The 230,686-nt window shown below is 58.5% G+C and carries 161 protein-coding genes, 13 pseudogenes and 1 riboswitch; of the genes and pseudogenes, 96 read left to right on the top strand and 78 right to left on the bottom strand.

Annotated elements, in window-relative coordinates; translation table 11 throughout:
• Window positions 1–179 precede the first annotated feature (179 nt).
• Window positions 180–662, bottom strand: a complete 483-nt coding sequence (locus AC5V87_RS08670) for a hypothetical protein (RefSeq protein WP_495370653.1) — start codon at window positions 660–662, stop codon at window positions 180–182.
• A 256-nt stretch (window positions 663–918) separates the two neighbouring features.
• Here AC5V87_RS08670 and AC5V87_RS08675 point away from each other — a divergent pair, with 256 nt between their 5' ends.
• Window positions 919–1,491 carry a hypothetical protein gene (locus tag AC5V87_RS08675; RefSeq protein ID WP_495370654.1) on the top strand — a complete coding sequence of 191 codons (573 nt, stop codon included), beginning with the start codon at window positions 919–921 and terminating at the stop codon, window positions 1,489–1,491.
• A 384-nt stretch (window positions 1,492–1,875) separates the two neighbouring features.
• Here the strand turns inward: AC5V87_RS08675 and hemN are convergent, their stop codons facing one another.
• From hemN to AC5V87_RS08690, 3 genes are all read right to left on the bottom strand, one after another.
• On the bottom strand, window positions 1,876–3,213 hold the full coding sequence (hemN, locus tag AC5V87_RS08680) for an oxygen-independent coproporphyrinogen III oxidase (protein WP_495370655.1): 1,338 nt from the start codon (window positions 3,211–3,213) through the stop codon (window positions 1,876–1,878).
• Between the two features lie 1,941 nt (window positions 3,214–5,154).
• Window positions 5,155–5,871 carry a sulfite exporter TauE/SafE family protein gene (locus AC5V87_RS08685; RefSeq protein ID WP_495370656.1) on the bottom strand — a complete coding sequence of 239 codons (717 nt, stop codon included), beginning with the start codon at window positions 5,869–5,871 and terminating at the stop codon, window positions 5,155–5,157.
• Window positions 5,872–6,572: 701 nt separating this feature from the next.
• Window positions 6,573–6,803 carry a hypothetical protein gene (locus tag AC5V87_RS08690; RefSeq protein ID WP_456840508.1) on the bottom strand — a complete coding sequence of 77 codons (231 nt, stop codon included), beginning with the start codon at window positions 6,801–6,803 and terminating at the stop codon, window positions 6,573–6,575.
• Between the two features lie 388 nt (window positions 6,804–7,191).
• Here AC5V87_RS08690 and AC5V87_RS08695 point away from each other — a divergent pair, with 388 nt between their 5' ends.
• On the top strand, window positions 7,192–7,917 hold the full coding sequence (locus tag AC5V87_RS08695; protein WP_495371863.1) for an autoinducer binding domain-containing protein: 726 nt from the start codon (window positions 7,192–7,194) through the stop codon (window positions 7,915–7,917).
• Between the two features lie 275 nt (window positions 7,918–8,192).
• Entirely contained in the window at window positions 8,193–9,302 is a 1,110-nt protein-coding gene (locus AC5V87_RS08700; protein ID WP_495370657.1) for an IS630 family transposase, read from the top strand.
• Between the two features lie 150 nt (window positions 9,303–9,452).
• Here AC5V87_RS08700 and AC5V87_RS08705 read toward each other — a convergent pair whose 3' ends face one another.
• The 8 genes from AC5V87_RS08705 to nodD1 all read right to left on the bottom strand — a co-directional run bounded on the left by AC5V87_RS08705 (window position 9,453) and on the right by nodD1 (window position 21,386).
• Window positions 9,453–10,178 (bottom strand): outer membrane protein, encoded by a 726-nt coding sequence (locus AC5V87_RS08705; protein WP_495370658.1) that lies wholly within the window; start codon window positions 10,176–10,178, stop codon window positions 9,453–9,455.
• Window positions 10,179–11,035: 857 nt separating this feature from the next.
• Complete coding sequence (locus tag AC5V87_RS08710; protein ID WP_456840506.1) at window positions 11,036–11,263, bottom strand: hypothetical protein; 228 nt, start codon at window positions 11,261–11,263, stop codon at window positions 11,036–11,038.
• Between the two features lie 690 nt (window positions 11,264–11,953).
• Window positions 11,954–12,331, bottom strand: coding sequence for a NolY (locus tag AC5V87_RS08715; protein WP_495370659.1), 378 nt, complete (start codon window positions 12,329–12,331; stop codon window positions 11,954–11,956).
• A gap of 1,955 nt (window positions 12,332–14,286) precedes the next feature.
• Window positions 14,287–15,318 carry an LLM class flavin-dependent oxidoreductase gene (locus AC5V87_RS08720; protein WP_495370660.1) on the bottom strand — a complete coding sequence of 344 codons (1,032 nt, stop codon included), beginning with the start codon at window positions 15,316–15,318 and terminating at the stop codon, window positions 14,287–14,289.
• 477 nt (window positions 15,319–15,795) lie between these two features.
• Complete coding sequence (locus AC5V87_RS08725; protein ID WP_495370661.1) at window positions 15,796–16,989, bottom strand: branched-chain amino acid ABC transporter substrate-binding protein; 1,194 nt, start codon at window positions 16,987–16,989, stop codon at window positions 15,796–15,798.
• A 245-nt stretch (window positions 16,990–17,234) separates the two neighbouring features.
• Window positions 17,235–17,948: a MerR family transcriptional regulator gene (locus AC5V87_RS08730; RefSeq protein ID WP_495371864.1), complete on the bottom strand. Its 714-nt coding sequence runs from the start codon at window positions 17,946–17,948 to the stop codon at window positions 17,235–17,237.
• Window positions 17,949–18,829: 881 nt separating this feature from the next.
• Window positions 18,830–19,801 carry a LysR family transcriptional regulator gene (locus tag AC5V87_RS08735; RefSeq protein WP_495370662.1) on the bottom strand — a complete coding sequence of 324 codons (972 nt, stop codon included), beginning with the start codon at window positions 19,799–19,801 and terminating at the stop codon, window positions 18,830–18,832.
• A 640-nt stretch (window positions 19,802–20,441) separates the two neighbouring features.
• Window positions 20,442–21,386: a transcriptional regulator NodD1 gene (gene nodD1 / locus AC5V87_RS08740; RefSeq protein ID WP_495370663.1), complete on the bottom strand. Its 945-nt coding sequence runs from the start codon at window positions 21,384–21,386 to the stop codon at window positions 20,442–20,444.
• 821 nt (window positions 21,387–22,207) lie between these two features.
• Between nodD1 and AC5V87_RS08745 the strand changes: the two genes are divergently transcribed.
• From AC5V87_RS08745 to AC5V87_RS08815, 15 genes are all read left to right on the top strand, one after another.
• On the top strand, window positions 22,208–22,840 hold the full coding sequence (locus tag AC5V87_RS08745; protein ID WP_495370664.1) for a NodA family N-acyltransferase: 633 nt from the start codon (window positions 22,208–22,210) through the stop codon (window positions 22,838–22,840).
• Window positions 22,837–23,496, top strand: coding sequence for a chitooligosaccharide deacetylase NodB (nodB, locus tag AC5V87_RS08750; RefSeq protein ID WP_495370665.1), 660 nt, complete (start codon window positions 22,837–22,839; stop codon window positions 23,494–23,496). The genes AC5V87_RS08745 and nodB overlap by 4 nt, the downstream gene beginning before the upstream one ends.
• A gap of 16 nt (window positions 23,497–23,512) precedes the next feature.
• Entirely contained in the window at window positions 23,513–24,889 is a 1,377-nt protein-coding gene (gene nodC, locus AC5V87_RS08755; protein ID WP_495370666.1) for a chitooligosaccharide synthase NodC, read from the top strand.
• 11 nt (window positions 24,890–24,900) lie between these two features.
• Window positions 24,901–25,530 carry a nodulation methyltransferase NodS gene (gene nodS, locus AC5V87_RS08760; RefSeq protein ID WP_495370667.1) on the top strand — a complete coding sequence of 210 codons (630 nt, stop codon included), beginning with the start codon at window positions 24,901–24,903 and terminating at the stop codon, window positions 25,528–25,530.
• Window positions 25,531–25,543: 13 nt separating this feature from the next.
• Window positions 25,544–27,253, top strand: coding sequence for a nodulation protein NodU (nodU, locus tag AC5V87_RS08765; RefSeq protein ID WP_495370668.1), 1,710 nt, complete (start codon window positions 25,544–25,546; stop codon window positions 27,251–27,253).
• 1 nt (window position 27,254) lies between these two features.
• Window positions 27,255–28,175: a nodulation factor ABC transporter ATP-binding protein NodI gene (nodI, locus tag AC5V87_RS08770; protein ID WP_495370669.1), complete on the top strand. Its 921-nt coding sequence runs from the start codon at window positions 27,255–27,257 to the stop codon at window positions 28,173–28,175.
• A gap of 3 nt (window positions 28,176–28,178) precedes the next feature.
• On the top strand, window positions 28,179–28,967 hold the full coding sequence (locus tag AC5V87_RS08775; protein WP_495370670.1) for an ABC transporter permease: 789 nt from the start codon (window positions 28,179–28,181) through the stop codon (window positions 28,965–28,967).
• 264 nt (window positions 28,968–29,231) lie between these two features.
• Window positions 29,232–30,341: a nodulation protein NodZ gene (locus AC5V87_RS08780; RefSeq protein ID WP_495370671.1), complete on the top strand. Its 1,110-nt coding sequence runs from the start codon at window positions 29,232–29,234 to the stop codon at window positions 30,339–30,341.
• Complete coding sequence (locus AC5V87_RS08785; protein WP_495370672.1) at window positions 30,338–30,553, top strand: hypothetical protein; 216 nt, start codon at window positions 30,338–30,340, stop codon at window positions 30,551–30,553. Before AC5V87_RS08780 ends, AC5V87_RS08785 begins: the two co-directional genes overlap by 4 nt.
• A gap of 38 nt (window positions 30,554–30,591) precedes the next feature.
• Window positions 30,592–30,882 (top strand): hypothetical protein, encoded by a 291-nt coding sequence (locus AC5V87_RS08790; RefSeq protein ID WP_495370673.1) that lies wholly within the window; start codon window positions 30,592–30,594, stop codon window positions 30,880–30,882.
• 283 nt (window positions 30,883–31,165) lie between these two features.
• The gene (locus tag AC5V87_RS08795) at window positions 31,166–32,002 is read left to right on the top strand and encodes an SDR family NAD(P)-dependent oxidoreductase (protein WP_456840491.1); all 837 of its coding nucleotides are present in this window, start codon (window positions 31,166–31,168) and stop codon (window positions 32,000–32,002) included.
• A 183-nt stretch (window positions 32,003–32,185) separates the two neighbouring features.
• Window positions 32,186–34,009: a nif-specific transcriptional activator NifA gene (nifA, locus tag AC5V87_RS08800; protein WP_495370674.1), complete on the top strand. Its 1,824-nt coding sequence runs from the start codon at window positions 32,186–32,188 to the stop codon at window positions 34,007–34,009.
• 404 nt (window positions 34,010–34,413) lie between these two features.
• Complete coding sequence (locus AC5V87_RS08805) at window positions 34,414–35,256, top strand: electron transfer flavoprotein subunit beta/FixA family protein (RefSeq protein WP_495370675.1); 843 nt, start codon at window positions 34,414–34,416, stop codon at window positions 35,254–35,256.
• A gap of 1,223 nt (window positions 35,257–36,479) precedes the next feature.
• A complete protein-coding gene (locus tag AC5V87_RS08810) occupies window positions 36,480–37,574 on the top strand; it encodes a GFA family protein (protein ID WP_495370676.1) in 1,095 nt (364 codons plus the stop codon).
• Window positions 37,575–37,592: 18 nt separating this feature from the next.
• Window positions 37,593–38,258, top strand: coding sequence for a 2OG-Fe(II) oxygenase (locus tag AC5V87_RS08815; RefSeq protein WP_495370677.1), 666 nt, complete (start codon window positions 37,593–37,595; stop codon window positions 38,256–38,258).
• Between the two features lie 760 nt (window positions 38,259–39,018).
• On the opposite strand, the gene AC5V87_RS08820 is transcribed toward AC5V87_RS08815, so the two are convergent.
• From AC5V87_RS08820 to AC5V87_RS08845, 6 genes are all read right to left on the bottom strand, one after another.
• Window positions 39,019–40,335: a preATP grasp domain-containing protein gene (locus tag AC5V87_RS08820; protein ID WP_495370678.1), complete on the bottom strand. Its 1,317-nt coding sequence runs from the start codon at window positions 40,333–40,335 to the stop codon at window positions 39,019–39,021.
• Between the two features lie 502 nt (window positions 40,336–40,837).
• On the bottom strand, window positions 40,838–41,101 hold the full coding sequence (locus AC5V87_RS08825) for a hypothetical protein (RefSeq protein WP_495370679.1): 264 nt from the start codon (window positions 41,099–41,101) through the stop codon (window positions 40,838–40,840).
• Window positions 41,102–42,074: 973 nt separating this feature from the next.
• A complete protein-coding gene (locus AC5V87_RS08830) occupies window positions 42,075–43,199 on the bottom strand; it encodes a M20 family metallopeptidase (protein WP_495370680.1) in 1,125 nt (374 codons plus the stop codon).
• A 450-nt stretch (window positions 43,200–43,649) separates the two neighbouring features.
• Window positions 43,650–44,009 (bottom strand): flavin reductase family protein, encoded by a 360-nt coding sequence (locus tag AC5V87_RS08835; RefSeq protein WP_495370681.1) that lies wholly within the window; start codon window positions 44,007–44,009, stop codon window positions 43,650–43,652.
• A 1,034-nt stretch (window positions 44,010–45,043) separates the two neighbouring features.
• Window positions 45,044–46,057, bottom strand: a complete 1,014-nt coding sequence (gene trpD / locus AC5V87_RS08840) for an anthranilate phosphoribosyltransferase (RefSeq protein ID WP_495370682.1) — start codon at window positions 46,055–46,057, stop codon at window positions 45,044–45,046.
• 815 nt (window positions 46,058–46,872) lie between these two features.
• Entirely contained in the window at window positions 46,873–46,968 is a 96-nt protein-coding gene (locus AC5V87_RS08845; RefSeq protein ID WP_495370683.1) for an ATP-binding protein, read from the bottom strand.
• A 1,798-nt stretch (window positions 46,969–48,766) separates the two neighbouring features.
• On the opposite strand from AC5V87_RS08845, the gene AC5V87_RS08850 reads away from it, so the two are divergent.
• The 4 genes from AC5V87_RS08850 to AC5V87_RS08865 all read left to right on the top strand — a co-directional run bounded on the left by AC5V87_RS08850 (window position 48,767) and on the right by AC5V87_RS08865 (window position 57,595).
• Complete coding sequence (locus AC5V87_RS08850) at window positions 48,767–48,973, top strand: hypothetical protein (RefSeq protein ID WP_495370684.1); 207 nt, start codon at window positions 48,767–48,769, stop codon at window positions 48,971–48,973.
• 2,160 nt (window positions 48,974–51,133) lie between these two features.
• Entirely contained in the window at window positions 51,134–51,352 is a 219-nt protein-coding gene (locus AC5V87_RS08855; protein WP_495370685.1) for a DUF7694 domain-containing protein, read from the top strand.
• Between the two features lie 815 nt (window positions 51,353–52,167).
• The gene (locus AC5V87_RS08860) at window positions 52,168–52,857 is read left to right on the top strand and encodes a YopT-type cysteine protease domain-containing protein (protein WP_495371865.1); all 690 of its coding nucleotides are present in this window, start codon (window positions 52,168–52,170) and stop codon (window positions 52,855–52,857) included.
• Window positions 52,858–54,694: 1,837 nt separating this feature from the next.
• Entirely contained in the window at window positions 54,695–57,595 is a 2,901-nt protein-coding gene (locus AC5V87_RS08865) for a Ulp1 family isopeptidase (RefSeq protein WP_495370686.1), read from the top strand.
• A 198-nt stretch (window positions 57,596–57,793) separates the two neighbouring features.
• Here the strand turns inward: AC5V87_RS08865 and AC5V87_RS08870 are convergent.
• From AC5V87_RS08870 to AC5V87_RS08880, 3 genes and pseudogenes are all read right to left on the bottom strand, one after another.
• A pseudogene (locus AC5V87_RS08870) lies at window positions 57,794–58,010 on the bottom strand (transposase domain-containing protein); the annotation flags it as partial.
• A gap of 100 nt (window positions 58,011–58,110) precedes the next feature.
• Window positions 58,111–59,655 carry an acyl-CoA dehydrogenase family protein gene (locus AC5V87_RS08875; RefSeq protein ID WP_495370687.1) on the bottom strand — a complete coding sequence of 515 codons (1,545 nt, stop codon included), beginning with the start codon at window positions 59,653–59,655 and terminating at the stop codon, window positions 58,111–58,113.
• A 255-nt stretch (window positions 59,656–59,910) separates the two neighbouring features.
• Window positions 59,911–60,109: pseudogene (locus tag AC5V87_RS08880) on the bottom strand (alpha-L-arabinofuranosidase family protein); the annotation flags it as partial.
• Between AC5V87_RS08880 and AC5V87_RS08885 the strand changes: the two are divergent.
• From AC5V87_RS08885 to AC5V87_RS08895, 3 genes and pseudogenes are all read left to right on the top strand, one after another.
• Window positions 60,041–60,193, top strand: a complete 153-nt coding sequence (locus AC5V87_RS08885) for a hypothetical protein (RefSeq protein WP_495372049.1) — start codon at window positions 60,041–60,043, stop codon at window positions 60,191–60,193. The pseudogene AC5V87_RS08880 and the gene AC5V87_RS08885 overlap by 69 nt on opposite strands.
• Window positions 60,133–60,351: pseudogene (locus tag AC5V87_RS08890) on the top strand (alpha-L-arabinofuranosidase family protein); the annotation flags it as partial. The gene AC5V87_RS08885 and the pseudogene AC5V87_RS08890, both read left to right, overlap by 61 nt.
• 86 nt (window positions 60,352–60,437) lie before the next feature.
• Window positions 60,438–60,713, top strand: a complete 276-nt coding sequence (locus AC5V87_RS08895; protein ID WP_495370688.1) for a hypothetical protein — start codon at window positions 60,438–60,440, stop codon at window positions 60,711–60,713.
• A gap of 445 nt (window positions 60,714–61,158) precedes the next feature.
• On the opposite strand, the gene groL is transcribed toward AC5V87_RS08895, so the two are convergent.
• Window positions 61,159–62,799, bottom strand: a complete 1,641-nt coding sequence (gene groL, locus AC5V87_RS08900; protein ID WP_495370689.1) for a chaperonin GroEL — start codon at window positions 62,797–62,799, stop codon at window positions 61,159–61,161.
• Window positions 62,800–62,884: 85 nt separating this feature from the next.
• Window positions 62,885–63,199 (bottom strand): co-chaperone GroES, encoded by a 315-nt coding sequence (locus AC5V87_RS08905; RefSeq protein WP_456840472.1) that lies wholly within the window; start codon window positions 63,197–63,199, stop codon window positions 62,885–62,887.
• Between the two features lie 1,427 nt (window positions 63,200–64,626).
• Here AC5V87_RS08905 and AC5V87_RS08910 point away from each other — a divergent pair.
• Window positions 64,627–66,729 carry a peptidase domain-containing ABC transporter gene (locus AC5V87_RS08910; protein WP_495371866.1) on the top strand — a complete coding sequence of 701 codons (2,103 nt, stop codon included), beginning with the start codon at window positions 64,627–64,629 and terminating at the stop codon, window positions 66,727–66,729.
• 9 nt (window positions 66,730–66,738) lie between these two features.
• On the opposite strand, the pseudogene AC5V87_RS08915 reads toward AC5V87_RS08910, so the two are convergent.
• Window positions 66,739–66,909, bottom strand: a pseudogene (locus tag AC5V87_RS08915) (IS66 family transposase); the annotation flags it as partial.
• 496 nt (window positions 66,910–67,405) lie between these two features.
• Here AC5V87_RS08915 and AC5V87_RS08920 point away from each other — a divergent pair.
• Window positions 67,406–68,053, top strand: a complete 648-nt coding sequence (locus AC5V87_RS08920; protein WP_456840471.1) for an FkbM family methyltransferase — start codon at window positions 67,406–67,408, stop codon at window positions 68,051–68,053.
• A gap of 704 nt (window positions 68,054–68,757) precedes the next feature.
• Here AC5V87_RS08920 and AC5V87_RS08925 read toward each other — a convergent pair.
• The gene (locus AC5V87_RS08925) at window positions 68,758–69,117 is read right to left on the bottom strand and encodes a hypothetical protein (protein WP_456843427.1); all 360 of its coding nucleotides are present in this window, start codon (window positions 69,115–69,117) and stop codon (window positions 68,758–68,760) included.
• A gap of 1,651 nt (window positions 69,118–70,768) precedes the next feature.
• Window positions 70,769–71,935: an acyl-CoA dehydrogenase family protein gene (locus AC5V87_RS08930; RefSeq protein WP_456840470.1), complete on the bottom strand. Its 1,167-nt coding sequence runs from the start codon at window positions 71,933–71,935 to the stop codon at window positions 70,769–70,771.
• Between the two features lie 788 nt (window positions 71,936–72,723).
• Between AC5V87_RS08930 and AC5V87_RS08935 the strand changes: the two genes are divergently transcribed.
• Window positions 72,724–73,218 (top strand): aminotransferase class I/II-fold pyridoxal phosphate-dependent enzyme, encoded by a 495-nt coding sequence (locus tag AC5V87_RS08935; RefSeq protein WP_495370690.1) that lies wholly within the window; start codon window positions 72,724–72,726, stop codon window positions 73,216–73,218.
• A 264-nt stretch (window positions 73,219–73,482) separates the two neighbouring features.
• Here AC5V87_RS08935 and AC5V87_RS08940 read toward each other — a convergent pair whose 3' ends face one another.
• The 3 genes from AC5V87_RS08940 to AC5V87_RS08950 all read right to left on the bottom strand — a co-directional run bounded on the left by AC5V87_RS08940 (window position 73,483) and on the right by AC5V87_RS08950 (window position 77,538).
• Window positions 73,483–74,220: a carbonic anhydrase gene (locus tag AC5V87_RS08940; RefSeq protein WP_456840469.1), complete on the bottom strand. Its 738-nt coding sequence runs from the start codon at window positions 74,218–74,220 to the stop codon at window positions 73,483–73,485.
• 10 nt (window positions 74,221–74,230) lie between these two features.
• Window positions 74,231–74,926: a thermonuclease family protein gene (locus AC5V87_RS08945; protein ID WP_495370691.1), complete on the bottom strand. Its 696-nt coding sequence runs from the start codon at window positions 74,924–74,926 to the stop codon at window positions 74,231–74,233.
• Window positions 74,927–76,731: 1,805 nt separating this feature from the next.
• Window positions 76,732–77,538: a nodulate formation efficiency C protein gene (locus AC5V87_RS08950; RefSeq protein ID WP_495370692.1), complete on the bottom strand. Its 807-nt coding sequence runs from the start codon at window positions 77,536–77,538 to the stop codon at window positions 76,732–76,734.
• Between the two features lie 996 nt (window positions 77,539–78,534).
• Window positions 78,535–78,736, top strand: a riboswitch (cobalamin riboswitch).
• A 104-nt stretch (window positions 78,737–78,840) separates the two neighbouring features.
• Between AC5V87_RS08950 and metE the strand changes: the two genes are divergently transcribed.
• Entirely contained in the window at window positions 78,841–81,186 is a 2,346-nt protein-coding gene (gene metE, locus AC5V87_RS08955; protein WP_495370693.1) for a 5-methyltetrahydropteroyltriglutamate--homocysteine S-methyltransferase, read from the top strand.
• 302 nt (window positions 81,187–81,488) lie between these two features.
• Window positions 81,489–81,884: a hypothetical protein gene (locus AC5V87_RS08960; RefSeq protein ID WP_495370694.1), complete on the top strand. Its 396-nt coding sequence runs from the start codon at window positions 81,489–81,491 to the stop codon at window positions 81,882–81,884.
• A gap of 550 nt (window positions 81,885–82,434) precedes the next feature.
• On the opposite strand, the gene AC5V87_RS08965 is transcribed toward AC5V87_RS08960, so the two are convergent.
• The 6 genes from AC5V87_RS08965 to AC5V87_RS08990 form a co-directional block, all read right to left on the bottom strand.
• Window positions 82,435–83,034: a hemerythrin domain-containing protein gene (locus tag AC5V87_RS08965; RefSeq protein ID WP_495370695.1), complete on the bottom strand. Its 600-nt coding sequence runs from the start codon at window positions 83,032–83,034 to the stop codon at window positions 82,435–82,437.
• A gap of 794 nt (window positions 83,035–83,828) precedes the next feature.
• On the bottom strand, window positions 83,829–84,434 hold the full coding sequence (gene fixJ / locus AC5V87_RS08970) for a response regulator FixJ (protein ID WP_495370696.1): 606 nt from the start codon (window positions 84,432–84,434) through the stop codon (window positions 83,829–83,831).
• 172 nt (window positions 84,435–84,606) lie between these two features.
• Entirely contained in the window at window positions 84,607–84,774 is a 168-nt protein-coding gene (locus tag AC5V87_RS08975; RefSeq protein ID WP_495370697.1) for a hypothetical protein, read from the bottom strand.
• Window positions 84,775–85,088: 314 nt separating this feature from the next.
• A complete protein-coding gene (locus AC5V87_RS08980; RefSeq protein WP_495370698.1) occupies window positions 85,089–85,442 on the bottom strand; it encodes a PAS domain S-box protein in 354 nt (117 codons plus the stop codon).
• Between the two features lie 557 nt (window positions 85,443–85,999).
• Window positions 86,000–86,368 carry a hypothetical protein gene (locus tag AC5V87_RS08985; RefSeq protein ID WP_495370699.1) on the bottom strand — a complete coding sequence of 123 codons (369 nt, stop codon included), beginning with the start codon at window positions 86,366–86,368 and terminating at the stop codon, window positions 86,000–86,002.
• A gap of 360 nt (window positions 86,369–86,728) precedes the next feature.
• Window positions 86,729–87,004, bottom strand: a complete 276-nt coding sequence (locus AC5V87_RS08990) for a hypothetical protein (protein WP_495370700.1) — start codon at window positions 87,002–87,004, stop codon at window positions 86,729–86,731.
• 38 nt (window positions 87,005–87,042) lie between these two features.
• Between AC5V87_RS08990 and AC5V87_RS08995 the strand changes: the two genes are divergently transcribed.
• The 15 genes from AC5V87_RS08995 (at window position 87,043) to AC5V87_RS09065 (ending at window position 109,943) form a co-directional block, all read left to right on the top strand.
• A complete protein-coding gene (locus tag AC5V87_RS08995; protein WP_495370701.1) occupies window positions 87,043–87,309 on the top strand; it encodes a hypothetical protein in 267 nt (88 codons plus the stop codon).
• Between the two features lie 323 nt (window positions 87,310–87,632).
• Window positions 87,633–87,935: a hypothetical protein gene (locus tag AC5V87_RS09000; protein WP_495370702.1), complete on the top strand. Its 303-nt coding sequence runs from the start codon at window positions 87,633–87,635 to the stop codon at window positions 87,933–87,935.
• Window positions 87,936–88,294: 359 nt separating this feature from the next.
• On the top strand, window positions 88,295–88,534 hold the full coding sequence (locus AC5V87_RS09005) for a hypothetical protein (RefSeq protein WP_495370703.1): 240 nt from the start codon (window positions 88,295–88,297) through the stop codon (window positions 88,532–88,534).
• A gap of 238 nt (window positions 88,535–88,772) precedes the next feature.
• On the top strand, window positions 88,773–89,084 hold the full coding sequence (locus tag AC5V87_RS09010) for a hypothetical protein (RefSeq protein ID WP_235884902.1): 312 nt from the start codon (window positions 88,773–88,775) through the stop codon (window positions 89,082–89,084).
• Window positions 89,085–89,767: 683 nt separating this feature from the next.
• The gene (locus tag AC5V87_RS09015; RefSeq protein ID WP_126261845.1) at window positions 89,768–89,956 is read left to right on the top strand and encodes a hypothetical protein; all 189 of its coding nucleotides are present in this window, start codon (window positions 89,768–89,770) and stop codon (window positions 89,954–89,956) included.
• A 1,882-nt stretch (window positions 89,957–91,838) separates the two neighbouring features.
• Entirely contained in the window at window positions 91,839–92,993 is a 1,155-nt protein-coding gene (gene noeE, locus AC5V87_RS09020) for a nodulation protein NoeE (protein WP_495370704.1), read from the top strand.
• A 272-nt stretch (window positions 92,994–93,265) separates the two neighbouring features.
• Window positions 93,266–94,165 carry a sulfate adenylyltransferase subunit CysD gene (cysD, locus tag AC5V87_RS09025; RefSeq protein WP_495370705.1) on the top strand — a complete coding sequence of 300 codons (900 nt, stop codon included), beginning with the start codon at window positions 93,266–93,268 and terminating at the stop codon, window positions 94,163–94,165.
• Entirely contained in the window at window positions 94,165–96,048 is a 1,884-nt protein-coding gene (gene cysN, locus AC5V87_RS09030) for a sulfate adenylyltransferase subunit CysN (protein WP_495370706.1), read from the top strand. The genes cysD and cysN overlap by 1 nt, the downstream gene beginning before the upstream one ends.
• 2,259 nt (window positions 96,049–98,307) lie before the next feature.
• Window positions 98,308–100,719, top strand: coding sequence for a 2-aminoethylphosphonate--pyruvate transaminase (locus AC5V87_RS09035; RefSeq protein ID WP_495370707.1), 2,412 nt, complete (start codon window positions 98,308–98,310; stop codon window positions 100,717–100,719).
• Window positions 100,720–100,750: 31 nt separating this feature from the next.
• The gene (gene rtxC, locus AC5V87_RS09040; protein ID WP_495370708.1) at window positions 100,751–101,809 is read left to right on the top strand and encodes a dhydrorhizobitoxine desaturase; all 1,059 of its coding nucleotides are present in this window, start codon (window positions 100,751–100,753) and stop codon (window positions 101,807–101,809) included.
• Window positions 101,810–101,838: 29 nt separating this feature from the next.
• Entirely contained in the window at window positions 101,839–102,624 is a 786-nt protein-coding gene (locus AC5V87_RS09045; protein WP_495370709.1) for a gamma-glutamyl-gamma-aminobutyrate hydrolase family protein, read from the top strand.
• Between the two features lie 129 nt (window positions 102,625–102,753).
• Complete coding sequence (locus AC5V87_RS09050; RefSeq protein ID WP_495370710.1) at window positions 102,754–103,656, top strand: EamA family transporter; 903 nt, start codon at window positions 102,754–102,756, stop codon at window positions 103,654–103,656.
• Window positions 103,653–104,939: an ATP-grasp domain-containing protein gene (locus AC5V87_RS09055; protein WP_495370711.1), complete on the top strand. Its 1,287-nt coding sequence runs from the start codon at window positions 103,653–103,655 to the stop codon at window positions 104,937–104,939. The genes AC5V87_RS09050 and AC5V87_RS09055 overlap by 4 nt, the downstream gene beginning before the upstream one ends.
• Complete coding sequence (locus tag AC5V87_RS09060) at window positions 104,939–106,276, top strand: glutamine synthetase (protein WP_495370712.1); 1,338 nt, start codon at window positions 104,939–104,941, stop codon at window positions 106,274–106,276. The genes AC5V87_RS09055 and AC5V87_RS09060 overlap by 1 nt, the downstream gene beginning before the upstream one ends.
• A gap of 1,411 nt (window positions 106,277–107,687) precedes the next feature.
• Window positions 107,688–109,943 carry a T3SS effector XopP-like protein gene (locus AC5V87_RS09065; RefSeq protein WP_495370713.1) on the top strand — a complete coding sequence of 752 codons (2,256 nt, stop codon included), beginning with the start codon at window positions 107,688–107,690 and terminating at the stop codon, window positions 109,941–109,943.
• A gap of 119 nt (window positions 109,944–110,062) precedes the next feature.
• On the opposite strand, the pseudogene AC5V87_RS09070 reads toward AC5V87_RS09065, so the two are convergent.
• The 7 genes and pseudogenes from AC5V87_RS09070 to AC5V87_RS09100 all read right to left on the bottom strand — a co-directional run.
• A pseudogene (locus tag AC5V87_RS09070) lies at window positions 110,063–110,541 on the bottom strand (IS5/IS1182 family transposase); the annotation flags it as partial.
• A gap of 286 nt (window positions 110,542–110,827) precedes the next feature.
• On the bottom strand, window positions 110,828–111,880 hold the full coding sequence (locus tag AC5V87_RS09075; protein WP_495370714.1) for an IS110 family RNA-guided transposase: 1,053 nt from the start codon (window positions 111,878–111,880) through the stop codon (window positions 110,828–110,830).
• A 14-nt stretch (window positions 111,881–111,894) separates the two neighbouring features.
• A pseudogene (locus tag AC5V87_RS09080) lies at window positions 111,895–112,548 on the bottom strand (transposase family protein); the annotation flags it as partial.
• A 325-nt stretch (window positions 112,549–112,873) separates the two neighbouring features.
• Entirely contained in the window at window positions 112,874–113,557 is a 684-nt protein-coding gene (locus tag AC5V87_RS09085; RefSeq protein ID WP_456840444.1) for a response regulator transcription factor, read from the bottom strand.
• Window positions 113,554–116,229, bottom strand: coding sequence for a PAS domain S-box protein (locus tag AC5V87_RS09090; protein WP_495370715.1), 2,676 nt, complete (start codon window positions 116,227–116,229; stop codon window positions 113,554–113,556). Before AC5V87_RS09090 ends, AC5V87_RS09085 begins: the two co-directional genes overlap by 4 nt.
• A 120-nt stretch (window positions 116,230–116,349) precedes the next feature.
• Complete coding sequence (locus tag AC5V87_RS09095; RefSeq protein ID WP_495370716.1) at window positions 116,350–116,796, bottom strand: hypothetical protein; 447 nt, start codon at window positions 116,794–116,796, stop codon at window positions 116,350–116,352.
• 30 nt (window positions 116,797–116,826) lie between these two features.
• On the bottom strand, window positions 116,827–117,207 hold the full coding sequence (locus AC5V87_RS09100; RefSeq protein ID WP_495370717.1) for an antibiotic biosynthesis monooxygenase family protein: 381 nt from the start codon (window positions 117,205–117,207) through the stop codon (window positions 116,827–116,829).
• 85 nt (window positions 117,208–117,292) lie between these two features.
• Here AC5V87_RS09100 and AC5V87_RS09105 point away from each other — a divergent pair, with 85 nt between their 5' ends.
• Both AC5V87_RS09105 and AC5V87_RS09110 read left to right on the top strand, forming a co-directional pair.
• Window positions 117,293–117,766: a MarR family winged helix-turn-helix transcriptional regulator gene (locus AC5V87_RS09105; RefSeq protein ID WP_456840440.1), complete on the top strand. Its 474-nt coding sequence runs from the start codon at window positions 117,293–117,295 to the stop codon at window positions 117,764–117,766.
• Between the two features lie 1,519 nt (window positions 117,767–119,285).
• Window positions 119,286–119,678 carry a hypothetical protein gene (locus tag AC5V87_RS09110; RefSeq protein ID WP_495370718.1) on the top strand — a complete coding sequence of 131 codons (393 nt, stop codon included), beginning with the start codon at window positions 119,286–119,288 and terminating at the stop codon, window positions 119,676–119,678.
• Window positions 119,679–119,767: 89 nt separating this feature from the next.
• On the opposite strand, the gene AC5V87_RS09115 is transcribed toward AC5V87_RS09110, so the two are convergent.
• The 4 genes from AC5V87_RS09115 to AC5V87_RS09130 form a co-directional block, all read right to left on the bottom strand.
• On the bottom strand, window positions 119,768–120,364 hold the full coding sequence (locus AC5V87_RS09115) for an anthranilate synthase component II (RefSeq protein ID WP_495370719.1): 597 nt from the start codon (window positions 120,362–120,364) through the stop codon (window positions 119,768–119,770).
• The gene (pabB, locus tag AC5V87_RS09120; protein ID WP_495371867.1) at window positions 120,361–121,755 is read right to left on the bottom strand and encodes an aminodeoxychorismate synthase component I; all 1,395 of its coding nucleotides are present in this window, start codon (window positions 121,753–121,755) and stop codon (window positions 120,361–120,363) included. The genes AC5V87_RS09115 and pabB overlap by 4 nt, the downstream gene beginning before the upstream one ends.
• A gap of 138 nt (window positions 121,756–121,893) precedes the next feature.
• Window positions 121,894–122,211, bottom strand: coding sequence for a Dabb family protein (locus AC5V87_RS09125; RefSeq protein ID WP_495370720.1), 318 nt, complete (start codon window positions 122,209–122,211; stop codon window positions 121,894–121,896).
• A gap of 135 nt (window positions 122,212–122,346) precedes the next feature.
• Entirely contained in the window at window positions 122,347–122,982 is a 636-nt protein-coding gene (locus AC5V87_RS09130; RefSeq protein WP_495370721.1) for a GntR family transcriptional regulator, read from the bottom strand.
• Window positions 122,983–123,096: 114 nt separating this feature from the next.
• On the opposite strand from AC5V87_RS09130, the gene bioB reads away from it, so the two are divergent.
• The 7 genes from bioB to panC all read left to right on the top strand — a co-directional run bounded on the left by bioB (window position 123,097) and on the right by panC (window position 130,631).
• Window positions 123,097–124,092, top strand: a complete 996-nt coding sequence (gene bioB / locus AC5V87_RS09135) for a biotin synthase BioB (protein ID WP_495370722.1) — start codon at window positions 123,097–123,099, stop codon at window positions 124,090–124,092.
• A gap of 48 nt (window positions 124,093–124,140) precedes the next feature.
• Complete coding sequence (gene panD, locus AC5V87_RS09140; protein ID WP_456840435.1) at window positions 124,141–124,494, top strand: aspartate 1-decarboxylase; 354 nt, start codon at window positions 124,141–124,143, stop codon at window positions 124,492–124,494.
• Between the two features lie 74 nt (window positions 124,495–124,568).
• A complete protein-coding gene (locus tag AC5V87_RS09145; protein ID WP_495370723.1) occupies window positions 124,569–125,720 on the top strand; it encodes an 8-amino-7-oxononanoate synthase in 1,152 nt (383 codons plus the stop codon).
• A complete protein-coding gene (bioD, locus tag AC5V87_RS09150; protein WP_495370724.1) occupies window positions 125,720–126,355 on the top strand; it encodes a dethiobiotin synthase in 636 nt (211 codons plus the stop codon). The genes AC5V87_RS09145 and bioD overlap by 1 nt, the downstream gene beginning before the upstream one ends.
• Window positions 126,352–127,617: an adenosylmethionine--8-amino-7-oxononanoate transaminase gene (locus tag AC5V87_RS09155; RefSeq protein WP_495370725.1), complete on the top strand. Its 1,266-nt coding sequence runs from the start codon at window positions 126,352–126,354 to the stop codon at window positions 127,615–127,617. Before bioD ends, AC5V87_RS09155 begins: the two co-directional genes overlap by 4 nt.
• A 1,288-nt stretch (window positions 127,618–128,905) precedes the next feature.
• Complete coding sequence (gene panB, locus AC5V87_RS09160; RefSeq protein ID WP_495370726.1) at window positions 128,906–129,778, top strand: 3-methyl-2-oxobutanoate hydroxymethyltransferase; 873 nt, start codon at window positions 128,906–128,908, stop codon at window positions 129,776–129,778.
• Between the two features lie 13 nt (window positions 129,779–129,791).
• Window positions 129,792–130,631, top strand: a complete 840-nt coding sequence (gene panC, locus AC5V87_RS09165) for a pantoate--beta-alanine ligase (protein WP_495370727.1) — start codon at window positions 129,792–129,794, stop codon at window positions 130,629–130,631.
• Between the two features lie 247 nt (window positions 130,632–130,878).
• Here panC and AC5V87_RS09170 read toward each other — a convergent pair whose 3' ends face one another.
• Window positions 130,879–131,082, bottom strand: a complete 204-nt coding sequence (locus tag AC5V87_RS09170) for a hypothetical protein (RefSeq protein WP_495370728.1) — start codon at window positions 131,080–131,082, stop codon at window positions 130,879–130,881.
• A gap of 1,153 nt (window positions 131,083–132,235) precedes the next feature.
• Between AC5V87_RS09170 and AC5V87_RS09175 the strand changes: the two genes are divergently transcribed.
• Window positions 132,236–132,442, top strand: a complete 207-nt coding sequence (locus AC5V87_RS09175) for a hypothetical protein (RefSeq protein WP_126262192.1) — start codon at window positions 132,236–132,238, stop codon at window positions 132,440–132,442.
• Between the two features lie 954 nt (window positions 132,443–133,396).
• Here the strand turns inward: AC5V87_RS09175 and AC5V87_RS09180 are convergent.
• Window positions 133,397–133,600, bottom strand: a complete 204-nt coding sequence (locus AC5V87_RS09180; RefSeq protein WP_495370729.1) for a hypothetical protein — start codon at window positions 133,598–133,600, stop codon at window positions 133,397–133,399.
• Between the two features lie 369 nt (window positions 133,601–133,969).
• Here AC5V87_RS09180 and AC5V87_RS09185 point away from each other — a divergent pair, with 369 nt between their 5' ends.
• The 7 genes from AC5V87_RS09185 to AC5V87_RS09215 all read left to right on the top strand — a co-directional run bounded on the left by AC5V87_RS09185 (window position 133,970) and on the right by AC5V87_RS09215 (window position 156,998).
• Window positions 133,970–134,227, top strand: coding sequence for a hypothetical protein (locus AC5V87_RS09185; RefSeq protein WP_495370730.1), 258 nt, complete (start codon window positions 133,970–133,972; stop codon window positions 134,225–134,227).
• A gap of 300 nt (window positions 134,228–134,527) precedes the next feature.
• Window positions 134,528–135,697, top strand: coding sequence for a lipase family protein (locus AC5V87_RS09190; protein WP_495370731.1), 1,170 nt, complete (start codon window positions 134,528–134,530; stop codon window positions 135,695–135,697).
• 11 nt (window positions 135,698–135,708) lie between these two features.
• Window positions 135,709–137,571: a VMAP-C domain-containing protein gene (locus tag AC5V87_RS09195; RefSeq protein ID WP_495370732.1), complete on the top strand. Its 1,863-nt coding sequence runs from the start codon at window positions 135,709–135,711 to the stop codon at window positions 137,569–137,571.
• Window positions 137,568–138,599, top strand: a complete 1,032-nt coding sequence (locus AC5V87_RS09200) for an AAA family ATPase (protein ID WP_456840423.1) — start codon at window positions 137,568–137,570, stop codon at window positions 138,597–138,599. Before AC5V87_RS09195 ends, AC5V87_RS09200 begins: the two co-directional genes overlap by 4 nt.
• A gap of 1 nt (window position 138,600) precedes the next feature.
• Window positions 138,601–142,362, top strand: coding sequence for an SAV_2336 N-terminal domain-related protein (locus AC5V87_RS09205; protein WP_495370733.1), 3,762 nt, complete (start codon window positions 138,601–138,603; stop codon window positions 142,360–142,362).
• A gap of 714 nt (window positions 142,363–143,076) precedes the next feature.
• Window positions 143,077–143,463, top strand: coding sequence for an ectoine synthase (locus AC5V87_RS09210; RefSeq protein WP_495370734.1), 387 nt, complete (start codon window positions 143,077–143,079; stop codon window positions 143,461–143,463).
• A gap of 449 nt (window positions 143,464–143,912) precedes the next feature.
• Window positions 143,913–156,998 carry a non-ribosomal peptide synthetase gene (locus AC5V87_RS09215; RefSeq protein ID WP_495370735.1) on the top strand — a complete coding sequence of 4,362 codons (13,086 nt, stop codon included), beginning with the start codon at window positions 143,913–143,915 and terminating at the stop codon, window positions 156,996–156,998.
• An 866-nt stretch (window positions 156,999–157,864) separates the two neighbouring features.
• On the opposite strand, the gene AC5V87_RS09220 is transcribed toward AC5V87_RS09215, so the two are convergent.
• Together AC5V87_RS09220 and AC5V87_RS09225 are read right to left on the bottom strand one after the other, a co-directional pair.
• The gene (locus AC5V87_RS09220) at window positions 157,865–159,724 is read right to left on the bottom strand and encodes an outer membrane beta-barrel protein (RefSeq protein ID WP_495370736.1); all 1,860 of its coding nucleotides are present in this window, start codon (window positions 159,722–159,724) and stop codon (window positions 157,865–157,867) included.
• 382 nt (window positions 159,725–160,106) lie between these two features.
• The gene (locus AC5V87_RS09225) at window positions 160,107–160,424 is read right to left on the bottom strand and encodes a hypothetical protein (RefSeq protein ID WP_495370737.1); all 318 of its coding nucleotides are present in this window, start codon (window positions 160,422–160,424) and stop codon (window positions 160,107–160,109) included.
• Window positions 160,425–161,041: 617 nt separating this feature from the next.
• Here AC5V87_RS09225 and AC5V87_RS09230 point away from each other — a divergent pair.
• Window positions 161,042–161,363, top strand: a pseudogene (locus tag AC5V87_RS09230) (DUF736 domain-containing protein).
• 135 nt (window positions 161,364–161,498) lie between these two features.
• Here the strand turns inward: AC5V87_RS09230 and AC5V87_RS09235 are convergent.
• Both AC5V87_RS09235 and AC5V87_RS09240 read right to left on the bottom strand, forming a co-directional pair.
• Window positions 161,499–162,824, bottom strand: coding sequence for a DUF3422 family protein (locus AC5V87_RS09235; RefSeq protein WP_495370738.1), 1,326 nt, complete (start codon window positions 162,822–162,824; stop codon window positions 161,499–161,501).
• 86 nt (window positions 162,825–162,910) lie between these two features.
• Window positions 162,911–163,459 carry a DUF2169 domain-containing protein gene (locus AC5V87_RS09240; protein ID WP_495370739.1) on the bottom strand — a complete coding sequence of 183 codons (549 nt, stop codon included), beginning with the start codon at window positions 163,457–163,459 and terminating at the stop codon, window positions 162,911–162,913.
• A gap of 1,086 nt (window positions 163,460–164,545) precedes the next feature.
• On the opposite strand from AC5V87_RS09240, the gene hisN reads away from it, so the two are divergent.
• The gene (hisN, locus tag AC5V87_RS09245; RefSeq protein ID WP_495371868.1) at window positions 164,546–165,334 is read left to right on the top strand and encodes a histidinol-phosphatase; all 789 of its coding nucleotides are present in this window, start codon (window positions 164,546–164,548) and stop codon (window positions 165,332–165,334) included.
• Window positions 165,335–165,391: 57 nt separating this feature from the next.
• Window positions 165,392–165,910, top strand: a complete 519-nt coding sequence (gene eutB / locus AC5V87_RS09250) for an ethanolamine ammonia-lyase subunit EutB (protein ID WP_495370740.1) — start codon at window positions 165,392–165,394, stop codon at window positions 165,908–165,910.
• 606 nt (window positions 165,911–166,516) lie between these two features.
• Here eutB and AC5V87_RS09255 read toward each other — a convergent pair.
• Window positions 166,517–167,470, bottom strand: a complete 954-nt coding sequence (locus AC5V87_RS09255) for an AlbA family DNA-binding domain-containing protein (RefSeq protein WP_495370741.1) — start codon at window positions 167,468–167,470, stop codon at window positions 166,517–166,519.
• A gap of 10 nt (window positions 167,471–167,480) precedes the next feature.
• Complete coding sequence (locus AC5V87_RS09260; protein WP_495370742.1) at window positions 167,481–168,701, bottom strand: hypothetical protein; 1,221 nt, start codon at window positions 168,699–168,701, stop codon at window positions 167,481–167,483.
• Between the two features lie 89 nt (window positions 168,702–168,790).
• Between AC5V87_RS09260 and AC5V87_RS09265 the strand changes: the two genes are divergently transcribed.
• Window positions 168,791–169,315: an MltR family transcriptional regulator gene (locus AC5V87_RS09265; protein WP_495370743.1), complete on the top strand. Its 525-nt coding sequence runs from the start codon at window positions 168,791–168,793 to the stop codon at window positions 169,313–169,315.
• Between the two features lie 594 nt (window positions 169,316–169,909).
• Window positions 169,910–171,265: a peptidoglycan-binding domain-containing protein gene (locus AC5V87_RS09270; protein WP_495370744.1), complete on the top strand. Its 1,356-nt coding sequence runs from the start codon at window positions 169,910–169,912 to the stop codon at window positions 171,263–171,265.
• Window positions 171,266–173,326: 2,061 nt separating this feature from the next.
• Here AC5V87_RS09270 and AC5V87_RS09275 read toward each other — a convergent pair.
• Window positions 173,327–173,808: pseudogene (locus tag AC5V87_RS09275) on the bottom strand (IS91 family transposase); the annotation flags it as partial.
• Between the two features lie 86 nt (window positions 173,809–173,894).
• Entirely contained in the window at window positions 173,895–174,536 is a 642-nt protein-coding gene (locus AC5V87_RS09280; protein WP_495370745.1) for a tyrosine-type recombinase/integrase, read from the bottom strand.
• 49 nt (window positions 174,537–174,585) lie between these two features.
• Between AC5V87_RS09280 and AC5V87_RS09285 the strand changes: the two are divergent.
• Both AC5V87_RS09285 and AC5V87_RS09290 read left to right on the top strand, forming a co-directional pair.
• Window positions 174,586–174,983 (top strand): annotated as a pseudogene (locus AC5V87_RS09285) (IS21 family transposase); the annotation flags it as partial.
• Between the two features lie 6 nt (window positions 174,984–174,989).
• Window positions 174,990–176,007: pseudogene (locus AC5V87_RS09290) on the top strand (DUF2130 domain-containing protein); the annotation flags it as partial.
• Window positions 176,008–176,280: 273 nt separating this feature from the next.
• On the opposite strand, the gene AC5V87_RS09295 reads toward AC5V87_RS09290, so the two are convergent.
• The gene (locus AC5V87_RS09295; RefSeq protein WP_495370746.1) at window positions 176,281–177,456 is read right to left on the bottom strand and encodes a TlpA disulfide reductase family protein; all 1,176 of its coding nucleotides are present in this window, start codon (window positions 177,454–177,456) and stop codon (window positions 176,281–176,283) included.
• A 440-nt stretch (window positions 177,457–177,896) separates the two neighbouring features.
• On the opposite strand from AC5V87_RS09295, the gene AC5V87_RS09300 reads away from it, so the two are divergent.
• Both AC5V87_RS09300 and AC5V87_RS09305 read left to right on the top strand, forming a co-directional pair.
• Window positions 177,897–178,181: a hypothetical protein gene (locus AC5V87_RS09300; protein ID WP_495370747.1), complete on the top strand. Its 285-nt coding sequence runs from the start codon at window positions 177,897–177,899 to the stop codon at window positions 178,179–178,181.
• 578 nt (window positions 178,182–178,759) lie between these two features.
• Entirely contained in the window at window positions 178,760–179,035 is a 276-nt protein-coding gene (locus AC5V87_RS09305) for a hypothetical protein (RefSeq protein ID WP_495370748.1), read from the top strand.
• 511 nt (window positions 179,036–179,546) lie between these two features.
• Here the strand turns inward: AC5V87_RS09305 and AC5V87_RS09310 are convergent.
• The 3 genes from AC5V87_RS09310 to AC5V87_RS09320 form a co-directional block, all read right to left on the bottom strand.
• A complete protein-coding gene (locus AC5V87_RS09310) occupies window positions 179,547–181,529 on the bottom strand; it encodes a RiPP maturation radical SAM C-methyltransferase (protein ID WP_495370749.1) in 1,983 nt (660 codons plus the stop codon).
• 702 nt (window positions 181,530–182,231) lie between these two features.
• Window positions 182,232–183,761, bottom strand: a complete 1,530-nt coding sequence (locus tag AC5V87_RS09315) for a radical SAM family RiPP maturation amino acid epimerase (protein ID WP_495370750.1) — start codon at window positions 183,759–183,761, stop codon at window positions 182,232–182,234.
• Between the two features lie 82 nt (window positions 183,762–183,843).
• Window positions 183,844–184,215: a Nif11-like leader peptide family natural product precursor gene (locus AC5V87_RS09320; RefSeq protein WP_495370751.1), complete on the bottom strand. Its 372-nt coding sequence runs from the start codon at window positions 184,213–184,215 to the stop codon at window positions 183,844–183,846.
• Between the two features lie 1,008 nt (window positions 184,216–185,223).
• Between AC5V87_RS09320 and AC5V87_RS09325 the strand changes: the two genes are divergently transcribed.
• Window positions 185,224–185,586, top strand: a complete 363-nt coding sequence (locus tag AC5V87_RS09325) for a hypothetical protein (protein WP_495370752.1) — start codon at window positions 185,224–185,226, stop codon at window positions 185,584–185,586.
• Window positions 185,587–185,690: 104 nt separating this feature from the next.
• Here AC5V87_RS09325 and AC5V87_RS09330 read toward each other — a convergent pair whose 3' ends face one another.
• Window positions 185,691–185,915: a hypothetical protein gene (locus AC5V87_RS09330; RefSeq protein WP_495370753.1), complete on the bottom strand. Its 225-nt coding sequence runs from the start codon at window positions 185,913–185,915 to the stop codon at window positions 185,691–185,693.
• 667 nt (window positions 185,916–186,582) lie between these two features.
• On the opposite strand from AC5V87_RS09330, the gene AC5V87_RS09335 reads away from it, so the two are divergent.
• Window positions 186,583–186,957, top strand: coding sequence for a DUF6894 family protein (locus AC5V87_RS09335; RefSeq protein WP_495370754.1), 375 nt, complete (start codon window positions 186,583–186,585; stop codon window positions 186,955–186,957).
• Here AC5V87_RS09335 and AC5V87_RS09340 read toward each other — a convergent pair.
• On the bottom strand, window positions 186,924–187,628 hold the full coding sequence (locus tag AC5V87_RS09340) for an outer membrane protein (RefSeq protein WP_495370755.1): 705 nt from the start codon (window positions 187,626–187,628) through the stop codon (window positions 186,924–186,926). The two genes, AC5V87_RS09335 and AC5V87_RS09340, sit on opposite strands and share 34 nt — an antisense overlap.
• A gap of 1,291 nt (window positions 187,629–188,919) precedes the next feature.
• On the opposite strand from AC5V87_RS09340, the gene ltrA reads away from it, so the two are divergent.
• Complete coding sequence (gene ltrA / locus AC5V87_RS09345) at window positions 188,920–190,299, top strand: group II intron reverse transcriptase/maturase (protein ID WP_456837647.1); 1,380 nt, start codon at window positions 188,920–188,922, stop codon at window positions 190,297–190,299.
• 84 nt (window positions 190,300–190,383) lie between these two features.
• On the opposite strand, the gene AC5V87_RS09350 is transcribed toward ltrA, so the two are convergent.
• Window positions 190,384–190,644 (bottom strand): hypothetical protein, encoded by a 261-nt coding sequence (locus tag AC5V87_RS09350; RefSeq protein ID WP_495370756.1) that lies wholly within the window; start codon window positions 190,642–190,644, stop codon window positions 190,384–190,386.
• Between the two features lie 19 nt (window positions 190,645–190,663).
• Window positions 190,664–191,050, bottom strand: coding sequence for a hypothetical protein (locus tag AC5V87_RS09355; RefSeq protein WP_495370757.1), 387 nt, complete (start codon window positions 191,048–191,050; stop codon window positions 190,664–190,666).
• A gap of 217 nt (window positions 191,051–191,267) precedes the next feature.
• On the opposite strand from AC5V87_RS09355, the gene AC5V87_RS09360 reads away from it, so the two are divergent.
• The 3 genes and pseudogenes from AC5V87_RS09360 (at window position 191,268) to AC5V87_RS09370 (ending at window position 194,979) form a co-directional block, all read left to right on the top strand.
• On the top strand, window positions 191,268–191,492 hold the full coding sequence (locus tag AC5V87_RS09360) for a hypothetical protein (protein ID WP_495370758.1): 225 nt from the start codon (window positions 191,268–191,270) through the stop codon (window positions 191,490–191,492).
• An 814-nt stretch (window positions 191,493–192,306) separates the two neighbouring features.
• Window positions 192,307–192,499, top strand: a pseudogene (locus AC5V87_RS09365) (IS481 family transposase); the annotation flags it as partial.
• A gap of 488 nt (window positions 192,500–192,987) precedes the next feature.
• On the top strand, window positions 192,988–194,979 hold the full coding sequence (locus AC5V87_RS09370) for a methyl-accepting chemotaxis protein (RefSeq protein WP_495370759.1): 1,992 nt from the start codon (window positions 192,988–192,990) through the stop codon (window positions 194,977–194,979).
• Between the two features lie 1,053 nt (window positions 194,980–196,032).
• Here the strand turns inward: AC5V87_RS09370 and AC5V87_RS09375 are convergent.
• Entirely contained in the window at window positions 196,033–196,707 is a 675-nt protein-coding gene (locus AC5V87_RS09375; RefSeq protein WP_495370760.1) for a hypothetical protein, read from the bottom strand.
• 393 nt (window positions 196,708–197,100) lie between these two features.
• Window positions 197,101–197,346 (bottom strand): methyltransferase domain-containing protein, encoded by a 246-nt coding sequence (locus AC5V87_RS09380; RefSeq protein ID WP_495370761.1) that lies wholly within the window; start codon window positions 197,344–197,346, stop codon window positions 197,101–197,103.
• A 363-nt stretch (window positions 197,347–197,709) separates the two neighbouring features.
• Between AC5V87_RS09380 and AC5V87_RS09385 the strand changes: the two genes are divergently transcribed.
• A complete protein-coding gene (locus AC5V87_RS09385; protein WP_495370762.1) occupies window positions 197,710–198,618 on the top strand; it encodes a tyrosine-type recombinase/integrase in 909 nt (302 codons plus the stop codon).
• A gap of 191 nt (window positions 198,619–198,809) precedes the next feature.
• On the opposite strand, the gene AC5V87_RS09390 is transcribed toward AC5V87_RS09385, so the two are convergent.
• The 3 genes from AC5V87_RS09390 to AC5V87_RS09400 all read right to left on the bottom strand — a co-directional run bounded on the left by AC5V87_RS09390 (window position 198,810) and on the right by AC5V87_RS09400 (window position 201,612).
• Window positions 198,810–199,253, bottom strand: a complete 444-nt coding sequence (locus AC5V87_RS09390; protein ID WP_495370763.1) for a hypothetical protein — start codon at window positions 199,251–199,253, stop codon at window positions 198,810–198,812.
• Window positions 199,243–200,211 (bottom strand): hypothetical protein, encoded by a 969-nt coding sequence (locus tag AC5V87_RS09395; protein ID WP_495370764.1) that lies wholly within the window; start codon window positions 200,209–200,211, stop codon window positions 199,243–199,245. The genes AC5V87_RS09390 and AC5V87_RS09395 overlap by 11 nt, the downstream gene beginning before the upstream one ends.
• A 75-nt stretch (window positions 200,212–200,286) precedes the next feature.
• Window positions 200,287–201,612: a hypothetical protein gene (locus tag AC5V87_RS09400; RefSeq protein ID WP_495370765.1), complete on the bottom strand. Its 1,326-nt coding sequence runs from the start codon at window positions 201,610–201,612 to the stop codon at window positions 200,287–200,289.
• 432 nt (window positions 201,613–202,044) lie between these two features.
• Here AC5V87_RS09400 and AC5V87_RS09405 point away from each other — a divergent pair, with 432 nt between their 5' ends.
• The 7 genes from AC5V87_RS09405 (at window position 202,045) to AC5V87_RS09435 (ending at window position 208,463) form a co-directional block, all read left to right on the top strand.
• Window positions 202,045–202,305 (top strand): hypothetical protein, encoded by a 261-nt coding sequence (locus AC5V87_RS09405; protein ID WP_495370766.1) that lies wholly within the window; start codon window positions 202,045–202,047, stop codon window positions 202,303–202,305.
• A gap of 287 nt (window positions 202,306–202,592) precedes the next feature.
• Window positions 202,593–202,886, top strand: a complete 294-nt coding sequence (locus AC5V87_RS09410; RefSeq protein WP_495370767.1) for a hypothetical protein — start codon at window positions 202,593–202,595, stop codon at window positions 202,884–202,886.
• A gap of 698 nt (window positions 202,887–203,584) precedes the next feature.
• Window positions 203,585–204,724 (top strand): O-antigen ligase family protein, encoded by a 1,140-nt coding sequence (locus AC5V87_RS09415; RefSeq protein WP_495370768.1) that lies wholly within the window; start codon window positions 203,585–203,587, stop codon window positions 204,722–204,724.
• A gap of 44 nt (window positions 204,725–204,768) precedes the next feature.
• Entirely contained in the window at window positions 204,769–205,680 is a 912-nt protein-coding gene (locus AC5V87_RS09420) for a hypothetical protein (RefSeq protein ID WP_495370769.1), read from the top strand.
• A gap of 32 nt (window positions 205,681–205,712) precedes the next feature.
• On the top strand, window positions 205,713–206,084 hold the full coding sequence (locus tag AC5V87_RS09425; RefSeq protein ID WP_495370770.1) for a hypothetical protein: 372 nt from the start codon (window positions 205,713–205,715) through the stop codon (window positions 206,082–206,084).
• Between the two features lie 223 nt (window positions 206,085–206,307).
• The gene (locus AC5V87_RS09430; RefSeq protein WP_430649048.1) at window positions 206,308–206,784 is read left to right on the top strand and encodes a toll/interleukin-1 receptor domain-containing protein; all 477 of its coding nucleotides are present in this window, start codon (window positions 206,308–206,310) and stop codon (window positions 206,782–206,784) included.
• A 464-nt stretch (window positions 206,785–207,248) separates the two neighbouring features.
• Window positions 207,249–208,463, top strand: coding sequence for an NEL-type E3 ubiquitin ligase domain-containing protein (locus AC5V87_RS09435; protein ID WP_495370771.1), 1,215 nt, complete (start codon window positions 207,249–207,251; stop codon window positions 208,461–208,463).
• Window positions 208,464–208,587: 124 nt separating this feature from the next.
• On the opposite strand, the gene istB is transcribed toward AC5V87_RS09435, so the two are convergent.
• On the bottom strand, window positions 208,588–209,400 hold the full coding sequence (gene istB, locus AC5V87_RS09440) for an IS21-like element helper ATPase IstB (protein WP_495367623.1): 813 nt from the start codon (window positions 209,398–209,400) through the stop codon (window positions 208,588–208,590).
• A complete protein-coding gene (gene istA / locus AC5V87_RS09445) occupies window positions 209,397–210,911 on the bottom strand; it encodes an IS21 family transposase (protein WP_495367624.1) in 1,515 nt (504 codons plus the stop codon). Before istA ends, istB begins: the two co-directional genes overlap by 4 nt.
• A gap of 196 nt (window positions 210,912–211,107) precedes the next feature.
• Between istA and AC5V87_RS09450 the strand changes: the two are divergent.
• The 5 genes and pseudogenes from AC5V87_RS09450 to AC5V87_RS09470 all read left to right on the top strand — a co-directional run.
• Window positions 211,108–211,698: pseudogene (locus tag AC5V87_RS09450) on the top strand (NEL-type E3 ubiquitin ligase domain-containing protein); the annotation flags it as partial.
• 821 nt (window positions 211,699–212,519) lie between these two features.
• Entirely contained in the window at window positions 212,520–212,696 is a 177-nt protein-coding gene (locus AC5V87_RS09455) for a hypothetical protein (RefSeq protein ID WP_495370772.1), read from the top strand.
• A gap of 1,103 nt (window positions 212,697–213,799) precedes the next feature.
• A pseudogene (locus AC5V87_RS09460) lies at window positions 213,800–213,947 on the top strand (IS481 family transposase); the annotation flags it as partial.
• A gap of 566 nt (window positions 213,948–214,513) precedes the next feature.
• Entirely contained in the window at window positions 214,514–215,764 is a 1,251-nt protein-coding gene (locus tag AC5V87_RS09465; RefSeq protein ID WP_495370773.1) for a tyrosine-type recombinase/integrase, read from the top strand.
• A gap of 1,555 nt (window positions 215,765–217,319) precedes the next feature.
• Entirely contained in the window at window positions 217,320–218,336 is a 1,017-nt protein-coding gene (locus AC5V87_RS09470; RefSeq protein WP_495370774.1) for a cytochrome-c peroxidase, read from the top strand.
• A gap of 24 nt (window positions 218,337–218,360) precedes the next feature.
• Here AC5V87_RS09470 and AC5V87_RS09475 read toward each other — a convergent pair whose 3' ends face one another.
• On the bottom strand, window positions 218,361–218,522 hold the full coding sequence (locus AC5V87_RS09475) for a hypothetical protein (RefSeq protein ID WP_495370775.1): 162 nt from the start codon (window positions 218,520–218,522) through the stop codon (window positions 218,361–218,363).
• A 237-nt stretch (window positions 218,523–218,759) separates the two neighbouring features.
• Here AC5V87_RS09475 and AC5V87_RS09480 point away from each other — a divergent pair, with 237 nt between their 5' ends.
• The gene (locus AC5V87_RS09480) at window positions 218,760–219,821 is read left to right on the top strand and encodes a hypothetical protein (RefSeq protein WP_495370776.1); all 1,062 of its coding nucleotides are present in this window, start codon (window positions 218,760–218,762) and stop codon (window positions 219,819–219,821) included.
• 5 nt (window positions 219,822–219,826) lie between these two features.
• Here the strand turns inward: AC5V87_RS09480 and AC5V87_RS09485 are convergent, their stop codons facing one another.
• Complete coding sequence (locus AC5V87_RS09485; RefSeq protein WP_495370777.1) at window positions 219,827–220,186, bottom strand: methylamine utilization protein; 360 nt, start codon at window positions 220,184–220,186, stop codon at window positions 219,827–219,829.
• Window positions 220,187–220,394: 208 nt separating this feature from the next.
• Here AC5V87_RS09485 and AC5V87_RS09490 point away from each other — a divergent pair, with 208 nt between their 5' ends.
• The gene (locus tag AC5V87_RS09490) at window positions 220,395–223,337 is read left to right on the top strand and encodes an EAL domain-containing protein (protein WP_495370778.1); all 2,943 of its coding nucleotides are present in this window, start codon (window positions 220,395–220,397) and stop codon (window positions 223,335–223,337) included.
• A gap of 296 nt (window positions 223,338–223,633) precedes the next feature.
• Here the strand turns inward: AC5V87_RS09490 and AC5V87_RS09495 are convergent, their stop codons facing one another.
• Window positions 223,634–223,861: a hypothetical protein gene (locus AC5V87_RS09495; RefSeq protein WP_495370779.1), complete on the bottom strand. Its 228-nt coding sequence runs from the start codon at window positions 223,859–223,861 to the stop codon at window positions 223,634–223,636.
• A 22-nt stretch (window positions 223,862–223,883) separates the two neighbouring features.
• Here AC5V87_RS09495 and AC5V87_RS09500 point away from each other — a divergent pair, with 22 nt between their 5' ends.
• On the top strand, window positions 223,884–224,102 hold the full coding sequence (locus AC5V87_RS09500) for a hypothetical protein (RefSeq protein ID WP_495370780.1): 219 nt from the start codon (window positions 223,884–223,886) through the stop codon (window positions 224,100–224,102).
• Window positions 224,103–224,455: 353 nt separating this feature from the next.
• Window positions 224,456–224,812 (top strand): hypothetical protein, encoded by a 357-nt coding sequence (locus AC5V87_RS09505; RefSeq protein ID WP_495370781.1) that lies wholly within the window; start codon window positions 224,456–224,458, stop codon window positions 224,810–224,812.
• A 1,158-nt stretch (window positions 224,813–225,970) separates the two neighbouring features.
• Here the strand turns inward: AC5V87_RS09505 and AC5V87_RS09510 are convergent.
• Complete coding sequence (locus tag AC5V87_RS09510; protein WP_495370782.1) at window positions 225,971–226,183, bottom strand: hypothetical protein; 213 nt, start codon at window positions 226,181–226,183, stop codon at window positions 225,971–225,973.
• 1,473 nt (window positions 226,184–227,656) lie between these two features.
• Between AC5V87_RS09510 and AC5V87_RS09515 the strand changes: the two genes are divergently transcribed.
• A complete protein-coding gene (locus tag AC5V87_RS09515; RefSeq protein ID WP_495370783.1) occupies window positions 227,657–227,878 on the top strand; it encodes a hypothetical protein in 222 nt (73 codons plus the stop codon).
• 967 nt (window positions 227,879–228,845) lie between these two features.
• Here AC5V87_RS09515 and AC5V87_RS09520 read toward each other — a convergent pair.
• From AC5V87_RS09520 to AC5V87_RS09530, 3 genes are all read right to left on the bottom strand, one after another.
• Entirely contained in the window at window positions 228,846–229,190 is a 345-nt protein-coding gene (locus tag AC5V87_RS09520; RefSeq protein ID WP_495370784.1) for a hypothetical protein, read from the bottom strand.
• Between the two features lie 243 nt (window positions 229,191–229,433).
• Window positions 229,434–229,913, bottom strand: a complete 480-nt coding sequence (locus AC5V87_RS09525) for an alpha/beta fold hydrolase (RefSeq protein ID WP_495370785.1) — start codon at window positions 229,911–229,913, stop codon at window positions 229,434–229,436.
• On the bottom strand, window positions 229,910–230,107 hold the full coding sequence (locus AC5V87_RS09530; RefSeq protein WP_495370786.1) for an alpha/beta fold hydrolase: 198 nt from the start codon (window positions 230,105–230,107) through the stop codon (window positions 229,910–229,912). The genes AC5V87_RS09525 and AC5V87_RS09530 overlap by 4 nt, the downstream gene beginning before the upstream one ends.
• Before the next feature lie 256 nt (window positions 230,108–230,363).
• Here AC5V87_RS09530 and AC5V87_RS09535 point away from each other — a divergent pair, with 256 nt between their 5' ends.
• The gene (locus AC5V87_RS09535; protein WP_495370787.1) at window positions 230,364–230,627 is read left to right on the top strand and encodes a hypothetical protein; all 264 of its coding nucleotides are present in this window, start codon (window positions 230,364–230,366) and stop codon (window positions 230,625–230,627) included.
• Window positions 230,628–230,686: the final 59 nt, after the last annotated feature.

Genomic DNA, 230,686 nt, shown 5'->3' on the forward strand with positions numbered 1-230,686 from the left:
CCTGAACCTCTCACCCCGCGGCACGACGATGATCTGGTCCGAAACTTTGCTGGTGCATAACGCCGGTGCGCCGAGAGCCAGAGGAGGGCGCTGGCTCGGCAGATGCTCACGACGAGCGCGCAGGGGCTTGCTGTCCTGGCCACCAAAACATTGCGAATGTCCGCCCTGCCCACTGTGTGTCAGGCGAGTCTGGCGGTGTCGCGCGTCTGCATCGAAGGGGGCTTTCTGGACGAAACGGTAGCTACCGGAAAGCAAGGCTCGCCGTGCAAGAGGCTTGGATTCACGAAGCGCTTTAGCGGTATCGTTCGCAGCGAAACACGAGACAATAGCCAGGCTTGAAGTTGCGCGCGCGCCAACCTCACCACAACATCCAACGTGATGGCCCAGAAGACCTGAGGAATCAGCCATCGAGCAGCTTTGGCGAGTAACGGCGAACAGTTGCTGGCGGCCGAGAGCGCGGCACAACCTGTCTTGCATCCGAATCCTTGACGTACGCGGCGTTCATTGGTCACGCTTGCCACGAGGCCGTCATCTCGAACAATCTGCTGGAATTGGTAGTTGACCAGGTACAGTTCTTGCCGTTCCAATCGGCCATTGCCGCTTGGCCGATCAGCCGTCGCCGCCCCGGATGAGGTTGCTGGTCCGGCAAGAGGGTGCTCCATCGAACACTCTGCACGAATGGGTGGACGGTTTGCATTCGTTCTGTGAGTAAGAAAATCCCGAGGGTTCTCCTGAATGGCGAGAATCTGCTGCGCCATCGCCGGCGTAGATGAGTAAGCTCAGTGATGACGCGATCATGGAGGACGCGCGCAAATTGTCGCGTTGCCTTGCTCAAGAAGTAGCTTCATAGGAGCAGGGCGGTCGGTCGGGAAGTTCGGCAAGATTGATTATTGTCGGCGCTCGCAGCTTCTGGAGCGCATGAGCATCGCAGTCTATCGCGTCGACGAAGCAAGCCTGCTGGGATCGCATCTTGAGCGAGGGACAATGGACTTGATGGATCAAGCGGCCGCTTCAGACTTGCGGCCGCTCTTGCACGGGCCGTCAAGACGGATCCTCCCGGTCTTGGTGCTCCCGCTTGTCCTCGTTGGCTCGTGTGCTGCTGGCGCCTGGCTTTGGGCTAACCTTGAAGCCTTTCTCGAGACGCCGGAAGCTTCAACGATGAGCCTGTCACTGGAGGACAGGGCATCCTTGTTTGAGATAAAGTGGGCACAACAGAAAGCCGGCGATGAGATCGCAGTACTCAACAACCGGATCAACGCTCAGCGGGATGACCTCAAAGGAATCCTGGATCAGATCGCCATGCTGACGTCGCGGATCGATTCGCTGCAGAGTTTAACACCTGTTCCTTCTGCTGCTTCCGAGCCTCCTTTGTCGTCAACCCGGGCTGCTTCGAGCGTCGCCAGGAAACGGTTCGGGCGATCCAAACCACAGGGACCTGTTTCCGTCGGAGGCGCGCCAGTGATCGCCCCACCGAAGACAGCCGAGCCTTGAGGTCTGAGACGCTGCAGGTGTGGTCGAGTCCCAACTGTGCTCGATGAGGTGGCCCGTAGGTTAGGAAAGCTGCCTGCGGCCGAGCAATACCCGAAGCTTGTGCGGGCGCTGTCGTCTCCAGCGGCATGTACTGAGGCCGTCACTATCATCGAGAGCACTCCAGGGCAGGTGGTCAGAGCACGTTCCGCGTGATCGAGCCGTGGCCCTGAACGGCGGAAGCCGCGCTCCTCGCTCCCTTTTAATCAGCCTTCGCCAGTTTTGAGGCCATATCTCAAAGCTCGTGTCATCACATCGCCGCCACATTCTCGAATCTGGTCTGTCTGCCCGAGGCGCTTATTCGGAGCGCTCCCTCTTAAAGGTTTTGGATCTGCTCCCATGCGTAGCTTAGTTAATCGGAATGCGGTCGAGATGAGTGTCGAACGCGGCAGCAACAGCTCGAATGACAAACCGGTGCTCCTGCTTGACCCGAATGAATCCCTCTTCAATGTCCACTATCCCATCTTCTGCAAGCATTCCCAGGCGGTCGGCCGAATGGAGAAGAGGAATCGGATCAAATCCGTGAGCAGCACAGATCGTTGGTACGTCGGCCTGCAAATCGCACATCAGGCGCTCGATGATTGCGGCGCGGAGGCGATCTTCCGCGGTGAGACAGTAGCCTTTTGCGGTTGCCAGGCGGCCGGCCTGAATGTGTCGGTGATAGGAAGCGGTTGCGATCTCGTTCTGGACGTAACCGTCGCGCAGACGGCCGATGGCTGACGGACCTAAGCCGATTACGGTTTTGCAGGTATCAGCCGAATAGCCCAGAGAGTTGCGGCGCAGCCGACCAGCTTTCTGGGCCAGCGCGAGCTCGTCATTGGGCAGGGCGAAATGGTCAAGCCCGATCTGGCGGTAGCCGGCCGAGACCAGCGTATGTGCAATAGCCGCGGCTTGCTCAGCGCGGGCGACATTATCCGGCAGCGCCGTCTCATCGATCTGGCGCTGACGCTTCATATAGGACGGGACGTGAGCATAGCCGAAAACCGCAAGCCGGTCTGGCCGCATGGCCAGAGCCGTCCGCGCGGAGTCCACGCAAGACCGCACCGTCTGATGCGGCAGTCCGAAGAGAAGGTCGAAATTGATGCGCCTTATCCCATGCTGGCGAAGCCTTTCGACGACAGAAGCCGTCTGTACCTCGCTCTGGACTCGGTTCACCGCCCTTTGAACCACGGGGTCGAAGCTTTGCACGCCTATGCTTGCGCGGTTGATCCCGGCCGCTTCCAACGTCTCCACCATCTCGGCCGTGACCCCACGCGGATCGATTTCTATGGCAATGGTAGCTGATTTGCTGAATGTAAAGCAGTGGCGCAGGAGTTCCATCAAGGCGAGAAAATCGCTCGGTGCAATGCTGGTCGGCGTCCCGCCGCCGAAATGCACGTCGTGCACCGGCAGAGCGCGCGGCACTTGCTCTGCGACCAAGCAGATCTCGTCCCGCACTGCTGCCAAGTAATTGCGGACCGGTCGCTCGCCGCGAGTGAGGCTTGTAGGGAAACCGCAATACCAACATATAGAGCGACAGAACGGAACGTGGATGTAGAGCGATACTGGCTCGTCGGGAGGCAGCCGCCTCAGCCATGTCTCACAAGTCTTGGCACCGACCATCGCGGAGAAATCCGGTACGGTTGGATAGATGGTGTACCAAGGCAGGCGAGCATCGCAATACTTATCTAGAAGAGAGGTCTGCAAGACTCAACTTTCCCATGCTCAACAGCATGAAGCTGACCGATGCCGCCTCTTGTGTCTTTGCGTTATGTCAAACCCGCTTAGTGGTTTTGAGATCTGGTCCCGTTTTCGATGTTACTGCCAACGCGGCTTAGGAGCAGAGCGAGGGGTGAGAGCCGCTCGTTGGCGATTATCTGGACGTTTAGGTATGAATTTTCTCGTGCGAACACGGTTGAAGCGGCCAGACGTCCCCGACGAGCTGGAGCGAGCGATCAATCGCTCACCCGAGGGCACGTCAGTTCGGATCCGCTGACGGCCCGTCATTTTTGCGACGGAAACAGGGACTTGTAGGTCTCACCAAGAGCAGCTCGGCCTCTCGATCTCCAGACCGGTTTTTTCAAGCAAAGCCGATTGGTTGCTCATAGAGTTCGACGGATGCCTCCTCCAAAGGCCGGCGTGACACAAAAGATAAGTTGCTTGCTAGATGAGAGCGAGGAGCGCACTAGCAAAACGTGACGCGACGTGCGATTCAAGTCCTCTAGCGCGGCCGACGAAAACAATTCTCAATCTCTAGTATCGAACGCATAAGCCTCAATTCCGCCACGCTGGTTGTCTCATTGCCACAAGCATCATCACGGATGTACTGATGATGTTGGGGCGACCCCAGCGCACTTTCAGCCCCCCGGCGAAGTGCGTCGGGGCGCCTTGGTTCGCCGGCGTGTCGCTGTCTAATGCAGCTCACCAACTCACAACGACTTTGGACGCCTGCTGATGGCAAAGCGAATCGCGGCCAGATGCAATCGGACGAGACACTATCTGCAATAGCGTCGATTCTGCTTCAAACTGGGTGGTCTTCTTTTTACATCGGCTTTGGAGCTATCGATCCCTGCCAGATCGCGTATATCTATTCCGTTAGCCTTCATTGGCGTCGCATCGATGCGATGCACCTGCAGCTCTCAGCTTCACATAGACCGCCTGGTCAGGTTTCGACCGTCCCGTCACTATGTTCTGATGCTGCGAGCCGGAGCCGCCATGCAGGAGCCGACTGGGAGATCTTGCGCCTGTTCATTGCATGGAAATAGCCTTCGTGGCCTGGCATTTCAGTCCATTCACAACGGATCGGGGAAGTTTGTGGTTCGGTAGGCCACCGAACCAGGAGCTCGTCTCGCGAAAATGAGAGCTGAGCCTAGCCAGGCCTGAAGAAGAGTGCCGCCAAACAGCTCGATCAGCCGAAAGTGGGCACCCCACCCAACCTCCGGTATACAACGCCGAAGGCATCGAACTCATCGGGCACTCGTAAAGGGATGAATCTATCGGCACGGCTGATTTCAAAGCTGCACGCGCGACATTTTGACGGCTTCGTGGCCGAGGCGGCTCATTGCCGCGCCTTCGCATCCATGCCCTCAAGATTGCCTGCGTCTTTCTGGCGCTCAGCACATCATCTTCCCTGACATTCTCCATGAGAACGTAACCCACACACACGCGCGGCGTTGCAGGTCTACATTGAAGTAGATTTCCAGGCCCCCACCGCTCTTGAAGAAGCCGAATGCGGCCCCTGGCGCGATCCGTAGGGTAGCGAGAGCGTGCCCGATCGCCTCCCATCAGATGCTCTTCTTCCTGCGTTACTGCGCCCTGGATGAGAGGGCCGCGCGAGCCATAGACGAGATGGAGGTACGCCTCATCCCGCTCGCGCGCCCCGCCGACGTTGACCCTCTCGCCAAATGGGAAGCGCGAACGGGATGTGACTAGGTACGGACCGCTTGGTTCATGACGATCAGCTGGGATGCACGAGGTGATCCGCCCCATCGCCGCTCAACCCGACAGCTTTTCGTGTTCGCGTTGGCGGTTTTTCAGAGTTAGTCAAGGCGCGCGGACCAGACATAAGCTGCTGCCTCCATCATGTTGCACCCCGATCTGACCGTGCTGGATGTCCTGCCGGTCCACGAAAGATGGGAGCTGAGACTTTCAAGCGAGAACCAATTGGATGCCGGCAACGACCAGAACCGCCACGAGGATAAATCTGATGCCTGTCTGGTCCAGGAAGTTTAGGCTAATTACCGTTCCGGCGACCGCACCGGCCAGCGCGGAGATAGCGTAAAGAGGCAAATCCGGAGAGGGAAATTGGCCGGTGAAAAGAGCTCCGACGAAGCCGACTGCGGAATTGGCCAGAATAAAAGGGGGTGATAACGCGACGGTCTGCTTCGGTGATGCCCAACTCAGTGTGATGAGCGTCGGCGCGAGGAACACTCCACCACCCACGCCGGTCAGACCGGAAACCAGGCCAAGGGCCGCGCCAATGCTCACGATTGCCGTGAGCGGAGTTTCGCAAACACGATCAGCAGCGCGTCCCCGCTGCATGATCATCACGGCGCTCGCCAGAAGAAGAACGAGCCCGGTCAGCGTCTTGTACATGTGATCATCGAGCACAATCAAGCCGCCGGCAAGCGACGCTGGCATAGACGAAAAGAGAAGCGGGCGCAGGATGGCCCAGTCAACGGCCTTGTTGCGGTGGAAGAGCCACGTAGAATAAGTCGCGACGACAATGTTGAGACCAAGCGCCGTCGGGCGCATCTCTGTCGGCGACATACCAAAAAATGCCATTAGTGAGACGAATGCAGTGCCACCAGCCTGGCCAACGCTCGCATAGAGCAGTGAGATGATCGCAAAGAGCAGACAAGCCATGCTTCACCGATCTTGGCGACGATCTTCGCCTTTTTCCACCGAGCCCATCATGATTCGCGCAATCAGGTGCGGTGTAACTGTGTTTCTGCTTAGGGACGGATCGAAGCGCTTCGCCGGAATAGCTGGCCGGAGGTGCAGTCAGTTCAAGTTCCTTGACGAGTGGCATGTTGGGACCCTCCAATCAATTGCCGAACCTGGTACTTGACTGGGCTGGAATAAGACTGCGTTGGGGCCTGAGGGAGCGTCACTCGACGGGCCCGCCGAGGTGAGCTGCATTTCTTGCTGTAGCTCACCTCGTGTCGCGCCTCGCAATGGTGATGTCACCTTTCCTCCGCATGTCATGAATGCTTCGACGGACCTACATCGCACCAATCATGCGCGTTCGAAGCTCTTTCTGCGTTTGTTTTTGTCAAATCAGCAGTTGGTATGACACTTGCTGGTCTGGCGCGTCGTCTCCCTGCTGGAGAAGCGCATGCAAAATGTCCTCCGCATCAAGCAGATCTCGCGGTTACGAGTATCTCTCGTTGCGCCTTTAAGGTGGCCCCTTTCTGCACGTTCGGTACGTTTGCGCCAGGCCTGCCGGACGGAATCGATGAGACGCCGCACAAATATGCGGGGAGTATGGCTTCTACCTCGACTGTTCCGTGTTGCTCATCGATCCCGTCCCCGGCGCCGTCGCGCGGCGGAGAATCGGCGAACGGTCAGCGATGGCAATTCGCAAGATTGGGAAAAGACATGAATCTCGTATTGTCTTCGTCCCTAAGCAAGGCCTGGATGCTCATAGGACGCTCCTCGAGTCGCGCGCCGCCAAGCCCCTCGAGCTTTGCTGTATCGCGCAGATCAGAGCCCAAGATCTCGTCATGCTCGGCTTCGAGACAAACCAAAGCGTCGTTCGGCTGCGTTTTCTCGCCATGCAAGCTCAACAGAGCCAAGCCTCTAGCCGGTGGAGCTGTTTGGAAGCTCAGTCCAGGACCTGCGGACCATCGGTGCCGCCATGATCGAGCGGGACACCGTTGGATTCGTATCAACGACATCATTCGTCAACACGGATCACGGGCGATGATCTCCGATTTGGCCAGTGCGTTATCGGCAAAACGGACCGATCACTTCCGCTCAGCCTCGGAGGCAGGGCTGCTGCCGGCGCATTCGGCGGCGGTGCAACGAATTCGTCGAATGGCGTCCGGCATAGCGCGAGCGCTCAGACTGCACGAATAAACTAACCCTCGAGTTCAGCTCATGGACTGGAATTTGGCTCGGCCTAAAACAAGCGCAATCGAACACGATGACGTGGAGATCGATCATCGCACTGAAGCGCCCGTCATGGACCTCTTTAGCTTCACCGAATGCGCGAACCAGACTCATTCACTCAGAGCGCTATTCGAGCTTCTTGTAGGCTGTGCCACCAAGGAAGGCTTCAGCGAAGTCGCATACGGCGCTCTTAACTTCGTTGAGCCACTTCGCCTCGCGGAGTATCCACCGCCTACTGTGGCTGTGAAGTGGCCGCCAGACTGGTGCGAGCGATACTTCAAGCGCAAGTACCATACTATCGATCCGGTGGTCCGGCGTACGCCGATGCATTCGCGGCCGTTTTTATGGGATCAACTCGCCGACCACTGTCAGCTTCAACCGGACGAAAGACGCGTACTGGACGAGGCGAGAGAGGCGGGGCTGAAGCATGGCATGAGTGTGCCGTTGTTTGGCCCGTTGGGTCGGATATCTGTGGTGTCGTTTGCATCTGCGTTCGACGATGCTGATCCTCAGGACCACATCGGTCATCTCAACGCCCTGGCCTGGCAGTTTCACACCGCCTATGGCGACATCTCGCGTCCCAGCGATAATGGTTGCGAAAGAAAAGTTGCACTGTCGCCGCGGGAGATCAGTTGCATGCAGTGGGTGGCGGAGGGGAAATCGTCATGGGAAATTGGGAAAATCCTCGGAATCAGCGACAATACAGTCAACTTTCATGTCAAGAATGCGATGCGAAAGCTGGGTGCAGCCAGCCGGATGCAAGCGGTCGTTGTGGCGGTTCGCCTAAATGTTCTTTGAATTTGAGAAAGGGGCCCTAGCAGGCAAATCGTGGGCTTCCAGCTTCTCGCATATTGAGCATGGCACCTTCGGCGAGCTCGCAACGCTCCTTGGAGCAAGTCCGCTATCTCACGCTGCGTGAGGTTGTGGGACTTTCACGAGATCGATGAATTGTCGAATCGACTGACCTGTTCCTCCAGTGGTTGGCGGCATCTCGGCCACACTCCAACTAGTCATCTGGAACGCAAGTTCGTCGCATTAGTTGATAGCTCGAATCTCTGTAGAGGAGAGCGCTTGTGGCGAATGCAGGTATGAGAGGCCGGCCGATTGCGCCGTTAGTGCTGAGCGAGCAGGAGCGGACGTACCTGGAGAGGCAAGTTCGTCGTCATCGCGTTGCCCGGTCGCTATCTGAGCGATGCCGCGCGATCCTGCGATGTGCGGATGGCTTGCCAAGCAAGTCTGTGGCTGCCGAACTCGGCCTCCACGAACACACCGTTGGGAAGTGGCGTCGCCGATTTTTGAAGGATCGCTGTGACGGCCTGCTTGACGAGGCCCGCCCTGGTCGCCCTCGAACCATCAACGACGATCAGGTTGCCGCGGTGAACGAGCGGACGTTGCGGACGACGCCAGCCGATGCGACGCACTGGTCGATCCGCTCGATGGCTGCGGAAACCGGCTTTTCCCACACCACGATCCGCCGAATGTGGGCGGCGTTCGGCTTGCAGCCGCACCGTAGCCAGACATTCAAGTTATCGAGCGATCCGCTGTTCGTCGACAAGGTACGCGACATCGTCGGCCTTTATCTGTCCCCGCCGAACCGAGCCCTTGTCCTCAGCATCGATGAGAAAAGTCAGATTCAGGCACTCGATCGCGAGCAGCCGGTCTTGCCGATGATGCCTGGCGTACCGGAACGTCGCACGCACAGCTATGTGCGGCATGGCACGACCACGCTGTTTGCTGCACTTGATGTCGCCTCGGGGTTTGTCATCGGCAAATGCTACAAGCGTCACCGGGCGGTCGAGTTCTTGAAGTTCCTCAAAGAGATCGACGCTCAAGTCCCTGAAGGGCTCGATGTCCATATCGTCATGGACAATTACGCCACCTACAAGACACCCAAAATCAAAGCGTGGCTCGCCCGCCGGCCGCATTATCATATCCACTTCACGCCGACTTCCGCGTCATGGATCAATCAGGTCGAGCGCTGGTTCGCTGAGCTCACCAGAAAGCAGATCCAGCGAGGTGTTCACACCTCCGTCAGGCAGCTCGAGGCCGACATCCGTACCTTCATCGACCTGCACAACAAAAATCCCAAGCCCTTCAAATGGACCAAGTCCGCAGACCAGATTTTGGCTTCCGTCAAACGCTTCTGTCACAAAGCTCAGCAGACTTTATGTGGCGAACTTTAGATTCACGTGACTAGACTCTGGATCCATTACTCAGACGAGCTCGCAGCTGGTGCTTCGGAACTGGATTGGGGCCGGCAGGGAGAGGAGCAGCTGAGGAAAGAACCCCGACCGGGGGTCGGGGCTCCGATTCACGCAACCGCGTGGAGGTCTCTATTTGGCAAAGGGCGAGCCAAACCTGTAATTGAGCCGCGCCGTGATGAGATCGATGTCCTGGTGGGCGCGGTCCGTGCCGACAAACCCAGGGAAGCTTATGTTGCTGCGCTGCATGAACAAGTGGTTATACTCGACGCCAGCTGACCAGTTCGGCGTGAGGCTGACTTCGGCACCGGCCCCCAGCACGCCACCCCAACGCACATCATTGCTGCTGGCAAGTTCGGTGCGAGTAGCTGCCGAATTGAGGAGATAGTTGTTGCTGGTCACCGCAGCGCCACCCTTTCCGTAAAGTAGGACGGCATTGAACGCGTAGCCGATATGTCCCGTGAGTAGACCGAATGCGTCTGTCGTGGTGCCAATGGTGTTTGCCGGAAAGGCGGTGCTGACATTGGAGCCGCTGAAATCGGCCCAGTTGCCCTGTCCTTCGATGCCGTAGACCATGTTGAAGATGTGCCAACGATAGCCAATCTGGCCGCCAATGGTACCGCCAGTCGAATTATGGCAGCCCTCGGGAGTGACACCATTGAAATCCCAGCAGTTGCGGCTCGTTCCCCAGCCACCATTGACGCCGATATAGTAGCCGGACCAATCGATAATCGGGGCTGCGACCGGCAGCGGTACCGCCTTGACCTTGACAGGTTGCCCCGCCAAGTCCGTGGCGAATGAGGGAGCGGCGGCACCGAGTGCGCCGATGGTTGCGGTCAGAATCAGAAAATTCTTCATTTGAGTTCGTTCCTTTCGATGCCCCCCGGCGCGGTGCGTTTAACAATATGATCGCGAATTGCTGTAACTGCCGCACAACATGTCCTCGAAAGAAATGAGCCCAATCGCACGCCGCGTCAGATTGTGGAGCGCGCATCTTTTCCATGCCTCGACCGAAATGCTGGGGCCTGACAGTGGCGCGTTTCGCGCAGATTCTTCTTCGAACACGATCCGTTCGTGATGGTCTCCGATGGGACGCGAGACGCGATGCGAACTGTTTGGCTTCCTTGATCGCCAACTAGCGCCAGAGCCAGGCCGCGCCAGCAGGTCCCGTGCATGCTTGCTATTCACAGAGTTCGGCAAATGAAGACCGCTGATCGACGACCCGCCTCGGGCGCTCGAGCTCATTCTTCCGGCAGGACGGTCGTGCTGCCACTTGCAATCGTGAGATGCGGCGATGATCGATCACAGCCAGGATCGCTTTGGCTCAGGACTTTTCGAAAGTGTAGCACAATGTTCCTCAACCTCGACCTCGATTGACGGATGTGGATGCGGCTGTGCTTGATGAGCCCTTTGAACTTGCGCTCGTGCCGAGCTAAGGGTCAGGAGAGGAAACGGTATGGCTTTTCCTGACGCCAGCGAATATTAGCGCGGCTGTCCCGTCTCGTCGCCGACTTGCACTGGATTCCAGGTGACCGGTCTGGGGGCGCCATAAGAGCTGCATAGGCGATAGTCGTCGCGAACGTGCTCCTCTTCAGCGGGGCTGAACATTGGTGGAAGGTAAGCTCCACCACGCTCTGCCCCGGTGTTTTTCCGCCGCATAAGGCCCCAAGAGCTTCAACAAGCCAAGCTAATGTGGCAGTACAGGTTCAAGCGCCCTATTGCTCGGTCGACCGCGCCAGTTCAGCCCGCAAGCTGCGTATCGCCTCGTTAGCGAGATTCAAAGTATTCCGTTCGCCCTTCTTTATCGAAGACTGAAGGAAAGTGCACAATCGGCTATGGAGAACCGTCTTGCGATTATGCGCCAGCAACGGATCCTTCTCAACAAAGCGCCAGGCCTTATCAAATGCGACGCTCACAATAGCATCTTGCATCTGCTGATCCATCTCAACACTCCACGCCGTCCTGATACAAGGAAGTACCTTCGCAAAAGCAAACCGAGCGCCTGTGGCTTGTCTCAGCAAGTAAGACATCAGAGCCGCAGTACGCTCGGACATCGAGCTGCTCTCGATGCTTCACTGAAGTTATAGATGTTTGTTGAAGTTCCGATGACCCCGAATGTCGGATTGCCAGGCGCATTCGAATAATTCTGAAGCGGTTGAAACGAGCTCGCGCTGTTCGCGCGGCTTCGTTGCCGAAGTGCCCTTGTTGCTCGGTATCGGTCGATAATTGAGGCTCTTTTTCCTGCAATCGGAAGATCGGGGCCATGCCAATCACGGACTAAAGCCGAACATCGATGAAAATGGATCGTTCGCCTCTTTTCGCGGTCTCTAGCTAAGACGCTTTATCGAAGCCTGTGGCGTTTTCCGGCCACGGCTTGTTTGCTTTCTGACATGTGTCCGCGGGGCGCCGTCCTTCTCGAGGCTTCGCAGCCCCGCTCTCGGTGCGGGCTTCCGCTTTCGAGCATGGTGGTGAACAGTTGTGAACCGAAAAGCCAGCGGAATCGGCGCGCTTACGGCACGGTGAGCCCATAAACGCCGAGTCGCCGATCCCTGGCGCGTATGGCCGTAGCAGTCAGCCCAGCGATAAACGTTCGATAAAAGCGGCATCAACCGCAGAGAAAGCCAAATGAAATCTCAGTCTGCTGCTGCACGTGACAGAATTAGTTTCGCGATCCTCATTTGATTAGCGGGAGTTCGGAGCACTTCGGGTAATGCCGCCACGGCCTGATCGAAAAGGCGTCCCAAAATCTGAAGGTCTTCTGGGTAGTAAACGCCACGGTCTTGCGACAGTCGCGTCGTTTGCTGGTCGCGGGCGGCGTCCCCGGTTTTGGCATCGCCGAGCTGGCCGAGCTCCAGTTCCGCCATAATCATTTGGTTTGTCAGCGCGTTTAGCAGTCGGATCGCTTCGAGCTCGTTGCCTTCTTCGCGTATGAGGGCGGCCACGAGGTCGAGTTGCAGGTCGATGCGATCCTCGAGGTCCTCTGAGCGTGAATTGGAAGGGTCAAGTTCCACGGTGTTTGCTCCAAAGTTAGTTAAATGCAGGAAGCAGGCTGAGTAAGGGTTGTGTCGTGCTTTCCCGTCCGCGAGACGGCAGACGCGGCGATAGAACGAATGGCTGCTGCACAAGCCAAGGTGCGCACGCGCGGTCGCCGAAGGTGGAGAGGGCGGCAGGCATGTGCCGCGAAAGGACCGCAAAGGCGAAATCGAGCAGAGAACGCTGCGAACTGTCATGTGATTCGACCGTCGAGCAGATCCAGCGCGTCGACAGTCGCAGTGACTCCAGCCGGCAGGGATGCCGCTGATGACGGCAAGTCGGGAATTGCGGCCCAAACTGCCGCGCGATTGCTTGTCGCCTGACATAGCAATCCAGATGTAACCGGAGGCCTCGCCAGGCAGAGTGCCACAAAGAGCGCTCGGCGCTGGACGAAGCCGTTGCTGAAGGCGCGCCGTCAGCTGGTCCAGACCGGTCTCCTCATCATGCCAGAAAATTATCGCCCAGCTCACGCCAGGCAACCCAGAAATAACATCCGTTACATACGTCTGCGGTTTGTCTTGGCATTCGTTGACACGCGATGCCCGACCCAGTGAGGGTGCGGATCGGCTTTTGGAATGTGGGCGACAAGGCCGGCAGATCGCGCGCCTCCACCCCTCGTTCCGGTGGCGATGTAAGGATTGCAGAGAAGGGATAACCGCGCCGGGATACGGTCGAAGCGGGCCGGCGCATAGAATGAGATAGGGGAGCGCCAGTCTGTAGGAAATGGGCGCGGAAGCCGCCCGCCGACGAAGACTGAGGACGCGAGCAGAGTGAGAATCCACGATCACACCACGTGTAGGGGTGGGCAGTAAGATCGTGAGGCTGGTCGCATCACACCGATCGACGTCAGTGCCTCCGCCTGGCCGGAGGATAGCGTGGTCAGATAGCCGACTGCACAGCTTTGTTTGAAGGCAACGACGGCGTCGGATCTTCGGCGCTGCCCGTCCGGTCAGGGCAAAACGGTCAGCCCGCACCGGTCTAGAGGACGGTTCGCCTGCCCCAATTCTATGCAGCGCACGCATTTACCTTGGCCAAGCAGTGTGCGTGAGCGTCGATCTTCCTGGAGGGCGCTAGTATGATTGCAAAGGGGGAGGCGCCAGCGCGATAGAGTGCGCGCCAGACGTTGCGATTAGCAATCTGACCGCATTTACGCCGCTCGTGCGTCGATTCCAAAGATTGATGGCTGTCGTTGGCGATGCAGCCACGAGAACCTTGAAGCGCCCTGCGACTATGCTGAAAGCAAAATGGGTTCATTGCTCACTCGACATCCGTGGAATGTGCTTTCCGGAAACCGGCGATCGTCTTATGGGTATTTGGCTGAAATTGGTAAAATCGAAAGTGTTGATGGAATGCATCCGGTTCGTGGATCGCGCACGCGCGTAGTCTTTCTCTTCCAGTGAAAGCGGGTCATTTTTTTTCTGCCGTCTTGCCGCAGTGAGCTTATGGGTCCTTGCGAGCCTGCTGATTCGTTGATGACCGGCCATGATTGAGAAGACAGAAAGGGTCGCAGCAGCGAGCCGCTGGCGAATACCTCTAAATTGGACTCCAGATGTCACGAAGGTGACAGAAAAACTCCTCGATCCTCATAGGCCGAAGAGAAGGTCATAGAGTCTCGTCGGCGACTGTCCGACCAGATCCGGCCTCCCGCAGATGCAGGACGAGCCCTGAGCAATCGCGGGTCTTCATTGAAAGCCCCGCGAGATCGAAGCGGACAAAGAGCGTTCGGCCGCGGATAAGTTGATAAAGCGGTTCGCAAACACTCCTAAGCTAAAGCTCGTCCCCAAAATAGGAGCGCGAGGCGGTCAGAATCGCCGCCATTGAGGCTGACGGTCGCCTTTGCGCCCAGGGCAACGACAGCCAAAATGGCAACCAGCTTCGGATAACCTCAGTGCGTCGGCATACTTGCCACGCATACGATGTCCCAATGCAGATATTATCCGCCAAAGCTATCGAGAATTTCAGCTTTGATTGCGGTTGCGGTGTACAGGGAAATCTCCAGCGGAAGGTTTCCGAATGCAAGCTGGCAAAGCAAGTAGTTGGCACCCGCCACTTCCATCTGCTGGAGAAGGGCCTCTCGGACGGAAGCCGGCGTTCCAACGACGCACAATTCGCTCTCAAGTGCTGCATCGAAGGTCAGCGGAAGGGCGGGCGGTGTCGGAATGGCGTTAAGCTCGTAAAGAAACTTAAAGCTCTCCAGCCATCGACGATACGCGGTTTCGGCCGCCGCATGAGCGTCCTGATCAGACTTCGCAATCACGACCATGCGGGCCAGCCCGAGAAATGGCTCGCGGCCGTGTGCGGCTGTGTTGTGGGCTCGGTGGGAACGGTAAGCGTCCGTAACGTTCCGGACAACGCAGGCGGGGCCTATGCACGCCAGATTGGCGCCATTTGCCGCGGCCCACTGCGCCGAATCAGCCCGATTGCTCGCGATCCAGATGGGCGGATATGGACGTTGATGAGGCCTCAACGCTAAGGGTACGTCGCTCAACTCGAAGTGGTCTCCGTGATAAGATAGCCTATGTCCCTTCAGCGCAATATTCAGGATTTCACTGGCCTCCGTATAACGACTTGGCGCAGCGTCGGCACTGATACCGAAATAGCCCCATTCAATCGGCTGGGAGCCGCGGCCCATCCCGAGCTCGAGCCTGCCGCCGCTCAATTGGTCAAGCATGCAGATCTCTTCGAATGCGCGCAACGGATGATAGAGGTTGAGCAACAGGACGAGCGGACCGAGGCGTAATCGCCGCGTTCGCTGCGCGACACTTGATAGAAACAGGTTTGGCGAGGGCCCTCTGCCATGAGGTGTGCAGTGGTGTTCGGCCAGGTGATAAGCGTAGAAGCCGAGCGAGTCGCAGACCTCGGTCAGCTTGAGGCGATCTTCATATTGCCGTGCGACATCTCGGCCGTCGTCATCCAAATGGTCGAAAATGCCGCACCTTAGTCTTGGAGGAAGTCCACTCTTCACTCGATCAATCTCCGATTATGGCCAGATGGCGAGTCCTGGTTGCTTCATGCCGTCGCGCTCAAAGAGGTCTCGTTCATCATTTGACCGCTTAGGCCGTTTCTCTTTGGGGACGTGGATCTGAGCTTGCACCATGTGAGTGGGTCACGAGAATGCGCAAATGGCGGTCCGGCCGCACCCTCGATAGATGTTCCTGAAGCGCTTTCACTGCGGCATGTTCTCGACCAGAAGCATCGGTTGCCGCTTCGGAGGTCCTGTGCCTTGCGAGCCAGATCAGCCCGGCACGGCTACTATTTGTCTATCATAGGGCGTAGCGTCGCCGTGAGGTCGACGTCGGGTAGCTCTGCGAGCGCTGCAACGAACGCGAAAAACGCACCCAAGGCTGCAAGTATGAGAGAGCTTGCGAGTATCGCTGCTCCGATCTGAGTGCGTCTCATCAACCGTGTCGCTTCGGCTTTGGGGAGACGGCGATGACGCCAATCAGTTCTGCTCGACAGTTTCAACACGGCCGTCCCGCCAGCGGTAAACCAAAAAGCCAGGAGCCGCATTGTCTCCCTTTGTATCGAACCGGACCGGGCCAATCACGGTATCGGTCGGCCTTGAACGAAGTGCGCTGGCGACGCGCACAGCGTTGAAGGATCCTGTCCGAGTCACCGCCTCTGCCCATGCTTGCACGGCTGCATAGGCGTAAAGCGTGTAGCCTTCAGCGGAGAGATTGGAAGCTTTGAGTTCGGCTACCACACCGGCCGCATCGGCATTCCTGGCGGGGTCCGGCATGAAGGTAAACAACGTGCCATTCCCGGCGCTGCCTGTAATGGCCCAAAATTCAGAGGTCATCAACGGATCGTTCGCCATGACGATGAGTCCCGCTCTTGCTTCTGACGCCTGGCGTACAAACAATCCGATTTCGGTATGATAGCCGCCGATATACGCGACGCGCACCCGATCCTTCTTCATTCTTGAGACCAGCGCTCTGTAATCCTTTTCACCAGCTACATAGCTTTGCCGAATGACTTGTTCACCGAACTTCCGAAGCTGTGCGTCAACCACGTCGGCGATACCCTTACCTGCGGTGCTCCTGTCGTCGAGCACTGCGATCTTGTCGTTAGGGTAGTTCCGGTGAATGTACTCCGCAGCAACGATGCCCTGTTGGTCGTCGCGGCCGCAGATCCGAAAGACAGTCTCAAGGCCCCGTTCCGTTAGCTGAGGATTTGACGAACCTGGTGACACCTGAATGATGCCTGCTTCGGCGTAGATCTCGGAGGCCGGGATCGACGAAGAAGAACAAAAATGGCCAACGACCAACCGGACCCGCTCGGTTGTGAGCTTATTCGCGACTGCGACAGCTTGCTTCGGGTCGCAAGCGTCGTCGGCGACAGTCAATATCACCTTGGTGTCGACGAGTAGGCCAGAAGCGTTCAGCGCCTCCACCGCCGCAGCTGCACCATCGCGCATTTGCGCACCGAAGGCAGCGCTGCTTCCGCTCATTGGGCCCACTACGGCAATATTGACCTCGGAGCTGCGCGCAACCGAGGCAAGGGCGCAGAACAGAAGCGCTGCACTCGCAGCGGAAGCGTAACGCCAATTTAACATCGTAGAGCTCCCAACGCTCACCTGAAGAGAACCGCCAGCAGCTGTGATCAGACCGGCCTGCACGTCGAGGCTGTCTGCCAAGTGAAGCTGGCGTTAGGTCGGCCAGATTTCGACCACGGTTGAGCCTACAAATTGACGTTACGTGCGGTTCAAGCCCCTTTTTATGGGAGCCTCGATCAGTGCGTCACGAACCGGCGTTCGGCGAGATCATGAGGGCGGTCCGGCTTCCGTCGGCCCGCGTCAGAGCCGCCGATCTACCAAGTGTCATCGCGTTTTCAGATTGCCAGGGCCGGTCGGCAATGCCGTACGGAGCCGGCCATCAGGCGTTAGTACGGCTGATCCTCCAACCCGCCAAGCGCGAGATCGAGATATTGCATGAGGCAGGGATCCCAACCAGCCAGACTACGGGGGGCGCTTAATCGTGCAAGTACCTTCAGGATCATCGAAACGCGTGAATCGGCGCCAGCGATTTCGCTGATCAGCAAGCGTGCTGCGCCTGCGACGGCCTTTGCCCGTTCGCTGCAGGGATGTTCGCCCCGATCCATACAATCACGCAGGTCGTCGCGGATCCGCCGCCACCGCTCCTCGCGATCTGCAGCTAACTTGCAGGTGCATCGGGACGTCTGATTGCGCGTCTCGACCCGCGACATGGCATTAAGGGTGGCAGGCAGCTCATCCACACTTACCCGGACATCACCGTCGATGGTCATGTTGCGCAAGCGATCTCGCAGCAGAGTCGCCCGAGCGACTTGAAGTTCTATCCGCTCTAAATGTTTGCGCAGAAGATCGGTAAGTGAGGTCGTGCCCTCCATCGCTTTACGGATCTCGACAAGGGAGAAGCCAAGCTCACGTAGCGCCCGAATCTGGTGAACCCGTTGCACGCTTTCGCGGTCGTACATCCGGTGGCCGCCGTCAGTACGCTCTGAAGCGGCCAGGAGCCCGGTGTGTTCATAGTGATGCAGCGTGCGCACCGTTACTCCGGTCGCCTCTGCAAGTTCGCCAATGCGCCATCGACGCCTTCGTGGTGTAGCTTTGCTCATGTTGTTCATTTCAAAGCCTACAACCTGACGTCACGTGTGATTCAAGCTATTTCAAAGCTCTAGCTGGATCGTCTTCCATTCCAGCGCGAGAGTGGTGACTATCCTCAGAATGGCGCGGGATCAACCCTGAGGGGAAATGGTGATCAACAAGTTCGTCAGGCATGCCAGTTGAGCCTCGCCAGCCGCTGTACGCTCCAGGATGAGTTTCGCGATGGCTGTGCGATTTTCCGGACTTCGCATCGATGGGGGTAGCGCGGTGATCGCACGATCATAAAGACGTCCTAAGACGGAAAGCTCTTCCGGATAGAAGACGCCGCTAGATTGCTCCAACGTTCAGCTCCTTGTTGGTCTTGCGTGATGGCAGCGCACGTCGTCAAGACGTTTGGCTGCGATAGGGCCAAAAGAAGTCAGACCCGCGGCGCGGAGCGACGAAGACGCGATGTACTCGCAGGTGATGCGAGAGGGCAACACGCGTGCGCGATGCATGCTTCGACAGCCCTAGAGATCGTACTCATGCGCACGATCGATGACCACCACGGGTCCGAAGAAGGGAAGCGCCTCCGCTCATCGGGAGCCGCTACTGATTCGGAGAGTTGACGAGGGCAGCCGAGCGCCGATTCTGCTGTATCGAGGCAGGTGGGCCGGGCGGCCGGGTGCAACGTACGTCCCCGTCTCTAAAACTCGGGCAACAGTCTCAGACGCCGCTCGCACGGCGAGCTTATTGTCAACGTGCGAAAGACCTACACAACGTCGTCATCATAGCCGTCCGCTAGGACGAGCGACGACGAATTCGAGCGAGGCGAGCCTAAATTGTCTGCGCTGGGGCGTTCGTTGGGATATGAGCTTCGCAGATCTTGCGAACGTTCTTACGGCGAGACAGATCATGCGAAATCTCCCGCAGTATCCGCTCGTTCCGAAGTGCAGATGGCGGAGCGTTCTTGTCCATTCGCCATGCGGCTAGCCTCCTGCAACAATATCTCTCGCATCCACAGGCTTTCCGGGTCGCTATTGTGGAGCACGGGCCATTGGACCGCCTCTGTGAAGGTGGGGAATGGATGCGGAAGCTCGGCAATCCGAAGGGGCATTGTTCTTTGGAAATGTTTTACGAGCCCTAATGGCATCGTCCCTATGCGGTTTGTGCCTACCAGCAGGGGCGGGATCATGCTGAAGCTCTGCACGAGAATGTCGATGCGTCGATTGAGAGCGAGATCGAGTAAAAATGAGTCTTCGACCGGCGTCTTGCGCGCACCTTTCACCTTAACCGCCACGTGGCCCATCGACATATATCGATCAAATGTAAGCCGCCGCAGTAGTTGGGTGTTCGTGCGGCAACCTACGCAGACGAGTCTCTCCTCGAATAGGCACGCCATGGGGTGCACGCGAGACATGAATAATTCCGGCAAGATAACAAAATCGACTTCTCCGCGGCGGAGAAGCTCATCGTACTCATCGGTGAGCGCCACCAGTTCAAAGCTGACGGCTGGTGCTTCTCGCGCGACGCGCTCCACGACATTTCGGAAGAATACGACTGATATAAAATCAGAAAGGCCGATCCTGAATCGCCGGCTTGATCGAGCTGGATCAAACACGTCCCGCGCGATAATTGAGGACTCAATGTGCGTTAGAGCCTCGCGCACAGGAGCTGCGAGTCCTTCCGCGCGTGAGGTCAGGACAAGTTCCCGCCCCCTCATCCCAAACAGCTCATCACGGAAGTAGGAACGGAGTCGGGCAACGGCTGCGCTCATGGCCGGCTGACTAAGGTTAATCTTGCGTGCCGCTGCGCTGAGGTTGCGCTCGGTCATGAGAGCATCCAGCGCGACGAGAAGATTTAGATCCAGACCTTTGAAGCGCATGTTTACTTATCCCGCATGAACGTAATTGCGGCCCATACAACGAGCGATGACCGCTGCGTCGGGAGAGGTCCTATTGGCTTGCCCGAATGGACATCGTTTCCGATCCTGCGATCGCGAAAAGACGCTCGTGAAATGACCGCAACAATGGAGAGCAAGGCGGTAGGCCGACGAGCAGCGTCCGGAAACTGTCAGGAATTCCGAAGTCGAGTCGTCCTGGCCGCTTCCGGCGAGCCAAGCAACGGGGCCCGGTCTTGGTTAATGGCGAACCGACCCAGTGTCCGGCCAGTGCCGTGAGTTAGCCAAAAGCGCCCAGCCGACGGCCGCGTAGCTCAGCGTTAGTCGCGGCGGCCAACCTACAACCTGACGTAATGTGCGGTTCAAGCGTTTTTTATGAGCAAGCCAAAGATTAGCGGACTGGGGGAGGTGTATTCTGCCGCGATAGTGGTAGGCGTCGCCTGTTGGTAGTGCAAGCGCATCAAACCTCACCGGCTAGGTCACCACGTGCACCACTCGGCAAGTCTTCGCAACCGATCGCCGCCTCTGCTAGCTCCGCTCCTGTCACGTCTCGAAGTTGCGAAAGTGGCTGAGCACGTCGAATGATAGCGTATCTTGAACGTGCCGAGAGCCGCTTATGGTGAGCCTAGCAGCGCCTGCGAGTGGGAGGCTCCTGATGCCCAGATGCCATGTTGGATGCTTCCTCCAGCAATATCCGCCGCATCCAAATGCTCGCTGGGTCGGTATTGTGGAACGCAGGCCACTGCACAGCCTCTGTGAATGTGGGCAGGGGGAGCGGTGGTTCGACTATTCGCAGTGGCATCCGCTTTTCGAAGTGTTTGGCGAGTCGTAAGGGCATTGTGCCGATTCGGCCTGTGTCCAGCAATATCGGCGGAATCAGGCTAAAGCCCTGCACAACGATCTCAATGCGTCTCTTGACGCCGTGCTCAAGCAGGAACCATTCCTCAAGGTTTGGTCGGAGCGCGCGTCCGAACTTCGCCGTAACGTGCCCCATAGAAATGTATTTCTCGAACGTCAGCTGCCGCGATAGCTGCTTGTTCTCGCGGCATCCCACGCATACGAGGGTCTCGTCGAACAGCGTCGCCTTAGGATGCGCGCTCGACATGAACAGCTCCGGCAGAATGAGAAAGTCGACCTCGCCCCGGCGGAGCAGCTCATCGGGTTCATCGGAAAATGGCAGCAACTCGAAACGCACCGCCGGAGCTTCCTTTGCAATACGGTCCACAATCTTGCGAAGAAAGACGATCGTCATGAAATCGGAGAGAATGAACCTGAAGCGTCGGCTCGACTGAGTAGGGTCGAACGCGTCCCGCGATATAATCGAGAGTTGGATGTGCAGCAGCGCCTCGCGAACCGGACCTGCAAGCGCCTCCGCGCCAGGTGTCGGGACGAGCTCGCGACCTCTCATGGTAAATAGTTCATCACGGAAATAGGTGCGCAGCCGCGCAATCGCAGCGCTCATAGCGGGCTGGCTTAGGTGAATCTTGCGCGCCGCCGCTGTGAGGTTGCGCTCCGTCATCAGAGCATCGAGCGCAACGAGAAGGTTTAGATCAAGTCCCTTGAACCGCATGTTGTGAGTCTATCCATCGTGTGGATGTGTTCCATCGGAACAATCGATTTTACCAAACTTGGCGACGTTGGATAGCAAACATCAGTTTGGAAAAGTAATCAGGCATACCACCATGGCTGCTGCTCGTTCATGCGGGCTCAGAGAAAAGCTGCTGGACGTGCGGGCAGCCGGCGCATCCGCTTCGAGGGCGGCTATGGGCACGCCGTGCGAGCCGCGTCGTTTCTTATCGGTGCGAAACTCGCTGAATCGCGACGCCAGGCAGACCTCCGTAAACGTTGGTATGCGCGTTTCATCCGTTTCCATATTGCAGGTTTACCCGCGTACACTTGAGAGCGCGCTCAGCCGCATTCTAGTGTCGCGTAGTAGCGGCAGGCGCAGATTGCGGATGCCAAGTAATTCAGGCCAGTCTCCAAATGGCTCGCCTGTCCACCGCATTCAGGGCGTGTCGAAGATGCATAAGAACCAGTGTGATCTGATGCCACTCGGATGCGCCATCGATGAGGCCCCGCGCATCGAAGGCCTGCCCGCAGACGTCGAAACGTCGACAGCGATGCTAGACGAGGCGGAAAAGCTCCGTGGTGCAGACAGGTTCTGGCTAGTCCAATCGTCTCGTCGGCATCTTCCAGGATATCTCGCACAGGCCATTGGCCGGATAGCGAGCGCGAACCATGCGATCGCGTCCTCGCGAGGCAAAAGCACCCGGCGCGGGATGCCGAGCTCCGCGGCATGGCAGCGCATTCAGTAATGATCAGCGGTTCGACGACTAGCCAGTTCACGTGACCATCTCCGCTCTTAATTCCACCGGCGCAAGGAAGCTCGCCATGAACATTGCGGTACCCCAGACTGCGGACGCTCCTTCGGCACGCGCCCAAGTGCAGTGGAGCCGTCGCTGGGAAAGCGAATTGCAGCTCTCCGATCATGCCGAACTCGCCGAGTTCTTCCGCAAGAGTTACGGGCCGACCGGTGCGTTCAATGCGCAGCCATTTGAGGGGAACCGAAGTTGGGCCGGGGCGAGGCCGGAGGTCCGCATTATCGGTTATGACACGCGCGGGGTCGCTGCTCATGTCGGGCTACTACGCCGCTTCATCAAGATTGGTGGGGTCGATCTACTCGTTGCCGAGCTTGGCTTGTATGCGGTGCGCCCGGATCTCGAAGGGCTTGGAATCAGCCACGCAATGCGCGTGACGTATCCGATACTGCATGAGCTTGGGGTGCCATTCGGCTTTGGTACGGTTCGGCCTGCGCTCGCGAAACATATGACCCGACTGGTCGAAAGACAGGGGCTCGCCACCCTCATGTCTGGGATTCGCGTCCGCTCCACGCTTCCGGATGTCTATCCCAATTTGTCGCCGATCCGCACCGAAGATGTGATCGTGGTGATTTTTCCGGTTGGGCGCTCGATAAGCGAGTGGCCGGCCGGAACGATCATCGATCGGAACGGGCCTGAGTTGTGAAAGAGCTCTTCGGCCTATCTGCCGTCCGTTGCGACTACGCTGACGTGAGCGGAAGTCGCCCTGTCTATTTGACCTTTGATGATGGGCCAAATCCATTTTGCACGCCAGAGGTGCTCGATGTGCTGGCGCAGCATCGGGTTCCGGCGACGTTCTTCGTGATCGGCACGTACGCTGCCGAACAGCCTGAACTCATTCGACGAATGATTGCGGAAGGGCACGAGGTTGCGAACCACACGATGACGCATCCGGATCTATCGAGATGCGGACTAGCGGAGGTACGCGATGAAATTGTGACGGCGAGTGAGGCGATCCGTTCGGCATGCCCGCAGGCCTCACCGAGACACATGCGAGCACCTTACGGCAAGTGGACACAAGAGGTGCTCGCTATGTCAGCGAGCGCTGGCCTCACAGCTGTGCACTGGTCGGTCGATCCGAGAGATTGGTCCCGCCCCGGGGTCGATGGAATTGTGAATTCAGTACTGGCGAGCGTTCGCCCGGGGGCAATTGTGCTTCTGCACGACGGATATCCTCCTGATGAGGAGCGACCGTGCACTGATGCAACGCTGCGCGATCAGACCACCATCGCGCTGTCACATCTGATCCCGGCACTACAACGGCGCGGGTTTGTAATCCGTCCACTCCCTCAACTTCACTGAAAAACTGACACACCCAATGGACCTGCTCGCTACAACCAGTGCTGTCGCTGTTTCGTCTTATGCACTGCTCTCGACGATCTACAAGAGCGCGCAAGCGCTTTATGCCCAGCCGGCGAGGAACCCATCGCTGCAGGGCAACCTGGGACGCTCGGAGGCGGTCCTTCCCAGTGTAGACATCATCGTACCGTGCTTCAACGAGGATCCAATCACGCTCGCCCAATGTCTGGAGTCGCTTGCGAGTCAAGACTACACCGGAAAGCTACAGGTCTATGTGGTCGACGATGGATCTAAAAATCGCGACCGTGTCGCGCCTGTACACAAGATCTATGCGAACGATCCGAGGTTCAGCATCATCTTGCTGGCAAATAACGTTGGAAAACGCAAGGCGCAGATCGCCGCAATACGCAGCTCATCCGGTGACCTGGTCCTCAACGTTGACTCCGATACGATACTTGCCGCCGACGTCGTCACGAAGCTCGTATTGAAGATGGACGACCCGCAGATTGGTGCGGCTATGGGTCAGTTGATAGCGAGCAACCGCAGCCAAACCTGGCTTACCAGGCTAATTGATATGGAATACTGGTTGGCATGCAACGAGGAGCGCGCCGCGCAGGCGCGTTTCGGTGCCGTCATGTGCTGCTGCGGCCCATGTGCCATGTATCGTCGCACCGCGCTCGCCTTGCTTCTTGATCAATACGAAGCGCAATTCTTTCGTGGGAAGCCGAGCGATTTCGGTGAGGATCGCCATCTAACGATCCTCATGCTCAAGGCGGGATTTCGAACCGAATACGTCCCGGACGCGATCGCAGCAACAGTCGTGCCGGACAGCCTCGCCCCATATCTACGCCAGCAACTCCGCTGGGCGCGCAGTACCTTCCGGGACACCTTCCTTGCATTGCGCCTGCTGCCAGAGCTCGATGGCTATCTGACGCTAGACGTTATCGGGCAAAATCTCGGCCCGTTGCTTCTCGCCCTGTCATCACTGGCTGCGCTCGCACAGCTCCTAATCGCCGGCTCAGTACCCTGGTGGACGGGATTGACGATTGCAGCAATGACAATGATCCGCTGCAGTGTGGCAGCCTTTCGTGCTCGCGAACTGCGTTTTCTCGGCTTCTCGCTCCACACACCGATTAATATCTTTCTCTTACTTCCCTTGAAGGCCTATGCGCTTTGTACGTTGAGCAACAGCGATTGGCTATCGCGCAAGCTCGCCAGTGGGCCGGACGAAGCGGAAAACCAGTCTGTCATACTGCACCCGAACGTTGGACGAAGTGCTGCAAGTAGATGGAGAGCGCCTGCAACAATGCGTAAGGAGGAACTTTCGTACTGTGAATCGAGCCTGACGCCAACAAAGAGCGTTTGCGGCCGCGATGGTTCAACTGCCTGCAAGTAGGTGATAAGCTCATGACCTCGGACGCAAACCATCACCTATTAGAGCGTGAGTTGGCTGTCGACGATCCATGGCGCCTCGACAGTAGTTCTTTCGAGCAGGAGCGATACGCGCAAATGCTCCGGATGTCGCGTTGCAATGGAGATGTTGCGTGTGCCCTCGAAGTTGGATGTGCAGCCGGTGCATTCACCGGCATGCTGGCGCCGCTATGCGAACGACTCACCGTGGTCGATGTCATGCCCCAGGCGATTGAGCGAGCGCGACTACGGACCAGTAAGTGGTCACATATCACGTGGGTGACGTGCGACATTCAGCGGTTCTCGACGACTGAGCAATTCGATTTGATCGTCGTCGCCGAGGTTCTTTACTATCTCAATGACATTGCCGAGATGCATGCGGCTATCCGCAACCTCGTGAGCATGCTTGCGCCAAATGGAGCTCTGGTTTTCGGGTCCGCACGTGATGCTCCATGTCAACGATGGGGCCATGCTGCTGGTGCCGAAACGGTGATCGCTCTCTTCAAGGAGAGCCTATCGGAGGTCGAGCGTCTGCATTGTCACACCGAGTCGATCAACGAAGACTGCTTGATCGTCCGCTTCCGGAAGCCGGGTCATTCGTCAGAACAATCAAACGTCGGTCACTAGACGAGGGGGTCGTATGCGCATCTGCGGCATCAAGTTAACACATGACGGGGCAATTGCTGTCGTCGAGGACGGGCGGCTTGTCTTTTGCACCGAGCAAGAGAAGCGCGGCAACAGTCCACGCTATCAACCCGTCGATAATCTCGATGCAGTCGTGCTCGCCCTGGCGGAGCATGGCCTGGATCCGCGGGATATCGATCAGTTCGTGATCGACGGCTGGGATGGGGAGATTGAGTCGCAGTTCCAGGTCCTAAGCGGCGCTGTGCCGATCGCGCTGAAAGGGGCGCCATATGTCGAGCGCCATGCTGAGGGCCTTCTTGATTCCGTCGACGGCTTTGGCCTGATCCTCGGAGGCAAGGTGTTTCCATATAAGAGCTACCCGCACGTCACGGGCCACGTCGCGTCAGCATATAGCACCAGTCCCTTTGCCAGCGCGGGAAAACCCGCGTTCTGTCTGGTATGGGACGGCTGCATCTTTCCACGTCTTTACTATGTGGAACCCCGGGGGGCACGGCTCATTGCATCCCTGTTTCCGATGATCGGCCATGCCTATGCTGCCGCGGGCCTTCACTTCGGCCCTTATAGGCAGCCGAACCGCTCCAATTGGGATTTGGGCATCGCCGGCAAGCTGATGGCTTACATCGCGCTTGGCTCTGTCGATGAAAGCATCGTGGCGGTTTTTCAGGAGCTCTACGAAAAGCGCTTCGCCGCTGACACGGAGCAGGCGCATCGATACCGCGCTGACATCAACAATGCGGAAGCATCGCTTGCAGCTATGCACGACTTCTTCGAGGCAAGCGCATTGCGCCTGACCGCCAAGCGAGCGGAGGACGTCCTTGCGTCGTTTCATGTGTTCGTGGAACGTCTTCTTGTCAAGGAAATGGCGGTGGTGTTGCTGCGATACTCGTCGCTTCCGGGAGCGCGAAATCTATGTATCGCCGGAGGTTGCGGTCTCAATATCAAGTGGAACAGCGCGCTTCGTGCGGCGGGATTGTTCGATGATGTTTGGGTGCCGCCGTTTCCGAATGACAGCGGCTCGGCAATCGGCGCTGCTTGCGGCGCGATGGCGGCGCAAAATGGCTTCGGGCCATTGGAATGGTCAGTCTACAGTGGTCCGGCTCTGCAGGACAGCGAGCTTCCGCCGGATTGGGAGGTGGCGCCATGCAGTCTGCGTGAACTTGCGGTGATTCTCGCCGACAACAAGCCGGTCATCTTCCTTTCCGGGCGCGCCGAGCTGGGGCCGCGGGCGTTGGGCGGCAGAAGCATTCTTGCAGCGCCGACCTCCCCGGCAATGAAGGATCATCTCAACGACATCAAGCGTCGCGAGCACTTCCGGCCGGTGGCGCCGATCTGTCTGGAGGACCGGGCCCCAGAAATTTTCAGCCCAGGTACGCCAGATCCTTACATGCTGTTCGATCACCAGACCCGCGCGGAATGGCGCGACAAGATCCCCGCTGTGGTCCATCTTGACGGCTCGGCGCGGCTGCAGACCATCTCCCGCAACTCTCCGCACAAGGTCGCCGCGCTTCTCGTCGAATTTGAGCAACTCACGGGGATTCCGCTGCTCTGCAACACGAGCGCCAACCTCCACGGACGGGGATTCTTCCCGGATGCTGCCGCGGCCTGCCAATGGGGGCGTGTTGAGCATGTGTGGTGCGATGGCCAGCTTTGGACCAAAACGGTAGTCGAGAAGCCATCGTCTGCTGAACGACTTCTTTCAGCCTAAGATGAACATGTCCACGGTAGCGATCGATCTTGTTGATGTGAAAAAGTCATTTGGCGACAAGGTCATCGTCAATAAACTGTCGTTCTCGGTTGCGCGCGGAGAATGCTTCGGCCTGCTTGGGCCAAATGGAGCTGGCAAGAGCACGATTGCGCGTATGCTCCTCGGCATGATTTCGCCGGACGCGGGCAAGATTACGGTCCTCAATGAGCCTGTGCCTTCCCGCGCTCGTGTGGCGCGTGTGCGCATCGGCGTGGTGCCGCAGTTCGATAACCTTGAACTCGAGTTCACCGTGCGAGAGAATCTGCTCGTATTTGGCCGCTATTTCGGCATGAGCGCTCGCAAGATCGAGGAGGTCGCGCCATCGCTGCTCGAGTTTGCCCGCCTCGAAAGTAAGGCGGACGTGCGCGTCTCCGAGCTGTCCGGTGGCATGAAGAGGCGGCTGACGCTGGCGCGCGCTCTGATTAATGATCCACATCTACTCGTGATGGACGAGCCTACAACTGGTCTCGATCCACATGCACGCCACCTGATTTGGGAACGCCTGCGAGTTCTACTTGCGCGCGGCAAAACGATCCTCTTGACAACTCACTTCATGGAAGAGGCCGAACGCCTGTGCGACCGGCTGTGCGTGCTTGAGAGTGGATGCAAGATCGCCGAAGGCAAGCCCGACGCGTTGATAGACGAGCATATCGGTTGCAACGTCATCGAAATTTATGGCGGTGATCCACTTCAACTCCGTGAGTTGATCAGGCCCTATGCCCGGCACATCGAAGTGAGTGGAGAAACGCTTTTTTGTTATGCGCCACACCCGGAGCAGGTACGCGTGCACCTGCGCGGGCGAGCGGACCTTCGCATTCTGCAGCGCCCGCCCAATCTCGAGGACGTGTTTTTGCGTTTGACCGGGCGAGAGATGGAGAAATGAGCGATGGGTGAACGTTATGCCGCGGTCATGCCCGCTAACGCATACAACTGGATCGCGGTGTGGCGCCGAAATTTCCTGGCATGGAGGAAAGTCGCGCTTGCATCGCTTCTCGGCAACCTCGCAGATCCCATGACTAATCTGTTTGGCCTCGGCTTTGGCCTCGGACTCATCATGGGGCAGGTTGAGGGGACTTCGTACATCGCATTTCTGGCGGCGGGTATGGTCGCGATCAGCGCCATGACATCCGCGACCTTTGAAACCCTATATGCGGCCTTTGCTCGCATGGACGCCAAGCGCACCTGGGAGGCAGTCCTGTTCACACAGCTCACGCTTGGCGATATCGTGCTAGGTGAATTGGTGTGGGCGGCTAGTAAGTCCGTTCTGGCCGGGACAGCAATTGGGATTGTGGCTGCCATGCTGGGTTATGCGTCCTGGACGTCCATTTTCTGTGCCATACCAACAATTGCCCTTACTGGCCTTGTCTTTGCTAGCCTGGCAATGGTCGTCATAGCTATCGCGCCAACTTACGATTACTTCGTGTTTTACCAGTCGCTCATTCTTACGCCCATGGTGTTTCTTTGTGGCGCGGTCTTCCCGATAACCCAACTGCCCAGCTCATTTCAGCACCTCGCCGGCTTATTGCCGCTCGCGCATTCGGTCGACCTCATTCGTCCGGTAATGCTTGAGCGCGGCGTCGGCGACGCTGCGCTGCATGTCGGTGCCCTGTGCTTGTACGCGGTATTCCCCTTCTTCATCTCGACAATGCTGTTTCGGCGGCGCCTGCTGCGTTGACATGAAATTTCGCAAAAACGCCGAAGTGAATTGATGCCATCTCACGGTGCTCTTTTGCGACAGCTTGAGACTATTCAACCTGACACAGCAGCTGCTGCAGGGCTCGAGGGTTATAATACGTTCGCCGCTATCGCCTGCATGTGTGGGCGGCCAGGCCATCCGACGCACAGGGCGGCATCGGCATCCGACTGAAATCGGGTGCGCCGACGCAACACCGCTGAAGAAAATACGCAAAGCACGCGGCACACCAGGGATAGCGCTGCTATGAAGTTCTACCGACGCAGCTCGCCGACACCGCGATTTCAGGCCATGGCGTCGGACGAGATGAGTGAGACGTTTGCAGTGACGTCTCTTGTCCAAACAGGAGCCCCGGAAGAGGCAATGCAGATGCTTAGCGGTTTGAGAAATGACCGGTTCGTAGTTTCCCGGCGACGTACGGGGTTCGGCGATTGCCTGTGGTCACTGGCGGCAGCCTGGCGTTTTGCAAAGCAGACTGGACGGACGCTAGCCATTGATTGGCGGGGATCTTGTTATCTCGATGAGCCATTCACTAATGCCTTTCCAGTCTTTTTCGAGCCGGTTCACGACATTGCTGGCGTGCGGGTGATTTGCGACGACGAGATCAATCAGTGTTCATTTCCGGGACCATTCTTCCCGGCATGGTGGAACAAGCCATCCATCGATTGCGTCTATCGACCGGACGAGCAGATTTTCCGGGAACGCGACGAACTCGATCAACTGTTCCAGAGTCGGAAAGATAGTGACGCTAGCACGGTTGTGTGTGACGCCTGCCTGATGTGGCGCTGCGATCAGGAGGCCGAACGAGAAATCTTTCGGAGCATCAGGCCACGAGCTGACATTCAGGCTCGGATTGATGCTATCTACCGCGAGCACTTTGAATCGTACAGCGTAATCGGCATCCATGTCCGGCATGGCAACGGCGAGGACATTATGGGGCATGCTCCTTACTGGGCTGACCCGGAGCGCGCCTTGCGACAAGTCTGTAATGCCGTTGATAAGGCTTGGGGGTTACCCCACGCAAAACCCGTGAAGGCTTTCCTGTGCACCGACAGCGCGCTCGTCCTTGAGAAGGTATCGACTATATTTCCTGATGTTTTCACGATCCCAAAACGGTTCCAGGCACCTCAGGCCGGCCCATTGCACAACGCTGCGCTCGGAGCCGAGGGTGGCGTTTCCGCCCTCATCGATATGTATCTCCTTGCGCGCTGCGACACCGTGATCCGCTTTCCCCCAACGAGCGCCTTCACACGCTATGCGCGTCTCTTTGCCCCACGCGTTATAGAATTTGATTTGAACGATCCGAGCCGATTGATCCTGATTGAAGAATCCTCGCAAGAGCTCGTGGGTTCATGAAATTCGTGGCCCGTCTAATCGATCTGATTGCCGCTTTTTGCACCCAGCAGTATTGGCAGATCTTCTCGGGGCGGCAATTGTCTGCCCAGAGTGAGGCTCTGTCGCGAACTTCCACCGGAGAACAGAGCGACGCGGGATTCGAACGTCTTCCGCCGAAGCGCGACGTCGGCAACAATGACCTTAAGGTGCTGCCGCCCGGTAAACAGGTGTAAACGTCTTCGCGTAGGGGGCGCAAGTCGAAGCGAACTAATTGGTGGTCGATCGCGGTGAACATATCGAAAGGTTCTCCGTTCAGCCGGCGAGTTCCGGCGTGGCGGTCGGACACTGGCTGGTGCGGACGGGCGCTCTCGAGATCCACTATTTTGAACAAGATCCAGTACGCCAGGTCGTGGTCCGGAATCAATCCGGCCGCCGATGTGCAGTGCTGGATACAGCCGAGCAGGGCGCGATGAAGTCGGCATCGTTGCCGACGAATCTAACGTACGAGGCTGGTAACGTCAGCTTTCGAGCTGAGGCGCTACTGGCGGCGCCGCTATCCTGATCGATCTTTGCCACGACGAGAGGCGCTGGACATCTTTTGGCTTCCGGTTGTGCGATCGGGAAAGAGAGCGCGGCTCGCAGCCTTGTCTTGACGAAGGCGAGTGTGCTCGCGACATTGCGTAGCTGATGCACCATCGCTGTCACAAAGCACACTCACCGTGTCTTGAACCCGCCAAGCATTCCGCGTGCGCGACATTAGGACGCAAAACGGAAGCGGATTTACATGCATCGCACTGGCCCAAATCCTGCTACGCGTGCGGCACGCGGCAGGAGAGGAGGCGGGCGTGGGTTTTGATCTGCCAAATGACGATCTGATCAAAGGCCCGGCGCCCGAAACACATTTGGGTTGCTCCTTTCAGGCCGATAAAGCCCGTGTTCATGGCAGAGAACAGAAGGCGATGTTGCTCACCGGAGCATCGCGCGGAATTGGTCATGCGACCGCCAAGTTGTTCTCGGAGGCGGGCTGGCGCATCATCTCTTGCGCGCGTCAACCGTTCGACGGCGAGCGATGCCCTTGGGAGGCAGGCAACGAAGATCATGTCCAGATCGACCTCAGCAATCATCGAATGCTGCCGCGCGCGATCACTGAGGTCAAGAACCGCTTGGCCGGTGCACCTTTGCATGCGCTGGTGAACAATGCAGGTGTCTCGCCGAAAACGCCCGCTGGCGATCGGATGACGTCGTTGACGACGTCAATCGAGACCTGGATGAAGGTGTTCCATCTCAATTTGGTGGCGCCGATCCTGTTGGCCCAGGGTTTGTTTGACGAGCTAAGAGCCGCGTCAGGTTCGATCGTGAATGTGACTTCCATTGCGGGCTCGCGGGTGCACCCGTTTGCCGGCAGTGCCTATGCGACGTCGAAAGCTGCGCTTGCGAGCCTCACACGCGAAATGGCGCACGATTATGCGCCGCATGGCATTCGCGTGAATGCGATCGCGCCCGGCGAAATCAGGACGGACATGTTATCGCCCGACACAGAAGCGCGTCTTGTGCCAAGTATCCCGCTTCGCAGAGTGGGAACCCCGGATGAAGTGGCCAGGGTCATCTTCTTCCTGTGCTCGGATGCGGCGAGCTATGTCACGGGGGCCGAGGTGCCGATCAATGGTGGGCAACATCTGTGAATCGCCCGGCCTTGGCGACGAGCTGACGTGAGCTGCAGCAGCGGTGCTTATGTTCTCCGCTGACGACGCGCACGCAATCCGCAAAAATGAATGAAAGCACACCGTAAGTTTACCGTCGTGCCATGAAAAGGTGTCACGGTTCTATGTCATCTCGTCAACACTTGGCGTTAGATCGAGAGTGACATGCAAAACGAAGCTCGCCAACCGGGACAAGGTACCAGGGAGGATGATCAAGAGAACGGAGCCCGCCTCATGCTGGATATACCTTCCTCACGTGAACGTCCTGCCTCGCAACCTGAGCCGGAGGGTAAGCTCTCGGGTGAGCCGCTGCGTGAGAGCGCGCTGACCGGCATCTTCGAGATATCGAAAATACTCGCCGCTCCTTGTCGGATCGAGGTCACGTTGGCCAACGTTCTTGATCTTCTGCAGTCGTTTGTGCAGATGCGACACGGCATCGTCTCACTGTTCGATGACGACGGCATGCCGGACATTACAGTGGGCGCGGGCTGGAGCGAAGGCAGCGACGAACGTTACCGGATGCGACTGCCGCGGACGGCAATCGACCAGATCATCGCGACGGACAGGCCTCTGGTCGTCGAGAACGTGGCCACCGATCCGGTATTCAGCGCTGCCGACCGGGAAGTGCTCGGCGCCTCTGATGATATGCCGGTGTCGTTCATCGGGGTGCCGATTCGTATTGATCCGAAGGTCGTAGGTACGCTGACGGTTGACCGTATCCGGGACGACAGGTCGAGTCTCCGGCTCGAGTACGATGCGCGACTGCTCGCCATGATCGGCAATCTGGTGGGACAAACAGTGAAGTTACATCGCTTGTTCGTCTCCGATCGCGAACGGCTGATGACGGAGAAAGACCGGCTGCAGAAGCAAGTACTGGACCTCAGGCAACCCGCTCGGGAGCGCAAGAAGCTACACGCCCATGGGATCATTGGCGACAGTCCGGCCCTGCGTGGGCTGCTCGAGAAGATTGCCGTTGTAGCGAGATCTAACAGCACGGTTCTGCTGCGTGGCGAATCCGGTACCGGAAAGGAACTCGTAGCCAAGGCCATTCACGAATCTTCGCCCCGCGCCAGGCGCCCGTTCGTTAAGCTGAATTGCGCGGCGCTTCCTGAGACCGTCCTGGAATCCGAATTGTTCGGACATGAGAAAGGCGCCTTTACCGGTGCGTTCAGCTCGCGCAAGGGACGCTTCGAACTTGCGGACAAAGGAACGCTGTTTCTTGACGAGATCGGCGAGATCTCAGCTCCGTTCCAGGCGAAGTTGCTGCGCGTTCTCCAAGAGCAGGAGTTCGAGCGCGTTGGCAGCAACCAGACTGTTAAGGTCGATGTTCGAGTGATAGCTGCGACCAACAAGAACCTTGAAGAGGCTGTCGCAAGGAGCGAGTTCCGCGCGGACCTTTACTATCGCATCAGTGTAGTCCCCTTGCTGTTGCCGCCCTTGCGCGAAAGACGCAGTGATATTCCGCTGCTTGCGAGGGAGTTCCTCAGAAATTTCAATAACGAGAACGGCCGTACTCTGACCTTGGAGGCGAGTGCGATCGATGTACTGATGAACTGCGGCTTTCCAGGAAATGTCCGCGAACTCGAGAACTGCATCGAGCGTACAGCGACGCTGTGCGCTGGATCATCGATTGTGAGAAGTGACTTTGCATGCTGCCACGGCCAGTGCCTTTCAGCGATGCTGTGGAAAGGCACCTCCGACGAGAGACCGGACCAGCCCGCAGCCATGCCATCGGTGCCCGCAAAGTCCACCATTCCGCTAGCGGATGCGACCCAGCCGGTTCAGTCTGTCGGCGGCGAACTGGCCTCACTGGGCGCTCCCGGCACAGTTCTCGTCAGTGGCGCTAGGATGGCCGATCGCGAACGGGTCATTGCCGCCATGGAAAGATCTGGCTGGGTGCAGGCAAAAGCAGCGCGCCTGCTCGGACTAACGCCGCGCCAGATTGGCTACGCGCTGAGGAAATATGGAATAGAGATAAAGCGGTTCTGAACGACAACATCGGTCGGAACGCGATCTGCTATAGGCAATCTCACGCAATCTGAAGGAAATGGGTCCACCCACGGGGGCAACTTGGCCCCCAGCGAAATCAGCGCGCCCGCTTGCGGGACTGCTGTCGAAAGGTGGGCTCACCTGGACGTCACCCTGTCGGCCGGCCGCTGGTGATTGGCGGGGTGATCTGTCGCAAGCCGTCCTGGCCTTACTCAGCTGGCGAACCCTGCTGAAAAGCGCTGTCGCAGTCCTGACAGTGTAGCATTCGTTCGTCGGGGAGCGGGCTAGAGGCGCGCATTACCCGGTCTAAGCCTCTGTGATGGCAGGCCGATCCCAAAAGGGCGGGTGATGGTACAACACTTGCTGTGCTCTTCGTAGCTGTCGCAGCTTTTGGGAGCAACACCGTGCACAATGTCGTCTGCATCAAACAGGTTCCGGACTCGGCGCAGATCCGCGTGCACCCCGTGACCAATACAATCATGCGGCAGGGAGTGCCGACCATCATTAACCCATACGACCTCTTCGCCCTCGAGGCTGCGCTGGAGCTGCGCGATCGGTTCGGCGGCGAAATTACGGTGCTTACAATGGGACCGCCGTCGGCGGAAGATTCTTTGCGAAAGGCGCTGACTTACGGCGCCGATCGCGCCGTCCTGCTCACCGATCGCTGCTTTGCGGGCTCCGACACCCTGGCCACAACGTATGCACTTGCAACAGCCATCCGAAAAATTGGGAAGGAATATGGCCCGACAAACCTCATCTTCACGGGGAAGCAGACCATCGACGGCGATACCGCGCAGGTTGGGCCCGGCATCGCAAAGCGGCTGGGCGTATTGCAGCTAACCTACGTTGCGAAAGTGAGATCCTTAGATCTCGCCGCCGATACAATTGAAGCAGAACGACGCTCCGAAGGTGGCGTCCAGGTGCTGCACACGAAGCTGCCCTGTCTCATCACCATGCTCGAGGCAACGAATCAGATTCGGCGAGGCGCGATGGCGGATGCCTTGCGTGCCGCGCGTGCCAAAATCGTGAAATGGAGTGCAAACGATGCCGGTATCGAAGACGTCTCCAAATGCGGCCTCAAGGGATCGCCGACCGTCGTCAAGCGAGTGTTCGCTCCCCCTGCGCGGGCTGAGAAGGCAGCGCTGGTCGAGGCCGGCGAGCAACCCGCTCAGGCGTTGATAGACGCGATTTTCAAGCATCAGCCGAAGCTCGAAGCCGATCTTGCTGCACTTGCCCGTGAGGCTTGATCTGGAGCGAGCGAAACGGTCCAAGATGTACCAACACCATGAGGCACTCGCGCGAGCGCGCAAAATGTAGCCAGGTATTTCAGCCCGCGAGCCGCGCGTTCTGGTTCATGGCGTTCTGCGATTGCTCACGAGCATCGGGGACTGCATGTTTCCTAGACCGCGTCATGGCCTCGATCGATGGCCGGAGTTGGCCGCGATTGTCAGGCGCATCGAAAAGGGCTGCGAATGCGTCCAGATCACGCCATATGGTCGTGTTCGACGGCGTTGAGGCGACTGCTTAGCGCGTAGTTGTCACAAGCGACAAATTACGTCAGCGAACGGGATCACCATGCTAGCGCCCCCCCAAAGCGCTTGTCGCGCTGTTCAGGGCGTGAAGCCGACCTATGTGGCACTTTGGATTAATCTCCGCGATTCAATACTCCCTATGCTCATTGACCCATTGTGAGTGGCGGCTGGCTCTTCGCCGTCTGGTGTCCGACAGCCGTCCAAGCGCTGTCAGGTTCAATACACTTGCGATGAGGAGTTCATCGCGATTTTGTCAATGTATTCAGAATTTGTGGAGCGAGGTGCACGGGTTGGCACGGTGATTGCTGTAAGCGTGCAAGAAGACATCGTGGTGGCACTAGCGAACGTGAAACATAGCGCCGTCTCTTCGAGAAGCTCGTGCCGGCCAGCAGCAGCAGCCGGCATTTTCGCGCAGTCTGCTGCAAGGCCAAAGGCCAGGTAGATGCGGGTAGTCCTTGCAATGCGGTACGAAGCTCATAACGGTTCGATCGATTGGCAGGAGCCGCAACAGCGAGGGCCTGCGCGGCGCAATATCTCACCATGACGCCGCAAGCGTATGATGGCCGGCCCGGAAATTCGCGGCATCGAACTGTTCGTGGGCCGGAATCCGTCTTGATCGCCGCCGTTCAGTTGATGTGCGCGCTCCGTTCGATGCGGGTGAGCAGCCCTGAACATTCCGCTGTCTGCTACCGCGAAGGTGGCGACCAAGAATGTCGCCTACATGGTGAACGCGAAGACAAGCCCATCGAAACCAACGAACTCGCGGTGGCCAATAGTTGGCGCGGTGCTCCGTCAAAGACGGTTCTCTCCTCATCGCCAGGGGTCACATGACATCTCAAGCGTCTCGACTTACACCCGATCAGCCTCCGCAGATATGCTGCGAGTATTTGACCGAGCAAGCGCGAGCTCTGTTCGGCTCGCACCCGTTCGCTGCGGAGATGTCCGAGGACCAGGTCGCTCGCCTGCTGCCTGACTATCTGGCGATGTCACAGGCGTTCCCGTACCTGCAGGCGGGGTCGCAACGGGATCTCATTTTCGATGCAATGAATCACAATCGAGATATTGCGCGGGACATTGAACTGACCAGCGTGGTCGGAAATTTCATCTGTTGGGATGAGACGGGCGGTCATGGCCAAATTCTCCAGGGCGGCAAGGCGGCGCTACCCGACATTCTGGTGACTGAGAACTTCCACTCCAACCTGTTTAGAAGGGATGCGTCGCAACTACTCGGCAGAGCAATACGGCCCAACTACAGCGCCACGACCAAGCGGTACCTGCATTCTCTCTACGCCGGCTTGTCATCGAAAGATCCCTTAGTGCGTTGCGCCTACATGGTCGCTTTTGAGCTACATGCTGCGGACATGATCGAGTCGCTATGGACCACTCTAGTCAAAACGTTTAAGGCGCGGCCTGACGATCTTGAGTACTTCCGCAGCCATGTCGGCGGAGAAGATCCTGCGGAGAAGTACCACGGAGAAATGACAGGCCGGCTGATTGGCGAACTTATCCCGGCTGACCGCCAAAACCGCTTTTTAGATGAATTTGCTCGAGCCTATCGGCTCAGCCTACAGTGGTGCTGCGATCTGCTCCGAATTGTCTCACCGAAGGGAGATGATCACTCGGAGATCGAGCACCATGGCCGTTGTCATTGTGGTTCTGTCAAGTTCTACGTCAAAGCACCGCGAGAGCTCTCTGCAGTTCGATGCAACTGTTCAATCTGCGAAATGTCTGGATTTCTGCACTTGCTCGTACCTGGCAGTAAGCTTGGCATTGAGTGTGGCGAAGAATTCCTCACCGCGTATCAGTTCAATAAGAACATCGCTCGGCACACGTTTTGCCGGGTTTGTGGCGTAAAGCCATTCTATAGGCCGCGGTCGAACCCCGCCGGATTCAGCGTAAATATTCGATGCCTCGATAAAGGGACCATCGAACGCATAACAGTAAGCGAGTTCGATGGCGAGCATTGGGACCAAGCATTCCGCTCGATGCACCAGGACCTTCAGTCCTGCGTCGAAGATAACACCCTGGAGTGAACTCGAATGGCGCGCGCAATGAATCATAAATCCCGTCTGCTTTCAGAAGAAGCTTTGACAAAATACCGCATAGAGCTGCTGGTAAAGGGGACGGTCGTGATCGGCCCTCAGATATTATTCACCGAAGATGAGTTGTCCAAGATCGATCAGCTCCAGGCTGAGATTCCCGAAGAAGAAGTGAGGGAGGGAGATGCCGGCGACTCGCACAGAGTTTTCGTCAAACGCGTGAGGGTCGACCCGCCGGGCCGCGCTCCTAGCGACGTGAGCGGTGCAGCTCCACGGCAGATCATGGAACTACTTGAAAGGAAAGACCGCAGCTTCGCGGTAAGAAAGATCTTGGGGGCCACGTCGGATCACGTGATTCGCAGGTGCCAAATGCACCGGATGCCTCCTGGTTCGTTTGTTGGCATTCATCTGGATGCTGCGAGCGATCCGGATTTCGAGTACGCGGTCATTGTGCAGCTGGCGAGGGACTTCGAGGGGGGTGAGTTCGTGGTATATCCAAGCGAGTACGAACATCAGGTATTCCGACCACCATTTGGCGCTGTGCTTGTCACCACGTGTAAGCTCCGGCACGAGGTGAAGCCTGTGCTGTCCGGCGAGCGTCGATCGCTGGTCTACTTCTGTTCAAAACGCAGCGGCGCGAACCGCCGGATCATCGAAAGTTCTATCGCTGGCGCGTGAGGTGGGCTGGCTGAGATCGCTTTCGATGAATTTGCTAAGGGTGAGCTCTCAGGAGAGGGGGAGCTTGGCATCCTGTGCTCAGAGTGTCTCTGGCAAAAGCTGCCGGGGCGATGAGCATGTGGAAGAAGAGTTGCTTTGGAACGAACCCGGATCTCGCCGCCCCAGACCCGATTCGTTTCAACCTGCGCGAGCCCAGCTGCTGCGCTTGATCCCGAGCCAGAGCGAGCGCGTACAAACCTCCGGCAGATCGTCAACCATCAGGATGGTAAGGTACCGCCAATTTCCTGTTCATGCCTGTGAACGATGCGGGCGTTACTCGCGGCGGCGCCCACTGGTCGCTTCTGTTGGTTGACCAGCGCGTGCCTACCGCACCGGTTGCCTATCACTATGACTCCGCCCAGTCTTTCAACAGTACCGTTTGCAGAACAGCTCGCAGCACGTCTCGGCTTCCGCCTGCAACTGGCCCGCTGGCCCGGCAGCAGAACAGCCTGGATAGGGTATCCAGGTGGTAGACGCGACGCCAGCGCTGATTGGACGATTGGCGCAGGGCGAGCGGCCAGACCATGAGCCGCTGCACCTCGCGCACCTCATCGCCGATCGGCACTTCAGGAGCGACTTAAGGCTGATCCCGATCGGGCTGACAGAGCTCGAGCTAGACGAGCCAAACATTCACGTTGCGTCGTCCGGTACCGCGCGGGATCGAAGCAGGGACAAGTTCAGATGAATTGAGCGTCTGAAGATATGGTCGCTGGGATCTCAATCAAACCATTCGCAGTATCTGGTGCTGCAGATCGCGGGCCGCGGGCCTATCGCGCGCAATCACAAGGCACTCCACCGTGCCCGCCTCTGGGTCGGCAGCAAGCGGGATCACGCCCTCCTTGCGCGTGTGGTCGAACAGAAATCCCTTCTTGACCAAACGATCATGCGCTATTTGGAGGGATCCTGCTCGAACATTTCTTACGGATAAAATAACGTTGCAACCGGAATAGTCGAAGCCCAGCAGCCGGACGGCAATGCTGTGTAACACCGAGCCGCCACCCCAGCGGCCGTTCGCTTCATTAAACAGCAACCGTCCGTCGTCAGCGAAAATGGCGTCAATGTTGATCATTCCGCGATATCCCAGGTTTCGCGCAAGCGCCACAAATCGGTAGGCATGCGCCTGGGCGGTCAACCATTGCTCGTTCCTCAGGTCGCTTGGAAGCTCAAGTCCTGTCCAGATCAGAGCTCTTTCAGATCGATCCGTGCTTTTACGCAGACGTATGTTCCCACTGCTCATGAAAACGATTGAACCATCATCCTCGATTTCATACTCGAGATAGAACAAAGACTTCGCCAGGTGGTACGACTCCACGACCAGCGTCTTACACGATGCCGTTGTCATCTCAGACCACAGTGCGTCCGGATCAAACGACGGCCATGGAATCCGCCGGGTATCTCTTCCCCCAGGTAGTGGATCGCTTGCGTTGCCGGTCAGGATGACATTTCCGACTCCACCGGCTCCATTGTCCAACTTTACAATGACGCTGCCGGTCTCAGCTCTGAGCGAAGTGACCGCTCTGAATAGTTCGTTTGAGTCCGTCGTGACAGCCCCGTTGGGCAGCGGAAGTGCGACGCTTGTCGCCAATTGACGGAAGTGGCTCTTGCGGTTCAACAGATCAGGCCCTCGCTGCAGAGCGAAGTCGTCGCCGGTCTGCGGTATGCCCAGCTTGGCCGCCAGGCGTGCGACGCCTTCAGTAGAGTAGCAGGGAAACAATCGCCAGGTTGATTTCTGACGAATATGTCTGTTGATTCGCTCAACAACACTCTTTGACAGGAGTGTGCAATCATCAAGCACCGGCGATTGGCTGCCGCCTTGAGGTACAAGCAGACAGAGACTCGATGCGTCGAAATTGAGCGTCGCTCCAATGAAGGATAGCAGATCCGCCGGGATGACTACCGGCGAGACTATCAGGTCACCCTCATGAGCAAACCATGCTGAACGGTATGCCGAATTGGCGGCTAGCGAAAGTTGAGCTCGTGTCAGATCGGAGCCCGACATTTGAGCCGTACCGGCATTCATGATCAGGATCCGCGGCATTCGCGACCTCCGGGCAGTTTGGCCCGATCCGACAGGGATCGTGATGCCAACAATGTTGAACTTGCTGCGCCGTGTTGAGCACTGAGCGAAGCTTGAATTAGCGCCGTCCTGCTCCGAGAGAGGATCGGTCGCTGTTTTCTCATCGACATTGCAGCCCCAGAAAAGTCGGCGTGCTGAAGCTGAGGATCGCTATCCGGTCTCCCCCCTGGACACCGAGCTGATTGAAGGCGCGAGCGATACCGTCAGTCCGTCGGTTGAGGCTGACGTAGCCGAGAGGCGGCCCTTCGAAATGGATCGCAGTTTCGTCGGGAGCATACGCAGCTTTTCGGTCGATCGGGCTGCAGAGATTCAACTCGTTGTTCAAGCGCCTCACGCCCGTATAGTACGTTTGCAGCGAGTTGTTTTCGCCGCAACCCGGAACTGCTTGGCGAGTCTCCGATGACATGATTCGCTTGGCCCTTATGCAGGCTATGATCAGACGGCCTTGGAAGGATGATGGTTCTTATGAGTTGCGAACAATGGATATCGCTTGAGGGATCTCGGCCGATTGATCACTCTCTCTGTTTTGCTGGGCGGCGGTCGTGTGCATCTGTCCGTAGTGATAGACACACCATGACGACAGTTTCTTGCCGCGTCTTTGATATACAGGCTCGCCGCACATATAGGCCTCTCTGGCATCTCCATCTTTGAAGCCGATGATGCAACGGCATTGGCCTTCAATATGGTCGATCAACAGGACCTTCTTGAGGCCGTCGGGTTCTTTCAACTTCTAGCTCCGTAATGCCAAGCAATATCTTCCGATGCCGCGCTGGCCACGCGGAGCGACAATTGCAGCTCAGGCTCTTTGAAAGCCCGGGCGGGCCCGCCGTCTGTCGCACCTTTGCGAGATCGACATGCCTTGCCACCACGGGAGAGCAGTGACAGAGCGGAAAGCCGGTTCGGCGAACTGATTTTGGCGCGGTGTCGCGCCAGAGGAGGGGCCTGGTTCAGCTTCGGCAAGCAACGTCCCCGACTTAGGAGTTCGGATGGAGGTCTAGGTCGCTGAACTCTGACCTCGTCGGCTCTCTGGCGCCCCGGGCAAGAACAGCCACGTAGTCTCGCTTTCGGAATGGCAAGCCGTTCAAAGCTACGTTCGAACCATAGCGCGGCAATTAGGACTCGCTGCAGAACCCTTCCGACCGACCCGCCACGGGGGACGAGGATCATGACTGACCATGGGGACGAGGATCTGATCAGCTGAGACATTCGCAATCCTTCACGATCCCGGCGGCAGACCGAGATAGGTGCCCACCTCAAGACCGTACAACTTAACGTTACGTCCGATTCAAGCCCTTTTATGCTGCCGTGTGAACGTGCCCAGCTCTTAAATCGGCTCGCCGGCCGGTCTGGTGTCGCACGCATTCAGCGCTGCGATTTGAGTCAAGAAAGTTCGTCTGCCTTTGAGATCATGGCCACTGCCGATAAGCCCATTCTAGGAAACGTTCGCCCTTTGCGACCGAGGGCTCGCTCCCTTTGCGGCCGATTGCCCGCCTGACCTCTGCTGCCGTCATTGGATAGCTCAGTCACTTCTATGATTTCGCAATGGCAAATCCGGCATCCGACCGATGGTTTTCGATCAGATCGGCCTGACGGGGGCGCAGCCGGTAGCCCGTGGAGGAGGGCGAGGAACAATCCTGCCAATGTGCGGCGGCCGTCAGTCAAACGTACCTCGCCGTCACCGACTTCGCCTGGCGTCAGGATTATCGCAGCGTCTGATACAGGCGGTACAGTAACCGCGCGCGAGGTTCAATCGACGAGATGTAGAGTTGCTCATGATGCGTATGCGCGCCCTTGCCGTCAACGCCAAGGCCATCAAGGGTCGCGGTAAGCGGCGCGGTGAAATTGCTGTCGGAGCCGCCGCCGCTGAACGCGTCGAGCAGCTCGAAGCCAAGTTCGGCGGCGAGCGTTTTGGCGTGTGCGTAAAGTGCGGCACCGGCGCTGGTCTTCTCATATGGCGGACGGTTCAATTCGCCTGATACCATCACGCTGACGCCCTCGCTGCGCGAGGTGATGCCGAGAATCTTCGGCACCAGCTCGTCGGCCTGGGCCATGATCGCGACGCGCACGTCGACTTGCGCATGGGCCAGTTCCGCGACGACGTTGGGCCTGGTGCCGCCGCGAACGACGCCGACATTGACGGTGATACCGCGTGTGAGATCGTTCATCGCCTCCAGCGTCTGGATCACATGGGCGAGTTCCCGGATCGCGCTGCGGCCGTCCTTGGGCCGCGTACCTGCATGCGCCGGAGCGCCCTTGATGAATACGTCAAAGCGCGCAACGCCCTTGCGTCCCGTGATGACCTTGCCCCCGTCGCGCGCCGGCTCGGTCACCAGCACGTATTTGGCCTTGCGACCCTCGGCCTCGATCAGCGCTCGCGAGGTTGGGCTGCCGATCTCTTCGTCCGAGACGTAGAGGTGCGTGATGCCGAGCGGCGGGCGTGCATCATCGGCGCAGATTTGCCGGAATGCGTGATAGGCGAGGTAGGCACCGCCTTTCATGTCGTAGATGCCGGGGCCGAACGCACGGTCGCCGTCGATCTTGAAGGGTAGCCGTTCGATGGATCCCATCGGATGAACTGTGTCGAGATGGCTCAACACCAGAATGCCCGGTACGCCCTGCCCCCAAGAAGAGCGGGTGACCAAATGATCGCCGCATCCGTCACGCCCCGCAACGCGCTCGACACTGGCCGGCAGGTCGCGATAACCTGCTGCGACAGCATCAGCGAGTTTGTTGATCTGATCCGGCCGCTCCGTCGGAGATTCGATCAGGACCCAGCGGCGAATGCCCTCGAGAATCTGGGCGATTTGGAACGCGTTGCTGGACATAGTTGTCTGACGCCTTTGAATTCGATTTGTCATCGCTTCTGCAAGATCACAATGTCCCCATGTACCCACGTCAGAATCGAGCCGAAAGATCTAGAGAAGCGCCAACCATTGTGACCCGGGGCGTGCCTATGAACCCGATCCTGCTGCGGCAACGATGCTTACTCGGCTGTCGCTCACAACTGATCTACCAAAGCTGGTAGTTTTCGAGGGGATTATGCAGTTGTCCTGACCAGGTACCCGCACGCGTCTCGACGCGGGAGGTCGCAGACCGGCACGAGCATAGCTCGACAGGCGAAGCGCCGAAATCGCCGAAGCTGATGAGACTTTTCAATACGAGATCTGTGGAACCAGTCGCAGCCCAGGCAATTGTTGGATGGCTGTCGTGGAAGCGACTAGGGAGTGAGGCCCTCGGCCATTCTGCTGTCCCGACGGAATCTGCGCAAACCCCACTCAGTCTAGCAGTAAAGTACGAAGTGCGCCCCGGAAGTTGATCAATGGAGTTCCATCGCTTTGTCGGGTCGCGACAACTCGTCCGATAAAGGCGGTGTGCGTGACAAGCGCCTTGTCATACAAAACGTATTCGAGCGCGCAAAATGCATTGGCCAATAGCGGTACATCGAGGACGCCCTGATCCCAGTCCCCGGTGTCGAGGCGGTGAACGCCTTTCGCCCCCTCCCCACCGCCAAAACGTAGCGCAAGGTCCTCCGGGTCACTGCGGAGAACACTGACCCCAAAGCTGCCGTTGGCAAGGATCTCATCATGTGTCCCGGAGCCGGCATTGATGCCAACGACCAGGCACGGCGGCTCCATGCAGATGGACGTCAGAGGCCCACCGTCAGTCCACGCCGTCCGGCTGCCGTCCGGTCATAACTATGGCGACACCGCTCGCCAGGCTTTGCATGGCATGGCGGAACTCTGCCTGTTGGATTAGATCGCAAGTCCCGAATCGCAGGAGAGAACTGGTGGCTCATGACCAGCCTCTGCAGTTGAACCCCCACTTCTAGTGTCTCCACACCCAGAGACGACTTGATTCCTAGGGGCAATGGGCACCCGTGTGGAAATTGCGTGGCGAGTAGGCTCAGATGGAGACCAGGTATGGCTTCGATGTCCTCTGGATTAGCTACAGTCATGACCGGACGGACGTGCAATATCTCGGCGCGTTACGCCGGATGGCGATCGCAACGGCAGAACTTAGAATTTCCGTTGCCTCTGTTTCGACAGCGCCTCCACTAAACAGCAAACCGCGCTGAGCAGCCCGGCGACGCGCCAGTGCACAGGGACTCGTGGCCGCGATCCGACCAGCTGGGCCGGAATCTCGCTGTGCCCCGTGCGGATGGGATGATGCCGGTTGCGGTAACGGCACGCGCCTGCCAGAGTTTCTCCGCATGTAGACGGCATCGGCGCATCTAATGTACTTTTAGGAGAACACGTTTTTTTGCCGCGAGAAGATGCTCATCGAGCGTCGAGTGCAGCGCACCCCGCAGCTCCGGTGGGATTGAGCTATCTGTATCGATCAATTCCCGAAACTTCCGTATGATGTGTTCTATCGCAGCAATAGATCCGAGTGTTTCAATCCTCTGCCGGGACATCATCATCTCCTTTGGCGCGCAGCGCGTTTCATCGCGGATCCTCAGCTCGGCAACGCGGGCTGCAGCAGGCTCTCATCGCTAAGAAGGCTGGCTCTCGCGCCCGTGCTCGGCGCGAATTGCTTTCGTCAGGGCGAGCGCAGGCGGCGCAGAGTCCTTGAAATCCTGCAGCGGTGACGTGCATTCGTGGCTCCATTATATGCCTGCTCGTGAGCAGCAGACCTGGTCGCAATACTGAAACATCGGCCAGCTCGGCTGTCAGGCGTTCGAAACCGCGATCAGGCGCTTCAGTCGAGCAGCTGCGGCGCCGCGATCAAGTGATTCTAGTCCAAGTGCGACGCCTTCCTGCAGTGTCGAAGCCCGCCCGGCCACGACCAACGCCGCCGCCGCGTTCAAAAGCGCAGCGTCGCGAAATGGACCTGGTACGCCATCGAGTACATTTTGCAGCGAAACGGCATTAGTCTCCGCATCGCTGCTTTCCAGCGCATCGTTGTGGCAGCGGGGGAGCCCGGCTTGTTCCGGCGTCACTTCGAAGGTGCGGACTATACCTGCCTCAAGCGCAGCAACAAACGTTGGGCCGGTGAGGGTTATTTCGTCGAGCCCGTCCGAGCCATGAACAACCCATACCGACTCGGCACCAAGGTTCTTCAAGACGTACGCCAGAGGCTGCACCCATTCGGGAGACAATACCCCAACGATCTGCCGCTTGACCCCGGCCGGATTGCACAGAGCCTCGATGAGATCAAAGATCGTATGAGTTCCAACTGCGGTCCGGATCTGCCCGATGCGCTGCATTGCCGGATAATGGGCTGACGCAAACATGAAGCCGATGTTGGCTTCCTGCACGCAACGTGCGATCGCGTCAGGCTTGAGATCAACCTTCACACCGAGGCGCGCCAACACGACTTCGGCGCCTGAACCCGAAGACGCAGCGCGGTTGGCATGCTTGGCCACAGGAACGCCGGCCCCGGCGACGATGAAGGAAGCACACGTCGACACGTTGACCGAATGCATAGGGGTCTTGCTCGTGCCAGCGAGACCGACGGGGTCGCATGTCGCCTCGACCCGCGGCATTCTATTCCGCATCGCTAAGGCGGCGCCGGTGACTTCTTCGACCGTCTCGCCCCGGACCCGCATCCCCATCAACAAGGCGCCGATTTGCGAGGGAGTTGCGTCACCCGACATCATGCTGTCGAAGGCTGACGCAGTTTCCTCACGCGTCAGAGTGGCGCCCGTGGCAACTTTGCCGATGATTGATCTAAGCACTTCCATCGAACTTTACACGTTCCCTGTCCAAACCTCGGGCTCTTCCGCAAGACTTCGTTGGAAGAGACCCGACACCGATTGCCTTGATGCAGTGGCCCGCCCCATGTGGCATGTCCTCATTGACGCTTGAGGCGGCAGTCGGTTGAGTGTAGGCACACTTGGCGAGGCTACAACCTGACGCTACGTGAGGGTCAAGCTCTCCATTTCGGTGGTGCCGTCGAGAGGAGATCGTCGATCAGTTAGAACACTGCAGTTGCTTGTCGCAGGACCGATGACAGTGTCTCCTGCCCGCAGTGGCCTCTACCGCGGCGTTCCGGCCGGATCACCACATCCTTCAAAGCGTTTTAGCCTTCTGCGCCGCAGTGGTGAACCGTTGAAGCCGCTTCCTCTACCTGCTTCGAGGCTATCGATGCTGGGTAGATCGAGCCCGATCTCAGCTGGCGCTACACAATAGCCCCACCTGGTTGTAAATGAAGGTGGCCTTTCATAGGCGATGGACGCGTCCCGTTGATCCGCCCGCGCGAGGGCCGGTCATGTTCGGTCCTGCCTTACAGCAGAATACGCCGTGCTGAGGCGCGTCGAGGCGATCGGTTTTCAGAGCAGCCTCTGCGGTGGCACAATGATTTTGGCGAGCATGGGATCGAACGCCGGCGTGATGTGCCGGCGTTGCATGAAGCCGCTGTCGATCCATCGCCATCCGGATACTCGAGACGAAGTACTTTGCCGGTGGTCGAGACGTATCCGCGTATCGGAGCCGCCGCGCAGGGGCTGGGCTCGATTGCATGCCCAGTTGAAACAATGTCGGACTGCGAAAGTGCAGCTTAGCGACCCGCTGCCGGTTGGACTTGTTCCGCGATCAGATCGACGCCGGTGATCATCTCTGCCACCGGATGTGCGAGCTGAAGACGTGTATTCACTTCAGAAAGAAAACTCTCCGCCGCTGAAAATGAACTCGACCGTTCCTACATTCTGATAGTTCGCTGCACCGGCGATACCGACGGCGCTCTCGCAAATCCGGGTCCGCAATTCTGATGATAGCGCTGGCGAGGGCGTTCCTAGACGAACTTCTGCAAACGGCGCTGCACCGAACATTCGCGCTCGGAAGAGGGGCCCCGCGTCAACCTCATGGTAGGATTGCAGAACGAATTCCAAGCTTGTGCAGCGCTATGATAACGTACGCCGCACCCCTATTGGCGATCAGAACGGCATCGAAGGGCAATTTCTGCATTCGCCTATCCGGACAAGAGCGACTGAACCAGAGCGTTGATCAATTGTGGGCGGCCATGCTCGTTACCTGACCTCGTGTGACCATCCCGCAGGTCACGCTGAGATCACTTCCGCGGATACGCGGACGAACAGGCCGCCACAGTTCACTTCGAGTCGCTGCTTTTCTTGCCAGTGTCTCGCACGGAGATCACGTCGCGGCATCGCTGACTAAGGCTCGCTTGCTTGGATCTGAGGCAGGCAGTGATAGCGGTGCGATCTGGTATGTGGCTGCTACAAAGGCGGAACACGTCATCCATGCAAGCCTCTTTCTCTTCTGCGGTCGGCGGTTGATCGCGCGCGTTGACCTGCCCTGGGATTACAGCTGTCATTGCGACGACAAGAGCAATGGCGCCACGGGAGATTGTGCGGTGCGAAGCCAACTGACTTCGTTGATTTTGAGTCATGATATCCATTCAAGTCCGGGCGGCTACGTTATTGTTCTTCCTGCGCGAAGCGCAAAGTGACCTGTCAGCCGGGAAACAGGCCGGAACTGCATATCGAAGGTGCCGGCATGCCCGTTATTCCGCTTTTGCGGTCCGTGCGGTGCTGCTCATCCGTCCGGCGCGACAGAAACGACACCTGCCGTCGTGGCCGAGCACCACGAAGAGTGGAAGCACTGGCGGCTGAGCTGGCCCAGCAAGTGATCATTCTGGAGCTTCCAGTGGTTCGGTGCATGCCTGGATATCGCGAGGCACTGTTTGAGCCTGACGTGTGCTTAGGTACTCTGGCTCAGCCTACCGCCAACCGACTAATGACGCCGTAGCCGGCGCGACGCCGGGTTGAAGGGCATGGTCCTATCGCGAGCGAGGGAGAGCAGGCAAAGCCGCAGGTGCGCCCAGGCCACTGTTGATGATGCATTCGATCGTTCAGAGCGAACCATGATGACGCGCGCCAAAACCATGTTTGCTGTAGTCGCGCTGTTCCGCGTTATGTGAAGACCTTGGGTGATGTGTCTGGGATGGAGCCTCCGTCTGGCGTTCCGCTGAGGTTGCGGTGATGGGGCGCCTGCCGTGTAGAGCTCGAAACGCGCGATTTCGTCCAGTCGCGACAGGAGCAGCTCCGATGCGGCGCGGACAAGGATGCACCTTGAGGATCTTAGCATCCTCATCGGGTCGCGCCAGGTAAGTTTCAATGTCTGAAACATTCGCAATTCTCATGACGTGTCTGGAACGGCCTGGGTTGTCGGACGTGGTTCCCCTTTGTCGAGGATCGTACAATCTAACGCTACGTGCGGTTCAAGTCCCTTCGTGCGTCTGATCGTCTGAGGATGTCGGGGCTGTGCATTCTTCGTACGAGCCTCGGCTGCAACACCCACTGTGGTGTCTCAGTATAGCGGCTGTGCATGGCGACTGTCTGCCTCGAGAACCGAGGCTCCGAGCGTCGCTGTTACGTGATTATACGGAACGCCGGTGTCGCATTTCTTTGATCTGCGAACTGCATGCTCTCGGCATGAATCCGAAGAGTAAACTCTACCAACCCGAGCACTGGCGAGGCCGTGCGGAAGCAACGCGAAAGAAAGCGGAAGCGCTCGCCGAGGGGAAGGCCAAAGACAGGCTACTCAAAATTGCCGTGGAATACGACAAGCTGGCTCGGCGCGCCGACGTGTGGCAGATGCACAAAGACGAGGACGATACGTGGCATGAGGAAGAGCTGTAAAGCGTCGCTGCGGATCATCAAAAGGCGCCAGCCTGTTGATCGCTAGCCGACCCAATGGCCACGCAAATGTCGCTCAGCGAGCAAGTCAGTGCCTGGAACGGACGTTGAGGGGCATCGTAGGGGGCCTGACCGTCCTGTGCCGCGCTCCAGATCGCGACATATACGTGAAGGCCGAGCAGTCCGCCTGCCCAGCGCTCCTTCAAGCCTACTTGCTTCGTCAGCTTCTCGAAAGCTAATTCTCATAAAATGCGCAACCCTACAGCTCAATTTGCAGTCAATGCGTCGCAGTCAGCGCGGAAGCCCGGATGCCGTCCGCGCCGGAACGTTCAGCTGTTACAGGCTAGTGTTTGGAATTTCGTCGCGGCTGCAATTGCATATCAGTTTCACCAATTCGGGACATCTGCGTCATGCCTCAATATTTCCTTTGCGTTCGTTCGAGGGACAGATTTCCAGGTAGTCGGGCGAAGTGTGCGTTGAAACCAGGTCTGTGAAAGAGGTCTCCACGTCCGACTGATGGTCCGCAGACGGTGCGGCCGCGGCCTGCGAGAGGCGTCGGAAAGCCCCTCGCGCCTCTGCCGTCCGCGAGGATTATTTCAGAAGAACGCTGCGATGATCCAGTAGAGTCCAGCCCAAAGCAGCGCATTTACGAGGAGTGCCGCCAGAGGCCAAAGGTTCCACCTCTTTTGCGCCTGCCGGGAGCGACAATTGCCGCGGTAGTGCTTGATCGGTGGGTGCTTTGGTGCGCGCCAATGCGTCATTTCATCAGACGTCGCGCTGGTCCACCGAAAAATGCCGGACTTTGCATGCCTCGTACCACTCAGAAGTTCGCAGTCATCTTGCATAAGGAGGGTATCGGAATGTTGCCTGTTGCGCGGCGAGCCTCCGTCCGATGGTAGGCTCGTGTATGGTCGGTACAGTTAGGGTCGCTTTCCGTCACCGCAGCAATCTACATGCCACGACGCAGAAGTATCAGTACCGCTTTGATGCCGACAAAAGCGCGTATGTCGGACGTCGTCGACACAGAGCCGCTGCCAGATGTCGGATTCGCGACGTCCATGTCCGAAAGACAACACCCGCATTAGCGACAGAAGGCTGAGCGTATCGCGAGCGCCATACCGTGAGCAATGAGTTCGGACTTGCATCGTAGTGTCGCGTGAAGAGCGGCCGACGGTCGCCCTGATTGAGATCGACTAATCATTGTTTCTGACCGTTAGCTTACGAGGAGACATCGAGATGGCAGGCGACCAGCTGGATGCTATCAGCTCCAAGACAGTTCATGTCAGGCGTCCGCGGCTCTGGTGCAGGCCGGCATAGATGGTCGAACGCGACGAGAAAGCAGTGAACGATCAAGTGCGATCTCACCAAGCAGCTAATCGCCGGGCAGCATCAACTGGTGCCATCAGTGGCTTTGCGAGTCGTCATGGAGTGTGGATGTCGAAGGTCCTGCGGGAGCATGCCATGATGACGACCAATTCGTTGGAGAGGAGGAGCCGCCAGTGTCTTGTGGTCAAGCAGGTAGCCATGAAACATGAATGCCCACTAACGCTGGCTTGAAGCGCGGGAGAGCGATGGCGCGCATCAGTGTTGCTGATGGGCGCTCGGTTCGTCGATGTGCGACCAATACTGGCTGGCGTCGGTGAGTAAGGTGCGTCGCATGAGAGGGGCTCGATGACAGAGTTGCATCATGAGCGGGAAGTTGCGATCGGCGGACTGATTCGCCATCGCCCAGATCGCTACCGCTGTACTCAGGCAATGAGTGGCCCCTGAGAGCGTTCGGCCCACAATGAGATCGAAGACTATAGCAGGAGAACGAGGGATGATGGACATCTGCGGTTTGCTCAGATGGTGCTCTGAAGAGCGGTATAGGAGCGCCGGGCCGAGGATCGAACCGGTTTATGAGTTGCGAGACAACGTCATCTGCATCGAGTTCAAGGCCCTGCGAAAGGCAGAGGAGCGGGCGTGCGAGCGCGGCTGATAGAGAAGCTGGAGGCCGGCCGCGTGCAACACGGCCGGTTCGCTACGGTTCCGGGATCAGGTCCTTGCGGCGTGTTCTTTGTGCAGGGGCCTTGCGGGTGTGAACTAAAGATAACTGGATTTGTCCGTCCTGGCTGGGAGCATGTCGCTGTCTCGACGCCGCGGCGCTGTCCGAACTGGGACGAGATGTGCTTTGTCAAGGACCTGTTCTGGGATGAAGAGGAGTGCGTCATGCAACTGCATCCGCCACATTCGCAGTATGTGAATAACAGCCGATATTGCCTTCACCTGTGGAGACCCACTCATCGGGACATCCCGACGCCGCCGCCGAGCTTTGTAGGCGTCGTTGGATTAGGGCCCTCAGACGCGGCAATATTGTTCGCGCGGATCAGCGCGACACCATGATGAGCTGAGTTGTTGATATCCAAGCGGAAGGTGACGCCGAGGGGCTGCAGAAGCACCGATTCGGCGCCGCCGAACTGACACGTCAAAAGCGGGTATATGTCAGGATCGATCGGCTGTTGCCGTGTGCGGGGGCCTGAGCCTGAATTAGCTGCGATCAACTGGGAGCAGCTAACAGTGCACTGATCCCGGAAAGATCGCGGAGCCGTGCTGAAGGCGGTGCGCCAGCAACAACAGCATCGCCGGGTCGACGACCGGTCACAAGGCAATCACTGGCGATCCGAGGACGCGAATGGCGCACTTCTTTGGCGCGAGAAGTGTGTGCCGAGGCGAAATAACGTAATGATGGTGAGATCGAGGCCAACGCGACCGTCGAATTCGGTTTGACGAAGGAGGCGTTGTCGGCCCATCACCCTGACTGCATCCGGAATTGCGCAAGGTCGGCTTGCCGTCGCTGTGCGACAGTCATGAGCTCGTGGACCGCTACCCCGCCTTTGGAGCGGGGCTCCTAGGCAGTGTCGGTCGAGACACCGACTAGGCGCGGGGGGGGCGGTAGCTTCGTCAAAATATCTGGTTGTCAGCTCGTCGTCAGCTTGCCGCAAGATCATCCGCAAGCAGAGCGTAAGCAGCCCGCGCTCTGAGGAAAAGTACGCTGAAGAAGCAGGCGAACCGACATGTATAATCGAGTGAGTGGCCGATCCACACGCCCTGATCAAGCTGACGTACCGAGTGGGTCGGCGGGCAGCCACGAATTTGCTCAAACATTGGCGGATCTCGCTCAACGGGAGAGCCCGCCAGCTGGGGAATTGTCCGACAAAATGGGCCTCTGCTGCAGCAAGCCACAGACCTCCGATGCAATCATTTATAGTCCACGCAGCTCGGAGCCAAGCACATCCTCTCTGTCCACCAGCTCAAATCCATCTTCTCCAGCGAGACCTATCCGTCCTCTGTTCGAATACAGGACTGCTGAATTATCCGAGGCCAATGTCAACGGAATCTGCGTTGGATTGGCAGCGGAGTGGCTCCTCAATCTCCCGAGCAGCCCATCATCCCGGATGAGGGCGCTGCGCCCGGGGACTCAAAATCACAGCTCAGCGGCAATGCGGCAGCAGCGGTATGAAGACCTCAAGAGTTTGTTGCGAAGGAACAGGGCGGAAGGTTCTCACAACCTTCAGGCAAAAAGTACGATGTTACGCGAAGCTGGCCTAGAGCCGTTCGCCGAACAGACGCAATATGAGTTTGGTACATCTTCGAGCGTTGACCGAATCGTGAATGAGGTCGCCGACGATGGGTCGATTTACCTGGTCAGCTTGCGTTTCGGCGCAGGTGGCGCCCACACAATCGCAACGTCGTCATCGAATGGAATGACGACCCTCTTTGATCCTAACTATGGGGAATTTACTGTTCGGTCAGATCAGATGGGTGAGTTGTTCAAAAGTCTCGCCGACCGCTACAGGAGCCCGAACCAACTTGATATATCGGCTGTCGTCACCCTAAGGATGACGTGAGTGTTTCTGACGTTGGAACAGACCCGAGGCCCGCGAGGATCTTCCGCGATCGTTGCTGGACAGCCACATCGCCTCCGACAGCGCAACCACGGCACGGAACATGGATGTGGCACCCTGAATGCGCGCGCGACGTGGTAGCGGAGCTCACCGCGGCCCCTCGGACGTTGGAGGAGCACGCTCGTGGGAAGCTCTCTGGAAGTAGTTCGGCGAGGGGAGAATGTTCAGAGTGAGGTTGGCTGGTCACTCAGGTTGACCAGCTCGTGCCCTGGCGTGTCAAAGCCTGAATGGGCTGCGCTTGCACTCAAGCAGGGCCGTCGGCCTGTTATACCTTCCTGAAAGCTGGCTAATCTCCTCGTGCGGGTTTCGACGCCTTTAGGCCTTGCGCTCAGGGCTAACGGCGGGCATCACGCATCCAACACAGGCGGCACAAGCTGTATTTTCGTCTGCTTCGGAATCGTCGCCGGCCGCTTCTCTACTGACCTCGTCAGCCAAACAGCTGCTGTCAGCGACAATGGGTGCCGTAGCACCAGCGCGCGAGCGACACGACGCTCGCCACGCGCTGCGCAACAATTCTTGCCCTTGTCCTCGTCACTGCGCTTTCGCTGAGGTCCGGCTCTGGTTGAGTTTCAAAACCGGACCAGAAATGATAACACTATGCACCGTGTTCGTTCCAAACAAAGGTTTGCGCCGAGCCGATTACAAAGTCATTTAACAACTTTCGAATTTACGGCCTGGAGCCCTCTCCGCGGAGCGGGCGCAAGCTGGCTATTAGTTTGATCTGAAGGACGTCTGGTGGTTTTCATATGATCCCAGTGTCACACCGGAAGCAGCGCGGGCGCGACTCGGCGTTGGTCAGGACGGTGAATCAGACGCTGTCGCTGCCACGCCCGCACTGGTGAAGTTAGCAGAAACGTGACTCGGCGCCCAAAAGCCCCACGCATACACGGGGCAACGCGCTGTCCCTACCACGCACCACTAACTTCGACGTCACCGTACAGGGACTAGCTTTCCGAAAGCTGACGAACCCGACGCGATCCACAAAAGCGAAAGCGGCCGGTGTGGGGCGATGCCCTTCTGCGTGGCACCCACCCATCTGTCCAGCGGACATCCGATTTAACGGTATGATCAAGCATAGACATAAGCCGATCTCTGCAAAGAGATCGTAAAACTCGCATATGCCATGTGCCGCGAGAAGGTGTCAGCAGAAATCCATCGATATTTGCAAAGGCGCGGCTCTGCGACATCGCTGGAAAGACGATCCATTATCTCTGGGACTTCGACTACAGCTAGGCCCATCCGATCAAGCTTGAAGTGGTCGGACAACATGCCAACGAACGGCCCTTCATTGTTACTCGATGCCGCCGGTCGCGTCCCGAGGAAGATGTCGGCGGTGTGTCGGACGATGTCGCTCGATGTCAAAGGTGATCCGTCTGTTCCCGAGCACGAACACTGCGCCCGCGCGGCCCAGATAGATTTGATCGCTGCCGGTCGTCTTCGCATTGTCCGGAAAATGGAAGGCGCGTCAGCCGCTGGACCGACCGGGCGCATACACTTCCAACCGCGAGAGAAGATCGACCGCGGTCAAGTGCGGAGCCGCCGGTATGCCGTTTTGCAACCAGAGCAATGACGAGGCATCGGGTCCCATGCCGCCGGAAGGCCTCTCGGCCGCGAGGAAGGCGGGTTCTGACTCTCATGAAACCCCGCGACGATTGAGAGGCGCGGGGCAGTTTCCTTTTGGAGATGTGGCGATGCATGATTCGGCGATGGTCTCGTCAGCTTCTGGAAAGCCCATCGATAATAGGATCAGCTCAATTGATTTCTTGGACGTAAGGCTAGCATGGACCCGCACAATTTCGATCCATCCAATGTCCCAGCTTGGACTCGGGCGCAGCAGGCTGTTCCGGACGAGCACCAGGGGGGCCATGACGCGCAAAGGGTCTTTGAGCAGCACTTGACCGAGGCGCGCCCAACCAACCCGAGTCCTGTCTCCGGTGGCGGCCACAACTACCATCCCCATCTCTCTACAGAACATCGGGTCATTATCGACAAGGCGATTGGCCACTATGTGGCTCAGAAGAACCCGACGCAGAAGACAGTTAAGCGCTACACTCAGGCGCTTCGTCGACTTGGAAATCATCTTGGCGCTCATCGCCAAGCGATTGATCTGGGGGGGCATGAGGCCCTGGTCCGTTACGTCAAGACTTACTTCCCGAAGGACGAAGACATGAAGAAGGGGTTGAGTGTCCTTCGTGCGTATCATGATCCGTGCTTTGTGGCTTCTGGCGGGCGGCCGCGTACGATGCCCTCAGCGGAAGACGCGCCGCTCTCGGAGCGGCTTAGTGCCAGTGGCATGACACCGGGCAGCGCCGCTCGTCATGATCGTAGTCTTCGCAGATTTTCTAACGCGCTTAATCGTGCGGGCCATTCGATTTCCGGGCTAGACCACGCTGCGCGCATTGAATTCGCTCAGAAGTGGTTCCCGAAGGACGAGCATCTATTGTTCGCCTTAAACAAGGTTGGCGAGGCTGAGGGCGTTTCCGGAGCGGGTGCGTCTCGGAAGCCCAGCCGTCGTGCTGCCCCGTCGCCCACATTGCATCTTTACCCCGACGACGCTCGCATCATAGATGACCTGGAAAAGGCAGAGCTGAGCTTGCTTAAACCCGAGGACAGCCGGAGAAAAGTCGTTCAGAATCTGGCTCAGAACCAACGAAGATTCGGGGGGTGGCTTCAAAGGGAGGGGCGAGGGAGCATAGTGAGCCGACTCACCGGCACCAGTGAACAGCAAAAGTCTTTGAACGACGATCACACCGACTTTAAAAGAGCCAGTCGAAACGCCGACATGGGCTTCGATCGTCTTCGGAGCTACCTATTGCTCGTCGAGGCGAACGCTGCGCTGGGCGTCTCCCCTGATCGGGTGGGCGGAGAGCCGCGGCGTGGCGAGTCGAACTCAACGTGGTCGCCGCACCTGCCGTCCGATTTCGAGTGGCCGACGCCGGAAGCGGTGCCAGATGGGTCGTCCGCGATCTACCGAGGTCTCCAGTCTTTGGTTGATCTGCCGCACTCCTTGCAGGAGGTGAGAGACGATGCTCAGTCCGCGCCGGTGGGTGGGGCTGCTGCCGGACCGCCGCTCTTCACCGGACCACCTGACATGCCAGCTCAGTCGTCAGACATCTACCGCGGTCTCAATTCTTTCGTTGATCTCCCATACACACCGCAGCAGATGCAAGACGATGCTGAGTCCGCGCCGGTGGGTAGGGCTGCCGCCGGACCGCCGCTCTTCATCGGGCCACCTGACATGCCAGCTCAGTCGTTAGACATCTACAGCGGTCTCAATTCTCTCGTGGATTTACCGTACACACCGCAGCAGATGCGAGACGATGCTCAGTCAGCGCCGGTGGGTGGGGCTGCGGGGAGACCGCCGCTCTCCACCGAACCATCAGACGCGCCAGCTCAGTCGTCAGACATCTACCGCGGTCTCAACTCTTTGGTTGACTTGCCGTACACGCCGCAGCAGATGCGAGATGATGCTCAATCAGCGCCGGTGGGTGGGGCTGCACGCAGACCGCCGCTCTTCACCGAACCATCCTACTCGCGAGCTCAGTCGTCGGACATCTACCGCGGGCTCAACTCTTTGGTTGATTTGCCGTACACGCCGCGGCAGATGCGAGACGATGCTCAGTCAGCGCCGCTGGGTGGGGCTGCCGCCACACCGCCGCTCTTCACCGAACCACCACACACGCCAGCTCAGTCCTCGGACATCTACCGTGGGCTCAACTCTTTGGTTGATTTGCCGTACACACCGCAGCGGATGCAAGATGATGCTCAGTCAGCGCCGGTGCTCAACTCCGGCGGTAAACCCGAATTCTTCGTCGGGCGGTCGGGCGTGCTTCAGGAACTTGAGGACATCGGATACCGGGCCGGCGAGGATTGGCAGGAGGAGACCTTCATTGGGCCGCTGAACTGGGTCGGCCGGATCTCGATGTTATCCAGGACACCGGGCAGGAAATCTGGTACCGGCTTGGAGCCAGTGAACGGTGAGACCTACTCGATCACATTGGGGCCCCAAGGAGGCCGCGACGCGCAATTCATCCATGATCCTCGCCCGCCCCATGTCCCGGGTGCTCAGCTTGGCCCAACGGCTACCGCTGCCTATTCCGACCATCGCAGCGGCCCCGTTCTGGGCCCCACGCAGTGGCTGGGTGACGAGCATATCCAGCGGGATTATGAGCTCCTGGCGCACGAGTTGCAGCAAAACAATCCGGATCTCGCCGCCCGAACGCGGTTCGTGGATCCCCTGATAGCCCAGATGTTGCGATCTCCCTTTAAGGAGGTCGCCGAACGAGCATTAGGGTGGGTTCGCTATGATACAGCCGAGTTCTTATTCCTGCCGGTGAGCGATGCCAGCGATACGGATAGACATCGGCGCGGCAGTCACTGGTCGCTGCTGCTGGTTGATCGCCGCGATCGGGGCCGACCGGTCGCCTATCACTATGACTCCACCCAGGGATACAATGACAGGCCCGCAGCGGAACTCGCAGGACGGCTCGACGCTAACCTGCAACGGGGCGCGATAAGTCAGCAGCAGAACGGTTATGACTGCGGCGTCTTTGTCGTGGACGGCACCCGGGAACTGGTTGGGCGATTGGCAGCAAGACGGCCGGACCTGAACCTCAATAATCTTGTCATCAGTCGGGAGGCACTGCGGGACCGACTAGGCCCTGGTGTCCGCTTCAACTGAACAGGGTGCGCGATCGAGTCAAATGCGCTTCTTGCCGATCGAAGATCCGCAATCGGCGTGTTCGCAGAGCATCATAGTGTCTCACGTGAGGAGGTGAGTACGCATACGACGAAGACCGCCTCATTCACGCATGTGCGCGGGCACAATGAGCTCTGCGGCTTGCTGACCGGCGGGCTTATCGGCCTGGCGCAGGAGCTTTCATTCCCAGGGCAGCAGTTCGTGCAGGCGTGTCGCGGGAAGGTCGCCCGATCCGGGTCAGGACCTCGGCGAGACAGGCGTTGGGCTCGACGTCGCTGAGGCGACAGGTCCTGATCATCGTCAGCATGATGGCGGCACGGTCGGCCCCACGTTGGCTATGAAGGTCCAGTTGGGCTCCCAAGGCGATGCCTCTCAATGCGCGCTTAGCGCAATTGTTAAAGGGCATGATGCTTTCGGCGCCTCAAACGCTGATGGTGAGGACTGGCCGGCGGCTGCCGGGACCACCAGGTGGAAAGACGTCCGGCATCCGCCAGATGTCAGACATACTGCACCAATCTAAGGTAATCGTCCGTGAGGACAGGTGAGCGAATAGAACAAGCCGCGTCTTCAAGGAAGGTGGCCAGAGTCCGACTAGCCCGATTGCGGACTTCGACAGATTGCCGAGTCGGCGCGCGAGTACGGAGAGTTGCAAGTTCGGAACTGACCAGGTCAGCCGCCGCTGCCGCGCAATCTGAGGCAGAGAAGCAACCAGCAGACATGACGGCTTTTGCCAGTCCCAATGTGGTGAGCCAACCCGCATAGATCAGCACGGCACCGTCGGTCTCATTGAGCCCAGAGAGCTCCTCGATTGCAGCAGCATGGACTGATGCCGCTCCAACTGACCGAAAGAGATTGGCTATTTCGTCCCGCGTGGCTTTAGAGAGGAGGCAGCGGCCGAGATGTGATAGGAGCGCCTCAGTCGGACCTTCGAAGATGCGAAGGATGCGAGCGTCTCGATAGATTTTGGCTAAAGGCGCTCCCTCGTCGTAACCACGGCCACCTAACAGCTGGACGCATTGATCAGCGACAAGGCCGCACCACTCCGAGGACAAAACCTTCGTTGCCGACGCAAGGTGGACGTTTGGCGCGCCCTGCGCTGAAACAAGTCGGCAGGATGCGGCCAGCATCGCCTTCACGACTTCCCGCCGCAGCACCATCTGTCCAAATAACTGCTCGATGTAGCTGTTCTCGATCATACGCAGTTTACCGAGCCGGCGATGGCTTGCATAAGAGGCCGCGACCTGGATAGCGCGCTCAAGGGCTCCAAGACCCATAGCAGCCACACCGACACGGCCGCAGTTCATACTAGATGCCGCCGCGCCCCAGCCGTCTTGATCGCGAGAGAGCACGTAAGAACGCGGCACCTCGACATCGTGGAACTCAAGGGTATTCTGAATGATGCCACGTAGACCGAGTGTGCGATGCTCGTGCGTGACCTTTAGGCCTGGAGCTTGCCGGTCAACGAGTACACCAACGAGCCGACCTTTCGCATCGGGTCCAGACGCGCGCGCAAAGCAAACGATCCAGCGAGCCCAGTCAGCGAGGCCGATCCAGATCTTGCGGCCAGAGATACGAACTTTATCTTCGCGCATGAGAGCCGAAGCCTCTATGTGCCTCGGGGCCGAGCCAGCTCCGGGCTCCGTCAAAGCGAAAGCGCAGAGATCGCCACGTGTTGCACCCCAAATGATATGCTTTTGTTCGGGGATGTGTGGTGCCGCTTGGATGCAGGGCAAGGCCAGGAAGTTATGGATGACGAGGGTAGAGGCAGCGGAGACATCGAAGGATGCAGTGGCGGAGATGAGGTTGATGGCCTCCTGCAATGGAAGAGCTAATCCGCCGTGCTCTCCCGGTGTGGTGAGCCCGAACAGTCCATGCCTTGCCAATATGCTGTGTAGGGTCGGAGGGAATGCCCGGCGGTCATCCGCGTCAGCGAAATTCAGCTGACTGAGGTCAGAGATCAAACTGGAGTTTAGTGCAGCTGAACGGCCTTCGGCCGTGCGTTCCTGCGCCTCCCGGAATTGGGAGTAAACCTGAGTATACATAGTCATAAGTCCGACAATGAACCCGGTCGCGCTTCGTGCCAATTCATCCCCGTGGCTATCTCGGTTACACATTGGTATAGTGTAGAGGTAAGCGCAGTATAAGCCCGTTCTCCGGGACTTCGATTTATTGCGGCCGCTGCGCGGGCTCTCATCAAGATACGTCTTGTCGATATGACCTTTCGGAGGCGCACGCTCGTTTCAGTGACCTCCCATTCTGCTCAAGACTCCGCGTTGTCGATTGGTGTTTCGTCCCTAAGGCGGCGGCGCTCTTTGCCCTATCTGCCACGGCCCATCCATCTCATTGCCCGAGGCACCACAGCTTGATCCTATGAGGCGTCCGCCAGCCGTGCTTGCGGCGGAGCTCCGACCACGCAGTTCCTCCAGGATGATTGCAGTATTCGACCAGATTGCGAGCGGCATCGCCGCCGGGATTCCGCAGATTGACGGCAATCATCGTCGCGACATCGACGGCCCTGCAAGCCCGGCCATCGGAGCGCAGACGAAAGAGGTTTTCAGAAGGACGTGCTGGCGCTGGTGAACGAGCTCGGCCTGACCGTCGTTCGATATCCTGGCGCAAATTTCGTCTCCGGTTACAATTGGGAGGACGGCGTTGGACCAATAGAGACGAGGCCGGCGCGCCTCGACTTGGCTTGGTTGAGCACCGACCCGAACAGCTTCGGCACCAATGAATTCATGGTGCCACCGTAGATGCATCGGCCCAGATGTTACCCCAAAGCACCAAACAGCCGAGGTCCGTGTGACCAGCGGTTAAGTCGCGATCGATGAGAATTTTGGCTTTCCTCATGTTCTTCTCGGGTGGCCTGCTGGTGATGACAGTTACGGCATCGCTGCTGCTCTGCGAAAAGAGCGAATCAAAAGTTGTGCCGCCACTGGAGAGAACGGCATCAAGCCGAACAGCATCTAATGTAGGATTTGAGGAGTACGAGCCGTTCGGCAGCGGCGTCGTGGGAGATACCAGAAAGAGCCTACAAAGAAGTGGGATGTCGACGATCCGCATCGAGCAGGGCAGCGAGTTAGTCTCGCGCAATCTTGACTGAGGGCTACAGCGCGGCGTTACGCTTGGTTTGGCAGCCCGGCAAGGCAAACGATGATGCGTTCATCCAGGCCTTCAACGGCCGCTTCCGGGCGGGATCTGCGATCGATGCCTACGCCTTGCAGACGCACAGAAAAAGGGGGAGATTTGGCGCAAACACTACAACAAAAAAGGGCCTTAGAGAGCAATCGGCAGCAGATCGCCAATTTTACCGCAAACCCACTTGGCACACCAGCCCGCGAACGCTCTGGGTGGTACCAAGTTCGGTGCCGCTGCATCCCCAAGAAACTCATTTCCCGTGATCTGCCTGACCGTATGCGCAACAGCATCGATTGCGCAACCTGCCGACACACAGCGGCTCGCTAGGGTTACGTTGCAAGCGCGCCGAAGCAAAACCCTGGTATTCGTGCCAGGGTTTTGCATGGTCATCGACACTTTGACAGGGTAGATCAGAAGTCCATACCGCCCATACCGGCGCCCGGAGGCATTGCTGGACCAGCCGCGCCCTTCTTCGGCAGCTCGGCAACCATCGCTTCCGTCGTGATCAGCAGCGCCGCCACCGAGGCAGCGTTCTGGACCGCGATGCGCACGACCTTGGTCGGGTCAATGATGCCCTTGGAGACAAGGTTGCTATACTCGCCTGTCTGCGCATCGAAGCCATAAGAGTACTGCTCGTTGTCCAGGACTTTGCCGACCACGATCGAACCGTCTTCACCGGCGTTGATCGCGATCTGGCGGGCCGGCCAGGACAGCGCCTTGCGCACGATCTCGACGCCGGTCTTCTGGTCGTCGTTCTTGGTGCGCAGGCCTTTGAGCTGCTCGGAGGCCCGGAGCAGGGCGACGCCGCCGCCCGGCAGGATGCCTTCCTCGACTGCCGCGCGGGTCGCATGCATCGCGTCATCAACGCGATCCTTGCGCTCCTTCACCTCGACCTCGGTCGCGCCGCCGACGCGGATCACCGCGACGCCGCCCGCGAGCTTGGCGAGACGCTCTTGGAGCTTCTCACGGTCGTAGTCCGAGGTGGTCTCCGCGATCTGCGTCTTGATCTGGGCCACGCGCGCCTCGATGTCGGTCTTCTCGCCGGCGCCGTTGACGATCGTGGTGTTCTCCTTCTCGATCATCACCTTCTTGGCGCGACCAAGCATATTGAGCGTGACGTTCTCGAGCTTGATGCCGAGGTCTTCCGAGATCGCCTGGCCGCCGGTCAGGATCGCGATGTCCTGCAGCATGGCCTTGCGGCGATCGCCGAAGCCCGGAGCCTTGACGGCCGCGACTTTCAGGCCGCCACGCAGGCGGTTCACGACCAGCGTCGCGAGCGCTTCGCCTTCGACGTCTTCAGCGACGATGACCAGCGGCTTACCGCTCTGCACCACGGCCTCGAGCAGCGGCAGTAGCTCGTTCAGCGAGGACAGCTTCTTCTCGTTGATGAGGATGTAGGCGTCGTCCATCTCAACGCGCATCTTGTCGGCGTTGGTGACGAAGTAGGGCGAGATGTAGCCGCGGTCGAACTGCATGCCCTCGACGACGTCGAGCTCGGTCTCAAGCGACTTGGCCTCTTCGACCGTGATCACGCCTTCGTTGCCGACCTTCTTCACGGCGTCGGCGAGGAACTTGCCGATCTCCTGGTCGCCGTTGGCCGAAATGGTGCCGACCTGGGCGATCTCCTCGTTCGAGGTGACCTTCTTCGAGTTCTTCTGGAGATCCGCAACCACGGCTTCGACCGCGAGGTCGATACCGCGTTTCAGGTCCATCGGGTTCATACCGGCGGCAACCGACTTGGCGCCTTCGCGGACAATCGCGGCGGCCAGGACGGTCGCAGTGGTGGTGCCGTCGCCGGCAGCATCCGCGGCCTTCGAAGCGACTTCGCGCACCATCTGGGCGCCCATGTTCTCGAACTTGTCGTCGAGTTCGATGTCCTTGGCGACGGCAACGCCGTCCTTGGTGATGCGAGGCGCGCCGAACGACCTGTCGAGCACGACGTTGCGGCCCTTCGGACCAAGCGTGACCTGCACGGCATTGGCGAGGATGTCGACGCCGCGCAGCATGCGGTCCCGCGCGTCTACTCCGAATTTGACTTCTTTGGCTGACATTAAGAATTCCCTCAGTTCTTATTTTTTCACCCTTCAGCGCGCCTAAGTGGGCGCTCTTCAGGAAGTGAGCTGTGCGAGCGCTGGGTTAGGCAGCTTTCTTGTCGGAAAACACATGGGTGAGAACCCCCATGATGTCGCTCTCCTTCATGATCAACAGCTCCTCGCTATCGATCTTGACTTCGGTACCTGACCATTTGCCGAACAGCACGCGGTCCCCGACCTCGATGTCGATCGGAATCAGCTTGCCGGTCTCATCGCGGCCACCCGGGCCAATTGCAATGACTTCGCCCTGCGAGGGTTTTTCCTTGGCTGTGTCGGGAATGATAATGCCACCAGCGCTCTTCTCATCGGCGTCGATGCGCTTGACCACGACGCGGTCGTGAAGCGGACGGAAATTCATACAAGACTCCTGAGCGTTTTGAACAAGTTGGAGATAGTCACATTGTGACAAGCCCAATTATAGCAAGGGTCAGGCCAAAATGAGCTGAACGATCCACGCCTGCATTCTGCTGATCCGTTGCTTGGCCTGCGCGTGTCCTTGTCCGGAAGCAGACACCCTTAGATATACAGGCGCCAAGCTGTCGCGGAAATGACATTACGTGTCGCCGAAACACCCGGTTGAGCCCAGGGTTCCTCACGCCCTTACACCGATTGAAGCGCCGCGTATTTCGACGTCGCTGTCCGGCCTGCACCTGATTGCTTTGTCTGACAGCAGCGGCGGGAAAACGTGGAGCGCACAAGATTCAGCGAAGAGCTGACTCGAGCAATATGAGATCCATGCGCATAATAATAAATATGCCAACTATTCCATCGCGGGGCGTTCAAGAATTGATCTGCTCCGACCTATCAGGCAATCGGACGCTGTACGAACACAGCAGAGGCCGGCCATGAGGAAGTCGCACGGAGTCACGCGTCGTCGTCACGGTCGCCGACCACACGTTCGACCGACGCAGCCCGGCTCGCCCAATTCGGATGATCGCCGTCTTCTTCACATTTGTTGTGTTCGCGACTGACTAGTCATGTTGCGACCTAATGTCCGAGCCGTCTGCCCGCACTCAGGCCTTCAAAAACACACGCACACTTTCCCGCTGTCCTAAGCGGCTGGCACGAAACTTGAAACCCGTATGTTGGCGGCAGCAGTTGTTGACCCGTCGTCCTATGCAAAAGGAGAAAGGAATGGATTTGCCAGCTTATGGAGTGACTGAACTGACCTACGAAGAAGCGTGCGCTGCTGGGGGCCATCTTTGCTGGATCGAGTGGGTGCCAGATCCTTACACGGGTGTGTTGGTCCAGACAGTAGTCTGCGAAGATTAAGCAGCTTGCGTGAAGAATAGCTGGCGAGCCGGCGCGGTGAACAGATGCAGGCCGGCTCGCCTCAGGCTCTTTTGGAAACTTCGTTGCGGAACGAAACGCTTTCGTGCCCGCGCGCATTTCTCGTGTCCTTGCCGTCGGCAACGATCGGGTTGTACACGGCCAGGAAGTTCTGGTTCTCGACGAAAAGTTCATTGAGGAGGAAATCGGTACGTTGGCGGACGAAATCCGTCTGAAGCGTGATCGTGCCAGTGACGTCCGGGATCTAATTTCTTTCGACCCTGCCGTCCGACTCCGGACGCAGTTACCTTGTACTCAATAGCGGAATTATTGGCCATCTCAACAAAGGCATGACTGCACGAGTCCGATTTGTCGTCGCCGAGCGCACTCTCCTGCAACTCATCTACAGTGAGATGGACGATTGGCTCAACCCGCTCTTGGCTGCTAGCTAAATACCTACTTTTTAAAAGTCAGTGAACCACCGTGTCGAGTCAGATCAAGTTTAAGCAGCGCGACATGATGGATTGTGGGGCCGTCAGTCTTGCTTCAGTTGCAGCCCACTACGGCTGCAAGTTGCCATTGTCTCGTATCCGCCAATATGCCTCGACCGACCGCTCCGGCACCACGGTGTCGGGTCTTTTGCATGCCGCTCAAAAGTTGGGCTTCATTGCAAAGGGTGTCAAGGGTGACTTCGACAGCTTGTACAGGATACCCAAGCCCGCTATTGCGCATGTGACCGTCAAGGATGTGCTGCACCACTTCGTGGTCGTCGTGGCGATCGACGCGCGGTGGGTCACCGTCATGGACCCGGCGTTCGGAGAAATCCGAAAGCTATCGCATGAAGAGTTCCAGGGGCAATGGACTGGCGTCCTGGTGCTGCTGATTCCGGCAGAGACCTTCAAGCGTCGCGATGAGACCACCTCTACTATTGTCCGCTTCGCACGACTGCTTGCGCCCCACAGAGCGGCGTTGACCCAGGCTCTCGTCGGCGCGCTGGTAACCACGATCCTCGGTCTTTCAACGGCCATTTACGTCCAGAAGATCGTCGATCAGGTTGTGACATCAGGCAACCGAAACTTGCTCAACCTCTTGGGCGTCGCGATGTTGCTGATCCTAGTGCTTCAGACCTTAATCAATCTGCTTCGAAGCCGGATCGTGTTGGAGACAGGGCAGAAGATCGATGTGTGCTTGATCCTCAGTTACTACAATCACATCCTAAGCTTACCTCAAAGGTTCTTCGACAGTATGCGGGTTGGAGAAATCGTCTCCCGGATGAACGATGCGGTGAAAATCAGGAGCTTCCTTAACGAGCTCTCGATCACGATGTTCGTCAACATTCTCGTGATACTGTTCTCGCTCGCGCTGATGTTCCTCTACTCGTGGAAGATCGCCCTTGTCGTGGCGATCTCGGTCCCGCTTTACGCCTTGTTATATTGGACCATCAACAGGCTGAACAGAAAACGACAGCGTGCGATGATGGAGAGTGCCGCCGATCTCGCGGCGCAACTGGTGGAATCGCTCAGAGCTATTTCTACGATCAAGGCATTCGGAATCGAGAGCGTTGCCTGCCTCAAGATGGAGACCCGCTTCGTCAAGACGCTGCAGTCGGCCTACAGCGTCGGTCTCGTCTCAATCGTTGGAGATAATGCCTGTAGCTTCCTCTCAACTCTATTCACAATCCTGCTAATGTGGTTCGGCACGACGCTCGTTTTGGACCGGACCGTCACTCCAGGTGAGTTGCTCTCCTGCTATGCATTGCTCTGCTATCTCAACCGACCAGTCGCCGACCTGATCCAAACCAACAGAATCGTGCAGGACGCCTTTGTTGCGGCGGATCGCCTGTTCGAGATCTTCGACCTAGAGCCGGCACCTAACGGCGCCGTTGATCTCACAAAATCCGGGCTTGGTGATATCCGCCTGGAGAATGTCACGTTTCGCCATGGCGCCCAGCCAAAGCTCTTTCAAGATCTGAGCGTCACGTTCCGCAAAGGGGAGATAACCGCAGTGGTGGGGGAAAGCGGCTCCGGCAAGAGCTCCCTTGCTGCGCTGCTTCAGAATATTTATCCGCTTGAGGGAGGACGCATCCGGATCGGTTCCTATGATCTCAAGGACCTCTCAAAGGTATCCCTGCGCAGGATTGTCGGTGCGGTACCGCAATCAGCGGACGTATTCTCGGGCTCTGTGATCGAGAACATCGCACTTGGTGAATTCGAACCCGAGATCGATAGGATTATGAGAATCTGCGATCAAACTGGGCTGCGGGAGGCAATCGAGCATTGGCCCGGAGGTTTCCAAGCCTACCTGGGCGAAAATGGCGTAAAATTGTCTGGTGGCGAGAAGCAGCGCCTTTCGTTAGCACGAATTCTATACCGGGATCCGGAAATCCTAATCTTGGACGAGCCGACTTCCTCCCTCGACTCGGTTGCCGAAGCCACTGTGCACCGGCTCTTTGAGAATTTGCGTCGGGACGGCAAGACTATCATCGTCATCTCTCACCGACTCAGCACCATCTGTGGTGCCGACAAGATCGTCGTCTTAGACAGGGGCCGGATCGTTGCGGAGGGCAGACATCCTGAACTGCTGGCTGAAAGCGCCTATGCGCGCTTGTGGCAGACGTAAACCCGCGAGCCCTAAAGTTGGGAGGCGTTCGAAGATGGTGCGCCGAGAGACGGCAAAGCGGATCGCTTCGGCCAGCTTCGATTTGCCGGAGATCCGCGGCAAGGTCCAGAAGTCGAAGAGATCCGCGACGACTGCCGTGCAGTGTTTTGCTTGCGCAGCAACGAGTGCGTCGGTTCCTTCCTCGTACGGTATTCCGAAGAACAGGTCATTCCAATGAGTGGTTCACACGTTGCCTCAGCGAATCTGGGATGGCAGCGGTCAGTCGGCCGGGCACATCTTGCCTGTCGCAACCGCGATCGAGGTGATTGGCTATTCCTGCGCACGAGAGATCAGTCTGGCGGGCACGCTTTGGGGAGAATGGCCGACGACTGACATTTGTACGAAGCCGATCTTTCTGCCGCTCCGAAAGGCGGACCGGAGACGACGAACTAGCTCGCAGTTGGCGCGTCTGCCGAGATCGAGGGGCAAACTGCATTGCAGGCAGTCGCTGCAGGCCCCGGTCCGACAGGCTTGCCTTTTGATGTTGATGGCCTCCAAATCGCTGCCATGGATCAAGGGGACCGACGGGTATATGAATCATATACATTGATATACGTTGTGCCGGCGCGTCTGGCGTGTGATTGCGGCGTCAAAGACGAAATTCATCCGATCTCCGCGCCCAATGGGAAAAGCACCTGTGTCATCTGTCGAAGTACACCAGCACATTGTTTCACTTCTTCAGAAGCCCAATCCCGTCATCCTGGATATCGGCTGCAATGACGGGACCGATACGCAACAGTTTCTCAACCTCTGCCCGCAAGCTCAGCTCTACTGCTTTGAGCCGGACCCCAGAGCGATCGCGCGCTTCAAGAAGAAGCTGGGCCCATCCCTCGATAGGGTGAAGCTGCTTGAAATCGCGATCAGTGATCGAAACGGGATGATCGACTTCCATCCAAGCAATGCAGACGGTGATGCGAAGGAATGGGACCTCTCCGGCTCAATACGCCGCCCGAAGAATCATCTTACTGAGTATGATTGGGTTCGGTTCGATCGCCCTGTCTCGGTTGAAACGCGGCGGCTGGACGATTGGTGCAGCGAAGCTAAGCTGAATACGATCGACTTCATCTGGATGGATGTCCAGGGAGCCGAATCCGATGTTATCGCCGGCGGCATGCGGACCTTGAGCAACACGCGCTTCGTCTACACGGAATATAGCGACCGCGAGCTCTACGAAGGGCAGTTGTCCCTGCAAGCTATTCTTGACCTGTTGCCATCCTTCGAGGTGGCGTCCCACTATCCCCGCGCGGTGGAGGGTGATGTATTGCTCAAAAATACGCGCTTCTAGAGACGACTCACATCGAGCGCCTCATTCACCGCTGGAAAACCTGACCGGCGCGCTTGGCCGCCCAAAGCTGCACAACGGGTGCTCATTTGAGCGGACACCGGTGGCCGGACGGCACTCCCGTTTCCGGGTTGCCATTACAAACCCGGCGCACGACGTCCAGGTCGGGCGGGTGGTCAGTTTTTCACACTGCAGCCAGCGCTAAAAGCATTGAATCGTCCGAGGGCTGCTGTATGGCCTGGTCCTCTCGGAAGCGGGTGCACTGCTTCGAACAAATGCCAGAACAATTGCATCGGTTCTCGTAATTCCTTGAGATCGGCTGATTTCAGCACGCGCTAGGCGTCGCTATTCTTATGTCAATGGGAGAGCGAGCTGAAGTATGTGTTCATTCCAGAACAGAATTGCGGCGAGGCGTCCAGCATAACTGCAGCAGCCGATTGTCCGGCAGGGCGTCCTGGTCGCGACGTAGTAGAGGGCGGCGGCGATCATCAGCGGCCGATCTCGCGCCGGATCGGATCAAGATCGTCATCCCAATTGCGGTTACTTGCCTGCTCATTTGCCGCACGCGGAGCTGATCATCGAATCTGCGAGCACGCCGTGCCTATGTGGCGGCAACGCGATCACGAAGATCGGGAGAGGACGTCAGTAAAAGCCGCGACGTAATCCCGGCGCAATGGCGCGAAGTGTCTCCTAACCGCGCGGCCCGATCACCCGCAATTCCAGATGGGCCCGATCGGCGTCCGCGTCCAGCACGGCCCGAAACTGCCTCCGTTGTAGCGGCCGCCGCGGAAGCCGGGTTGGCCGAAATAGTGCCACTCGCCGTCCCAACCGAAATACTGAGGAACCGGGTCAATATACCAGTGGCGTCGGTCGGCGCGCGAGAACCGGCGCATCAAGTCCTTCTGTTTGTAGAGTGGAATGCTGTTGCTCAGCGGCTGGCGATAGCCGGGCAGGAAGCCGTAGCCTTGCCAGACCGGCTTGGGCCCCGTTTTGATTGGCGCAGCGTGCGCGACGACCGACAGCAGCGTAAGGGTGATAGTAGCAGTTAGACACACAAGGCGAGACATGGTTCGATAATAGTCAGTCGGTTGCGCGAAGGCCACTCAAATTTGGATGCAGAGCTTCACGTGATCTAGCGCAGAACGTTTCTCTGATCACGCCCTTCCTGATCAGAAGGCGCGCTTATCCCTGCTGTCACCCACCTGCACGACGTCGAAGCCGTAGCCGAGAAAATCCGGGCGCGAGAGCTCACCGGGACAGATGGGCGCCCGACCGAGCGCTCGATCTCGGGCAGCACCGTGCGCTGCGTCCGGGCACACGGTCGGATCGTCGACCGTTGTCATCACGCGCAGGGATCGACGAGATCGTCGAACTCATGCTCGATCGCTTACGTTTGTCTCTCTCTCTCTCCCTAACCCTTCGCAATCATGAAACACCGCGGGCCAGGACAATCCAAAACTGTCATTCAGTGACGCAAAAAAAAGCGCCCGGCCTCTTTGGATGGCCGGGCGGAAGTTAGTCGTCGACAGAGGGAGCGCTGCCGACGTTATTTGCGGCAAAACGTTCGCCGCAAATTCTAATTACGGAATGATCAATGGTCGCAGAAATCTGGTGTCATTCCTTGTTTCAAAACGATATTGACAGAACGCGGCTCAACACTGGCTCGCACAGCTGGAGGGAAGTATTGTCCGTTGTCCTGAGAAGCGGCAAAGTCATGCGGATTTAGTGAGTGGGGCCGATTAGAGGCGATCCGCGGCTGTTCGCATGGCATCAGCGGGCCGGCCGAAGAACGCCGCGACCCACCATCCCCGCGGCGTGGGAAGAAGTACCTTGTTATTTGTGCGAGCGCTCGGAGCGCGTTCGAGCGATCCGCAGGCGGTGATTGGCCCACCTGGGTCCCCCTCTGCCGTAGACACATCGACCGCACCAGTATCATCGTCTCACCGAGGTCGGCAGCAAACATCGGCTCGGTCCGCTTGCGGGGCATCCTCGTCAGCCGACTTCAAAATGGTACAACGTGACGCTACGTGCGATTCAAGGTCTTTTGAGCTGACCCGCATAAAACTCAAGCCGCCGACCTCTCGCCGATAGCAAGTGATCCGCCATCGGTCGACATGGCGTCGCGCATACCGTTTTTGGATGGGCATATACGCGCGAGCGCTCCTGGTACATTGGACGGCATATTTCTTGTGTGATGTCGTGTGTTCGTCTTGTCCAGAAGATCGCGAGAGTTGGCGATCATGAGTCGTCAGTTCATCATTTCGATCTTGTTGGCTTCCGACTGGCATCACCAGCGTTGAAATGTCGCGCTCCATGCGCAGTCGTCCTCTCTCCTGACGCAGCCGAGTGATCTCCGGTCCGCCGACATCGCGCTGCGAAATCTCTCCCAATCAAAACGCCACTTAGAAGCGTTGTGAATCAAACCGCGAGACGTTGCGGCTATGCGTGTAGATCGCGCTCGACACGACAATGATCGAGGCGGGTGCGTAGAGACCCATGAGGCCGCTCGTTATGTTCGCGACGGGGGAAGGGATGCTTGCTCCACGGATATCGAGCGGTCGCTTTTGAGAAGAGCCCGACTGAAAGGCTCTCGCTCTCTCTTTCTACTCTTCCTTTAAGGAAGGCTGGCAGGCCGCTAAGTCTTGTAGCTGCAGACAGCATGATATCGCGGTGCGGCAATCAGTTGCTGGGAGGGGTGCGGAACGTGGATGAACCACCTCATGGAAATCCCGGCTGTGCTGCACTTCCGAGCAGGAGTCGGCCGGCGCTCTGGAGCGTTCCCTCGCTTAGAGCTGCGTGCTGGGCAACCACGAAGCTATCGCACATCGCTCGCGCCAGATTGCTGGTTGTATAGAGCGACGCACTTCCAGCGAGGACGCTCGCAATGTTGCAGACCTCAGCGCTTTGCCGCGCGGCATTTGTCGCGGCGAGTCGCATTAGGGTCGCGGTGCGCGGGTTTACCGCATCCTTGATCGCTTCCTCCCACAGCTCCTCGGTGGCCTCATAGAAGAAGGAACGGGCGGAACGCAGCATGGCTTCGGCTCTAGCCATCTCCAGTTGGGCATAGCCGCGCTCTGCCATGACGGGCGCTCCTGTGATTGAGGTGCGGCTTCCGGCCTCCGCGATCACCTCGTCTAGCGCGGAGCGCGCAATTCCGATGCCGACAATCGCATGCGCCTGGGCAGCGAAAGTCATGGACGGATAACGATAGATCGGCGCGTCGAGTGTCGGCGGACCGCCGCGGATCAAGGTCCATTCTTCCGGCACAATGACGTCGTTGACAACGACGTCGTGGCTGCCGGTGCCTTGCAGACCGATGACGTCCCAATTGGGGCGGATTGTCACCTTCTCGGCCGGCATCACGGCTACACGCGCAAGGCCACCGGTCGAATCGTCTTCCACAGTGATGCCAACGGCTATCAGATCCGCGCCCGGTGAGCCGCTGGCGAATGGCCACACGCCGTTCACGACAAACCCGTCGGTGCTTCGCCTGGCGGGCTGGAGCGGGAAAAGCGCACCTGCCAACACCACGTCAGGTCCATTCGCGTATACCTTGTGAAGCGTGTCCTCCGGAAGAGCAGCGAGGTAGCGAGCCCCATCGCCGAAGCTGGCGACCCAACCGGCGGAGCCGTCGACTTCGGAAATACGCTCGATCAGGCGACAAAAATCGGCCGGCGTTCGCTCCTCGCCGCCGAATCGCTTGGCGACCAAAGCTCGATAGACGCCAACGCGCTTGAAGCCCTCGATGATCTCGTCTGGAATCTTCTGCGCTCGGGCGAATTCGTTTCGACGCGCGCGGATATCAACGAGCAGCGGCGACAGATTGTCCCAGGTCGCAGCCGTAGCGTCGGTTACTCGAGTGATCGTCTCTGGTGGAGCGTTCATAAACCTGTCCTCGGCGTCTTGAGCCGATCGCTGCCGCACTTCGTTGAATTTGATTGCGGGCGCACGGCGAAGTCGGTCGGATTGATACCCAGTCGGCAGGGATCGTCGAAAGTGTCGCAGTTGATATTGACTGTGATGCGATGAAAGGCGCTTGCCAGTCTAAACCACTCCCCGAACGCATTGACTCAAAGAAAAGGTGTTGAGGGCCGGCAAGACTGACTGAGACATGGCTGTCGATGCTCTCATTGAGGCTGAACCGGCAAAGCAACTGATATGCGGCGGCGAGATCGATCCACCTCTGCTGCACTATGTCTCCGACGGCCGACGACAGCGCTGGTTCTGCCATGTCTCCTCCAACGGCCGATTTGCCCACCCGGCTCGAACCACGTTGTGAATTCCTGACTTGGCAACCGCGAGGTCGGCGATGCCTGCGGCTCCTTTGCATGTCCCCAGCAATCGACGTGCCATCAATCATGGTCTGCCGGCGTGTCTGACTCGAGCGAGATCACTTGGCTCGTGCCGCGCCGAGAGGATGCTCGCGCCTCGCGTGTCTGATTCCAGGCACAACGCGTCATCAACCGGACATGGAAGGAGAACAACTGAAGTGGACCTCGATCGCGAATCAGTCGGGCTCGGCTTGCCTGCTGAGTTTCAGGCCCGCTCCGATCTCCCGACGTTACCGAAAGCGGAATTTACCGTGCTCGCGACTATGGGTGAGCTGTTGGTTAGAAGTGGACATCACACCGCAAGTATTCATCAAACGTGACGGCGGCGTCCAGGAGTTTCGGATGAGCGCCCATATTGATCTACAGTCGGTCGCAGATGTGATTGGCAACTGGTGCGCCAAGGGCGGAATAGGGCGCATCCGGATCGTGGTGGAAAGCCTCTACAGAATGGACGGCGACTTCGCGCCGCTTAAAGATCTAGTCGCAGTCGCCGAGTGCTACCAAGTTTCTGGTCGTGGACGAGGCTTATGCCACAGGCGTTACGGCGAGCAGGAGACGGGGCTCAGCGCGTCCTATGAGGGGCGCGGAGATCTGGTGGTGGTCCACGCCTGGGGCAAGGTGCTGGGCGCGGCGGGCGCGCTTGTCACTGCTTCCGGCGTATTGCGCAACTTCATGGTCAATCGGTGCCGTCCATTCATTGTCGCCGAGGCGCCATCACCCTTTATGGCTGTCGCGGTGGAGAAGCACTCCAGATCCTGCAGGAGGAGCCTGAGCGGCAGCAACGCCTGGTCGATCTGGTCGATTTTACACAAGTCAGCTCGTTGCGTGTTGGACTAGCGCATTAACGCGCAGGCATAAATACTGGCGGTCGCGGTATGAGGGTTTCTTGGTGCTGGCCTCGCGTTGCCAATATGAGCACGTATAATGCAACGAGAATTAAGAGGCCGCGCATACCAAGGGTCTTCCCGAAGCTATGACAATTGTGGAGCGGATTGTATTCGGTGCATTTGAGGGCAGCCGATGCACGAGTGAATTACGGGAATTCGACCGAAGCCCTGCATCAGGCGGCAAACGACTAGCGGGCCGGCGAGGGTGTCAGCGTCAGCTCAGCAAATCGACCTTGCCGGTGTCGAGCCGATACAGGCCCCCGACGACCTTTAGTCTGTTCTGCTCAACTGCCGCGTTCAGAATCGGCCCCGTCGATTTTAGTTTGTTGACGTTATCGACTACATTTTGTCGGGTTACTTCGGCGAACGTGTCACCGGTTTGCTGGCGAGAACCTTTTACCGCAGGCGCAAGCGCAGCAACGAGGGATGAAATGTGCCCCGGCGGCGGCTTATCGTCCTGGAGCGACTTGATCGTGGCGTCTATCGCACCGCAATGATCGTGGCCAAGTACCAGGATCAGCGGCGTGTTCAGTACGGCCACCGCATATTCCATACTGGCGAGCGTGTCATCGTTGGCGAAGTTACCGGCGAGGCGGCAGACAAATAGATCACCAAGTCCGCTGCCGAAGACAAGTTCAGGCGCCACGCGAGAATCGGCGCAGCTCAGAACCGCGGCATATGGATTTTGCCCATCCACCAAAACCTGACGCTCGCGCTTGAAGTCGTCGTGTCGTGATCCGCCCCGGACATAGCGATCGTTCCCTTCCATGAGCCGCTTCAGGGCAGCCTCGGGCGAGATCAGGTTATTTGGCTTGGGCGGCGCTTTTGCTTGCTTTGCATCGACAATGTTGTTGCCAACCCGTAGGCAAACCGCCGAAACAGCGAACAGCAACAGCGAGCGGCGCGAAGGCGCCATCTTGGTCAGATAGGTCGGAGAATGGTCTGCCTTCATGCATCTCACCTCATCGCGCGGCTTTACGCCACCCGGTGGCTTCGGCTTCCGCTTCGCTGCAGAGCCAGCGTTCACCGGGTTTGGTCATGTCGATTTGTTCGTAACTGAGTTGCCCGGGCAGGTGATAAATGCGCTCGCCATTGCGGCCCACAGTGCCTTTTATCACACACTCGGACGAGGGCGGGTCCGATAGCAGCGCCGATCCGAGCAGGAGTGCCTGAGCGTCGACGGGAACCGAGCTCGCGCCGATGATGACCGTCCCCTTATTGCGGCGACGCCAGTCCCAGGGGGCGATGAAGGCCCCCGACCACAGCCCAGCACAGGTTTTGCTCGCCACAACTTCATAGATGACGTATGGACCCGACGAGAGTGCCCAACCGGAGCGTACCATCCAGGCGTTCACGTTCTCGCCTTCTATGAAGCAACTGCCGCGTGACCTGCCGTATTCATCACCTCCCGTGGTATGACAATCCCACGTTCGTCCGTTCGAATGCTTGATCAGCTCGTCGCGAGCAGCTATGCCGCAAGCCCATTTCCGACCGTGGGCGTCGAGGCAAATCTGGTCAGTTTCGGGAGCTTCGATGCCTGAGAGCCGAAGTTTGGATCGCTCGATCTCGATCGTATTGCCGTCGAGGATGCGCGCAGGACCGCTGAGCTTCGCCGCGCAGACCGGAGATGTGATGACAGCGAACACTGCGACCATCATTACGCGGTGTTTCATCCCGACAATAACCTCTCGCTCTTGATCCATGTTTACGCACGATTCGGCGCCGCCGCATTCGACTGCTTAAACGTCTGTCCGTTAGTCGGCCGCATCTTTCGACGCTTGGTCTATGAAAGCGTGGCCTTCATTTCCAAGCTACGACCTGACGCTGCGTGAGGTTCAAGCGATTTCTTCCGGTGTGCATGTCGCGGTATCCTTAGCCTCGTCGATCTCTCTCACCGGGCTCGTGCTGCACCCTCTCGACCTGAGGAGGAGATCCGATCACTTGGCCGCGAACTTGGTATGCGGGAGAAAGGCCAAGCCTCGAACGCTGTCTTCTCACGCGTTTGAAGGAGAAGAAGTCGCCTGTGAATCTCGACGTCGAGTGCAAGTCAGGCGGGGACGAGCAACCTGGTTATGCTTTGTGCCAACCTGCATCGCCAGACAGAAGGCTGCCGACGGTTTCAGCGAGGGGACGACATTTCGCTGTAAATTCTTGTCAGGAGAAGATTGATGTTCGAAGGAAATCTGGTCTCGCTTCCTCTGAAAACTGGAAAGGCGCCACGGAGTTCAGCTCAACGCTCGCTGCGTAAATGAACCGGTATCGCTTGCGCAAACCGCCAACCCCGAGCCCTCTTTTGGAGAGCCAGGCCTTTATGCCCATCGCATTGTGGCTTTTCGCACCTCTGCGCTGCACCATGACCGTTCGTGGTGCTGCCGCCCCGTTCGTAGGAGAACCCGATTGTCATGACCCAGGCGGCGCGACTGGCGGCCGCTCTCTCATAGTGCGCTTCACCGCGATCACATGTGGAGATTGACCCAGCAAGCCCGGTATGAGGGCGCGCGTTTGCGCCAGAAAATCTCAAACGGCAACCTCCGTGGCTTCGTCTTATACGCACCGGACGAGGGGTAAGCCGCCCGCGTGTTCGGACGGTCGCGAGTGCCATCCTGATGCCATTCGGTGCGAGGCGTCCATCCATAACATGGTTCCGCCATTGCGGCACTTGGGCAGGTCGCTCTGGTGCGGTTTAGCCGACTCAAGCTACAAATTCATTCTCAACGACCTCACTACACAATGGGAATCAAATGGCTGCAGCCCCACGGGAATTGCCGGTCTCTTCTTACGCGCTTGAAGTGGATGGCCGACTCAGAGCCGAATTCGCAACCAGAGACGGCGCCAGGGCAGGCGGAGCAGAACTAAAGAAGCGTTTTCCCATGCTTCAAATCCGGATCTATGACGCGCAGACGAATGCGCGCGAGGAAATTTAGGACCGGCTCAGTCGTTCCTCGAGGCCTCGCGCACGGCTCCGGGGGTCGTCGCCAGGGCCCTCGGACAACGGCCGGTGTTCAGGGGTATGCCGACAATGCCCCATTACCCTCTTAATGGGTTGGTCGCAGCACTCGATCGTGCCGGCTCGGCCTCGGCATGCTCGCGAGTCAGTCGCGCGATAGTTCTGTGCGTCATTCAGCAAAATTCATCATGGGGTCCGGCCGAGGCATCTCCAGGCCCGGTCCCTTGAAGAGTGCATGGAGAGCTGGTTCCCTCGCAGATCGGTGTTCTCTCTGCGTCGCGTGCGCTGGGAGCAAAATCTCGCCAACTGGCATGCGCCGCTGAGCTCGATTCGTCGCAGAAAGTGTCCGGAGGTAATCCTGCTGCCTGACTTTTGCTGACGGGCTGAAGGGTACGGGAAGGCTCGCGATTGTTGAAGGTGTAAACACCGACATTTTAGGGCTGATATGTCTTGCAGTTGCTCTGAGGGGATCGGCGGTAAAGGAGCTGCGGCGCGATCTTGCTCTGCGCGACCATTTTACCGAGGGCTTTCGCTCCCCTCCAACTCTCGCCGTTCCTTTGGCTCCATGCCAGCGAACCAAGAGCCGGGAGGAAAGGCCGCGATACGCTTGGCAAAAGGGGATTTCGGCTCCCAATCTTGCCCTTCGCTCTTCTCGAAAGTGATGACACCGTTGTGTGTAAAAAAACGGGGTCCTGGGATATCACAGTTCACCAAAAGCAAAACGCGCCACAGATCACCCTTCTCGGTCGGCTTGTCCTTCTGGTTCGGCAAGTAGTCCACTTCAACAGGTTCAACGATAGTGCAGCGGCCCTGCCGCAGAAGATCGCCGAGGCGGCCTTGCGTGGTCGTCACAAAGTTGAAGTTGCTCGGCTCATGCAGAAAGCCAAGATTTGCGTCCCTTTCACTCTCCTTCACTTCAGTGGCGATCAACGAGAGTGCTAGGGCGTGCCAGCCCAATTCGATCGGCTTTGCATAGGTCGACGCAAGTTGAAACGTACCGTCGAGCGCGATCCTCCAGGTGATAAAGTACGGTTCCTCTAATATATCGTCAGGGTGTCTGGTCCACAAAACGAAAACATAGTCGTTTTCGTCAAGTTCAGCGACGCCCCACATTCGAGGGACGAACTGTGCAACCTTCGAGACGTTGGAGATAATTTGTTCTATTGTCTCACCGTCTTGCGCTCGCCACGTTGACTTGAATCTTTCGATATGGGGGCTCTCGATGGCGCGAACACTGTTGCTCGTCGCAGCCAGCCCGGCCAGGCAGATCAGGAGGCGACCGAGACAAAACCATAACGCGCGTCTTCTAGACACTGTTCTCATAACTGCCGGCCTATGTGGTGTCATCCACACGTCATTCCAAAGCGGGCAACCTTCAACTTGTTATGCGCGAGCACAAGAAGTTAGCGGCGACGCGACGGGGAGACCGATGGTGTCCCGTGCGAGCAGGCGCTCCCCTCTATGTCACGCGCCGCTAACTTCGCTGCCGGCGACAGCAGTCAAGTTGCTGTGCTGGACATGCCCAGCAGGAGGAGACTGGGCATCCCGAAGACTTGCATTCTTCGTGCCAGGTAATACACGGCAATTCGCACCGCTTTTGTGTCCTCTTTGTCGACTTTCCGACTGGTCAATGTCTCGATGTTTCCGTTCAGCGCTATCCAGCCCGGCTTATGCATCCTGGTCCCGCACCGGATCGTTCGATGGCGCAGCGGAACACCTCGGTACCAAGCTCCCGATGAGAATTGTTTGCCGCTATTGAACCGTTTGGTTCGGCATCGTTGCCAGAACGTAGCTTTCGATCTCTGCCACGCGTTTGGCCATCTGCGGCCATCGGCCATGGTGCGTGTGCCGCTCCTATCGCGACATGCGGCGCTTCGAGAATAGCCTCGCTTAGGAGCGCTTTGCACTCGATGGCGACGAGGCGAAACCGATCTTCACCGCCGAACATTTGGAGTCTTGCTGAACCGCACATCAACGTGCTGGCCGGGTATGTTGCTGGCCTCGCCAGCTTGGGCCTATTCAACACGGATCCTGTTGGCCGAGAAGGTGGCTGGATGGTGGACTTGCTCAAAGAACCGCTGAGAAGCCGGAGATGCGTTCTGCTCGAGGCAGCAGTCCCGACCGGGCAAGCCGCATTTGTCCCTTCCACCGATCTGGCGTGCGGCCCGCAGGCAGCTGCGATCGTCATTCCGATATTGCTGACTTTAAAGCGCTTCTACGTCGGCTCAACGCGTCAAGATGCGAGGTCATTCGCGTAGCGGATGTCGCAGCACCAGCTTGAGACACGATCTGAGAGGTTGACGGAAGACCTGTCTTCTCGATAATCCAAGTCGTCGAGGTTCTCCGGTCGCACTTGATCCGGAGCTAAGAGGGAAGCCGGTGAAGATGCCGGCGCTGCCCCCGCAACTGTGAGTGGCGAGCCGCTGTCCAACGATGTCACTGAAGCCTGCGCGGCTTCGGGAAGGCCGGACAGCAGCGATGACCCGCGAGCCAGGAGACCTGCCCCGACATTATATTCGTCCACGGGCGGGGTGTCCCGGTGGTGCGCCAAGCAGCCGTCGCACTGCGCGACTTCCCCTGCCTGCGTCCGCCATGGCCTTCTGCCCCCAACACGGGGTTAACGCTATGTCTCTTCTCTCCCTTCCCGTTGCCACGCTCGGAACGCCACGCATCGGTCCAAGGCGCGAGCTCAAACTCGCTCTAGAAAGCTACTGGGCCGGAAAAAGCAGCGAACAGCAGTTGCTCGAGGACGCAGCTGGCCTGCGTGCCGCGAACTGGGCTCGTCAGAAATCTATCGGCGTCACGGTCATTCCATCGAACGATTTCTCGCTGTATGACCAGGTGCTCGACACAAGTGTCATGGTTGGCGCCATCCCGGAGAACTACGCCTCAAAAGCCGAATCCGTTTCGCTGAAGACGTACTTCGCCATGGCCCGCGGATCACAATGCGACGATCAGGATGCGAGTTGCGGTCACGGACCGCGCGCATTTGGCGCACCCGCGCAGGAGATGACCAAGTGGTTCGATACTAACTACCACTACATGGTCCCCGAGTTTCGCAGAGGACAGACTTTCAGGCTATGCTCTCGCAAGCCGATCGAGGAGTATGAAGAGGCCAAGGCCCTTGGCTTTCAGACCCGTCCTGTCCTGATCGGGCCGGTCACATTCCTAAAGCTCGGCAAGAGTCCCGATCCTGCATTCCAGCCACTCTCACTACTAGATGAACTGATACCGGTCTATATCGAGGTTCTGCAGGAATTGGCGAAACGTGGGGCAAAGTGGGTTCAGTTCGACGAGCCCTGCCTGGTTCTTGATCTGGATGAGGGGGCGCGAAAATCTTTGCGGCATGCCTATGACCGGCTCGCCAAGGAGGGCCCGGCCATCAAGATCATGGTTGCCAGCTATTTCGGCGACCTCGGCGACAATCTGGATACCGCCTTGAGCCTGCCGGTTGCAGGACTGCATCTCGATCTGGTTCGAGCGCCACAGTTGTTAAATCAGATCATAGCTGGCGGCCGACGTGATCTCGTCATGTCGCTCGGTGTCGTCGACGGCCGGAATGTATGGCGGTCGAATTTGTCCTCGCTGCGCCAGCGGCTCGAACCCGCGATTGCGAAGCTCGGCAAAGATCGTGTACAGATGGCGCCATCCTGCTCGCTGCTTCATGTGCCGGTCGATGTTGGACTCGAGACCGGGCTCGCTTCCGACGTCAAGAGCTGGCTTGCTTTTGCGGTCCAGAAGATGCGAGAGCTTACTATCCTGGCGCGGGCACTCGCAGGCGACCAGAATGTCGCGCAAGCTCTTGCCGAGTCGGAATGTGCCGCGACTGACCGGCGGACTTCGCCGAAAATCCGTGATGCTAATGTCGCTGTCCGGATGAAAGCGATCGATCAGACCATGCGTCGGCGCGCGAGCCCATTTGCCCGTCGTGCCGAGATCCAAAGCAATCGTTTTGGACTGCCGGCTTTTCCTACCACGACGATCGGATCGTTCCCACAGACCATAGAGGTTCGGAATGCGCGTGCGGCCCATGCGCGGGGCGCGATGAGTGACGAGCAATACGACAGGTTCCTCAAGGAGGAGACTGCGCGCGCCGTACGTTGGCAGGAGGACATCGGTCTCGACGTCCTCGTGCACGGCGAGTTCGAACGCAATGACATGGTCCAGTACTTCGGCGAGCAACTTGCCGGCTTCGCATTTACCAAGAACGGATGGGTGCAGTCCTACGGCTCGCGCTGTGTCAGGCCACCGATCCTGTTTGGCGATGTAGTGCGGTCGAAGCCTATCACCGTGGACTGGTGGCGCTACGCGCAATCATTAACAAAGAAGCCGATGAAGGCGATGTTGACCGGACCGGTGACGATCTTGAACTGGTCCTTTGTTCGCGATGATATTCCCAGAAGCGAGGCCTGCCGCCAGATTGCGCTCGCGATCCGAGACGAAGTCCGCGATCTCGAGAATGCTGGTGCGACCATGATCCAGATCGACGAAGCTGCACTTCGAGAAGGATTGCCGTTGCGTCGATCGGAGTGGACGGCTTATCTCGATTGGGCCGTGGATTGCTTCCGCATCTGCTCATCGGGCGTCGCTGATAAAACGCAAATCCATACACATATGTGTTACTCGGAGTTCAACGACATCATCGGTGCAATCGCTGCTATGGACGCGGATGTAATCTCGATCGAGACGTCGCGCTCAAAAATGGAGCTACTCGACGCGTTTAGGAACTACGAATACCCAAATCAGATCGGGCCGGGCGTGTACGACATCCACTCTCCACGCGTTCCTGAAACGGGCGAAATGAAAGAGCTGCTGGCGTTGGCTCGGACCCGGCTGCAGGATTCGCAACTCTGGGTCAATCCGGACTGCGGCCTGAAGACGCGCAAATGGGAGGAGGTTCGGCCGGCGCTAACGAACATGGTCGCTGCCGCCCGCGAGCTGCGCGCTGCATTCGATCCGCCGGGCCGGTGATCAGGGATTGGGTCTGTTCTCGGCAAAGTTGATCCTCTTGCGGTCATTTTGCGCTCTCCATGATCGATGGACCATTGGGAACACAAAAAAACCGGCGCCGCTTAGCGGGCCGGGTGAAACTCTGGGAGGAGCAAAGCTGAATGCCTAGGAGAGATCGACTGCCATGTCGCACATGAGTCGACCGATGGTTTCGGCGCAGCAACGATGCTCCTGCCTCAGCAAACAGCCCTTCGCGGTGGCGAGCCGATCCTCGGCGATGCGAGCTAGGTAGTCCTTCGCTGAGATGGCTTTCCGACAAGCCCTTGTTGGATGCGCTCGATCGCGATGGCGCCGAGCCCAATAATGGGCCCGTCAGTGTAGCCCTGGAAGTTGCACTTAGCCTGTTTGATGCCGGGCCCTCCGGCAAGACTTTCGAGTGGCAGGGCAAAGTGAGCGACGCCGACGCATATGTATCCAGCATCAACCAAGGATTCCGTGATCCTTTCGAATTGGAGGTAGCCCTCGACACTGTCGAGCGGAATGAATTCATCGTCTTTGCGTTGATGCTTCTTGAATGCAGGAATATGCGGGAGCCGAATCCCGAAATCCGACCCGGATGCAATTCGAGGCATTTGGTGAGGATTTCGCGGCAGGAAGCGACTGTCTCGTGGGGCTACGCCATACAGCCAAAGGGACTCAAGCCATGCTTGATAATCTAACTCGCAAACTGACGCTGAGAAATGCGAGGACGTCGGGTATCTGGTGGAACGTGGCAGCCCCGTGCAGGCGGCTACTCGTCGTGGCCTCATCGACGTCAACTGCCTTGTTGTTGGTGCTGACCTAGCCGGCCTGACAGTGCCCCCAGTTGGCGCGCAGCAGGTCGAACCGGCTGCCGTCGGATGATTGAGAGCGTACCGGGTTGGGGTCAACGAGTGGGATTGCTTCGCGCGCATCCGCGCGATCGCAATCGTCCGGCCTTATCGGGCGGCAGACATAAAAGGCGTCAGTTTCGCGCGATATCACCGCGCAACTGCCCGATCTGCGACCGTCACATTCTGGAACATGCCGGAACCAGAGCTCAGGAAGGCTCGGCCGCGCCGTTTGCACCCGTGGTAGAGCAGCGATCATATTGCGCAGAAGCCATTTTGCCGGTACGACCAGCCTACGTGCCGGCGAGCACCCCATTTTCATTCGACAGGAAGAACATGAGGTCCACTTCCTGCTGTGAAACGGCAGCGATCAATACAGCCCGTCCATCTCGGCGCCGTATCACGGGGGGGCGGCCTTGGGGCACGCAAACGCGACCGAGCTCCGTTCGGCCTCAGCTTCTTGCTCCAATTGCAGAATATGCGCTCTTAGCGCATCGGAAGTTGCTGCCGCCGTCTCGCTGAACAGCGGATCTCCATGATCGGTCAGACCGGAAGCGATTTCGGTCCAATCCTGAGCCGAGAGAGCCTTCAGAGCTGCCGGAAAGAAATCTCGTTCTTCCCACTTCATGTGGTGCCGCTCGCGTACTATAAAGTCGCGTATGATATCGCCGACGTCCTGCCGAAAAAGTTCACGATCCGCGAGGATGGCGTCAATAGCCCGCGCGAAGTGGTGCAAACGGTCGACGACTTCCTGGTGTTCAAGCGCGAGATCGCCGACGATTGCAGCTGCATCCGGATCGCGAGCCTTGAGCTTGGAAAAAATCAAGTCTTCCTGTGGATGATGGTACACCTCGGGATAAACCTCGAAATAGCTGATAATCGCGCGAATGACCTCATAATCAGGACGGATCCCTTTCTCAAAAATCTCCACTTCGCGTTCAAGAGCGACCAGAAGCAGATCAATGTTGCGATGCTCTCGAAGCAAAAGATCGATAATCATTGCGGTGCTCCTGGAGGCACAATATAGGCTGGAAGCGTTTCTGCGGCTCAGAAGATCTCCTAAGCCGAATTTGGCGTCCTTCGCTGCGCCGCGTTCGTCCGCGCCGTTCGACGCGAAAAAGTAGCGCGCTCCGATTTGAGCTGGCGTATAGCAACTTAGCCGAAGTGTTGAAGTTGCCCACGCAAGACGCTGGTCCGATGGCGGCAGCTCTTGGTAAAACTGGCGTGCATCGGGGACCCTACCTTGCGAACGTCGATGTGACGCAGATTGTCTGTTCCTGACGAACTGGGAAATCTGGTTGTTTTCCCTAGGTAGAAGCCCCTAAGTATTTATACGTAAGTCCGATGAGGAGGGCGTCTTGAATGGGGCCGGCGCGGTCCCTTGGTTGCTCAAACACGGATCGATGTACGGCGGCCGACCTCATCGACGGGCTTGATGATCATGCGCCTCCAACCCACGCCATCGTTGATTTAAGACCGCAGTGACTGTAGCCCAGCCGAGCGTTCACGGAAGCCCGCACTGGGAGCTCCGTTGGAGGACCGACCAATATATTGCCGAGTTATGCCGGTCTTCGGGCGGTCAGACCTGCTGTTCATCGGAACACAAATTTGGGCACCGCATTGATCTGCTTCATGTGCCGTCGTGATTCCAAGAAACCAGCAGCTTGTGTTGCATCAATAGCCACCACCGAAAACATGATCGGCTCCGCGCTGTGCACCTGCCAACCTCCGTTCGTCGGCTGAACTGCGCAGCTTGAATGCATGAATAGGCCATTCGCACCATGTGCGTCCCTGCTAGAGTCCCGCGGTAATGGCGATCCGCATCAACTCGGACATGCTGCGGACATTGGCCTTGGCCATGAGGTTTGCACGGTAAACCTCGACTGTCCGAGGACTAATGCCCAGATCATGGGCGATCACCTTGTTGATCTTGCCGGCTAATAGTCCCTGCAGGACGTCACGTTCGCGCGAGGAGAGGTCCGCGAGGCGGGCTTCCGCCCGCAGTTTCGCTGCATCATCGGCGGGCTTCGTTGGCCGCGCTTTCAACGCACTATTGATCGCGCGCAACAGTACCTCCTCTTCGAACGGCTTTTCGATGAAGTCGACCGCACCCGCTTTCATCGCTTCGACTGCGAGCGATACGTCGGCATGACCAGTTATCAAGATAACCGGGCAGTCGACGCGATTGGCCTTCACTTTTCTGACCAATTCGAGACCGCTCATACCCGGCATACGGATGTCTGACACGATGCAATCGATTGGACCGCTCGCGACGTCATTAAAAAACGCGGTCGCCGTCTCATAGGTTGCTACGTAGAAACCGTTTACATCAAGAAGAAATGCGAGCGAGTCCCGCATTGCGGCGTCATCGTCGATCACAAGAATTCGCCGCCCAATCATGTCTCTTCGCTAAGCTCCGCAAATGCCGTCTTAAGGATCGTGCTGCTACTCGGAGTCGCTTCCACGACGATATGGCTGCTATGTGATTCGATGATCGTCCGGCAGATTGATAGCCTCACACGCACGCCATGGCTTTTGGTCGCGAAAGAGCTGGATCAGTCGGTCGGCGATATCAGCTCTTGATGCAGGGCCCCTTATCAGCAACGGTATACGTGTCGACGTTGGCAACTTCGCGGCGCGGGCAGGAAGTCATGGCCTCGATTTCATTACGTATCAGGTTTAGCGCGGCCTGCTGAATCTGGATCTTGTCGACAATGATGTCGCGGTCGCTGCGGGTCATCACGCGTACGCCTTCCTTGCCCGACTAGGGCCAGGGCCACAGCTTCTTCAAGGAGCGTGAGCGGCTTCTCCACAGTGTGCTCGCCCCTGGAAACGAAGTCCCGTGGGCGCTTGATGATATCTTTGGCGCGTAGAGCATGTTGCGCGGCGCGTTCGAGTGCATCGCCATTGCAGTTGGCGTCCAGCGCGGTGCGCGCGAGCGGAGCCTTTGTGTCCCACATGCAGTTTGTAATTGCGGAGACCGGCCGGTTGATCTCACTGGCAATAGACGATGCCATCTCACCTATGCCGGTCGGTCGCGACACGTGCACGAGTTCAGATTGTAGCTCTTCCAACCGCCGTCCCTGCGCCCGCCTCGGTGAGGTTTCGGATGAAACCGGTGAAGAACCGTTCGGTGCGCACTTTGGCCTCACCGACGGAGATCGAGCCGTCGCTTCGTTCGCCGACCACGATGCGGCCGATGCCAATGATGTGCCGCTCGCCGTTGGTCAGACAACGTTCGATGTAGCGCCCGTGCTCGACGCGGTAGAGCTGCGGCCTCAACCTCGATACATTCATTCCGACCACGTGAGAGCAACCAAGTAAACGAACTGCTAAGGCGCTGAACGAGCGAATAATCCTCTTCTCAATCACGATCATGGCGCCCGCGAATTCCGGGGTATCGATCATGGCTGCGGGATTAGGCCCTTCACAGGAAAGGCCACGCCGATCATAAGGCTGCAGAACAGGGGAGTGACGTTAGCCTGGGCCGCAGCCGCGACGAAAGCGCCAAAACGAGCACTGGAAGGTAGATGTTCATGAACGCGAGGTCATGAACATATGGATATAGCGCCAGGCAGAGCATGAGAGCTAGCGCGGCGGCGGCCGCGGCAGCGCCGTAGGCTTACCAGACGTGGTCGGACATCTTTCCTGGGAGACGCTATCATTCGATCGACTTTTCATTGTTTCCCACGAGAGGCCACCGGAGCAGAACGCGCTTCAACTCACACCAATGTATTGCGCGGGATGGCCGCAGCTATCTGGGCCATATGCGCCAGTGCGTCGGCTGCACGGCTATGTGTTCTCCGGTCGTGGCATTGATCCAGCCGCTGAAGGCCCGCCGGCAAGGAAAGACCACCCGGTGAATGGTATTACCCTCGATCACGGCAATCTCCAGATCCCGATTCAAGGGCGGCGCCGTTTCGAGCCGCTCCCACGTCAGGTCGCCAGTAGATCTTGCACGGTGTTCATCGCTGCTGGCTGACAAATTCAGGCAACCTTCTGAACACTTCGCACGAGATGGCTTGGCCGCCGCGAGCAGGCTCAGCGCAATATTGCCGAGGCGGCGCGGTCTCGATTGCGTCAGTCGCGGCCGGGCTTTTGTCGGCCGTGGCGCCGTTTAACCTATCGTGCCGGGACATGATCGGCTCGCCAGCTGAGATATTAGGATTGGCGCTGCGAAGCAACTCCCGGGCTTCGGTCAAATCAACGTGGATCGGCTCAAGACGTCGGCGGCTCGTATTAACCGCTGTTCTGCGGAAGTTTAACTGGACTTCCGCCCCGGCAGCCTGACCTGCGTCGAGACGAATGTCTCTGTGGTCTGTCATGTCGAACATCCCTCGTTCGTGGGAAATCTCCTTCCCACGTCGGCAGCGTGGGTCGCTCGGTTGTGATGACGTCAGCCGCGCCGCTTGTGAGCGGGGCGGCATCCCCGAGAACCGGAAGCCGCCGGAACCCGCTTGACACCATTCGGATAAACCGGGCTTCGCTCGGCACCGATCATCGCGCCCGCCCGCGGGCCGATGAAGTGGACGCCTAGCACGCGGCGGAGGTTCTTGTGTGCACTCATCGGCACGCGGCTTGGGTACATCCGGCAGCGCTCCTTGAACTGGGTCGCCGGTATCTGGACATGAAAAGATGATGGCGCACCATGTCTTCTGCCATGTGTGTGATCTTGGACAGGAAGCTTACTTCTATCAGCAGGCAGTCGCCGCTGCATTGATACAGGTCAAAAAGAGCTGATGCACGTCCAGAATGGCCGAGCTCGAGCTGCGGCTGCGAGCCGCATAGGCCTCATTGGCAGGCGACATGTCCCAAGTCGAGCGATCCACCGCGGCCTCGCGTTCGTCTGCAAACACGTAAGCATATAGCCTGGTTGATTTGATCCGCACGCTCGAATAGGCCACGACAGCATTTGTCCCGGCGCTGCGGTAGCCGGCAAGCAGATCGTCGATTGATCGCTTGCCTCGCATTGTCGGTGGCCTTGCCGGGCAGATCCCAGAAATGGGCTTTGGCGCTGAAGGTCCTGAAGCCTGGGCTCATGGAAACGTCTGCTGCGGCAAGCGTGGTCGTCGGCTTTGCTGTCGCGGCCGCAGCATGGACCGTCAGAAGCGAGATCGAGGCGGTCCGCCGCATGGCCCACGATCACGTGCGCGTAGGTTTCACCATCGATAGCCGCGGCCGCCGGCGCGCGTCAGAAATGGCTTTGGCCGGTGACTGGCGCAATGACCTGGTGTTTGCGGCGATGCCTCCTGAGACCACAAAGTACCGCGTGTAAAGTTCACGGCCTCTCGAATCTCCATATTGCAAGCGGTTGGGTCGGATCGATCGTGATCAATAGCCCGCATTTGAGGCGTGACGGCGCATGCCGCACTCAATCGTCTGTTCGAGACATTCCTCGAGCCATCGGCGACACAATTTCCTTGCTCGAGGGCATGAGCAGACCAGAACGCGTTATCCCGCAGCTCACAACAGAGTGCGATCCGCGAAGCTGGACAAATAGATGTCGCGTGGTCTGCGGGACAACGGGAGCGCTCGGGCGGCGATGCCAAAGTCTCAACAGTACTCAATGAAGCAGCGGACAACCTCTTGGGATGCTGCTTGACGCAGATCAAATACGCCTGTGGCGCGAGTAGGCAGAATGGTGAATCAGGAAACCCACAAGAAGAGCGTGTCATGCCTTCATTTAATGTTCGGTTCATTAGGACCGTTTGTGACGATACCGGCCACGAACATCGTGCATGTCAGGCAGCGTTCAGGGTCGATGCTGCCTCACTGAGTGCTGCTGCACAACAGGCTGAGGCCGATTTCTGCAAGCAAAAGAGTGTGCGCGATTGGACGGTCTTCGCCGATGTGATAGAGCTTCGAACCCCGCCTGCATTGCCGCCGGTATGGGCTGGTTAGCCTGACTTTGGTGCGGGAAGTTCGCGAATTGAAACGTGGGTCAATCTGTAATGTAAGCGTGATCCCCGAGAGGCCCGCGTCGACCGTCGGCTCGAGTACAACTGGTGATGCTGGCGTCAAGTCGGAGGGCGGTTGTCTCACGACACGTAAGAGGATCTGTTTGCGATAATAAGGCGTCCGACGGCGCCTGTATTCTCGGCGATGCGGAGCACGTGAAGGAGCAGCGGGATTGCCCCAGGCACGCTCAAGTACAGGCGAATTCTGCAGAACACTCGCGTAGAGTCTTTGAGCGCAACAGTTGCTTCGATGTCACCAAATGTATAGACCGGCGATCTACGCTCGTGTCAAACGAGGACGACATGTTCGATATTTATTTGAACGAAAGACGCGATCTTTTGGTCGTTCCGCGAGGGTTTGCGATCCCCGCGGGGTTGGACGGCAGTTGGAAGAAAAAGAAGCGGGCGGTGCGTTCAGTGAGCGATGTCATTCGGCAAGATGTGCAACAGCGCGGGTACCACCGACGTAGTTTGATCTCAAATCGATCAAAGACGGCGGGCGAGACCTCGTCACAGCTCAGCCAACGCGGTCGCCTGCGCTGACCCATGCTTCAAAACGCTCTGGGCCGGATGTCGCCGATGCCGTTGAGAACCTTGCTTACGGCGAAGCCGTTGTGCGCTGGCGATGAAGTAATCCCAGGTCGTCGTCGACGGCAGGTGGGTATCCTGCTTCAATAGGCTTATGACGCAAGGTTTCTTTTGAAAAAACGGCGCACGGCGCTGCCGGCTTCGCGCAGGATAAGTATTATGGAGCTTTTCCTCGACTCGATGGCGTGCGCGCGTGAGTTTTCAGCTGTCCATACTGAAGATACTTGCCGGCCAGCCGCACGGACGGGCGAGCATCGAAGTCGTTAAACAGTATTTGGCGATCTATTACAGCAGCGGCCCAGAGTGGCCGGCGCGTATGAAGCGCATCGCGAGCCGCGCGCCGCAACTCGATATTTTCGGCCAAAGGCTGGTCGAGCGAGAGGCCGGGTGCTGGATTATCACCGACGAGGGAAGGAAGGCTCTTGAGAGGCTCGAACTGCTAGATCTGGGTGCTATGCAGGGCCAGGTTGAGCGGAAGACCGCGCAAGAGCCCGAAGATGAGTAGCCACTGATGGTGTCTTAGCAGCTGCCAACGAGTGCGCGCAGAAAGCGTTCCTTGGCAAGCGATTGAGCCGGCGCAAGGGTTATCAGCCCGACGGCTTGCCGCTCAATCCCTTGGTGATGGCCACCTACCCCGATTAGGTCGCGCAAGTGCAGTTCGGAGATAATGCAGTGGCTAGTGGTAATGTGAAGCGGTTCACCGCGATCAAGAGATGATATAGCTTCATCCAACCTGAGGATGGAGGACCTGATGTCTTCATGCGCTTCGACGCCTTGAGCTGAGCCCGGACGATGGACACGAAGGCGACATCGATATTCTCTCGCGCCCCGAGGGAGCTCTGGCACTTAGTAACGAGCGCGCGCTAAATCGCCGTGAGGTGACCATAGCAAGAGACCGTCACGATGTATCATAGGGCGTCGATGTTTGATCGCTCTAGGCATATACAAATCACGGACCGTCCTGCTTAGCTTCGAATAGAAAGACGTCGAGTGGGCTGCATTCAATAACGAAGCCTCTCAACACAGCGTCTGTATGAAGTTTATCAACAGGTGCAGTAGTCCAGACGCCTTGTCTTCCGAAAGCATGACCGAGCTAATAACTGGCGCGAGTTCCGATGACTGTCCGTTTTTAACGGTCGTCGCTCCGAAAAAACTATGCTACAAGCGCTCCACTCAGAAGGAGCATTCATGGTAAAAAAAGCAACCAAGAAACGCGTTAAGCGGCGCGAGTGGACGAAGGCGGATATCAAAGAGCTCAAAGTCCATTCGAAGGCTCGGACGCCGGTCATAAAAATAGCAAAAATGACCAAACGCAGCGTCGGCGCGCTACGCCAGAAGGCCTTAAATCTCGGAATCGGACTCGGGCATCAGCGTTAATTCAGCAACGCTGGTTAATAGCGCAGTAGGGCGGCTCGCGGGCCGCCCTCTTTGGTCATAGAAACGTTATTGCACATTGGCTTTGCCGACCCGCGCTGAGAGAGTGTTTCACGCACGTGCTGGATGGCGTTCAATGTCGCGGAACGGGCTCCATCGTCTCCCTATCTTTGAAACATTTTTTGCAAGGCGCTCTCGACAGCCGCTTGCAAGGTATGATTGCCAGTGAAGACATAGTCTTAGCCCGCGATGGGGCCAAAACGCCCAGTCCTAGGCGCGTTACTTTGAGAAGATGACCCGTCGCACACGAATCCCCTACAGAATCTAGTATTCGTTCGCCATCAGCTTCTTCAGCTTCGACGAGCAGTCTACGCGTTGGGCCGAACACATCGGCTGACCGCTTTAGCCAAATGGAAACAAACTCGCGAATGGGGCATCCTCGAAGCTCATGCTAGGCTAAAGTTTGGGTGTAAGCGGACCTCGCCGAGCCTGTTGGCTAGCTCGAGCTCCGAGGCGACATGGCGCGCTCAACAGCAATTGAAAAAGCGCTCTGTTAGCTTGATAGATGGCGGCCGAGCGGTTACGGCCTGAACCCGTCATCACCTGAGCGCCCTCGGCGTTGTGAACGAACCACAACCACGTTCGACCGCGCTGCTTCAAGACATATTCGAAGGATGGGAGACTCATGTTAGCGAGCTCCATTTCTGACAGTCGTGCGTTTGATCTTCTGAATGCCAGGGCGGGCCCTTTCCAGGCGAAGCTTCACTGTAGCAGCCCTGGGAATGAACTCGCTTGATCGGTCAACGCCACTTTCATCAAATGCGAGCTCATCCAGCGCTGCCTGTCGTTGCTCCAAAGTCGCGAGATGCTTGCGCGTTTGGCCGTCAGCGACATCTGTCCGCCGGGCATCGTTTGCGGAGGACTTAGCCGCAGCAAACCGTTTTTCTCTAGCAGCTTAGAGTGGGTTGTCACGAAGTAAGGGCCGACGTTCATCAATCGAGATACCAGGTTGAACGGTACACCCTTTTCTTTTGCCCAAATAGGTCAAAGCCATCAGGATCATCCACCGTAGCCGAGTGATGCCAAGCGCTTTTAATTTGGCAAGTTCTTGGAGACACGCACGGATCGATCTGATCTCCCACATAAATGGCCGGACAATCTCGTCTCCGTCAGTAGAGATGCGGCCAACCGCGCTTGCTGGATCTCCGGAGGCATCTTAAGTCAGGTTCCATCGTTTACAAGCCTCCTTAGCGCCGATTAGGGAGGGGCAACGCGCCAAGAGCAGGAAAATCAAATACTTGGTATAGTTCGGACGGATGGGCTGGCATACAACAGGCTGGCCGGAGCTACGGCTCAGTGTCTTGGCGGACCAAGGGCAGCATTCACGGTCGCGCCGGGAGCGATACGCGCTGACAAGATTGCTGCACCTTGCCAACTGAGATGTCATGGTCTGCCTCTTGCCGCGCTCGCCGAGCTGATCGCTCTTTTGCCGAACTTCTTTGGTGTATGCGGAGCCTCAGCGAGGTGCATGTCGCATTTACGTCTTTCAATGCCTCAGCAACAGGAAGCTTGTGATTATACGTGATAGCCTTCCATGTGCCGCGAGCGGTCTTCGGCAAACGTCCGTAGAGTTCGTTCCAACCTTCCCATATCCGCAATCAAACTTCGTGCAATTGAGCTGGCGCGCGACTTCGTTTCAACTGTCGAGCAATCGAGGATGCGATTGCAGTGTCCTTTAATCCAGCCGATCGATCGAACTGAACGGTTCTCAAGTCATGAGTGGCAGACAAAATTCTTATCGTTTTAGCGCTTTGCGGCTGGCTTTGTATCGCTCCATCGAGCGAGCGCCGACAGGGTTCACTTTTCAAGCACGAAGGTCTGAACGATGAGCGCTGGTTTTGGCCATTCGCCTGCGGTGTGCTTTCTCCTCGGTCTTCCACGGTCTGGGACGACACTCCTGGCGCATTTGCTCCAGCACCATCCAGACATTCTGGCTTCGCCTGAACCCTGGTTGATGCTGGCGCTTGAATCATTTGGCAGGGTGGATCAGCGCCATCCGGCGGGTAGCTCACTGATTGAGGCCGCGACCTCGGAATTCCTGGGGCGGATAGATCGTACGATCCCCAGCCGCGCTTTCGCCGATGCAGCATATAATCAGTATCTGGCAAAAGCGGGCAAGCGCATTATCCTAGACAAGACACCACGCTATTGGATGGCGCTTGAGTTTCTTGAATCTGTTTATCCAGAAGCGCCACACATCCTTCTGATGCGAAATCCCTATGCCATCGCGGCTTCACTGAAATCGACGTGGGGCATCCCACTGCACGCAGAATGCTCGCACCCGGTCAGCGTCTCCAGTCTCGTCGATCTCATGCTCCGTCTGCCCGACGGCATCATAACTTCACTCGCCGATTTAGTTCTAGGCCTTCCCAAGCTCACCGCGCACCGCACTCGGCCGCACACACAGTTCGTCCAGTACGAACTGCTCGTGGCTCATCCGGACGAGGAGATCCGGCGTCTATTGACGGGGCTCGGCTGTGATCCTGCGGCCGTCGCATCGGCGGGGATGAGACCAGCAGATTATCTTCGATCGAGCAGCTTCGGAGACCGGAAAATCTTGGAACGAAACGCCGTCGATCAAAGCTCTGTCAAGGCATGGCAATCTCAATTGAGCGTGGAAGAGATGCAAACCGTGACCGATCTTGTCGGCGCCGAGCTTTTGCTCGAACTCGGATATGAGCAGGAACTGGTACATGCACGGCAAGCCGGAGTCCTGGATAGGGGAGGGGAGGTAACCGAACTTTATCGTCAGATATTCCGAACCTGGTGGGATTTGCGAAGTACCAAGGCGGGAGCATTATCCGGCCCATCTCGCGCTGGAGAGCCGGGCCACACGATGGCTGAGCAGTTGCAACAGACGCTGTTGGCGTCAGAAGCTGATCGAGCTGCGGGGCTGGATGGCATTCGCAACCGCGACGCGGCTATCGAGATGTTGCGCGGCGAAGTCGCTCGGCTTGAGCGAATCCTCAATATCCGCTAGGGGATCTGAATGGTTGCGAACAAAACACGCTGGTTGATTTAGCCAAGATCCTTGACTCGCACGAGCTGATCTCCCGATCAGTGTGACGCAGGCGCCGGCGGCACCAGCGGCCTAATGCGATATGCTCCCGCGTCTGCAAGTCGCCTGTCCAACGGGGTTGAGCTATTTGAGCCATGCGTCTTGGCCGGTCGTTTCAGCGGCGGATATCCCCACGCCAGCCTGGAGCCATGGAGCGGCGAAGAACAGAGATCCTGCATCGAAAAAGAAGACATATGCTACCGAAACATCTGCGCCGCCTCGAAGCTGAATCGATTGAAATCATGCGTGATGTGGTCGCCGAGTTCAAAAGGCCGGTCATGCTTTACTCGATCGGAAAAGACTCAAGCGTAATGCTGCACATTGCGATCAAGGCGTTCTATCCTGCAAAATTGCCTTTTCCCCTGCTTCACGTTGACACCACCTGGAAGTTCCGCGAGATGATCTGCTTCCGGGACGCGACAGCCAAGCGACTCGGCCTCAACCTGATCGTCCATGTCAACAAGGAGGGCATCGCGCGCGGGATCAATCCGATCGCTTCCGGCTCCGCGCTCCATACCCAGGTGATGAAGACCGACGCGCTGAAGCAGGCGCTCGACCTCCATGGATTTGATGCCGCCTTTGGCGGAGCGCGGCGCGATGAGGAAAAGAGTCGCGCAAAAGAACGGATACTCTCCTTCCGTTCGGCCGGACACGTATGGGACCCCCGTAACCAGCGGCCGGAGCTCTGGAGCCTGTTCAACACACAAATCCGCCAGGGCGAGACCATGCGCGTGTTTGCGATGTCAAACTGGACCGAGCTCGAGGTGTGGGAATACATCATGCTTGAGAAGATTCCGGTCGTTCCGCTCTACTTCGCAAAACAAAGACCGATAGTGCGTCGAAATGGTGCGATGATCATGGTCGATGACCAGCGATTGCCGCTTAACGGCGACGAGTCGCCGGAAATGCGGATGATCCGTTTTCGCACGCTTGGATGTTATCCTTTGAGCGGGGCTATTGAATCCGATGCGACGACGATCAAAGATATCGTCGCAGAAATGCAGACTACGACTGTGTCGGAGCGCCAGGGTCGCCTAATTGATACCGACGAAGCCGCTTCAATGGAGAAGAAGAAGCGAGAAGGCTACTTTTGATGTTTACGAATCCGGCAACGGAACTGGTCCCGGCCAGGACAAAGGATCAGCTGCGATTCATCACATGTGGCTCGGTGGACGACGGCAAATCGACGCTGATCGGCCGATTACTGCACGACAGCAAGATGATCTACCACGATCAGCTCACGGCGCTGGAACGCGACAGCATCAAGCATGGTAGCACCGGCAATGACATCGACTTCGCTCTGCTCGTGGACGGGCTGGAGGCCGAACGGGAGCAGGGCATCACGATCGATGTCGCCTACCGCTTCTTCACGACGCCGCGGCGCTCCTTCATGGTGGCCGACACTCCCGGCCACGAGCAGTATACCCGCAATATGGCTACCGGCGCCTCGCATGCCCAGCTCGCCATCATCCTGATCGATGCCCGCAAGGGCGTGATGGTTCAGACCCGCCGCCACTCCTTTATCTGCTCGCTGCTCGGTATTCGTCATGTCGTGCTGGCAGTGAACAAGATTGATCTTGTCGCATATGACAAGGAGCGCTTCGATCGGATCGCCCGTGACTATCTGGCCTTTGCCGCCGGTCTCAGCTTCACCTCGATTGTTCCGATCCCGATCTCGGCCCGCTACGGCGACAACGTCGTGGACCGCTCCGCTCATGCCAACTGGTATCATGGTCCCTGCCTGCTCGAGCATTTGGAGAGCATTGACATCCAGTCCGGCACCGCAACCCAAGCTTTCCGCTTTCCCGTCCAATGGGTAAACCGGCCAAACCCGGATTTTCGGGGTTACGCCGGGTCGGTGGCTTCCGGGAGGATCTCGACAGGAGACGAGATCGTTGTCGCTGCGTCGGGGCGGACCACGCGCGTCAAGCGGATCGTGACCCACGATGGTGACCTTGTTGCCGCCGAAGCCGGGGATGCGGTTACCATTACACTAGAAGACGAAATCGATATCAGTCGTGGCGACATTCTGTCGCGACCGGACGACCGACCGAAGGTGGCCGACCAGCTTGCCGCTTATGTGATCTGGATGGACAAGGAGCCGCTCGCTCCCGGACGCAATTACGTCCTGCGGATTGGAGCGCAGACGATTTCTGGCAGCATTACCACAATTAGGCATCGAATCGACGTCAACACTTGTGAGCATCTGGCCGCCGGGACGCTTTCCCTCAACGAGATCGCCTTCTGCGATGTTGTGACCGCAACGCCCGCCGTATTCGATCCTTACGACCTCAATCGAAAGACCGGATCATTTATCGTCATCGATCGTTACACGAATCGTACGGTCGGGGCCGGCATGATTGCCTTTCCGCTACGGCGGGCCACCAATATTGCTAGGCAAGCGCTATCCGTGGACAGGAGAGTGCGCGCCGCGCTCAAGAATCAGAAGCCTTGCGTCATCTGGTTCACTGGCCTGTCTGGCGCGGGAAAGTCGACAATTGCCGACCTTGTTGATCAAAAGCTGTCTGCGATGTCGCGGCATACCATGCTGCTGGATGGCGACAACCTCCGGCACGGATTGAACGCGGACCTCGGCTTCTCGGAGGCGGATCGCGTGGAGAACATCCGGCGTGTCGGCGAAGTTGCCAAGTTGATGGCGGACAGCGGCTTGATCGTGATCTGCTCGTTCATCTCGCCCACTAGGGCCGAACGGGACAGCGTGCGCAGCCTGGTTGGAAAGGAAGAGTTCATAGAAGTCTTTGTCGATACGCCGCTCGAGGAATGCGCGCGGCGGGACCCAAAAGGCCTGTATTCAAAGGTGAAATCCGGCAAGATCAAGAACTTCAGCGGGATCGATTCGTGCTACGAGGCACCAACGACACCGGAGGTTCATCTCAGGACCATGGAGCAGACCCTAGAGCATTCAGCGGAAGCAGTAGTGGATGTCTTGATGGCGCGGTCAATTCTTGATGGTTAGAGGTCCCTCGCGTCGCACCGTCGATTCGCACAATATCCCGCAGGCTCGGCCAAGGTGATCCAGCTCAGGCGAACCTGCGATCGGACTTTTGGCTCTAAAGGAACAAAATGGTCGCACCCACTCGTCGATTGCCCGCTTCCGGTTATGTGCTCGAAGTGGATGGTCAATTCAAAACCGAGTACGCGAGCAGAGACGGAGCATGGGCGGGAGCGGAGGAGCTCAAGAAACGCCGTCCCATGCTCCAGATCAGAATCTACGATGTGACAACAAAGTCCAGAGAGGAAGTCCGACTTCCAGTAAGTTGACTTTTCGCTTGGCCCATCTTGCTGCGCGTGCCGCCGAGCTCCCGTTAAAGCCGAGCAGCGTCTCGGCCGGCTTCGATCTCTCGCGCAGTATGAGGGGCGTCGGTTTCTGGGCTTGGCCGCATCCGGCGAGTGGACACTTGCTTTCCAGAACCCGAACTTGGCAGTCGACCACGACTCCCTCATGTCGCGGCCATGCCGGCTTTCGGCAAGCTTGTTTCCGTGGCCCGCCGCTCGACGGCGGACAACGCCTGCCTACACCCGCGCCTTCGCATTGCGAGACAAAGCAGCCGCGAACCTTAGCCATCCCGCGCTGCGCTACCGACCTTCGCCGCGCTTCGGGTTCTGCTCCCTTCCGCCTGCCGTCGTTGATCGCCATGAAGGCGGCCATGGCGCGGCCGAATGGCAAGAGAGCTTATCCACGGCAAGCGACAAGGACGATCTCTCGATGATCTGCTCTGGTCAACCGTCAACCTGTCCGACCGCGGTAGACCGCGTCGAACGCGAGCTCGCCATCAACGAGCAGGCGCGAGAGGGGCCAACGCGAGCAGAACGGCTGCGAGGTGCGATTCGGCGAACCAAACCGCCTCACTGCCGAGGTACTTGCGCTCATTGAGTGCTGGACGCGATGGAACTCCGTTCACTTCGGGCTTACGGTTTGGACAACCCGTCAACCGCGGCACGCTCGCCGCGGCGGTGATTGTCCATGAGACTTTGGCGCAGCGAAGCCGCGTGCAGAACCGAGAGATGCTGCCAGCCTAACGATCGCGCTCACAGAGGCACACGTGCCACTCATCTGGGGTCGAGTCGACCTGGTCCGAGCAAAGCAGGACGACATGTTCTGCGTCACGGCCTCGCCGAAAGGTGTCGAACTGTTCGTTGCTAAAGCGACAGCAATCGCAGGCTCGCTCAGATTACCTTCAAGCCGGACTCGACCTCAGCCTGCCAGGGGCGCTTCATTCAAGCGCAACGACACCTGACAGCGGTGGTCATGTGCGGCGAGGCGTACACTTTCGAGGTACCAGCTATCGAGGAGGATCTCGGCCGCATGGCGGAGAAGCTCGGTACCTCCATCTGCCGTATGGCGAGGAATACGTGAACGGGAAGACTGGGCCATCCTTACCTGCTGGTATGCGGTCGCAGCCGGAGGCCGAGTGTCCTGATGTCGAACTCTCAAATTGTTTTCAGCTCGCTGTGAATCTCCGCACTCTCCCATCTACGTCCGGTTGCGCGGGCCGATGCGAGTGCGGTCAGGAAAAATTCACACGAGAAACTGCCCGGAGAGGGTTGAAACGCCCCTAACGTCAAGTTGTACGATCTCGAAATGGACAACGACAGTGATTGGCGTCCGAAATCCTCCAAAAAGCGACGGAGTGCGAATGCATCGAGTCTCAAGCCCACGCATCAGACTGCCGCTGCCGACAACGATCATCAAGTGTGTCGTGGCATGGTCTGCATCCAGGCGCGATGACATCCGACTGCATCGCTTTCCTAGCGCCGAGTTTGCCTGAATAGAGCAGGTCCACCGCGTAAGGTGGATCACCGACCTACTGCTTCGCGCCGGCTAGAAGCCGACGGCGCTTAAGTCTGCACATGGATGACAGTTGGGATGAGATCGCGCGTCAGCGTCACCTGCGTTCGAGCGCCCGCTCGGAAAGCCAATGTCTAGGAGATGTGAATGGCATCCGTGATGAGCTTTATGAGCGATCGCTCCGCATCTGCGATGACGGAGGTTGCCATCCGGCAGGGGTTTCGGACGCCCACCCGAAACGGACCCGCGTATGGCGCTTGGCCCGAAGCTGTTGACCTAGGAAGTCGATGCTCGCCACAGGGCTCCCTGGTGGCTGGCGTTATCCAGATCAATTGACACTACAACTTGAGGAGGAATGGTTTGACGAGACAGCGCTCTTTGCTGACGCCTGGTCCATTGTCGTTATCGCTGGCGGTCAGGAGCCAGATGCAGCTTGATCTCGCATCGCGCGATTGCGAGTTCAAGGAAGTGACCGCCTGCATGAGGCGGCTGATGCTCAGCTTGTTGGGAAATGCTGAGGACTATTCGGTGGTGCCTATTCAGGGAGGCGGCTCTTTTGCAATGGAAGCCGCGCTCTCTTCATTTGTGTCCCGAGCGGACAGGCCGCTCGTTTGCATAAACGGCATCTATGGCGAGCGCATTTTACGAATCTTGCGGCTGTGGGGCGTCGAAGCGCTGAAGCTCGTCAAGCGAGCGACCGATCCTTTGGATCCTGAAGAAATTGGCGAGTATCTGAGCCGAAATCCTGGCGTTACGCACCTATGTTTGGTGCATTGCGAGACGACAACCGGAATCGTCAATCCGCTGGACGCGATCGTGGAGGAGGCAAGGCGACGTGGCGTAAAGACCATCATCGACGCGATGAGTTCTTTTGGTGCCCTTAATATCGATCTGAGCCAGCGAGGAGCTGACGTCCTGGTCACCTCGAGCAACAAGTGCATAGAAGGGCCGCCGGGAGTAGCGTTTGTCATCGCGTCTCGCGAGCTGCTCGAGAATGCGGCTCAAGAACGGAGGTCGTTTGTGCTCGACGTGAGAGATCAATGGCTCTCGCTCGAGCGCAGCGGTGAGTGGCGATCGACCCCACCAACCCACATCGTTCAGGCAACGACAAAGGCCCTGGAGATTCTGCACGAGGAGGGTATTGATGCGAGGCGCCGCAGGTATGAGAAGATTAGGGACGATCTCGTCAAAGAACTCGAAGGAGTAGTGTCGCCGCTGCTGTCGACCGAGTTGCAATCGCCGGTCTGCGTCGCGTTCGGTGCGCCGTCCGGAATCGTGGACCAGGCAGGATTCGACGGGCTGTACCGCCACTTGGCAGCCCACAACCTTTACGTCTACTCGAAGCTGCATCTTCCGACGCGGAGTTTCCGTATCGGTTGCATTGGAGAAATCCAATCCAGCTGGATCGTGCAGTTGGGCTGCGCATTTCGTACATATTTCCGCTCCAGTCAGGGTCGGTCAGCTCCGCTGATGTCGGCCCAAGAGACATGTGGCGCTCGCGTAAAGATGCCAGCTCGAACGGGTGGAGAACCGCAGCTGTCGTTTTCAGCCGAGACCGCGGTTCTGCATGCGGGCTATCGACGCGACGCAGTGACGAAAGCCGTCGCAGTGCCGATTTACCAGAATACGGCTTATGAACTCGATGGCGATCTAAACCACATTGCTGACGTCTACAACGTCAAGGCCGACGGGTTCACCTACACGAGGATCATCAATCCGACGACCCGCGCGCTGGAAAGGCGCTACGCCGCCGTCGATATGGGAAGGGACTCGCTCGCGGTCGCGTCAGGTCAAGCGGCGACGTTCTTGGCTATCGTCAACCTGTCAAGTGGCGAAGTGGGAGACAATGTCGTCGCCTCTCCGTATCTATATGGCAATACCTGGAACCTGCTCCACAACACATTAAAGCGTCTTGGGATCAGCGTGAGGACGGCAGATCCTCGAAAGCCCGAGACGTTTGAACGTGCCATTGATGATCGCACGATATGCCTGTTCGGAGAGGTGATTTCGAATCCTTGTCTGATTCCGCTCCCCGTCAAACAGCTGGCCGAGATCGGCCGAAAGTACGGCGTGCCTTTGGTCGTGGACAATACGACAACGCCACTGGTATGCCGGCCGTCAGATCTCGGCGCTGCGATTACGACGTACTCCGCAACAAAATATATTTGCGGCCACGGTACGACGCTCGGCGGACTGATCGTTGACAACGGCGAGTTTAGCTACCGGGGAGCCTCTCGCTTTCCCTTGTTCAATCGTCCCGACGATGCGCATGGCGGAATTGTCTGGCGTAACGCGGTGCGCGATGTCGACGATCTCGGAAAGAGCGAGTTTCTCCTTAAGGCTCGCATGACCTGGTTGCGCGATACCGGCGCGGCGATCGCCCCGTTTGCGAGCTTTCAACTGATCCAGGGGCTTGAAACGCTGCCACTTCGCATGAAGCAGCACTGCGCGAATGCCAGGATCGTGGCCGACGTTCTCAAGGAGCATCCTAAAGTGCGCCGTGTCTTCTACCCGGGGCTCTTTGAAGGCGCCGATCGGGAAGTCGTCGAACAGACACTCAATGTTGCATACGGACACGGGGCGATGGTTATGTTCGAAGTGGAGGACGAACAAGCCGGGCGCAAGTTCATCCAGAACGTCGACTTGATGTATCACGTTTCGAATGTAGGCGACGCCCGCACGCTCGTGACCCATCCTGTCTCGACGACCCACACCACCGTCCCGCGGGAAAAGCGCGAAGCCGCCGGCATATTTGGCGGCTCGATCCGGCTTTGTGTCGGCATCGAAGATGTCAACGACATCCTGCGCGATCTGGACAAGGCGCTTTCCGCAATCTGACAACCAGCAAGGCGATCAGGAGGAAGTTCTCATGAATCAGGCAGATGCTTGGAAATTGAGGTCATCACGCTACGAGGCCGTTCAATTCAGCCGAGAGATCAATAAGCAGCTCTCTGAGCTGAGACCCGACAACATAACGGGAGCTGCTTATATTGCCAAAGATTACGCTGTCATCACAGCGTGCACGCTCGCGACTGTGTCAGTCTCATGGTGGCTCTACCCGCTGGCCGTCCTTCTAATTGGTGCCTACCAGCGCGGATTGACAACCATCGCTCATGATGCGGCTCACCGCACGCTCGCGAAGAACACGACCTGGAACTACGTCCTGGGCATTCTGTTCGCTTCGTATCCCTTGTTCCAGCGCCACTGGGCCTATCGGATCTCGCACGTCTATTTGCATCACCCCTATCTTGGAGACCCGGATAAGGACCCCGACCTGAAGTTCTTCCTGGCCAGCGGCGTTTACGACGTGCAGCCTCCGGAGCGGTACGCTTTCAACATGATCTGGAAGCCGATCTTCGGCGGCGCGACGGTGGCGTATCTGAAGTATCTTTGGGCGAATCGATTTTCGGTCACAGATGTCGAGGATCAGAGCCGCTCAGGCATACTTATCGACAAGTATGGCTTCTTTCTCTTCTGGATCAGCATCCTGGCCGGGTCATATGCTGTTGGACTGCTCCATATCGTCGTCCTGTTTTGGATCGTGCCCTATCTCACCGCGTTTCAGATCCTCGGCTGGTTTATCGAGCTCGCCGAGCACTCACCTATGTGCGAAACCGAGACGCAGAACGTCTATCTCACCCGGAATCGGAAAGGAAATTTCCTCGAGCGGGCCATCCTCGGGCAGAATTTGGATGAGTACCACCTTGAGCATCACCTTTCACCGGGCATCCCGTTTTGGCTGTTGCGCAAAGCTCAGAAAATCCGAATGCAGGATCCGAACTATGCGAAGGTTGCCGCGACCTGGGGCGGGCTCTTTGTCAAGGGACCTCAAGGTCAACCTAGCGTCATAGATCAGTTAAAAGAGCGAAATCGACGGTTGTATGAGCAGTCCGTTGCCCAGGTTCGCACACGAGGGCAGGTGGCGTGACGTTGCTACGGCCAGAGAGCACCCGAGCCGTGGTAGGCGTCACTTCGAACCGTCTTCTGGTCGATGCTGTGCATCGCGACTGGTTGCGGCGCAAGTACTTGCAGGCACTCTATCGTCATGCGGGCGTGGCTTGCGTCATATTGCCGACGGTCGACGCCGAAGATGCGAGGGAGGACGTCGTCCCGGCGATCATGCGCCGGCTCGACGGCTTGGTGTTGACAGGTGATGAATCGAACATCGACCCCTCCGTCCTGAGAGCGCCCGCGTCCTTGACGGAGGATGACCGGCAGGACGTTGAGGTTGGGATCCTCGACCGTCCGCGGGACAGGCTCTCTGCCGTAACTATAGAGAGCGCCATCGCGCTCGGAATGCCTATTCTGGGCATCTGCCGTGGGCTTCAGGAACTCAACGTCTATTTCGGCGGCACGCTCCGCTCATCGCTTGCGGAGTGGAGGCCGGAAAGTGGTGCGATGCATGCCGAGAAGCCAGATCGTCCAAGAGACCGCCAGTACGACGCCGCCCACAGCGTCAAGATATGTTCCGATGGCGCGCTCTTTCCAATCGCGCGGACGATCGAAGCGCAAGTCAACTCGCTGCACAATCAAGGCATCGAGGCGCTTGCCCCGGCGCTGAGGCGGGAGGCGTGGGCGCCTGACGGTTTGGTCGAGGCGGCTTCGGTCATTGGCGCCCCGACGCTGCAAATCGGTGTGCAATGGCACCCCGAATGGCACGTCTCAAGCGATCTCCTCAGCAAGCAATTGTTCAAGGCGTTTGGAGAGGCGTGTGTTGGGTACTACCGGACTAAGAAGAGGTAGAGGCGGATTGTGACATTTCAAACCAAACGTGGTCCGTGCACGTCGAAAGGACATTCCCTCGGAGCCGACGCACGCGTCCGGTCCTGCGAGGGCCGCGCGTCGCTTCGCGGGCACAGGAAGACTGGACGATTGGCGAATCGCTTCGCTTTGGGAGTGTTCCTTGTGGCGCTTTATGTCGTCGTGAGCGCGGCAGGTGAGGTTTATGCAGCGTCGTACTTTCAGCAAGCGGATGTGTTCGTCGCGCTCCTGCTGTCCTTCGCCGCGGTATGTCTGACATTCAATCTCCTGGCTCGCCACGAGGGAGAGGAGGCAACGGTGGCGAAATGGTCGCTCCTGGTCTTCGTCGCGCTCAATGTAGTGACAGCAATCAGCTGGATCGGTTTATTTATCGGACTGAAATACGCCGAACCTGCGATCGTCGTCGCTTTCATGGTCGCACTCGGGCCCACCGCGACGGTGTGGTTAAACGCATTGATCAGGCGCCAGGGCGCCCCTCCAGCATCCGATATTGTCGTGAGCGTTACGATCGCAACGATCGGCAGTTACATGATTTGGATCTCGGCCAGCGGCAACGCAGGTGTGGAGTGGGGGGCTCGATCATCCTTTGGCATCGTCTTGGCAATCGTGGCCGGGCTATCGCTGGCTCTTACAAATATACTCGTCAAACTGCTGTTCGACCATGGGTTTTCTGGCCGACAAGTCCTGGCGCATCGCTTTTATGGAACGATTCTCTTGCTGCTTGGACTGGTCGACTATTCATCTATCGTGCCTGAGATCTCGCAGCATTGGTTTGCGATCGCAGCAATTGGGCTGTCGACGATCATTGTTCCATTGCTCTTGATCCAGCAGGGCATTCGGCGCGTAGAGCCCTTCACCGTCAACATGGTCCTGTCAACCGCCCCTATCATCACCTTCCTGTTCCAGTACTTCGATTCTCGCATCGTGCCTTCGTCACATACGTTCATTGGAAACGCTCTCATTACGGCTGTCGCTGTCGGCAACATCTACTTGCAGTATCGGAGATCCGCATGAAACAACGGAATTGTGTAATCGTAGACGCATACTCTACCGGTCGATACCTACCGGAAGAGTTCAAGCGCTATGGAATTGGAACGGTGCATGTGATGTCGGCTGCAGAGATTGCGCCCATATTCCGATCGCATTTCAATGCGGATCTTTATGATGAAGTCATTCGCCCCAGCGAGGGGATGGGCTATGACGAAACCGTTGAATATCATCTTCAGGCTCTGCATGGCCGGGAATTGGAGTTCGTTATCGCGGGCTGCGAGACCGGAGTTGAACTCGCCGATTCTTTGGCGGAGCGGCTGGGCTTGCCGTCAAATGGAACCGCGCTATCCGCTGCTCGGCGTGACAAAGCGCGATTGTCTTGCGCGCTGACCTCTGCAGGCGTGCGATCCATCAGACAAGTCGTGTCCGACAATCCTGTAGAGATCGCGAGCTGGAAGCGTGAAGCGAAGTTCGATCAGATCGTGATCAAGCCGCTGAACAGTACGGGTACCGAGGATGTATTCTTTTGCTCGACAGATGCTGATATTCAGCGGGCTCTAAGCACAATTGTCGGGAAGACGAACCGTGTCGGAGTGTTGAATCGTTTTGCCCTCGGGCAAGAAAAAATAAGCGGCCAGCAGTACACCGTAAATGCCGTCTCGATCGGCGGGGAAGCTTTCGTTACAGAGGCCTGGACCTATGACACGGTTCCTATTGAGGGGGCATCATCGGTCTGCTCACTTGAGAGATTGTTGGACGGCAGCGAACCAATCGTTCAGGAACTATCCGACTATTTGGTGCGTGCGTTGCAGGCGCTACAGATCGTCGACGGACCGGCTCATGCTGAGATCATCGTCGATGATCGGGGACCGGTTCTGGTGGACTTCGGAGCGAGGCTTCAAGGGACCATGTCGGAAAAAGCACGAACGATGGCGTTGGGGCACAACCATATGAGCCTGACGGCCTGGCGCTACGCAGATCCCAAGGGCTTTGGTGAATATATGAGGCTGCGCGGGCCCTACAGGCGGCAGGCTCACGCACTTTGCGTCTCGCTGATCTCAGATATGGGCGGTGTCGTTGCCGGTTACCCGGGACTCGAAGCAATCCGCGAGCTCCCGAGCTTCGCGGATGCCATTGCATTTGTTCCAATTGGTCATGACCTGGTTCCCACGATCGACTTGGCGTCGACACCAGGCATCGTTTATCTGGTGAATAGCGACCTGACTCAGCTTGAGAATGACTATCGCAAGTTGCGAGCAATGCGGATGGACCAGGTCTTCGAGTTAGTGATGCAGGATCGCGACTAATGCCAACTGATCCCAGGTTGACCGGAGCGAATCCAGCCCGCTCGGCGATGGTCGGCGTAAGCGACTTCGATGGCGTTCTGCGAGGCAAACACGTCTTAGGTGAAGATCTCTCGGATGGAGACAAAGTCGTCAAGTTCTCTGAAGCGGTGCTGGCGTGGGATTGTGCGGACCGGGTCATTCCGGCCAGTTTTACGCAAAAGCCGCTATCAGCGTTCGGGGACGCTGACCTGCGTATTCTGTCAGGCACCGGCCGTTCGGTGTCTCATCTCGGCGATCAATATCTCTACCTCGCGGAGTTCACGGGCCCACATGAGAACATTTGCCCGCGCGGTGTTCTGCGCAGGGTCTTGCGAAGGGCTGCTGACCACGGATACGACTGCACTGTCGGGTTCGAGTTTGAATTCATGCTGTTTAAGGAGAACGCAGACACGATCGAAGAAAAGCCGTTCGGCGAGTGGGCTCCTTTAACTCGCGGCCCGTTCGGCTACTCGATTGCGCGCTCTGTCGCGCAACATGAGCTGTTTGATGAGATCTTGGCGCTTTGTGAGAAGGCTAGAATACCTCTCAGCGGACTGCACTTTGAAACGGGACCTGGCGTGGTCGAAGCGTCACTTCGTCATTGTGATGCGCTGGAAGCTGCCGATCGAGCAACCGTATTCAAGTCGATGATAAAGGCCTGGGCGCAAACGCGAGGCATGATGGCTACATTTATGGCCAAGGTTTCCGAGGAATGGCCCGGCCAGTCCGGGCATATTCACATCTCGATGTCCTCGGATAGTCAGAATGCGTTTTACGACGGTGATGCGTTCGGCAACGTCTCGAAGCTTATGAGGCAATTCATCGCCGGACAACTAGAATACATGAATGAGTTCTGTGTGCTCGCCGCGCCGAACTTCAACAGCTACAAGAGATTGGTACCTGGCTGCTGGGCACCAATCTGTCCAAGCTGGGGAGTTGACAACCGCTCCTGCGCAATTCGCACCATTCCGGGAGAGCCATCTGCCCATCGCCTAGAGTATAGGCTGCCTGGCGCAGACCTGAACCCATATCTCGCGCTCGCAAGTGCGATTGGTTCGGGAATATTGGGTGTCGAGACAGGTCCGGAACTGCCGGCTTCGATCGTCGGTGATGCAAGCGCGGAAATGTGTCGGCCGTCCGCGAGACTGCCTCAAAGCCTATCAGAGGCAACTTCTCGGTTTGCAGAGTCTGCGGCGGCAAGTGATGTCTTCGGAGAAAGGTTTGTTGAAGCGTTTTCTTGCTCGCGCCGTTGGGAGTGGGAAACCGTTCAACATCGGGTCACCGACTTTGAACGTCGGAGATACTTCGAGATCATTTAGCTTGAGCTCTTCGACAGTTCTGAACTTCATTCCTCTGGCTTGCCGGCCACACTATTGCGGCTGCCTGTTCCGCTGATGTTGGACTTCATACGGAGCAAATGTGCGTTACTCGTTAAGTGAGGACCTCGGGAACGTTGAGGAGGTCTGCTGTTATCTGCTCTGTGGCAGCAACCGCGATTGCTCCGTTGGGATGCTAGATTATATCTAACGTCAGGTCCTTCTCGTAAGCTTTACATCGGCAAGCAGATGGTGGAGCTCAAGCATGCGCCCGGTTGGCAGCTATCCCTCGCAACCCGACGAGCGTGCGCGCGCTTGCCTGGGTTGGTCCCAAAGCGGCAAGACAAACGTTGCGGTCCGTCAGCCAGAAACTCACTCCGGCTCAAGTGAACGAGCTGAAGTTCCTCGCCTCTTCATTGCCGAGTTGGCTTGCAGACCGGTAAGCGGACTGTAAGCGTAGCTCTGCGGCCCGTTTGATGATTGACGCTTGACATCTGTTTGAGCCACGTGCCGCGACGCCGCGGCTTCCAGATTTGGACAATGCGCTGGCGGCGGCCGCGAGCATCCTCGGGGCGACGAGGTTGGGATCGAACTGTGCGGGCCCCAGAGGCGGCGGCGGGGACCTGACAACGCTCTTGCCGTTGTTTCTGCTGATACCCTTCGGCGGTATACTTCTCGTCTTCGGATATGCATTGGATACATGCATCTCGAAATATCTGCATAATCGTCGCGATATCGGTCGGAGCAATTTTGGTGGTAGAACCGATTCTCACGCTTTCTGCTGCTTCGAGACGGGCTAACGGTAGTTCGCCGATATCGGATTGGCGCTCGGTGTGCTTGGCACGCTCGCTGCGCTCTTTTTATGAGCGTATTCTAAGTGCGCTTAACTGGGCAGCATCCTCGGCGAGGTCCTATTCTGAAAAGGAGTTGCGCAGCGTAGGTTCTGCTCACTCGAACGCGAGAAGAAGAGGTCGAGTTGACGGAACGTTCCACATCGAGCCAGATCTACGCATAGTTGGATCCGAAACTCTTTGGTCGAACAATAGCATCTCCTCCCGGTTAATAGGAGCTTTGCTGCTGCCGAAAGCCTGACAATCGACCCTGCGGTTCGCCATGCTCGACGGCTTCCGGTATTCGGGAATGACTTTGGCAGGGCCATTTCTGACAGCGCACATTTCCATACTGGTCACGGCGAGGCGGCGGAATGCGGACCGGCGCTACAATCGACTATCCCGCACCTTATGGGTCATCCCCATTGCTGCCTCAGCACCACAACAGCTTCCATGAAATTGGAACTCGGACGGCGGGGTTGTGCATTCGGAGAGCATCCGCCGTGAGCCGGCCGTCAGCCAGCCGTCAGCCAGGCGGCCTATCCAGGGACGCTGCGCATTGTTGACCGTATTGGAGATGGAACATGACGGGCATTGGCCGACCTGGCGAACCGCACGTTGGGGCTGCGGGAGCCGACACCACGTCGGTATCGAGCAGTGCGCATTCGGAGCCAAATTTTGCCCCTGCGGAAGGCCACCGAGTTTTCAACTCCGTCGTGGAGCGGATGCGCTTAGCGTCTGAAGATAGAATGGCGACGCTCGCGAGCCTGCCCTCAGGTTCGGGTGTGGCAGTCCCCATTTCCTCAAGCGGTGAGGGGATCAACGCAGCGAAACAAAATATGGACGACCTGCTTGAGGAACTTGATGCTTGCCACAGTGCTGCCATGGGCGCTCAGAGCTCGTCTGAGGCGCAAGAGCTGATCGATCAGGTTGTCAAAGCAGGCGCAGCAGTTCTGGACTACTACGCGAGCCTGTCTCCAGATGTAGCGCGCAGCATTCTGTCCGAAGATCAGGCTCGCCGAATTCGCGACCGGACTCTGGATGCGGGGAACGAATGCAACGCGCTGGCCCAACCGACTATCTACGCCTTGGAGAAGAGTAGGGAGAACGCGGGAAAGATACTCGAGCGGATGCGCCAATCCAATGCTCCGCCCGACCAGCTAATCCGAGCGGCTTCCAGTGTGGCGAAACACTATTTGGCCTGCACGGAGTGGTGGGAAAAGAAGGCATTGCGCTCTGAACGGATGCAGTCCGTCTGCGCAGCCACTGCCAGCTTGCCAAGTGCAACGGCCGAAATGCGACAGGCCGAACAGGCGACACTACGGCTGCATACCGGCTGGGCACTGAATACGAGGTGTGTGCATCTGCAATCGCAAGTCCTTCTCGCGCGGGTCATGATTGAGTCGCACGCGAGCACGCTCGACCCGGCCGTCAGGCAAATCCTCTTGGGTGAGAACGGTCGGGCGCGTCTACTCGGAACCTTCATGGGCGATGTTGTTCCGGCATTCCTCTCAACGGGCGACGCTGTTCTGCACAGCAAAGGACAAGCCCTCGACGCAGAGCACTGCGCCGTTCTGGAAGGGGTCATGGAGCGGCTATCGGAATTTGCGTCGGCGTTGCCCAACATGGTTGCCGAGCTAAGGAATAAGGGAGCAAGTCCCGAGCTTCCGTTGGATCTGTTGGATCAGATCGTGGAAGGATCGTGGGTCACTGCCCATGAGGTCATGCGCCTGCTAGCAGTGCAGCCGAAGACACCAGCCATCATTGCACCGCCAACGGAGGCTGGCCTTGCGTTACCGGCCGACACTGCTGGCAACGAGCCGGCGGCCGAAGGCAGTCCAGCGCGAAGGAAAGGGAAGGGCAAGCGGAGGCAGGCCGGAGGTGCGGGGAGCTCGGCAGCCGGGCAGCCCGAGCCGCAGCTCGCTAGGCCCGAAGCCGACACGGCGCGAACCACCAAGGTTATTGTGCTCTCGGATCTGGGCACGAAGAAACTCGCGAGCGCGGAAGAGGCGCATACGAGGATGTCATCGTCCGCGAGGGAACATTTGGCAATATGGCAGGCCCCGCCATCGAAGGAGACACTGACGCGCCTGCTCGCGCGATTGGACGAACTCTTGCAATTCGATCTGCGCAGTGAGCAAAGAGCCGTTTCGCAAGCGCGCCACATGAAGCCCGAAGATGCCGAGCACGTCGTGGACACCGTGGTTGAGCGGCTGCAGAGCCAATCCGCGGAGATTGAGGCCTGTGTAACCGCGCTGGACGAACCTCGCCGACGCGGCCTACTCACGCCTATCCAAGTGCCCGAAGTGCAAAAAAAAATAGTCCGCCTCAAGGCGATGTTGTCGGAGGTTAAGGGGCAGGCACGTACTGCGAAGGCGCAAAAGGCTTCGATCGAGATCGATTGCATGAAGACCTATGCGTTTCCCTCGCAGAAGTACCTCGAACGGTTGCAGGCGGCCGAGGAGTTGGCTCCGTTGGAGTCACCGCGCGCGCTGAAGGGTGAGCCAGGAACGCTGTTCGAGCTCAAGCTGCAGCCTACGCCACTGCGCAATGGTACGGTGAATCCGATGTGGGTGCACATCCATACGAAGCGGCCGGTCTATGCGTGGCAGTTAACGACATTGGATGACGCCGAATTCGCCGCTTGCCACGTGAAATCCAACGAACAGCGCGGCTACAATCGCCTCTGGCAGAACGCTCGAGCTGCAACGGGTCACGAAGACGTCGTGATCCACCGCGGCAAGCTCACGCCTGCGTTCTGCAAGTCCTTGTTAAGTTCCGCTTTTAGCGGCTATCCAGGGTATCCTTTTGCCGGAACGGAGCGCGGGGCGCGCAGGTGACTCGATACGAGACTAGTTAAGCGATAGAGTGCCGCTTGTGGTACGGCATCGGTCTTCTTCGCATCCGGATCCAGTGGCCAAATGAACCGCACTTTGGCCTCCAGGCTCCAACTCCTGAGTTAAGAAGCCGGATTGAGCTGTGTTGGAAAGGCGAGCGTTCGCCATTAGCAACTCGAGGAAGAGGCCCAAGAGTTCTCTGAGCCGGGCGAGGACGCGGCTGGAAGTCGTCGCCGACGGCCGAGAGGACGACATTAGCGGCGTCGCCGGCGCGGCCTTTGAGGTAGCAGCGGCTTTCGGCCTTCATGTGCGCGATGATGGGCTCGATGACAGAGCGACGGCGCAGCTCGCGCTTGATAACACCGAAGGTGCTGCGCTTCTGGCCGGAGATGAAGATGCGACGGGGAGTCTGCGCATCGTGGTCGCGGTACCCCTTGTCGACATAGGCCCGCTCGATCGGACAGCCGGTGAGCGTCTCTGTGCGCTCGATGACGTCCCGCAGGGGGTGCTCATCATACGGATTGTCGGGCATTGCGCTCGCGTGCAGCACGAACACTCCGCCGGGAGCGCGGCGATTGTTGGTGACGACGAAGGCCTTCACGCTCTATGGACCACGCCCGCGTTGCAAGAGGAATCGACAAAGGGATGAAGCGGTTTGCGCCAATCTATCCGGCTTCAATTTGGGGCTGTTGCCCCGAGCCATCATGGATATCCGCTCACTTCTGTCCTCAATAACTCGCCGGCCTCAAGAAGGGCCATGGAGTCGAACCAGGCTTCAGAAGTGTCGGTGGAACCGTTTCTCCATTCGTCCTTTCCGTCTCGCAAACCTCGGCGGGTTATTGTGCCTTCTGATCCCGACCTTGGATTTTCCTTTCCGGCCCTGTTTCTTATGCGGTGCGGCCCAGGAGGTTGGCGTCGTAGTCACGGCCCTTTGCGAGCATGCTCCAGGCCATGCGCGCAAGTTTTGCGGCCAGGGCAACAACCAAGACATTGGAGTGGAGCCGCTTCGACGCTGCCTCTAACCAGGCTGCGAAGCCATGCCGAGGCCAACTCTGACGCTGCAGAAGTACGGCTCTGGCACCTTGAATAAGCAGCGTTCGCAGGTACCGATTACCGCGCCTCGATATGCGCCCGAGAATGGTTCGATCGCCGGTCGAGATTTGCTTTGGTACCAGACCAAGCCATGCTGCAAAGTCTCGGCCTTTATGGAAGGCATCACCCGTTCCGATGGCGGCGACCATCGCGCTTGAGATGATCGGCCCGACGCCGGGCGCACTCATTAGGCGGCGACAGTGTGGATCTTGATCAGCGAGTTCGTCGATTTCTTTCGTCAATGACGCGACCCGTCGGTCGAGATAGCGCCAGTCCTCGGCCAAGTCCTGAATGAGCTGGATCACGCGAGGCGATAAGTTGTCGTTTGGCGCTGAGAGAATCTGAGGAAGTGCCAGTCGGAGTGCTGCCGCTCCCTGCCGCACTGGTAGCCCTCGCTCAAGCAAAAAGCCCCGGATTTGATTGATGACCGCCGTTCTCTGCGTCACCAATCGACTGCGAACTCTGTGTAGTGCCTGTAAATCAAGTTGTTCGGCTGACTTCACTGGAACGAACCGCATTGTCGGCCGCTGAGCGGCCTCGGCGATCGCTTCAGCATCCCGAAAGTCATTCTTGTGACCCTTGAGGTATGGTTTGACGTACTGCGCCGGCAAGAGCCGTACTTGATGGCCTAATTTCTCGAGCCTGCGCCCCAGATGATGTGCGCCTGCACACGCCTCCATTCCGATCAGACAACGCGGAATATTGCCCAGCGACTGGTCAAGCTGATTTCTCGACCGCTTCTTGCGTAGCGTAATTGCGCCTGTGGCATCGAGACCGACGACGTGGAATGTGTTCTTCCCGAGATCGATGCCGATTGTGACAAGGTTCGTATTCGACATGGCTTGCACTCCTGCTGCTGCCCCCCGCCGGGCTGCACGTTGCCGCTGAGAGCGGGCGTGGTCCATGCCATTAACTCGTAAGGCGCGGCGGCCTTGGCTTTGCCGATGCACTCCACCTCCGGACCATGGAAGGAATAAAGCTTCCAGCCGCGCTGGCGCTGCTGCTGCGAACGAATCTGCGCGGCCCAGCCGAGCGAAAGGGCGAAGGCCTCCTCCAGTGCCGGCTGGCCCTCGATGTTGCGGCGGATGTCGCGAATAATTGGGCCGAGCCTGCTACGCAGGATGCGCAGCTGTCCCTGATGCCGCCTGAACTGTTTGGCGCGAGCGGGAAGCCATCATCGCGGCGGCCTTGGCCACGCGAGCATAGGATTGCCGGACCTGACCCCGTGCCTTCTCGCGAACTGATTGAGGCCCTTGATGCCCGCATGCAGCAGCTCGGCATCGGTCGGAATGGTGATGGCCTTCGGCTGCACTGTGGTATCGACCGTGACGCGCTTGAGGTCCTGGCTGCGTAACGTGCCGGCCTCGTGCGCCACCCGCAGGCGCTCGGTCCGCAGCAGCTCCAGCTTGTCGCCGAGCCGCTTGCGCCAATGGCTCAGGTCTGAGCGCTCCTGCGTGAAAGCGTGCTGGAAGAGCTCTAGGTCGTGAACCCAGCGCTCGCACCCCCCCTCATCGGCCTATGATAGTGGCGAATTGCGTGAAGAACTCGATGAGCGCGGAACCAAGCCGGTTATTCCAAACCGCAGCAATCGCAATCAACCGTACGGCTTCTCAAAGCGTTTTAGTCTGCTCCGGGCTCCCCTGTGTTTGGTCGAGGCAAATATTTGGGCGATGTAGCCACGCGATTTCAAAAGAGTCTCTGTCGCCGCACGGACTGAGGCGTCGTCGTCAACGACGGAAATCAAAGGCGTGGACAAGACGAGCCCTCCTGAAGCGGGAATAGCGGCTGCAAGCATTAGCCACCTTGCGCGAAAAGTGGGCTCGACCGATGAAGTTGTAAAATCATACTTGGGTTTGTTCAGGACGATTAGCGCGAATTCCCAGTGTCTCAGTCATTCTGATCAAGTCGGCCAGCGAGCGTGCACGCATCTTTTTCATTACTTTTCCGCGGTAGATCTTGACCGTAATCTCGGCGAGCCCAAGCTCGGCGGCGACCTGCTTATTCATCAGGCCGGCAGCGACCAGTTTCATCACCCCCTGCTCGCGGGGGCTTAAGGTCTCAAATAAAGACTGCAGGTTCGCGACCGTCCGCTGAGCCTCCCGTCTTTTGCGATCGCGTTCGGTTGCCGCAACCACGGCATCAAGCAGTTCCTGATCGCGAAACGGTTTGCTGAGAAAATCGACGGCTCCTTCCTTCATGGCTCTGACGGTCATTGGAATGTCGCCATGGCCGGTAATGAAAATGATCGGGATATGTATGTTCAACCTCGCTAGCTCAGTCTGGTAGTCAAGCCCGCTCAAGCCTGGCAGCCGGACATCAAGAACTAGACAGCTAATAACCTCCGGAATTGTGCTCTGCAGCATTTCGCGGGCGGATCCGAATGCAATGACGTCTAACCCTACCGATTTAAAAAGATTGGTAAGCGAGCGACGCATTGAGATATCATCCTCGACGACGAAGACGGTCGCCTTTGTCGAGGCCTCGGGATTGCTGCCTTCATCTGACGCGTCAAATAGTGCTGTCACGAGACGGCCTCCTTATGCAGCGGCAAGGCAAGCTGGAACGTCGCGCCCGGTCCATTTTTGCGGACCATTGACAATCGTCCTCCATGAGCTTCCACGATCGACCGGCAGATCGAAAGACCCATTCCAAGGCCAGTCGATTTGGTGGTGAAGAAGGGATCCAAGACGCGGTCCGCGTCGTTCTCGGCGATGCCGACGCCGCAATCGGTCACGGCAAGGTGGACGTGCCCCACATCGTCCTTCGATGATTGAATCAGCAGTTCGCGCTTCCTGTCTGTAACTGCGTCCATGGCTTCGATTCCGTTCATCACCAGATTGATGATCACCTGTTGAAGCTGAATCCGATCGCCGAGGATCCTAGGTAGTCCTTCCCTCAACTCGGTTCGTAATGTCACTCGGTGGCTCACCAGCTCTCGTGTTACCAGCGCAATGACGTCCTTAACGACCTCATTGATATCGAGCGGCACCATCTCAATCTCGCCTTTCTTCGCGAGCGCGCGAATACGACGGATCACCTCGCTTGCCCGGATTGCGTCTTCGATGATCCACTCCACCGAAGAGCGCGCGGCGGAAAGATCAGGCGCTTCCCGGCCCATCCAACCGAGGCACGCATCCGCGTTGCTGATAATAGCGGCGAGTGGCTGGTTTATTTCGTGGGCGATGGAGGTTGTCAGCTCTCCTAACGTCGTTACACGCGTCACATGCGCAAGCTCCGACTGCGCCTTTCGTAGTTCTTGTTCGGCTTGATCGGCGCGAATTGTAGCGGTGATGTCGGTGCTGACGCCACGGTAGCCGAGAAACTTGCCCTTTCCATCGAAAAAAGGCTTGCCACTCGTGCGGACGTAGATCGGAGAACCTGTCCGATTCACGGTGCGATAGACGAGATCCCGAAACGGAAGATGGGCTTCCAACGTCGCCCGATGCTGCCGCCACTTCTCGGGTTCCTCTTCGACGTCGCACGCAATGTCCCAGCGAAGCAGGCCGAGCAATCCGGTCGCCAAAATTCCCGCAGCGCTGGTGTGCTCGGACAAGCGAGTGACCTGATGATCCGGCCCGGTCTCCCAGAGCCAGTCGGAAGCTGTTTCGGCGTAGTCGCGAAAGCGCTGTTCGCTCTCGCGCAGCGCGGCAAGTGTGTTTTCCAGGCGTTCCCTAGCTGCGTGTTGCTCGGTCACATCCATATGTGTTCCGATCAGCTCGCTGACGTTACCATCGCTGCCGATCACCACGTGCGCAACGGAGTGTATGCGTCTTATCCCGCCATCTGGTAGAAGGATACGAAAATCATATTCGAACCGCCCCTCCTTGTGTTCAATCGCCTGGCGCTGCACCTCCTGTAGCCGCGGCAAGTCCTCCGGATGGATGCGCGATCGAATGGTCTCGATCGATACCGGCTCTTGTGGGCTAAAGCCAAACAGGCGATCGACCTCGGCGGAGCGATATATGAAATCTAGACCGTAGACATCCCAGGACCAGCTGCCTGTGTGACTGAGATGCTGGGCCTCGGCCAGATAGGCCTCGCTGCGGCGCAGTTGCTGTTCTGCTCGCCTCGCCGCCGTAATATCCGTAGCTGCCCCAACAAACTCGATGTCCCCAGAGGCTGTTCTCGTCGCTCGTGCCTGCGCATGGATGTGCTTTACCGAGCCGTCCGGTAGTAGAAGCCGGTATTCGTGCTCGAAATCGCTCGGGTCTCGCATCGCGCGATCGATAATTTCTTTAACCGAAGCCCTATCATCTGGATGAGTGCGCTCAACGACGAGCTGGGGCCCCGGCGGCACCGTGTCAGGATCTAATTGGAAAATCCGAAACGTTTCCTTGGACCAGAAGGCCTCGCCCGTAGTGGGGTTCCAGCTGAAGCTGCCTGTGTGGCTCAACTCCTGCGCCTGGGCCAAATGTGCTTCGCTCCGCTGCAGAGCAAGTTCGGTCCGCCTTCGTTCCGTGATATCTTCGCAGGCGATAAGGACAATGGGCTGCTCATCGCCCCAGAGCATGGCTTTGGCGTTTTCACGTACCCACAACACCGAGCCGCCCTTCCTGACTTTCTGGACGTCCCACGTGCGCGTCTGTCCGACATCCTCCAGGCACGTCCGAACGCATTCGCGAACGAACGCGCGATCCTCCTCGAGAAATACGTCCAGCACGGATCGACCGACCAGTTCAGCAGGAGCATAGCCGAGTTGTGTCGCGCCGAGCGTATTGACGTTGAGGACAGTGCCGGCTTCATCGACCATGAAGTACATGGCGGGATTGTGCTCGAAGATGGCGCGCCACCGCTTTTCGCGATCCTCCAAATCGGCCGCACTCCGCTGAAGCTTGGCCGCAACGACACGCGCAGCCTCTCTTTCCTGGCGGAGCTTTCCGATCAGTTGCGCTCCCACAATCGAGGCAATAAAGAATGCAACAACCACCGGCAGATCTTGGGGGTCATCAATTCGCATGCTGAACGCCGGCGGCGCAAAGTAGTAAGCGAGAGCAGCGATGGCTATGATGCAAAGTGCGGACGACGCGATGAAGCTGCCCATCAACGAAAGCAGCAATACCACTAACAAATAGGCGAACGCCGTCGCGGCGAAATGCGCCTGAAGGTACAAGCAAGCCAGTGTTACCACGGCCATCGCTATGCTGCCGAAGGTAAACTGAGGGGCTGAACGTTCTAAACTGCTGATCGGGCTACGCATTCTGATTACCATCCGGCTGTTCTCCGGCGGGAGAGCTATAACATTTTAGGGCGCGTACTCATAAAGCCACGACAATACCGGGCCTCAGGTCAGTTGTCCGCGCAGTTCTGGTTGAGGTGATCAAGCGGGTTTGTGGCGCAACCATCCCTTCATTTTGAGACCGTCCTGCATGTTGAGAGCAAGAAGTGTAATGTTTGTTGCGCCCGCGACGAGCTCGATCGCCTGCACAGCATAGAACGCGGCATCGAATTCTGCCGCCTGAGCCTTGGACGCAAGGAAGAACGCAGACGGAATAAGAATCAGGATGCCGTTTCCTGCAATGAATGGCATGCGCTTGAATTTGGCCCCGATCAGTCCGGCCCGGCGCGCCTTTGCCAAGATGACACCTGTACCACCGGTCGCAGCGAGCGCCGGAATCAGCAACAAGAAACCCCACGGTATGGTGCTCTTAACCGCTGCAACTGTGGCATGGGACGCGAACAGCTCGCTGAGTACCGTCGACAGCCAAAATGTGCCGATCGTTCCGATAGCCAAACCGCCAGCGACAGGATGGATCAACTTGATCATGAGTATCTTTCCCTTCCTAAAAGAGCAGGGCTAGGCAACGCAGATGCCGGGCACGGCAACTTTCTGGAACAGATGAGGGGAGGCTATCGCGGAGGCCGGATAGCTGGCGATTTTTGCTAAAAAGTCAGGATGGGTGAAGGCCGCGCGGAAGTGTGCGGTGGATTCCCAGACGGCGTAGTTCAGATAGGTCGAGCTGTCGCCGAGAGCTCTGTGCAGCTGAGTGGAAATGAAGCCCGGCTGTCGCTTCATGAACGCTGCGTCGTCCTGCCACGTCTTGAGAAAAGCCGCCTCATCGGCTTTGTCGAGTGTGAATGGGTTCACCAGGACGACCGAATTTGCCTCAATAGCGATCTGGCGGTCGATCGGGAAAGAAGGGTCGAGTGGGCGTCGCAGCGCCATGAGTGCCTCCATTGCTATTTGATGTGTGGTGTCTAATTGGTATTATGATCACATAACGCTTTGACATCATGATGTCAATAGAAAACGATGGTGACAAATGAAAAGAGCCAAGCGAACCCCGGAGGGTGACGCCCTGACCGACCTTGTTCTCGATCTATTCAGGCTCGACAGCCTATTGCTGACGGCCGGCGACCGTCTGGTCGCCCCACTTGGCCTAACAAGCGCACGCTGGCAGGTGCTTGGCGCCATTGTGTCCGCCGAACGTCCCCAACCGGTCGCTTGGCTCGCACGTGACCTCGGCGGCAATCGTCAAAACGTGCAGCGGATTATCAATGATCTGCACAGAGAGGGCCTCGTATCTTTTGAGGTCAACCCGCATCACCGACGGGCGCAGCTCGTCGTGCTCACTAAGAATGGACAGCGTGCCTTCGAAGCCGCAATGGAGTTGCAGGCTCCCTGGATCAACGATCTTTCAGAAGGGCTGTCGGTCAAGGATATCCGGATTGTCCATCGCGTGATCACGGCCTTGCGAGATAAGCTTGAGGGCAGCCGTGAGGACAAGTCGGCCTGACATGGCAAAAGCATTGTGATTGGCCCGGCGCCCCCCCGGACTTAAGTGCCGCTACGCCAGTTCCGCAATGGCAGAATGACGTGGCTGTCCCCACGCTAGGGCGGAAGATGTGCCGCCTACAGCAGCGGTGCAGAGCGCAAGTCGTTTGCGGACAAAGGCAGGTGCCTGGGTTACGGCACGTCGACCGCGGGCATGGATGCCGTCGGGCGTGGCACGAAGCCATTTTGGTGCCGGTCACGTGCCGCGAACATGATCGCAAAAGCCGCGAGGAGGATTAGGAGAGCACGCATGCAACAAGGTTACTCGAAACGATATGTCGCAGTTATGAAACGGCTCACATCCCGTGCCTTGGCGGAGGGGCGGCTCTTACGAGCCATCCCACGCGCATAGCCTGTTGGCCAGCGAACACCTTACAAATCTTGATACTCGTTCGTTCTCGCCGGCAACCGTCGAACAGCGCGACGATTGCGCTCAAAAAATGCATTTTCCCTTGCAGACTGCAGGAATAGTGCAACGAATTTGAATAGTAATCCGGCGATTGGCTATTCACCACGAAGGCAGCCGCCCCCTCGTGCTGCTTCCGGGCGCCATGGAGGACGGTTCATGCGCAATCATGACATTGTGTCCGGCAGCCTGTTGGCGCTGACCGCGGCTGGGCTTGCGCTGCTTTGCTCGAGCCTGCTCGCATTTGCTTTCATTTAGATCCGCGGTCGACCCTTTGGTCGCGCTAGGATCCCCGCGAGACCTCATCCAAGACGGTACGCAGCCCGACAGGGGCGCTGGTATGTTTTCCACGTATGGAGGCCCGGCGGTTGCAGATGACCTGCGCAGGCATCCGCGGGGAGCCGCTTTCCTCGAATCGCTTCATTTTCGCATGTAGTGCCCGTCTTTCTGAACGGCCGACCTGATCTCCGGGCTGGCCTTCGTGCAGTTGCCCACTAACAACGCAATTCCCCTCCATCGAACGATATAGTTAGTCTTATGATTGCGCTCGCATCACGCGTTTGTTGCGTGGGTTGCGCAGCATTTTTGCGCCAAGTTAACTTCGACGCTACGACTACCGATCCTCGAACAATCAGACACAGGACCGCTGGAAGCCTCACTTAGCAAATCCCCGACGCGCATTGCCTTTCGGTGAGGCGGCCCTCTCAAGAGCACAGGTATGAATGTGGTTCACGGGTAATCCCCTCTACCGCCCCTCATTATTTACCTCACCACCTGCAGCGCAATGCGCAGCTCGTAAAAGTCTTGATGCGATCAAGACCCGGCTTTGGGGACAACATTGCTGAAAACGATGCAGCGGGGGTGCGGCTTGCGGCAGCTCTTGACCACCTTCTGCTATCGCGGCAACGAGAACAACCAAAGCAGATCGAGATCATGAGAGCGGGGTGTGGCTGTGACGGATCAATCCCAAGCATCGGAGTTGCCGCCGGTCCTGCAAAGACCCTCGAAAGGCTTTCGGTGGATCTTTGCTCTTCTAGCCGTATTGCTCGTTCTTTGCGCCGGAGGAGCCTATTTTTTGGCGAATATCGAAACGTTTGCCGAGGCGCCGTCGGCGCATGAAGTCGTGCCTCCTACGTTTGGCTTGTCACCTGAGGATAGGGACGTCCTTTTAGGGATCCAATCAGGGCAGCAGAAGACAGCCGGTGAAATTGCCGAGCTCAATCGCAACGTCGACGCGCAGCAAGCCGAGCTAAAGCGGATCTCGGATCAGATCACAGCCCTGACCCAAAGAATCGAGGAGCTGCATAATCCGGCGCCTGTTGCCCCTCCTGCTCCTGCTGCTTCTTCCCCACCCGTGCGCACCACATCCAAGCCGGCCAATAGAGACGTCCGGCCCTCGAAGCCGCAAGGTCCGGTTTCCGTCGGAGGCGCGCCGCTGACTGCGGAGCCGAGCACCGAACAGCGCTGATTGCCACAAAATGCCTGCCATATGACGCTGCGCCTTCCAACCAAGTCGGAAACCAACCGTCCACCATCTTGATGCGCAGGCCGAGCCTCTCATTGCTCGTCGCGGTTTCGGAAATCCTCCGCGAGTCGTAAGAAGTTCATAAGCAGGACGTGCCCCTGTGAGGTAAGTATCGACTCAGGATGGAACTGAACCCCATAGGTGGGATAATAGCCGTGCGTGAGGGCCATGATCTCGCCTTCCTCCGAACGCGCTGTCACTATGAGGTTCTGCGCACATGAGTGATCAAGCTCGACGATAAGAGAATGGTAGCGTCCGACGTCAAGCGGCGTTGGCAGCCCCTTGAATAACCCTCGGCCGTCATGCGCAACGTATGACCGCTGACCGTGCATGGGCCGATGCGCACGCGCCACCCGTCCTCCGAAAGCGCTCGCAATACACTGATGTCCAAGGCAGATGCCGAGAATTGGTAGGCGTCCTGAAAGTTCGCGAACCACTGCTGTCGATATTCCTGCCTCAGTTGGGGTGCAGGGGCCGGGCGATATGACCACCGCGCGGGGGTTGAGACCAACGAGCTCGCCGATGCTGATAGCGTCGTTTCGGATCACTTCCGTTGCTTCACTGAGCTTGTGGAAATAGCGGGCAATGTTGAACACGAAGGAATCGTAATTATCGATGATGACAATCAAAATGCACCAGCTGGTTCAGAACCAAATGCATCAAAGAGTCGCTCTGCCTTGGCGAGCGCTTCCTCGTATTCGGCCTCGGGCTCCGACAGGGCCGTTATACCGCCGCCCGTATGAAACACCGCCAGGTCACCGTCGATGGTGACAGTGCGTATCGCAATACTTGTGTCCATGTGCCCGTTGAAGCCGATGAAGCCGATCGCCCCACAATAGACCTCTCGCGCTATGCGCTCGATTTCTGTAATAATTTCCATTGACCGCACCTTTGGCGCTCCCGTAATGGAGCCCCCGGGAAAGCAAGCACGGAGCAGGCTAACGGCGTCTTCCCCTCCGGCAACTTCCCCCGTAACGATCGACACGAGATGGTGCACCGAGGCATAGGACTCGAGATTGCACAGAGCCGGAACCTCGACCGAATGCGCAGTGCAAACGCGTGACAGATCGTTTCGCAAAAGGTCGACAATCATCGTGTTCTCGGCATGATCCTTTGCGGAAGCGAGGAGAACAGCCGCACGGCGGTGGTCTTCATTGAAATCAGGCGAACGCGCGATCGTGCCCTTGATGGGTCGTGTCTCGACTTGTTGCTCGTTAAGCTTCAGGAATCGTTCCGGCGAACTTGATGCGATGGTCAGCTTTCCCCATCGCAACAGGGCCGCAAAAGGCGCCGGATTCAGTGATCGTAGCTGGCAATAGAAGGCGAGCGGATCAAACGAGGTCGGCAGGCGGGTGCTGAAACGCTGCGCAATATTGGTCTGGAACACGTCACCCGCCAGGATCAAGTCGATCACGCGTTGTACCGCCGCAATGTAGCCCTCGCGGCTGAAGTTCGAGCTCCAAGCGCCCGCTTTGCTGGCACAACCATTCTGTGGCGCCATTGGACGGTCAAGGAATGCTGCAAACTCATCAGCTCGACGACGCGCTCGCTCGCTCCGTCGCACGCGATCGTGCTCCGGCCATCCGGTCGAGACGATCCAGCATTTGTTATCCCGATGGTCGAAGCTGATGACCACGTCATAGAAATGCAGGATGGATTGGGGCAAACCCAGACCGGCAATTGTCGGCGCAAACAATCGCTCCAATGTCCTGTTCATGTCGTAGCCAAGGTAACCTGCCGCTCCTCCCTGGAATGGCGGGAGATCGGGGCGATGCTCTTGCGGGTAGTTCGCGAGTAGCGTGCGAAGGACCTTCCATGGATCGGCCTTGAGAGTCAGTCCGTTCCAACTGGCTTGGCCGTTCGCGACCCTATAGGTGCTGAACGGGTCGCACGTTACATATGAGTAGCGCCCGAGCAGCTCGTGCCTTGCTGCGCTATCGAGAAACGTGAGATGCGATCGATGCCCAAGACGTCGCATCGCTGTGACAGGGTCAATCCACTGCAACTCGCGGACGTACATCGACTTATCGGTCACCGGCTGCTGACGTTCCATCTGTTGCCCCACCCGATGATAGCGACGCCTGTCTGCGATGGCACGAAACTTGAGGCCGTTGCCAAATTAAGCCGGCGGCTGACCTATGCTGCCACAGCACCTCGATCATCCTGCCGTCGAGGCGAAAGGGGTATCTTTTGATACATCGTAGTCGGCCGCGAACCGCAGCTCGCGGAGCGGTCGGACCCGTTTGATCGATTCCTGGTAGAGATCGTGTGCTTTGTACGCTGCGAGCTCCGTCTCGCTGTCGAACTCACCATAGACCACGATGTCAATATCGTTGCCGAGCTGATCGGTCTTGCGGTTGCGGGCAACCTCAAGCCGGCGCGCATGTGGTATCGTGGTGAGAAGCGAAAGACCTTCGATGATCTGGTCGATATGCGCCTTGTCCTTGGCGCTGAAGAAGACGATGTGACGAATCATGGCCGTCCGTGGAGATGTCGCTAGCGGGGGGCATAACTATCTGGGAATAGAGCCCGTTGCAATGAGGCTAGTGACTTGCTGCATGCTCGTCACTTGCGATCGTCGGCGATCCGCAATGAAGCTTGCCAGATTTGCTCAGGACGCCGGAAGGATAAGGCGCTCAATGGTTTGAATGTGCCGCGTCAGCAGATTGCAGGCTTGATCGATGTTGCGCGTTCGCAAGGCTTGCAGAATCAGGCGGTGATCTTGATTGGAGCGCGGTCGCCAGCCGACCGATCGCGCCGTCGCGAACACCAATCGAGAATTGGCAAGCTGCAGTCCATCGAGGCTCGCGAGCAGAAGCGGCATTCCGCACGGCGCGACCAAGGCTCGGTGAAAGGCGCGGTTGGCCATCTCAAACTCCTCGATCGTCTTTGCATTGTCTCCCTCGATCATGGTGAGCTCGATCCGAGCCAAATGAGCTGTTGTGAGCTTTGGCCCCGAATGGCGCAATGCCACCACTTCGAGCGCAGCGCGCATTTCGGCGATCTCCTTCACTGAACGGGTGTCGAGCGGGGCAACCCGAACGCCGCGGCGCGGCACAGCGACAACAAGATGTTGTGCCTGCAGCTGCCGAAACGCCTCGCGCACTGGGACGTGGCTGGAATTGAATTCTCGTGCAATGTGATCCTGGCGGAGTGGTGCGCCTGGCTCTAGGGCACCGCTGATAATGCGTTCAGCGATTGAGTCCGCGATGCGCGCGACGGTCGTCATGTTGTCAGCCGTGATCATAGATTATCTACCGCAATAACCGGTGCATTTGCGAGGCAGCTCGATTAGCATCTCTTCGAGAGCGATGACTATAGATAATTCACGCGATTATCTACAATCGAGCGGGATTGGATTATGGATGCTGCTGCGCAAGTCCAACGGAAGGAAGCAAGCAAAGGGGCGCAGCTTCGTCATCTTTGGAACGTCGAACGGGCTAAGGCGCTCTACGACCTGCCTTTTGCCGACCTGATGTTTCAGGCGCAGCGCGCTCATCGTAAGAACTTCGATCCAAACCACGTCGAAACTGCGAGCCTGCTCAGCATCAAGACCGGCGGCTGTCCGGAAGACTGCGGCTACTGCTCGCAAAGCGCGCATCACGAGACCGGCCTGAAAGCCACCCGTCTGATGCATTGCGCCGATGTGGTTGCGACCGCGCGGCGCGCCAAGAATGCGGGCGCCACGCGCTTCTGCATGGCCGCGGCCTGGCGCACGCCAAAAGATCGCGATCTCGATTCCGTCTGCGACATGGTCAACGCGGTCAAGGGACTCGGCATGGAAACGTGCGTCACGCTCGGCATGCTGACAGCGAACCAGGCCGCGCGCCTGGCCGAGGCCGGCCTTGATTTCTACAATCACAACGTCGACACATCACCCGAGTTTTACAGCAAGATCATCACGACCCGTAGCCTGCAGGACCGCATCGATACGCTGGCGCACGTGCGCGATGCCGGCATCAAGATCTGCTGCGGCGGGATTATCGGTATGGGCGAGCACATCGAGGACCGCCTAGGTATGCTCGTGCTGCTCACGAATCTTCCCAGCCATCCCGAAAGCGTGCCGATCAACTTATGGAACAAGATCGAAGGGGTGCCGGTGGAAGACACCGCGGAGCCGCCCGATCCGATCGCGCTGGTCCGCCTGCTGGCGACCGCGCGGATCATGATGCCAAGGAGTGTGGTTCGCTTGTCCGCCGGGCGGCAATATATGAGCGATGAATTGCAGGCGCTTTGCTTCTTGGCCGGCGCAAATTCGATCTTCATCGGCGACGTGCTCTTGACCACCAAAAACCCGAAAGTTGATCGAGATGCGGATCTGCTGACCCGGCTCGGCGTCACGTCCGGGCTCGCCTGACGGAAGCAGTGCGCAGCATGTTGCCGCTACATCCAGCCTAGGTGAGAAATGCAGATAACTTTGATGAAGGGCAAAATCCATCGCGCCTCAGTGACCGAAGCTGATTTGCACTATGAAGGCTCGATCTCGATAGATCGTACGCTCCTGGAGGCGGCGGGAATGGTGATCAACGAGCGCGTCGAAATCTACAATGTCGAAACAGGGGCGCGCTTTGCCACCTACGTGATCGAGGCGCCGCCGAGGTCTGGCACGATAAGCCTGAACGGTGCGGCCGCCCGACTCGCGATGCCCGGAGACAAGATCATTATCGTTGCATATGCCTCATTCGACGAGGCCGAAGCAAAGATATTTAAGCCACGCATTGTGCGTGTGGACCGAGAGAATCGCATCCTGGCAAGTTGAGCCTCAAGGCCCATCCGTCCTTCAACGGCCAACGGATCTTTTGCGTGATTTGATGCGATCGGTGGGAGCGATGAATGCGGTCAATGCAAGCAGCTAGACTTAGTCCCTACGTCGCGGCGTTGAATGCCTTGAACGAAGATAAACGGCTGCGCTGTCTCAAGCCGCGCGTGGGGATCGATTTCGCATCAAACGACTATCTGGCGCTCGGGAGCGCCTCGCGCATCAAAAAGGCGATGGCCGCCGCGCTCGAGGCGGGCACTCCGGTTGGAGCCGGCGGGTCGCGGCTCCTGCGCGGCAATTGCGAGGAGCATGAACGTCTCGAAACGGAAGCGGCTCAGTTCTTTGGCGCGGAGGCAGCGCTTTTCTTTGGGGGCGGCTACATCGCAAATTTTGCGCTCCTGACAACGCTGCCGCAGCGCGGCGATCTGCTCGTTCTCGACGCGCTCGTGCACGCCAGTATTCACGAGGGGGCGCGAGCCGGCCGCGCAGAGTGCCAAATTCATGCGCACAATGATCCTCAGTCAGTCGAAGACGCAATTCGCGACTGGCGAACCAAAGGTGGAGCGGGCCGCGTCTGGATCGTGGCCGAAAGTCTCTACAGTATGGATGGCGACTTCGCTCCACTCGAAGAGCTGGTGGCAATCGCCGATCGCCATGATGCATTTCTGATCGTGGATGAGGCTCATGCCACAGGGGTTTACGGGCTTCAAGGACGAGGGCTCACAGCCCCTTATGACAGGCGCGACAATCTCATCGTCGTTCATACCTGCGGCAAAGCGCTCGGTGCGGCGGGGGCACTTGTTACGGTCTCCGGCGTCCTGCGCGATTTCATGGTCAATCGCTGCCGTCCGTTTATCTTTGCCACGGCCCCATCACCATTGATGGCCGTTGCCGTTCGAGAGGCACTCCTCATCCTGCAGGAGGAGCCGGAGCGGCAGCAACGGCTGGCTAAACTTGTTTCGTTCGCGCATCGGCAGATCACCTCCCTTGGTTTGCGCACGCCGTCGACCTCTCAGATCGTGCCGTACATAGTGGGTGACAATGCTCATGCAATGCGACTTGCCTCTGCTCTGCAGGCGCGCGGCTTCGACATCCGCGGAATTCGGCCGCCAACCGTTCCAGCAGGCACCGCCCGTTTGCGAATTTCGTTGACACTCAATGTTGGGGAAGCGGACGTGCGCGCAATGCTCGATGCGCTTGTTGAGGTGACGAGGGGCTCGTTTTGATGAATAAGCGGATCGTCGTGACTGGTACGGACACCGGGGTCGGCAAAACGGTATTTTCCGCAGGGCTCGCCGGCCTGCTTGGCGCGAATTACTGGAAGCCGGTCCAGGCTGGACTCGAACAAGAGACCGACTCCGAATGCGTCCGCCGCCTCGGCGGCCTCTCGTCCGATCGGATTGTCCCGGAGCTCTATCGACTTCGGACGCCTGCGTCGCCCCATTACGCCGCGGAGATCGATGGCGTTCGCATAGACACAGAAGCGCTTGGACTGCCGGACAGCGGCGAGCGGCAACTGGTGATCGAGGGCGCCGGCGGACTCATGGTGCCGCTGACAGCGCGCACTCTTTACATCGACATCTTCGAACGCTGGCAGCTTCCCGTCGTGCTTTGCGCCAGGACGGGACTGGGCACAATCAATCACTCCCTGCTCTCCATAGAGGCTCTGCGGAAGCGCCAGATTCGAATCCTTGGAATTGCGTTCATTGGCGAAAGAAACGCCGAAACTGAAAGCGCGATTTGCGAGATCGGGAGAGTGCGTTGGTTGGGACGACTCCCGTGGCTTGTTCCCCTCACGGACGAAAGGCTGCAGGCCGCTTTCAAAGACTCCTTTCTTGGCAGTGATTTCCTGAACCTATGAAGATAGGCAAGAGGTCGCCGATCTGGCACCCGTTCACGCAGCATGCTCTACAGCCGAACATGACGAAGGTGCTGCGGGGAGAGGGGGCTTATCTCTACACCGAAGATGGCCGACGCCTTATCGATGCAATCTCCTCCTGGTGGGTCGTGACCCACGGCCATTGCCATCCATGCATCGTGAACGCGATTCGAGAACAGGCAGGCAAGCTCAACCAGGTCATCTTCGCCGGATACACTCACGACCCGGCTGAGCAAGTTGCGACGGAACTATTGAGGCTCACCTCCCCGGCGCTCGAGCATGTGTTCTTCTCCGATAGCGGGTCAACCAGCGTCGAAGTCGCGCTGAAAATGGCGCTCGGCTACTGGCACAATACCGGAAGACAGCGAACCCAAATTGTGGTGATGCAGCACTCGTACCATGGCGACACGATCGGGGCGATGTCGGTAGGTAGCCGAGGCGTCTTCAATGCGGCCTACGGGGCGCTGATGTTCGAGGTGACCTCGATTCCGTTTCCGGCAAGAGGTCGTGAGCAAATAGCTCTCGATGCGCTCGAAAACGCGTGTCGAAACGAACATCCTGCAGCCTTTATCGTGGAGCCCCTTATATTGGGTGCCGGTGGAATGTTGATGTATTCTCCCTCGGTGCTACGAGAGATGAAGCGAATCTGCGAAGCCTTCGATGTCCTGTTCATTGCGGACGAGGTCATGACCGGCTGGGGCCGGACGGGTACCTTGTTTGCGTGTGAGCAGGCCGATGTCACGCCCGATATTGCCTGCTATTCGAAAGGCCTCACGGCTGGGGCGCTGCCGCTCGCCGTCACACTCTGTCGTGCCGATATTTTCGATGCGCATTATTCTGAAGATCGCACGCGTACGTTTTTCCATTCGAGCTCATATACAGCCAATCCAGTGGCCTGCGCCGCCGCCAAGGCCAATCTGGACCTATGGCAGCAACAGGAATATCGCACGCGGGTGGCATCCTTGGCCAGGATGCAAGAACGGGCACTCGCGCCATTTTGCGCCGATCCACGGTTCGCAAACGTCCGACGCACAGGAACAGTCACAGCGCTTGAACTCAACACGAGCGATGGCGGCTATCTGGCGGACATCGGGCCGAAGCTTTTGGCTTTCTTCCAAGCGCGGAATCTGCTGTTACGCCCACTCGGTAACACGATCTATGTGATGCCGCCTTACTGCGTTACGGCGGCCGACCTTGATGAAATCTATGCTGCCATCCGTGACGCTGCGGACTTGCTGATGTGAGGTGCCACAACAGTTGCAATCGTCTGCAGTGACAGGATCTTGCAAGACGAAAAGTGTCCGTATTGCTGCCGTTTGAGAGTGCAAGGAGGATGCTGCGCCCAGGGCTAGCAAGCTAATCGTGCTTTAAGCACTTGCTTTAATCGCTCCTGATCCAACTGGCGCAGCAATCCTGCGGGCTAGCTATGAAAGCGCAGCATTTAGCTGAAATGCGGGGCGAATTGTCTCAATCACGATAGAGAAATCCACTATCTTGAGGAAATTCTCGGCGAGGCATTCTGCGGCTGCTTCGCGAGGCAGCCGCGCATCAGAGTCAAGGCTCTTTGATGGCTGCAAGACCAGCGAGACGGATCGCCGGGCGGCCGCACCGTAGGTGCGTGCGTGGTGCTGCCGTGAGGGGCAGCGGGGCATCCCAAGTAAATGTCGACAGGAGGCGAGAAATGCACGTTGGCTTCCGTAATTCCCTCGACCATTCAGCCGCATGCTGCGCGATATGCGGCGGAAAGTTTGGGCTGATCCGCCATTACTGGTGGCGAACTGCCCTTTGCTCCAAAAAATGCGTCAACCGCTTCAAGGCGCGACGGGAAGCCGATCAGAAATGGCTGAGATGGTTGCGAGCGGCTTAGGACTGGGCCGAGCTGTGCCGGTACCGCCCTGGTCAGACTTGTTGCGAATTCGAGTGGCCCTATAGAGCGCGTGGAAATCAAGTGACAGAAGCATCGGCAAAAATAATCGACTTCAGGGCCTACAGGGCCGGCAGGCTGGCTCGCTCTGAGCGCCTTCGCGACGACGTCTACTCGACCGCGACTCTCGCTGCGCTCACAGCGGCCTGTCACCTTTGGACCTTCCTGGTCTGCCATCCGTTCGCTTTGCTTGGCGCGTCAGCGCCGAAGCAGGAGCCTCACGAGTACCCCTAGGGACAGGCACGGAGGTGTGTGCCCTAAAGGCGGAGTCCCCACTGCGCGCATCTCCAGCTCGGTCCGGCTCGAGCCGTCACCGTTTGGAGAGACTGCAATCAGCCCAGAAACGCGTGCAGATGGTGGCTCGTCGCGAGCGCCGCTCCTCGATCGAGGCTTCGGTCGGCATAGTCGCTGAAACTGTGGGGGAAGACGAGCCCTCGGGTGGTGAAATCGCGATGAGGAAGGTCTTGCCTCATGCTTGCGCGACCATTGGACTGTTTTTGCGTTATTCTCCACTTCTAGAGAACTGGGATCTCCATCCTCCATGCCATTGACAGGTTTCTCCCGCCTTCTCTAGGAAGCGCCGATAGTGTGTGGGGAGCGGATCCAAGATGAGCCACAGTTCAGAGCAGCCTCTAGAACGTGTCACGATTCCGGCACTGCAGCAGTGGAAGGATGAAGGACGTCGTGTCGTGATGACCACCGCCTACGATGCGGTTGCGGCGCGCATCGCGGATCCCATTGTCGATATCATCCTGGTCGGCGATAGCGTTGGAAACGTCTGCCTGGGATTCGACAACACGCTGCCCGTCAGCGTGGCCATGATGAATCATCACCTGGAGGCTGTTGCGCGCACGAGGCCTCATGCGCTGCTTGTGGCCGACATGCCCTTTCTGAGCTTTCATGTCGGTTCTGAGGATACGATTCGCAATGCAGGAGGTTTTCTGCAGCGTGGCGCCGATGCTGTGAAACTCGAGGGTGGTGCCAAACGCGTCGAGATGGTACGCGCCTTGGTCGATTGCGAAATTCCTGTGATGGGACATCTCGGTCTGACCCCGCAGAGCGTCAACGTCATGGGTGGATTCAAGGTGCAGGGAAGGACAACGGATACCGCCTTGCGGCTGCTCGATGACGCGCACCGTCTGCAGGAAGCCGGCTGTTTCGCTTTGGTCCTGGAGGGGATCCCTGCCGAGCTCGCGGCGCGAGCGACCGAATTTCTCACGATACCCACCATCGGGATCGGAGCAGGACCCGATTGCTCGGGCCAAGTGCTCGTGTTCCATGATGTTTTGGGGCTAACCGAAGGCCACCGCCCCAAATTCGTTCGTGCCTATACAAATGGATTCCAGCTGTTCCAGGAGGCGCTGTCGCGCTGGGCTGCCGATATCCGCAAAGGCGCATTCCCGGGCTCAGAGGAGTGCTATCGGCTTCCTGATCAGCTTCGCCATGCCATCGCCAACTGGGTGCCCTCCAATTCAACCTGAAGCAAGGTAAGAAATGCAAGTAATTACGAAGCTCGCTGAGCTGCGTCGGGCCCTTGCAGACGTCCGCGACGCCCACAAGCGCATCGGGTTCGTTCCGACGATGGGATACCTGCACGACGGCCACCTATCCCTGATCTCGGCTAGCCGTGGACACTGCGACGTCACTGTCGTTAGCATCTTCGTCAACCCCACTCAGTTCGGCCCAAATGAGGATCTCAGCAGGTATCCTCGCGACTTCGCGCGCGATGAAGCCTTGTGCCGTAATGCCGGCGTGTCCATCATCTTCGCGCCAGGTGCAGAGGAGATCTATCCGGCTCAGTTTGAGACCTTTGTCGAGCCGGGCGAACTCGCAAAACCGCTCTGCGGAGGCTTCAGGCCCGGACATTTTCGTGGTGTAGCGACTGTCGTCTGCAAGCTATTCAACATGGTGCAGCCGGACGTCGCTTACTTTGGACAGAAGGATTTTCAGCAATGCGCTGTGATACGCCGCATGACGGTTGATCTGAATCTTCCGATCGAGATTGTCACCGTGCCAACCGTGCGGGAGCAAGACGGGCTGGCAATGAGCAGTCGCAACCGTTATCTCAGCCCGGAAGAACGCGGTCGGAGCCTTGCGATCAGCCGTGGCTTGTTCGCCGCAGCGCAAGAGTTTGCCTCAGGGGAGCGCGACGTGGCAACGCTGATTGCGCTTGCAAGAAAATATTTGGATAGCGTCAATCGACTCCAGTATCTCGAGCTTGTCGACGCTGGGACCCTCAGGATTGCCGAGAGCCCGCTGCGCCATCCGGCGGTGCTCTGTGTCGCAGCGTACGTCGGCTCGACTCGGTTGATCGACAACGTAGTCCTTTCCTAGCCGCCGCCGTAGCCAGATCCGCAAGCGACTGCGCCCAGAAGCAGTCGAACCCGATCAGTTGGCCCTGAAATCCTCAACATCCTGAAAAGAGCTCTCGAACGCGATCCGAAATTGCTCCTTTGGCTCCTGAACGACTGCCCCACGCTCGAGCACCTGATGTCGGTTGATTGGCTCTGCCGCTGACAAGTGGAGCGAGACGGGCCGCTCACGCTGCCGAGAGCAGCCAAGCGCGGATTCGCTTTTCGTACTATGACTTCGGCGGCTCGCTCAGACGTTCCGGGCCATTCTGACCGCTTTGCGCGCTTTCTACGACGTGGCGCAAAGTAATTGCAGAAAGTCGCACAACCAGCTGTTTGAGGCGCGCAATTTCCTGCTTGCAGCGCTCCAGCTCGTACTGTTCGGCCGTCATCACAGATGTTGTGCGACGTTGGCTGCTGCCGAGATGATTCATGTAGCTCCCTTTCCGATTCGACAAACACAGCAGAAAGTCTGAACAGCCCAGTCGCTTCTCTTCGCTGAAGGAGGCGCCTCGCCGTCAGATCGGAGTTTTCACATGCAGCCGGCTGCGGGCTGGTTTGCTAGCTCACTCCCCTGCAAAGGGCTCGCGCCCAGCTCGCTGATGCGACCGCACTTTCGGCGACGCCATCTCGCTCATGGCTCATGCTCAGTTGCAGTAATGGCTCAAAATATGGCCGTGGAATATGCCGCCCTCCGGCTGCGTGTGATCGCTCTGGGCGGAACTGTAACAAAATCGCAATATCGAATAATGCAAGGAGCCGCACTCTCGCGCTCAAATCCTGCATTACGGCGACGCCCCGATGAATTTTCACACGACGTTCGCGTGCCCGCGCTGGGGTACTTCGGCTACACCAATGCGCCTGCAAGCAAGCGGGCATTCCCAAAGGAGGCCCGCTCAAAATCGTGTGCTGCCGCTACGTGCGATAATCAATAGCCACACGCGCATGACCATGAAATTGCTTCACGATCGCAAGACGACTTCCCCAAGCTGCATAAAGCCGAAGATCGCCAAGAGCGGCTAAGGGGCTAGTCACTGGTCAAAGATCGTAGGCGTCGAATCTTGGCGCGATTTCGTCGTCAAACACAGGGCGGGCGCTGGTTTTTGGCGTGAAGATATGCTTCATCGCAACAATTGATCGCGATGTCCCTCTACAGTGCAAGAGGCGAAGCTTCGGGCTTGGTTGGGCGCGGCAGGCGCGATAAGCGGCAAATCCTCTGGTCGCAATTAAACCTGATGAGGTCCGCAACCGAACTGGCACCGTCCGAACACATTGGCCTGCTGCAGCCGGCCAGCCAGTCCGGCGCCCAATAGAAGTCCAAAGCCCTGCGTAATCGCAGGGCGTCGCGTTGGGCTCTGAGCTCTGCCAAACTTGTCTGTTAAGCCGGAGAGAAGCGACGAGAAAAGCAAAAGTAGGCCGATTAAGCGAGCTGCCGCAATTGATCAGCGATCGCAGAGATGCTGGACATTGCGCCGCCGTGAAAATCGGCTGACCCGCAGTCCCGAAGCCTCATACGATCCGATGTACTTGCGTTGCGGTCCAGCAAATGTCCATTATCTTCCTCGATGGGATGAGGGAGATCTCCCAATGCTGGACGGTGCCACGACCGCGCTCCTGCGCACGATCCTGGAGGAGGTTTGCGAGAACGTCCCACCGTATGACGCCGGCGTCCGCGCCTACGTTGCCTCCAAAATCCTGGAGGCCGCCACCAGAGGTGAGACGCGCCCCGATCTGCTTAGACAGATCGGTCGGGAAGCTCTTTCCAAAGCGCCAACGATGTGGCGATACACCTAGGACCCGGCTTTGTCATTGAGGTGAATTTCCAAATCACAGTGCTGAAGATCCTGGCCCGTTCTCTAGGTTCGCGCCGTCGCCTCGCCTGCGGCGTAGCGATCCGACCAGCTCGCAGAGGTCTATTGTGGTCGCAAATCGATGGTGACCTACGTCACCCAAGACGCAGCGTCATCCGATCGAGCATTGTCATGGCGCATCCTTTCGCGCGCAGCGGACGCGAACGGATCCGCGTGTTGAAATTCATTGTTCATGTCGTGGGCGACGTTCACCAGCCTGCGGCGGTCGGTTGCCGATTGAGAAGCAGCACGCGGTGTCCGTCGGCTGCGCGTCCAACGGGACCTTTGTACGATGGACACGGGCGCAGTGTCTTGTCGTTGCGGTCGAGCGTTCCTGGCCGCAGGAGTTGATGCGCTCTTATTCACATCGCATGTGCAGGCTCGAACGATCACACAATCTGGCATCTCGAATGCTTTGCACAAAATCAGACCTTGTTTACCCGGGAAGCGGTGAGCATCCGCTTTATCAGTTCAGCTTGTTCAACGGTTGGATTGGCTGCCAAGCTGGTCCCGATCAACGCTGGCCCCTTACGTTCTCGATCATAAACCATCCAACCCTTCCCGCCCTTCCGAACGAAGAATCTGTTTTGCGAACAGGCGCGTCAATCTTAGTCCCCCAGGTCATTGCCACGATACGTCACGATAGGCCCATGCAAGCCGCCGAGCGCATTTGCATATGTGAATCGGTAGGCGGGTTGCTCGCTGCGAGCGGCCAAGCGTTGAAACAAGAGAGCAGCTCGGACAAAAGGCCGCGCATCCAAGCCTTGGCGCACGCATCCTTGGGCGCAACGATACCGGTGAGGCATTGTGCTCATAACATTCATCCGCAAATGCGGGCGAAGTCAGCCTTCGGCGCCGGAATGCCGTCAACTCACGCGAGCCGGTGCGCCGTTGCTGTTTACCCCTGTGGGAGCGCCGCAAGTGCCTTTTCGATCACTGTGATTTCTTGACTGACCTGAGCGATTGCTTCCTTCGGATCAGTTCCGGTAACGCGGTTCAACTTCTGCAGTAGCTCCCGCCGATGCGTCAGAAGGTTCTCCAGCGCGCTCCGGTTGTTTAGTTTCACATAGCCGTCCACAATCAATCCAATCGAAAGAGACATCGAAACTCTCAAACAAACCTGTTCTCAACGAAGCTGCATATAGCACATCGGCAGATGATGTTCAGCTCGCCGGGAGAGAATACTGGCGGGCGAGCTTGTTGGCGACAAGCTTCCGCCACCCGCGGCCTGCTGACTATTCCTTGCGCCTTACAAGCGTCCAGCTCTGTTTGAGGGACTAGCGGAGCAGAAAAACGGCGCATGGCGAGCCAAAAAAGCTGCGGATCGTCGAAATGGAAATGCTAGGAATGATATCACGAACTGCTATGCAGAACGGCTTTCGAGATGCGATGACAGGCGGCGCGCTAATCGAGGACATGCTCGCCTGAATATCTCTTTATAGACATTGCGACGACGTCAGGAGCGTCCAGGATGCTCGATGAATACTTCGCCCGCATTCGTGCTTACCGCAACAATATCCATCGCTATCGTCGCCTGCTGAAGTCGAACCTGTCGGATGTCGAACGCCAGTTCATCGAAAAACGTCTCACCGAAGAGCAGACCGCGCTCGAGTCTCTTTCGGCCGAAACCTTCCCGCTCGCGTTTGGCCTTCGGAAAGGCGCCGGACATGCCGGCGAGCTAGGCCCGGAGACGCGAACGACGCGCGCGTCCGGGACCCCGGCGGCCTGATCTGCCCGCTCGGGGCGCGGTGGCACCCCAGTTCTGCTCAGGGATGCTCCAATTGGGCCGACGAAATCGGATTAAAGATCAATATGTTAGTTTGAGTGTTTCTGGGGCGCGCACGTGACTGATATGGTCGCGCGGGCGAGCGGCCATTTGTCTCGTGCGACGAGCGGGCTCGTGAACGGATAGCCTGGCTGAGTAGGTTGAGCGTGCGCATTCCGTCCGCGTTCAAACAGAACGCCACCGATTGAAGACGTGCAGGGGTCGCGGTAGGCTCGTGCAGGTGGTGATCAGCGGAGTCCTATCATGCCGCAAGGATCTATTCTTCTTGTGCACGGCACTGGTGTTCGCCTTGGCAATTACGAGAAGAGCTTCGAGGTCGCCGTGAAAACGGCCAGCGAGTGCAGCTTGGGACGGAATTTGTTCCCCTGTGCTTGGGGAGACCCGCTCGGGGTTGAATTCGAAGGGCTTTCTCTTCCGGATGTTCCGACTGCGGAAGTCGAGCGCAAGGCGGAAGAGGATCTCGCTCAGTGGATCTGGATCCTAGATGATCCGCTTGTCGAACTCTCCTTGCTCGCAATTCCCGATGGAAGCGCTGCAAAGGCAGGCGTTCTGAATCCGGAAGGACCAACACCCGCCGAGCAAAATCTCGAACAGGTGAGGGCGTACGCTCCCAGCCTGGAGTTCCGGCAATTGCTCGCTCGCGGTGGCCTTGAGGATGTTTGGGAGCCCGCTCGAACCCGGATTTTATCCGATAAGGTCACTGAGCGCGCATTTGAGGCGTCCGAGCATGAACCTCAAGAAGCGTTCCGCGCGCTCGCCCGAGCTTTGGTGGCGCAGCTGCATGTGGAAGCTGTCTCTCGCTCGCGCCCCGCTCTGTCTGCCGTTCACCGCGAGAAGCTGGTGCAGCGGCTCTTGATCGACTGGAAGCAACAGGTGTTCGGGATAAGCGACCGATTTCTCAAATTTGTGGCGCGCGCCGGGACGAGATACGTCAGAGATCGTCGCAACGCGCTCAATGCCGTCGCGGCTCTCCCGCTCGGAGACGTCCTGCTTTATCAGACCAACGGAGCCAAGATCCGCTCGTTCATCAAGAGTAAGATTGAGTCCTGTCCTGCGCCAGTGACCATCGTCGCGCATAGCCTCGGCGGCATCGCCTGCGTGGATCTGCTGGCTTTGGGCGACATTCCGAAGGTCGATGGTCTCGTGACCCTCGGCTCCCAATCGTCGTTCATGCACGAGATAGGTTCGCTTTCCTCATTGAAAGCTGGAGAGAAGCTGCGCGAAAGCTTTCCGAGATGGCTGAATGTCTTCGACAGAAATGATTTTCTGAGTTTCTTCGCCTCAAGGATTTTTCCCAATGCGATCGATTTCGAGGTCGCCTCAGGGCAACCCTTCCCTGAATCTCACAGCGCCTACTTTGGCAACGAAGTCGTCTGGACCAGGATCAGAAGTTTCATCGCCGGGCAGGAATAATGAGAGAGATTGTGGCCGTAATCGTTGGAATCGAGAAATATTCCCGTAGCGGAATCGATATCTCCTCGCCGTTTGCTAATGCGATGACTGCTGCTCGCCACCTCTTGGGGATGGGCGCCAAGGCAAAGAACATTCATCTTCTCGTCAATCGGACCTCATCGTTAGACGGGTATAGGGGCGAAGTGGACATCGAGAGATTTCGGGCCGAGGGCGTAACAGTCTTGGAGGAACCGACGAAGGCGGCTATTCTCAATGAACTGGCCTCCCTTCCAGCTGGGATACCGCCGGACTCGCGGTTGTTCTTATACTGGTGCGGACATGGATATGCCGGCGCAGGAGATCGGATCCTTCTTTGCAGCGACTACGATGCTGCGAGATGCGATGACCGCACATTCAATGCCACACGGAGATTCCGTCGGCTCGGCTCCCACCCGGAATACACTTGTTTCACCGAGCAGATCTTTCTGGTCGACGTCTGCGCAAGGTACAGCGACACGATCGATCCGGACCAGCTTTCGGTCACCGGGCAACGCCACGCAAAACAGGTCGCAGCTTTCGCCACGCGGGAAGGCGGGTACTCCAGAGGCGGATTTTCTGACGTCGCGCTGGATTGGCTCGGTCGGCAGAAAACCTGGCCTGACACGGGTATTGTGCTCAAGACACTCCTACCTGAGCTGGATAAAGCCAAGCTGAAGCCGTTCACACTTGATGCCGATGACGAGGCGACGACGATCGCGGGCCGGCGGTTCGGCGGAGCCTCCGCACGGTCATATCCGCCCCACGTGTTGGAGATGCAGGCGCTGCTTGCCAGCGCGAATTTGAGTTCGCAAACAATCCGCAACTCCTATGAGGCGACCCTTGCAGATTTGAGACTGCCGGTGGAAGGTGATCCCGACCTGGTCCTGATGCTCGCCGAGCTCGCGGAAATGTTGGATGCGGAGGAAGTTACGGACATATCGGACGCCTTCCTGCAATTCGTGACGAGGCTCAGTTTTGAACCTGAGGGCGCGCCTCTGAAACGTTGGCTTGAGGAGTTGCCAGCACCACTCGCGTACCGGCGAAACTCGGTCAGGGAAAGATTAGCCGCCGAAGCCGACGAGAAGCTGCTCATCGTTGAAATTGACGGCAATGAACGCGCAGACCCTTCGCTTCTTTCCGCATTTGCATGCACACGGGCGGGGAAGTGGCTGAATGTTCCGCCTTTCCAGCGGCAGTTAGCGGATTGGGATGACCTGAGCGCTGCCGTGAACGGCGCGCTCGACTCCATGGTTCAGAAAGGAGTCCAGATCAGCGAGATCCAATTCGTGGTGCGGCCGTTCCTCTTTCATCACGAATTCCACAAGATATCGCGGCCCAACGAGGGCGAACTAGGTGAGCACTACGTCGTGGTACTGCGCGACAAGTATCGAGCCTATCAAGATCCGCCGCCACAAGCCGTTCTGGCTTACAAGCAGGCAATGGCGAAATGCTCTCCGGACAAGATCAAGCTCATACAGATTCCCAGCGAAGCAACCAAGCTGCCGCAGATGTTTTCTGGTGATCAAGGCTTCTGCTATGCCGGCTTCATTTGCGGGCCCGATCCTCACGCGGAAACAGCTCGCCGCGATATTCTAAGACGCGTGGTGCTGCGCGGAGTTGGTTACGCCTATTGGCTTCAGAAGGAGCCGGTCTGCGGCGGAGACTGGACGATCGCACTGAAGAAATATCTTCTAGACGCCCTAGCCGGTGTGGGGCAGCTCAAAGACCTTCCAAGCTGGATTCGTAACGGACGGCAGGAATGCAACGAGTTGGCGGTGCACGGGGCCTTGCTATGGGACGATCCTGATTTCAAGCCATTTTTGAAACTCTCATCTCCTTCGCGAACGAGCACATGACACAAGACTGGAAGATATTTACCGGCAAAGACGCAGAACAGACCGACAGGCTCTACGATCTTCCGCCGGCGCCGCCATGGCGGTTCGCTGGCCGCAACAGCCAATTATCGCGTCCCGCGGGGCTGGACTTGGCCTCCGAGAAGAAGAGGGCCGATCCCTTTATTCCCACTGAACCGATGAGGATGGCTGTCAATGCTGCCCTCTATCTTAGGCGCCCGCTGCTCCTTACCGGCAGGCCAGGAACTGGCAAATCGACCCTCATTTCGAAAGTTGCTTACGAACTCCGCCTTGGATCTGTCATCCGTTGGCCGATCTCCTCGAAATCTACAGTGAAGGGCGGGATCTACGAGTATGACGCGGTTGGCCGCCTCCAAGCGAGCAAGACAAAGGATCCGCCTGTGGAGGACTTCCTCCGCCTTGGCCCCTTGGGTACAGCGCTGATGGGCCAGACCTGGCCGCGGCCTCTCCTCATCGATGAGATCGACAAGTCCGATCTGGATTTCGCCAACGATTTGCTGAACGTTATTGAAGAGGGTACCTATGAAATCCCCGAGCTCGTGCGCTTGAAGCCAAAGCCGACGACAGCCCGATCCCGCAAGCGCGGCACGAATGCGCACGAAGTCCGGGTGCGAGACTACTTTGGAGATCTGGTCACGATCGTCGACGGAAGGATCGTGTGCGGCGAATTTCCTTTTGTGGTCATCACTTCGAATGCTGAGCGCGATTTTCCTGCTCCTTTTCTGCGCCGCTGCATCAGATTGAACGTTGCCCAGCCCTCCGAGACACAACTGGCTGACATCGTCGAATCACAGCTCGGCAAGTACGAGGATGAGGATCGCACGAATAAGAGACGTCACCTCATCCAGGAATTCGCGGAACGGCTGGCTAAAAATGAGGATCTCGCAACGGACCAGCTGTTGAACGCCATGTTCCTGACGGTCTCGCTAGCCGATGGTACAAGATCCTTCGACAAGGAGGAACTCGAACGGCTGAAGCAAAACCTTCTCCGCTCACTCACCGCGAGCTGATATGCAGCTTTCCGACCTTCTGAAGGGGCTGCGCTCGGGCGGTGTAGATCTAGCCGCTGAGCATATGCTCGACTGCTTTTGGCTGGCCCACCACGTCAGTGGCAAGCTATTCGACGAGGTGGAAGACGTGCAGCAACGCACGCCCGCGGTCCAAACGCAGCCGGTCTTCGGTGGTGCTGCCGTCACCGAGCGGACCAGCGAAGCCACCGCCGGTCCACGAAGCGCCGCGCCCGCTCAAGTCTGGGCCGACGCGCCGAGCGGGGTGGGGACGCGCAGGGCCTCGCTCGGCTCCGTTCCTTCAGCGCGTGCCTTACCAAACCGGCTAGACTTCTCGCGCGCTTTACGGCCGTTCACGCTCCGTAGAAAATCTGCCGAGCGGACAGAAATGGACGAGGAGCAAACAGTCGACGCATCCGCCACCATCGGTTTTCCCTTTCCGATGCTCAAGCCGTCGGAGCAGCGCTGGTTTACCGTCGATCTCGTGCTCGAGGACGATCCGGCGATCCCAATCTGGCGACAAACACTTCGCGAATTTTTCAAGATCCTGCATGAAAGCGGCGCTTTCGACGATGTGCGTTTCTGGCATCTTGAGAAGCGGTCGCGCGCGACGGATGCGGAGGGTTCTGATTTCGTGCTCGTGTCACAGGCTGGCGCCCGCATCTCAACGAAGTTCGTCGCCGGCAGCGGAGTTGCAAGGCTCGTCCTTCTCGCCACGCACGGTTCTTCGCCGAATTGGACGAATGGCAGTTATGATCGGCTTCTGCGCGATTGGCTGGACACATCGTCGGTCGCTCTCATCTATTTACTGCCAGAGCGTGATCGGAAGCGATCCCCCTTAGGAGAGCCTCAAGGCCTCTGTTCGGCTGTGAAGCCGGGACTTCCGGTAGCGCAGCTCGACGTGCGCCGTTATTGGTGGACGATCTCTGACGAAACGACCAGTCCCTTCGTGCCGGTGCTAGGCCTGGATCCCGCGAGCGTACACCGATTTGCCAAGATGCAGATGGGTCTCGGCGGAAGTAATCCGGTGATCTTCCTGGATTCCTCGCGCATCACGTCATTGCTGCCGAACCGGGCCAACCGTTCCGAGTCCGATTTCGAGCAGATCATCTCAGCTCTCGCGGTGCAGTCACCCGACGCGCTCAGGCTTGCGCGTCTATTGTGCACGACCCCCTTTACGCTTCCCGTCGCGCGGCTGATCCAAGAAGCAGTTCTCGGACGAGATACCTCTCCCTATGTGCTTGCGCAAGTTATGCTGAGTGGGATCGTCGGCACCGCGGAAGCGGCGGCGAGCAGCGATCCGGAGCGCACCTATTTTGAGGTCCGTGCGCTCGCTCGAAGAATCTTATTGCGGTCTCTGCGCAAGTCTGAAGCCGAAGCTGCTGCGTCCGAGTTGGAGGCGCGCGTGTCGATGCACTTGGAAAATATCCAGGATCGCGTGGGCAGATACGCGGTGAGATACCTCGACGAACGCGGTGAACATTCAATTCCCGATTTCGCATCAGCATTCGCCCGAGTGAGCCGGGCTCTGCTTGGCGATCCAGCAACGGCCGCCGATTTGAAAACGAAGGCTCACCAATTTAGAAACAGGTTTTCCGAGCGCCGGCTTGCTGACGTCCTGGATAAGCTCCGATATGGACGCCATCTACCACTTGACCCGGAAAGCACAGAGGATGACGTTTGGAAAGCGCTGCTTGAAACCGGACTCGTACGGCAGAACTCGAGCGGCGAATGGCGGCTGAGGGTCGGAGTGTGGGAGGAAATTGCGGGCGAGCCGCTGACCGGCGATGAAGGCCAGCAAGCTCCGACTGCACCCCTCAAGACGGTTAGCCAGTTCGCCCTGGTCATTGGCGCTCCTGGCGTGCCTGGGATGCCGCTGATCGCCGACGCGCAAGCCGACGCGGAAAGTTTTGTGGGGTGGCTCGGCGAAATAGGCATCGCCCGCGAGCAGGTTCTCTATTTGGAGCAGCCCGACCGAAGTCAACTGCTGGATGCGGTAGAAAACTTAGCAAAGCACGCCAAAGGCGCTGGCGACCATCGCCGAGTTTTCATCTATTTTTCTGGACATACGGTTGTCGACGGCCAGCAGCAGCTCTTTCTGAGGATGGGCTCGTCAGACCCGGAAGATATTGCGCTCTCGGAGATTGTATCTCAGTCGGCAAATCTCGGATCGTTTGACGATATCGTGTGCATAATCGATGGAGAAGGCGCGCCCCTATTGGGGAGTGAGCCTATCATGCCGCTGTCTTTCGTGCAGCGGATACCTCATCCCGTGCTCCCAAACATCATGACAATTGTTGCCCAGGGATTTGGGCGGCGGGCTATTGCACCACGGTCCTTTACGGCGGAGATACTGGATGCCTTGCGTACGGCCACCGTGAACGGCTACGTGACGACGCGATCCCTGACCCAAAGGTTGCATAAGCGTCTGAGTAGCGAGGTCTCGATTCGCCTATCCGGGAATGATTTCACGATTTGCGGACCTCTAGCCGGAATGATTCCGACCCAAGGCCCAATCCGATCTACGTGGATCGTCACCAGTATCGGCGAAGTGAAGGAACTGCTTGCCCGCGAATTTCGTCGGACTGGGAGCTCGCGGGACGAGCTCGATTCGTTTGAACTCAAAGGACCCGATGGCCGGATGAGCTTGTCACTTTTTCCGAGCAAATTTCGCGTGCCGCGTGCCGATCCTCCTCAGGCAATCATCGTGGTCGGGACCGCTTATCGAGCAAACGAGTCCGACCGAAGTCGACTATTGGTCGCGACCGAGTTCGCCCAGGAGGAGCGCGAAACGCTGGCTCCTTCAATGAGACTTCTCAATGCTGCGCATAGAATTTCCTACGACGACGATTGGTCTCGGTATATCTCCATCCCAAACGCCGGATCGCCGCATGTAACTTTCGGGACTCTCGCCGATATGCGAATGGAAGGGGGCCGCTCGGCGTTGTCCGCCGCTGGCTTTTCGTCCGGCATGGACGAAATCGCCGAACTGCAGGAGGAGTTTCCGCAGGCGCATCTTCTAGCAGTATGCGTGTTGAGCGATGCTCCGCGACAGGATCTAACGGCCAATAGACAGCTTGCGTCGTTATTCGTGCGCGCACTTGTTCAGTCTCTGCTGGAGGCGCCGGAAGAGGAGCAAAGCCGATCGTCAGTTGCCCTCGATGTTCGACAACAGCTCGAGCGCCGCCTCACTGCGGCCCTGGCCGCTTTGCCGCAGTCTCCAGCCGAGGCCGAGAGCGAGCTTGGACACGTCGCAGAGTTGTTGTCGAGAGATGGCAAACAAGACATCCCATGGATGCATTTAGAAGCCCAGCTCGCCGCTGCCTATGTCGAAGTCTCCTCCCGGATAAACCAAGCAAAAAACCTCTCCGCGGCGATACAGCACTACCTGCGCCTTCGGGACTATTACTCCAAAGCCGAACGGGATTCGCTTGAAATCGCGCGCATGGAGAGCCACCTAGGTGACACTCTCTCGCTCAGAGGGGAGCTTACTCAAAGCCTGACTGATCTCGAAGCCGCAGAGGCGTGTTTCCGAAGGGCCGCAGACCATTTCCGCGCCGCTAACCGGACGAATGAGGCAGCGAGCCTACAACACCGCGTCCAGGTGTTAGCCGATCGACGACGAGTGCAGAGCGCCTTTCAAGATGGTCCTGTGACTAAGAAGACCCGCCCAAGATCGCCACGAGCGAAGAAGCCCCCAAAGTCTGCTAAATCGGCGGCCAGAGCTCGGAGGCCGAAGCGCAAGGTTGCCAAAAAAAAGAAATAGCTCAAAGGGCAGCCAGAGGGCGGCGCAGCTTGTGCCACGATTTCCGACGTTCACAACGAGTTTCCGAGCGCGACGCCCGGAGTAGTTTGCAACTTCTAAAAGCGCGGATTGAAGCGGTTTGGTGATCTTGAGGCTCCGCGCTGCTCGACCGGTTCTCGCTCGAGGACCTGTTTGTATTTGGCCATTATCTCGCCAGTTTGTTAGATTGGCTACACGCCCAGCCAAATCGTTCTAATCGCTAGCCAGCTGAGACAGCCACAACTTTTATCTTTCATCGGTCTGTTATCGCGGCATGGGATTTGCTCTCCTAGCTGAGACGCTGGCGAACCCTATTCGCGGCGAGAGGCACAGCAAGGAAGGAAACAACTTGCCAAATTTGCGACTGGAGACAGTTCATGTCGCCGGCAATATCTCCAGCAGCATTCTGGGAAATACAAAGGTAAGCGGTACCGCGCGAAAGGTGGAACACCAAGCTGGTACGCGCCGATCCGGGTCGGCTGCGAAATACCCTAGTCGATGTGGGGCAAATGGCAGGGCGTTTGCGTGTAGCCAGTCCCGTAGGATTACTGCACGGGTTCTCGGCAACCGGCGGCGGGGTTTTTCGACGGAGATCCCAGTCGGCCGCGCGACAGGGGAGGTCGCAGTTCCGGGGCAGAACAACCGCCTCCAGCTTTTGGATGAATCACTTCAATCTGCACGGGGCAATCGAACACTATGATTGTGCGTAGTCTGCACGACGTTGAAGCAACCGATCACTTCGTCGATTGGGGCAATGGTACTAGCCACCGTCTCCTCACGGATAAGGACGGCATGGGTTTTAGCATCTGCCACACTGTCGTGCGCGCCAACACCGTTTCCCTTCTGCAATACCGGAATCATCTCGAAGCCTGCTACTGCATCGGCGGAGAGGGCGAGGTCGAGGACATGGACGGCAATGTCTTTCCCATTCGCCGGGGCGACATGTATGTGCTTGACAAGCATGACAAGCATTTCCTGCGCGGGGGACGGGGCAAGGACATGATCCTCGTTAGCATCTTCAACCCGCCCCTCACCGGAACCGAGCGCCACAAGCTCGACGACCCGGCAGGCTCTACATATTGAGCGATGCGAAGAAACACCAATCCAATATGCACTGCCGCTAATTGCCAGAAACGTTGACTCGAGCCATCCAGCACTGGCCCGTACCGCACGCGCGGACCTCAGAAGAAAGTTCTGTCCCGGTTTTGCGAAGGGCGCACGCGATGCGGTTCGGCTGAGCCGACAAATTACTTTGGGAGGCCAGGCTTGTCCGGAAGACCAGGCGGTGGATGCTTATGCCGATTAATGGTGCGCTCAGTTGTACGATGTCGGGCGACGCTGTTGGAGAACTGACATAGCACCGCTGTGACGATCGCAGTGATTGCACTCGATTTCACCGTTGGCACGATACATGCGTAATCCTCTAAAGAGCGCCATAGAGGAGAAGTCGTTCGATGAGAACGCTTACCAGAAACGCTGACGCGGTTGAGTGGCAGCTGCGATACTGCCGACATCATATTTGGTGATGCGGAATGAGCGATGAACAGGTGCAGAGCATATCTGGCGCACATGAGCTGCTGACGCGCGGTGAGGAGTTTTGGCGACGGCGCCTCGAGCAGTTTAGAAGATTGCATCCTCCTTTCGTGTCATCATCCGTGGCTGCGGCGCCTTCCCGATGGCAGTCGAGTTCGTGGTTTAGCCCAAGCGCTTTGGCTAAACGTTCCCCACAAGATCGCTCGGAATATTTGGTAGCGGCTTGGCTGATCTACCTCGCTCGGATGACGGGGCAAAAAGAGTTCCAACTGGGATGGAAGCCTGCATTGGACGGATTGCAAACTGGCTGCAAACTCGTCGAGATGTTGATTGCCTCCGTCGTGCCGATGGATGTTTGCATCGAGCTCGGTCATGATTTTGAAGAAGTCCGCAAAACCGTAGCGACCGAAGTCGCTGAGTTGAGAGCGCACGCTGGCTTTTCCCGAGATCTGATCGCGCGCTGCCCGACATTGCGAGGAGTGGAGGCGCTGCGGGCGCGTCAGCCTTGGCCGATCGGCATTGCCATCAGGACAGAGAGCTGTTCCCTCGCCGACGATCTGTCGACGAACCATAAGGCTGCCCAAGCCTTATGCGGCGATTTGCTGACCTTTGAGGTTCGCGCTCTGGATGGGAGCTTCCGCTGGCATTTTGATGCCGCTCGATTTGCGCCCAAGCAGATTGACCGCATGACGCAGCATTTGCAAGGGTTGTTACGCGGCGTGATGGACGATGCGGGGCAGTCTGTCGGCCGAATCGACTTTCTGCCACCTGACGAACGCACGTATCTACTCGAGGATTTGAATCGAACGGCGGCGCCCTTTTCGTTTGAGCGATGTATCCACGACTTGTTCGAGGCGCAGGTGCAAAAGGCACCGGAAGCGGTGGCGGTGGTCCATGAGAAGGAGAGACTGAGCTATGGCGAACTCAATGCGCGGGCCAACCGGCTGGCGCATCATCTGATCGAGCTCGGCGTCAAGCCGGACCAGCCGGTGGCGATCTGCCTGGGACGCAGCCTAGCGATGGTGGTTGGTGTCTTAGCGATCCTGAAGGCCGGAGGCGCCTATCTGCCGCTAGATCCGGCGTATCCCTCAGCGCGGCTGCGGCAGATTGTCGACGATGCAAAACCGAAACTGCTGCTTTGCGATGTCTCCGGTCGAACCGCATTGGGCGCCGAGGCCGTGGCCGATGTGAAGGTGGTCGATCTGGAGACGGCGGCCCCGCCCTGGGCCGAGCGGCCACCTTCCAACCCGGACCCAGTCACGCTTGGCCTCACATCGCGCCATCTCGCCTATGTGATCTATACCTCCGGCTCAACCGGAATCCCCAAGGGCGTTGAAATGTCCCATGGCGCGCTTGTGAATTCGCTTGCCGGGATTGGCACGTCAAAACTGCGCACACTTCAATTCGCAACCCTGAACTTCGATGTGTCCTGCCAGGAATTGTTCATCTGTTGGAAGGACGGCGGTGCGCTTGTGCTCGTGCGGGAAGAGACCCGGAGGCGCTTCTCCGACCTGCTGGAATTTGTACAGCGTGAGGCGATCGAGCGGCTTTTCCTGCCGTTCGTAGCATTGAATCATTTTGCGGAAGTCTGGAGCAGGCAGCGCGTGCAGCTGCCCTCCTTAAGAGAGCTTTATACAGCCGGCGAGCGATTGCAGGCCACTCCACTGCTTAGGACGTTCTTCGAAGCACACCCGAACGCGAGATTGATCAATCAATATGGGTCCACAGAAATCAGCGTCATTTCCGAGCACCGCCTTGCAGCTGATCCGTCATGTTGGTCCGAGATGCCTCACGTCGGGCGTCCAATTGCCAACACGCGGGTGTACCTGCTGGACGGCCATGGCGCGCCCGTGCCGTTCGGCGCGGTGGGCGAGCTTTACATTGGCGGGGCGGGGGTGGCTCGGGGCTATCTGAACCGCCCTGAGCTGACGGCCGAGCGGTTCATCGCCAGTCCCTTTGTCGAGGGCGATCGGCTGTACCGGACCGGCGACCTTGCACGTTATCTGCCGGACGGCAATCTTGAGTTCCTGGGCCGCAACGACGATCAGGTGAAGATCCGCGGCTACCGCATCGAGCCGGGCGAGATCGTCGCAAAGCTTTGCGAACACGCCTCGGTGCGCGAGGCGGTGGTGGTGGCGCGCCAGAACGGCGCCGGTGACAAGCATCTGATCGCCTATGTGGTCTGCGCGCCCGAGGCCGGCTCGGACGACGGCGATGCACGCGGGCTTGCGGGCGCCTTGCGCGCGCACTTAAGTGCGCGGCTGCCGGACTACATGGTGCCGAGCGCGTTCGTGCGGCTGGCGGCGCTTCCGCTCACGGTCAATGGCAAGCTCGATCGCAACGCGCTGCCGGCGCCGGCCGATCAGGCCTATGCGCTGGCAGCCTATGAGGCGCCGCAAGGCGCGGTCGAGACGGCGCTGGCGCAGATCTGGGCCGAGCTCCTTGGTGTCGAGCGCATCGGGCGCAACGACCACTTCTTCGAACTGGGCGGCCACTCGCTCTTGGCCGTGCAGATGTCGAGCCGGCTGTCACACGCGGTTGGGGTCGACCTACCGCTGTCGACGCTGTTCGCAAGGCCAGTGCTGACTGACCTGGCGGCAAGCATCGTCGAGCTATTGAGCCGCTCCGGGCCGCAACAGCTACCGTCGATTGCAGCCGTGTCGCGCCATGAGCCGCTTGTGCTGTCGTTTGCGCAGCAGCGGCTATGGTTTTTGGCGCAGCTGAACGAAGGCAGCACGAACTATCACATTCCGCTGACCCTGCGACTGCGCGGTGTGCTCGACCGCACCGCCTGGCAGCGCAGCCTTGACCGTCTGTTTGCGCGTCATGAGGCGCTGCGCAGTGTCTTTGTCGCGACGCAAGGTAAGCCCCGGGTTGAGGTTCTGCCGCCGGATGCGGGACTGCCGATAGTTGACCACGATCTGCGGGAGAGATCGGATGCGGAAGCGGCACTTTTGGATCTGTGCCATGAAGACGGGCGCACGCCGTTCGATCTTGCGCGCGGTCCGCTGATCCGCGGGCATCTGGTGCGGATGTCGGACGAGGAGCACGTCTTCCTGCTGACCCAGCATCACATCGTCTCGGACGGCTGGTCGATGGGCGTGCTGCTGCGTGAACTTAGCCAGCTTTACCGGGCGTTCGAGGCTGGGCAGGACGATCCTCTGCCGCCGCTTGCGATCCAGTATCCGGATTACGCCGCCTGGCAACGCCAATGGCTGTCGGGGGAACGGCTGCAGAAGCAGGCGCAGTATTGGCGCGGCGCCCTGGCAGGCACGACCCGTCTTGTCTTGCCGACGGACCGTGCGCGGCCTGCCCAGCAGTCGTTTGCCGCGGCCACGGTCCCGGTCACCGTCGATGCGGATCTGACGCGGGAGCTGAAGCGGCTGAGCCTGCAGCATGGCTCGACGTTGTTCATGACGGTGCTGGCGGCCTGGGCGGCGGTGCTGTCGCGTCTGTCGGGGCAGGACGATCTTGTGATTGGCGTGCCGAGCGCCAATCGGGGGCACCGCGAGATCGAAGAGCTGATCGGCTTCTTCGTCAACACCCTGGCGCTTCGGCTCGACCTGTCGGGCAAGCCAAGCGTGTCCGAGCTTCTGGAGCGGACGCGGCGCACGGTGCTGGCTGCGCAGGAGCATCAGGACCTGCCGTTCGAGCAGGTGGTGGAGATCGTGCAGCCGCCCCGGGCTCTTGATCACACGCCGTTATTGCAGGTGATGCTGGCCTGGGAGAACAATGCGGTTGGGTCATTGGAGCTGCCGGGGCTGAGTGTCGAAGCTGCCGGGGACGAGGTTGATCAAGTCGAGTTCGATCTGGAGCTGAGCCTTGGCGAGCATGGCGAAGAGATCGCCGGAACGCTGGCTTATGCCACGGCGCTATTTGATCAGGCGACGATCGAGCGGCAGCGTGGTTATCTGCTGGCACTGCTGCGGGCGATGGCCGCCGATGCGCAGCAAGAGGTCGACGGGATTGAGCTGCTGTCGGCTGCCCAGCGCACGTATCTGCTGGAGGAGCTGAACCGGACGGCGGCGCCATATCCTGCGGAGCGGTGCATCCACGAGCTGTTCGAGGCGCAGGTGCACAAGGCCCCGGATGCGGTGGCGGTGGTCTGCGATGATGAGCGGCTGAGCTATGGCGAGCTCAACGCGCGGGCCAACCGCCTGGCACATCATCTAATCGCCCTCGGGGTCAAACCTGGGGATTGCATTGCCACCGTGCTGGACCGCTCCGCCGCTCTTGTGGTGGCACAGCTGGGGATTCTGAAGGCCGGCGGGGTGTATGTACCGATCGATCGCGCCCTTCCGGTGGCGCGACAAGAATTGTTGATCGCCGATTGTGCTGCACGCTTGGTGCTTTGCGGGGATGATCGGGTTGAGGCGACGATACCTGTTCGTGCTATTGAGCCGCTTATAGCTGGTACGGAATGTAGTTCCGATCCTGGGCTGGCGTTGAGCGCTGAAACCGCCGCTTACGTCATGTACACCTCCGGCTCAACTGGCCTTCCCAAAGGAGTTGTTGTTCCTCATCGTGCCGTCAACCGGCTCGTGATCAACAGTGGGTATGTGAAGATCGATGCAGGAGATCGGGTGGCATGGGCTGGCAATCCCGCCTTCGACGCAAGCACATTCGAGGTATGGGCACCGCTGCTGAACGGTGGTTGCATTGTTGCCATGCATGCGGCCACCGTCAGGGATACTGCTAGTTTTGCCCGGGCGCTTGAACAGCATCGGGTGACGTCACTGTTTCTGACAACAGCATTGTTCAACCAATATACATCCTCGATTGCTCCGACGTTGGCGCAACTGAAGCACCTCCTCTGTGGGGGTGAGCGCGGTGATCTTGCCTCTTTTTTGAGAGTGTTGAAAGAAAACGGCCCCGTGCGTCTCATGAACTGCTACGGGCCCACCGAGACGACGACCTTCGCGACGATCTGGACTTGCCCGGCTGATTTCAATGGGTCGTTGGTCCCGATCGGGCGTCCAATTTCCAACACGCGGGTGTACCTGCTGGACGGCCATGGCGCGCCCGTGCCGTTTGGCGCGGTGGGCGAGCTTTACATTGGCGGGGCGGGGGTGGCACGGGGCTATCTGAACCGCCCTGAGCTGACAGCCGAGCGGTTCATCGCCAGTCCCTTTGTCGAGGGCGATCGGCTGTACCGGACCGGCGATCTGGCACGTTATCTGCCGGACGGCAATCTTGAGTTCCTGGGCCGCAACGACGATCAGGTGAAGATCCGCGGCTACCGCATCGAGCCGGGCGAGGTCGTCGCAAAGCTTTGCGAACACGCCTGGGTGCGCGAGGCGGTGGTGGTGGCGCGCCAGAACGGCGCCGGTGACAAGCATCTGATCGCCTATGTGGTCTGCGCGCCCGAGGCCGGCTCGGACGAGGGCGATGCAGGCGGGCTTGCGGGCGCTTTGCGCGCGCACTTGAGTGCGCGGCTGCCGGACTACATGGTGCCGAGCGCGTTCGTGCGGCTGGCGGCGCTTCCGCTCACGGTCAATGGCAAGCTCGATCGCAACGCGCTGCCGGCGCCGGCCGATCAGGCCTATGCACTGGCGGCCTATGAGGCGCCGCAAGGCGCGGTCGAGACGGCGCTGGCGCAGATCTGGGCCGAGCTCCTTGGTCTCGAGCGCATCGGGCGCAACGACCACTTCTTCGAACTGGGCGGCCACTCTCTCTTGGCCGTGCAGATGTCGAGCCGGCTGTCACACGCGGTTGGAGTCGACCTACCGCTGTCGACGCTGTTCGCAAGGCCAGTGCTGACTGACCTGGCGGCAAGCATCGTCGAGCTATTGAGCCGCTCCGGGCCGCAACAGCTACCGTCGATTGCAGCCGTGTCGCGCCATGAGCCGCTTGTGCTGTCGTTTGCGCAGCAGCGGCTATGGTTTTTGGCGCAGCTGAACGAAGGCAGCACGAACTATCACATTCCGCTGACCCTGCGACTGCGCGGTGTGCTCGACCGCACCGCCTGGCAGCGCAGCCTTGACCGTCTGTTTGCGCGTCATGAGGCGCTGCGCAGTGTCTTTGTCGCGACGCAAGGTAAGCCCCGGGTTGAGGTTCTGCCGCCGGATGCGGGACTGCCGATAGTTGACCACGATCTGCGGGAGAGATCGGATGCGGAAGCGGCACTTTTGGATCTGTGCCATGAAGACGGGCGCACGCCGTTCGATCTTGCGCGCGGTCCGCTGATCCGCGGGCATCTGGTGCGGATGTCGGACGAGGAGCACGTCTTCCTGCTGACCCAGCATCACATCGTCTCGGACGGCTGGTCGATGGGCGTGCTGCTGCGTGAACTTAGCCAGCTTTACCGGGCGTTCGAGGCTGGGCAGGACGATCCTCTGCCGCCGCTTGCGATCCAGTATCCGGATTACGCCGCCTGGCAACGCCAATGGCTGTCGGGGGAACGGCTGCAGAAGCAGGCGCAGTATTGGCGCGGCGCCCTGGCAGGCACGACCCGTCTTGTCTTGCCGACGGACCGTGCGCGGCCTGCCCAGCAGTCGTTTGCCGCGGCCACGGTCCCGGTCACCGTCGATGCGGATCTGACGCGGGAGCTGAAGCGGCTGAGCCTGCAGCATGGCTCGACGTTGTTCATGACGGTGCTGGCGGCCTGGGCGGCGGTGCTGTCGCGTCTGTCGGGGCAGGACGATCTTGTGATTGGCGTGCCGAGCGCCAATCGGGGGCACCGGGAGATCGAAGAGCTGATCGGCTTCTTCGTCAACACCCTGGCGCTACGGCTCAACCTGTCGGGCAAGCCAAGCGTGTCGGAGCTTCTGGAGCGGACGCGGCGCACGGTGCTGGCTGCGCAGGAGCATCAGGACCTGCCGTTCGAGCAGGTGGTGGAGATCGTGCAGCCGCCCCGGGCTCTTGATCACACGCCGTTATTGCAGGTGATGCTGGCCTGGGAGAACAATGCGGTTGGGTCATTGGACCTGCCGGGGCTGAGTGTCGAAGCTGCCAGGGAGGAGATTGATCAGCTCAAGTTCGATCTGGAACTGAGCCTTGGCGAGCATGGCGAAGAGATCGCCGGAACGCTGGCTTATGCCACGGCGCTATTTGATCAGGCGACGATCGAGCGGCAGCGTGGCTATCTGCTGGCGCTGCTGCGGGCGATGGCAGCCGATGCGCAGCAAGAGGTCCGCCGGATTGAGCTGCTGTCGGCTGCCGAGCGCACGTATCTGCTGGAGGAGCTGAACCGGACGGCGGCGCCGTATCCTGCGGAGCGGTGCATCCACGAGCTGTTCGAGGCGCAGGTGCACAAGGCCCCGGATGCGGTGGCGGTGGTCTGCGGTGATGAGCGGCTGAGCTATGGCGAGCTCAATGCGCGGGCCAACCGCCTGGCACATCATCTAATCGCCCTCGAGGTCAGGCCGGACCAGCCGGTTGCGATCTGCGTCGAGCGCAGTTCGATGATGGTTGTTGGGCTTCTGGCGATCCTGAAGGCCGGCGGGGCGTATATGCCGCTGGACCCGGCCTATCCGCCGGCGCGGCTGCATCAGGTGCTCGACGACGCGGCGCCGCGGCTGCTGCTGGCCGATGTGGCCGGCCGTGCCGCCTTCGGCGCAGATGTGCCGGCCAATATGAGCATTGTGGAGCTCGATGCTGCGGCGCCGGCCTGGGCCAGCTTGCCGGAAGCGGATCCCGACCCGCGCGCGCTCAGCCTGACCTCCCGCAATCTCGCCTATGTGATCTACACCTCGGGATCCACGGGCGCGCCCAAAGGGGCACAGAATGAACATCGGGCTATCGTCAATCGCCTGATCTGGATGCAGAGCGCCTATGGCCTGAAGGCAACAGACGTCGTGTTGCAGAAGACGCCATTTAGCTTCGATGTCTCCGCCTGGGAGTTCTTTTGGACTTTACTTGAAGGGGCAACGCTGGTACTGGCGCCGCCCGGTGCGCACAGAGATCCCGATGCATTGGTCGGCTTGATCGTCAGCCAGCGCATCACGACGATTCACTTCGTGCCATCCATGCTGGTCAGCTTTTTGGATGCGCAGAGTGTTGAGCGCTGCACATCGCTGCGGCGGGTTGTATGCAGCGGCGAGGCGTTCCCTGCCGCCAGTGTGCATAGGGTTCGGCACGTATTGCCCTGGACGGACCTGCACAATCTCTACGGTCCGACTGAGGCCGCGATCGACGTTACATCCTGGAGGTGCCCGGCTGAGTTTGATAACGCTATCGTCCCGATTGGCCGTCCGATCGCCAACACGCGGGTGTACCTGCTGGATGGCCATGGCGCGCCCGTGCCGTTTGGCGCGGTGGGCGAGCTTTACATTGGCGGGGCGGGGGTGGCACGGGGCTACCTGAACCGACCTGAGCTGACAGCCGAGCGGTTCATCGCCAGTCCCTTTGTCGAGGGCGACCGGCTGTACCGGACCGGCGACCTGGCACGTTATCTGCCGGACGGCAATCTTGAGTTCCTGGGCCGCAACGACGATCAGGTGAAGATCCGCGGCTTCCGCATCGAACCGGGCGAGATCGCAGCAAAGCTTTGCGAGCACGCCTTCGTACGCGAGGCGGTGGTGGTGGCGCGCGAGGATGGTCGCGGCGAGCAGCGCCTCGTTGCGTATGTCGTTGCCTCTGAAGCCGAGGAATCTGATCTTGCCGGCGGTTTGCGGGCGCATGTGAGTGCAGGGCTGCCGGACTACATGGTGCCGAGTGCGTTCGTGCGGCTGCCGGCGCTTCCGCTGACGCTGAACGGCAAGCTCGATCGAAACGCGCTGCCGGCCCCTCGCGACGAGGCGTATGCGCGCCGGACCTACGCGCCGCCACAGGGCGAGATGGAGACGGTTCTGGCGCAGATCTGGGCCGAGCTGCTGGGGCTGGAGCGGGTCGGACGAGACGACAACTTCTTCGAACTGGGAGGGCACTCGCTCTTGGCGGTGCAGATGATCGAGCGTCTACGGCGGCGGTCACTGCGCATCGAGGTGCGCACCTTGTTCGTCAAGCCCGTGCTGGCGGATCTGGCTGCAAGCCTGGATCGTCATTACGAGGCGGCGGTCCCGGCCAACTTGATCACCGAGCGGAGCGCGGCGATCACGCCGCAAATGTTGCCGCTGATCGAGCTCACGCAGCGCGAGATCGACCGGATCATCGCCACGGTACCCGGCGGGGTTTGCAACATCCAGGACATTTACGGCCTGTCGCCGCTGCAGGACGGCATCCTGTTCCATCATTTGCTAGCGGCAAAGGGCGATCCATACCTACTGGTGTCGCTTATGGCGTTTGCCGAGCGTGGGCTGCTCGATCGCTATCTTGCCGCGGTCCAGCGGGTGGTGGATCGGCATGACATCCTGCGTACCTCGTTTGTCTGGGAGGGGTTGTCTCGGCCAGCCCAGGTGGTGTGGCGGCAGGCGCGACTGGAGGTGATTGAGGTTCAGCTGGATGGCGCTCACGGCACTGGCGCCGAGCAGCTCAAGGAGCGGTTTGATCCACGTCAGCACCGCATCGAGCTTGGCCGCGCGCCGCTGCTGCGGTTTGTGATTGCACGCGAGCCCGGTAGCGCGCGCTGGCTGCTGCTGGAGCTGCAGCATCATCTCATCGGGGATCACACGACGCGCGACGTGATGCATGCTGAGGTCCGGGCCGAGCTGGAGGAGCGTGTGCATGAGCTGACGGCGCCGCAGCCATTCCGTAATCTGGTGGCACAGGCGCATCTACGTGGTGATGCCAAGTCCGATGAGGCCTTCTTCCGGGAGCTGCTGGCCGACATCGACGAGCCGACCACGCCCTTTGGCTTGAGCGAGGTGCGCGGCGACGGTGGCGGGGTTCGAGAGGCTCATCGGATGCTGCCGCCAGCGCTCCATGCGCGGCTACGCGAACAGGCGCGGCGGCTGGGGGTGAGTCTGGCGAGCCTGTGCCATCTGGCGTGGGGACAGGTGGTGGCGCGCAGCAGCGGCCGAGAGCAGGTGGTGTTCGGCACGGTGCTGTTAGGCCGGCTGCAGGGCAGCGCTGGCGCCGACCGCGCCATGGGGCTGTTCATAGACACCCTGCCGGTGCGGCTTGATCTCGATGAGACCGCCGTCGAGGCGAGCGTTCGGATGACGCACGCCCGGCTGGCCGACCTGCTGGCACATGAGCATGCCTCGCTGGCATTGGCACAGCGCTGCAGCGCTGTTGCCGGGTCGGCGCCGCTGTTCAGCACGCTGTTGAACTACCGTCACAACATGGCGCCGGCTGTGCCCGGCTCCGGGACGGATGATGTCTTGTCGGGCATGGAATGGCTGGGCGGGGAGGAACGCACCAACTATCCGCTGACCCTGTCGGTGGAGGATTATGGCGAGGCGCTGGGCCTCACTGCGCAGGTGGCGGAGCCAATCTCGGCGGATCGGATCTGCGGCTACATGCAGCGCGCGCTCGAGGAGCTGGCAAAAGCGCTGGAGCACGCCCCGGATACGCCGGTACGCTACCTCGACGTCCTGCCGGCCGAGGAGCGTACCTATCTGCTGGAGGATCTGAACCGGACGGCGAGGGCCTATCCGTCGGACCTGTGCGTCCATGAGCTGTTCGAGGCGCAGGTGCAAAAGGCGCCGGAGGCGGTGGCGCTAGTCTGCGATGATGAGCGGCTGAGCTATGGCGAACTCAACGCTCGGGCCAACCGCCTCGCACATCACCTGATCGAGCTTGGGGTCAAGCCGGACCAGCCGGTTGCGATCTGCCTCGAACGCAGTCCGGCGATGGTGGTTGGTGTCTTGGCGATCCTGAAGGCGGGCGGTGCCTATCTGCCGCTGGACCCAGCCTATCCCAGCCAGCGGCTGCACCAGGTTGTCGACGATGCCGCGCCACGGCTGCTGCTTTGCGACGGCGTTGGTCGCGCAGCACTCCGCCCCGAGGTGCTGACCGATGTGACAGTCATCGATCTGGAGACGGCAACGCCCGCCTGGGCCGAACGGGCAGCTTCAAACCCTGATCGGCGCACGCTTGGCCTCACATCGGACCATCTCGCTTATGTAATCTACACCTCAGGCTCAACCGGAATCCCAAAGGGGGTCATGGTCGAGCATCAGGGGTTGGTCAATCTGCAGTCGGCTCAGGTCGGCCTCTTTGGCGCTTCTTCCAACAGCCGGGTCGTGCAGTTCGCCTCCATTGCTTTTGATGCAAGCGCTTGGGAGCTTGTTATGGCGTTTGGCTCCGGAGCCGCTTTGCACTTGCCGGCCGAACAGATCCGTCAAGCGAGTAACAAGCTATCGGATTATCTCCAAAGCGAAGCCATCACCCACGCGACATTACCCCCCGCGTTGCTTCAGACCAGCAAGGATCCGAAAGGTTTGGCTGTGCAAGTTCTCATTCTTGCCGGAGAGCTGCCGAAGCCAGAACTCATCCGAAGTCTGGCCCCAGCATCAATTGTCAATGCTTACGGCCCGACCGAGGCAACAGTCTGTGCGACGATCTGGACTTGCCCGGCTGATTTCAATGGGTCGATGGTCCCGATCGGGCGTCCAATTGCCAACACGCGGGTGTACCTGCTGGACGGCCATGGCGCGCCCGTGCCGTTCGGTGCGGTGGGCGAGCTTTACATTGGCGGGGCGGGGGTGGCACGGGGCTACCTGAACCGCCCTGAGCTGACAGCCGAGCGGTTCATCGCCAGTCCCTTTGTCGAGGGCGATCGGCTGTACCGGACCGGCGATCTGGCACGCTACCTGCCGGACGGCAATCTTGAGTTCCTGGGCCGCAACGACGATCAGGTGAAGATCCGCGGCTACCGCATCGAGCCGGGCGAGGTCGTCGCAAAGCTTTGCGAACACGCCTGGGTGCGCGAGGCGGTGGTGGTGGCGCGCCAGAACGGCGCCGGTGACAAGCATCTGATCGCCTATGTGGTCTGCGCGCCCGAGGCCGGCTCGGACGAGGGCGATGCAGGCGGGCTTGCGGGCGCTTTGCGCGCGCACTTGAGTGCGCGGCTGCCGGACTACATGGTGCCGAGCGCGTTCGTGCGGCTGGCGGCGATCCCGCTCACGGTCAACGGCAAGCTCGATCGCAACGCGCTGCCGGTGCCGGCCGATCAGGCCTATGCGCTGGCAGCCTATGAGGCGCCGCAAGGCGCGGTTGAGACGGCGCTGGCGCAGATCTGGGCCGAGCTCCTTGGTGTCGAGCGCATCGGGCGCAACGACCACTTCTTCGAACTGGGCGGCCACTCCCTCTTGGCCGTGCAGATGCTCAGTGGAGCATTAAATCTTGGGCTAAGTTTTAGCGCCATCGACCTCTTCCGAGCCCCTGTTCTGAAGGAGCTTGCATCGAAGATTCGTTTGCAGGTGCAGCCCAGTAACAGGGCGGTGATTCCCGTTCGATCGACCGGATCGCAGCCACCTCTCTTCTTTGTCCCCACAGGTTTTGGGGATTGTTCGTATGTCCTCAGTTTGGCAGCGGAAATGGATGCAGACTGCTCGGTCTACGCTCTGCCATGGCCCCCGTTCGATGATGTTCGTCCACCGACGCTCGAGGCGATGGCCGCGGAGGTGATTCTTGCGATTAAACAGATCCAGCCGCGTGGCCCATACCGCTTTGCTGGATACTCATCAGGTGCAATCCTGGCTTATGCAATTGCCGAGCAGTTACTGAGTGTTGATGAAGTTGTGTCATTCATGGCGTTCATCGATGTTAGTCTACCTGCGGCTTCTTCAAACGAATCGCTGAAGAATTTGGCACGAGAATTTGTTTTGGATCGTTGTGGAATCTTACGCGATGCGTATCGCGAGATTTTAGAACGGGACACCGAAGAATGTTCCATCTCTGAGTTGCTTGAAAAGGCGCAGCAAATAGAAGCGCTAGCTCCAGATCACGATCTTCACAGTGACATTTCGATGTATCAAAAGGTCGCGACATTTCACCGCGCGCTACGATCGTATCGCGTTCCGTCGCTCCCGATTGAAATCCACCAGTTTTATGCCAGTGAGCCTCTCATCGGTCGGTTATCAGCTGACAAACAGCCTGATCGCGACTTGCCAAAGCAGGGCTGGGACCGGGTCGTGGATGCTGGGGATATTCATACTGTGCCCGTTCCAGGCGACCACGCGACAATGGTGAACCATCCAGAAAACCGCCGAGTTCTGGCTCGAGCCATTTCAACAGCCTTGATCGCGACTGTTGAATAGACCGAGAGAGCTTCTCCGAGGCCTCAGGGTTCGAGGGTTAGTCTCCAGTACCGGCGCTTCTTGAACACGGGCGACTCCGTCGTGGAGCGGATGAGCTCCGCCTCAAGATAGAGCCGCGGCGCTTGCCAACCCGCCACCGACTTCGGATGTGGGGCGCCAACCCGGGACGAAATCAACGCAGCAAAGCGAAAATTGGGGAGCCTCGAGGAGCTTGAAACTTGCCGTCGAGCGGCCAGGCACGCCCGGGACTTGCCCGAGGCGCTAGAGCTGATCGACCAAGTCGTCAGGGCAGGCTCAGGGACTACTACGCCGATCTGCCCCCAAAAGTTGGCGCGTCGCATTCTGTCCGACGATGAGGCCCGCCTGCTTAGCTCATCCCGGACTTTCGGATCATCTCAATGCCGCGCTCGCAGAGTTTGCTGGAGCGCGCGACGTCAGGGCCTTCTCGCGCGCCGCGGTGGGCTACAGCAAGCAGTTCCGCAGTGCAGCTTCTCATTTCCGATCCAACCTAAAACGTTGCGGCGTTTCCTCAACTTGGGGACGCTTGCATTGAACCTATTGTTCAAGAAGTGAAAGCGCTGACACTTACTTCTATTCTCATGAGACGATCGAAGGAGGTTGGAAGATCCTCAAGGAAGGCGGGGGGTGGGTGAAATCGTGTCGGCACTGAGGCTTTCGGGGGCCGAAGGGACTCGAGAGGCGTGGGGCTCGCACCGGCTGGCACTCATTCTTTGCAACCAAGCTGAGCTCCGCTCCGAGGTGCTTCACCATCATTACCCGCGACGTCGGCGTTGCTGTTTGGCGCCGACGTCGCTGCTTACAAGCAGGCCCGGATGGCTCGAGAAGTAGTCTCGAGCCGGCCAAGATCAAGTCTTTGAATCGAATCTGTATGAGGCCTGAAAGAACGTACCCCAGCGCTCCATGCTGTACTTCGCAAATGAGGGCGAGTGCTTGATGCAGCCGTTACCGCAGTTCATGGACCCGGCGTCCTCTTTGGTCCACATGGCCCAATAGCGACCACCAACGCCAATGCTAATGTTGTCGGTGAGGAAGTAGGACAGCACGCCTTCAAGCTGGACTCCGCCGCCACCACTGCCGCGTTGTTCAGAGAAGGTGGTCTTTGGGCGCAGGAGGTGATTGTCCCGGCCGATGAAATCGGTCCAGGGCAGGTAAGCGATATCAGTGTTCAGGCGCCAACGCTCGGTCAGCATGGTTTCGGCGCTCAGGCCGATCCGGGGCGCATTCCATTGCGTATCCTCGCTGCCAACAATCCTGTTGTCACCCGGGTTAAGACATCGATTCCGCCGATTAGCGAACTCAACGCAACCGGTCGAGTCCGAGCTCTGGCCGTAATAGGTCCAGCCTAGAAATCCACCAACCTTGTAGTTCGTGCCGCGCAGGAAATCGTATCCGACATCGGCCGTGTAATATGTGAACTTTCCGTTTGCCTCATCTGAAAGAGTGTTCTGGTAGGACCGTCCCTCGTCGGGCAACCAGTCTTCATCATACGACTTCCCTTTGTTGAACTGCCCAAGGCCAATGTTGCTCTTCAGGAACACTCCCCAGGGACTGTCAACACGGCCGAACAACTCCCCGGAGTATCCGTCCTGTCGATGATAGGTGAGCCTCGATATCAGCAAGCCAGGATCTTGGTCTCTGCCCGCTGCGCTGTGATCCCACTGGAATTTCCCCCGGCTAAGCCAGAGCCGCGAGCCGCCTTCGAACGACCAACCAATTGCGTACGGAATGGGCTGCACGCTCGCGGGCGCCTTCGTGTACAGCGGAGCATTAGACCATTGTGCGGCCTTTGAGTCGGCGTCGAAATGGTAGTTAAGGCCAATCTTTCCGATGTGGTAGTTGCTGGACAGGCTGGTTGTGTTCGCCGGCAGAATCGCAAACGGCGGAAACTGCACTGTCGAAGGGGTCGCGACGCCCGGTCCGCCAAAGTGCAGATAATCATACTCGACGTTCACCGACCATGCAGGCGTTAGGGCTTGCTCGATGCCCAGCCCGATGATGCCACCGACCCGGCCATAGTCGAAATGGGTTTTCTCCTGTGGCCAGCCGCCTTCATAGTTGTTGACGATATCGCCCCGATTGTTTTGCCAGGCTAGACCTGCCTTGAGATAAGCCAGTGTGTGTCCGAGCGCGCCAAAGGCGTAACCGACGCGACCGGTCCCGGTGGCAAAGAGGCTCGGACCTGCCTTGCAATTTGCGCTCACAACTAAGCCCGAAGGGGCGAGGCATGTATTTGTGCCGTCGGAGACAGCACCGCTGGCATCCAGCTCGATGCCAAACACCCAGCTGTTGTTCTGCCAGTTGTAACCGATCTGGCCACCTGCGAGGAACGCCGGGGTATCGATGATGCCGCCATAGATTGATGGACCGTATGGATTGCTGAAGGAGGTTCGGCCGTATCCACCGCCGACGTGTCCGCCGATATAGCCACCCGACCAGTTCCATACGACCAGCGGCAGCTTCGGTTCTTGTTCAAGGCGCGCGTTGGCCGCTCCGCTCGCTATGACCGCAATCGTCGTGACACCCAACAAAAGTACTCTCGACTTCATCAAAGATCCTGCACTTTCCCGGTCCACACCGGCCTTCCTAAGATATCGCCGCGCGGCAAATCGTCGGAGCAGAGCTGACATTTGCAGCAATGCGCGCCAGATCCGCTCCGAAATCACCCGATCGGTGATGATGCCCGAATGGAGCAATGCATGTGCCAAACTGAATTCGCATGTTTTTGCAGGCTTTTCGGAAGAGTTTGTCGCGTCAACTTGCCGACGTTGTCTCAAATGTGACAATCGGAGCTTCCGACAATCTCTCCACAGCCGATATTTGCGAGGACAGATCCAATAACCAACGTTTATACCTGCGTGGGAATAGTTGCGCGCCAAAGCGCCGCCAAACGGAAAACAACCAGGGCTTGGGAGTGAGTGGCGATTGTAACGCCGGATCCTCAATAGCAACACACACGATGGAGTGGCAGCCGGCAACCTCGGCGCCAATGACAAAATCGTATAACTGGATTTGTGACGATCCGGTCCCTGCGTTTCCTGCTGTAGGGTCGCGCGCGCCGTGGTGGCGGAAGGCGCAGCCGTCAGACCTCTATCTCACGGAGTCCACCGCCATGGTCATGCTCGGGCCAGCACTCATTATCCTCGTCATCGGCTTGTTCTGTTGGCTGGTGTTCATGCTGGCTGCCTCTGCGCTCCCGGTCTTCGTTGGCATGACGATCGCCATGTGGGCTTCCATACCCGTGCCGGGTTGCTCGGAGGCGTCGCAATTGGCATCGCGCCCGCTACGTAGAGGCGATAGCGGCACATATGGAATCGCCCTGATGACGGTGCCTTCACCAATCTGGCGGACGATATTTGCCGTCGTGGGTGCCATTGCCGTCAGCATCAAAGCGTTCACCCGCTTCACTGGAATGGCCGCCCCCGAACCTGCCACAATGGTAGCGCCAAATGAAGCGTCGCGTCGACGGGAGGGACTGGACCAGATATCCGCAATTCTCGCGGGTCCTCATCGTCGAAATTCGAACGTGAGCGGGCTGGCCGTTGAAGCTCCGATGGTCGAGCTTCCACCCCGGATTTGTCGCGGTGATCATGGAGGCATGGGCCAAGCGGTCGCATCTTGAGGATGCGCCCGACAATAAACGTGAACGGGCCGCGCGGCTGACGCGTAATCACGACGCCAAATCCGTCCGTTGCTGAAGGGAGAGGGCGCGTGTCGCCATCGAAATCACTTGCCTGCCTCTCGGTGCGGTCGAACTCGCCACATTCTCCTTGACTCAGTTCTTTAGGCCGAGCGCACCAAAGACCTCTTCGACCGATTGGTCTGAAGGACGGCTGCGCCTCGACCGCCTAAGGCGCAACAGCTGCGTTACCTTCCCGTGTGGCTGCGCCGTCATTCCTCGCGCCAGCCAAGAAAGTTGCTCCTTTGCTGTCAGGCCCCTTCGGGGTGCGCCGTCGATCGCCCTGTCGATCACCATCGAGGCCGCAAGGTGGGGGGTCGGAATACAGAAATCAAGGAGAACTACTATGGCGACCATCGGCACCTTCAAGAAGACCGGCAACAACGATCTCACCGGCGCGATCGTCACCCTCTCGCTCCAGGCCAGGAACGTCCGGATCGTCCCCGACCAACCGCTCCGGCGACAACGGACCGAGCCACCGGGTCTATGTCGGCCGTGTGGAGATCGGGGTCGCCTGGTCGAAGCGCTCCAACGGCGGCCGCGATTATCTGGGTCTGAAGCTTGACGATCCAAGCTTCACTGCTGCGATCTTCGCCGACCTCTTCGACGAGGAAGGTCAGGGCTTCAGCCTGATCTGGTCCCGTCCTAGCCGTCGCAACGGCGACTGACCCGATACAATGCCTCGCCTGGCTGGTCCGGGCCGGGCATTACCTTGCGCAGGAGCCGTTCGCGATCTTGCGGCAGCGTCGCACCCCGACCATGCGAGCTTCGCAGGACGGACGCACCGATGCCCTCAAGGAGCTTTAGTCGCAAGTAACCGAGGGCTCGTCGTTGTGCTTGAGGTGTCGCTTTCGGACATTGTAACTCACCAGCCAGATCACGCCGACCGCGATCGGCACGAAGGCTGCGGTCAGGAACGAGGGCTCTACTCGCAGTCCGACATCATGCGCGCCCTTGGCAAGATAACTAAACAGGCTGACAACATAATATCCTATCGCCCCGACCGACAATCCTTCGACCGTGCACTGCAGCCGAAGTTGCTGTCTCGCGCGCTCGTTGATAGCCTGCAACAGGTCACGATTCTGTCGTTCGATTTCGACGTCGACCCGGGTTCGCAACAGGTCGGCGGCCCGCGCGAGCTTGATCGACAGAGTCGCCTGACGGTCCTCCACAGTGGCGCAGGTTCGCATCGCCGGCGCCATGCGGCGTGCCAGAAACGACGACCAGGTTGGATAGCCCGAGACATCGTTGCCTTCAATGATGGATAGTCGCGATTGGACCAGCTCGTAATAGGCCCTGCTGGCGCCGAAGCGAAACAGGCTGCCGGTCGCGCCTCTTTCGAAGGATGCGGCCAGCGCCGTCAGCTCGGCAAGCAGCTGGTTGTTGAACTGCAGCCCCTCACCGCTTTGCATTTTTTCGAGCGCCTCAACAAGACGGCGGTCGATGCGATCAACAGATGGTGCAAGCTCAAGGGCCGCCGACAGGCCAAGCAGCGCCAATGGACGGTAGGTCTCGATTTCCAGGAGCCGCTGCACCAGCGCTCCGAGATCGTGCGATGTCAACCCGAGGTCGCAGACGAGTATTTTCGTGAAGCCTTTTTCGTCTACGCGGAAGTCTGAGGCGGCAACGCCTGTGCCGCTCTTTGTGGCAACCATGGCCAGGCTATTCTTGTCAAAAATCTGTTCGGCCCGCCTGGTCGGCGAGGCGTTCCGCTCCACTTCTAGCCTGATCGCGACCAGCAACTGTCCAGTCTGACGCAGCGCGCGGATCAGCGATCGGACGGCACCATCAACTTTGTCAAATTGGTCTGCGGCAGAACAATTTGCGTTAGTCCAGATCCAGGTAAATGTTGTAAATTCCGAATGCTGCTCCCAGCGTAACGTAGCGGGCCCGATGACAATCTGATGTAGTTTCGCCGATTGCTCAGGCGGCGTAAGATTGCGCTCGAGGCAAAAATCGATAAAACGACAGCGATCGCTTGTGGCCGCCTCGCCCTGCGCAAGAAAAGCGAAGTGGATCACGCTGAACGGCGAAACAAGGCGCGTGAAGGGGCGCGCGTGCACTTCGCGGAGCACAGCGTCGCGCTGCGGATGTGCCGTGAAGGTTCGCAGATCCAGTTCATCGACCATGTATTGACGTCTCGCTTCAGGTGAGCAGGCAACCGTCAGCCTTGAGGCGGGAGGCAATGGCGGTGCTTGGAAACGGTTGCGCGCGGCTAGGTTGATGATGAAGTCATTTCGACGATCACTACCGAGGCCGCCTTGAACTCGGGAAAGAGGTCTTGCGGGAGGAGCGTCAGGCCAGGCAGATTGAGCGGCGCTATCCAGCTTTCGAATGACGGCATCAACGTATGGTCCGGTGTTTGCGAAATGTCGGCGTCGTGGCTCAATAGGTGTAGCGGTGCGCGCGAGACCTTGGCGATGGCGCGCGGCACGGTTCGACGCATGCCTAGATTTGCGTGGACATGGTTGTCAGGCCGTCCCTCAGGCGCCGCCACGTGTCCGCCGATGAGCACCTCGGCTTGTGGCTTGGACATGCCGACGTCGAGAGGGGCGCCAGGCGAAAGCTCCTTCGCGGCCACGACCCAAAGCTCCTGCTCGCCCTGCAAACGATCTGCGCGCGGGTTGGCGAGGTCGAACATCGCGAAGACCGAAAACATGAGGTTCGCCCCTGAAAGACGACGCTCGCATTTGCTCAACAGAACCAGTGTGCGGGGCTTTACAAGAACGGGCATGAAGCCTGCCAAGACGTTTTTCGTCCCCACCAATATCTCTCGAGCGTGACAGACTTTCGGTCGCACGGTGCAAACGCGTCTTTATGTCCCATACCAAATTTGGTAGGCAGCCGTTTAGCTCCGCGTTGCGTAAACTTGTCGTTCCCGCGGCGAAGGTTGATATTCGAAGCAGGCGCAATTTGCTCCAGCGGAATCCTCGGCTCCCAAAGCCGCTCCGTCTCGCAGCTTACCGCGATGCGCGACTAGAGCACTTCGACGCCGGCACAAAAGCCGGTACAGCGATCAACCTCCAAGTCTGGGATCGTCAAAGCGAATCGAAGATGACGAAGATGCCTTTGTGTTTGAGGTCAGCCCTTCAGCCTTGAACCCGCAGTTGCTGCCGCGCCCTGATGGCGGCAAGAGTCATTCGCCACGATTGGTGAAGACCTTGACAAAGACGAAGACTGCCTGCGCGGCTGGAAAACTCTGACAAGTTTGTGGCTTGTAGCATCGCTGTTCTAAGTTGACTGGGGTGCGTCGCGCCCCGCAAGTCACCGAAATTCGAGGAATTGTTAGCGGCCGTCAGCTTTTGGTCAGGGGACGAAATTAGTCAGGCACTGCCCGAAAGGTGCCTGGGCAGCCCCACGAGCTCCTTTGCCGGTCATGCTCGATCAGGTGGAGGGGAAATGTCGTAGCGTTTGATGAACACGTATCGCGCCTCGCGCGCGACGATTTGATGATCGGCAACGCGTTACTAGACAAATCACATATCTAGCGTGTCCAAAATGCCCCGCATGAATATCGCAGCCTTAGTGTTATCGCTCGGTCCTCGCCGGGCGCGCAGGCGATACCGGCGAGATAGCCGGAAGGACGATACAAGGCCGAGGAGGGATACGTACTTCTTAACAAGTAGTGGCGTTGCGCACGGGCCGCCTTGGTAACGACGATGGTCCCACCGCTATCGCGAAACGACACTTAAAATCCTGGTGGCAGACGCAGGGTGTTTGCGGGAACATGGAGCCGCCTAAGCGGAGTCTTGAGCCTATATTGGCGCGTCACAAGTACGGCATCTCGAAACGCATGTGCGCGCTCCATCATCCGCGATCCGCGATGGCCGCTGTTCCCGAAGGAGTTGTAATGACCCAATATAGCGTCACGACAGACGATGCCGATGTCTATCTGTCATTCGCCGCCGAGCTCGCGGATTCGGTCAGGCCCATCGTGCTATCCTATTTCCGTACGCCGCTGGATGTCGTTGCCAAGTCCGATGCCAGCCCGGTGACGATCGCCGATCGAGCCGTCGAGTTGCGCCTTAGGGAAAGGATCGAGGCGCGCTTTCCGGAGCATGGCATCATCGGCGAGGAGATCGGAGCCAAGCTTGGCGGAGCGTTCACCTGGATCGTCGACCCGATCGATGGCACTAAGAGCTTTATCAGCGGCTTTCCCTTGTTCGGCACGCTGATCGCGTTGACCTATCAGCAGCAGCCGTTCTGCGGCCTGATCGACATCCCCTTTACGGGCGAGCGGTGGATGGCGAAGCCCAGCGTGGCGCGGTTTGGCGATGGATTGGCTCGGACCAGCGCATGCGAGAGCCTCGCCGACGCGAGCTTCTACACCACATCGCCTGACATGTTCCGCAAAGGCGAGATGGAGCCATTCGAGCGGTTGTCGCGAGTTGCGCGGATGCGCCGATTCGGCGGCGATTGCTACATCTATGGCCTGCTTGCGTCGGGACACTGCGACATAGTTCTCGAAACGGGGCTTCAGCCATATGACTACATGGCGCTGGTTCCGATCGTGCAGGGCGCCGGTGGCTGCATCACCGACTGGGAGGGATGCCCGCTTTCGATTCACTCGGAAGGGCGCATCTTGGCAACCGCCACGCCGCGGCTTCATGCCGAAGCGCTCGCCTTGATCACGGGATAACCACCAATCACGCCCTCCGGAGGGACGGGTGTCCGCTTTGCTGACCTCAGGGATCCGATGACCAAGGTGACGTCCGAGCGGACGGGCGATCAGCTCGTCGGCATCGCCGCTGACGGTCCGGAAGAGCGGCTTGCGGCCAGATGGCGCGCGCAGATCTGCAGCTCAAGGCCCGGCCGAGGAACTGATTCCCGCCGTACTGACGACGTCTCTCGCCTGATCTTGGATCGACATGATCCGGCGGCCTTTGCGATCGACTCATCGCTCACCGTCGGCGAATTGCTGATTCCGCTCGATGTCCGCCCACCATTCCGGAATGATCTCGCCCACCATTCCGGGATGATGTCGCCCGGGGCGACGAGGCCCCTTCTGGCTCCGCTACGGTCCCGCCTTTTGGCTTTGCGAAGGGGACCTGGCCTGGGAAGACCGGCTATCGGTGACGATGCGTCAGTCGCATGCCCGCGCAGGCCGGGACGAAGGAACGACCGCCGGGCACGAACAAAGGAACAAAGCGAAGTGAGGAGCTATCGAGATGCCGTAACCAACATCCCTTACCCGCCGAGGTCTGCGAGAGGATGAGACGACGATGGAAGATCGGTCTTCCCGGCGCATGCGAACACTGGTGACCCGAATGGCCCGTTCGAGGCCTGTGCGCTAATCAGCTCTCGAATGCGCGCTGATATCCATGATGGCCCGGAGCACAGAACGCTCCAATCAGAGGCCGGATACATTGATGCAAGACGATTGCGCCGTACTACAGCGACGTGCCGCCGGAAGAGGCGCCGCGGTTAGCGCCGCGGCAATCGCAGTTCGGAGCTGGCCAGTGAAAGAGCGCCAGATCGAAAAGGCAGGGCGTGCCTACAGTCACACCTTCAGGGACCCGGGCCCTCCAATCGCCGACGCCGACTACCAGCCGATCACTCTTCAGAAGGATCCAGAGCAGATTCTCGCTCTGATCTTCGCGCAGCTTGGCCGGGATTACGGCGGGTCGTTGGTTGGCGAGCCTGGGGATGTTGGGGCAGAAGTTAGGGCAGGGCCGCCGGCCCCCCAGAATTGCTGATAAATTTCATCCCCCTGGGGCCTGGATGAGGCGGACAGTGGATCCGCCGAGCCGGAGAAAACGCAGCGTGGTCAATGGCAACTCCTTCCAATCACGGAAGACGCACCGCTCGTAGTCGCAACACGCTAAAACTTTCGCATCATGGGGTGGCCCGGATAGAGAAGCTGAAGCCTCGCGCTCCGCACCATGATCGCCCATTCTTCATGCTTTGAAACGCCTGGCGCTTTGATGTCCGTTTCAAAGTATATGATGCTGCTGTTGATGAGGTCTGAGGGCATCTGGAGGGCGAGTTGTGCCGTATGGCCTTCATGTACGCCCTCTTTGAAGAGGGGTACACCGGGCGGAGAGGCGATCGTCCATCGGTAGACGCGAAACTTCGGTGCGGGCGGTTTGCCAACCTCTCCAACCTGAATGAACGGATTGACCTGAAACGGATTCACAAGCCTATAGTCCGCCAAAAGCTCAACTATCGCGTAGTTGGCTGGGGTCGGGGACTTATTGATGACGGTGCAGTTCAACATGAAAGTCTTCGAAAGTTCTTGATGAGGCGCAAACTCGACGCTTCCGACTGAGAGAGAGAGTTTGACTTCGAGGTCCGGCGCCGTGGCCCGCCGCATGATGTCGCGAATTTCATAATCATGCATCGGCACCGACTGCAGATTGAAGCGCTTGTAGTACTTTCCGTCGGGCGCTTGGTGAGGTCCCGTCTGTGACTGGCGCACTGAAATGACGAAACCGAACTTTCCGGTTTCCATGTCCACGCGGTCGATCTGAACACCATCCATGCGAGGCTGGACCTTAGAATTCAAAACTTGTTCAATCCACTCTCTGGTAATTTTTGGGTCGGTGACTCCGTCATCCACTTTCGATGGCTTGCCCGCGGCCTTGTCTTCCTCGATGCCATAGACGATCTGGCCGCCTGCCGAGTTGGCAAGCGCGCTCACGTCCTTGCAGAGTTCGTCAGGTCCTTTGCCATCGCGGGTGAGGGCGGGCGATGCCTTGTAGTCGAGGGTAAGGCTCTCTTCCAAACCCTCGTCAACAAGCCGCTGAAAGTCCGCCCTTTTAGTCAAACCAAGCATATTCGGTCCTCTACGGCTTCACGGGTTTCGGCATGTTGAACAGCATCAGGGTGACGATGATGTGCCGGTGCTTGTCGTCGGGATGGCTGAAGACGTACCTGAACCTGGTGTCACCCTCTGTGCTGGGCCCCGATTTGTAGTGCTGATGATCCTTCATCGCACGCTGGGCCTCCGAAATGACATTTGTGAAGTCGAGGTTGCGGTTGAAGATAATGAGGGCTGTTCTCGTATCCCGCCACGTCGTGTATCCCAGCAGTTGGTCGGCCGTTTCGATAAGGGCCTTGTACCCTCCCCAAAACTTGCACTCGGCTACGAATATGTTCTCGTTTTCATGCCGGATAAGGATGTCGGTCTTTCCAACATGATTGAACGTCTCGCCCGTCGCCTGGCCTTCGTACTGGCCATTCAATTGCACGAGGTAGTGAACGCGGATGTCTTCTTCGCCCGCATTTGCGAACACTGAAGGGCTGCGCTCCATGACCAGAGACATACTTGCGCAGATTTTCAGGATGTTCTGGTAGTCACCCTCGCTGAGCACGAAAGACTTTTCAGTCGCGCGCCCTGCCGGCTGAGGAGCGATCGGCTTCGGTTTCTCGGGTAGCTTGTAGGTCTGCTGTGCGTTCGCGACCTGACGGAGGGGAAACTTGATGTCCTCTGTTGTCTGGCGGGTTCGCTCCGCGATCTGATGGCGTCTGTCGAGCCGAGGCCGAATGAAGGTTGGTAGTGCGGTATTGTATCGGTCGCAGTTCTCCCGAAGACGCTTCAGTGCATCTTCGATCGTCTCGATGTCCTGCGTGAATTTCTGCGTGATTGATTCCGCGGTGAACCAGGCGCCGGCGGCGTAGACCATTACCTCCGTGTCGGTGGTGGCGCCGGTAACGCCGAGTCTCGGAGGTACCGGGGGCATGTAGTAAAACATATGCTGCTGCCCGGTGAAGGGAATGTGGAGGACATGAATCCGGCCAGGTACGCCGACCTGAATGTCTATGAAGTTTGGATTAGGCCCGCGATGCTCTGGGACGATCGCGTCTTCGAAGGTCCGTTCCACCCGCGCGAGGTCGAGGACCGGCACTTGAATCACATGGCCCTCGGCGATTTGCTTGGTCAAATCCTCCAGCGATGCTGCCAATATTTGCGCGTCCGTTAGCTTGTTGATGGTCTCCTCGACATTACGGTTAGTATTATCGAGCAGGACAGAAAGCGGCGTCCCTGCAAACAATTGTTGGGCCATTCAGAGTCCCGAAAAAGTGGAAGCACTTGCCAATAGCAGCTTTTCCGAGTGTATGGTAGTCGGCGATTTTCCCCCTTGAGGTCAGGCTGATGCCCTGGGTTAAGAGCGACTATACTGAGCTGCTGAAGGAATACCCCAATCTCAAAGACTTCCTTCCCTACCTTGACGAGCTGAATAAAGAGAGCCCGCGCGGGAAGGTCTTGATCTCGACCGGCTACCTCGAACAGATGCTCAAGGACATCCTCGTGGCCTTCTTGATGAAAGACAAGGTTGTGGACGAGCTGTTCGAGGGAGGCAACGCCCCGCTTGGTACGTTCAGCGCCCGCGCAAAGCTTGCATACACCCTGGGCCTGATTTCTGAGCCGGAGTTTCACGACATCGATTTGATACGGCGCATTCGCAACGAATTTGCGCACGATGTGAAAGCCTCGTTCGCGAACGACGGGGTCAGGAGCCGCTGCGGCCAACTCAAGCACAAGGTGCCGGACGACAAGGGAAAGGTGTCGCCTGAAGGTCAGTTTACGAGCGCCGCGTCGGGTCTGCTTCTCAACCTAGTGAACCGCGCGGCATACGTGAGCGAAGCGCGGCGGTCTCCCGGCAACTGGAAGCGGTGACTTCATGGGGTACACGCGCCAGCCTGTCGGTGACGCCACTCGGGGCTAGGGCAGCCGTTAGGGCACCGGCACCACGCCGACAGGATTATTGATCGATTTCAGCAGCCTAGGTTCCCGATGTGGCGGATGGAGCGTCGGCTCCTAAGGGCTTAACCGCAAAAACGACAACGCCCCGCTGTGAACAGCGCTGTCTACGGGGGCGCTGTCTGAACCGCTCATATTTCCCGTCGCTCACTTCTACTCTACGCGCTTGAAAACTTCGGCGATCGGCGGCGACAGGCGCGATGGCCGGCCACCGTAGTTTTCCAGGAACTGCTTTGCGCGGCCAACGATGTCTTCTCCTCCCGCAAGCGGGCATCAGGACGCCGACTGCGAATTAACATGCGCGCGGCAGAGATTTTGCACCGCACTGTCGTGCACGCACCCTCCATGACTAAGTCCGATTGCCCTCAACTCCTGACTTCCTTTGCGCCACGCCAAACTGCGCGCGAAGAGTTATAAAGAGAGCATGCTGGCTACCTCCTCACCGGGGCGGCCGCCTAATCCTGTTTGCGATGTAACTATCACTTCGATCCTCCCCCTCCTTGAGGTAGGATGGATCACATCACTAAGGGCCAACTGTCGTGCAATATAGAGCCGGGTGGGGGCAGCATGGGCTACTTCACACTCACGCTCGACGTAGATAGCTACGACAGCCCAACCATGGTTACGAGGGTTGGATTACTCGCGAGTACAGAGAGGAAGGAGCAGGAATTTTGGAATCGCTTTCGTAAGCAAGCGGAACGCGAGCGCCAAGTTGACCTGTCCGACATCAACAAGATTCACGCAAGGATCCGGAGCGAACTCCCCGCCTCGTTGAAGCGCGAGCTCTTAAAAAACCTACGTGTGCTCATACCGAGCCCTGAACCGTTCGTTCCCCAGGCAGGAGTGGCTGCCCCCTCACCACAAATACAAGCCGAGGAAAGCAGAAGGCACCAGCAAATTGAACGGACACTGGATACGCTTGAAATCCACGTAAGGACTATTCGGGGCGGCAGCCTTGAAGTCCTGCTATTTGTACTTGGCTTCGCTAAGCTCGTTTCGCTGACTGGCATAAGTCCGGATGATTTTGCAAGATGCCTGGAGATTGCGGCCCCTGTCGCAATGAACGTAATTTTTGGAACGAGTGTTCCGCTATCGGCTGACGCTAAGCCATCCAGCGTCCCAGCGGGTGATTCCCCCGCAGAAGGGGCGGCTATGCGGCTGGCTGCGGTTCAGAATGCTTCGGGAGCGTCCTATTTCATTCCCGCTCTATTTGGTTTGGCAGTTTTCGGTTGCGCAATGTGGCTCGTTGGAACGATATCGAGCGAACTTGCTGCCGAGCGCAAGGAGCTTGTAGGACATGTAAAGAAAGAGGCGGAGGACATTGGACGAGAACGTGCCGCCATAGCGGAGAAATTGTCGACATTGTTGTCGAGCCACGATGCGACACTCGCGAAGGAGAGAACGGGATTCATTGAGACAAGCACTGCACTATTGGCTACGTTGACCAAGTCGCAGGTCGACAAAGATAACGTAGCCGCAGGTTCGCAAAAGGTGTTGTTCGACGCAGAGTTAGAGTTTGCGCGCAGAATAGATGGTGCAAACCAGGCGCGCGAAACCGCAGTGATTGAGTTCGTAAAATCGCACCTCGCTCCGGAAGTGAAACCAAAACCATCACCAGCCTCGTCTTCCAAAGATTCGGTCACGAGCGCCTGTGGCCAAGATACCTATGCTGCGAGACGGCGAATTCAGTTGGCCTTGAGCGAGCGTGGCCTGTACGCGGGCGCGATCGACGGACGGATTGGTCCGAAGACTGAAGAGGGACTACGCAAGTTTCAAATTCAGGCTTCGCTCCCATCGACCGGGACGGCCGACGCCGCGACGCTCGGAAAGCTTGGCGTGCATTGCGAGGCCGCTAGCGTCGACTAATTGGACGCCCGCAAACTCGTGCCAGGAGATTGTCGTGCGAAGCCAATGACACTAAAGGGCACGCGAGAGCCTTCCCGCGCGAATGGCCATACAGCGCATACACATCAAGCGCGACTGTGTATGGTCGGCGCGACCACTTACATCCTGAAGGACGCCCACGACGCGACCGATCGTGTGCACGGGCAAATTCCTATTCGCGGCGCAGGCAGCAAATTCTCGTAATCGGCGCATGGTCCCCTATCGTCGAACGGCGATATTGGCAGCCGATGTACGATTCGGCTCAAGCTCGGAAGCGGCTGCGCGCGTCCGCCGAACTGCACGACCTTGGTGGCCTTCGGCGCCCTAGCACTTGCATCCGACTGTAGCGAACAGCTGAAGGGAAAGACAACTGTAGCAAGAGAGCCTATAAAATAAGCACTAATTTGAGCACCTGTAGATGTGCACAAACACCTGCAAGTGATAGTTCGGCGGACACCCCTTCCGCCACGCGTTCACGCCATTAGAGATCCTAGACGATGCTGGCGAAGATCTTCGCGAGAGGGTGGAAGCTTACTATCGTGAAAACTGGGATGAGGTCGGCCATGCGGTTCAAAAGCGAGCAGAGACGTTCGACGCTGATGCCGAAGCCCAAGGAGACCCTCGTCGATGCCTTGAACGCACACAAGAGCGGCTACTACCGCTCGACTTGTCGTCTGTTGCTCCGAGATCGAGAGGGTTGCCCGTGTCGCGTTGCAGCGCAAGGAGCTTGGGGTTAGTCACGTCGACAAGGTACTGGGCAAGCTAGCGGGCTCTCTTGACCAGTTAGCTGGTCCGTGGAGGCGCGCGCATGAAGTTTTTGGTCGAATATTTAGAGCGAGCTGTTCAGCGACATGCGCATACAGATCATCTGCAAGCCGCTCGTACAGCTGCACAGCAAAATAGCCCGAGACCGGTTCGAAGCGCTCGTCGAGCGAGCCGCGCGGTCACTTAACTTTTGTTGTTCTTGCACCGTGTGGGTCCGCTGGCGGCGCGAGGCTTTCGTCGATTTCATGGATCTGCGGGAGGATCTTCGATCGCCATAGGCGGCCGATAGCGTGCAGCTTTTGTCAGTTTCTCCGAAGAGCTCCACATGGAGCGTCGTGCAGACGTAGCCTCCGAAATAAGGGTCTGATGAGCCAAACGGAGCTTCTCAATATTTTCGAAGAGAGCGTTCCTCGACCGGCGCAGCTTTGCGATGGCTGCCCGACTTTCGTCTCGCTGCCGGCGAGCCTCTGATATAATCGTTGTGGCGCGATCCAAGAGGTTATGTCCTTCATCTCGCGCTTCGGAACGATGGGTTGCACTAGAACAAAGGAGCAAGAAGAGCGCGCGATCCGCTTTGTAACGTGCTCCCGCTCGAGTATGCTCCGAGCCTGACATAAGAATTTGTCCCGCTGCTGCGTTGACGGCCCATTTCCAGCGGCTTCGCCCGCACTTTTTCAGCACGACCGCGAAATGTGCAAACGACGGATATTCTCGCATGCCACGCCCCCAAGGACTGTCCAGGAGAGCAGTTTATGGGACCGATCTGATCAGGCAAGGTTGCCTCTTGCAGAATGATTTATCGCCCTTGTGGCACCCGTCGGCCCGGCCATAGGTGGTTCTTGCCCACTCCGCTCAAAGACATCGCGGACCTTCAGACCTTTTGCAAGTCGGTTTGGCGGCACCAACCGAGCCATCCCGCTTAACATGCGTTAATGCCCAAGCTGCCGCACCGAGGAGAGGCCTATGCTGCTAGACGACCGGAAATGCTCCGCGAGTACATCAAGAAGTGAGTCGCTCGGCACCCCGTCAACGATGAAATGATGCAGGTATGCTGCGTCGCTCGCGGCAAGCTTCGGCAAGATCGGAGGAATTGCTGAAGCTTCCGGTGCCCGTCGTCTGGCATCCGGAGCCGCCCATAACGTAAGGCCAGCACCAGTGGCAGCCTGTGCCGATATTGGCTCTTGTGCAGGATTTTGGATGCCGGCACCAAAATGGCTCCGCAGGCTCAATTGACCCAAAAAGCGCCAAGGCACGAAGTCGCGGGGAGTTGGCACCGGCTCCGCCCGGCACGATCATGTGCACGTGTGGATGATGGGTGAGCGCCGACCCCAGGTGTGCAACACGGCCGTAACACCGATCCGCGCGCCGATGCGCTTGGGATCGGCGGCGATGGCGAGCGTTGTCTCGGCAGCCGCCTTCATCAGTAGGTCATAGACCACGCGCTTGTTCTGGTAAGCGATGTCGCGCAACTAGCTCGGCGGCGTGTACACAACATGGAAGAACGGCACCGGCAACAGCTCCGCTTCGCGGTCGGCCAGCCATTGGCGTGACGCCGCAGCCTGGCACTTTGGGCAATGACGGTTGCGGCAGGAGTTATAGGCGATCTCCGTGTGGCCGCATGCTACGTTCTCGCTGCGTGCGACATGCCCGCCGAGCTCTGCCGTGCGGCAGCGCTCGATGGCACTCATCACCTTCAACTGGTCGAGGTTGACATGCCCGAGATTGGCCTCGCGCCACGCAGGGCCGTGATCGCGGAGAATGTCCGCGAGGTCGAGCCATAGCCGGCGGCGCTATGGCGCCGCCGGCTCCGTAGCGGCCCGCTTCGCTCGCCTACGCCGCGGTGCGCTCAGGCGTCGAGTAGGCTCTCGATCGTGGCGATCATGCCTGTCGCCACGCGGGCGTAGCGGGCCGTCGTCTCGAGCTTGTCGTGTCCGAGCAACGCCTGAATCAGGCGAATGTCGGTGCCGCGCTCTAGCAAATGGGTCGCGAAGCTATGACGGAGCGCGTGCAGAGAGGGCACTTTGCGCAATCCCCCGTCTTTGACCGCCTCCTTGAACAGCTGGCTGAACTGACGCGTGGTCAACAGCCAATGTTGACTGCGGCCCGGAAACAGCCAGCGCTGTTCCGGCGCGGCGCCGGCATCATGCCTGGTCCGTCGCACCTTCCACCATTGTCGTAACAGGTCGAGGACTTCCGCCGGTAGCATCACGTTGCGGTCCTTCTTCGACTGCACGATACGGATGATCATCTGCGCACTATCGATGTCGCCCGAGCGCAGCCGCACCACTTCGCCGGCACGCAGACCGCAGCCATAGGCCAGCGTCAGCATCGCCTGCGCCTTGAGGCTCGTCGCCATGGTCAGGACACGTTTGACCTCCTCGAGGCTCAGCACCGGCGGTAGCTTCAGCGACTCCTTGATGTGCCAGACCTCGGCCGCCAGATCGTGGCGGCGCAGCGTGACTCGGAACAGGAACGGCATCACGGTCATGATCCGATTGGGCTGCAGATGCTGGCACCATTCTCGATCAGGTGCAGCTGAAAATGCAGCTGGCGACAAGCTGTTCGTCGACTATGCCGGCTACGGCGTGCCGGTGGTGATCGACCGGCTCACCGGCTAGCGGCGCGCTGCGCAGATCTTTGTCGCGGTGCTCGGCGCATCGAGCTTCAGCTACGCGCAGGCGACCTGGACGGAGGGGCTTGCCGACTGGATGAGCGGCCACGTCGGCGCCTTGCGATCGGCGGCGTGCCGGCGCTCTTGGTGCCGGACAACACCAAGATCGCGGTGATTAACGCCTGCCTCTACGATTCGCAGATCAACCGCAGCTACGCCGACATGGCGGCGCATTACGGCACCGCCATTCTGCCGGCCAGGCCACGGCGGCCACGGGAAGCCAAGCTCGAGCAGGCGGTCCTGATGGTCGAACGCTGGCTGCTCTGACGGCTGGCCAGCGAGCACCACAAAATCACTGCTGCAAAAGAAAAAGAAATCCAAGAGCTGAAGGCCAAGCTTCAGGCCGTCGAGTTTGAGAAGAAACTCGCCGTCACTGCAGCGGTCGGCGCGATCGAGAAAGAGCGCGATGAGCTGAAAAACGGGATTAAGCAGGTTCAGCTTAAAAAGCAGCTCTTCGAGCAGTCGCTCAAGGACAAGTACGAAACCCAGATCAAGGATCGTGACGATGCGATCGAGCGCCTCAAGGACATGAAGGCGCGTCTGTCGACCAAGATGGTCGGCGAAATCCTTGAACAGCACTGCGAGACCGAATTCAACCGCGTGCGCTCGATGGGCTTCCCGCTCGCGTTTTTCGAGAAGGACAACGACGCGCGGACCGGCAGTAAGGGAGACTACATCTTCCGGGACTCGGACGAGGGCGGCACCGAAATCATCTCGATCATGTTCGAGATGAAGAACGAGAGCGATAGAACCGCAAGAGCAAGAACGAGGACTTCCTCAAGGAGCTTGATCGGGATCGGGCCGAGAAGGGCTGCGAGTACGCCATCCCGGTCTCATTGATTGAGCCGGATAACGAACTTTACAATACCGGCATCGTCGATGTCCTACAAAAATGTACGTTATCCGGCCGCAGTTCTTCCTGCCAATGATTACGCTCTTGCGGAATGCGGTCATCAACTCGCTCAAATACAAGACCGAGCTCGCGCTAGTGAAGGCGCAGAATATCGACATCAGCCAATTCGAAAGCCAGCTTGAGACGTTCAAGACCGCATTCTCGAAGAACGACGATTTTGCGTCTCGGCACTTCCAGACCGCGATCGCCGAGATCGATAAGTCGATCGATCACCTGTAGAAGACCGAAGACGCCTTGATCGGCGCCGACCGCAACCTGCGCCTTGCGAACGACAAGGCGCAGGATGTGACGATCAAGAAGCTGACCCAGGGCAATCCGACGATGGCAGCGAAACTTGCGGAGCTGAGGAGCCCTCCCGCTGAAGCCGCGGAGTAAGGCCGGCAAGGGACGGCGATCTTAGACGTCCTCCGCCTACGCAATCCGTTCGAGAATTTGTGTGAGCCATGCATGCGGATTGACAATATTCATCCTCACCTGTCTCCATAAGCGTGGCGGTGCCCGCCTAGGTCCGGCCGCCCCGATGGCTGTGGGTACGAGTATTTTGATGCCGGAGGCGTCGTTTAGCATTTTAGTGTAAACCGTCAGACCGTCAGATTTGGTTGCCACTCGCCGCCGGAGAAATGGATGATGGCCAGCGAGCAATTCCGACTATCGCCCTGCTTTTTGTTGTTTGCTCCGTTGCCTGCGCTTTGACGCTCTCGGAAACCCACCTTGCGGAGTTGCACAAACACTCTCATAGCAAGCCTTCTCACCCTTGTAGTTGGCCAGCGCTTGGACCAACCGCGGCGTGACGCGCTGTTTCAGTTCGTCGGGGATAGGCTCCGGACCGCTTAGCGAGTTCAATGCCACCTCGACCAATTCGATTGCGCGATCCTTGTTGCCGCTCTCATAATAATACTGCGCGACCACCCCATAAGACAGCCACTTGAGGCCACCGTCCCGGTGCGGAGGATTCAGCGCAAGAATGTGTTCGGACAACTCTTTGCCCATCGCAAGGCGCTCGGCAGACGGGAAGTGGGAGTTGTCATTCGCCGGATTGAAGAGTTGGCGTAGCGCCTCTTCCATCCACACCTCATTGTTTTTGTCGATCGCGTCGCGAGCGAATTGCCTCATAACCGGCAAGCCGGTCTGCATGTTGCGCAGTTTGTGAAGCAACAGATCGGCATGGCGCCCGCGGAAGTCGAGGTAGTCCGGCATCACCGCGAGGGCCTCTTCGACCGCCGAAACCGCCTTTGCCCAATCCTCCGCCTTCATCGCGGCGAGTATCGGCTCAGTCAACGCCCGCTCGCGCGTCATTTCGTCCATTTCGCGTCGTCCGGTTTCGATCCGCTCTGTGTCGGCGGCTTTAGCTTGATCGCTGGTCCGCCAGCTGCCGTTAAGAACTTTCGGCAAGACGTCATCGAGCTGCATCGGAGGACCGATAAAGGCGATGTGGCCGTCACGGTCAACGACGAACGAGGTGGGAATCCCGACAGAAAAGCTGGAGTCCATCCAAAGCTTGTTCATTTCGCCTGTGGAGTCGAACCCTATCCGATAGTTCAGGTTCGAGAACTTGTCGGTCAACCACGCGTCCAAGCTTGTTCGGGCCTCGTCCGCCGTTGGAGCTTGTTCGTAAGCTGCGACGCCGAGCACCTCAAGTCCGCTGTCTTTGTATTTCTCTTGCAGCTCTACTAGATGAGGCATCACTGCCGCACATGGTGCGCACCAAGTGGCCCAAAATTCGACGATGTACACCTTCCCGGGCTGGAAGCTCGTGAGGGGCTCGCCTCGCAGCCAGCTCTCCACCTTGATCGGGGGAGCTGGGGACTCCATGTGCAGCACCATGTTGCTCTCCAAAACTATTGCCACTCATTGCGCACTTCGTGTGCTAGCTGTCTCTCTCAGAAACAGAGCACACGGGTTCAAGAGAAGGCGAGCATCACTCGTTTTGCGCATCTGGTGTGCGCTCAGCCCTCACTCCGTGTTTCTGCATCCCAATTGCAACAGACGTGCCAGCTCCGTCAGCACGCATCAAGCGCCTGACTACGCTTTGAATCTTGCAAGGCGCCCCAAACGCAGCCGGTGTTTTGAACCTGACTGACTTTGTCCCGTGTCAGAACTTGGACACGAATCGCGCGCTTCGCGCCACTACCAGAAAAGCTGGTTTGTGAGTCACCGAATGGAGCCTGGCAACCCCTTTCCCCGCCAGGCAGGATGAGAGGAGAGCTCGATGCAGATCGGAATCGAAATAGCCAAGGCACAGGACCGCGACCGGCTCGTGGTCGATGACGACGGAATCATTCGAGGGCACTGGAGCACGAGCTGCGGATCGGTGCGCCTTAAAGACTGCCAGTGCTCGCCAGCATGCCAAGCGTTTCCTGCACCAACTGGCACTTCGATCAATTTTGCTGTTCAGCCGCGTGAATCGCGGCCGGACAGGAGTTTTTGCGGATGTTCGAACAAGGCTGCCGCCCGAAGCGAGCGGCCCGCTGGTCATAGACATGCCAGAGAACAATGGTGTGCTGAGCGAACTCGTGGTCGAGCGATTTCTTCTTTCGACAATGTCTTGATCCCGTTCCGGATGCCGTCCGATCTGGGGTCTTGGGGTCTTCTTCACCCGTCTGGTCGTCGACCGGCGCCTGCAATGTCGTTGGACGCGGCGGGAGCCGTCGTGAGCTCCAGTCGTCCAGCCTGCCGCCTTTGGCCTTGGTTAGAGGCGACGGTGCCAGGATGCGCTCCTTGAAGCGCGCGTCCTCGTAATGCCGCCTGGCTTATGCGGCGTGCTGTAGAACCCGCAAAGCTTGAGCCGTTTCAGCTAAACCGCTTACGCAAAGAGGGGTGAAATGGGTGGAAGATCCTCGATCGCAGCTCTTGGAGATTGGGCACGCGTCGCCTCGTACGGCCGCGCCAAGCATTGGGACATAGCGCCGGGATCGAAATGGTCTTACGCAGCGTGCGGCACAAGCAGGAGCGCCATGATCGTTCAAGGTCCGGCAGCTACCTGGGATAAAGCGACGCAGGCGCTACTGCATTCAGGAAGGCAGCCCGTGGCCCAAACCGGACCACACTGAAGCTACGCGTCGGCATAGCAATCGTGAACCGTTTATCTTATCAGGGTACAACTTAAGGGCGGGAAATTCTCAATGCAGTGAATCGTAAGGTCTCTGTTCTTGGATGTCCGCCGGATAGATTTGGAAATGCGGCAAATGATGATCGAGGACGAGAAGGTGCTTCGCGCCCGGCATCGAAACTGATGCGCGGGTTGCCCGCATTTTTTGATGGTGCAGTAGCGACGACCGTCGGTCACGAATGTAAGTCTCTACGTGTCGATCTGGACGCGGCGAAGCAGTTGGATCGATTCCAACCGATGCTGGACGCGGGCAAGCCATATGTCGCCAAAGGCGCAACGTTCGAGCGGCCGTAAACTACACGACGCTTTGGCAGCTGCAACCTGTGTCAAAGAGTTGAAGTTCGTTGCGGTTTCTCGTTCTCGCCAATGAAGTAGTCTACGAGGATCGAGCGATGCAGTTCGCAGCGCATCTCTAAGCTATCGAACGCGGCGTGGAATTCGACGATGTTGGAACGACCATTCGGAAATCTGATTGCCACCTGCTCGCATCAAAGTGGCGGCGGGCCATCCCGCCGGAGTGGTCAATTTTCTCGCGAACGCACGCGCCGACGCTGGCCCCGTCGTTGGGGTGGTCATTGCCCATCCCACCGTACGCCGCATAAACTTCATTGGCTCCACTAGGTTGGCGCTATTATCGCCGCCGCTTCGGCCAAATATCTCAAACCATAATATGTTGGAGCTTGGGGCTCGGCGCCGTTGATTGTGCTCAACGACGCGGCGAACAAAGCGACAAGACTGGCGCGAGCGCCAAGCAGAGGAGACAGGCGACGGGTGTCACCTTGCGAACTGCACACCGCAGTTTTCCTTATTCGCGCGGGACGGCTGCTGGCGTGGAGCGTCGGTCGAGATAGCCACCAGGAAACGCAGTCGGGGGAAGGATTGGCGTATATGGATGCCATAACGCGAGCCCAACGAGCCGCGCGTCAAGCCGTACGATCAGTTTGCGGGCGATCATGTCAGCTATCGCCGCCTCAATCTCGCCCTGCATTACATTCGTCGCGCCCGGCCGTTCGTGCAGGCGGGTTTCAGGCGAACCTTCGTCCGCGGCCAGAAGAATTTCTCTCTCGAGGCCTCTAACGCGGTGTTCGCGCTCGACTGCAATGGCTCGCGTGTCCTCGACTATGATTTCGTCGCCGTTGTCCTGCATCGACAGCATAGACAAAGTCGGCCCCCGCCAAGCTTTCAGCCAGGCATCGATGCCCTTGGCGACGGCATTTAGTCCCGGACGGCGGTGAGCGTCGCGCACTGTGAAGTGGCCGCCGACATCATTGTCTTCGCTGTCTTCGAAGTAGTATACCTGATCCGAGAGATCGCGCTCCGACAGCGGATATACGTAGCGATAGGGGGCGGCGGGGAGCAGCTTCAGTCCATGTTTCTCGGGTGTGTGATGATAAGGGCTGTAGCGCTGGTATCGCAAACGTACCGCAGGTCCCGGCTGCAGATGATGCAACAACGGCAACGAAGAGGCCATTTCTTCATACCATGCATCACTCTCGCCGGGAAAGCCCCACAATAAACTCCAACTGACCCGCACGCCGTACTGACGGCACCACTTCAAGAGCAGAACATTATGCGCTGAGGTCGTTCCTTTGCGCATCAGCTTCAAAACACGAGTATCCAGGCTCTCAATACCTGGTTGAATCCAGCGGACGCCGGCAGCAGCCAGCTTCTCCACTTCGTGGCGCTTCAGGTTGGCCTTGACCTCAAAGAAGATCGCGAGCTTCTCGGGTAGCGCGGTGAGGTGAGGCAGCGCCTTTTCAAGGTAGTCAATGGCCATAATATTGTCCACAGCTTCGATGCGCGACGAGCCGTAGCGCGCCGACATCTCAATCATCTCCGCTGCGGCCTGCCCCGCGGGCTTCTGGCGGTAGGCCATCGATCCGCCGTTTAGCCCGCAAAACATGCAGTGACTGCGCTCGCCCCACCAGCAGCCGCGAGAGAACTCCATCGGCAGCCCGGCATGGATGCGATCGGCGTAGAGCGATGCCTCGACCTCCGCAAAATAGTCCGTGAAATCCGGCAGCGGCAGGTCACGCATGTTCTCGATCACTGCGCGGGGCACTAGGTCACGCGTCGACGCCGCGGGATAGCCGGCCTCGCGATGCGTCGGACCGAAAACGCCAAATGGCAGGTCAGCAGGCGGAATGTCTCTGCCGCGGTTGAGGATGTCCCAACACAGCGGGCCGATCAGTGCGTCGGCCTCGCCCGACACGACATAGTCGACCCATGTAAAACGCGCGTGAGTGCTCCACCCCATTACCGACTCGCAGTTTGCTCCACCCATGAGGGTGACAAGATCAGGTGAGCGCTCGCTCAGCCGGCGCAGCAACGCGAGCGATGGGACATGCTGGGTGAAGGTCGAGCTGCACCCGACCATAGCCGGCCGCTTCGCCAGTATCTTGTCAGCCGTCCAGTCGATAAACTCGCCGATAAGCGAGCGCAGCCTGAGGAAATTCGCGCGACGCTCGGCCATACCTTTGCCTGTGCGTATCGGGTTGCGCTCGAAATAAAGGTCGAGAAAGGCGTTTTGTTCGCGTTCGTAGCCGGGAAAAGCAATGCCCGCGAACAGCCAATCAACCAGTGCCTCCTCTGGCGGGCAATTCTCAAGAGGTACATAGTCGGCGATGCCTATGTATTCTAAAAACCAGATGTTGGCATAAGCTATGGTGGATTGCAGTCCAGCCTGCGCCAGCGCTGATTTCAGCAAACCAAGGGCCAGCGACGGCCTTTCGACTGCCGACACAGGCATGTTGACTAGGACGATTGGCACATCGATACTCATAATCATACCACGTTATTCATGATGTGCGCACAGGTGCGTTCGTCCCGGCCGTAGTCTCACGCGAGGGACGGCAAAGTGAACTCCTGCGCATTCCTGACTGGGGCCGTGAACATGAAGTCGGCTAATTCCGCCAGTGCGCAGCCCGCTTCGAGCCACGATTTCCGCGTCACGTTCGTTGCCCGGCGACTGGACGGCATGAACAAGCAGAGAGTGCTGGAGCCGAGTGGTGAATAGTTGCCTGCACGCGGCTCCGCTCTTGATATTGAGCGGCGCCACGCTCGAGTGCGACTCGTTGTTTTTCATCATCGATGAACGGATTGAAGTCGTCATTCACATGGACCTATCAAAGTGTCAGGTGCGTCGTCGTCGGCTACCAGGGATCACCGCCAGTGCAAGGTGCAGTGGCGCGCCACGAAAAGCCACGACCTCTCCGGAACCAGCGGCACTGTCGTCTGGCAGAATCATTTGATCGACGACTGGGCGGGGCAAGCCATTCTTGACTTAACAGCGTGCGTCCAGTCGTGGACCGTTGATGCACGCAAATGAGGGCTTGGCTCGAAGCCGCAAGCGCGGAAGTCCGCTGGGCTTCTGTGGTCACGCCGGTTGTGCACGCCACGAAGCCACGGACCGTGGATGCGAGCGGCTTGTCATCGCGCTCAGCACTGTTGGACGGTGGGATGCTGACGTTGCTTGAGGCTAAGTAGTACCTCAATGCGAATCGGCGTAATCTGCACCCTTGCGGGAGCCCGCGTTTTTTACTCGTTCGATGCGGCTCCTCCAGTCACCGGTCTTCCAGATGAAGCGATCGTCGAGGTCTTCTTCGATCAGGCCGGCCATGTACAACTGATCGAGCAAGTCGGCGACCCCAAGGAGAGATTTTCCATCAGCTGCGACCCGAGTAATCAGCTCCGAAATTGTGCAGTTGCCGTCCGCGATCAAACGGCCAACGGAAATCGGGGCGATGTCGTCGAGCACGCGGTGTTCCATGTTTCGTGAGCGAAGATGAAAGTACCCGTTCCCTGCCTTGTACTTCAGGTCCCTGCGGAAGCGGATTGGCAGATCATGGGCTGGGCTCTCGAGCATATGCTGTTCGATCATGCTCTGCAGCCCGCCCCGGAACCCGTCAGGCGTGCTGAAGAAGCGTTCGGCCAGGATGCGGTACCCGAGAGGCCAGCGCTCGCTACCCGGCACCGGCGTCACCAGTCGTAAACGCCCCTGCCGCATATTTACGAGGAAGCCGGAAACACAGGCGATTGTCGTGTGATTGCGTTCCAGAAAGGCGATTGCACCGTCCTTGTTAGCGCCCCTGAGCTTCTCCTTCTGCTCGCGTGCGCGCCCGGCCATGGCCTTTGCCGTCAGCGCCTCGTTGCCCTGCAGGATGAGTTCGACTCCTAGCAACTCCTCAGGCGAAAACGCCGTGTGAATCTGATTGAGATGTGCCGTGCTCAGAACGGAGAAACGGTTCGTGGTCGTGCGATATAGATTGAAGAGCCCGAGCACGCGCCTGGTGAGTGCCCGATCCTTGAGTGGGGCGGCCGTTGTTGTTTGCGGTAAGGCGCCCGTAATCTGATAGTAGTCGAACAGAAAGCGGTCGTAGTGTGGGTTGTCCATGGGATCTGTGGCCCAGTAGCAGAAACCCGTGCGGACTGCCGAACCGAACATTTCGCTCGCGACACCAACCACGCCCCGCCAAAGCGCTGCATGCTCTGTGCGATAGTCGTAATAGCCTTTGAAGCGATCGGCCGAGAGGCCGCAGAACCAACAGCCGACGCTGCAGCCTTCGCTTAGCTCGAAAGCGATTATGGGGTGCGTGAGCGACGCCGCCGACACGCCCAATTGGTCATTGCAGCGCCGGATTTGCCGCTCGCGCCAAGCATGAAAGCGAGGATTGATCGTTGACATCTCGCCTTCGTCGCGCAACAGGTCGCGATGACGCATCATCTCGCGGAGATACTCATCCCACATCACAGCCAGCGGCCACGGCGCAGACTCCGGCTTGAAGCGGTATTGTTGGTAGCCACCGCGCCAGAGCGGTAGCACCTCCATTGGATCCACTTTGATGCCGTACCGCTCTGTTACCTCTCGAGGGGTGGCGATTGCCTCAGCAAGCGCCCTGCGGAACTCCACGTCACCGACTAACCGCTCCATGAACCGTTTGAGGTGCGACAGGGTGCGCAGTTGCTCCGGCGTGCGCCGGTCAAAAATCTGTCGGTAGTGCTCGGCGGCAGCGTGTGTCATTCGGCGAAGCTTACTTCATGTTCTCATCGCACTCCATCGCCTCCTTGAGCAACCAGCCGATGCGGTCAGAGCGAAGGGCGGGTCAGATCTCGACCGCGACAACAGCCGCAACAATAACAACCACAACAACTGCAACGGGCTCAGCGGGCCGGGCGTGGTCAGAGGCCGCTTCCGCGGCTTGCGCGCTGCTCGTGGCCACCTCCGCAACGCCCTGCACAGCGCTGAGCGAGATCGTATCACTCGAATGAAAAGTGCCATCGGCGAGCCGTTTAGTCGTCAGCTTCTGTCGGGCTCGAATGCAGCTTTTAGCTTCATCAAGTGTGAAGCTGTAGCCAAGGCTCTTTCCGATCGCGACAATCGATGCAAGGCCGGTAGCACTTGGTTTTATGCGTTCAAGCAGACCACCCTCCTTCTCGAGATCGTTGACGAATCGCTCTACGTCAGTTCGCGACACAGCCAGTCTCCCTGCCTTTGCTCAAAGTCGTCAAATCATCCATCACGAGCTCACAAGCGATCGGTGCCGACGCTGTGAACAAGGCAAGCGGCGTGCCGAATTGAAGATTGCTGATTTTCGCTTTTTCTGACCGTGCGTATCGTCCACTTAGTGACATTTTGTTGCCGAACTGACAATCGGCCCACTAGCGGGACGATGTTTTCGTTGTCAGTATCCAAACGCAGCGGCTTAGGGCGATATCAAACGCGGGAATCGACGGACGTTGCTGATCGTTAGTGCGACCTTGATCGCCAAGTTGCTTGACGAGGCTTGAACGCCCTGCTCTGGATTCGGACTGCAAAGACTACCGATCATAGGCGTACGGGCGGCTGTTCAATGATGGGAGGTGGTGCAGCCGGCCCTATCTACTCAACCGCGGGCGCCGCAGCCGCTGCTAACTCAGGCGGTGGAGGCGGCACTGCTAACGTGTGCAGTCCACAGCTGGCCCTGGTGGCGGCGCAGGCGGCGGCATCGACATCATCATCGCACCCCTGCTGCGACCTGCGCTTACGCGGTTGGAGCGGCGGGCACTGCAGGCGGCGCAGGCACATCAGGTCTCGCTGGCGGCGCAGGTGGTTCAGGCATCATTGTCGTCGAAGAACACTATGGATCCTGAGCGCAAAAACCGAATGGTTAGCGCTCCACGAGTCGAGCGATATCGAAATCTGGCGACGAGTGATCACCTTTGCCAGTCGGCGACTCCATCGATTGTTAGGAGCGCGGTCTAACAACATCGCGCACGCTGCGCAACAATAGCTCGATTGTCTTTCGGAGAGTTAATGGCTGACAACGAACAACTAATCTTATCTATCTCGGCCGACACGCGAGCAATGCAACGCCAGCTTGATAAGCTGGTAGGGCAGATCGGCACGGTTGACAATAGCCTTGGGAACGCCTTCACGAAGGCTCCCAAGAAGATCGACGACGTCACCAAGTCTCTTGGTGCGGCCAAATTCCAGACCAGAAGCTTTGGCCGCTGCGCAACAGGGCGAAGCCTTCGCCAAGGCGATGCAGACGCTTGGCAACACGGTCGCGCCCGACCTGACTGACTGCCAAAAGATCTTCAAGAACTACAACGATGGGCTGGAAAAGGCGGGCAGCACCGAGGAGCGCCTGGCAGTTGCTAGAGTGCGTGACGACCAACTCACTATCTTGTCAGCCAACGAACGCAAGAAAGCGGCGGAGGATCAGGCTAGCCAGGAAGAGCAAAATCTCAAGCGTTTCCGAAACGCGCTGAACACCAACAACAAGCACACAGCGTCAATCGCTGGTGAGATCCCCGCAATCGACCTGGGCGTATGTGCGCTCGCTAATCTGGAGACATTTGAATGAGTGCCATCAACGCGCTGGTGCAGAGAGAGGCCGTGTATATGATGACCGACACCCTCTTATACGCTCGCGGCAAGGTACTGCAGACCGATTTCCCTTAATCTACCTCAATCCGCGGGATGCGGGCGGTTGTCACGTCGACTGGCCCGGCGAGCTTTGGATTTTTGCTTGCGGAAATGCTGGCCGAGAGTTGCACAACGTTTGAGGAGGTTGTCGCCAAGGATAGTGAATGGTTCCGGGGTGCCTTTGATTGGTATGTCGAGAAAGAGCGCGCTGACGTAAGCGCGAACGCTCACGGGGCGGCTGCCGCCGCAGTGCGGGTAGTGAAACATACTGTTTCACCTCCTTTCCGAGATCGCGCCAGGATCGAGCCTGGCCCTCCTTCGACGAGCGAAGCCGCCGAAATCCGTGTAAGTCATGACGACTTCCACGCATCGCGGAGTGGGCGATTCGGATGCACCATCTAGCTACATGAATGAATCGTTAGAGAGTCGCAAGGGTAGTTCGCGGCTATCCAGTTTTTTCAGTGGGAAGAGTGCGCAATGCAGCCTTTGGGGTAGGCCAGCTGCAGTTGGCAGTGCCACTCGGTCAAGTCCACAGGCGAGGGCGCGCCCGTGACCTGAAGCAGGATCTCCGCTACGCTATTGCCGGAAGCATGGAGTGTCGCTGTGTCGGATGAGCACTACGACTACTGGGGCCGGATCGCCGAGATCGAACTCAATTAAGCGGCGGCGGTTTGCGTTGAGCAAATCGAGACGAAATCACCGTTTCCATCGCGAGCACCGTCGGCGTGCATTTCCAATTGACGGCTGATCAGGCGCTTGAGTTGTCTGGCGCCTTGGCCGTGGCCGCAGAGAACGCGAAAAAATTCGGCGTGCAGCTGGATGACGTAAGCGAGGCATAAATCCTGCCCCCTAGTTCTGTGGCCTGTCTTTTCTGACAGCTGCGGCGCATCCCGAGAGGGGCACATGATCGCCCAAACGACGGAGGGCCATCGCTGTGCAGCGCTACTACTTCCCGATCATTCACAACGGGCAACTACAGACGGACGAGGCGGGAGAACTGTTTGGCTCGGCCGATCTTGCCAGGCAATATGGCGCCCGTGTCGCTCGGGATACCGGCAGCGATCCCGAGTACGATCCCGTTAGTGGCACCATTGTAGTGGTTGTCGAAGGCGATGGGGCAGAGATCGCGCGGTACCGGGTCTCGGTAAGCCGTGATTCTACAGGATGCCAATTGTTAACCAATTCACACATACGCGACGCGTTGCGAGACGGATGTCCTCAAACGACAAGGCCGGCTGTAAGAGCCGGCCTTGAGTGGTCTTGTGCTTCAGCAACTCAATACCGAGGGACCACCGGGCCGCCAAAGTGATAGTTGACGCCCGCCTTCACCGTATGGACGGTGACTCCTAAACCGACACCGCCCGGCACGAATGTCGTCAGATAGGTTGCGTTGCTGTAGTCGGCATACATGTATTCGACCTTGGCAGACCAGTTCGGCACGAAGAGATATTCGAGACCTCCACCGACCGTCCAGCCCGAATGGAATCGGCTTTCAGCAAATGTTGCACCAAGGGCTGAGGCCGATACCTTGTTATCTGCCCATGCGTAGCCGCCCTTGGCGTACAGTAGCGCCGGACCGATGGCGTATCCCAAGCGACCGGTGACGCTTCCAAATGATTCAATCTTGTCGGACAGCGTCACGCCGAAGACTGTTTCCGAATATTTGATGTCTGACCACGCGGCATCCGCTTCAACACCAAACACGAACTGACCGGTTTGCCAGTTGTAGCCGAGTGTCCCGCCGGCAAAACCGCCGTTGAGATCGTTGCTGGAAGCCGAAGCGGTCAAACCGCCAGCACTAGCCCGCACCCGATCAGACCAACCATAGCCGCCGAATGCTCCCAAATAGAAACCCGACCAGTTGTAGGCAGGTGATACAGCGGCCGGCGCCTTGGTGTATGGCGCCGCCGCAAGATCGGCGGCTGACGCGCCTGAAATTAGCGCGAGAGTGGCCGCGCTGGATAGCAAAAGTCTCTTCATTAGAAATCTCCTCAGCCAAAGTGCTCATCTAAAAGGCACATCGGGTCGGAATATCCAAGTGCCAACAGGACAATATTCCTGCAATTTTTGCGAGTGTGTCCGGCCGGTCACACAACTTCGAACTACCGCGCGAGACGGACGCCCGGCCCGCCGTCGATAGATTGACCATCGCCCAAGAAGATGACGCCGGCGGATTGGAGGGCGCACTTCATCTTGTTTCAGCGCATGCGATTGCAGGCGGCGATCTCGATCTTCGTGTTGGAGTTCGGCAACTCAGTTATTTGCGGTCGGATCTGGTAGTGGCTTCACACGTCACCGTTTGTCGGCAAACCCGTCCTGCTTCTCGGCGCCTTCATTACGGTCCTCGGCATCATCTGCGTCATCCGGGTGTTCGCCCCCGATGACTGGGGCCGGAATGTATGGATTGGCTCGGTGCTGTTCGCAATCGCGACGGCGGTTCTATTCTTCTACATCTGATGGTGGATCGAAGAAGCGAGGCCCGGCAACGGAGGCGAATCCTAACCGGGCCTCGCGACCGCCGATCACCTCGCGGGATAGACCGGCGAGCAGGAAGGATGTCGCATGGCAGGCTGCCATTGTACGCGATAAGCGCTTTTTGACGCGAGATTGCTGCAGACCGATCGGTCAGCGGGCAGCTTTCCTGCGCAGCGTATGCCCGCGCCGAGGATAACTGCCGGCTCCTTCGGTGCCGGCGGCCCCCGGGCGATGCGCAGGCATCACACCTTTCTGGACCTCCACGCCCGCCATCTGAAGCCGAAAGGGCCCGGGTGGCGGGGACTTTTTTGTGCCCGGATTTTGTGGGTACCGCTAGCGGATTGAAAGAGGCCGCCAACTGAGGGCGGCCTCTGGGTTGTGTGCCGAGTATGAACGACAGCTTGGAGGTGGAAGTCCTCTATCCAGCCTGATGGCGGCGAAGGATTAGCGAAGCGCAAGGGCGTCACCGCGAGGTGGGGTCTGAAGAAAGCGTGGAGCAAAGCCGCGGCCCGATGGACAAACACCGGATAACGAGGCCTACCCGGCCGGACGAGCGAGCAACTGATCGCGAAGTCCAGGGTCATCAAGGGTCGGGGTGGTAAATTCGGCGGGCGCGCGGTGAAGGCGGTCGGTCTTACCTCGGGAGGTCTGCGTTGTGTCCCGGCAACGGGACTGAGGTCGTCGTAAGGCGGCCCGACCGCAGCGCAGAAGTCAGCTGAGGGCATAGTAGGTGGCGTGTGCCGCCGAAGGCCCGAACGGTGGAAGTGGTTAGTAGAGCAACGATCTCGCGCGAGCCATGCGGCAGAAGAATCAGGTCGAACTGAACTTGGGCACCGGAGCAGGCGGTGAAGCCGCAAGCTCCGCCGCCGGAGAGACCGAAGCAAGCGCGGTGAGAGCCAGCCTCGAACGCCCGGCGGTCGCAGGACCGTCGATGGAAGTAGTCGTCGAGCGTGAGAATCTGCAAGCAGCATTGGCGCAAGTGAAGCGCAACAAGGGTGCGGCAGGCGTCGATGGGATGACCGTCGGCGAGCTATCGGCCTATCTGAAGGAGCACTGGCTCACGATCCGCGCCCAGTTGCTTGACGGCACCTATAAGCCACAGCCGGTGCGGCGGGTGGAGATACCGAAGGCGTCGGGCGGCCTGCGGCCGCTCGGCATCCCGACGGTGCTCGACCGCTTCATCCAGCAGGCGGTGATGCAGGTGTTGCAGGCAGATTGGGACGGAACGTTCTCCGAGGCGAGCTTCGGCTTCCGGCCGACCCGCTCGGCGCATCAGGCGGTGGAACGGGCGCAGACCTACATCGCATCCGGTTACGCCGTCGTCGTCGACATCGATCTGGAAAAGTTCTTCGACCGGGTCAACCACGACATCCTGATGGGGCTCATTGCCAAACGGGTCGCTGACAAGCGCCTCCTCAAGCTCATCCGTGGCTTCTTGACTGCGGGTGTGATGGAGGCAGGGCTGGTCAGCCCGACGGAGGAGGGTACGCCGCAAGGCGGACCGCTCTCGCCGCTGTTGTCGAACCTGATGCTGGATGTGCTGGACAAGGAACTGGAGAAACGCGGCCATCGCTTCGTGCGCTACGCCGACGACTGCAATATCTATGTACGCAGTCAGAAGGCGGGCGAGCGGGTGTTGGCCGGCCTCGAACGGTTCCTCGAAAAGCACCTCAAGCTCAAGATCAACAAGGCCAAGAGTGCGGTCGCCAAACCGAGCGTTCGCAAGTTCCTGGGCTTCAGCTTTACCGGCGGAAGTGAACCACCGCGACGGCGCATCGCGCCGCAGGCGCTCGCCCGCTTCAAGGTAAAAGTTCTGGAGCTGACGCGACGCACGTGCGGTCGAAGCCTCGTGCAGATTACCAAGGAGCTGTCAGCCTACCTGATCGGGTGGCGCGGCTACTTCGGCTTCTGCCAAACCCCGTCGGTGTTGCGCGTGCTTGACCGGTGGATCAGGCGGCGGCTGCGCGCCGTCGTCTGGAAGCAATGGAAGTATGGACCCGCTCGCTTCGCCGAGCTGCGACGCCGTGGCGTCGGCCGGGATCTGGCAGCGCAAACTGCCGGCGCCCCGCATGGCCCTTGGCGGCTCGCGAACAGCCCCGCGCTCGCCATTGCTCTGCCAAACAGCTTCTTCGCTTCGCTCGGCTTGGCTTCCGTCACGGGACAGTGGCCTGCATAATCCGCCGAACCGCCGTATACGGACCCGTATGTACGGTGGTGTGGGAGGGGAGGAGTCGCGAGACTCCCCCCTATCCCGATTGATCTAATTGCAGGTATCGATTGGATATTGATTAGAGCCGCCGATTCCGACGAAGTATTTGTTGCCGGCCTTGCAACGCGCTCTGCATTTAGGAATTTCTTCACGGCATATCCCCATAGCGGCGCTTTGCCTTGCCGCGTCAGGAACGTTTGCTTTCGCCCAACTCACGCACAACGCTCCTTGCTCGGTGCAGGAGCGAGCCGAGACGGTTTCGACCGAAGCTAAGCCGATTATGCCGATCTGCAAAAACATGAAAAATCGCATTTCTATGTCCCTCCTTTTTTCAATTTCCAATGTGCCGACGCCGCTGCGCCATGCCGATCTCATCGATCGCATCCGCCAGCCCTTCTAAGAACGCTCGGTGCCACGCATCATCATCGGGCAGCTCCCAATCCCGCAGGCCGGCGACGTATCTGATCAGATCGATCACGCCCGCGATCGTGGCTGGCTTCGAACGGATGAGCACATTTGCATGCTCCGTGAGAGCCAGGTTCGTTTGGCCGGTGACTTCGTCGGCGGCAGCAAATTCGGCACCATCCTCGAGCTTAGCCGAAACCGACGCCGCCGCATCGTAATGCGCGGATAGCTCGCGGTGGCGCTCGATTACTACGAAGATCAGATCCCGATCGGCTGCAGCAACCGACGGCGAGTAAATTTCTTGCGATGACAATGTTGGCCCCGAGCAAATATGAGGCCGATGTTAGCAGCGCTGTCGCGACGAAAGTCGACCCACATTACTTGGCAAGCGCAGGTTTTCTGCGCAGCCAAGCGGCTGCGTCGCTTGACTCCGTGTCTGCAACACAGTGGACGACTTTGGTGATATTTAGCCTTTTTTGATTCTTTGGCGATTTCGGGCGCCTTCAATTTTTCCCGTTCAAAGGATTGGCATGGCGGCCGTCACGCTCGATCTGAAATTCCGTGTAGTGCCTGCGCCCCGCAAGGACCGACCGGTTACCTTCGACTTGCCGGCAATCAAAGATGCTGCCGAAGCCGCCTCAGCAACGGGCGCAATTCTCAGCGGGGCGGCGTCGGGCCAGATCACGCCTGGCGAAGCTGCAGAAGTGGCCAAATTGGTCGAGACGTTCGTGAAGGCCTTCGAGACTGCGGATTGAGCGCGCGTATTGATCGGCTCGAAAGGATGACGAACCATGAACTTACAGGAACGGATTGCTCTCCTCGAGGTGGAGCGGAAACCAGATTTTCAGGTGATCATCGGAACAATCTACGAAGGTCGTAGCGGCGTCATCGCCGAGATGCTAGCGTGGCACGAGAGTGGTTTGTCTTCAGGGTAACCGTGTCCTTGGACAAACCCAGGCCTGGCCGGCTACCTGCCGACATACCATCCGGTTTACAGGCCGGCCAATTCCTACACGCCCACTCTATACGCATGTCATAGGAGACGATCGGAAAAGCTACTACTCGGAAAAGAGGAGAGTAAGCGCGACCCGGCCAGGCCTTAAGAGCAATGCAGTGGTGGCATAGCCTCGGCAGTCCGCCGTCGGGCGAAGATCGGACGATCCTCGAACGGGCGCCTATTCTCCGCGATCTGCTTTCGCGCGCCCGAATTGCTAAATTGAGTGCGCCCGAATTCGAGGAGATCTGCATGCGCGTGTGGTCCATTCAGGATCATGCGCATCGTTTGTCGAATCTACATTGAACTTGCCGGATGGCGAGAGGCACGACAAGTACAAGAAGACAAGGTCGCTTGCGAAATTCCTCTGCAGCCGCCATTCAAAGAATGGATCGTCCGTTCTAGAAGCCATCAACAACGTTCTCTATGGCGTACGGATGAACGATTCCGCTTAAATTGTGGGAGACGACCACCGACGCTCCCTGGCGCATCGAACATCCTCGGCATTAGCGCACCAGGTGTTTAGTCCCAAGCTTTGATGGTGCATTCTTATCGCACGATTCGAAGGGTGCGCTATGGGACAGGTTTTACACGGGTGCGCCACCACGACGGAGGCAGTCCGTCGATCAATACAAAATAGTCAAGAGAGCCTGAGAGGTCTCGCCAAGCGCTACGGGATCAAGCGGAAGACTGGAGACTGTAGCGAAGTGGAAGCAGCGCGAGACCGTCGCCGATCGTTCGACTGGCCCTAAGGAAGCCAAGTCGACCATCGCGTACTCGACTTGGCGGGCTCAAACCGCCGGAGTGTCCCACGCTCTTCATCGCTGCTGCTTTAATGGAATTCCAGGACGGTCGATGCGAGCGCCGGTCAGGTAAGGACCAGCGCACTAGTCAAGTGCGGATTGAGCCCTCCGGCAGCGGACGACGCGGCTTCAAGCTAATATTCGATTGATCCGTCGGGGGGACACAGTCGAAAGACGAAACGGCAGAGTCTTCGAAATATCTTTTTTGGTTGGGGCCTCGCGGCACGGTTCTCACGGCGGAACTGTTACGGGCCATTCTGCGCGCGAATCCTGCGGGCATGACTAGCAAACTGCAGAATTTATGCGTCGGTTATTACTGCTACGCTGCAGAGTGCGTGGTCATCTCTCGACTATTCGCGCATGTATGATTTAGATGACAACCGAGTTCAATCTTATGTAACCAATCAAAACTAGGGGTTTCGCGAAACGATCTCATATCTAGTCGGAAGTCTGATGACCGCCCCTACAATCGCGAAACGGCTCCCATCAACGGTCCTTCGTCGATTTCGACCGAGCCTGCGCACTCAGATTGGTTTTTTGGGAATCGTGAGCGTGCTTGTCACTGGCGCGACTTGCGTTGCCGGACTTAACTATCTTGCGAAGGCGCAGAGTGAGGTAAGCGAGAGCGCCAATCTTCGCGCCCATCTGACGTCTCTTTCTGAGGCCTTTCTCGAATCGCAGCAGCTTGCGTTGGAGTTCTTGCGCAAGCACGACGAAGCCCTGGTCGCGCGGCAAGCCGAGGGCCTCAATAACGCACTGGCGGACCTTGGCCAAATCGAAGAGCGGGCCGCTTCCGCGCCCGAGGGCGATCCCCTGAGAGACGTGAAGTTCCTTCGCGCCGGAATCAACCTTTATGCGACTCGTTTTAATAACGTCGTCTCCGCGCAGCGGGTGCTCGGGTTCACGGAAAATGATGGGCTCCAGGGTAAGCTTCGCGAAGCCGTGCATCAGGCGGAAGCGCGACTTGCACATTTCAATGAGCCGCACCTAACGGTATTGATGTTGATGATGCGACGGCATGAAAAGGATCTTATGCTGCGTCATGAGGAGAGGTATGGCGATGAGCTGGAAAAGCGCGTCGTCGAATTCGAGGCCGCACTTGCTGCTTCAGAACTTGCTCCTGAGTCCAAGAGTGAGCTGAAGAAGCTTGTTGCTTCTTATCGATCGAGCTTTCTTGCGTTTCTTGTATCGCAGCAAGCGCTGGACGACCAAGTTGACGATCTCGTCCAAATCTACGGCCGGAACCGTCCCCTTCTTTTGAAAGCAATAGCAGCCGCGGATGCTCGCGCTACCTCTGCTGAAGCGCGTGCGTTGCGCCTCAGAGAGACGTTGGGGTGGGCAATCGGTCTTGCCACTCTCGGGATCGGATTCGTTGCGGTGCTTGTTGGCCAGAGGCTGGCGAGACTTATAAGCCGGATGAGCGAGGCAATGCGTCAACTTGCGGCCGGGCAGTTCGATGTCACGCTGCCGGGCCTTGGCCGTTCGGACGAGATCGGCGATATGGCTCAGGCCATGGAAGCGTTTAAGGTGAGATCGAAGGAAAAATTGCAAGAGGAACTTGCGGCGAATCAAGAGCAGGATCGTGTAGCTGCGAAGCGGCGCAAGGCGGAGCTTGGCGAGCTGGCCGGCACATTTGAACGCGCCGTTAGCAGCGTCATTGATACGATGTCTTCCGCATCGACCGAACTGGAGGCTTCCGCTCGGGAGCTGACAGAGACGGCACAGCTTACTCGGGAGATCTCTGATAACGTTGCGTCGGCATCGGAGGAGGCGTCAGCCAATGTTCAGCTGGTTGCTGCGGCAACGGAAGAGATGATGGCGTCCGCTTCCGAGATCGGCCGGCAGGTCGCGCGATCAACGGAAATCGCCCACGAAGCCGTGCGCCAGGCTGAAGAAACGGATCGCCGGATGAAGCAACTATCGGCTGCTGCAACAAAAGTCGGTGGGGTGGTTGACCTAATTGCAGCGATCGCCAGGCAAACCAACCTTCTGGCGCTCAATGCAACAATCGAGGCCGCGCGTGCCGGCGGCGCCGGCCGCGGCTTTGCAGTTGTGGCGCTCGAGGTGAAGTCGTTAGCAACTCAGACGGCGAACGCGACCGTTGAAATCGGACAGCAGATTGCTGACATTCAGGCAGCGACACTGGAGTCGGCCAGCGCCATCACAAACATTGGAAACAGCATTAGCAGAATCTCACAAATTGCATCAGCGATCGCCGCGGCGATCGACCAACAGGGCGCAGTCACGAAAGATATTTCCCAAAATATTCAGCATGCGGCCGCGATGTCGACGATTGTCGCGGGCAACATCCGGCAGGTCGCGCTGAAGGCGTTTATCACAGGTGCATCATCGTCGCAGGTGTTGACATCTGCCAATGTGCTTGCCCGAACCAGCCATCACCTTAAAATCGAAGCCGATCACTTTCTCATCGGGATCCGATCATGATCCTTTCGAGATGCCATGCGAGGCTCGGCGAAGGCGCTCCAACACCGCCCAGCGCTCGCCGGCTCCTGTAGAAGCATACTCCCCACAGTACTTGCATCCCTGGCTGGGTGAAGTCGGTTTACCGCTTTGTGCCTTTGAACCTGCTTCACGTCGCAGCGGATCAGCGTCTGATCGAGTAGCTCGGCAGGCGTTTTGATTGATCTTGCCAGGGCACTGGAACAGAGCGGGTGACCGTCTCCTCCGGAAGAGGGACAACTTCGGCGGCTTCGGCGCGCGCGGGACCTAGTTTCTCGCCGCTTATCCGACGCTTGAGGTGGCGCATTACAAGCAAAGGATGGGGAGTTCTGAAATTTGTGAAAAGCCGTAGGCGCCGGCGCCGGATGGGCATAGTCATTGCCGATGCCGACGGCACGGCTAGGATCTGCCGACCCGCGCCGAAGGGCAGGACAGCGCGAGCGCAGACGCTCCACCAATCTTTGCGCCGCGTCTGATGAGGGGCCGTTCGAACCAAGGCCGGCGGCGAATGACGCGGCGAGCCCGAGAATGCAGGCGAAATAGCTGTTCACCAGATCCGAGGTGGCGTTAAACGGATCGCGAGGGAAGTTCCTGCCATGACTATACTGCGAATGCGTCCGACCATATTGGTCCCGGAAAATAGGAGGGCCAACGTGAGCATTGCAGCGATGGCGATAATCAGCGCGGAGCGGCTGTCGCCTGCCGTATTTCTGCTCATTAGGCCTTATGATGGCCAAGGTCCACTTGCGAACAGCTCGCCGGGCGGCGGGCGGTTGCCGACAGGCAGCGACGAAGCTCATTGAGCACTCGGTGTGCGGCGCGCCTCGGAATAGCTTCCCGTCACCCCGAGACCGTCGGCCTCCGGCTGCGCGCTTGCCTTTTCTTCCCGGATTAATAAATTAACAGCTTTCAGGGCAGGCAAATGTTCCGCCCAATAACACATAACTCGGAATTATGCCGTCTATCTCCTCCACGTTTGCGATTGAGGTGTTCGACCGTAAGCGAGCACGCTCTGACAGGTTGGCGGAATTTCTCGCCTTATATGTCCACCACTTCGGTCCAGAGCACCGTACTGCTTCCAACGAACTGATCGAGTTTCTGGCTTCGCTGAACGGACAATGGATCACTTATTTTGGGTTGACGTACGACGGAAATCCCTGCGGCTTCGCCACATTTATGTACTACCCAGAAGGTCCCATTGGAGTAGTCGACCATCTGGTGATCGCACCTAACCTGCGCGGTTACGGAGCATTTTTCGGTTTCTGCGATTTGATTGCTCGGTACATCGACTTCAAGGAAGCGGCTTCCGCTGGACTTCATTGTCGCTGAAATAAGCTCGCTGATGGAAGTCTCACAAGCATAAGACCAGCCCTGCTGGTTCGGCTCATGCGTTTGGTTGGTTTCAAGGCGGCGCGAGCGGCGTACTGGGCGCCAGATCCTACGATTTTGCACGACCGAGAGAGCTGCAAGGCTGTGCTGTTGTTTGCTTCTCAACCGGATCGAGATGAATTGCCCGCCGTCGAGTTTCTTCGATTGGTGGAGCTGATCTACAAGTCCCACTATCAACGCTGGTACGAGCGGACTATGCCCGCCGAAAAGTTCCAACGCTATCAAGAAGTCGCGGACGAGCTTCTTCAAAAGATCCGAGCCGGGGCTGCAAAGGACAAACGGGTCGTGCTGAACGGGTTGAAGAATATTGATTTGGTCTTCCATTGGATCCAAATCCACCAGCGAATCGATAGACCATTCTACATAGGATTGTTGTTAATCCCGGCAGCTGTAGGGATCGCTGTAGCATGCCAGGAACTTACAGTCGCTGCTGTCGCGGCGGACTATCGATTGCGTTGATGGATTTTCGCCGCAACGGAAGACCACGCAATATGCTTGCAAGCTTTTCGGCACGACCCGCATTGCCCTTTGCAGCACGCCCGGATCGATCCAAGAAGCTCGTCCGCGACTTCTTGATAGCGTCAAACCCAAATCGAAGCGCTAGTGCCGAGCCAATGTGAAAACCTTGGCGTTGTTTGATACTGAGCCCTCGGTTTCTCAGGAGGGCGTTCACATAAGAGGGGCTGTAGATCCATAGAGTATCTTGGCGTCCGCTGTTTAACGTATCAACTCGGACGACAGGGGCGCCCAGCTCAATCTGAATAACTGTTCGAAGGTTGTCGACGTCTCAAAGTGTAGCAACAAATGCCCGCCGGGACGTAGAACTCGTGATATCTCGACAACGGCTTCTGCAGCGGAAACGTAGTTCAGGACGGATGCGACGCACACTATGAAGTCGATGGAGTGATCTCCAAATGGTAGCCGCTCAAGGTCTCCAGCGATTGGCTTTGACCGGCCTTGCACCTGGCGGTCGACTACTCCAAGGGACCATGTGGGCAGCCATAAATGTGGCGAAGCCGCAGGGATCTCCGTCGTACGTCAGCTCCTGAACTAAGTACGAGCGTCCGTTCAGCGAAGCAATTGATGGCAGAGCGTTGGACGCGTTCCAGCGATCTTGTGGGTCCCAAATGGGTTGCCCCTGACCATATAGTCGCTCAGCAGATTCACCTCAATCAAGCGTCCGTCGGATGACCGCATAATTCCGAGTTATGTGCTCTCCCCGCGGTTCATTGTGAGGGTGTTTACCATTAATGAATCTGAGCCCATCCCAAGCCTGCTTGTACTGCGATAGAGACTGGTCGCGTTTGCGGATGGAGTGTGGTTGTGATGCTGATCAGCTCAGCGGTTGCGGAGTACTTGCGGCATTGTGCGATTGAGCGGCAACTATCCCCGCATAGCCTGCAAGCCTACGCTGTGGATCTGAACGACTTCCGTCGGTTCTTGGGTGCCGATCGTTCGGTTGAATCGATAATTAGCGCGGATCTTGGAGCTTACCTTTCCGATCTGTTGGAGCGGCGGAGGCTTTCGATCTCAACTGCTCGTCGGCGCTTCGCTTGCCTGCGCACATTCTTTCGTCGCACGGCCGTCTTGGAGCCTGCTGCGGATCCGTTCCGTGCTTGGCGACTGGAACTTCCGCGACGCAAGCGGTTGCCGCGTTGCCTCTCGCATTCTGAGGCTCGCAACGTATTGTCGGGCCTGGCAAGCGTCGGAAGAGTGACACCCATCTCGTCACGGTCCGTTTCAATCGCGGTGCGCCTGATGATCGCAACCGGAATAAGGGTAGGTGAGCTCTGCAACATACTTATTGCCGATGTGGCTCCCGAGGGGACGCGCGTCAGGATTCGCGGCAAGGGAGCAAGGGATCGCGAGGTGTACATCTCTGATCCGGGGCTCCGGTCGGGTCTGCTGCAGCTATTGGACGCGCGCGCGAAGCAGCCGGCCAAAAGCGCGCATGTTTTTGTGAATCGACTTAAGCGGCCGATGCGGCCCCAGTCGGTTCGCCTCGCACTTCGTCGCTATTCTGAATTGTCGAGTAGCCCGCGTCGGATTACGCCGCATATGTTGCGTCACACAGCCGCCACTCTATTGATCGAGCGCGGCGTCGATATCCGCTTCGTTCAAAAATTGCTTGGACATTCCAGCATATCAACCACGGAAATATACACGCACGTGTCCGACGAGGCGCTCAGAGCTAGCCTGGAGAAAGCTGATGTGCTGGCTAACCTAGCAGCATAGCTATAGGGATGGCGGCGGAGAGATGGTGACTGAGCTGTAAGGGATGGATCAGAGGCAATGTTTCACATCGAGCTGAGAAGGATATCCCAGCATCCCAAAGCCGGAGATGGTTGCGCTGGAACAGAAAGAATCTTCTCCATTTTGTCGCCGCAGTGGAGCGCGCTTGCAAAACGCCAGGCCCCTTCGAGGCCTCAGCCAATCCCTTCCAAATCTGCCAGGCATTTTTGGATGTTATCCTTTGCTTCGTTCAGAAGCCTTTTTGTTTCTCCCAACCGCTTGAAGTCGGGCTTTACCGGTCCAGCACTCACCGCACTCAGGTGACGGCAAATGGTCGTGAGATCGTTTGATATGTCCTCGAGAACGAAAGCTACGTTTTCGAGCGGCACCAGCTCTGAAAAGAAGGTCTTCGATATAGCGTCGTCTTGGCCGGTCGGGCCCTCGAACTTCACCTCCACCAGCGGGACTAGCACATCGCGATTGTCACGAGCAGCTTTGCCGATACTCATGATTAGCGAGCTGAAAGTTGTTGAGATGTATGTCAGTCGATCCACGAGGGCACTTCCGTACAGCACGACAGAGTCGGGATCGCTTTGCGCCTCATCCGGCTTCAAAGCATCGAGATCCTCATTCGGCATGTTCATCCTCTTCGTACAGATGCAGCGCCCTTACAGGAAATGAAGCGGGTTTGGGACTGTTTGCCGCCTCGATGGCGTAGGAGCCGTGGGCTTCGGCCTTTTTTGTCTGGACGATGGTGACGGAAAAACCTTGGTATGAATTCTTTGTCCTCACCTTCATGTATCCAGGCGCTGCAGGTGCTGGCCCATGAAAATGAAGTAGATAATCTTCCATGGCGCGACGAACGCCAATAGCGCCCGCATTGAGCAGCCCAGCCGTATTCGGGGCGTGCGCAGAGCTCTGTATCGCCAGGTCAAAAGAGCGAAGAACCGCATCCACATCCGCGGCTAGATGATGAGGGTGGGCGGCTCCGGCTAGAGGATGTTTTTCTCTTAGCAGTGCGGGCAATTGGTTGCGCTTCTTGCCTTCACGCCTTTCTCGGTTTTCCAGCCCAAGCAAACCGTCGCGCGTCAAAGCGAAATGGGCGAATTTTCCCTGCGTCGTTCGCTCCACAAATCGCGCATTCGTCATCAACCGGAGAATGCGGCTCAGATTGGCGTCTCTAAGTTCTAATTTCTTGGCGATCGCTGCCTTCTCCATCTGACGCGACGGTGCGTCGCGGAGCAGCCGAAGGATTGCGACAACGTGCTGACGATGCATGACCTCGCTCGGACGCGCGAGCTTGGAGGTGTTGATCGACATCTGCAGAAGATCGTAGAATGCTCGGAACCGCTCCGCGTAGGTGGAATTCCTCGGCCCGAGCGTTGCGCTCGTCCGTCGCAGGATATCGAACCATTCTCGTAGCTCCGGATCACGCCGGCGGCTCTCGAGCGTATTCCAAATCCACGCGCCGAGCGTGGCGTAGAGCCGCTCCAGACTTTTTTCGGATCCCTCTTTGAGCAATTCCGAAATGAGGCGTCTGGCCTCGATCGCCGTCGCTTCGCCCGTCTCTATTCTCTCCAATGCTACGTCAGACATGGGCTAGACCTACATCACAACCGTTAAGAACGTTTTACAACGCTTTACTCTGATTTTAGTCCCCGAATCTAGGTGTCAAGAGCCCCATTTGTAGGCACTCCAAATGGTTTTTTGACCGAGTTCCCGGGCTGAAACGGAGTTGGGTGCCTTGAGTAGTGGTAAAATGGTACCTAGCCTTTCATCTTTGAAGGCCGTGTGGGTGGGATGTTGAACCACGAAGCTCCGTGTGCCGAACCGCACCTCGACTTGAGCTGCTGTGGTCTGGTGGCCCTGCATGGTGCGGTCGTTCCCCATCGAAGGCACCAGCATCACGTCGACATCGAGCTCATTAAACGGCGTCTCGCATACGTCGCAGAAATCAAGGCAAATGGCGACGCCAATCAAGGCGCCTTCGGTGGCAAGGACACATATGCGATCGCCCGCAGTGATGTTTTCCGCGCCCCAGTCATCGTCAGCGTAAGGGGCGATCTTGTCGTAGATCAGGCGCTCCTCTCCATACCCGTCGTAGATCCGAGCGCGGTTTACGGTCCCATGGTCAGCTGCCTCGTGCCAGGTCCCTGGGATCAGAATTTCGGGCGCTTCGAGCTCATCAGCGACGTCACGCTCGCGAATAAGTTTGATGATCCTCTCCCGTAAATCCGGAGGAACGGTCAGCTCGGGCCAGACGACCGCGATGCAATTTTCTCGCAGCGCCTGGCCGATCTGCACCGCAATCGCTTCTCCTGCAGAAGGCGCCTCCAGGCTGGCGACCGTGAAGCGCTTATCGTCGTCTACCAAAATGAACTCGGGGTTGAGCTTCAGCGCCTTGAATAGGCAAGCTCCCATTTTCCACTTGCTTGCATCCTTCGATGCACTATGCAGCGTCCGGCTATCGACCACGTGGACGGGGTAGCCCTGTATGAGTGCAGGCAATATCCGGTGAAAGAGCGTGCCACGCTTTGAATAGGCTTGCCCCCGTCGGGCCGGACGCAATGCGCTGACGCCCTGCCGCGGAATGAACCAGCATCCGAGCTGCTCGAGGTGCCACTCACTTGGCCCGATCGGCCAGTGAGAGCGCCGCTCGGCAAGGACGCGGTCGACTTCCCGTATGAGGCCAGCCATCTTTAGCGCAGCCAATTCGGGCGTTTCATCGGATAGCGACCACGAAAGATGGCCGTCTCCTATCGCGTCGCTGAAGGTTTCCCGCGCCCGCTCGATTCGCTTTTCAGTCAGATTGCGGTAGGCCTTGTGGACGCTTCCAGGAGCACTGCGAAACAGCGCGTCAAGATCAACCAGAGCTTTCCTGAGCTCGTCCCGACTGGCATTCGCAATCCCCTCGTGTCCGTGAGCAAGCTCTTGGGCTGCCTTTTTCCAGACAGCAAAGGCCTCTCTCTCGGTTCGGTGGTTGACGAGCCCAGGCAAAATCTTCGTCCAAATCAAACAAGCAAATATGTCTCTTCGATAGGCGCGTGCTGATCTGTTTGCAATCGGCTCGACGCGTTGCTCACATGTCTTAGTCTCGATCTTGTTTGTTGTTCAGCCTGGCATCAATGACGTCCTCGCGGCGCGCGGAAAATCTGCGCCAACAGGGCCGGGGACAATGAAAAGATGCAATGTGGTTCACGACGCTATTGACGGACCGATGCGACTGTTTTTCAATCTGGGCGGGAGATCCGCGCGCGGTCGGCGACGCGGACGGGGGGCGATCATGTGGAAATTTAGCCGCACCGCGGCATGCGCTGGCATCTGCCTTATCATGGGTGGGTGCACGAGCCTGTACTACATTCATGATCCGCAGACCGGCGTCAACACGGCCGGTGAGCTGCCGTATTTTCTCAAGTCAAGTGTGAGGTTGTGACCTTCTACCAGATCGAGCGCGAGAGGCGGAAGGAATACCTGAAAATTTACAAAACCCGGCCTGAAGAAGCGTTCGACAAGTACGCTCATTTCGACATCGCCCCCTTCCTGTATGGCACCTTTTTCCTCGAGTTGAAGGTGACCGATACGGGCGGACTCGGATCCGGTACAGGATTCGACTACAAGCGGATTCTCAAACGCGACAAGCAACGACGACACGCATGTAGGCCCCACCGCCTCGGCTCAGGACACTTATGACCTGATCTGGTCATTCCTTATGAAGCAGAATGCCCAACTTGCGTCCGATACCGCTCTGCCACGGCCAGTTCGGCGACGTATGAACGTGGTTGCTGTCGTGGAACGCCTGCCGATCTGGCAGAGCTCGAGGCTCTCGCCGAGAACAAATTTCCGGAGCGGCTCGCTTACAAGCGCATCATTGTCGATGCTTCGAAGCCGTTGCAACGTGATTGCGGGACAACGCTGTTCTCATCTCCACCAACAATCTGACGCCGGCTACGCCGTCGGAGAGCGCGGAGCCAGCGCAAATGACCTATACTTTCTCGGTTCAGGTGACCGGCGGCATCAAGGCAAAGTACTCTTCGGTGCGTTGGAGCCCCGCTGCCGTCCAGGCTTCCGCCTCCGCGCAGCAGTTCAGCAATCTCGGGATTTACATCAACGCTCCGAATGCGGTCTCGCCAATGGAGCCAAATCCGGCGAAACGCGATTTGGACCGAAGTCTCTCCCGACTTGCTGAATTTCCGGCCCTCTGGTTAGCCGAGGCCGGTAGCTCACAAACCAGACGCGGTGGGCGCGCGACACTCTCAAATCGCAAGGCGTGATCCTCCGTGGCTACAAGAGCGCAATCGACACGCTGCTTGAGTTAGCGACCGAGAGCCGGCGATCACAGCTGCAAGCCTTCGACGAAGAGGTGCAGAGAATTCTAGATGTTCGTGCGCCAGGCAGGCCCAACAAGCACTCTGCGTTGCGTGATTCTGATCCTCACAATGGTGGTGCTGTATGAGTGGGCTGTCGACCGTGACTGGCGTTCGCGATCGCTCCAAGCGGCTTGGCCACCGCACCGGCCAGCTGGCCGACATGTTCCTGGCGCCTGATAGCGTCGAGCAGATGCGGGGCGTGGCAACGTGCGCCGCTGAGCCGCCGATAGCGGACGCTCTTCTCAGGCAGATGCTTGTGACACCTGCTGAGCTGAATCGTTAGGTCGGCGTCAACTGAGCTGGTGACAATCGGCGCGGGGCTTAGGTCCGCGCCTTGAGGACAACAGCCGATATTCAGCCCTCTCCGTGCTCGGCGCGCTCGTTTCCCGCGTGAAAGGCTTCGTTTTCGTCCGAAACGTACAGAGTTTTCAGTGGAGGTTTGCCGCAACGATTCGTAATTGCGCGGATCAATTGCGAGCAAATGGGGCGGGGCTTTGGGGCTTATATCAATTCGAGCGGCACTGCTGGGCGTGCTAGTCTCGGCGGGTTCGCTCGCCGTCCTGGCGCACGGTCTACTTGGTGCAGGTTCGCTGGTGACTGGAGTGTTGTTCGCCGGGCCCGTGGTGCTGTTGGTCGTGCTCGGCGAATGGCGCGGGCTGTCGCCAAATATCTGCGACGGGTTGTTTGGTCTGTTCGTGCTGTCCGCAGGCGCATCCATGCTAGTGAACGGCTTTGGCGGTGACGTTAAGGAAGGGGGACTATTCGCCATCACACTCGGCAGTTATGCGGCCGGGCGCCTGATGGGTCCGGACGATATCCGCACTGGCGTGATCACGGTCGGTTCGATCACTGTGGCGGCAGGGACGCTGGCGACGCTTATTGCGCTGATCGAGCAGTGGTCCTGGCGACACGGCAAGCCGCTGGTGTTCGGCGAGTTCGATGCGGCGCCGGCGCAGTTCACGATGCTGCTCGGTCTCGTCGTCCTGGCGGTCCTGACAAGCGTGTGCAGCTCGCGGCGCCTGATCGCTATCATCGTGGTCGCTGCTGTGCCGGCAGCGATCTTTGCCGCCTCAATGGTGCGCTTTACCTTCATTGCGCTGGCACTAGGACTGGCCGTCGAGGCAATGCTGGGGCCGCGGCTATTGAGCCACAAAGCGGCAACGGGGCTGGCCGCCGTGGTTCTCTGCGCGATTTTAGCCGCGCTTGCGCTGCGCTGGCAAACAACGCGGACCTTCGTCGATCACTCTTGGAATGCTGCCGCGGGCGCCTGGTCGATCGCCTGCGAGGCGGTCGACCGCGACAACTCGATCGAGATTCGCCAGCAGCTCTATCTCGACGCCCTGCGCATGCTGCCCGCCGGTGGGCCGTTCGGAATCGGGCTCGACGGCTTCAACGTCCGCGGCTGTATCAAAGGCGTCGGCGTGCACAATACCTTCCTGCAAGCGGCGCTCGAGTTCGGCTGGGTTGCCGGTGCCGCGCTGATCACGCTCGTTCTAAGCGCCTGGCGCGACCTCCGTCCGATCGCGCGGATCTCGGCGGAGTATCGCTTCATCGCTGCCGCGCTGGTCTTTGTGGCGACGGTCTCGATGATGCATGGACGGATCAGTCGCGAGTGCGCGCTATTCGTCCTGCTCGGCTGCGCAGCCCGGCTGCGCGGGCTGGCACTGGAGACCGCCGCCAAACGGATGCTGCGTCCTGTCCGCTTTGAGAGACCAGCAGACTGCAGCTCCCGCGGCGGTTGAGTACGGCATCGGGCCGAGAAATGCATAGTACGCACTTGTTGTGCGTGGGCACACTTGCGGTGCTCGCGCTTTATTTTTTTATTTGGCCGATTTGGCGGGCTCAATTCCCGATCGAGATTTGGTTCACCGAATCGTGGAACGCCTTCCATCAGGACGCTGCAGCGGCGAGATTGCCGCTGTATCCGAGCGCCGATCAGCTTATCGTTAACAACTACCCGCCGCTCTCATTCTTCGTCGTGGGTGCGCTCGGAGGTCTCTTCCGAGATAGTCTCTTCGTCGGACGGGCGCTTTCGATTATTGGGCTTCTCACGCTCGCGGTAGAGATCGCGTTGGCCGTGAGGATCCTGGCCGGCTCACTGCTGGCGGGTGTCGTCGGCGGCCTGTGGTTCGTCGCGATCATGGCGCACAATGCGACGCGCTACGTGGGCGCGAACGATCCGCAGATTGCCGGGCAAGCGATCATGGGGGCGGGATTCGTTTGGTTCCTCGCGCGCGAGCGGTCGGGGCGCTCTCCTGTCTCGGCTTTGTTGGTGATGGTCCTAGCAGGCTTCTGGAGGCACAACATTATCGGGATGCCTGCAACCGCGGTTCTGTGGCTTTTGCTGCGCGACTGGCGCGCTGGGGCAAGGGCTGCGCTCATCAGTGCGCTCGCCGCGGCGGCTGGCCTGTTCGCCTGCGGCATGATCTTCGGAACGGCGTTCTACAGCAATCTTCTGACCAGCCAGGCCTACTCCGTGGGCCATCTCGTGAGTCAGAGCGGGACGTTGGCGAACGACAAGGGCGCGGGGCTTTGGTCCCGCGGCCTCCGCCACCGCGGATCTAGCACCTCAACCGCGACGATAATCAGCGTTGATGACCCATCTCCCGCCGCGTTCCTGCGCGATCAGCACGACTTCCGAAGAACGTTCTATGTTTTGCCGTTCGGCGGAAGCCTATTGATCTCGCGCAATGGTTGAGATTGGATGCGGCGGTTTTTAGGGGGGATACCATGCGTAATTTCATCGTAGCCGCGCTTGCTGTTGCGCTTGCCAGCTGCGCCTCATCTGCAGCGGATATCACGCCGACATACGTTTCACCGGTACAATATCAATCTTACAACTGCCAACAGCTCGCGCTTGAGGCTCAGTCTGTCTCGGCAAGAGCCGCGGCGCTGTCCGGCGCGCAAGACAGTCAACGCACGAAAGACACACTGGCCACCACCGCAGCTGTAGTCATTTTTTGGCCAGCAGCGTTCTTTGTTGGAGGCGACAAGCAAACGGCCGCGGAGCTCGCGCAGATGAAAGGCCAGATGGTCGCGCTCGAGCAGGCCTCCATTGCAAAGAAGTGCAACATTCAGTTTCAGGAAAAATCACATGGCTAGATGCACGGCACCAAAAGAGGGCCATCGCTCAGCGAGCGCTGCAGCGGCCTGCCCTGCATGTCGTGGCAGCTGGGGTCGCCGTTACGGCGGCTACAGCTCTTACTCACCCCGGTCCTACTCGTCTCCGTCCTACTACGCGTCAGAGAGCAGCGGGGGCAGTCGGAGCAGCAGCGGGTCTGGCAGCCGCGTAAGGGCACGATGGTCGCGACCCGGTTCGACCGTGATGTACACGCCGACCGAGGTGCGGGAGCTCACGCCGGTCCGCGAGGCCGTCGAGAAGCAAGCGACCCTTGACCTTCGGGACGTCTTTCTTTGCCACGCATGGGACGACCGGCAGGGGGCAGCCAAACAATTGCACGATCTGCTTGAGGCACGCGGTGTTAAGGTGTGGTTCAGCGAAAAGGACGTTGGCCTCGGCGTGCCATTACTCCGCGCCATCGACAGGGGGCTGGCGAACTCGCGGATTGGGATCGTGCTGGTGACCCCTGCGCTGCTGCGCCGCCTCCCAAAAGAAGGCATTGCCGACAAAGAACTTTCGGTGCTCCTTGCCGGTGCGCGTCTCGTTCCCGTCGTGCATCAGACGACGTATGAAGCGCTCCGGGACGTCAGCCCTATGCTCGCCTCGCGAACCGGCCTCGACACTGCGGAAGAGTCAATGGCTGAGGTCGCAGCCAAGCTCGCCGAACTGGTCGCCCTTTAGCTCTATTGCGCGGGGTGGCCGACCCCACGTCGCACGAGCGGTCCGGGCGTGCGGCAGCCACCGGGCCGCCGCGATGCCGGCGGCTCGCACCGGTCCTCGTCACCCGATACGGCGCTACCCATCGCACAACACCCCATCGGCCTTGCAGTAGGTGATGCGAGCGTCATCGGGATAAGGATGATACGGATCCTGCTTCCTTTGGGGCTCGGCGCCAAAGTAAAGCCGAAGCCGATCGGATAACCTGACCTCGTCAGCTTATCGACAGCTGAGCTTCCTAGCATGCGAACGTCTCGATCTAGCCGATAGAGCTGCCTTATCGGCTGAGGCCAAACATGTCATGAAGTTCAATGAATACAGAACAGGCGCAGACTCGCGCTGGCATACCCTCCGAATCCGAAAGCACCGAGCCAACGTCTGGGGCCGCCGGGCATTCGCCTTCGTGCCTGACCCAGTGGGCGTCAGCCTTGACTCGGTGGGCCACAGGAGCCGCCGCCGCCGACCTCGTCTCGTCGCAGGACCGCGCCCTGGCCAGTTGGGCAGCGGAAGAGGGGCAGGGTGAAGACGAGAATCGGCAAGAGGCGGTCAACCGGACGAGGGCATGGCGGGACGAGGGTGATGTCAGAGACGAGCTGGATTTATCGTCGCTGTCCCTGACCGCCTTGCCAGCCTCACTCCTGCCGAGGCTCCGGACCCTCAATGTCATCGGTAACCAGTTGAGCAGCCTGCCGGCCCAGCTTCCGGGCGGACTCCGGGACCTCTACGCTTCTGACAACCGGCTGACTAGTCTGCCCGCCCTTCCGAGCAGGCTCCGGCACCTCCACCTCATGGCCAACGACTTGGCCAGCCTGCCGGCAGCGCTGCCGTCCAGGCTCCGCAGCTTGACTGTCGATGGCAACCAACTGACCGATCTGCCCGCCCTTCCGGCAACGATCGAGGAGTTCTCCGCCTGCAATAACCAGCTGACCAGTCTGCCTGAGCTTCCAGCCAGGCTCCGCCGCCTGGATGTCAGCGAAAATCGGCTGACGAGTCTGCCCGGTCTTCCGGCAAGGTTGCGGTACCTGGACGCAGGCGACAACCAGCTGACAAGCCTGCCCGACATTCCGGCCAGACTTCGATATCTGGACGTCAGCGAAAATCAGCTGACCAATCTGCCCGAGACACTCCCCGTCAGCCTTGAAATGCTCGGCGCCAGCAATAATCAGCTGACCGGCCTGCCCGCGAGCGTGCTGACGCAGCTCGGCAGCGCGTCCAGCATCGACCTGCGGTCTAATCCGATACCGGCTCCGGTGCTGGCCGATTTGGCGACAGTCACGCGCGGCGCGGACTATGCCGGCCCGCAAGTCTTGCTGTCGATGCCGCTACAACCGATGGAACACGAGTCGCGGCCCCTGCACGAAGTTGTCGCGGAGTGGCTCGCGGACCAGCCTGGCGCAGTGGACGCGTGGCAGGGCTTCGCGGCAGAGCCGGGTGCGCAGGACTTCGCTCTGTTTCTCGAAAGACTTGCGGGCACCGTAAACTATGGTCATCAGGCGTTCCGCGACCAGGTGGCCGAGAATCTGCTACAGGCCGCGATGAGGCCGGGACTGCGCAAGCAGTTTTTCGAGCTGGCCAACGGAGCGACTGCGTCCTGCGAGGACCGCATCACATTGACCTGGAACGGCATGCAGACCGCACTGTAGCGCGGCAATCTGGGTAGGAAGTGCGCGGCAATCAGGATAGCGAGGTAGTGTCGCGGCCTGATGATGATTGCCGCGATGATTGTCGCGCGCAAGAGTTTTGTTGAACTCTGATTGTCGCGCAGCGTCAATCAGCGACGGTTTTGGGTGTCGCGTGCGATGGCGGCCGTCCGGGACCGCGTTTTCGTTCGAGGGCGGTCCGTCTGCGATAGCTCTCGACGTTCATCTCGACGATGGTGGCGTGGTGAACGAGGCGATCGATAGCGGCCAGGGTCATGGCGGGGTCCGGGAAGACCCTGTTCCATTCGCCGAATGGCTGATTGGCGGTGATCAGCATCGCGCGGCGCTCATAGCGTGCGCTGATGAGCTCGAACAGCACGCTGGTCTCGGCCTGATCCTTGGTAACGTAAGCGAGATCATCAAGAATCAGGAGATCGAAGCGATCGAGACGATTGATGGCCGCCTCGAGGTTAAGCTCGCGTCGCGCCAGCTGGAGCTTCTGCACGAGATCGGTGGTCCTGGTGAAGAGGACGCGCCATCCGTTCTCGATGAGGGCCAGGCCGATCGCTGCCGCCAAGTGGCTCTTTCCGCCGCCGGGCGGCCCGAACAACAGCAAATTGGCGCCCTTGCCCAGCCAGCTGTCACCGGCGGCGAGCGCCATCACCTGCGCCTTCGAGATCATCGGCACGGCTTCGAAGTCGAAGCTGTCGAAGGTCTTTCCGGCGGGCAAACGTGCTTCGACAAGGTGTCGTTCGATCCGACGGCGGCCGCGTTCGGCGATCTCGTGCTCGGCGATGGTCGCGAGGAAGCGGCCGGCCGGCCAGCCTTCCTTGTCGGACTGTTCGGCAAATTGCGCCCACAGCACCTTGATGGCAGGCAGCCGGAGCTCATTGAGCAACAGATTGAGGCGCGCGGCATCAACCGTGTTCGTTACGGTCATGCGGCACCTCCGGTCTCGGCGGTACCGATGAGGCATTCGTAGGTCGCAAGCGGCACGAGCTGCACCACGACGTTCGGCAGGTTGGCGGGATCGGGGGCGAAGTGAGCACGTAGCCGGTTGAGGTCGGGCAGTCGGCCGGCGTCGAGGTCGGCGGTGAGCTGATCGGCGAGTTCGGCCTCGCAGCCGCGCTCATGAGAGAGCGCGAGAAGATCGACCATGATCCGGCAGGCTTTTTTGTCCGGCAAGCGTTCGCGCAAGCGATCGAAGGTCTTCCGATAGGCATCGCGCGGGAACAGCCGATCTCGGTAGACCAGATTGAGAAGCGCCATCGGCTTGCGCCGCAGGGAATGGATCACGTGCCGATAATCGACGACCTGGTCGTACTTGCCATTGGGATGCGGCCGCCCACGCGGCAGGGTGACGAGATGGGTGCCGCCGACGAACACGTCGAGACGATCGTCGTAAAGGCGCACCCGCAGCCGGTGACCGATCAGGCGCGATGGCACCGTGTAGAACACCTTGCGCAGGGTGAAGCCGCCGGACGATGTCACGCGGACGATCACCTCTTCGTAGTCCGAGGTGCGGCGATCGGGCAGCTCCTGCAACTCCATGCGCTCGCTATCGATCCGCTTGGCCTTGCGGGCATTGCGGCGGCTGACGATCTCGTCGATGAAGCCGCGATAGGTGGCAAGATCGTCGAAGTCGACAGTTCCGCGCAGCAGCAAGGCGTCCGCGATTGCTCGCTTGAGATGACCGTGGGGGCCTTCGATCGAACCATTCTCGTGAGCAACGCCTCGATTGTTGCGGGAAGGCCGCATGCCGTAGTGGGCACAAAGGGCCTCGTATCGCTGCGTCAGATCGTCCCGTGCATCACGATCGAGATTGCAGAATGCGGCCGACAGACTGTCGGTCCGATGCTCCCGCGGCGCCCCACCCAGCGACCAGAGGGCATTCTGCAGGCCTTCGGCCAGGGCAACGAAGCTCTCGCCGCCAAGCACGACGTGGGCGTGCTCGAACCCGCAATAGGCCAAACGGAAGTGATAGAGACGATGATCCAACGGAGCACCCGCGATCGTCACACCCAACTCGCCCATGTCGGTGAAGTCGGAGAGGCCGAGCTGGCCAGGCTCGTGGGTTTGGCGGAAGATCACCTCCTGCTCCTCGCCGTGGACCGCCCGCCATGCACGGATCCGACGTTCCAGGGTACGACGGATACCGCTGCCGAGATCCGGATGACGCCGTAGCATCTCCTCGAACACCGCCACCGGGCGTAAGCCAGGGGCCGCCTTCAGGATCGGGACGATCTCGGTCTCGAACACGTCGCTCAACGGGTCCGGTCGTCGCCGGCCGCGGGGCGCCTTCCTTTGCGATGGAAATCGGGGATCTCTCTCGATCCGATAGGCGGTCGACGCACTGAATGACGCCTTGGCCGCCGCCACTGGCGGGCTATCGGTCTGACGGTACTTCATGTAGAGCCTCATCTGGTGATCTGTGATGTGTCGGCCGGGCAAGCGAGTGATTCCTCTTGGCGGAAGAACCACTTGCATAACCCCGCCGGCCGCGATCACCAGTCGGCGCGGTCCTCCTCGGGATCGCGCCGACGCTGGGCTCGTAACTCCGGTCGGGCTACGCCCTCCCTACGTCACGAGCCCAGCGAAACTCTCTCACCTTGAATGACGCTGCCTTCCATCCTGATCGCCGCGCGACACCGCACGCCTGAACGCTGATGTCAAGGAGGGGCTCTACGACAATCGGCTCGACCAACTGCTCCAACATGGCCGTGTCATGTTTCGTTTGGGAGCGCTTGACGACATCGCACGCGAGACGGTCAGCTCGCTCCGGCGTGCCGACCCGGAGGCCAATATCGACGAGATCGAGGTCTATCTTGCCTATCAGACCCAGCTGCGGGATCAGCTGGAACTGCGCCACATCGCCCCGGATATGCGCTTCTTGAATCTCTCTGACGTCACGCCGGATGACGTTGCCAGGGCTGAGACGTCGGTGCGGGAACAGGAAGCGACGGGTTTCGAGGATTTTCTGGCAACGCGCTGGGAGCCTTGGGATACGGTGGCAAGGCGGATCGCCCCCGATGATCATGGCGCGATGCGGGACCGGCTTGCCGATGCGCTGGAAGATGAGTTTCCGACGCGCTTGAACGAACGACTCGCGGAGCATGGCTTGACAGATGATGTCGATGCCCGGCGGGTAGTCGGAGCCCAGATCCTCAGCGAAATCGCCCGCGAGATCAAAGGCGAGCTGATGCATAAGGTTCTCCGCGAGCACGGCCTCGAGCCCTGATCGATGCGATAGCCGCCCCGATCATGCAGTCTCGTTTGGTCGTTACGGACGAGCGATTGTCAGGTTGAATGGATGCGTGGAGTTGCCGTCCGCTGACACCTCCGACCACTTCGGCTGTTGTTCGCTCGGCGGGCCGTATCCAGGAACCCGCAATTCTCAACTTGTAAGCGGTGCCAGAGTTCGAGGTCATTGCTCGCCTGGATTCGACAAACAGATCATGTTCGTCGGTGCAAGATTGTGCCAGGTCACGACTGGCATAGCCTGGGTCGAACTTGATCACGCGCAGGCTTACTTCGGCAGCGCAGCCAATGCGGCTTCATGATTCGTTCACGTCGTAGCCGATGTCGCTCTCCGCCACCGGGATAAGAAAATAACTAAAATTCGGCGCGCCTTTTCATGGCCTTAGATAGCCGTTGCAGGAGTCCGCTTTTTGTAGGAGCCGCGCTCTTTCGATGTCCGTCGGCGCGGGCCAGGCCGCGCTCGCGACGGCCGAAGAGGGGTTTGATCAGCGCGCCGATGAGGCCTCCGAGAGTGAGACCACCCAGGACCAGAAATAGCAAATCGAGACATTGCATAATCGCGCGTTTTTGTGAAAACCGCAGTCTTAATGACGAGTCGGGATGAATGGCTGCAGATCTTTGGCGTTTGCGCGGGATTTGTTCGAATTTTGCCGCTCCGTGATCTTAATTGAGCAATGATTGCCCGATAGCCGCGCGCGCCATTCAGTCGACGTCATCGAGAATGATGTGGTTACCTTCCATGCTATTTGTCAGACTATTTGTTCGAAACGCATCAGCTTCCCGGTCTTCGAATAGCCGATCATGGCGTTTGCCGCCGTGGATGAACTCGATCTTATGAATGACGAACTCACCCTCCGAAAGATTGTAGCTACGCACGCGCAAAATATTGGCGAGGGTTATCTTCCGGATGCGATCTACTTTGACCGTAACCGCGCCTTCGGGTTCGACCTGCGTACCGTCCGCGGTCTCGGTGTTTGATCGCCACTGATTTTAGTCATCGACTGAGCTCCCCGCCTGAAATGAGAGCAAGGCCCTAGCTACCGACAATTGCAGAGCCAATCGAGCATGGCACTCGCGGGCCGTCGTGCTTGAGCACTGCGAGCTGCGATCATCGATAAAAGCCGACCATGTAGCGGATTGCGACGAATGTGCCGACGGCAACTGCGGCTGTGATAGCGATTGAAAACGCTACTCGCGCCAAAAACTGGCCGGGGCTTAGTCCATCCCATGAACTCATTTTCATGCTTTGCGTTATAAACTCGGATTTCCGCCTGAGGCGTGAAGGCCTTCAGTTAGATGCGCGCATAGATCCAGTCCAGACCGATTGGGACAACCAACCACGATACTGACCACTCACCAGGTCGTGACCATATGCCTGTCGGCGTTGTCCATGTATTTCCGGATGTCGGCATATAGCGCCTCAGCTGTCGATGGTACTTGGATGAACCACACGGAATCGAGGCCCATCGTCCTTAGTGTGACCCTCGCGTGAAATGTGATCGATCAGGTTCTGTCGCGCCTGCGCATAGTTCGCCCTATGTTTGTTTAGATCTCAAGTGACCAAGTACACAGCCATTAGTGATTTCTATAGCTCACATGATGCGCAAAATGAGCGTACCACACGCACTATGCGAGTGATCGGCGGAAGTGGGAATACACACGCAGCGAATCATCGCGCGCGCTGAGAGCGCGCCGCGAATCGACTTGCAATACGAGGTAGGCGGAGGTCTGCAGTGCGTCCCGGCAGAACCGTTGCCGATGGGCACGGTTCAGCCCACAGCAATTGCGGAGCGCGTCGTCCCGGTGGCCGGGAAGGGTACAGCAGGACGTTTTTGGGGTCGGAGCCGGGGGAGTCTTTTCGGCGTGGTTGAAGTGGGGTTTCGCATTTGCCTGGTAGCACCTCACGTGCATCAATCGCGTCCTCATTTATCACCTGCCAGGTCCTCGGTAATCGATGATCGTATGCATCTTTCGGCGCGCGGCGAACGGGCTCTAGGTGTTTTGTTCCAGACTTTGATGGTGCATCCTTATCGCACAATTCGAAGGAAGCGCTATAGGACCAAGTTTTACACGGCTGCGCCATCACGACGGAGGCAGTCCGTCGAGCAATATAAAAATAGTCAGGAGAGCCTGAGAACCCTCGCCAAGCGCTACAAAATCAACCAGAAGACTGTTGCGAAGTGGAAGCAGCGCGAGACCGTCGCCGATCGTTCGACCGGCCCTAAGGAATCCGACCAAGCGCCTCGGCCTGCAAGCGATCGTGTTCCCCAACGCTCTCAACAAGGCTGGCCAGGTTCCGGAGGGCGAAGGCTGGTTCGTGAAGGAGCGCCACGCCGGATGGAGGGCAGCTCGCTGCTCACGTTATAGCTTGATCCGGCGACAAGAGAGTCCCGCTTCGCGGGATCGGACGGTTCGTTTACCGTACGGGCAAAGCAGGTCCAAGAAGCAGGTGTGTTGCGCAGTCCCTCCTTCAAGCGGCACCGTCTGCTCAGTTTTGCGAGGAGACCGCCAATCCTGCGATGCAAGCAAGCAGAGCTTTACTTCCAACAATGCGCCGACATCTTAGTTCGGTCTTTAATAGCCGCGCCATGGGCGCCGATGCCAAGTCGAACGCAACCTGAAATTACATCCGATAGCCCTCTTCGCCTTGCTGATGCCGTGAAGATCGCGTTCCCTTTGGGAGGAATGACGGTCGCGGGCCTGCGTCGCGAGCGCGATCGTAACCGATTGGTTATTGAGAAGATTGCCGGCAAGGAATTTACGACGCTGGCTCATATCGAACGGATGCGAGAGCTATGCCGCGAAGAAGCAAGGGGGCCAGGCTTCAACTCAAAGCCGCGCGCCGAAACAAGGGCGGAAAGATCACCCACCAAGCGACCTGGATCATCAGAGACAACGGCCGGGATGTCGGCACAGGCTGCGCTGCAGATGAGATTGCGGCCGCGGAGGAAAAGCTAAGGGACTACATAACATCCAAGCACACACCGAAGCGAAGAATCCGCCACATAGACGATATTCCAATCGCGGATGTCCTCTCGATCTACTTGGATGCGCAACTGGACAAGCTTCGCAGTCGCTTCAATGTCGATAGCGAAAGCGAAGATACCATCCCGGATATCCGCAAGTTCAAGAAGAGAATCGAACGACTGAACGATTGGTGGGGGGCAAAAATGCTCGGCGAGGTCAATGGAGAGGCCTGCCGGTCCTATGCCAAGAAGCGCGGCAAGAAGGGAGGGGCTCGGCGAGACCTTGAAGACCTACGAGCTGCGATTGGCCACCATGCATCCGAAGGATTTCACCGGGAAATCGTCAAGATCTCGCTGCCAGAGAGAGGCCAGCCTCGAGACCGGTGGCTAACGCGCAGCGATGCGGCCAAACTGATTTGGACGTGCTGGCGCTATCGCGAAATGCAGAAGGGCTCGCGTCGGCCGACCGACGACCTGAAGGTCCCGACAAGCAAGCGTCCGCTACGCCATCTTGCACGGTTTATTTTGTTGGGGATCTACAGCGGAACTCGTGCTGGAGCTATCGCTGCTGCATCTCCCATTCCCGCGATTGGTCGCTCTCACGTGGACTTAGAGCGCGGCCGCTACTACCGCCTGAAGCAGGGCAGCGCGAAAACCAACAAACGGCAACCCACCGTGCCGATCCCCTTGCGCTTGCTCGCGCACCTGCGGCGCTGGCACCGAGTTAGCCCAGAGGCGAAGCATTTCGTGGAGTACAATGGGAAGGCTGTGACGTCAGTCAAGACTGCATTCAAGAGTGCAGTCAGGCTCGCAGGCCTCGGTCCGGGAATCTCTCCTCACACTTTGCGGCACACCGCTGCGACTTGGCTCATGCAGAGAGGTGCGGACCCTTGGCAGGCAGCTGGCTACCTTGGAATGTCGCTAGAGGTGTTGCTCAACACCTATGGTCATCATCATCCCGACTATTTGTCCGATGCCGTGGAAAAAATCACCAGTCGAAAGCCGGCTGGGGAACGAAAAGCGCACGTATCTGGTGCGATTTCTGGTGCCGTGATTCCGATCCGGCGAAATGGCGCCTGATGAGTTTACTGACTTTTTTGGTGAGCCCGGCAGGGCCCTCAGACTGTCGATTTATCAATGGTGTGCGACGAAGTGGGCGACTTGCGCGCTTCAAGCGATTTCAGGGGAGCCCCTTTATGCCCTTCGCGACGCGCCTATCCGCACGCCGTCATCGTGCTTTCGCACCATGAGCCGGTAGCCGTCATGCTTGATTTCGTAGACCCAATCCGGCCCTACCGGTGCGGTTTTGGCGACCGTGGTGATGCAGGGTCCAATGAAGCCGGGAGCGGGGCGTACGCTGAAATTGGATCGCCATCGGTTGAGGCAAGTTCTATTTTTCCAGTCGGCAGGAGCCTACCTTCCGCATGTTGGCGGGGCTCCCGCTTCCGTTGTGTCCGGGTTGGCGGCGATCCGGACGGGGAACGTTGCCTTCCGAGACAGATGCATTCTATAGTCATTCTCGTTCATGGAACAAAGCCAGAGGTTGAAAGTTTTTATTGTTTTTGTGCCCTCGGAGGCAAGATGATTTCCGCCGCGCAATGCTTAGAGTTTGCACGCCACTACAGAGCCCTCTCCCAGCACCCCAACACCTCCCCAGACCGCGCCTTCCTGATGAAGAACATAGCTCGGAGCCTCACCGGGTTGGCGGGTCAATTGGATCGGCTTGACGCGCTGACAAGGGAGGAGCAGCAAAGATGCCCCGCGCCCAGGGCTCTTTAGAAGTTAAGATTGGAACTAAGATGTTTGTGCGCCGCACCATCACCGGCCAAGGCTCTGCCCGTAGGCGTCAGTGGCTGGAGTCGGACAACATCGGCGCAGATCCGCAAAGCGCTCGATAGTTCAAAGGTCTAAGTCGGAAATAACTTATGTTCCTGCGATGGTCTGCGCGCGGACGTACAATCAATACCATCAGCACAAGGAACATGCGATGGGATTGAAGCGACGGCGATTCAAGCAGACGGATACTCTGGAAACGCGACTCGAGCAATTTGCACAGTACATGCGTGAGCGGGCAGATGGAAAGCCTCGGCGACGAGCGCAATGCCTTGCTCAAGCGAGCACGCAATGCAGATCAAGCAATCGACATTGAGCGGCAACTTCGTCAGGACCACTAGGAACGGCCAAGAGAGAAGCGGTTTAGCCTGGCTCCTCCTTCGGAAAACTCTTGCCCTCGCTGCTCCCTGGCAAGGGCGGCGGTAGCCCCTTGATTGCCGATCCGGCCATGTTGACAATCCAGCCCTCCAAGCGCGCCGATCGCTGCACACGCGTTACTGGCGGCCTATCTCCTCGTTGATTTGTCCTAATTTAGCGCCAGGCTGAGGTCGTAGTCCTTGTGCTGTCGATCGTGCCCTGGCCCCATCCCGTTTTTTTGAGCTTAGCAAAAACAACGCGGCATCAGATGGGCATGGTCTAGGCGCGCTCAGGGTCGGACGCGGCCTCGCGCTGCGCGCGATCCCGCAAGAGAGAGCAAAAAGTAGTAGCCCTACGAGCGATGGCGCATCTCGGCACAGGCCATTAAGGCTTCCTTGACCAAGTTGTTCGTAAAACGAACCGATATTTCCTTCGAGGACAGCCGATGAAGGTCTGGGTCAGCCTGGCTTTGCTTGCGGCGTTCGTGCCGTTGGGGCAGCGCTTTGGCTCGACTGCCACGGAAAGGAGCGAGGCGGCGGAGATCCGCGCCAGCTACCGTCGGCCGGCGGCCATTCCTTTTCCGGACGGCAATCCCTACTCGGCGCCCAAAGCGGCTCTTGGGAAGATGTTGTTTTTCGATCCGCTGCTCTCGAGGTCCCGCACCGTTTCCTGTGCAACTTGCCACAATCCGTCGCTGTCGTGGGGAGATGGCCTTGCGCGTGCGGTCGGGGAGGATCCGAAAGGACTGCCGTTGCGTGCGCCCACTTTGATCGATGTGGCGTTCACCGAGCCGCTGGGCTGGGACGGCAAGTTCAGAGACATCGAATCCGTTACGTTTGGCCCGATCACAGGACGAGCGAACATGAACCTTTCGGAATCGGAATTAATCGCACGTCTTTCGGCCACCCCGGGCTATGCGGATGAGTTCTCCAACGCGTTCGGCGACAGCGCGATCACCCGACCCAGGATCGAAGCTGCCTTGGCGACCTTTGAACGCACCATTGTCGCTGACGAGGCCCCCTTCGACCGCTGGATCATGGGAGATGAAACCGCAATCAGCGCAGCGGCCAAACACGGCTTTGAGCTCTTCAACGGCAAAGCGCGCTGCGCAAACTGCCACAGCGGACCGTCTTTCACGGATGGATCGTTTCAGGATATCGGCAGCGCAAAAGACGATGATATTGGACGCGGGCGGCTGTTTCCGACGTCACAAAAACTCCGGTACGCGTTCAAGACGCCGACGTTGCGCAATGTCGTGCAGCGTGCGCCCTACATGCATGATGGATCGGTCGCAACGCTCGAAGAGGTCATCGAACTCTATGATAGGGGTGGAATCGACCGTCCAAGCCGGTCGCCTTCAATCAGGCCGCTCTTTCTGACGGTCAACGAAAAGGCCGACTTGATTGCCTTCCTTCAAACCCTGACTGCCTCTTCTCTGGCGGCCACCAAATTGACCCGATAACGCGCTTCCGCGATCAAGTCGCTTCTAGCAGACGTGCGGCAACGCCGCTCCCACGAGACCAAGGCCGATGGCAAGGATCGCGCCTGCCCAAGCCTCCAGGGCCTCGGTGCGCGTTGCGTAGCGGTTCGCGCCGCGGGCGAGCACCGAGCCTATTGCCACACGCGCAGCACCTAACGCTCCGAACATGGACTACTCCAACCATCCGTTTTGTCCGACCTTCAGTACGACATCCGGATTGAAGGCTCGTCGTCGAAATCTATAAAAATTGAAAGGACTTGCGGCCCCACCGCCCAAATCTGCCCCCGCGGACCCCATTAACCACCAATCAACCAGCAGCTGCTGCGGCGTCACAAATCTTAAAATTTATGCTACGGTGAATAAATCGTTAAAGGTGTGCTTTTCCAAGACGGGTGGATTTTTGAAATGTTCAGGTCTCTGGGGCGGGATGCCGTATCGGCATCTCGGGGAGTTGTCCTGTTTGCCAAGTCCATCACCGGATTCTCCTTCTGGGTCCTTGGGACCCGAGCTGCCAGCGCTCATGTCAAGTGGTTCTGTGCCTATGACGCTGCCGGCCAGCCGCGGGGCCTCGAAAACGTTCTGTGCCAGGATTTTGAGCTCCTCCTAGGCGTAGCCTTGTTCTGGTTCTTCTCCGGCTGTGTGGTGGAGCGCACGTCTCTCGGCGCGCTGGTGGCCCGCTCCCTGAACCGTTTCACGGACAGCTTGCGCCTGCACACCGAGGTGATAATTCGCGCCGTCTGCGGCTTTTTCTTCATTTCGCTCTGGGCGGTCGGAGGTATCATCCTGACACCCGAACTGAAGACGACGTCCGCAATGGTGGGACCTTTGCAGCTCGCCATCGCAGCCGGCCTGCTGTCGCGCCGCACCATGCCGCTCTCTGCAGCAGGAATCGTGCTGTTGTTCGGGCTCGCTGTGCGCGATTACGGCACGTTTCACCTTGCCGACTATCCGATCTTTCTGGGCCTTGCTGCCTATCTCGCCCTCACCGGGTTGCAAACGAATCTGCTCGACGTTCCTCCGCTCGACCTCGTGCGCTATGCGACCGCCGTTACCTTGATGTGGGCGTCGATAGAGAAGTGGGCCTATCCAGAATGGAGCTTCCCGCTTCTGATCGAGCACCCTGGTATCACGCTGGGATTCGACAACGAGTTCTACATGCGGGCTGCAGGCATGGTTGAGTTCACGCTCGCCTTTGCCTTGGCTTGGACGCCCTTGGTTCGGCGCGTAGCGGCGGCCATGCTGCTCGGAATGTTCATCAGCGCGTGCTTCGAATTCGGCAAGCTTGATGTGATCGGGCACTCGGCGATCATCGTCGTCCTCGTCGCGATCCTTTCCGACAACCGGCCGACTGAAGCCGACTATCGCGCTCCGTGGCTCGCTCCGGCTGGATTGTGTACGGCGCTGATGGTTACGCTTTTCGCCTACTATGTGGGCCACGCCGCGATCTTCAACACCGCGATCCTCTAGGCCCGCTACTTGATGACGTGCACGCCAAGCTTCATCTTGGGATGGATGCCGCACAGCACGGTGTAATCACCAGCTACCGAAAAGACGACCTCGAATTGGCTGCCCGGCTGCTGATCACCTGTATCGAAATCAAAAGTCTCCGAGCTCAAATAGGCATGGTGCAACAGCTCACCATCGTCGTTAACGAACCGTAAAGTCTCGCCGCGCTTGATAATGACCTCGCGCGGCCTGAATTCTCGATCCTTTTGCGAAATTGTATAGGGAGCTGCACCCAGAGCGGCGCCTGCGAGCAGTCCCACGATGATCGCGGCTGTAATCTGGAGACCCAACTTGCCGGTGCGCAAGGGTAAAAGTCTTGCCATCATTTCAACCTCGCTGAAACTACAACTTTACCAAATATCCTGCCTGGCGCGGATCTTCCGAGCACGTGAGTACTCCCATAGGTATCACAGGTTGATCTTAACGATTTGCGCATCCCTCACAGTCATTAGTAGGGAAATTTGAGGCGGAGGCAGCCGGACTGCGTCCGCGCCCCACGTTTGCGATTAGTTGTTTAGAGCGAAAGAGACCGCGATGAGTCTTTTCGTCGGCAGGGTTGTGCGTCAGCCGAAAGCGGCTCTTGAGGCGCTTCGGTCCACAATGGCCTGCCTGCCACGGTACGCCGAAACGCGCGGCTCGATCCGAACAGGGATATTGATTTTTTGTCTTGCCATGAGCGCGATAGCGGCAGCCCTCGGAGGCTATGCCACCCTCGGCATTCGACATGCCGGCGACCTGGTTGCCAGAACCTTCGACGAGTCACTGATGTCGATCAATTACGCGCGCGCGGCTGGCGCCGACTTCGCTGCCATGCGTGTGGCGTCTGCACAACGCCTCCTCACCAAGGATCCGTTGGTCCGTGCTCGACTGGAAGCCGAAATTGATCAACTGGCGAAGTCGTTGTCGGAAGACGTGACGATCGCAGCGGAACGGTCACAATCCGCGCGCGCCGCAAAAGCGGCCGCCAATGTCCAGGAGGCCGCAAAAGCGTGGACCGCGCTCCATCGTCGCTCACTTCAAGCGCCTGCTGACGAGCATGGGAGCATTGTAGCACGTGAGATCGAAGATCTCGGTCAGTACTCCAACGCCGTCAATCAGCAGATTGAATTGCTTGTGAACTATACGGCCGGTGATGGCTTTCTATTCCGTCAACGTGCGCTTGCTGCGATCAGGCGGGATATGCAACTCAACGTGGTTGGGCTAACCGGCGCCCTTCTTCTCTCCGCGCTGTTCTCGTGGATGTTGGCACGTCGGATTATCGGTCCAGTCGCGATTGCCTCCAAAGCGGCAAGGAGCATCGCGGATGGTGATTTGAACGCAGACATTCCGAAAGGCGGCAATGATGAGCTCGGTACCCTCCTGAGCGCAATGGGACGGATGCGGGACAACATCAGAGCGATGGTGGATCGAGAGGTGGAGCAGCGACGCTCGGCCCAGGCGCGGCTTTCCGATGCACTCGAGAACTCCCGTGAGGGAGTCGTGCTCCTCGATAACGATGGCCAGATCGCCCTATCCAATTCCAGGGCCAGCGAATTCATTTATTGCTTGCCGCAGCTTGTTCACCCAGGTTTGCTGCGGGGGACGCGGGTGTCAAGCGACGACAGCTCACCGGGACTCGCTCTCCGAGATGACTTTAGCAATGTCGATAGCGTGGAGAGTGAAGCCCAGCTCCCCGATGGCAGGTGGCTGCGGGTCAGCCGCAGCCCGACCCAGGAAGGCGGCGTGATGCTCGTCTACAGCGACATCACAGGCTTGAAGCAGCAGAAAGCCGAGCTGCATGCGACCAATCTGAGACTGGATGCGGCGCTCGCGCACATGTCGCAAGGACTCTGTCTCTATGATAGAGAGGGACGGCTGCAGGTCGTCAACCGTCGCTTCTGCGAGATATTTGATATTTCGCCGGAGCTCGTGCGTCCAGGCTTGACGTTCGAAGACGTCCTCCGCCTAAGCGTTGCCGCCGGCAATCATGGCAGCCAGACTGTGGCCGAACTGTTGGCGGAATGCGAGGAGTTCCTGGCTCGCCGCGGGAGCGGCAATTACCTCCAGCAGCTCAGCGACGGACGCATCGTCTCGATCGCTCATCGCTCCACATCCGACGGCGGCTGGCTCATCAGCTGTGAAGATGTGACCGAGCAACAAAGGGCGCAATCTCAAATCGCGTTCATGGCACGCCATGACGCTCTGACCCGATTACCGAACCGTTCTCTCTTCGGCGAGCGGATCGAGCAGGCCGTTGCGGAGGCCGGCCGAGGGACAGGGTTTGCCGTGTTTTGTATCGATCTGGATAATTTCAAGCAGATCAATGATACCTTGGGACATCCTGTGGGCGACGCGCTGCTCTGCGCGGTTGCCGACCGGTTAAGAGCGTGCGTCAGAGAGGTTGATACCGTTGCGCGTTTGGGTGGCGACGAGTTTGCGGTCATTCAATCCGAAGTCCAAAACGCCGAAGAGGCCGAGCACCTCGCCCAGCGCATCGTGGAGCGTGTCGGAGCGCCCTATGAACTGAATGGGCATCGCGTCATCGTCGGGTGCAGCGTCGGAATCTCGCTCGCGCCCGATGATGGTACGACACGCGAAAAGCTCCTGAAAAACGCCGACATGGCGCTGTACCGGTCCAAAATGGACGGCAGGGGAACATGGCGGTTCTTCGAGCCAGCAATGGACGTAAGCCTGCAAAGCCGCCGAGCGCTCGAAATCGATCTGCGCGAGGCTATGGACAAGGACGAGTTCACTCTGTTCTACCAGCCGATTTATGACTTGCAGACGGACCGGATCAGCGGCCTCGAAGCATTGTTGCGCTGGCAGCATCCGAAGAGGGGGCTGGTGCCGCCCGACCAATTTATTCCGCTCGCAGAAGAAATAGGTCTCATCAATCCGCTGGGGGAGTGGGTGCTAAACCGCGCCTGCGAGCATGCCGCTAGTTGGCCGAACGAGCTAAAAGTTGCGGTCAATGTCTCGCCAACTCAGTTTCGCGATCCGAAACTCGCGAGCGCCATCGCCAACGCGCTCGATATGTCAGCGCTGGCGCCGCACCGGCTCGAGCTCGAAATCACCGAATCCGTTCTCCTTGGCAATAGCTCCGAAACTATCGCGACGCTGCATGAATTGAAGGCGCGCGGGTTACGGATCGCTTTGGACGATTTTGGTACCGGCTATTCGTCGCTGAGTTATCTCCGCAGTTTTCCCTTTGATAAGATCAAAATTGATCAGTCCTTCGTCCGTGACGCAACGGCGACAAACGGATCAAAATTGATCGTCAGGGCGATTACCAGCCTCGGAAGAAGCCTTGGTATGACAACAACGGCGGAGGGGGTCGAAACAGTTGAGCAGTTGAACCAGATGAAGGCGGAAGGATGCAACGAGGCGCAAGGGTTCTTGTTCAGCCGCCCGGTCCCTGCAACCGAACTCGCATCGACTATCCTGAGCTCGCGAAACGGATTCAATCGAAGCGACTGGAGCAGGGCGAGAGCCAGCTAGGACCGCACGATGTCATCTGCCTCAGGTCGGCGAAAGCGATCGCGGGCGCCCTGTAACGCGATTGCGGCTAATGGTATGTCAGGCGAGATCGGAGCCGCGGTCGATCGGCAGAGTGCCGCGCGGAATTGCCGCCAACCTGAGGTAGGCTGATGACCGCGCCAAGGCAGCACAAATGGCGCATCCGAGGAGGTCGGTAGCGCCGCCGCGCGGCTTCTCGATGCCGCGAATGCAGTGTGATCACAATCCGATCGGCTTAAGATCGAAGTCGGAAGTTATCTCGATTCGTTACAGGCAGCCTAAGGCTCGGTGGGCCGGCGTATATTGCGCGTTTTGGAATGCGGTATCTTTTTAGTGCGGGGTCGCTTCGTTGCCACCTCGCTGGCGGCCAGACTTAGTTGAAGTTCTGTAAGCTGCTGCAGCAGTCGGCTAACAATTGTTTCATATTCGGTGGATGTGAATGAAATCACGCCGCGAGAAACAAGTTCATCCTGGAGAATCGTTGCCATGATGATTTTGACACTCATGCGGACTCCGCTTCAGGAGTAAATGAACGCCAGAACTTTCCGCACGGCCGCTGGCCAGCAAGCGATCGACGATCACGTCGCTGATTATCTTGGTGCCGAACCGCCAGCCCCCGCGCGGCCGCCGTTCAAACGGGCTAAATTCGAGAAGGCGCAGGTAATCGCGGTCGTAATGAAATTTATCGTCCGGCATCACGTTGCCCCCACAACAAGCTTTACCGATAATTCAAGTCTCGTCCAGTAAACCGAGGTTGTCACCTTCAGCGCGGGTCTGCTCTAAACTACGCTTCTGCGCCATTATCCCTTATTTCGGTGTAGGGCCCCTAGAAAGGCATGTGCAAATACTACGGCTGCGGTCGGATATGCGCTCTCGTCGGACGACCATCCAAAAAACCAAATCGATGTTGGTGAGGAAGCCCGTCGATCAGAAGATGGTTGTTTCCGCCGAGGATGAATGTATTCACGCCCGAGTAGAGGTGATGACGGACTCTAGTTTGAGTTTGCCCGAGGCGTCTTTCCGCCGGGTGAATTCATGTTTTGCGCTTTCGCTACCGCGATGTATGTTGGTTGAAAGTAGCACATCGTGGCTGAGGTGAGATGAGATTCACAGCGCGCCGGTTAGTCCTCGGCATCGCAACAGCGCTCTTGATTGGCAATGTATCGGCGCGCGATCCAGGCGGCCAATATTCCAGCTCACCCCTTAAAGAATGGTTTGATCAGCTAAGCAGCGGCAAGGGCCGTTGTTGTTCGGTGGCCGATGGCCACGCTGTCGCCGATACGGATTGGGATTCCAAGGATGGGCATTATCGCGTCCGTTTAATCGGCGAGTGGGTCGATGTTCCTCACGACGCAGTAATTACGGAACCAAACCGCGCTGGTCGGACGATGGTTTGGACTCTGGACCCAGTAGATGGTTTTGGCATCCGCTGCTTCATACCTGGAAGCATGAGCTAACTACCAGACAGTTATTCCTGTCGCTGCGTCGAGGCCTCTCCCCAACTTGCCGCCGACGGCTCGGCGGCTGATGGCTGGGAGTGCCGCACGGCGGGGCGGCGTCCGCGGATTGTGGCGAATGAGCTCGACTGGGAGGCAGAGCGCCTCAAGCCCGTCATGAACACATGCTGCCGTTCCTTCGCATTGGTCGTTCGCTCCCGGAGAGGTCTCGCATCCTGTTTTGCATTTGAACGGCAAATATCTTTCGACTTGAGAGAATTGGCATGCTGCGTCGTACCTCTCTCGGCATAATTTGTGCGTGCGCGCTTGACTGGCCATGGCAGCGAAGCCCAGCCTCGATGAGGGGTCACGGGGACGTCATTGTTGTCGCGACGAGCTTGCAATAGCCGCAGCCCAACACAAAACTTCGACGATCCCGATCGTCATGTCGCCCGTACCGTCGGACCTTCGGCCACGTCTTCTAAACTGTCCTGAGCTATTCTCGTGGCATGGACGACGATGATGTACCTGCGGGGGGTGGGACCGCTCTTCGAGGGAGCTATGCCCGTCGAGCCGCTTGGATGGTGCGGTTTGACCGCGCATCTGAGCCTAGTCGATCGCCGCACCCGACGCGGGTTGAACAACCCAATCGCGTTCTCGATAAATCGCGTCGGCTCGCGCCTCCGCGCCCATAAGCTCGGACGAGGCCACGTTGCCGAGAAGCCGCAACTTGCGCCGATCTTGGTCACCGGAAGAGGAGGGGCGATTAATCTCCCGTCTTGGCGACGGAGCCACTGCCAACGAAATTGGAGAACGGCTAGGTCAGACGCGTCAGTCGGTTTACGCTCGCCTCCAGCCTTTCAGAGGCAGCGGTGGCATTGCTCTTTCGCCCGCTACCACTTCAATCCTCAGGCCATCACGCGCCGCACACGCATGTCTCCCCAGAATTACTCTGGCAGAGACCCTCACGGCGGGGGCGATCCGCAAGTATCGCGTTGCCGCGGCGGAGGGCCCAAAAAACGAGACTGGCAGCGCCTCATGACCCACCGGCGTCGAGCGGTAACCGGGCATCAACCGAGACCGGCTTACGATAGATCATCGCGGATTGGTGACGAGTACCGCGGTACGCATGGGCATTGAGAACCCGCTGGCTGTCGAGGCCGGCGGGTTTTTCGTTGACTAGTTTTCTCTGTAGGGAATACCGAGGTTATTGCAGGCCGCCGCGAATGACGCTTTTGCCTTGGCGTCTTCAAAGCAGAACTTGGTGCCGACCTGCGCGCGGTCAGTCCACCAGCCAACATTTGCACCTTTGGCGATACGAAAGGCTTCGGCGCGCAAAAGGTCCAGTTGCCTGCCGGCAGCTCGGACAATCAGGCAATTTTCTTCAGACATAGGTATTGTCTCCAACGGCAACGAACCACAAAGTTGTCAATTGAACGGAAAACGTTCGCCGGAGCGGCTGTCAGCAAAAGGCCGCAGCAGTCCTCGTGCTGCGGCCACTTCTCAAAATCAAAACAAGTAGAATATGCGCCAGCTCCGGTAAGAATTTCCTAACACATGTCCGCCGCCAGTCGCGAACCATTTCGCCAGTTCCGACTTGGAACTTTTTAGGCCATTCGCCCCCGGCGCTCTGACCACAATTGGATCGGCAGCCGGGAGCATTGGGCTGGGAAATAAGCCGTGCCATGTTGGCTCTCACGGTGCAATCCTTCGACTGATACTGATTTCGGAACGCCCACGGGAACGCAGGAAGCTTGATCCGATACGAGCAACATCTTAGAGCCCTCAAGAGTGCCGCGCCGATCGTGCGGAACGTCGCGGCGCCGGCGCAGGGGCGTACCAGAGCGGCACCTGCGGCCCTTCCTTTATCAGCAGAGCTGTGGGAATTTGGATACACATCCGGGAATAATCGGCAAGCGAAGAAACAGCTGATCGGAAATGTGCTTGTGTCTCGCGGGTGACGGCCTCTGTCCCAGGAGGCAAGAGCCTGTCCGGAGGCCCCAGCATCATCATGCCCCCCGGCCCGATGCTGGGGCCACCACGGGCGCCGTGTCTGTACGAGGCGTCGATTGGACGAGACTTGGAGAGTCCTGTTTGCGATCAGTGCGACGGCTGTTGTCGCCGCTGGCTCATTCTTCGCCGTCCGGTTTATTATCGGTTTGCACCTGTGACTTCGATCTGAATTGATCACTGCCCGGGTGGCCTACGATTGCAAGTCGTGCATCGCCGCGCTCGAAGTCGGGGCCGAACGTCGGCTCCCCGAGAGCCGCACCCCTGACAGACAAACCGCGGCTGGAGATCTGACAACCGGACGTCATCAGCCCAGCGATCAGCGCTCAGTTCAACGCGGTGTCCGCAATGGCAGTAGACTAGGACGCCGCGCGAGCCCGTCTCACGCATCTCCGCCGAAGGTGATCTTGAACCGGCGACCGTCAGCATGCGTGGGCTTGGGGCGTCGGACTGGGCGAGGCATGCCGCCATTCAAGCGGCATCGTAAGTACCTCGCAAATTTTAGATCGATGGTGGCCTCGAACCCGCGCGACCTACAGCCTCTTGTGGGTGTGGAAAAGCAAAGCCTGTCTGTCACTCAGAGAGAGCGATCGAGGGCACCGGTTATATCCAAAGGCATACATACCCGATTGCCGGATGTTCCTAGACCTTAGCACGCCTCGGCGGCCCCCCATTACTGTCGAGGCCTCCAACGTCTCCGGCGGGTTGTGCTGGGGCGTTTTTTTTCGGCCAGCGATCCGCACCCAGCGCAACGCGGTGCCCGCAATGTGGAAAGTCTCACAGCTGTCAATTGCGAACTTAGGAACGAGACCTCGGCTTTCACATTCCCTCTGAAGTGCAATCGGGAGCCTCAGCATGGCAATCCAAATCGTGATGGATCACAGCGGCGATAGCCAGCACTTCTTCGACAACTCCAATGCAGAAGCATTGGCAGAGGCGGAGAAGCGTTTTCTGGAATTTGCCCTCAAAGGATATACAGCGGCGGTGCGGAAGGGGCCCGGTGAGATAACCAGGATCACCGCGTTCGATCCGACTGCCGAAGAGACACTGTTTTTCCCGCGGCTCGTGGGCGGGTGATGATCTGGTGACGAGAGGGCTTCAACGCATCGGCCTGTGGCTCCATCGAAGCGTCGCGATTGGCAGACTTTATCAAGCAGCTAAGGCCGAGAAGACGATTCAGGCTTGTGCGCTGCGACTGCTGCGTTCCTGGCTTTCGCCTGAGCAAAGGGCAGAGTTCTATACCAGGGGTACTTCGATGTGGTAGGATGCGACAGCGGGAAGCGTTACCGCATCCGGCAGGGAACATCCGGGAATATCAACGAAGACGAGTACGGGCGGCTCGGCACGGGCTGGTGTTTCGTCCCGCTGGGTGGCTTGGTCGAGGGCGATGTCATGCTCGCTCAAAAGATAGCTAAAGATAGCTCTCGAGACGGAGGAGGAGCGCGCTTTAAGCGTTGCCAACAACTTCCCGGGACCGATTCGGTGGCGCCTACCAGGTCGTCGTTCATCAGAGAGGAGAAGTTTGGGTAGGCAGCACGACGATGAGACGTTTCAAGATCTCTGTAGCTAAGTCAGCAATCACCAAAGCGAAGTCATCCTCAATCTCCGCAGCGGTGCTTTCGTCCTTCGCATACACGTACAAGAGCGGTCCGTCGACTTCAGCAAATCCGACGCCGGCGAACAGGCGATAGAATACAGTCGCGCCAAGCGAATTGGAGGAAACGCTTGCTGTCTGCGGGGGCGGTTCTCACGCGCTCCACTCGACGCAACATGATCGTGTAGGTCCTTTCCGCCAGCAATTTTTCCAGCCTGTTGAAATTGCCGGAAGCGCCTGAAGATAAAGGTATATTTCTGTTGCTGCCGGACGGGCGAGAGGCCCGTCCGAACTTGCGGGGCCCTAATAGGCCCTCGTTTCACATGGCGCTGGCGCGGGTCGCTCCCGTCCCCTGTCGCCCGGTTGCGCTGTGCGGCCTTCCTGTGGCCTTGCGCCTGCTGTCTGCCTACGTCGTGCTGTTGATGCGGAGCGCGAGAAGAGAGCCCGTGCTCAATCGGTCAGGTTGAGCGTCTTATCGGCGCAGACGTTGATGCTGGAAGCATCCGCCGATTGGCCGTCATCGAACGTCCCGCGCAGATCGAAGCGGCAATCGCTGGCCGGTGGCAGTTTAGCTGACGCTTGCTTGCCGGGTTTCAGCGGGCCGAGTACTTCCTTCCAGTCTGCAGAGCCAGACTTGGTCGCCTCCAGCTGGACTAGATCCGCTTTGCGCGAGTTCGTCACTGTGACGATGACCGCGCCCGCTTGATGTGCCTTGGGCTTCGGCGCGGCCTGTGCGGCGGTAAGGTCGAACAGAGTTGCTCCCACGAGCGCTGCAGCAAGTGTCCGAGTGTTCATCGGATTGTCTCCGGTTGGCCCCCAGCAGCGACTGTCTCATTCTTCAACGCGAACTCGTCCCGGCTATGGCCGCTTCGTGTGTTTTAGAGATCAAGGTGAAGAAATCCTTTCACCTCGAAGCGCGGCGCTCCCGGCGCGCAGTGCAGCCCTCCTGGCACACTCGCGCCATGATGCCGATTGCCTGACGCGCCGTCGCTCGACAATTGGGATTCTAGGTCAAGCCGATGCCGTGCGGATCGGTTGCTAACCAGTGCAGCGTGTCTCAACCGATGCAACGTGCGCACGGATGAGCCTTGCGACATCCGACGCATGGGTCGCAATCATGAAATGGCTGGCGCCGGGAACGGTCACCAGCGACGATCTGGAGACTGCGTTAGTCAGCAGCTCGGCGACGTGCTGAACGACTGGATGACCGCGCTCGCCTCGCACGAAGAGGCTTGGCGCAGTGATGTTCGCATAGGCGGCAAGCGGCACATCGAACCCCCGCCCCGACGACCAGTCGAGAAGGTTCGTCGGCGTGGTGGCAACAATGTAGTCCCGGGTCCGGGATGGAACGGCGTCAAAGCTGCCGTCGCCGCCGCAGAAATCGATGATGCTTCGCGCAGCCAGCGGCTTTCCGTCGTCACACGCGCGAACATAAGCGTCGGCCACCGCGCGCACTTGCTCGTACAGCGCGAGATCGCCGGAGTGGCGAAGCAGATTGAATGGGGTTGCCTCGATCAAGGCATGCTTGCGACCTTAGTCTGGTCACGGAGGACTGTCGCCAAGCATGCCGTGGCACCCCACGAATGCCCAACGAGGTGGACAGCACTATTGGTGCGCTGGATGACTGCCTCGATGATGTCGATCTCCCGTTCGATAGAAATGTCGTCCGGGGTGCGGCGCTCTATAGTGTCGCCATAACCGAGCAGGCTCATTGCCACCGCCCGAAAGCTGTCTCCTAAGAGAGCGATCACGCCACGCCACAGCGCTCCTTGGAGCCGAGCTATCACCAGTTCGGGTGTTCCCTAAAGCACGGTGAAGGAACCCTTTAGCTCATAAGGACGCGCGTTACCGGCAGAATGATCCGCAGCGATTGCCGTCGTCAAAAGCCACGCGGCCTTGATTGGACACCGCGCACACTCGGTGCGTTCATGTGATCTGAGGCTATTGCTTGGCTGGGAATATCGCTGCATGTGGAACTGGATGATGCTCGGGCTGGAAAGCAACCGCGTGATCGGCCTGCGGATGGCGAAGCTGATGCGGGGCGGCAAAGCGGCGCAACGCGAAGCCCAGCGCATGGTCACTGAAAAGATGTTTGCTGCGGCGCAGGCCGGTACAAGCCTGATGGCTGGAGCATCCGGAGATAAGATTGTTGCGCAGTATCGAAGGAAGGTGGCGGCCAACGTCAAACGGCTCAGCCGCAAACGAATACGCCGCAAGCGAAAATCGCGCTGATCCCTTGGGCGCAGCATAGGCGGGATGCGCGGCGACGTTCCAAAGTTCACAAATGCACA

The sequence above is a fragment of the Bradyrhizobium sp. SOJA106 genome (genome assembly GCF_059448745.1).

Coding starts and splice junctions, on each gene's coding strand:
- AC5V87_RS09500 (WP_495370780.1), top strand. CDS start 223,884: ATGAACGCCAGAACTTTCCGCACGGCCGCTGGCCAGCAAGCGATCGAC.
- cysN (WP_495370706.1), top strand. CDS start 94,165: ATGTTTACGAATCCGGCAACGGAACTGGTCCCGGCCAGGACAAAGGAT.
- rtxC (WP_495370708.1), top strand. CDS start 100,751: ATGAATCAGGCAGATGCTTGGAAATTGAGGTCATCACGCTACGAGGCC.
- nodS (WP_495370667.1), top strand. CDS start 24,901: ATGACCTCGGACGCAAACCATCACCTATTAGAGCGTGAGTTGGCTGTC.
- AC5V87_RS08775 (WP_495370670.1), top strand. CDS start 28,179: ATGGGTGAACGTTATGCCGCGGTCATGCCCGCTAACGCATACAACTGG.
- AC5V87_RS08710 (WP_456840506.1), bottom strand. CDS start 11,263: ATGGATCAGCAGATGCAAGATGCTATTGTGAGCGTCGCATTTGATAAG.
- metE (WP_495370693.1), top strand. CDS start 78,841: ATGTCTCTTCTCTCCCTTCCCGTTGCCACGCTCGGAACGCCACGCATC.
- AC5V87_RS09005 (WP_495370703.1), top strand. CDS start 88,295: ATGTTCGATATTTATTTGAACGAAAGACGCGATCTTTTGGTCGTTCCG.
- AC5V87_RS08975 (WP_495370697.1), bottom strand. CDS start 84,774: ATGACCCGCAGCGACCGCGACATCATTGTCGACAAGATCCAGATTCAG.
- AC5V87_RS08965 (WP_495370695.1), bottom strand. CDS start 83,034: ATGATTATCGATCTTTTGCTTCGAGAGCATCGCAACATTGATCTGCTT.
- AC5V87_RS08985 (WP_495370699.1), bottom strand. CDS start 86,368: ATGTTCGACATGACAGACCACAGAGACATTCGTCTCGACGCAGGTCAG.
- AC5V87_RS09185 (WP_495370730.1), top strand. CDS start 133,970: ATGCTCGATGAATACTTCGCCCGCATTCGTGCTTACCGCAACAATATC.
- pabB (WP_495371867.1), bottom strand. CDS start 121,755: ATGTACGTCCGCGAGTTGCAGTGGATTGACCCTGTCACAGCGATGCGA.
- AC5V87_RS09390 (WP_495370763.1), bottom strand. CDS start 199,253: ATGCCGAATGAGGATCTCGATGCTTTGAAGCCGGATGAGGCGCAAAGC.
- AC5V87_RS08685 (WP_495370656.1), bottom strand. CDS start 5,871: ATGGCTTGTCTGCTCTTTGCGATCATCTCACTGCTCTATGCGAGCGTT.
- hisN (WP_495371868.1), top strand. CDS start 164,546: ATGACCCAATATAGCGTCACGACAGACGATGCCGATGTCTATCTGTCA.
- groL (WP_495370689.1), bottom strand. CDS start 62,799: ATGTCAGCCAAAGAAGTCAAATTCGGAGTAGACGCGCGGGACCGCATG.
- AC5V87_RS08855 (WP_495370685.1), top strand. CDS start 51,134: ATGTGCTTTGTCAAGGACCTGTTCTGGGATGAAGAGGAGTGCGTCATG.
- AC5V87_RS09315 (WP_495370750.1), bottom strand. CDS start 183,761: ATGACACACGCTGCCGCCGAGCACTACCGACAGATTTTTGACCGGCGC.
- AC5V87_RS09425 (WP_495370770.1), top strand. CDS start 205,713: ATGCGTAATTTCATCGTAGCCGCGCTTGCTGTTGCGCTTGCCAGCTGC.
- AC5V87_RS09215 (WP_495370735.1), top strand. CDS start 143,913: ATGAGCGATGAACAGGTGCAGAGCATATCTGGCGCACATGAGCTGCTG.
- AC5V87_RS08810 (WP_495370676.1), top strand. CDS start 36,480: ATGTCCGAGGACCAGGTCGCTCGCCTGCTGCCTGACTATCTGGCGATG.
- AC5V87_RS08930 (WP_456840470.1), bottom strand. CDS start 71,935: ATGAACGCTCCACCAGAGACGATCACTCGAGTAACCGACGCTACGGCT.
- AC5V87_RS08860 (WP_495371865.1), top strand. CDS start 52,168: ATGGGCCTCTGCTGCAGCAAGCCACAGACCTCCGATGCAATCATTTAT.
- AC5V87_RS09465 (WP_495370773.1), top strand. CDS start 214,514: ATGCCGCGAAGAAGCAAGGGGGCCAGGCTTCAACTCAAAGCCGCGCGC.
- AC5V87_RS09270 (WP_495370744.1), top strand. CDS start 169,910: ATGGATCACATCACTAAGGGCCAACTGTCGTGCAATATAGAGCCGGGT.
- AC5V87_RS08935 (WP_495370690.1), top strand. CDS start 72,724: ATGAGCGCCCATATTGATCTACAGTCGGTCGCAGATGTGATTGGCAAC.
- AC5V87_RS09035 (WP_495370707.1), top strand. CDS start 98,308: ATGCAGCTTGATCTCGCATCGCGCGATTGCGAGTTCAAGGAAGTGACC.
- AC5V87_RS09340 (WP_495370755.1), bottom strand. CDS start 187,628: ATGAAGAGACTTTTGCTATCCAGCGCGGCCACTCTCGCGCTAATTTCA.
- nodC (WP_495370666.1), top strand. CDS start 23,513: ATGGACCTGCTCGCTACAACCAGTGCTGTCGCTGTTTCGTCTTATGCA.
- AC5V87_RS09395 (WP_495370764.1), bottom strand. CDS start 200,211: ATGTCTGACGTAGCATTGGAGAGAATAGAGACGGGCGAAGCGACGGCG.
- AC5V87_RS08905 (WP_456840472.1), bottom strand. CDS start 63,199: ATGAATTTCCGTCCGCTTCACGACCGCGTCGTGGTCAAGCGCATCGAC.
- AC5V87_RS08675 (WP_495370654.1), top strand. CDS start 919: ATGAGCATCGCAGTCTATCGCGTCGACGAAGCAAGCCTGCTGGGATCG.
- AC5V87_RS09210 (WP_495370734.1), top strand. CDS start 143,077: ATGATTGTGCGTAGTCTGCACGACGTTGAAGCAACCGATCACTTCGTC.
- AC5V87_RS09065 (WP_495370713.1), top strand. CDS start 107,688: ATGACGGGCATTGGCCGACCTGGCGAACCGCACGTTGGGGCTGCGGGA.
- AC5V87_RS09330 (WP_495370753.1), bottom strand. CDS start 185,915: ATGTTTCACTACCCGCACTGCGGCGGCAGCCGCCCCGTGAGCGTTCGC.
- AC5V87_RS09295 (WP_495370746.1), bottom strand. CDS start 177,456: ATGGTGCTGCACATGGAGTCCCCAGCTCCCCCGATCAAGGTGGAGAGC.
- AC5V87_RS09205 (WP_495370733.1), top strand. CDS start 138,601: ATGCAGCTTTCCGACCTTCTGAAGGGGCTGCGCTCGGGCGGTGTAGAT.
- AC5V87_RS09255 (WP_495370741.1), bottom strand. CDS start 167,470: ATGCTTGGTTTGACTAAAAGGGCGGACTTTCAGCGGCTTGTTGACGAG.
- AC5V87_RS08910 (WP_495371866.1), top strand. CDS start 64,627: ATGATGGATTGTGGGGCCGTCAGTCTTGCTTCAGTTGCAGCCCACTAC.
- AC5V87_RS09495 (WP_495370779.1), bottom strand. CDS start 223,861: ATGAGTGTCAAAATCATCATGGCAACGATTCTCCAGGATGAACTTGTT.
- noeE (WP_495370704.1), top strand. CDS start 91,839: ATGAGCGCTGGTTTTGGCCATTCGCCTGCGGTGTGCTTTCTCCTCGGT.
- AC5V87_RS08925 (WP_456843427.1), bottom strand. CDS start 69,117: ATGTCTCGCCTTGTGTGTCTAACTGCTACTATCACCCTTACGCTGCTG.
- AC5V87_RS08885 (WP_495372049.1), top strand. CDS start 60,041: ATGATTGCAGTATTCGACCAGATTGCGAGCGGCATCGCCGCCGGGATT.
- ltrA (WP_456837647.1), top strand. CDS start 188,920: ATGCGGCAGAAGAATCAGGTCGAACTGAACTTGGGCACCGGAGCAGGC.
- AC5V87_RS09145 (WP_495370723.1), top strand. CDS start 124,569: ATGCGGTCAATGCAAGCAGCTAGACTTAGTCCCTACGTCGCGGCGTTG.
- AC5V87_RS09090 (WP_495370715.1), bottom strand. CDS start 116,229: ATGCGTAGCCCGATCAGCAGTTTAGAACGTTCAGCCCCTCAGTTTACC.
- bioD (WP_495370724.1), top strand. CDS start 125,720: ATGAATAAGCGGATCGTCGTGACTGGTACGGACACCGGGGTCGGCAAA.
- AC5V87_RS08990 (WP_495370700.1), bottom strand. CDS start 87,004: ATGCGAGGCAAGCGATCAATCGACGATCTGCTTGCCGGCTACCGCAGC.
- AC5V87_RS08945 (WP_495370691.1), bottom strand. CDS start 74,926: ATGATGGTCGCAGTGTTCGCTGTCATCACATCTCCGGTCTGCGCGGCG.
- AC5V87_RS09130 (WP_495370721.1), bottom strand. CDS start 122,982: ATGATCACGGCTGACAACATGACGACCGTCGCGCGCATCGCGGACTCA.
- trpD (WP_495370682.1), bottom strand. CDS start 46,057: ATGGAAGTGCTTAGATCAATCATCGGCAAAGTTGCCACGGGCGCCACT.
- AC5V87_RS08730 (WP_495371864.1), bottom strand. CDS start 17,948: ATGAGCAAAGCTACACCACGAAGGCGTCGATGGCGCATTGGCGAACTT.
- AC5V87_RS08875 (WP_495370687.1), bottom strand. CDS start 59,655: ATGTATACTCAGGTTTACTCCCAATTCCGGGAGGCGCAGGAACGCACG.
- cysD (WP_495370705.1), top strand. CDS start 93,266: ATGCTACCGAAACATCTGCGCCGCCTCGAAGCTGAATCGATTGAAATC.
- AC5V87_RS09385 (WP_495370762.1), top strand. CDS start 197,710: ATGCTGATCAGCTCAGCGGTTGCGGAGTACTTGCGGCATTGTGCGATT.
- AC5V87_RS09155 (WP_495370725.1), top strand. CDS start 126,352: ATGAAGATAGGCAAGAGGTCGCCGATCTGGCACCCGTTCACGCAGCAT.
- AC5V87_RS08735 (WP_495370662.1), bottom strand. CDS start 19,801: ATGCGCTTCAAAGGTCTGGATCTAAATCTTCTCGTCGCGCTGGATGCT.
- AC5V87_RS08980 (WP_495370698.1), bottom strand. CDS start 85,442: ATGATCGATACCCCGGAATTCGCGGGCGCCATGATCGTGATTGAGAAG.
- panB (WP_495370726.1), top strand. CDS start 128,906: ATGAGCCACAGTTCAGAGCAGCCTCTAGAACGTGTCACGATTCCGGCA.
- fixJ (WP_495370696.1), bottom strand. CDS start 84,434: ATGATTGGGCGGCGAATTCTTGTGATCGACGATGACGCCGCAATGCGG.
- AC5V87_RS08695 (WP_495371863.1), top strand. CDS start 7,192: ATGGACCTCTTTAGCTTCACCGAATGCGCGAACCAGACTCATTCACTC.
- AC5V87_RS09015 (WP_126261845.1), top strand. CDS start 89,768: ATGGTAAAAAAAGCAACCAAGAAACGCGTTAAGCGGCGCGAGTGGACG.
- AC5V87_RS09180 (WP_495370729.1), bottom strand. CDS start 133,600: ATGTCTCTTTCGATTGGATTGATTGTGGACGGCTATGTGAAACTAAAC.
- panD (WP_456840435.1), top strand. CDS start 124,141: ATGCAGATAACTTTGATGAAGGGCAAAATCCATCGCGCCTCAGTGACC.
- AC5V87_RS08835 (WP_495370681.1), bottom strand. CDS start 44,009: ATGGAGCCGCCGTGCCTGGTCGTTGGCATCAATGCCGGCTCCGGGACA.
- AC5V87_RS09520 (WP_495370784.1), bottom strand. CDS start 229,190: ATGAACACTCGGACACTTGCTGCAGCGCTCGTGGGAGCAACTCTGTTC.
- nodU (WP_495370668.1), top strand. CDS start 25,544: ATGCGCATCTGCGGCATCAAGTTAACACATGACGGGGCAATTGCTGTC.
- eutB (WP_495370740.1), top strand. CDS start 165,392: ATGACCAAGGTGACGTCCGAGCGGACGGGCGATCAGCTCGTCGGCATC.
- AC5V87_RS09100 (WP_495370717.1), bottom strand. CDS start 117,207: ATGGAGGCACTCATGGCGCTGCGACGCCCACTCGACCCTTCTTTCCCG.
- AC5V87_RS09490 (WP_495370778.1), top strand. CDS start 220,395: ATGAGTCTTTTCGTCGGCAGGGTTGTGCGTCAGCCGAAAGCGGCTCTT.
- AC5V87_RS09430 (WP_430649048.1), top strand. CDS start 206,308: ATGTACACGCCGACCGAGGTGCGGGAGCTCACGCCGGTCCGCGAGGCC.
- istB (WP_495367623.1), bottom strand. CDS start 209,400: ATGACCGTAACGAACACGGTTGATGCCGCGCGCCTCAATCTGTTGCTC.
- nodI (WP_495370669.1), top strand. CDS start 27,255: ATGAACATGTCCACGGTAGCGATCGATCTTGTTGATGTGAAAAAGTCA.
- AC5V87_RS08940 (WP_456840469.1), bottom strand. CDS start 74,220: ATGAAGGCAGACCATTCTCCGACCTATCTGACCAAGATGGCGCCTTCG.
- AC5V87_RS09310 (WP_495370749.1), bottom strand. CDS start 181,529: ATGATTATGAGTATCGATGTGCCAATCGTCCTAGTCAACATGCCTGTG.
- AC5V87_RS09055 (WP_495370711.1), top strand. CDS start 103,653: ATGAAACAACGGAATTGTGTAATCGTAGACGCATACTCTACCGGTCGA.
- AC5V87_RS09280 (WP_495370745.1), bottom strand. CDS start 174,536: ATGACCGTGATGCCGTTCCTGTTCCGAGTCACGCTGCGCCGCCACGAT.
- AC5V87_RS09475 (WP_495370775.1), bottom strand. CDS start 218,522: ATGTTCGGAGCGTTAGGTGCTGCGCGTGTGGCAATAGGCTCGGTGCTC.
- AC5V87_RS09125 (WP_495370720.1), bottom strand. CDS start 122,211: ATGATTCGTCACATCGTCTTCTTCAGCGCCAAGGACAAGGCGCATATC.
- AC5V87_RS09235 (WP_495370738.1), bottom strand. CDS start 162,824: ATGGTCGATGAACTGGATCTGCGAACCTTCACGGCACATCCGCAGCGC.
- panC (WP_495370727.1), top strand. CDS start 129,792: ATGCAAGTAATTACGAAGCTCGCTGAGCTGCGTCGGGCCCTTGCAGAC.
- AC5V87_RS08815 (WP_495370677.1), top strand. CDS start 37,593: ATGAATCATAAATCCCGTCTGCTTTCAGAAGAAGCTTTGACAAAATAC.
- AC5V87_RS09515 (WP_495370783.1), top strand. CDS start 227,657: ATGGCAATCCAAATCGTGATGGATCACAGCGGCGATAGCCAGCACTTC.
- nodD1 (WP_495370663.1), bottom strand. CDS start 21,386: ATGCGGTTCAAGGGACTTGATCTAAACCTTCTCGTTGCGCTCGATGCT.
- AC5V87_RS09510 (WP_495370782.1), bottom strand. CDS start 226,183: ATGTCTGAAGAAAATTGCCTGATTGTCCGAGCTGCCGGCAGGCAACTG.
- AC5V87_RS08850 (WP_495370684.1), top strand. CDS start 48,767: ATGAATCCGAAGAGTAAACTCTACCAACCCGAGCACTGGCGAGGCCGT.
- AC5V87_RS08950 (WP_495370692.1), bottom strand. CDS start 77,538: ATGAGAACAGTGTCTAGAAGACGCGCGTTATGGTTTTGTCTCGGTCGC.
- AC5V87_RS08895 (WP_495370688.1), top strand. CDS start 60,438: ATGAGAATTTTGGCTTTCCTCATGTTCTTCTCGGGTGGCCTGCTGGTG.
- AC5V87_RS09410 (WP_495370767.1), top strand. CDS start 202,593: ATGACCTATACTTTCTCGGTTCAGGTGACCGGCGGCATCAAGGCAAAG.
- AC5V87_RS08820 (WP_495370678.1), bottom strand. CDS start 40,335: ATGCCGCGGATCCTGATCATGAATGCCGGTACGGCTCAAATGTCGGGC.
- AC5V87_RS09470 (WP_495370774.1), top strand. CDS start 217,320: ATGAAGGTCTGGGTCAGCCTGGCTTTGCTTGCGGCGTTCGTGCCGTTG.
- AC5V87_RS09170 (WP_495370728.1), bottom strand. CDS start 131,082: ATGAATCATCTCGGCAGCAGCCAACGTCGCACAACATCTGTGATGACG.
- AC5V87_RS09190 (WP_495370731.1), top strand. CDS start 134,528: ATGCCGCAAGGATCTATTCTTCTTGTGCACGGCACTGGTGTTCGCCTT.
- AC5V87_RS08785 (WP_495370672.1), top strand. CDS start 30,338: ATGAAATTCGTGGCCCGTCTAATCGATCTGATTGCCGCTTTTTGCACC.
- bioB (WP_495370722.1), top strand. CDS start 123,097: ATGGATGCTGCTGCGCAAGTCCAACGGAAGGAAGCAAGCAAAGGGGCG.
- AC5V87_RS08670 (WP_495370653.1), bottom strand. CDS start 662: ATGGAGCACCCTCTTGCCGGACCAGCAACCTCATCCGGGGCGGCGACG.
- AC5V87_RS09105 (WP_456840440.1), top strand. CDS start 117,293: ATGAAAAGAGCCAAGCGAACCCCGGAGGGTGACGCCCTGACCGACCTT.
- AC5V87_RS09480 (WP_495370776.1), top strand. CDS start 218,760: ATGTTCAGGTCTCTGGGGCGGGATGCCGTATCGGCATCTCGGGGAGTT.
- nifA (WP_495370674.1), top strand. CDS start 32,186: ATGCAAAACGAAGCTCGCCAACCGGGACAAGGTACCAGGGAGGATGAT.
- AC5V87_RS09530 (WP_495370786.1), bottom strand. CDS start 230,107: ATGAGCCTGCTCGGTTATGGCGACACTATAGAGCGCCGCACCCCGGAC.
- AC5V87_RS09095 (WP_495370716.1), bottom strand. CDS start 116,796: ATGATCAAGTTGATCCATCCTGTCGCTGGCGGTTTGGCTATCGGAACG.
- AC5V87_RS08865 (WP_495370686.1), top strand. CDS start 54,695: ATGGACCCGCACAATTTCGATCCATCCAATGTCCCAGCTTGGACTCGG.
- AC5V87_RS09260 (WP_495370742.1), bottom strand. CDS start 168,701: ATGGCCCAACAATTGTTTGCAGGGACGCCGCTTTCTGTCCTGCTCGAT.
- AC5V87_RS09375 (WP_495370760.1), bottom strand. CDS start 196,707: ATGGAAGACCAAATCAATATTCTTCAACCCGTTCAGCACGACCCGTTT.
- AC5V87_RS09505 (WP_495370781.1), top strand. CDS start 224,456: ATGAGATTCACAGCGCGCCGGTTAGTCCTCGGCATCGCAACAGCGCTC.
- AC5V87_RS08745 (WP_495370664.1), top strand. CDS start 22,208: ATGAACATTGCGGTACCCCAGACTGCGGACGCTCCTTCGGCACGCGCC.
- AC5V87_RS08780 (WP_495370671.1), top strand. CDS start 29,232: ATGAAGTTCTACCGACGCAGCTCGCCGACACCGCGATTTCAGGCCATG.
- AC5V87_RS09200 (WP_456840423.1), top strand. CDS start 137,568: ATGACACAAGACTGGAAGATATTTACCGGCAAAGACGCAGAACAGACC.
- AC5V87_RS09360 (WP_495370758.1), top strand. CDS start 191,268: ATGGCGGCCGTCACGCTCGATCTGAAATTCCGTGTAGTGCCTGCGCCC.
- AC5V87_RS09300 (WP_495370747.1), top strand. CDS start 177,897: ATGACGACGGAATCATTCGAGGGCACTGGAGCACGAGCTGCGGATCGG.
- AC5V87_RS09060 (WP_495370712.1), top strand. CDS start 104,939: ATGCCAACTGATCCCAGGTTGACCGGAGCGAATCCAGCCCGCTCGGCG.
- AC5V87_RS08830 (WP_495370680.1), bottom strand. CDS start 43,199: ATGTCCAGCAACGCGTTCCAAATCGCCCAGATTCTCGAGGGCATTCGC.
- AC5V87_RS09350 (WP_495370756.1), bottom strand. CDS start 190,644: ATGCGATTTTTCATGTTTTTGCAGATCGGCATAATCGGCTTAGCTTCG.
- AC5V87_RS08705 (WP_495370658.1), bottom strand. CDS start 10,178: ATGAAGAATTTTCTGATTCTGACCGCAACCATCGGCGCACTCGGTGCC.
- AC5V87_RS09535 (WP_495370787.1), top strand. CDS start 230,364: ATGTGGAACTGGATGATGCTCGGGCTGGAAAGCAACCGCGTGATCGGC.
- AC5V87_RS09485 (WP_495370777.1), bottom strand. CDS start 220,186: ATGATGGCAAGACTTTTACCCTTGCGCACCGGCAAGTTGGGTCTCCAG.
- AC5V87_RS09455 (WP_495370772.1), top strand. CDS start 212,520: ATGGCGTTTGCCGCCGTGGATGAACTCGATCTTATGAATGACGAACTC.
- AC5V87_RS09370 (WP_495370759.1), top strand. CDS start 192,988: ATGACCGCCCCTACAATCGCGAAACGGCTCCCATCAACGGTCCTTCGT.
- AC5V87_RS09175 (WP_126262192.1), top strand. CDS start 132,236: ATGCTGGACGGTGCCACGACCGCGCTCCTGCGCACGATCCTGGAGGAG.
- AC5V87_RS09265 (WP_495370743.1), top strand. CDS start 168,791: ATGCCCTGGGTTAAGAGCGACTATACTGAGCTGCTGAAGGAATACCCC.